The 230686-nt window shown below is 45.4% G+C and carries 205 protein-coding genes, 1 pseudogene and 1 riboswitch (2 of these 207 cut by a window edge); of the genes and pseudogenes, 113 read left to right on the top strand and 93 right to left on the bottom strand.

Annotated elements, in window-relative coordinates:
- From plsX to ABS362_RS06290, 3 genes are all read left to right on the top strand, one after another.
- On the top strand, positions 1-841 hold the 3' portion of the coding sequence (gene plsX, locus ABS362_RS06300; RefSeq protein WP_350411534.1) for a phosphate acyltransferase PlsX. Its footprint begins 101 nt before the window's first position; the window shows 841 of its 942 coding nt (coding positions 102-942); its start codon lies off the left edge, out of view; it ends in the stop codon at positions 839-841.
- A 136-nt stretch (positions 842-977) separates the two neighbouring features.
- Positions 978-1976, top strand: a complete 999-nt coding sequence (locus ABS362_RS06295) for a beta-ketoacyl-ACP synthase III (RefSeq protein WP_350411533.1) — start codon at positions 978-980, stop codon at positions 1974-1976.
- A gap of 101 nt (positions 1977-2077) precedes the next feature.
- A complete protein-coding gene (locus tag ABS362_RS06290) occupies positions 2078-3199 on the top strand; it encodes a hypothetical protein (protein WP_350411532.1) in 1122 nt (373 codons plus the stop codon).
- A 76-nt stretch (positions 3200-3275) separates the two neighbouring features.
- Here the strand turns inward: ABS362_RS06290 and ABS362_RS06285 are convergent, their stop codons facing one another.
- Positions 3276-3719 (bottom strand): tRNA (5-methylaminomethyl-2-thiouridylate)-methyltransferase, encoded by a 444-nt coding sequence (locus ABS362_RS06285; RefSeq protein WP_350411531.1) that lies wholly within the window; start codon positions 3717-3719, stop codon positions 3276-3278.
- A 111-nt stretch (positions 3720-3830) separates the two neighbouring features.
- Between ABS362_RS06285 and ABS362_RS06280 the strand changes: the two genes are divergently transcribed.
- From ABS362_RS06280 to ABS362_RS06260, 5 genes are all read left to right on the top strand, one after another.
- Positions 3831-4505 carry an RNA polymerase sigma factor gene (locus tag ABS362_RS06280; RefSeq protein ID WP_350411530.1) on the top strand — a complete coding sequence of 225 codons (675 nt, stop codon included), beginning with the start codon at positions 3831-3833 and terminating at the stop codon, positions 4503-4505.
- Positions 4506-4745: 240 nt separating this feature from the next.
- Positions 4746-5309, top strand: coding sequence for an elongation factor P (gene efp, locus ABS362_RS06275; RefSeq protein ID WP_350411529.1), 564 nt, complete (start codon positions 4746-4748; stop codon positions 5307-5309).
- Positions 5310-5312: 3 nt separating this feature from the next.
- Entirely contained in the window at positions 5313-5801 is a 489-nt protein-coding gene (gene accB / locus ABS362_RS06270) for an acetyl-CoA carboxylase biotin carboxyl carrier protein (RefSeq protein ID WP_350411528.1), read from the top strand.
- Between the two features lie 123 nt (positions 5802-5924).
- Positions 5925-7271, top strand: a complete 1347-nt coding sequence (gene accC, locus ABS362_RS06265) for an acetyl-CoA carboxylase biotin carboxylase subunit (RefSeq protein WP_350411527.1) — start codon at positions 5925-5927, stop codon at positions 7269-7271.
- 178 nt (positions 7272-7449) lie between these two features.
- The gene (locus ABS362_RS06260; RefSeq protein WP_350411526.1) at positions 7450-7887 is read left to right on the top strand and encodes a lipocalin-like domain-containing protein; all 438 of its coding nucleotides are present in this window, start codon (positions 7450-7452) and stop codon (positions 7885-7887) included.
- 60 nt (positions 7888-7947) lie between these two features.
- Here ABS362_RS06260 and ABS362_RS06255 read toward each other — a convergent pair whose 3' ends face one another.
- Complete coding sequence (locus ABS362_RS06255; protein WP_350411525.1) at positions 7948-8523, bottom strand: DUF3109 family protein; 576 nt, start codon at positions 8521-8523, stop codon at positions 7948-7950.
- A gap of 772 nt (positions 8524-9295) precedes the next feature.
- On the bottom strand, positions 9296-10927 hold the full coding sequence (locus ABS362_RS06250) for an ankyrin repeat domain-containing protein (RefSeq protein WP_350411524.1): 1632 nt from the start codon (positions 10925-10927) through the stop codon (positions 9296-9298).
- A 292-nt stretch (positions 10928-11219) separates the two neighbouring features.
- Between ABS362_RS06250 and ABS362_RS06245 the strand changes: the two genes are divergently transcribed.
- The 9 genes from ABS362_RS06245 (at position 11220) to ABS362_RS06205 (ending at position 21300) form a co-directional block, all read left to right on the top strand.
- The gene (locus ABS362_RS06245) at positions 11220-13472 is read left to right on the top strand and encodes an ATP-dependent helicase (RefSeq protein ID WP_350411523.1); all 2253 of its coding nucleotides are present in this window, start codon (positions 11220-11222) and stop codon (positions 13470-13472) included.
- A 180-nt stretch (positions 13473-13652) separates the two neighbouring features.
- Positions 13653-14339 carry a DUF4290 domain-containing protein gene (locus ABS362_RS06240; protein WP_350411522.1) on the top strand — a complete coding sequence of 229 codons (687 nt, stop codon included), beginning with the start codon at positions 13653-13655 and terminating at the stop codon, positions 14337-14339.
- Between the two features lie 6 nt (positions 14340-14345).
- Complete coding sequence (murA, locus tag ABS362_RS06235) at positions 14346-15650, top strand: UDP-N-acetylglucosamine 1-carboxyvinyltransferase (RefSeq protein WP_350411521.1); 1305 nt, start codon at positions 14346-14348, stop codon at positions 15648-15650.
- 220 nt (positions 15651-15870) lie between these two features.
- Positions 15871-16602 carry a hypothetical protein gene (locus ABS362_RS06230; RefSeq protein ID WP_350411520.1) on the top strand — a complete coding sequence of 244 codons (732 nt, stop codon included), beginning with the start codon at positions 15871-15873 and terminating at the stop codon, positions 16600-16602.
- A 68-nt stretch (positions 16603-16670) separates the two neighbouring features.
- Entirely contained in the window at positions 16671-17111 is a 441-nt protein-coding gene (locus ABS362_RS06225) for a DUF1810 domain-containing protein (protein WP_350411519.1), read from the top strand.
- A 108-nt stretch (positions 17112-17219) separates the two neighbouring features.
- Positions 17220-17945 (top strand): hypothetical protein, encoded by a 726-nt coding sequence (locus ABS362_RS06220; RefSeq protein WP_350411518.1) that lies wholly within the window; start codon positions 17220-17222, stop codon positions 17943-17945.
- Between the two features lie 169 nt (positions 17946-18114).
- Positions 18115-18957 carry a 1,4-dihydroxy-2-naphthoyl-CoA synthase gene (locus tag ABS362_RS06215; protein WP_350411517.1) on the top strand — a complete coding sequence of 281 codons (843 nt, stop codon included), beginning with the start codon at positions 18115-18117 and terminating at the stop codon, positions 18955-18957.
- 165 nt (positions 18958-19122) lie between these two features.
- Positions 19123-19914, top strand: coding sequence for a DUF4349 domain-containing protein (locus ABS362_RS06210; protein ID WP_350411516.1), 792 nt, complete (start codon positions 19123-19125; stop codon positions 19912-19914).
- A gap of 333 nt (positions 19915-20247) precedes the next feature.
- The gene (locus ABS362_RS06205) at positions 20248-21300 is read left to right on the top strand and encodes a hypothetical protein (protein WP_350411515.1); all 1053 of its coding nucleotides are present in this window, start codon (positions 20248-20250) and stop codon (positions 21298-21300) included.
- A 123-nt stretch (positions 21301-21423) separates the two neighbouring features.
- Here the strand turns inward: ABS362_RS06205 and ABS362_RS06200 are convergent, their stop codons facing one another.
- Positions 21424-22623 (bottom strand): THUMP domain-containing class I SAM-dependent RNA methyltransferase, encoded by a 1200-nt coding sequence (locus ABS362_RS06200; RefSeq protein WP_350411514.1) that lies wholly within the window; start codon positions 22621-22623, stop codon positions 21424-21426.
- Between the two features lie 320 nt (positions 22624-22943).
- Between ABS362_RS06200 and murB the strand changes: the two genes are divergently transcribed.
- The 3 genes from murB to ABS362_RS06185 all read left to right on the top strand — a co-directional run bounded on the left by murB (position 22944) and on the right by ABS362_RS06185 (position 25198).
- Positions 22944-23960 (top strand): UDP-N-acetylmuramate dehydrogenase, encoded by a 1017-nt coding sequence (gene murB / locus ABS362_RS06195; RefSeq protein ID WP_350411513.1) that lies wholly within the window; start codon positions 22944-22946, stop codon positions 23958-23960.
- A gap of 240 nt (positions 23961-24200) precedes the next feature.
- Positions 24201-24632 (top strand): lipocalin family protein, encoded by a 432-nt coding sequence (locus ABS362_RS06190; RefSeq protein ID WP_350411512.1) that lies wholly within the window; start codon positions 24201-24203, stop codon positions 24630-24632.
- Between the two features lie 155 nt (positions 24633-24787).
- A complete protein-coding gene (locus ABS362_RS06185) occupies positions 24788-25198 on the top strand; it encodes a hypothetical protein (protein ID WP_350411511.1) in 411 nt (136 codons plus the stop codon).
- Positions 25199-25262: 64 nt separating this feature from the next.
- On the opposite strand, the gene ABS362_RS06180 is transcribed toward ABS362_RS06185, so the two are convergent.
- The gene (locus ABS362_RS06180) at positions 25263-27662 is read right to left on the bottom strand and encodes an endonuclease MutS2 (RefSeq protein WP_350411509.1); all 2400 of its coding nucleotides are present in this window, start codon (positions 27660-27662) and stop codon (positions 25263-25265) included.
- Between the two features lie 188 nt (positions 27663-27850).
- On the opposite strand from ABS362_RS06180, the gene ABS362_RS06175 reads away from it, so the two are divergent.
- From ABS362_RS06175 to chrA, 5 genes are all read left to right on the top strand, one after another.
- Positions 27851-28306, top strand: a complete 456-nt coding sequence (locus ABS362_RS06175; protein WP_350411508.1) for a NanQ anomerase/TabA/YiaL family protein — start codon at positions 27851-27853, stop codon at positions 28304-28306.
- 61 nt (positions 28307-28367) lie between these two features.
- On the top strand, positions 28368-28874 hold the full coding sequence (locus ABS362_RS06170) for a hypothetical protein (protein WP_350411507.1): 507 nt from the start codon (positions 28368-28370) through the stop codon (positions 28872-28874).
- Between the two features lie 94 nt (positions 28875-28968).
- Positions 28969-29808 carry a sulfurtransferase gene (locus tag ABS362_RS06165; RefSeq protein WP_350411505.1) on the top strand — a complete coding sequence of 280 codons (840 nt, stop codon included), beginning with the start codon at positions 28969-28971 and terminating at the stop codon, positions 29806-29808.
- Between the two features lie 81 nt (positions 29809-29889).
- Positions 29890-30564, top strand: a complete 675-nt coding sequence (locus ABS362_RS06160) for a hypothetical protein (RefSeq protein ID WP_350411502.1) — start codon at positions 29890-29892, stop codon at positions 30562-30564.
- Positions 30565-30586: 22 nt separating this feature from the next.
- Positions 30587-31720: a chromate efflux transporter gene (gene chrA, locus ABS362_RS06155; protein WP_350411499.1), complete on the top strand. Its 1134-nt coding sequence runs from the start codon at positions 30587-30589 to the stop codon at positions 31718-31720.
- A gap of 66 nt (positions 31721-31786) precedes the next feature.
- Here the strand turns inward: chrA and ABS362_RS06150 are convergent, their stop codons facing one another.
- From ABS362_RS06150 to ABS362_RS06140, 3 genes and pseudogenes are all read right to left on the bottom strand, one after another.
- Positions 31787-32089 (bottom strand): hypothetical protein, encoded by a 303-nt coding sequence (locus ABS362_RS06150; RefSeq protein WP_350411497.1) that lies wholly within the window; start codon positions 32087-32089, stop codon positions 31787-31789.
- Position 32090: 1 nt separating this feature from the next.
- Positions 32091-32900, bottom strand: a complete 810-nt coding sequence (locus tag ABS362_RS06145; protein ID WP_350411494.1) for a CPBP family intramembrane glutamic endopeptidase — start codon at positions 32898-32900, stop codon at positions 32091-32093.
- A gap of 142 nt (positions 32901-33042) precedes the next feature.
- A pseudogene (locus tag ABS362_RS06140) lies at positions 33043-33141 on the bottom strand (ACP S-malonyltransferase); the annotation flags it as partial.
- 208 nt (positions 33142-33349) lie between these two features.
- Between ABS362_RS06140 and ABS362_RS06135 the strand changes: the two are divergent.
- A complete protein-coding gene (locus ABS362_RS06135; protein WP_350411493.1) occupies positions 33350-33865 on the top strand; it encodes a cupin domain-containing protein in 516 nt (171 codons plus the stop codon).
- Between the two features lie 100 nt (positions 33866-33965).
- On the opposite strand, the gene fabD is transcribed toward ABS362_RS06135, so the two are convergent.
- The 3 genes from fabD to ABS362_RS06120 form a co-directional block, all read right to left on the bottom strand.
- Entirely contained in the window at positions 33966-34844 is an 879-nt protein-coding gene (gene fabD, locus ABS362_RS06130) for an ACP S-malonyltransferase (RefSeq protein ID WP_350411492.1), read from the bottom strand.
- Positions 34845-34955: 111 nt separating this feature from the next.
- On the bottom strand, positions 34956-35378 hold the full coding sequence (locus tag ABS362_RS06125; protein ID WP_350411491.1) for a thiol-disulfide oxidoreductase DCC family protein: 423 nt from the start codon (positions 35376-35378) through the stop codon (positions 34956-34958).
- On the bottom strand, positions 35378-38179 hold the full coding sequence (locus ABS362_RS06120) for a T9SS type B sorting domain-containing protein (protein WP_350411490.1): 2802 nt from the start codon (positions 38177-38179) through the stop codon (positions 35378-35380). The genes ABS362_RS06125 and ABS362_RS06120 overlap by 1 nt, the downstream gene beginning before the upstream one ends.
- Positions 38180-38402: 223 nt before the next feature.
- Here ABS362_RS06120 and ABS362_RS06115 point away from each other — a divergent pair, with 223 nt between their 5' ends.
- The 4 genes from ABS362_RS06115 to ABS362_RS06100 all read left to right on the top strand — a co-directional run bounded on the left by ABS362_RS06115 (position 38403) and on the right by ABS362_RS06100 (position 42582).
- Positions 38403-39077, top strand: a complete 675-nt coding sequence (locus ABS362_RS06115; protein ID WP_350411489.1) for a succinate dehydrogenase cytochrome b subunit — start codon at positions 38403-38405, stop codon at positions 39075-39077.
- A gap of 21 nt (positions 39078-39098) precedes the next feature.
- Complete coding sequence (locus ABS362_RS06110) at positions 39099-41033, top strand: fumarate reductase/succinate dehydrogenase flavoprotein subunit (protein ID WP_350411487.1); 1935 nt, start codon at positions 39099-39101, stop codon at positions 41031-41033.
- Between the two features lie 123 nt (positions 41034-41156).
- Positions 41157-41912 carry a succinate dehydrogenase/fumarate reductase iron-sulfur subunit gene (locus ABS362_RS06105; protein ID WP_350411587.1) on the top strand — a complete coding sequence of 252 codons (756 nt, stop codon included), beginning with the start codon at positions 41157-41159 and terminating at the stop codon, positions 41910-41912.
- Between the two features lie 145 nt (positions 41913-42057).
- A complete protein-coding gene (locus ABS362_RS06100) occupies positions 42058-42582 on the top strand; it encodes an NADPH-dependent FMN reductase (protein WP_350411485.1) in 525 nt (174 codons plus the stop codon).
- A 118-nt stretch (positions 42583-42700) separates the two neighbouring features.
- On the opposite strand, the gene ftsZ is transcribed toward ABS362_RS06100, so the two are convergent.
- The 24 genes from ftsZ to ABS362_RS05980 all read right to left on the bottom strand — a co-directional run bounded on the left by ftsZ (position 42701) and on the right by ABS362_RS05980 (position 67504).
- Positions 42701-44233: a cell division protein FtsZ gene (gene ftsZ, locus ABS362_RS06095; protein WP_350411484.1), complete on the bottom strand. Its 1533-nt coding sequence runs from the start codon at positions 44231-44233 to the stop codon at positions 42701-42703.
- Between the two features lie 26 nt (positions 44234-44259).
- Positions 44260-45564: a cell division protein FtsA gene (gene ftsA / locus ABS362_RS06090; RefSeq protein WP_350411482.1), complete on the bottom strand. Its 1305-nt coding sequence runs from the start codon at positions 45562-45564 to the stop codon at positions 44260-44262.
- Positions 45565-45574: 10 nt separating this feature from the next.
- Entirely contained in the window at positions 45575-46336 is a 762-nt protein-coding gene (locus ABS362_RS06085; protein WP_491568577.1) for a cell division protein FtsQ/DivIB, read from the bottom strand.
- The gene (gene murC, locus ABS362_RS06080) at positions 46323-47732 is read right to left on the bottom strand and encodes a UDP-N-acetylmuramate--L-alanine ligase (RefSeq protein WP_350411479.1); all 1410 of its coding nucleotides are present in this window, start codon (positions 47730-47732) and stop codon (positions 46323-46325) included. The genes ABS362_RS06085 and murC overlap by 14 nt, the downstream gene beginning before the upstream one ends.
- The gene (murG, locus tag ABS362_RS06075) at positions 47729-48841 is read right to left on the bottom strand and encodes an undecaprenyldiphospho-muramoylpentapeptide beta-N-acetylglucosaminyltransferase (protein WP_350411478.1); all 1113 of its coding nucleotides are present in this window, start codon (positions 48839-48841) and stop codon (positions 47729-47731) included. The genes murC and murG overlap by 4 nt, the downstream gene beginning before the upstream one ends.
- Entirely contained in the window at positions 48834-50000 is a 1167-nt protein-coding gene (locus ABS362_RS06070; RefSeq protein ID WP_350411477.1) for an FtsW/RodA/SpoVE family cell cycle protein, read from the bottom strand. The genes murG and ABS362_RS06070 overlap by 8 nt, the downstream gene beginning before the upstream one ends.
- Positions 50001-50025: 25 nt before the next feature.
- Positions 50026-51369 (bottom strand): UDP-N-acetylmuramoyl-L-alanine--D-glutamate ligase, encoded by a 1344-nt coding sequence (gene murD / locus ABS362_RS06065; protein ID WP_350411476.1) that lies wholly within the window; start codon positions 51367-51369, stop codon positions 50026-50028.
- A gap of 12 nt (positions 51370-51381) precedes the next feature.
- Positions 51382-52602, bottom strand: a complete 1221-nt coding sequence (gene mraY / locus ABS362_RS06060) for a phospho-N-acetylmuramoyl-pentapeptide-transferase (protein WP_350411475.1) — start codon at positions 52600-52602, stop codon at positions 51382-51384.
- A gap of 42 nt (positions 52603-52644) precedes the next feature.
- The gene (locus tag ABS362_RS06055; RefSeq protein WP_350411474.1) at positions 52645-54105 is read right to left on the bottom strand and encodes a UDP-N-acetylmuramoyl-L-alanyl-D-glutamate--2,6-diaminopimelate ligase; all 1461 of its coding nucleotides are present in this window, start codon (positions 54103-54105) and stop codon (positions 52645-52647) included.
- The gene (locus ABS362_RS06050) at positions 54105-56204 is read right to left on the bottom strand and encodes a penicillin-binding protein (RefSeq protein ID WP_350411473.1); all 2100 of its coding nucleotides are present in this window, start codon (positions 56202-56204) and stop codon (positions 54105-54107) included. Before ABS362_RS06050 ends, ABS362_RS06055 begins: the two co-directional genes overlap by 1 nt.
- The gene (locus tag ABS362_RS06045) at positions 56194-56610 is read right to left on the bottom strand and encodes an FtsL-like putative cell division protein (protein ID WP_350411472.1); all 417 of its coding nucleotides are present in this window, start codon (positions 56608-56610) and stop codon (positions 56194-56196) included. Before ABS362_RS06045 ends, ABS362_RS06050 begins: the two co-directional genes overlap by 11 nt.
- Before the next feature lie 55 nt (positions 56611-56665).
- On the bottom strand, positions 56666-57580 hold the full coding sequence (gene rsmH / locus ABS362_RS06040; protein WP_350411471.1) for a 16S rRNA (cytosine(1402)-N(4))-methyltransferase RsmH: 915 nt from the start codon (positions 57578-57580) through the stop codon (positions 56666-56668).
- Positions 57580-58047, bottom strand: coding sequence for a division/cell wall cluster transcriptional repressor MraZ (gene mraZ / locus ABS362_RS06035; RefSeq protein ID WP_350411470.1), 468 nt, complete (start codon positions 58045-58047; stop codon positions 57580-57582). Before mraZ ends, rsmH begins: the two co-directional genes overlap by 1 nt.
- A gap of 567 nt (positions 58048-58614) precedes the next feature.
- Positions 58615-59199: a hypothetical protein gene (locus tag ABS362_RS06030; protein WP_350411469.1), complete on the bottom strand. Its 585-nt coding sequence runs from the start codon at positions 59197-59199 to the stop codon at positions 58615-58617.
- A 130-nt stretch (positions 59200-59329) separates the two neighbouring features.
- Positions 59330-60019 carry a fatty acid desaturase gene (locus ABS362_RS06025; RefSeq protein ID WP_350411468.1) on the bottom strand — a complete coding sequence of 230 codons (690 nt, stop codon included), beginning with the start codon at positions 60017-60019 and terminating at the stop codon, positions 59330-59332.
- A gap of 20 nt (positions 60020-60039) precedes the next feature.
- Positions 60040-60891: a 4-hydroxy-3-methylbut-2-enyl diphosphate reductase gene (locus ABS362_RS06020; RefSeq protein ID WP_350411467.1), complete on the bottom strand. Its 852-nt coding sequence runs from the start codon at positions 60889-60891 to the stop codon at positions 60040-60042.
- Between the two features lie 7 nt (positions 60892-60898).
- Positions 60899-61597, bottom strand: coding sequence for a lycopene cyclase domain-containing protein (locus ABS362_RS06015; RefSeq protein WP_350411466.1), 699 nt, complete (start codon positions 61595-61597; stop codon positions 60899-60901).
- Positions 61598-61684: 87 nt separating this feature from the next.
- Complete coding sequence (locus ABS362_RS06010) at positions 61685-62218, bottom strand: hypothetical protein (RefSeq protein ID WP_350411465.1); 534 nt, start codon at positions 62216-62218, stop codon at positions 61685-61687.
- Positions 62218-63051, bottom strand: coding sequence for a phytoene/squalene synthase family protein (locus ABS362_RS06005; RefSeq protein WP_350411464.1), 834 nt, complete (start codon positions 63049-63051; stop codon positions 62218-62220). Before ABS362_RS06005 ends, ABS362_RS06010 begins: the two co-directional genes overlap by 1 nt.
- 19 nt (positions 63052-63070) lie before the next feature.
- Positions 63071-64561, bottom strand: a complete 1491-nt coding sequence (gene crtID, locus ABS362_RS06000) for a bifunctional phytoene desaturase/3,4-desaturase (protein ID WP_350411463.1) — start codon at positions 64559-64561, stop codon at positions 63071-63073.
- Between the two features lie 36 nt (positions 64562-64597).
- Entirely contained in the window at positions 64598-65113 is a 516-nt protein-coding gene (locus ABS362_RS05995) for an RNA polymerase sigma factor (RefSeq protein ID WP_350411460.1), read from the bottom strand.
- A gap of 226 nt (positions 65114-65339) precedes the next feature.
- Positions 65340-66215, bottom strand: coding sequence for a MerR family transcriptional regulator (locus ABS362_RS05990; RefSeq protein ID WP_350411458.1), 876 nt, complete (start codon positions 66213-66215; stop codon positions 65340-65342).
- On the bottom strand, positions 66196-66681 hold the full coding sequence (locus ABS362_RS05985; RefSeq protein WP_350411456.1) for a sterol desaturase family protein: 486 nt from the start codon (positions 66679-66681) through the stop codon (positions 66196-66198). Before ABS362_RS05985 ends, ABS362_RS05990 begins: the two co-directional genes overlap by 20 nt.
- Positions 66682-66730: 49 nt before the next feature.
- Complete coding sequence (locus ABS362_RS05980; protein WP_434086518.1) at positions 66731-67504, bottom strand: enoyl-CoA hydratase/isomerase family protein; 774 nt, start codon at positions 67502-67504, stop codon at positions 66731-66733.
- Between the two features lie 227 nt (positions 67505-67731).
- Between ABS362_RS05980 and ABS362_RS05975 the strand changes: the two genes are divergently transcribed.
- The 5 genes from ABS362_RS05975 (at position 67732) to paaD (ending at position 71470) form a co-directional block, all read left to right on the top strand.
- A complete protein-coding gene (locus ABS362_RS05975) occupies positions 67732-68298 on the top strand; it encodes a TetR/AcrR family transcriptional regulator (protein ID WP_350411454.1) in 567 nt (188 codons plus the stop codon).
- Between the two features lie 83 nt (positions 68299-68381).
- Positions 68382-69368 (top strand): 1,2-phenylacetyl-CoA epoxidase subunit PaaA, encoded by a 987-nt coding sequence (gene paaA / locus ABS362_RS05970; protein WP_350411452.1) that lies wholly within the window; start codon positions 68382-68384, stop codon positions 69366-69368.
- A gap of 114 nt (positions 69369-69482) precedes the next feature.
- Entirely contained in the window at positions 69483-70121 is a 639-nt protein-coding gene (locus ABS362_RS05965) for a phenylacetic acid degradation b (protein ID WP_350411451.1), read from the top strand.
- The gene (paaC, locus tag ABS362_RS05960; RefSeq protein ID WP_350411450.1) at positions 70121-70876 is read left to right on the top strand and encodes a 1,2-phenylacetyl-CoA epoxidase subunit PaaC; all 756 of its coding nucleotides are present in this window, start codon (positions 70121-70123) and stop codon (positions 70874-70876) included. Before ABS362_RS05965 ends, paaC begins: the two co-directional genes overlap by 1 nt.
- Positions 70877-70984: 108 nt before the next feature.
- Positions 70985-71470, top strand: a complete 486-nt coding sequence (gene paaD, locus ABS362_RS05955) for a 1,2-phenylacetyl-CoA epoxidase subunit PaaD (RefSeq protein ID WP_350411449.1) — start codon at positions 70985-70987, stop codon at positions 71468-71470.
- Positions 71471-71536: 66 nt separating this feature from the next.
- On the opposite strand, the gene ABS362_RS05950 is transcribed toward paaD, so the two are convergent.
- From ABS362_RS05950 to ABS362_RS05940, 3 genes are all read right to left on the bottom strand, one after another.
- Positions 71537-72322, bottom strand: coding sequence for a copper resistance protein NlpE N-terminal domain-containing protein (locus tag ABS362_RS05950; RefSeq protein ID WP_350411447.1), 786 nt, complete (start codon positions 72320-72322; stop codon positions 71537-71539).
- Positions 72323-72420: 98 nt separating this feature from the next.
- Complete coding sequence (locus ABS362_RS05945; RefSeq protein WP_350411446.1) at positions 72421-74151, bottom strand: M3 family oligoendopeptidase; 1731 nt, start codon at positions 74149-74151, stop codon at positions 72421-72423.
- A 106-nt stretch (positions 74152-74257) separates the two neighbouring features.
- Positions 74258-75337: a 2Fe-2S iron-sulfur cluster-binding protein gene (locus tag ABS362_RS05940; protein ID WP_350411444.1), complete on the bottom strand. Its 1080-nt coding sequence runs from the start codon at positions 75335-75337 to the stop codon at positions 74258-74260.
- A 267-nt stretch (positions 75338-75604) separates the two neighbouring features.
- On the opposite strand from ABS362_RS05940, the gene ABS362_RS05935 reads away from it, so the two are divergent.
- On the top strand, positions 75605-76159 hold the full coding sequence (locus tag ABS362_RS05935; RefSeq protein WP_187033103.1) for an HNH endonuclease: 555 nt from the start codon (positions 75605-75607) through the stop codon (positions 76157-76159).
- 47 nt (positions 76160-76206) lie between these two features.
- On the top strand, positions 76207-76908 hold the full coding sequence (locus ABS362_RS05930; protein WP_350411442.1) for a peptidoglycan DD-metalloendopeptidase family protein: 702 nt from the start codon (positions 76207-76209) through the stop codon (positions 76906-76908).
- Positions 76909-76982: 74 nt separating this feature from the next.
- Here the strand turns inward: ABS362_RS05930 and ABS362_RS05925 are convergent, their stop codons facing one another.
- Complete coding sequence (locus tag ABS362_RS05925) at positions 76983-77231, bottom strand: hypothetical protein (RefSeq protein WP_350411440.1); 249 nt, start codon at positions 77229-77231, stop codon at positions 76983-76985.
- Between the two features lie 30 nt (positions 77232-77261).
- Positions 77262-78476: an ABC transporter permease gene (locus ABS362_RS05920; protein ID WP_350411439.1), complete on the bottom strand. Its 1215-nt coding sequence runs from the start codon at positions 78474-78476 to the stop codon at positions 77262-77264.
- A gap of 59 nt (positions 78477-78535) precedes the next feature.
- Between ABS362_RS05920 and ABS362_RS05915 the strand changes: the two genes are divergently transcribed.
- From ABS362_RS05915 to ABS362_RS05905, 3 genes are read left to right on the top strand one after another with little or no spacing between them, the layout of a single operon-like run.
- Positions 78536-79750, top strand: coding sequence for an exo-beta-N-acetylmuramidase NamZ family protein (locus ABS362_RS05915; protein ID WP_434086517.1), 1215 nt, complete (start codon positions 78536-78538; stop codon positions 79748-79750).
- 4 nt (positions 79751-79754) lie between these two features.
- Positions 79755-80684, top strand: coding sequence for a methionyl-tRNA formyltransferase (gene fmt / locus ABS362_RS05910; RefSeq protein WP_350411437.1), 930 nt, complete (start codon positions 79755-79757; stop codon positions 80682-80684).
- Positions 80685-80687: 3 nt separating this feature from the next.
- Positions 80688-81176 (top strand): dihydrofolate reductase, encoded by a 489-nt coding sequence (locus ABS362_RS05905; RefSeq protein ID WP_350411436.1) that lies wholly within the window; start codon positions 80688-80690, stop codon positions 81174-81176.
- A 52-nt stretch (positions 81177-81228) separates the two neighbouring features.
- Here the strand turns inward: ABS362_RS05905 and ABS362_RS05900 are convergent, their stop codons facing one another.
- Positions 81229-82479, bottom strand: coding sequence for a T9SS type A sorting domain-containing protein (locus ABS362_RS05900; protein ID WP_350411435.1), 1251 nt, complete (start codon positions 82477-82479; stop codon positions 81229-81231).
- A 275-nt stretch (positions 82480-82754) separates the two neighbouring features.
- On the opposite strand from ABS362_RS05900, the gene ABS362_RS05895 reads away from it, so the two are divergent.
- From ABS362_RS05895 to lysA, 10 genes are all read left to right on the top strand, one after another.
- Positions 82755-83141: a hypothetical protein gene (locus ABS362_RS05895; protein WP_350411433.1), complete on the top strand. Its 387-nt coding sequence runs from the start codon at positions 82755-82757 to the stop codon at positions 83139-83141.
- A gap of 87 nt (positions 83142-83228) precedes the next feature.
- The gene (locus ABS362_RS05890) at positions 83229-83873 is read left to right on the top strand and encodes a DUF2238 domain-containing protein (protein WP_350411432.1); all 645 of its coding nucleotides are present in this window, start codon (positions 83229-83231) and stop codon (positions 83871-83873) included.
- A gap of 226 nt (positions 83874-84099) precedes the next feature.
- On the top strand, positions 84100-85098 hold the full coding sequence (bioB, locus tag ABS362_RS05885) for a biotin synthase BioB (RefSeq protein ID WP_350411431.1): 999 nt from the start codon (positions 84100-84102) through the stop codon (positions 85096-85098).
- 233 nt (positions 85099-85331) lie between these two features.
- The gene (locus tag ABS362_RS05880; RefSeq protein WP_350411430.1) at positions 85332-86453 is read left to right on the top strand and encodes an aminotransferase class I/II-fold pyridoxal phosphate-dependent enzyme; all 1122 of its coding nucleotides are present in this window, start codon (positions 85332-85334) and stop codon (positions 86451-86453) included.
- Complete coding sequence (bioD, locus tag ABS362_RS05875; protein WP_350411428.1) at positions 86450-87064, top strand: dethiobiotin synthase; 615 nt, start codon at positions 86450-86452, stop codon at positions 87062-87064. Before ABS362_RS05880 ends, bioD begins: the two co-directional genes overlap by 4 nt.
- 125 nt (positions 87065-87189) lie before the next feature.
- On the top strand, positions 87190-88416 hold the full coding sequence (bioA, locus tag ABS362_RS05870; protein WP_434086516.1) for an adenosylmethionine--8-amino-7-oxononanoate transaminase: 1227 nt from the start codon (positions 87190-87192) through the stop codon (positions 88414-88416).
- Positions 88417-88540: 124 nt separating this feature from the next.
- Positions 88541-89740 (top strand): beta-ketoacyl synthase N-terminal-like domain-containing protein, encoded by a 1200-nt coding sequence (locus ABS362_RS05865; protein WP_350411425.1) that lies wholly within the window; start codon positions 88541-88543, stop codon positions 89738-89740.
- A 303-nt stretch (positions 89741-90043) separates the two neighbouring features.
- Positions 90044-94369 carry a T9SS type A sorting domain-containing protein gene (locus ABS362_RS05860; protein WP_350411424.1) on the top strand — a complete coding sequence of 1442 codons (4326 nt, stop codon included), beginning with the start codon at positions 90044-90046 and terminating at the stop codon, positions 94367-94369.
- Between the two features lie 146 nt (positions 94370-94515).
- The gene (locus ABS362_RS05855; RefSeq protein ID WP_350411423.1) at positions 94516-95826 is read left to right on the top strand and encodes an aspartate kinase; all 1311 of its coding nucleotides are present in this window, start codon (positions 94516-94518) and stop codon (positions 95824-95826) included.
- 11 nt (positions 95827-95837) lie between these two features.
- Entirely contained in the window at positions 95838-96980 is a 1143-nt protein-coding gene (gene lysA, locus ABS362_RS05850) for a diaminopimelate decarboxylase (RefSeq protein ID WP_350411422.1), read from the top strand.
- A gap of 79 nt (positions 96981-97059) precedes the next feature.
- Here lysA and ABS362_RS05845 read toward each other — a convergent pair whose 3' ends face one another.
- The 4 genes from ABS362_RS05845 to ABS362_RS05830 all read right to left on the bottom strand — a co-directional run bounded on the left by ABS362_RS05845 (position 97060) and on the right by ABS362_RS05830 (position 101711).
- Positions 97060-97728 (bottom strand): hypothetical protein, encoded by a 669-nt coding sequence (locus ABS362_RS05845; protein WP_350411421.1) that lies wholly within the window; start codon positions 97726-97728, stop codon positions 97060-97062.
- A 172-nt stretch (positions 97729-97900) separates the two neighbouring features.
- Positions 97901-99151, bottom strand: a complete 1251-nt coding sequence (locus tag ABS362_RS05840) for a homoserine dehydrogenase (protein WP_350411420.1) — start codon at positions 99149-99151, stop codon at positions 97901-97903.
- Complete coding sequence (metX, locus tag ABS362_RS05835) at positions 99132-100193, bottom strand: homoserine O-acetyltransferase MetX (RefSeq protein WP_350411419.1); 1062 nt, start codon at positions 100191-100193, stop codon at positions 99132-99134. Before metX ends, ABS362_RS05840 begins: the two co-directional genes overlap by 20 nt.
- Positions 100194-100382: 189 nt before the next feature.
- On the bottom strand, positions 100383-101711 hold the full coding sequence (locus ABS362_RS05830; protein ID WP_350411418.1) for an O-acetylhomoserine aminocarboxypropyltransferase/cysteine synthase family protein: 1329 nt from the start codon (positions 101709-101711) through the stop codon (positions 100383-100385).
- A gap of 267 nt (positions 101712-101978) precedes the next feature.
- Positions 101979-102085: riboswitch (SAM riboswitch) on the bottom strand.
- Positions 102086-102349: 264 nt separating this feature from the next.
- On the opposite strand from ABS362_RS05830, the gene ABS362_RS05825 reads away from it, so the two are divergent.
- From ABS362_RS05825 to trpS, 7 genes are all read left to right on the top strand, one after another.
- Positions 102350-103816 (top strand): SDR family oxidoreductase, encoded by a 1467-nt coding sequence (locus ABS362_RS05825; protein ID WP_350411417.1) that lies wholly within the window; start codon positions 102350-102352, stop codon positions 103814-103816.
- Positions 103817-104016: 200 nt separating this feature from the next.
- Entirely contained in the window at positions 104017-104964 is a 948-nt protein-coding gene (locus ABS362_RS05820) for a phosphoribosylaminoimidazolesuccinocarboxamide synthase (RefSeq protein WP_350411415.1), read from the top strand.
- Positions 104965-105018: 54 nt separating this feature from the next.
- Positions 105019-105396 carry an STAS domain-containing protein gene (locus ABS362_RS05815; protein WP_162346346.1) on the top strand — a complete coding sequence of 126 codons (378 nt, stop codon included), beginning with the start codon at positions 105019-105021 and terminating at the stop codon, positions 105394-105396.
- 15 nt (positions 105397-105411) lie between these two features.
- Entirely contained in the window at positions 105412-106347 is a 936-nt protein-coding gene (locus ABS362_RS05810) for a ribonuclease Z (RefSeq protein ID WP_350411414.1), read from the top strand.
- Positions 106348-106457: 110 nt separating this feature from the next.
- Positions 106458-107255, top strand: a complete 798-nt coding sequence (locus tag ABS362_RS05805) for a queuosine precursor transporter (RefSeq protein ID WP_350411586.1) — start codon at positions 106458-106460, stop codon at positions 107253-107255.
- A gap of 228 nt (positions 107256-107483) precedes the next feature.
- Positions 107484-108398 (top strand): EamA family transporter, encoded by a 915-nt coding sequence (locus ABS362_RS05800; RefSeq protein WP_350411412.1) that lies wholly within the window; start codon positions 107484-107486, stop codon positions 108396-108398.
- A gap of 111 nt (positions 108399-108509) precedes the next feature.
- On the top strand, positions 108510-109484 hold the full coding sequence (trpS, locus tag ABS362_RS05795; RefSeq protein WP_350411411.1) for a tryptophan--tRNA ligase: 975 nt from the start codon (positions 108510-108512) through the stop codon (positions 109482-109484).
- A gap of 95 nt (positions 109485-109579) precedes the next feature.
- Here trpS and ABS362_RS05790 read toward each other — a convergent pair whose 3' ends face one another.
- The 6 genes from ABS362_RS05790 to ABS362_RS05765 form a co-directional block, all read right to left on the bottom strand.
- A complete protein-coding gene (locus tag ABS362_RS05790) occupies positions 109580-109969 on the bottom strand; it encodes a hypothetical protein (RefSeq protein WP_350411409.1) in 390 nt (129 codons plus the stop codon).
- A gap of 136 nt (positions 109970-110105) precedes the next feature.
- A complete protein-coding gene (locus tag ABS362_RS05785) occupies positions 110106-111023 on the bottom strand; it encodes a hypothetical protein (RefSeq protein WP_350411408.1) in 918 nt (305 codons plus the stop codon).
- A gap of 29 nt (positions 111024-111052) precedes the next feature.
- Positions 111053-111577: a hypothetical protein gene (locus ABS362_RS05780; protein WP_350411406.1), complete on the bottom strand. Its 525-nt coding sequence runs from the start codon at positions 111575-111577 to the stop codon at positions 111053-111055.
- Between the two features lie 167 nt (positions 111578-111744).
- Positions 111745-112464 carry an SIMPL domain-containing protein gene (locus tag ABS362_RS05775; protein ID WP_350411404.1) on the bottom strand — a complete coding sequence of 240 codons (720 nt, stop codon included), beginning with the start codon at positions 112462-112464 and terminating at the stop codon, positions 111745-111747.
- Between the two features lie 18 nt (positions 112465-112482).
- A complete protein-coding gene (locus ABS362_RS05770) occupies positions 112483-113247 on the bottom strand; it encodes a peroxiredoxin family protein (RefSeq protein ID WP_350411403.1) in 765 nt (254 codons plus the stop codon).
- A 178-nt stretch (positions 113248-113425) separates the two neighbouring features.
- A complete protein-coding gene (locus ABS362_RS05765) occupies positions 113426-113824 on the bottom strand; it encodes a hypothetical protein (protein ID WP_162427084.1) in 399 nt (132 codons plus the stop codon).
- 174 nt (positions 113825-113998) lie between these two features.
- Here ABS362_RS05765 and hppD point away from each other — a divergent pair, with 174 nt between their 5' ends.
- The 3 genes from hppD to ABS362_RS05750 all read left to right on the top strand — a co-directional run bounded on the left by hppD (position 113999) and on the right by ABS362_RS05750 (position 117841).
- Positions 113999-115093, top strand: a complete 1095-nt coding sequence (gene hppD / locus ABS362_RS05760; protein WP_350411585.1) for a 4-hydroxyphenylpyruvate dioxygenase — start codon at positions 113999-114001, stop codon at positions 115091-115093.
- Between the two features lie 316 nt (positions 115094-115409).
- Positions 115410-117143, top strand: coding sequence for a phospho-sugar mutase (locus ABS362_RS05755; protein WP_350411401.1), 1734 nt, complete (start codon positions 115410-115412; stop codon positions 117141-117143).
- Positions 117144-117256: 113 nt separating this feature from the next.
- Positions 117257-117841, top strand: a complete 585-nt coding sequence (locus tag ABS362_RS05750; protein WP_350411399.1) for a nitroreductase family protein — start codon at positions 117257-117259, stop codon at positions 117839-117841.
- Between the two features lie 940 nt (positions 117842-118781).
- Here the strand turns inward: ABS362_RS05750 and dnaB are convergent.
- Positions 118782-120359 (bottom strand): replicative DNA helicase, encoded by a 1578-nt coding sequence (dnaB, locus tag ABS362_RS05745; protein WP_350411398.1) that lies wholly within the window; start codon positions 120357-120359, stop codon positions 118782-118784.
- A gap of 155 nt (positions 120360-120514) precedes the next feature.
- Between dnaB and ABS362_RS05740 the strand changes: the two genes are divergently transcribed.
- Both ABS362_RS05740 and ABS362_RS05735 read left to right on the top strand, forming a co-directional pair.
- Positions 120515-121900 carry a UDP-N-acetylmuramate--L-alanine ligase gene (locus tag ABS362_RS05740; protein WP_350411397.1) on the top strand — a complete coding sequence of 462 codons (1386 nt, stop codon included), beginning with the start codon at positions 120515-120517 and terminating at the stop codon, positions 121898-121900.
- A 4-nt stretch (positions 121901-121904) separates the two neighbouring features.
- Positions 121905-122717, top strand: a complete 813-nt coding sequence (locus ABS362_RS05735; protein WP_350411396.1) for an exonuclease domain-containing protein — start codon at positions 121905-121907, stop codon at positions 122715-122717.
- A 690-nt stretch (positions 122718-123407) separates the two neighbouring features.
- On the opposite strand, the gene ABS362_RS05730 is transcribed toward ABS362_RS05735, so the two are convergent.
- The 10 genes from ABS362_RS05730 to ABS362_RS05685 all read right to left on the bottom strand — a co-directional run bounded on the left by ABS362_RS05730 (position 123408) and on the right by ABS362_RS05685 (position 132227).
- A complete protein-coding gene (locus ABS362_RS05730) occupies positions 123408-123863 on the bottom strand; it encodes a hypothetical protein (protein WP_350411395.1) in 456 nt (151 codons plus the stop codon).
- Between the two features lie 13 nt (positions 123864-123876).
- Positions 123877-124317 (bottom strand): hypothetical protein, encoded by a 441-nt coding sequence (locus ABS362_RS05725; RefSeq protein ID WP_350411394.1) that lies wholly within the window; start codon positions 124315-124317, stop codon positions 123877-123879.
- Between the two features lie 34 nt (positions 124318-124351).
- Positions 124352-124891 (bottom strand): RNA polymerase sigma factor, encoded by a 540-nt coding sequence (locus tag ABS362_RS05720; RefSeq protein WP_350411393.1) that lies wholly within the window; start codon positions 124889-124891, stop codon positions 124352-124354.
- Positions 124892-124935: 44 nt separating this feature from the next.
- A complete protein-coding gene (locus ABS362_RS05715; RefSeq protein ID WP_350411392.1) occupies positions 124936-125595 on the bottom strand; it encodes a hypothetical protein in 660 nt (219 codons plus the stop codon).
- Positions 125596-125694: 99 nt separating this feature from the next.
- Positions 125695-126651, bottom strand: coding sequence for a transketolase family protein (locus tag ABS362_RS05710; protein ID WP_350411391.1), 957 nt, complete (start codon positions 126649-126651; stop codon positions 125695-125697).
- 59 nt (positions 126652-126710) lie between these two features.
- Positions 126711-128105 carry a vWA domain-containing protein gene (locus tag ABS362_RS05705; protein WP_350411389.1) on the bottom strand — a complete coding sequence of 465 codons (1395 nt, stop codon included), beginning with the start codon at positions 128103-128105 and terminating at the stop codon, positions 126711-126713.
- A gap of 44 nt (positions 128106-128149) precedes the next feature.
- A complete protein-coding gene (locus tag ABS362_RS05700; protein ID WP_350411388.1) occupies positions 128150-129007 on the bottom strand; it encodes a transketolase in 858 nt (285 codons plus the stop codon).
- Positions 129008-129141: 134 nt separating this feature from the next.
- A complete protein-coding gene (gene bcp, locus ABS362_RS05695; protein WP_350411387.1) occupies positions 129142-129591 on the bottom strand; it encodes a thioredoxin-dependent thiol peroxidase in 450 nt (149 codons plus the stop codon).
- Between the two features lie 133 nt (positions 129592-129724).
- A complete protein-coding gene (locus ABS362_RS05690) occupies positions 129725-131629 on the bottom strand; it encodes a M23 family metallopeptidase (protein ID WP_350411385.1) in 1905 nt (634 codons plus the stop codon).
- On the bottom strand, positions 131616-132227 hold the full coding sequence (locus ABS362_RS05685; protein WP_350411384.1) for a fumarylacetoacetate hydrolase family protein: 612 nt from the start codon (positions 132225-132227) through the stop codon (positions 131616-131618). Before ABS362_RS05685 ends, ABS362_RS05690 begins: the two co-directional genes overlap by 14 nt.
- Before the next feature lie 369 nt (positions 132228-132596).
- Between ABS362_RS05685 and ABS362_RS05680 the strand changes: the two genes are divergently transcribed.
- The 4 genes from ABS362_RS05680 (at position 132597) to ABS362_RS05665 (ending at position 136111) form a co-directional block, all read left to right on the top strand.
- Positions 132597-133391 (top strand): M48 family metallopeptidase, encoded by a 795-nt coding sequence (locus tag ABS362_RS05680; protein WP_350411382.1) that lies wholly within the window; start codon positions 132597-132599, stop codon positions 133389-133391.
- Between the two features lie 25 nt (positions 133392-133416).
- On the top strand, positions 133417-134073 hold the full coding sequence (locus ABS362_RS05675; protein WP_350411381.1) for a hypothetical protein: 657 nt from the start codon (positions 133417-133419) through the stop codon (positions 134071-134073).
- A gap of 724 nt (positions 134074-134797) precedes the next feature.
- Positions 134798-135403: a GNAT family N-acetyltransferase gene (locus ABS362_RS05670; protein WP_350411380.1), complete on the top strand. Its 606-nt coding sequence runs from the start codon at positions 134798-134800 to the stop codon at positions 135401-135403.
- Between the two features lie 21 nt (positions 135404-135424).
- Positions 135425-136111, top strand: a complete 687-nt coding sequence (locus ABS362_RS05665; protein WP_350411379.1) for a pseudouridine synthase — start codon at positions 135425-135427, stop codon at positions 136109-136111.
- Positions 136112-136364: 253 nt separating this feature from the next.
- Here ABS362_RS05665 and ABS362_RS05660 read toward each other — a convergent pair whose 3' ends face one another.
- Positions 136365-137330: a YpdA family putative bacillithiol disulfide reductase gene (locus tag ABS362_RS05660; protein ID WP_350411378.1), complete on the bottom strand. Its 966-nt coding sequence runs from the start codon at positions 137328-137330 to the stop codon at positions 136365-136367.
- Positions 137331-137545: 215 nt separating this feature from the next.
- On the opposite strand from ABS362_RS05660, the gene ABS362_RS05655 reads away from it, so the two are divergent.
- Positions 137546-138016 (top strand): hypothetical protein, encoded by a 471-nt coding sequence (locus ABS362_RS05655; RefSeq protein WP_350411377.1) that lies wholly within the window; start codon positions 137546-137548, stop codon positions 138014-138016.
- On the top strand, positions 138013-138213 hold the full coding sequence (locus ABS362_RS05650) for a helix-turn-helix transcriptional regulator (protein ID WP_350411376.1): 201 nt from the start codon (positions 138013-138015) through the stop codon (positions 138211-138213). The genes ABS362_RS05655 and ABS362_RS05650 overlap by 4 nt, the downstream gene beginning before the upstream one ends.
- Positions 138214-138225: 12 nt before the next feature.
- Here the strand turns inward: ABS362_RS05650 and ABS362_RS05645 are convergent, their stop codons facing one another.
- On the bottom strand, positions 138226-138837 hold the full coding sequence (locus ABS362_RS05645) for an outer membrane beta-barrel protein (RefSeq protein ID WP_350411375.1): 612 nt from the start codon (positions 138835-138837) through the stop codon (positions 138226-138228).
- Between the two features lie 126 nt (positions 138838-138963).
- Between ABS362_RS05645 and ABS362_RS05640 the strand changes: the two genes are divergently transcribed.
- Positions 138964-139533, top strand: a complete 570-nt coding sequence (locus tag ABS362_RS05640) for a GNAT family N-acetyltransferase (RefSeq protein WP_350411374.1) — start codon at positions 138964-138966, stop codon at positions 139531-139533.
- Here the strand turns inward: ABS362_RS05640 and ABS362_RS05635 are convergent.
- On the bottom strand, positions 139528-140577 hold the full coding sequence (locus tag ABS362_RS05635; RefSeq protein ID WP_350411372.1) for an AI-2E family transporter: 1050 nt from the start codon (positions 140575-140577) through the stop codon (positions 139528-139530). The two genes, ABS362_RS05640 and ABS362_RS05635, sit on opposite strands and share 6 nt — an antisense overlap.
- A gap of 93 nt (positions 140578-140670) precedes the next feature.
- On the opposite strand from ABS362_RS05635, the gene ABS362_RS05630 reads away from it, so the two are divergent.
- From ABS362_RS05630 to ABS362_RS05615, 4 genes are all read left to right on the top strand, one after another.
- Positions 140671-141975, top strand: a complete 1305-nt coding sequence (locus ABS362_RS05630) for a M20/M25/M40 family metallo-hydrolase (RefSeq protein ID WP_350411371.1) — start codon at positions 140671-140673, stop codon at positions 141973-141975.
- 290 nt (positions 141976-142265) lie between these two features.
- On the top strand, positions 142266-143714 hold the full coding sequence (locus ABS362_RS05625; RefSeq protein ID WP_350411370.1) for a hypothetical protein: 1449 nt from the start codon (positions 142266-142268) through the stop codon (positions 143712-143714).
- Positions 143715-143818: 104 nt separating this feature from the next.
- A complete protein-coding gene (locus ABS362_RS05620) occupies positions 143819-147118 on the top strand; it encodes an amidohydrolase family protein (protein ID WP_350411369.1) in 3300 nt (1099 codons plus the stop codon).
- 222 nt (positions 147119-147340) lie between these two features.
- Positions 147341-148198 carry a DUF4846 domain-containing protein gene (locus tag ABS362_RS05615; protein ID WP_350411368.1) on the top strand — a complete coding sequence of 286 codons (858 nt, stop codon included), beginning with the start codon at positions 147341-147343 and terminating at the stop codon, positions 148196-148198.
- 137 nt (positions 148199-148335) lie between these two features.
- Here the strand turns inward: ABS362_RS05615 and ABS362_RS05610 are convergent, their stop codons facing one another.
- The 8 genes from ABS362_RS05610 to ABS362_RS05575 all read right to left on the bottom strand — a co-directional run bounded on the left by ABS362_RS05610 (position 148336) and on the right by ABS362_RS05575 (position 156896).
- Positions 148336-149517 (bottom strand): serine hydrolase domain-containing protein, encoded by a 1182-nt coding sequence (locus ABS362_RS05610; protein ID WP_350411367.1) that lies wholly within the window; start codon positions 149515-149517, stop codon positions 148336-148338.
- A gap of 97 nt (positions 149518-149614) precedes the next feature.
- Positions 149615-150355 carry a metallophosphoesterase family protein gene (locus ABS362_RS05605; RefSeq protein WP_350411365.1) on the bottom strand — a complete coding sequence of 247 codons (741 nt, stop codon included), beginning with the start codon at positions 150353-150355 and terminating at the stop codon, positions 149615-149617.
- A gap of 4 nt (positions 150356-150359) precedes the next feature.
- Entirely contained in the window at positions 150360-151154 is a 795-nt protein-coding gene (locus tag ABS362_RS05600) for a nucleotidyltransferase (RefSeq protein WP_350411364.1), read from the bottom strand.
- A gap of 817 nt (positions 151155-151971) precedes the next feature.
- Positions 151972-152766 (bottom strand): tellurite resistance TerB family protein, encoded by a 795-nt coding sequence (locus ABS362_RS05595; protein ID WP_350411363.1) that lies wholly within the window; start codon positions 152764-152766, stop codon positions 151972-151974.
- 140 nt (positions 152767-152906) lie between these two features.
- Complete coding sequence (locus ABS362_RS05590; protein ID WP_350411362.1) at positions 152907-153620, bottom strand: pirin family protein; 714 nt, start codon at positions 153618-153620, stop codon at positions 152907-152909.
- A gap of 17 nt (positions 153621-153637) precedes the next feature.
- The gene (locus ABS362_RS05585; protein WP_350411361.1) at positions 153638-154216 is read right to left on the bottom strand and encodes a nitroreductase family protein; all 579 of its coding nucleotides are present in this window, start codon (positions 154214-154216) and stop codon (positions 153638-153640) included.
- A gap of 845 nt (positions 154217-155061) precedes the next feature.
- Positions 155062-155631: an NUDIX hydrolase gene (locus tag ABS362_RS05580; protein WP_350411360.1), complete on the bottom strand. Its 570-nt coding sequence runs from the start codon at positions 155629-155631 to the stop codon at positions 155062-155064.
- Positions 155632-155789: 158 nt separating this feature from the next.
- The gene (locus ABS362_RS05575; protein ID WP_350411359.1) at positions 155790-156896 is read right to left on the bottom strand and encodes a glycosyltransferase family 4 protein; all 1107 of its coding nucleotides are present in this window, start codon (positions 156894-156896) and stop codon (positions 155790-155792) included.
- 421 nt (positions 156897-157317) lie between these two features.
- Between ABS362_RS05575 and ABS362_RS05570 the strand changes: the two genes are divergently transcribed.
- From ABS362_RS05570 to ABS362_RS05525, 10 genes are all read left to right on the top strand, one after another.
- Complete coding sequence (locus ABS362_RS05570; protein ID WP_350411358.1) at positions 157318-157920, top strand: GNAT family N-acetyltransferase; 603 nt, start codon at positions 157318-157320, stop codon at positions 157918-157920.
- Between the two features lie 46 nt (positions 157921-157966).
- Positions 157967-158563 carry a histidine phosphatase family protein gene (locus ABS362_RS05565; RefSeq protein ID WP_350411357.1) on the top strand — a complete coding sequence of 199 codons (597 nt, stop codon included), beginning with the start codon at positions 157967-157969 and terminating at the stop codon, positions 158561-158563.
- A 126-nt stretch (positions 158564-158689) separates the two neighbouring features.
- Complete coding sequence (locus ABS362_RS05560) at positions 158690-161770, top strand: SusC/RagA family TonB-linked outer membrane protein (RefSeq protein WP_350411356.1); 3081 nt, start codon at positions 158690-158692, stop codon at positions 161768-161770.
- Positions 161771-161793: 23 nt separating this feature from the next.
- A complete protein-coding gene (locus ABS362_RS05555) occupies positions 161794-163155 on the top strand; it encodes a RagB/SusD family nutrient uptake outer membrane protein (RefSeq protein ID WP_350411355.1) in 1362 nt (453 codons plus the stop codon).
- A gap of 218 nt (positions 163156-163373) precedes the next feature.
- Positions 163374-164090 carry an energy transducer TonB gene (locus ABS362_RS05550; RefSeq protein ID WP_350411354.1) on the top strand — a complete coding sequence of 239 codons (717 nt, stop codon included), beginning with the start codon at positions 163374-163376 and terminating at the stop codon, positions 164088-164090.
- A gap of 193 nt (positions 164091-164283) precedes the next feature.
- Positions 164284-164676: a BlaI/MecI/CopY family transcriptional regulator gene (locus ABS362_RS05545; protein ID WP_350411353.1), complete on the top strand. Its 393-nt coding sequence runs from the start codon at positions 164284-164286 to the stop codon at positions 164674-164676.
- Entirely contained in the window at positions 164660-165637 is a 978-nt protein-coding gene (locus ABS362_RS05540) for a M56 family metallopeptidase (RefSeq protein WP_350411352.1), read from the top strand. The genes ABS362_RS05545 and ABS362_RS05540 overlap by 17 nt, the downstream gene beginning before the upstream one ends.
- A 26-nt stretch (positions 165638-165663) precedes the next feature.
- Positions 165664-166077 (top strand): energy transducer TonB, encoded by a 414-nt coding sequence (locus tag ABS362_RS05535; RefSeq protein WP_350411351.1) that lies wholly within the window; start codon positions 165664-165666, stop codon positions 166075-166077.
- A gap of 97 nt (positions 166078-166174) precedes the next feature.
- Positions 166175-167455 carry a TonB family protein gene (locus ABS362_RS05530; RefSeq protein ID WP_350411348.1) on the top strand — a complete coding sequence of 427 codons (1281 nt, stop codon included), beginning with the start codon at positions 166175-166177 and terminating at the stop codon, positions 167453-167455.
- 31 nt (positions 167456-167486) lie between these two features.
- On the top strand, positions 167487-167966 hold the full coding sequence (locus tag ABS362_RS05525) for a hypothetical protein (RefSeq protein ID WP_350411347.1): 480 nt from the start codon (positions 167487-167489) through the stop codon (positions 167964-167966).
- 59 nt (positions 167967-168025) lie between these two features.
- Here the strand turns inward: ABS362_RS05525 and surE are convergent, their stop codons facing one another.
- A complete protein-coding gene (gene surE / locus ABS362_RS05520) occupies positions 168026-168802 on the bottom strand; it encodes a 5'/3'-nucleotidase SurE (protein WP_350411346.1) in 777 nt (258 codons plus the stop codon).
- A gap of 120 nt (positions 168803-168922) precedes the next feature.
- Between surE and ABS362_RS05515 the strand changes: the two genes are divergently transcribed.
- From ABS362_RS05515 to ABS362_RS05485, 7 genes are all read left to right on the top strand, one after another.
- A complete protein-coding gene (locus tag ABS362_RS05515) occupies positions 168923-169543 on the top strand; it encodes a mechanosensitive ion channel protein MscS (protein WP_350411345.1) in 621 nt (206 codons plus the stop codon).
- Between the two features lie 39 nt (positions 169544-169582).
- Positions 169583-170023, top strand: coding sequence for a DoxX family protein (locus ABS362_RS05510; protein WP_350411342.1), 441 nt, complete (start codon positions 169583-169585; stop codon positions 170021-170023).
- 155 nt (positions 170024-170178) lie between these two features.
- On the top strand, positions 170179-171930 hold the full coding sequence (locus ABS362_RS05505; protein WP_350411341.1) for a M14 family metallopeptidase: 1752 nt from the start codon (positions 170179-170181) through the stop codon (positions 171928-171930).
- A 238-nt stretch (positions 171931-172168) separates the two neighbouring features.
- Positions 172169-173728, top strand: a complete 1560-nt coding sequence (locus tag ABS362_RS05500; protein ID WP_350411340.1) for a SulP family inorganic anion transporter — start codon at positions 172169-172171, stop codon at positions 173726-173728.
- Between the two features lie 23 nt (positions 173729-173751).
- Positions 173752-174423: a carbonic anhydrase family protein gene (locus tag ABS362_RS05495; protein WP_350411339.1), complete on the top strand. Its 672-nt coding sequence runs from the start codon at positions 173752-173754 to the stop codon at positions 174421-174423.
- Entirely contained in the window at positions 174398-175081 is a 684-nt protein-coding gene (locus ABS362_RS05490; RefSeq protein ID WP_350411338.1) for a TetR/AcrR family transcriptional regulator, read from the top strand. Before ABS362_RS05495 ends, ABS362_RS05490 begins: the two co-directional genes overlap by 26 nt.
- 129 nt (positions 175082-175210) lie before the next feature.
- Positions 175211-176491: a hypothetical protein gene (locus ABS362_RS05485; RefSeq protein WP_350411336.1), complete on the top strand. Its 1281-nt coding sequence runs from the start codon at positions 175211-175213 to the stop codon at positions 176489-176491.
- A 63-nt stretch (positions 176492-176554) separates the two neighbouring features.
- Here the strand turns inward: ABS362_RS05485 and ABS362_RS05480 are convergent, their stop codons facing one another.
- From ABS362_RS05480 to ABS362_RS05455, 6 genes are all read right to left on the bottom strand, one after another.
- Positions 176555-177874, bottom strand: coding sequence for a hypothetical protein (locus ABS362_RS05480; protein ID WP_350411335.1), 1320 nt, complete (start codon positions 177872-177874; stop codon positions 176555-176557).
- 158 nt (positions 177875-178032) lie between these two features.
- Entirely contained in the window at positions 178033-178821 is a 789-nt protein-coding gene (locus ABS362_RS05475; RefSeq protein ID WP_350411333.1) for a PhzF family phenazine biosynthesis protein, read from the bottom strand.
- Between the two features lie 27 nt (positions 178822-178848).
- Positions 178849-180063, bottom strand: a complete 1215-nt coding sequence (locus ABS362_RS05470) for a DUF6438 domain-containing protein (protein ID WP_350411332.1) — start codon at positions 180061-180063, stop codon at positions 178849-178851.
- Positions 180064-180083: 20 nt separating this feature from the next.
- Complete coding sequence (locus ABS362_RS05465) at positions 180084-181565, bottom strand: S10 family peptidase (protein ID WP_350411330.1); 1482 nt, start codon at positions 181563-181565, stop codon at positions 180084-180086.
- Positions 181566-181761: 196 nt separating this feature from the next.
- Positions 181762-182460, bottom strand: coding sequence for a hypothetical protein (locus ABS362_RS05460; RefSeq protein WP_350411329.1), 699 nt, complete (start codon positions 182458-182460; stop codon positions 181762-181764).
- A gap of 94 nt (positions 182461-182554) precedes the next feature.
- On the bottom strand, positions 182555-183151 hold the full coding sequence (locus ABS362_RS05455) for a DUF3267 domain-containing protein (RefSeq protein ID WP_350411328.1): 597 nt from the start codon (positions 183149-183151) through the stop codon (positions 182555-182557).
- A gap of 121 nt (positions 183152-183272) precedes the next feature.
- On the opposite strand from ABS362_RS05455, the gene ABS362_RS05450 reads away from it, so the two are divergent.
- The gene (locus ABS362_RS05450) at positions 183273-184163 is read left to right on the top strand and encodes an ABC transporter ATP-binding protein (protein ID WP_350411326.1); all 891 of its coding nucleotides are present in this window, start codon (positions 183273-183275) and stop codon (positions 184161-184163) included.
- Positions 184164-184168: 5 nt separating this feature from the next.
- A complete protein-coding gene (locus tag ABS362_RS05445; protein WP_350411324.1) occupies positions 184169-184939 on the top strand; it encodes an ABC transporter permease in 771 nt (256 codons plus the stop codon).
- On the opposite strand, the gene ABS362_RS05440 is transcribed toward ABS362_RS05445, so the two are convergent.
- The 4 genes from ABS362_RS05440 to ABS362_RS05425 all read right to left on the bottom strand — a co-directional run bounded on the left by ABS362_RS05440 (position 184934) and on the right by ABS362_RS05425 (position 190128).
- Positions 184934-185611, bottom strand: a complete 678-nt coding sequence (locus ABS362_RS05440) for a hypothetical protein (protein WP_350411323.1) — start codon at positions 185609-185611, stop codon at positions 184934-184936. The genes ABS362_RS05445 and ABS362_RS05440 overlap by 6 nt on opposite strands.
- Positions 185612-185789: 178 nt before the next feature.
- Positions 185790-187034: a bifunctional 3,4-dihydroxy-2-butanone-4-phosphate synthase/GTP cyclohydrolase II gene (locus tag ABS362_RS05435; protein ID WP_350411322.1), complete on the bottom strand. Its 1245-nt coding sequence runs from the start codon at positions 187032-187034 to the stop codon at positions 185790-185792.
- 459 nt (positions 187035-187493) lie between these two features.
- Positions 187494-189401 carry a DNA primase gene (dnaG, locus tag ABS362_RS05430; RefSeq protein WP_350411321.1) on the bottom strand — a complete coding sequence of 636 codons (1908 nt, stop codon included), beginning with the start codon at positions 189399-189401 and terminating at the stop codon, positions 187494-187496.
- Between the two features lie 256 nt (positions 189402-189657).
- Positions 189658-190128: an META domain-containing protein gene (locus tag ABS362_RS05425; protein ID WP_350411319.1), complete on the bottom strand. Its 471-nt coding sequence runs from the start codon at positions 190126-190128 to the stop codon at positions 189658-189660.
- 196 nt (positions 190129-190324) lie between these two features.
- Between ABS362_RS05425 and ABS362_RS05420 the strand changes: the two genes are divergently transcribed.
- From ABS362_RS05420 to ABS362_RS05405, 4 genes are all read left to right on the top strand, one after another.
- Complete coding sequence (locus ABS362_RS05420; protein ID WP_350411318.1) at positions 190325-191428, top strand: Mrp/NBP35 family ATP-binding protein; 1104 nt, start codon at positions 190325-190327, stop codon at positions 191426-191428.
- Between the two features lie 6 nt (positions 191429-191434).
- Positions 191435-191704: a NifU family protein gene (locus ABS362_RS05415; RefSeq protein WP_350411316.1), complete on the top strand. Its 270-nt coding sequence runs from the start codon at positions 191435-191437 to the stop codon at positions 191702-191704.
- A gap of 315 nt (positions 191705-192019) precedes the next feature.
- Positions 192020-193291 (top strand): fumarylacetoacetase, encoded by a 1272-nt coding sequence (gene fahA, locus ABS362_RS05410; RefSeq protein WP_350411315.1) that lies wholly within the window; start codon positions 192020-192022, stop codon positions 193289-193291.
- 234 nt (positions 193292-193525) lie between these two features.
- Positions 193526-194431 (top strand): flavin reductase family protein, encoded by a 906-nt coding sequence (locus ABS362_RS05405; protein ID WP_350411314.1) that lies wholly within the window; start codon positions 193526-193528, stop codon positions 194429-194431.
- Between the two features lie 76 nt (positions 194432-194507).
- Here the strand turns inward: ABS362_RS05405 and ABS362_RS05400 are convergent, their stop codons facing one another.
- From ABS362_RS05400 to porX, 3 genes are read right to left on the bottom strand one after another with little or no spacing between them, the layout of a single operon-like run.
- Positions 194508-195731, bottom strand: a complete 1224-nt coding sequence (locus ABS362_RS05400; protein ID WP_350411313.1) for an alanine dehydrogenase — start codon at positions 195729-195731, stop codon at positions 194508-194510.
- Position 195732: 1 nt separating this feature from the next.
- Positions 195733-196179 (bottom strand): tRNA (adenosine(37)-N6)-threonylcarbamoyltransferase complex ATPase subunit type 1 TsaE, encoded by a 447-nt coding sequence (gene tsaE, locus ABS362_RS05395; RefSeq protein ID WP_350411311.1) that lies wholly within the window; start codon positions 196177-196179, stop codon positions 195733-195735.
- Positions 196172-197734 (bottom strand): T9SS response regulator signal transducer PorX, encoded by a 1563-nt coding sequence (gene porX / locus ABS362_RS05390; protein WP_350411310.1) that lies wholly within the window; start codon positions 197732-197734, stop codon positions 196172-196174. The genes tsaE and porX overlap by 8 nt, the downstream gene beginning before the upstream one ends.
- 192 nt (positions 197735-197926) lie before the next feature.
- On the opposite strand from porX, the gene ABS362_RS05385 reads away from it, so the two are divergent.
- The 7 genes from ABS362_RS05385 to ABS362_RS05355 all read left to right on the top strand — a co-directional run bounded on the left by ABS362_RS05385 (position 197927) and on the right by ABS362_RS05355 (position 205867).
- Positions 197927-199156 carry an HD domain-containing protein gene (locus ABS362_RS05385; protein ID WP_350411309.1) on the top strand — a complete coding sequence of 410 codons (1230 nt, stop codon included), beginning with the start codon at positions 197927-197929 and terminating at the stop codon, positions 199154-199156.
- A gap of 846 nt (positions 199157-200002) precedes the next feature.
- Positions 200003-201025, top strand: a complete 1023-nt coding sequence (gene lpxD, locus ABS362_RS05380) for a UDP-3-O-(3-hydroxymyristoyl)glucosamine N-acyltransferase (protein WP_350411308.1) — start codon at positions 200003-200005, stop codon at positions 201023-201025.
- Between the two features lie 163 nt (positions 201026-201188).
- Entirely contained in the window at positions 201189-202583 is a 1395-nt protein-coding gene (locus ABS362_RS05375; protein WP_350411307.1) for a bifunctional UDP-3-O-[3-hydroxymyristoyl] N-acetylglucosamine deacetylase/3-hydroxyacyl-ACP dehydratase, read from the top strand.
- Positions 202580-203371 carry an acyl-ACP--UDP-N-acetylglucosamine O-acyltransferase gene (gene lpxA, locus ABS362_RS05370; RefSeq protein ID WP_350411306.1) on the top strand — a complete coding sequence of 264 codons (792 nt, stop codon included), beginning with the start codon at positions 202580-202582 and terminating at the stop codon, positions 203369-203371. Before ABS362_RS05375 ends, lpxA begins: the two co-directional genes overlap by 4 nt.
- Positions 203361-204005, top strand: a complete 645-nt coding sequence (locus ABS362_RS05365) for an ABC transporter ATP-binding protein (protein ID WP_350411305.1) — start codon at positions 203361-203363, stop codon at positions 204003-204005. Before lpxA ends, ABS362_RS05365 begins: the two co-directional genes overlap by 11 nt.
- Positions 204006-204081: 76 nt before the next feature.
- Positions 204082-204789: a YebC/PmpR family DNA-binding transcriptional regulator gene (locus tag ABS362_RS05360; RefSeq protein WP_350411304.1), complete on the top strand. Its 708-nt coding sequence runs from the start codon at positions 204082-204084 to the stop codon at positions 204787-204789.
- Between the two features lie 115 nt (positions 204790-204904).
- Positions 204905-205867: a calcium/sodium antiporter gene (locus ABS362_RS05355; protein ID WP_350411303.1), complete on the top strand. Its 963-nt coding sequence runs from the start codon at positions 204905-204907 to the stop codon at positions 205865-205867.
- Positions 205868-205910: 43 nt separating this feature from the next.
- On the opposite strand, the gene ABS362_RS05350 is transcribed toward ABS362_RS05355, so the two are convergent.
- Positions 205911-208808, bottom strand: a complete 2898-nt coding sequence (locus tag ABS362_RS05350) for a ligand-binding sensor domain-containing protein (RefSeq protein WP_350411301.1) — start codon at positions 208806-208808, stop codon at positions 205911-205913.
- A gap of 253 nt (positions 208809-209061) precedes the next feature.
- Between ABS362_RS05350 and ABS362_RS05345 the strand changes: the two genes are divergently transcribed.
- The 5 genes from ABS362_RS05345 to bglX all read left to right on the top strand — a co-directional run bounded on the left by ABS362_RS05345 (position 209062) and on the right by bglX (position 219641).
- Positions 209062-212151, top strand: a complete 3090-nt coding sequence (locus tag ABS362_RS05345) for a SusC/RagA family TonB-linked outer membrane protein (RefSeq protein ID WP_350411300.1) — start codon at positions 209062-209064, stop codon at positions 212149-212151.
- Positions 212152-212162: 11 nt separating this feature from the next.
- Positions 212163-213737, top strand: a complete 1575-nt coding sequence (locus ABS362_RS05340) for a RagB/SusD family nutrient uptake outer membrane protein (protein ID WP_350411299.1) — start codon at positions 212163-212165, stop codon at positions 213735-213737.
- A gap of 24 nt (positions 213738-213761) precedes the next feature.
- Positions 213762-215135 (top strand): PKD domain-containing protein, encoded by a 1374-nt coding sequence (locus tag ABS362_RS05335; protein ID WP_350411298.1) that lies wholly within the window; start codon positions 213762-213764, stop codon positions 215133-215135.
- A 63-nt stretch (positions 215136-215198) separates the two neighbouring features.
- Positions 215199-217292: a family 16 glycosylhydrolase gene (locus tag ABS362_RS05330; protein WP_350411297.1), complete on the top strand. Its 2094-nt coding sequence runs from the start codon at positions 215199-215201 to the stop codon at positions 217290-217292.
- Between the two features lie 69 nt (positions 217293-217361).
- Positions 217362-219641, top strand: a complete 2280-nt coding sequence (gene bglX, locus ABS362_RS05325; RefSeq protein WP_350411296.1) for a beta-glucosidase BglX — start codon at positions 217362-217364, stop codon at positions 219639-219641.
- Between the two features lie 163 nt (positions 219642-219804).
- Here bglX and ABS362_RS05320 read toward each other — a convergent pair whose 3' ends face one another.
- Both ABS362_RS05320 and ABS362_RS05315 read right to left on the bottom strand, forming a co-directional pair.
- Positions 219805-221088: an erythromycin esterase family protein gene (locus ABS362_RS05320; RefSeq protein WP_350411295.1), complete on the bottom strand. Its 1284-nt coding sequence runs from the start codon at positions 221086-221088 to the stop codon at positions 219805-219807.
- 142 nt (positions 221089-221230) lie between these two features.
- Positions 221231-221965 carry a DUF4197 domain-containing protein gene (locus ABS362_RS05315; RefSeq protein ID WP_350411294.1) on the bottom strand — a complete coding sequence of 245 codons (735 nt, stop codon included), beginning with the start codon at positions 221963-221965 and terminating at the stop codon, positions 221231-221233.
- Positions 221966-222030: 65 nt separating this feature from the next.
- Here ABS362_RS05315 and ABS362_RS05310 point away from each other — a divergent pair, with 65 nt between their 5' ends.
- The 5 genes from ABS362_RS05310 to ABS362_RS05290 all read left to right on the top strand — a co-directional run bounded on the left by ABS362_RS05310 (position 222031) and on the right by ABS362_RS05290 (position 226844).
- Positions 222031-223290 (top strand): competence/damage-inducible protein A, encoded by a 1260-nt coding sequence (locus ABS362_RS05310; RefSeq protein ID WP_350411293.1) that lies wholly within the window; start codon positions 222031-222033, stop codon positions 223288-223290.
- A gap of 150 nt (positions 223291-223440) precedes the next feature.
- Entirely contained in the window at positions 223441-224796 is a 1356-nt protein-coding gene (locus ABS362_RS05305; protein ID WP_350411292.1) for a dihydrolipoamide acetyltransferase family protein, read from the top strand.
- A 149-nt stretch (positions 224797-224945) separates the two neighbouring features.
- The gene (locus ABS362_RS05300; RefSeq protein ID WP_350411291.1) at positions 224946-225461 is read left to right on the top strand and encodes a hypothetical protein; all 516 of its coding nucleotides are present in this window, start codon (positions 224946-224948) and stop codon (positions 225459-225461) included.
- A 28-nt stretch (positions 225462-225489) separates the two neighbouring features.
- Positions 225490-226200, top strand: coding sequence for an SIMPL domain-containing protein (locus ABS362_RS05295; RefSeq protein WP_350411290.1), 711 nt, complete (start codon positions 225490-225492; stop codon positions 226198-226200).
- Positions 226201-226247: 47 nt separating this feature from the next.
- A complete protein-coding gene (locus ABS362_RS05290) occupies positions 226248-226844 on the top strand; it encodes a hypothetical protein (protein WP_350411289.1) in 597 nt (198 codons plus the stop codon).
- Positions 226845-227087: 243 nt separating this feature from the next.
- Here ABS362_RS05290 and ABS362_RS05285 read toward each other — a convergent pair whose 3' ends face one another.
- From ABS362_RS05285 to ABS362_RS05275, 3 genes are all read right to left on the bottom strand, one after another.
- Positions 227088-229718, bottom strand: a complete 2631-nt coding sequence (locus ABS362_RS05285; RefSeq protein ID WP_350411288.1) for a valine--tRNA ligase — start codon at positions 229716-229718, stop codon at positions 227088-227090.
- A gap of 114 nt (positions 229719-229832) precedes the next feature.
- Entirely contained in the window at positions 229833-230405 is a 573-nt protein-coding gene (locus ABS362_RS05280) for a pentapeptide repeat-containing protein (RefSeq protein ID WP_350411287.1), read from the bottom strand.
- An 83-nt stretch (positions 230406-230488) separates the two neighbouring features.
- Positions 230489-230686 carry the 3' portion of a 4Fe-4S binding protein gene (locus ABS362_RS05275; protein ID WP_350411286.1) on the bottom strand. The gene runs 153 nt beyond the window's last position, so only the last 198 of its 351 coding nucleotides appear in the window; the start codon falls outside the window, past its right edge — the gene reads right to left on this strand; the stop codon is at positions 230489-230491.

The raw sequence follows: 230686 nt of genomic DNA, 5'->3' as shown, positions 1-230686 counted from the left end.
TTTGCTTATAGGCAAAGAGGCTATTGTACAGCAGTTGTTAGAAGAATACGGGTATACTGGTAAAAGCATTAAAGTGGTTAATGCTACCCAGGTAATTGAAATGGGTGAACACCCGACCAAAGCCCTTACCCAAAAACCTGACTCCAGCATAGCTGTTGGCTACGGATTACTGAAAGCCGGGAAAGCAGATGCTTTTTGCAGCGCAGGAAATACCGGAGCCATGCTTGTAGGGGCTATGTTCAGCGTTAAAGCTATAGAAGGTATTTTAAGGCCATCTATAGCCGGGCTTGTTCCGAAACTGCATGGTGGTTATGGCATTATGCTGGATGTTGGCGCAAACGCAGACTGTAAGCCGGAAGTACTGGAGCAGTTTGCAGAACTTGGTTCTATTTATGCCAAGTATGTGCTCAATATCCAGAATCCTAAAGTTGGGTTGATGAACCTGGGCGAAGAGGAAGGCAAAGGCACTGTAAATACACAGGCCGCCCACCAGCGTTTAAAGGTAAATCAAACTATAAACTTTATCGGCAACATAGAAGGCCGCGACGTTTTCAACGATAAGGCAGACGTTATCGTTTGCGACGGTTATACCGGTAACATTATCCTGAAAATGGCAGAGTCTATCTATGACATATTAAACGAGAAGAAGATGCATGATCCATTCTTCGACAAGTTTAACTATGAAGCCGAAGGTGGCAGTCCTATTCTGGGTATAAACGGCAATGCAGTGATCGGTCACGGGGTTTCTACTCCTACTGCTATCTGCAATATGGTGTTGCAGGCCCAGAAAATGGTAGCTTCAAACTTATCAGAGCGATTCAGAAAGAACTATAGCGAATAATATCAGTGGCTCTTATTGCCACCATTTGAACTTGGCATAAACTTTATCAGTTATCTTTTTAAGGTACTGGGAGTTTGTGCCAAGTTTTTTTTTGTAACTTGCCCGCCTTAATCTAACAACCTAATACCTTTTAAAGATGAGTAAAATTACTGCCGCGATTACAGGTGTAGCAGGCTACGTACCAGACTACGTGCTTACCAACAAGGAGCTCGAAACAATGGTGGAAACCAACGACGAATGGATAACCTCGCGTACCGGCATTAAGGAAAGGCGTATTTTAAAAGGCGAAGATAAAGGCACATCTCATATCGCAGTACCGGCAGTGCTGGATCTGCTTAAAAAAACGAATACTAAACCTGAAGAAGTTGACCTGCTTATTTGTGCAACCACTACCCCGGATATGGTTTTCCCGGCAACGGCTAACCTGATTACGGCGGAAGTAGGTGCCGTAAACGCATTTGGGTATGACCTACAGGCAGCCTGCTCAGGTTTCCTTTACGCGCTGGCTACAGCGTCTAAATTTGTAGAGTCTGGTCAGTATAAAAAAGTAATTGTAGTAGGTGCTGATAAAATGTCTTCTATTATAGACTATACCGACAGAGCTACCTGCATTATTTTTGGTGATGGCGGCGGCGCTGTTATGCTGGAACCAAACACCGAAGGATATGGAATCATTGATTCAGTTCTTAAATCAGACGGAACTGGTGCACAGTACCTGCACATGAAAGCAGGTGGCAGCCGCAGACCGGCAACTATAGAAACCGTACAGGCCCGTGAGCATTATGCTTTCCAGGAAGGCCAGCAGGTGTTTAAGTTTGCTGTTAAAGGCATGGCTGATGTATCTGCAGAGGTAATGGAACGCAACAACCTGACCAGCGACGATGTGGCCTGGCTTGTACCGCATCAGGCTAACAAACGAATTATTGAGGCTACCGCTAACCGTATGGGCCTTAGCAACGAGAAGGTGATGCTGAACATCCATAAATATGGTAACACCACAAGCGGCACTATTCCGCTTTGCCTGTGGGAGTATGAAAGCCAGCTAAAGAAAGGTGATAATATAGTATTAGCAGCTTTTGGTGGTGGTTTTACCTGGGGTGCTATCTATCTGAAGTGGGCTTATGATCCGAAATAATAATTTATCATATTATATATTTACTATATATTTAAAAGGTGATCGAAAGGTCACCTTTTTTATTGACCGGATTTAACAGCAACACTATAAACACCACTTATATGAGCAAACTTTTTACGCTGCTTTTCATCTTCTTTTCAGTTAGCTTCTTCCATGTCAGTGCCCAGGTTAACCTTTTCGAGAAAGGATATATAGTTCAGAACGGCGATACAGTTTCGGGATACTTAAAAAATGCCCCTGACCTGGAGTTAACCCAATCTATTGAGTTTAAAGACAACCCGGCTGCCACAAGCACTACTACTTATACGCCCCAGCAGATCACATCTTTTACTTTTGAAGGCACAGGTATAGTACATCATGTAGTAACTGCAGATATCATTAAAGGTAATACTACTCACCAGGTCGAGCGATTTGCGAAACTTTTGCTGAGTGGCTATACCACTCTTTACAAATTAGAATTACCAGCTGATGAGCTATCTATAGAACTACAAAAGCAGAACACGTTTGTGTATGTGTTGAAAAAAGATGCTGCATACCATACGCTGGGTGTATATGAGACCTACAATAATTTAACATTAAGAACCAATAACAGGTACAGGGTTATATTGCGCGCCCTCTTTACAGACTGCGAAACTTACGATGATAATTTAGACAGGCTATCCTTTAATGACAAGAGTATTATACAGGAAGTCAGGAAATATAATACATGCAAATCCCCTGCCTCTGTAACTAAAGTGCATATTATTAAACCAGAGCCACTCATTAAACATGGATTTGAGGGTTCTTATGCCAAAGGGTCTATCTCTGATGAGAAAAACTATACAGGAGAAGGATATGCTTTTGGGTACTTCTGGGACATTATGCACACAGATAAGTCCAGGCATCTATCCGGAAAACTAGGGATAGGCATTATGCTCTATGATTACAAAGACATAAGTTCCAGGGATGAGCCGATCACTGAATCGGAAATTTATCTCCGGTTCCCGGTGGCTCTACAGTATAACATCATACAAGATCTTAAATCTGACTTTGTTCCGTTCATAAATTTTGGAGCTACTGCACTGCTAACCGATGAGCTGCAAATGATGCAAAGCGTTAGTATTGGGATGTATTACGATCGGTTAAGGATTTCAGCAGGAATTGAAAATACCAGGTTCACGAAAGGGTTGACATTGCTTAATCTGGGAGTAGGTATACGGCTGGATAATGCACTGGCAAAGTAAAGTTTATCAAAAAGAAAAGCGGCTTTAAGTGCCGCTTTTTCTGTATTTATCCGAAACTTAAACTATAAACTATAGTTTACCCGATCATCTGTCCCCTGCCATAGTCAGCCCGTTCAGCTATACCACCTTCTGGTCTATCAGTTTCAGATAGTTTAGAAAGGCCAAACGCACCAATGGCCATAACAAGGTCGCGCACGGCAACATCAAAATACTCACCGGTAGTGACCAGGTTTATAGCAATACCTACCAGCCAGGCCGCAACTATATAGCCCCCAATGCGTGGGCGCAGCAAAACCAAGATACCGGCAATAATCTCGATTACGCCGACTATAAGCATAAATGTATGCGGGCTAAAAGGAATGATGTCGGCAACTATAGGGCTCAGGTATTTGTCCCAGTCGGTAAGCAGGTGTGTAAACTTATCGATACCAGCCACAATGGGTACAATGGCATAGGTATACTTTAATGTTGCCCAAACAGTGTGCAGGCGATCGGTTGAGATACTTGATGCTGTGTTCATGATGTTAATCCTCCTTTTAAATTATAGTTCTAGTAGTTAGATATCTTCTGCCAGAAACCGTTACAAAAATGTAACCCCTCTTATAGTTGACACATCCAATCATAAAAAACGATGCAGGCAACAAACTATAATTTGAAAGAGACTGGCACGACTTCCGATGCGGAAATTGTGAACCGTGTGTTGGCGGGTGAGAAAGAAATGTACGAGCTACTGATGCGCCGCCACAACCAGAAACTATACCGTGTTATCAGGAGTTATCTGAAAGTTGAAAACGAAGTAGAGGATGCCATGCAGGACACGTATCTGAAAGCCTACGAAAAACTTTTCCAGTTCCGGCACGATGCACAGTTCTCAACATGGCTCATTCGGATTGGTATTAATGTAGCCCTGGCCAGATGGAGAAAGGATAAAAAATTAGCCGAAGCCCCCTCCGACCTGATCGACTATGATGCATTGCCGCCTTCTCAGATAATGCCTATGGACCCGGAAAAAATAATCATCAGAAACGAAGCAAAGCTTTTACTGGAGAGAGCCATTGATGCCATACCTGAAAAGTATAAAATAGTTTATACATTGCGCGAGCTGGAAGAAATGAGTGTGCAGGAAGTGATGGAGTGCCTGGAACTAACAGAAAGCAACGTAAAAATAAGGTTATACCGCGCCAAAGCACTTTTAAAGGATAACCTGTACAAACTTACGAATGACAGCAAGTTGTTTGAGTTCGGGAATACACGCTGCGACAAAATAGTCTTTACTGTAATGAGCCGTTTAACAGAACCCCTATAGTTCGCATTAACAGCATTAAAACCCTCCAGCTACTGTATAAAAGCTAATAACTAGCATTGATATACGCTTTTAAAAATATGTTGCGCATGCATAACATATTAATTAAATGGATAGATAACAAGTTAAAATCATACCTTTTTTCGGGACAAATCACACAGATTGACTAACTTTGTTTGCTAAACATAGTTTTGCGCTATACTTTTATCGTTTCATTTAAGTACAACACGATTCAGAATACTTATGGCAACCACAGCTGATATTAAAAATGGCGTTGTTATCGAATACAACAACGACCTTTACCAGGTAATAGATTTCCAGCACGTAAAGCCAGGCAAAGGCCCTGCCTTTGTAAGAACCAAACTAAGAAATATCAGAAGTGGTAAAGTATTAGATAACACGTTTTCTGCAGGTCATAAAATCACGACGGCACGTGTAGAGCAGCGTCCGCACCAGTTCATTTACAAAGATGATATGGGTTATAATTTTATGGACATGAGCACTTTTGAGCAGGTAACCCTGCAAGAGGCCATGGTACCGTTTGCTGACCTGATGAAAGAAGGACAGGAAGTAACCATCCTTTTCCATGCTGAAACAGAAAGCCCGCTTACCTGTGAGATCCCTCCTTTTGTAGAGTTAACTATAACGTACACGGAGCCGGGCCTTAAAGGCGATACCGCAACAAACGCATCAAAACCAGCTATTGTAGAGACAGGCGCAACCATTCAGGTGCCACTTTTCATTGGCCAGGATGAAAAAATAAAAGTAGACACTCGTACTTATTCTTACGCAGAAAGAGTAAAATAACACATGAAAGCTAAAGAAATCCAGGACCTTATCGACTTCATCGCCAAATCCGGCCTGAACAAAGTCAACATCGAAACTGAAGAGTTTAAAATTTCGGTACAGCGCGAGCCAAACCAGAAAGTAAAGTATATTAGCGAGCCAGCTCACCATGCTGCTCCAGCCGCCGCACCTGCTCCGGCTGCTCCTCAGGCTGCTTCGGCTCCTGCAGCACCAGCGGCTCCGGCTGCCGCACCAGCTTCTGACGATAGCAAGTATGTGGCTATCAAAGCGCCAATGATCGGTACGTTCTACCGCGCTGCCAGCCCGGAATCTCCAATTTTTGTTAACGTTGGCGACGAAGTGAAAAAAGGCCAGGTAATCTGTATCATCGAAGCTATGAAGTTGTTCAACGAGATCGAATCTGAAGTATCAGGTAAGATTGTGAAGGTGTTGGTAGACAACGCTACGCCAGTTGAATACGATCAGCCATTGTTCCTGGTAGATCCTAGCTAATATTTAAATTTGAAAATTTGGAAATGAGAAAATTTGGAAATGGAGATGGTGTGAAAAACGTCTCCATTTTCATTGTTCATAATTTTCAAATCTACAAATCTTCAAATCTTCTAATCTGACATCATGTTTAAGAAAATATTAATTGCCAACAGGGGCGAGATTGCACTACGCATTATCCGTACGTGCAAAGAGATGGGCATTAAAACGGTAGCTGTTTACTCTACTGCCGATAAGGAAAGCTTACACGTGCGTTTTGCTGACGAAGCAGTTTGTATCGGACCAGCTCCAAGCTCACAGTCTTACCTGAACATCCCGCATATTATTGCAGCTGCCGAAATTACCAACGCAGACGCTATTCACCCGGGTTACGGTTTTCTTTCTGAGAATGCTGAGTTCTCGCGCATTTGCGCTGAAAACAACATCAAGTTTATAGGTGCTTCGCCGGAAATGATCAACCAGATGGGTGACAAGTCTTCGGCAAAGGCAACCATGCAGAAAGCTGGTGTACCATGTATACCAGGCTCACCAGGTTTATTAAAATCTTTTGAAGAAGGCATTAAGCTTGCTGCCAAGATCAAATATCCGGTAATCATTAAGGCAACTGCTGGTGGTGGTGGTCGTGGCATGCGTATCATTAAAGACGAGTCTGAGTTCGAGAAAATGTGGAACGATGCCCGTACAGAAGCTGCTGCAGCATTTGGTAACGATGGTATTTACTTGGAGAAGTTTATTGAAGAGCCGCGCCACATCGAAATTCAGTTGATCGGTGACCAGCACGGTAACGTAGCCCACCTTTCTGAGCGTGACTGCTCAATCCAGCGTCGTCATCAGAAACTGGTGGAAGAAACGCCTTCTCCGTTCATTACCGATGATCTTCGTGAGCGCATGGGCCAGGCGGCTATTGCCGGTGCTAAAGCCATTAACTACGAAGGTGTTGGAACTATAGAATTCCTGGTTGACAAGAACCGCGACTTCTATTTTATGGAGATGAACACGCGTATCCAGGTAGAACACCCGATTACGGAAGAAGTTATTGATTACGATCTGATTAAAGAGCAGATTAAGGTAGCAGCCGGTGAGCGCATTTCTGGCAAGAACTACTACCCTAAAATGCACGCCATTGAGTGCCGTATCAACGCGGAAGATCCGAAGAACAACTTCCGTCCTTGCCCAGGCAAGATCACAAACCTGCACGTACCAGGCGGCCACGGCGTTCGCGTGGACTCTCACGTGTACTCTGGTTACACGATCCCGTCTAACTACGACTCTATGATCGCGAAACTGATCGTAAGCGCACAGACCCGTGAAGAAGCCTTAGTTAAAATGAAACGTGCCCTAAGCGAGTTCGTTATTGAAGGTATCAAAACAACTGTACCTTTCCACCTGAAGCTTATGGATGACCCTGGCTTTAAAGAAGGCAACTTCACAACTGCTTATCTGGAGAACTTTGATTTCAAAGCGCTGGATTAAGTAGCCTGAACTATAAATAGAAAAGCCGGTGCAATTGTACCGGCTTTTTTGTTTGTTTTTATCTATTTAACATATAATAGCAACTATTGACTATAGCTGTAATCTATTTTTGAGTATATCTTAATTTTCTATATTTAAACTATATTTGATATCTCAATTTAACTATAAAACAAACTTCATGAAAAACAATTTACTCCGCCTGTTCGCTTTACTTTTTATAGTTTCAGCCACAGTAGCCTGCACTAAGGATGATCCCGAGCCAGACTATATGAAACTACTTACGGCCCATACATGGGTTATGAGCAATGCCAAAGCCGAAACAGATGATCCTGAATTACTTGAGAGAATGGAAGGCATTTACTTGGTACTTTCTTATACACAGATAACTTTTAACGAAAATGGGACTTACTCAGGTACAGATGGGAATGGAACCTGGGAGTTTTCCTCAGACAATAAGAAGATTATTTTTGACCAGAACACCTATAATAAAACAGAGTGGCCTATACGGGAATTAAATGCAGGTTCTCTTAAAGTTAGCTGCGTAGCTGTAATGGTTGACACTGAGAATAATGTAGATAAGGTAAAGATTAACCTGGACCTTGTACCTAAGAAATAACCTTTAACAAAAAGAGGAGCAATTATAAATTGCTCCTCTTTTTGTTTTATAGTTTAAAAGCTAAACCTTCTCAGGTTCTTCTTCCATTAACGTTGTCAGTTCGTTATACCAGCCTTCACCATACTTTCTAATAAGTGGCTCTTTTAGAAACTGGTAAACTCTTACACCCAAGTCCTGACCAAAATTACAAGCAGCTGCACAAATGCTCCAACGGTCATAGTTCAGGGCTTCGAAATCATCATACTTCGTAATTCTTATTGGGTATAAATGGCAGGAGATTGGTTTCTTCCAGCTGATCTTGCCATCATAATATGCCTGCTCAATGGCACATTTCAGGATTCCCTTTTCATCGTAAAGCGCATAGGCACACTCCCGGTTTTCTATAGTTGGGGTTGAGTAATCGCCTTCAAAATCCTTAATGTAAAGTCCCTGCTCCTCTACTGCCAGTTTGCCAGCGCCCGTCATGTACGGTTTTATGTGCTCGTAACTTTCTTCCAATATCGCCAGTTCGCTTTCTTCCAGCGGTGCGCCCAGGTCACCTTCTACGCAGCAGGCACCTTTGCATTTCTCGAGGTTACAAACAAAAAAGTTATCACGTATGTCGTCGCTGATGACGGTATTCTGAAGGACTATCATATTCTGCTAAAGCAATCGGAAGGGAACTTTGCTTCCTGTGTTTAAAGAGACAAAGGTAACCAGAAAATAGTTTAGAAGATGTTTAAGTTGCTAATGGTACTTTGCAAATCATTTGTCATCCCGAGCATTAGCCGAGAGATCTTAATTGTTCTAGAGTTGCTTTACCCCTTCCCAGCCTTCCCTTATTAACAGGTAAAGGAGTTTAGGTACCATTACTTTTTACTTTGTCATCTCGAACAGCGTGAGAGATCTGGTACAGTTTAACATCCCCCTTCGCCCCCTTCAAAGGGGGACTTTCGGCCGTTGCTATAGTTGACTTTATCGTTTCAAAGTTACAGCCTGTCGAGCGGACAGGTCGCGACCTGTCCCTACAAAATGAGATTGTAGAGACACAATACTTTGCGTTTTGTTTCGGGTAAATATGATCCCCAACTATAAGACACATAAGATTTCTCGGCTGACGCTCGAAATGACAAAAGAGAAACTATAAGACTGTACCTAAACTCCTCCCGCTGTTTTTAGGGGAAGGCTGGGAAGGGGTAAAACGCCAATTATAGAACTATAGCTTCAGCCTTTGCCATGCCTGTCCCTATCTGGTCAGTTGAGTCGGGAGACTCAACATCATCTTAAGTCACGAGTCTGGAGACTCGCGCCAGCGTTAGGAACTATAGACCTTTAAACTCAACTATAGGAAAGCCGGAAACTCCCAATCCTAAAAACAAAGAAGGTGACTACCTTTCGATAGTCACCTTCTTTGTTTTTAGGAATAGCCTTAATTCTGCTTAGCAGGAGAACCGGCAGCCATCAGGATGTTACTTACGTTTTCCTGTTTTGTATAGTCAATGGCAGTTTTACCAACCTGATCTTTCATTTTAGGATCTGCGCCGGCTTGTATCAGGGCCAGAATTATTTCGAAGTTAGAGTTCAGCTCACAGGCTAGTATCAGAGGCGTTTTGCCTTCGTTGTTCTGAAGGTTTGGGTTTGCACCGGAAGCAAGTAATTTTTCAAGCTCCATAATGCCGATATGCTGCCCGCTTGTTGATTGCAATGCAGCCGTGAGCGCTGTGTTACCTTGCTTGTCTTTTATGTTCAGATCGGCTTTGTATTTGAGCAATGTATCCAGCAACTGTACCTGCTCCTGCTCAAACAACTGCGAATTGCTTACGCGGGCACCCACTACGGTGTAATGTAATGCTGTTAGACCATCTTCGTCCTGGGCATTAATGTTGGCGCCTTTCTGCAGCAAACGGCCAACTATAACCGGACGAACTTCCGGCTCATATATTACACCAAAGTCCTCCAACAACATGGGCAAGTAAAGTGCGTGCATCAGTGGAGTACGGTTTTTCAGATTTGTGTCGTAATCGTCTGGTATGGCCGTGGTATTTACATTGGCATTGTTCTTCAGGGCGCGCTCCAGCATATCCGGGTTGCGGGTTATGGCTGCAATGGCAAGCTTCTGGTCGGGTGTCTGGTTCATGTAATGCAGCTGCTCGTAGGCACTTACACTACCTTTAGAAACAGCTTTGCGGTATAGTTTGCGGGCCTCATCCAGGTTGGGCTCGCCTAAAGTTCCTTCTTCGTACAGCAGACCCAGGGTATAAAGTGCTTCGCGGTCGCCGGCTTCCACGCCTTTTTTCAGCCAGAAAACAGCCTTATCTTTATCGGGCTTTACTCCTTCACCATCCAGGTATAGATTGGCCAGGTATGTATACGACACTACGTCGCCTTTATTGGCAGCGCGGTTCATATAGTTAAAAGCATAGCCCAGGTCCTTCATTTCGCCGTAGCCGGTAAAGTACATGCTACCCAGCATGCGGTTACTGAAGGCATCGCCCTCTACTGCCTTTTCGCGGATAACGACTGCTGCGGTGCGCATTTTCTCTAAAAAGTTCTGCTTGTCTTCCGCGTTACGAAGTATCATCAACTCAGCCAGACCTAAGTGGCCCAGCAGACTGTTTTCCTCTATTGCCCGCTCAAAGTAAAAACGGGCAGAATCAGTGTTGGCAGAAAAGAATTTAGTGCGGTTCTGTATCTCCTGTAAAGTATCTATCTGAACAGAATCATACTTTAACTCACGGTACTGGTGCATACGCCCCAGGAAATAAAGCGCATCGCTCTCCCCTTCTGCAACAGCTTGCTTAAACTTGGCGTGTGCCTGGTTAAACTGCAGCGATGTATAGTGCTTCATGGCTTCCTGCATAGCCGTCGTTTTCCAAATCAGTCTTTCAGGAGCTTTCTCGGCAGGTTTGGGCGCTACGGTAGCCGTATTGGTTTTAGCAGCTGGTTTCTGGGTGGCCGATTTCTTTACAGTTGCTTTGGTGGTTTTCGGTGACGATTTACTTTGTGCAAAACTCAATTGTGTGCTAACAATAAAGAGGGCAAGCAACAATAGTTTTTTCATGGCGGGTATGGTAGTGCGATATTTTTGATATATCATCCGTAAAATTTCTTCTTATTAAGAAGTTTATGATCAGGCAAAAGTAACTATAACAAGCCTGTAATTCAAACCGGAACTATAGCTGGTGTTACAGTTACAAATTCCGGGCCCTTTTATTTGGCCTGCTATAAAACGCTTTTCAGGTAAGTATTGTTCATAAGCTAACTATAGCTACCAATTTGCAATGGCGGTTCTGAATACGGATTTGTATTCGTAAATTGCATCACAATAAAAAGAAGCACGCGGAAGAGAACAAATGGATTATATCAGTTTATTGAACGAGTCGCAACGCAAGGCAGTACTTCACACCGAAGGACCAGCCATGATCATTGCGGGTGCCGGCTCAGGCAAAACAAGAGTACTTACTTACCGGATCGCCCATCTTATCAGTTTAGGCATTGATCCGTTTAATATACTGGCCCTTACCTTTACCAACAAGGCTGCCAAAGAAATGCGCCACCGTATTGAGAAAGTGATCGGCAACGAAGCCAAAAACATCTGGATGGGGACGTTTCACTCAGTTTTCTCACGTATTTTACGTGCTGAAGCAGATAAGATAGGCTACCCAAAAAGCTTTACCATTTACGATACCGACGACTCCAAAACACTCATTCGCAACATTGTGAAAGAGATGAACCTGGACGACAAACTATACAAGGCAAACGTGGTGCTGGGCCGTATCTCTTCAGCTAAAAACAAGCTGATATCGCATAAGCAGTACATGAGCGACCCGGTAATACAAGCCGACGACGAAGCTGCCATGCGCCCTAAAATCGGGAAGATATACGAGCAGTACCAGAACCGCTGCTTTAAGGCCGGCGCGATGGACTTTGACGACCTGTTGTTCCAGACCAACGTACTTTTCCGTGACCACCCGGATGCGCTTAACAAATACCAGAACATATTTAAGTTTGTAATGGTGGATGAGTACCAGGATACCAACTACTCGCAGTACCTGATAACGCGTAAGCTGGCTGCCCAAAACCGCAATATCGTAGTGGTAGGTGACGATGCGCAATCTATTTACGCCTTCCGTGGTGCTGATATCCAGAACATACTCAACTTTGAGCGCGACTACCCGGAACTGGAAGTGTTTAAGTTGGAGCAGAACTATAGATCAACCAAAAACATTGTTCACGCAGCCAACTCGGTTATCAAAAATAACACAGCACAGCTGCGAAAAGATGTTTTTACCGACAATGAACAAGGTCCACTGATTGAGGTAATAAAAGCGAACTCGGATAACGAAGAAGGGAAGCTGGTAGCGACGTCCATTTTCGAGGAGAAGATGAATAACCACCTCTCCTACGACGATTTTGCGATTCTTTACCGTACTAACGCGCAGTCCAGGGCCATGGAAGAAGCCCTGCGTCGCATGAACATCAAATATAAAATTGTTGGTGGCCTGTCATTCTATCAGCGTAAAGAGATTAAAGACCTGATCGCTTACCTGCGATTAACGGTTAACCATAACGATGAACAGGCATTGCGCCGTGTTATCAACTACCCGAAACGCGGTATTGGTGAAACTACGGAGTCAAAGCTTTTTGTAACAGCTGATGAAATAAACCACAGCGTTTGGGAAGTGGTGCAGAATGCATCAGAGTTTTTAGGTAACCGTGTAGGAACGGCCATTGAGAACTTCTCGATGATGATACGCGAGTTCGCGATAATGGCGGAGCAGAACGATGCCTTTGAAGTTGCCAAACATGTTGCCAAACGCTCAGGTATAGTAGATGACCTGTACCAGGATAAGACTGTAGAAGGCCTTGCCCGCTACGAAAACATACAGGAATTACTGAACGGTATCAAAGAATATGTAGATGATCCGGAGAAGGAAGACAAAAGCTTATCAGCTTTCTTACAGGACATTGCCCTTATTACTGACGCCGATACCAAAGCTGACCTCGATGGTGAGTTTGTAACGCTCATGACCATTCACTCGGCCAAGGGCCTGGAGTTTAAGAACGTATTTATAGTTGGCATGGAAGAAAACCTCTTCCCGAGCCAGATGATGCTGAACTCCCGTGCCGACCTGGAAGAAGAACGTCGCTTGTTTTACGTGGCCATTACCCGTGCTGAAAAGAAACTATACTTAACTTACGCAACCAGCCGCTACCAGTGGGGTAACCTGCGTGCCTGCGAAAAGAGCCGTTTCCTGGATGAGATCGATCCGAAGTACCTGAACTTTAAATATGGCGATACAGGCAATACAGCTTCTGGCAGCATGCTGGACCGTGTGCTGCAACGCAAGAGCAGTATCAGTAGTTTAGTGCAGGCACCGGCGCGTAAACAGGCCGCCACAGCCTACACCGCTCCTGCCGATTTTAAGCCAAGCGACACAAGCAACCTTGCAGCCGGTATGAAGGTAGAACACCCTAAATTCGGTTTTGGCGTAGTAACCCTTGTAGACACCCAGGGAAACAGCGTAAAAGCAACTATAAACTTCGATGAAGTAGGCGAAAAAACCCTGCTCCTGAGCTTCGCCAAGCTACGCATACATGAGTAGTAATTAGAATTTATGAATTAAAAATTGGAAATTGGGGCAAGCCCGGTAAGTATAAAGGGTATTGATTAAACTATAGCTTTTATAACTTCTAGCTTAAAATTCGTAATTCATAGTTGCACTGCGTGTAATATTTATCATTTCTAGTTTCTAATTCATAATTTTGAATTTATATAAAATCTAATGGAAGCAAGTACCTCCTTTAAACAAGACCTGTTGTTGCGCGAATATGGCCGTAACGTTCAGGACCTTGTGAATCATATACTGACGATACAAGACAGAGCTGAACGCACCCGCCTTTCGCAGTTGCTTATAAACCTGATGGCCAAACTGAACCCGCAGCTGCGCGATACCCAGGATTACCAGCAGAAGCTCTGGAACCACTTATTTGTAATGTCTGGCTCGCAGCTGGATGTGGATGCGCCTTACCCGCTTAGCGCGATGGAGTACCTGAACGACAAGCCGCAGCGCATGCATTACCCCCTCGAAACGCCTAAGTTCAAACACTATGGCCAGAACGTGGAACTGCTTATTCAGCGTGCTACCGAACTGGAAGATGAAAAAGAGCGCGAAGCCGCTATTGTCTCTATCGGTAAACTGATGAAAACGCTGTACCGCTCTTATAACAAAGAAAGCATTACCGACGATGTGATCCTGAGCGATATCCGCCAGTTATCGAAAGGTAAACTGAACATGGATCTTGCCCTGATAGAGAGCAATAACCTGTTTGAATCTAATGTTGGTGGCGGCGGTCGTCAGGATAACCAGCAACGCAGTCAGCAAAGCCGCGACAACCGTGGTGGCGATAACCGAGGCGGAGACCGTAACCGCAACAAGAATACCCGATCTTCCAATCAAAGAAATAAATAAGAGTACATGGCTTCATTTGAAGTAATAGGTGGTAATAAGTTAAAAGGTGAAATAATACCTCAGGGAGCTAAAAACGAAGCATTACAGATACTTTGTGCTGTATTGCTGACTTCCGAACCGGTTACCATTTCCAATATCCCCGACATCCGGGATGTAAATAAGCTTATAGAGTTGCTGCAAGGTTTAGGTGTACATGTAGAGCGTAACGCGCCTGATACCTATACTTTCCGGGCAGACAATGTAGACCTGGATTACCTGGATACAGAAGCTTTTGTAGCGCAGGGCCGCGCCATTCGAGGTTCGGTTATGATCGTGGGTCCGATGCTGGCGCGCTTCGGGAAATCTAAATTACCAAAGCCGGGTGGCGATAAAATTGGTCGCCGCCGACTGGATACGCACTTTGTAGGTTTCGAGAAACTGGGCGCTAAGTTTGAATACAATGCATCGGATGACTTCTATAGTGTAACTGCTGATCAGTTGAAAGGCACTTATATGCTATTAGATGAAGCATCGGTAACCGGCACGGCTAACATTTTGATGGCAGCAGTATTGGCGGAAGGCACTACTACCATTTACAATGCTGCCTGCGAGCCTTATGTGCAACAGCTTTGCCGCATGCTTAACCGGATGGGCGCCAAAATAAGTGGCATAGGCTCTAACATGCTTATAATTGAAGGCGTGGAGAAACTGGGTGGCACCGAACACCGCATGCTGCCTGACATGATCGAGATTGGTTCGTTTATTGGTCTTGCCGCCATGACGGGCTCTGAAATAACGATAAAAGACTGCCAGATACCAGAACTTGGTTTGATACCTGATACCTTTCAGCGCTTGGGCATCAAAATGGAATTCCGTGGCGATGATATTCATATCCCGGCACAGGATCATTATGAGATCGATACTTATATAGATGGCAGCATCCTGAACATATCGGACCATACGTGGCCGGGCTTAACTCCTGACCTGCTGAGTGTGGCACTGGTTGTGGCTACACAAGCAAAAGGTACAGCGCTTATACATCAGAAAATGTTTGAAAGCCGCCTGTTTTTCGTGGATAAACTGATAGACATGGGTGCCCAGATCATTCTTTGCGATCCGCACCGCGCTACCGTTATCGGCCACAACAATCACATTCCGTTACGCGGTATCCGTATGACTTCCCCGGATATTCGTGCTGGTGTGGCGCTGTTAATTGCAGCACTTTCAGCTGAAGGTACTAGCATCATCGATAACGTAGAGCAGATAGACCGCGGTTACCAGAACATTGATGGTCGTTTGAATGCCATTGGCGCACAGATCAGAAGGATATAACAACTATAAAATATAGTTTAAGACTTGGAGAGCACTCAGAAATGGGTGCTCTTTTTGTTTGTGGTGGGTTAATAGTTTGTAGTTCTTATATTAGCTAAAACATATACGTTGATGAACTCAACTATAGAATACATTAAAACAGGACTTGTTAGTTACGTGTATAGTGCAGATAAGCGTATGTTGTTTATACTATAGTTAGCGGTAATTTAAATAATGAAAGATGATTTGGGAAGAACTGAAAGTTTACCGACCTCTAAAGAAAGAAGAACTCAAAGAATCCTATAAAAGGTTTACTAACATTATAGCAGAGAATCTCTCACACTTTGGTTTTAAGCTTGTAGGTCGTAGACTTATCAAAAGGTCGGATGACCTGTTTCACGTTATTCATCTTGATACAAGGGGAAATTGGACAGGATTAGGTGACTCTTTTAAAACCGAGATAGCCATAACTTCCATTTATGACACAGAAGTTTTTGTAAAGAATTACGAATTGACTGGTTCAAGAAGTATTGAAAGCCTAATCCCTAACCTTAAAAACTACTACAGAATTACTGAAGAGTACCCATTACTCGCGGACTTTATTACTAGAAAGATAATTGATTACGTTCTTCCATATTTTGATAAGTATAGGTCCTCAAGACAAATACTCGCTGATAGGACAAATTTTAAAATTGACAACATAACCCAAGCGACCGAGAGAAATAGAAACTTAATTATGCTTTGTGAGTTGGGCAACAATCAAGACGTTCAAGCCACCAATATTATTAGGAGCAAAATTGATTTAATACAGAAATTAAATCATGGCAGTGATGAACTAAAAGAATTAATTGAACTAATCCATATTCTAGAAGCCAAAGATTGGGAAGGAATTCGAGAAGTATTAAACAGCTACAAAGCGGAAGTATTTAAAAAGCTTAGAATTAAAGAAAACCAAACAGGTAACACTGTATAAACAATATGCTTCGGCCGGTGGCCTAGCACGTTGTTTATACTAACCGTTAGAAGTAATGAAATATTACTATGCCCGACAACTATAACCTGAACCGATTTCTAGAAGCCCAGGAAAGCACCTACCATACTGCTTTATCTGAGATCAGAAATGGAAGAAAGCGAAGCCATTGGATGTGGTTTATTTTCCCGCAGGTGGCTGGCCTTGGGTTTAGCGAAACGTCAAGGTTTTATGCCATTAAAAGTAAAGCCGAAGCAATTGCCTACTTAAACCACCCTGTTTTAGGGAAGCGCTTAACTGAGATAACAGAAGCATTACTAACTTTAGAAGGCAAATCTGCAAACCAGATATTCGGAAGCCCCGACGATGTAAAGCTAAAATCCAGCATGACGCTTTTTAATGCTTTAAGCAGCGATAATCCCCTGTTTAAGCAGGTGCTAGCGAAATACTTTAAAGGCGAAAAAGACGCTAAAACCTTGCAGTTACTAAATAGTAAGGCGCAACAACTATAGTATACATTTCTTCCCTAATCTAATCTGTGCCACTAACATTTATTTCTTAAATCTATATTCAGAAAATACTATACTAGCTGTATCTTTGGTGTACTAAAAAACAAACTGATGGCAGTATTAGAAGTTATAAAACACACCAAAGCAGCCTTTAAAATTATGAAAGACCCACAGACAGGTTGGAAACATAAGCTTAAAGAAGTACTTATTGAGATCGGGATTATTGTTTTCGCTATCACGTTGTCGTTGTGGCTGCACAACTGGAGCGAGCAGAACCATATAAAACAAGAAGAAAAAGAATTCTTAACTGGCCTGAAGGTAGACCTGGAAAAGGACCTGACTGAGTTAAATGGTGATATTGAAACCTATAGAAATGTAGAAAAGGGATTCAATTACTTTTATAAAGTCGCTTACGGCCTGCCTTTGCAGCAAGACAGTTTAAAGCTCTACAAGTGGGTTTTGTATAACACCACCCATTTTAATTCGAACAATAGCAGGTACGAAGGACTAAAAGCTTCTGGTAAGTTGGGGATTATTGAAAACAAAGAATTGCTGAATAACATTCTGGAGCTCTACCAGGAAGACATTCTATGGCTGAACCTTCTTAACGCAGACTTGAACAACTATAAGAGGGAAAAGCTTGAACCAGCCATAAATACCTTTTTAATACAGGATAAGGATAATAACGGAAACTGGGAACAAGTACTTCGTGAGCCACAAATACAAAATAACCTGAGGCATTTTGCAAGGCTCAATGAAATTATGGCCAAGTATGACAGTTTGATTACCAAATACAATAAAACCATTTCGCTTATAGCTGAAGAAATTGAAGAATAGTGTTTTATAGTTTTACTGGTATGTTAAAGCCTTTTAACAAGTAAATGCAGCAAAAAGTAAAGCACCTATAAGCCTGCAACAGCAACTCTCCAAACACTTACAAAGACGCTGGCAAAACCATTTGAGCTAAACTATAGAATACCTTACCTTTGGGGCAAATAATTGAGATATGAGCAAAGCAAATTGGAAAACCGTTAAGGAATACGAAGATATAACTTATAAAAAAGCAGACGGCGTTGCCCGCATTGCTTTTAACAGACCAAATGTGCGAAATGCGTTCCGCCCTAAAACCGTGTTCGAGCTTTTCGACGCGTTCCTGGATGCCCGTGAAGATACAAGTATAGGTGTGGTATTGCTTTCTGCGGAAGGCCCGTCTACTAAAGATGGCGTTTACTCTTTCTGCAGCGGCGGCGACCAGAATGCGCGTGGTTTCCAGGGGTATGTAGATGAAGGCGGTATTCCGCGTCTTAACATTCTGGAGGTTCAGCGCCTGATCCGCTTTATGCCGAAAGTGGTAATAGCTGTAGTTCCGGGCTGGGCAGTTGGTGGGGGCCATAGTTTGCACGTTGTCTGCGACCTGACGCTGGCCAGCAAAGAGCACGCGATCTTTAAACAAACCGATGCCGATGTTACCAGTTTCGATGGTGGTTATGGTTCTGCTTACCTGGCTAAAATGGTAGGTCAGAAACGTGCCCGCGAGATCTTCTTCTTAGGCCGCAACTATTCTGCCCAGGAAGCTTACGATATGGGAATGGTGAACGCCGTTATCCCTCACGAAGAACTGGAAGACACGGCTTACGACTGGGCACAGGAAATACTGGCGAAGTCACCGACCTCCATCAAAATGCTGAAGTTTGCTTTTAACGCTACCGACGATGGCATGGTAGGTCAGCAGGTTTTCGCCGGCGAAGCAACCCGCTTGGCCTACATGACCGAAGAAGCCAAAGAAGGCAGAAACGCATTTTTGGAGAAGCGTAAGCCAAACTTCAAGAATATTCCGTGGATTTCGTAACCCACCTCTGCCCCTCTGAGGAGGGGATTTTCTGAAATTACAAAAGCCTGTCACTTAATTGTAACAGGCTTTTGCTTTTGGCTATACTTGCTCTAATTCAAATCTTTATAACGGGTTACCTAACTATACTTTAGAGCATAAACATGAAACTAACCCCTACCCGTTATGCGCCCTTACTTATACATTTTTGTAGCCCTCATGCTTCTCGGCAGTATGAGTTGTGATTCCCGAATGGGTACTGAAGAAGCAGGTTCTTCGATGGCCAGCTTAGAATTACCTCCTCCTGCCAACCTCCCGAATCAAAAAATAAAGAAGGAAGCAACTATACGGTTCCAGGTAAAAGACCTGGCCAAAAGCAGCACCAAAATTGAAACATTCGCGGCTACATATGGCGCCACCATAACCAATAACCAGACTTATAGCCAGAAAGAACTGATTGAAACTAACTATACTATAAAAGTCGCTCCTGAAAAACTAAACCCCTTGCTTGCAGCTATACAAGGCGAAAGTATTTTCCTGGATAATAAAAGCGTTTCGGCGGAGGATGTAACGTTACAGTATGTAGATGTGGAAGCCCGCATAAAGGCCAAACAGGCTGTACGACAGAAGTACCTGGAACTGCTTACCAAAACCAGTAAAGTATCAGAAATTCTGGCGATTGAAGCTGAGTTACAGAAAGTGCAGGAAGAACTGGAATCGGTTCAGGCACAAATGAAGGCGTTGCAACAGCAAGTAAACTATAGTACCATTAACTTAACTATGTACCAGTTGGTGCCGGCATCCTACTCCGACAGAACCAGTTTCTCTACCCGGGTTTCATCCGCATTAAGTGGTGGCTGGCATCTGTTTAAAGACCTTCTGATCGGACTGGTCTATATCTGGCCTATACTTTTAGTTGCTGTGGCAGCTACAGTTGGTCTGCGTTGGTATAAAAGCAGGAAAAGAAGTATAATTTAGCTAAACGAGGCTTTTAAACAAAAACCCGGTTAAAGTAAATAATCATACTATAACCGGGTTTTTACTTTAAGCCATTCTACTCCTTCCCTCCGCGGAGAACATCATTATAAAAAAGCAGTGTAAGTAGACAGCGGTTACCAGAAGATCTATAGTTGATTAAATGCCACGGCTGCACAGTTTAGCAAGATTTAAAAGCTTAAACTATAGTTTGTTTAGAGAGCGCTTTAAGCCAGGCACTCTTTTCTGTATATAGGTAAACGCTACTCGTATTCTATCCTTTGTACTCAAAATTAAATCATATATTTATAGCTATATTTAGTCTATAACACCTTTATGAGAAACAACTTACTACTTCTTGCCCTGCTTACCCTTTTCACCACAACTGCCTTTGGCCAGATACAATCTGCGCAGGGCAAGCTGATACTTACAAATGGACAGGAACTGAACGGCGCCATCACACATTTTTATGATCAACCTACCGAAATTATACTGCTGACACCTGACAATACCAAACGCACCTTGCCACCCGCCGAAGTTGCCGAAATACAGCTTACTGATAGCAGGCGTTTCCTGTTGCGGGACCTGAATTCGGAGCGGCTTGTATTTCAGTTACTGATCGGGTCTGAAAAGATGAACCTGCTGAAGCGCGAGACGCCCTCTCCGTTGTTTTACATCGCAAAAGACGAACAGCTACACAAACTTGAAAACAACGAAGAGAGCCTGCTGGTAAACGGAAAAAGGTATAAAAAGGAAGATAACCGTTATATAGGCATCATTAATGTACTTATGCATGACAGGCTTGACCTGAGTGAGAAAATACATAAAACAAAGCTAAGGGAGCAGGACCTTACTGCCTTGGTATTGGCATATACCAGCGGAAATGTAACCTACCATTACCAGCCTGATGCGAAACTAGAGCGAAAACCGTATTGGGTTGCCTATGCCCAGTACAGCAACCACTACAGGAAAGAAATAACAACCAGGCTTTCCTATGGTTACCAGGCTGGGGCACAGTATTACTTTTCATCTGCCGGTCGTAACTCGCTGCGTTTTGGACTGGGCTATAGCAACTTTACTTTTGAAGAGGCCAACAGCAAATCTTACATGTTAACTATAGGTTACCAGTATGATTTTGTGAAGACAAGTAAAATGAATGCTTACCTGATGGCAACGTTCCTTGGGTTTGGATACTCCAAATATCATAACCTGGAAAGAAACGAAACACAAGAGGCTTCCGGGGCAGCTATCCGGATAGCACCGGGCATAGGCTTCGAATACAGAAGCACCGAAAAACTATCGATGTACGCTGAGGTAAACGAGCTTTTGGTAATCGATAGTTTGCCAAAAAACTATAGCCTGGGCATTAAATATGCATTTCGGAGGTAACTGGCAGGTTTCCACAGTACCTAAGCCGACTAATAAGCCACACGTATAGTTATTACTATATACAAAACAAAAGAGCGCCCAGCTAAAGGCGCTCTTTTGTTTTGTATATAGTAAAGCTTACTTTTAACCATTCTGCTCTTCTCCCCTTTTGCTGCCACCGTATAGTTCATACTTCAGCAGGCGGCAATCTATGGCTCCGTTGTAAAGTGGTGTGCGGCGCGAGGCGCGCAGGCCTATACTTTTGGCCGCATCCAGGTTACCGGTGAATACGAAGGCATCAAAGCCCTGATAATTGTTCTTCAGCGTGTCGCCGATGTTCTTGTAAAGTAAGTTAATGTCGTCAGACAGGATACGCTCGTTATAAGGCGGGTTCATCACTAAAACACCTTGTTCGGTTGGCGCATTGGTTTTAAAGAAATCTGCTTCTTCTACTTTTATCACATGTTCCAGACCGGCGTTGGCAATGTTGGTGCGGGCAGCTTCCACGTAATCCGGGTCAATGTCATAGCCAATGATCTCGGCCTGTGGTTCTTTCTTCTCTTTGGCTTCGGCGGTGCGCCATACCATTTCAAAAAGCTCCTTGTTATAGTCTTTCCAGTTCTCGAAACCGAATGGGTCGCGGCGAAAAAGACCCGGTGCAATGTTCTGCGCCATCATGGCCGCTTCAATCAGGAACGTGCCCGAACCAGCCATCGGGTCTATAAACGTAGACTTTTTATCCCAACCCGAAAGCGATATGATACCGGCAGCCAGTACCTCATTAAGTGGCGCCACGTTGGTCTGCAAACGGTAGCCGCGGCGGTGCAGCGAATCTCCTGACGAATCCAGGGAAAGCGTTACCATGTTTTCGTGCATGTGCAGGTTCAGGCGTACATCCGGGCGAATACGATCTACAGAAGGGCGTTCGCCGGTCTTTTTACGGAACTGGTCAACTATAGCATCTTTGGTAAGCTGGGCAACAAACAGCGAGTGCTCAAACGTAGAATGACTCACCACCGCATCAATCGCAAAAGTCTGATCGAGGTCAAAAATTTCAGACCAGTTCGTTTTCTGTACCTGCTCGTACAGGTCGTCTTCGTTGCGGGCCTTAAAATTACGGATCGGCTTAAGAATACGGATAGCAGTACGGCACCATAGATTCGCTTCGTATAGTTGGCGCAGGTTACCCGAACAGGATACTACACGGTTCCCAACCTTAATATACTCCATGTCGAGGGCACGCAGTTCTTCAGCCAATACTTCCTCAAGGCCTGCAAGCGTCGTTACACTTATATTAAAGTTATCGGTCGGTTTCTGCTTCTGCTTCGGTTTATGTTTATGCATGATCTATAGTTGTAAGAATACAAAGGTACACATTGAAGTTAGAAAGTTTGGAAGTTTAGAAGTTAGAAAGGGATTAAGAGTTAAAAACAGTCCTGATTAAGAAGAACACTAAGCAGTAACCCACTTTGTGCATTAATTTTATAGTTGCTTTTATAGTTCGGGCAGTTACCAAATGTTCCATAGCGGAAACTCAAGATAATGCGTCTCTACATTCTCTAAAATTTCCATACAATGGTGTAACAGATAACTTACGACTTTCTAACTTCCAAACTTCCAAACTTTCTAACTGCATTCCCTATCTTTGCTGTAAATACGTGCCTATGAAACTGCAGTCTGATTTTCCGCTTAAGCCTTATAATACCTTTGGGATTGAAGCAAATGCCAAGCTTTTTGCCCGCTTCGATAGTGTGCAGGAGCTTCAGGAGTTATTGAAAATGCCGGAGTTGAAGCAGGAACAGAAGCTAATTCTGGGCGGTGGCAGCAACCTGCTTTTCACGAAGGATTATGAAGGTGTGGTGTTGCAGAACGGCATAAAAGGCATTGAGATCATCCGTGAAGATGAGCACTATACCTATGTAAAAGCCGGCGGCGGCGAGGTATGGCATGAGTTTGTTTTGTATACCCTGGAGCATAACCTGGGCGGCGTTGAGAATCTTTCGCTGATTCCGGGCACAGTGGGTGCGGCGCCTTTGCAGAACATTGGAGCTTATGGTGTAGAGCTGAAAGATGTGTTTTATGAACTGGAAGCAGTGCATCTGGAAACCGGCCAGACCCAGGTTTTCACCAACGAAGATTGCCGGTTTGGTTACCGCGAAAGTGTATTCAAGAACGAGCTGAAAGGCCAGTTTATAGTTACATCGGTTACGTTCAGGCTGCACAAAACCCACCGGTTAAATACCAGCTACGGCGCCATCAAAACCACCCTGGACGAGATGAACATCACGCAGCCAACTATACAGGATGTTAGCGCTGCCGTGTGCCATATTCGCCAGAGCAAACTACCGGACCCGAAACAGATCGGCAACGCTGGCAGCTTTTTCAAAAACCCTGAGATCCCGATCATCCTGTATGATATCCTGAAAGAGCAATACCCCGAAATGCCCGCTTACCCCGTGTCGGAGCTGGCCGTGAAAGTGCCTGCTGGCTGGCTGATAGAGCAATGCGGCTGGAAAGGCAAAGTGATCGACAACTATGGCGTGCACAAAAACCAGGCGCTGGTGCTGGTAAACTATGGCGGCGCATCCGGCGAAAAAGTGCGTCAGCTGGCTTTCGACATCATTAAGTCCGTTGAGGAAAAGTTTGGGATAAGCCTGCACCCGGAAGTGAATATCATGTAGGTTGCCGCTACAACTATAGGCTTATTTAAATACGATTTCTGCAGTTCATAAACCTGTAATTTTATAGTTGGTTAAGGTTCTGTGTACATCAGGCAGCTGCTTCAAACATTTGCTTGCTTCATGCGTACTCTGCTCTGATACAGGTACTAATTCCATCCCATCTTAAGTAGTATAAGTATATACTATAGTTGGTTTAAATGGAATTACTATTCTTAGTTGTACAATCTAAAACTACGAATCATGAAAAAACTTCAATTCCTCACTTACCTATTTGCCGTGCTCTTCACAGTTACCATGGTTAGCTGCGACGACGATGATGACGACAATGACGTTGATCCGGGCAAGGAAGCTATGCTAACAGCAGGCGTTTGGACCGGTGATAAGATCTATTACCAGGGAGCAGATTTCACAGAGCAACTTTCCGGCTTTTTGGATATAAAGTCGGCAACCGTTGATTTTAATGCAGATGGTACCTACACTGGCAACCTGGATGGCGATTCAGAATCAGGTACCTGGGAGTTTACAAACAATGAGACCCAGATCATAATGGATGCCGACACAGACGATGAGATCATTGTTGATATAAACAGGCTGACAGCCACAGAACTATGGGTTGAAGGCGATTACATGGGTACCGGCGAAGAAACGATCGAATTAAGGTTTAAGAAATAATCTATATTACTACATCAGAAAGGCTCTCTTCGGGGAGCCTTTTTTTGTTTATATGCATAATTAAGAGCTTTTACACATCAAAATACAAACATCTTAAGTAAAAGCATTACCAGCCTTTCAATTCTTAAAATCTGTTATACCTAAACTTAAAAGCTATGCATAAATTTCAACTACGCTATTTTTTAATCGCGCTGCTTTTTCCATTATTCCTGGTTAGCTGCGACGACGACGATGATGATGTTAACCCGAATGTTAGTATGCTGACAGCCGGTGTCTGGGCAGGCAATGCCATTTATTTTAATGATGAAGACGTAACCGATGAAATATTAGAGGATGAGGGCTTTGACTGGACGCTATACACCAGTGAATTTAAAAGAGACGGCACTTACAATGAAAAGTATGATGGTGATGTTGTGGCTGAAGGAAAATGGGAATACCAGAATAATGATCGGGTAATCGTATTTGATGAAACTGGAGGTGATGAATATACTGTCGTTATTTCTAAACTAGATAATGATGAACTCTTTTATGTTTATGGAGGTGTAGAATACCGGTTCGTGAGGTAACTATAGTTAGCTCTAAACAAAAAAGGCTCCTGATGCAGGAGCCTTTTTTGTTGTTTATAGTTTGTTATTTCAGAACGGCTAAGGTTGCACCATCGCCGCCCCGTTCTTCGGCTTCGCTACCCAGGCTGGCTACTTCCGGCACCGAGTAGAGGTAGTCGCGCACCACTTGTCTGAGTCTGCCATTGCCACGGCCGTGTATGATCTTTATTTCAGGTATGCCCAGCATAATGGCTTCGTCGGTAAAGTTCATCACTTTGGTCAGGGCCTCTTCGGCGTACTCCCCGCGTATGTCTATGGTGTTTCCGAAATCGGCCATGCGTTGCGTAATGTTCATGCCGCGGGTATAGCCTTCTTCAGCTTTGGCTGCTGCTTTTTTCTGCTTGGCCACCTGTGCTTCCACACGCTCCAGATTATCGACTTTAACTATAGTTTTAAGGCCTCCAAACATTACTTCTGCCGTTTTGCCTTTTATGCTTACGATCTTACCTACCGAATCCTGGCCGATAAGCCCCACGTTATCGCCTTCTTTCAGAGGGCCGCTCGCAGTAATCCGTTTATGTGCCGGGCGCGGCTCTTCTTTTCGCACCTGCTCGTTGGCAAACGTTTCGAGGACGCGGCGTGCTTCTTTGGTCTTTTCCTTTTCGGCCTGGCTCTGCTTTATCTGCTGTATAGTTGCTTCTATTTTCTGGTTAGCATCTTTCAGCAACAGCTTGGCTTTGCCTTTGGCTTCACGCATTACGTCCTGCTTACTTTCTTCTATGAAGTTTTTCAGGTCGTTGTATTCCTTTACATTGCGTTTAAGCTTCTGCTCCAGTTTGGTAGCTTCGGCCAGTTTCTTTTCCAGTTCCTGCTTTTCGGTTTCCAGTTCTTCCAGCAAGCGGTCGTAGCGTATCTTGTCTTTACCTACCAGGCTGCTGGCCTTATCAACTATAGCTTTCGGCAACCCAATTTTACGGGCAATCTCGATGGCAAACGACGAACCCGGCTTGCCAATCTCCAGCTGATAAAGCGGCTGCAGGTTTTTATGGTCGTAGCGCATGGCACCGTTCACAATGCCCGGGTTTTTCTCGGCAAAGTTCTTCAGGTTGGTATAGTGCGTGGTTATTACACCGTAAACCTTGCTGTTGTTGAGCGTTTGCAACACAGCCTCAGCAATAGCGCCACCCAGCACCGGTTCGGTACCTGTCCCAAATTCATCTATCAGCACCAAGCTTTTACTGTCGGCTACCGTCACAAATTTCTTCATGTTGGTCAGGTGCGAACTATAGGTACTCAGGTCATTCTCAATCGACTGCTCATCCCCTATGTCGATAAAAATATCGTGGAAGATACCCGCTTCAGAGCCATCTGCCACCGGAATAAGCATACCAGTTTGCAGCATGTATTGCACCAGGCCAACCGTTTTTAAACTCACCGATTTACCACCGGCGTTTGGCCCAGAGATCAATAGTATGCGCTGGTCGCGTGTCAGTTCCAGGTCCATGGGTATAGTTGGTTTACCCATTTGCTTATGCGACAAGTATAAAAGCGGGTGTATGGCCTGCTTCCAGGCGATGTGCGGATGCTTGTTTAATTTAGGCATCGAGGCCTCTACCCTACGCGCAAATGCTGCCTTGGCTCTTATAAAGTCCAGCAAACCTAAATATTGATATGCTTTGCGCAGCTCCGGAATGTGGTGACGCAATGTATTGGTAAGACCAGTTAAAATACGGATCAGCTCACGGTGATACGCATTCTCCAGGTCTTTAATATCGTTGTTAAGTTCGAAGATAGATTCCGGCTCAATGTAAACCGTTTGCCCTGTGTTCGACTCATCATGTATCAGACCTTTTATGCGACGCTTGTGCTCGGCAATTACCGGAATTACCAGACGGCCTCCGCGTATAGTTGGCTCCACATCACCGGGTGTCCAGCCTTCGTTTTTAGCGTGCCTGATGATCGAGCTTATAGTTTTGCGAAGTATGGCCTGCTGCGCGATGAGGTCGCGTTTGTAACGCTGTAGTTCAGGAGAAGCATCGTCGCGTACGGCGCCGGCATCATCTACCACTTTATCTAAGGCCGCTATCAATGAGCGCTCTACGGTTACATCGGCTCCCAGGGCTTTCAGAGCTTCAAACTTTCCTTCTTCGGTACCGGAAATAAAGCGCTGCGAATCGCGGATGGTACGCAACGACATTTTGATTTCGAAGAACTGGATCACGTCCAGGAAAGTCCCTTCTATTGCAGCCCGGTCAAGGTAAGAAGTTACATCAAAGTAATGACTCAGCGGAATCTCGGCATCAGACTCCAGCAGTTCTTTAAATTCGTTGGTTTGTTGTAAAAGTCGCTGCACCAGGTCGTGGCGGTTCAGAAACTGCATGCGGTTTACGAACTGGCGACCCAATGCACTCAGGCAAAGCTCCGATAGCATTTCGCGCACCTGCGAAAACCCGATCTTTATTTCAAAATTTTCTGGATAGATCAATTGTTATCTCTTAATTTAAGGCAAATTTAGCATTTTATAACAAGTATGAACGGGTGTTTCGTTCGATGTTGTTGCACTTTCTGACAAAGGTTTTTTTGACTATCTGACAACGGACACAAGGCAAAGGAGTTTATACTTACCTGATCACTTTCTAACTTCTAAACTTTTTAACTTTCTAACTATAAATCATGGTTCTCGATAAACTTGCCAACGCCGACCGCTACGTTTGTATGCACCCGTTTTTTGCACAGGCTTTTAAATTTTTACAGGAAACCGACCTGGTAACTATAGCCACCGGCGTGCACGAAATTGAAGGCCGTAAACTGTTTGCTATTGTTTCGGAAGCAGCTGGCGTAACCAAAGACAACTATAAACTGGAAGTGCACCGCAAGTATATCGACATTCAGTATATCATTTCCGGAACCGACCACATGGGCTGGAAAGACCTGGCCCTTTGCTACGAACCCAACGACCCTTATAACGAAGAACGCGAAGCTGCCTTTTTCCCGGATAAAACGGATAATTGGTTTGATGTACCAGCTGGCTCTTTCACTATTTTTTACCCGGATGATGCGCACGCCGCTATGGTTACTGGTGAAAGTATGGTGAGGAAAGTGGTGCTGAAGATTGCGGTGGAAGGATAGTTATAGTTTGTAGATAAACGCATGTTTGACTTTGCAATATAGTTACCCGTAAGCTGAAGACATGAATTTTCATCCACCAATAGAAGAAAGAGGATCTGACGAGCTTATTGAAATAGCAAACTTCCCAGATAAGTGGCAGGTTGAAGCCGTAATTCAAGCCAAATTGGAGTTGGAAAGAAGAGGTATATCATCTCTTGAACAGGAGAAAAAGGTTGAGAAACTGAATAGGGATTATCAAGCAGAGTTGAAATGTGAGATGAAGAAAAGAGCTCTTGTAAAGTATAATCCGATTGAAATGTTTTTTATGTTTCTACGACTCCCTGCAACTATATTATTTGGTTGGAATCTTAAACGTGATGGTTATAAAAGAATGCATGAACAGAGGATATGGATTATATTTTTAGGTTTATTATTTTATGTTAGTAGCATAATGTACGTCATTATTAATACCCATTTAACTGAAAAGGAAAGGCTAAAACTGATACAAGAACAAGATATTTCGGAATGGGAAAAAAGTTATTATGGAGACGGTGACGATAGTACACAAACCGAGAAAACCAATAGGTAATAAAAGCATATAAACTTGTCTCAGCTAAAACCATAGCAAATCAATTACTCACAATACCTTCTCAGAAATTCCACTCACTTCTTAACTATAGCCTATGCTTCCAATCATTAAACCTGAGGAATTGATAAACCTTTATCAGCACAAAAACCTGGTACTGATTGATGCCCGAACAGGCCCTAAAGCGAAGGAAAACTATAGTTCAGAACATCTGGCCGGTGCACTCTTTGTAGACCTGGAAACAGACTTATCCCAAAAGTCGGCTGATCCTGCTGATGGCGGCAGACACCCTCTACCCGACATTGCCACATTTGCGGAACTATTGGGTAACCTTGGGATAATTCCGGAAAGCCATGTGGTAGTGTATGATGACAAAAATGGAGCTAACGCTGCAGCACGTTTCTGGTGGATGCTGCGCGCAATCGGTCATAAAAAAGTGCAGGTGCTGGATGGAGGTTATGCAGCCGCATTGGCTGCCGGAGTACCTGTAAATTCTGGCTCGGAGGTAACTGTAAAACAACCACCCTACCCGCATACTACCTGGCAATTGCCGACCGCAACTATAGCCGACGTAGCAGAGGCGGCTCAAAACCCGGATGCATTGGTAATTGATGTGCGCGAAGCTGCCCGTTACCGTGGCGAAACTGAACCTATTGATTTAGTGGCAGGCCATATCCTTGGTGCAGTCAATTTTCCTTTTGCAGGCAACTTAACTCGAGAAGGCTTTTATCTCTCCCCTACAGCCCTGAAAACAAAGTATAAACAAGCTCTTGGCAATCGTAAACCTGAAAATGTGATTGTACATTGCGGATCTGGCGTTACTGCCTGCCTTACTATACTTGCCTTTGAACAAGCTGGCCTGAGAATACCGAAACTGTACGTGGGTTCTTGGAGCGAATGGTCCAGAAGTGGCCGGCCTATAAGTACCGAAATATAAGGTTGCTCAAAAAAAATATCTATTGTAAAATCTTAATTTGCAGACCGTCAAAACAGACTTAACTATAACACCACCCTTTTTATGAAACAGATTTTTTACGCAATCATCATCAGTACACTTTTATCTGGTTGCGCAGGTTTAGGCAAAATTTCAAAAACGGTAAACCAAAGTACAGAAACTATAGCTGCAACCCCACAACAGCACGACTGGCTAACTATAAACCTACCTGACTCAGCGGCAACCCACAATACATTCACAAAAGGACAGAATTACTTTGTACCGGCTCTTGTATACTGGGGCTGGAACTCCACTCTGAACTGCGAGATCGCTCCTTATACTTCTGCACTTTTGGTACGGAACGCGATTTACAAAGCAGCTGATGAACTACAATTGAAGCAGCACCTCGGTGATAAGAAAGTAGTGATAAACCTGCAGCAGGCACCCGGAAAATTTGTTTATGAGAACAAAGGCGATGTGGTATATCTGCTTTTTGTAACCGTTTCTGACATCAAAGAAAGTATCACACCTGTTCCTGTTGATTTGCAGGCCACATACGAACTACACTCACCAGTGGACCAGACCTTTAAAGCTACTACCACTATCCCGAACCAAGAACAAAAGATAACCAACAGCTGGAGCTCAAAAAAGGGCTTTACCAGGGCCCACCTGAACAGCCTGAACCTGGAAGCGCAGCGAATGGGAACTGAACTTGTAAAGCAAATTATTGCCCGCCACGGCAGCACTGTAAGTCAGTAGATAGGATGTAGAAATAGCCTGGATGGGTACGAACACAGAATTAAAGGAACTCACCAAACTTTTCCTGAAGCTAGGCTTTATAGCCTTCGGTGGGCCTGCTGCGCACATTGCCATGATGCAGGACGAAGTGGTAACCAAACGGCAATGGATGAGCGAACAGCACTTCCTGGACCTGATCGGCGCGACCAACTTAATCCCAGGACCGAATAGTACCGAACTGGCCATCCACATCGGCTACGACCGGGCAGGATGGCGGGGCTTGCTGGTGGCTGGCCTTTGCTTTATTCTGCCTGCGGTTTTCATTACCGGCGTCTTCGCCTGGCTTTATAAAACCTACGGACAATTGCCGCAGGTACAACCTTTCCTGTATGGCATTAAACCGGCCATTATTGCCATTATTTTGGCTGCTGTGTATCCACTGGCCCGCAAATCTCTTAAAACTATAACCTTAGCCATTATCGGGTTTGTGGCGTTAGTGCTGGCTATAGTTGGGGTGAGCGAGATCTATGTGATGTTCGGTGCCGGACTGGTTGCCTTACTACTGGCCGCTATCCGGAGTAATAGGCTGAAATCTAAGTTTCACAGCTTTTCTATAGTTGCGGTGATGCAGATGGCCGGCACAACTATACAGGCGGTCAGCAACACAAAACTATTCCTTATTTTCCTGAAGATCGGGTCTGTATTGTATGGCAGCGGTTATGTGCTTTTTGCTTTCCTGGATACGGAACTGGTAAGTACCGGGCTTTTAACCAGGCAACAATTGATAGACGCGATTGCTGTGGGGCAGTTTACACCGGGGCCGGTTTTCTCTTCGGTTACGTTTATTGGTTACCAGATCAATGGCTGGAGCGGCGCGGCGGTTTCAACTATAGGTATCTTTCTGCCGTCGTTCGTTTTTGTGGCGCTGCTTAAACCACTTGTGCGTTTTATGCGCAACTCTACCCTGTTCGAGCACTTTTTAGATGCTGTAAATGTGGCTTCGGTGGCTGTTATAGTTGCCGTAGCTTTTGAAATGGGCCGCGAAACGATAACCGACTGGCGAACTATAGTTATTGCCCTGGCCAGCATCATTTTAACCTTCGGCTTCCGGAAAGTGAATAGTGCTTTGGTAGTTATTGGCGGTGCATTACTGGGTTATTTACTCTGGCTGGTATAATTCTCGCTTTGCTATAGTTTAGATCAGAAAACTTAACAGCCCTGCTATTAAACTATAGTTTGCTGTTTAAGAAGTTACAATCGTTTCATCAATCAGCATGGCTGCCTTTTCAAAGTTACCTTCCGGGAAAAATTCAGCACTGATTTTTAGGATCGCAAACAGGTGGTTCTTCAGCTTTGCTTCATTTATAGTTTCTCCTTTCAGGGCATCCTGGGTTAGGTGCAGGGCAAGGTCGGCTAGTAATAATCTTCGTTTCTCTGTCCATTCTGGGGTTCCTTTGTAAACAGCTGTTTCGGGGTAAAAACTTTCGACCTTGGTATGGGCGTCATCAACCAGCTTTAGTATTTGATTGCGGTTCTCTGAGTTCATATTACAGCGCTATTTTCGGAGTTTGGTTTAATGAGTTTTGTTGGGGTCGGGCTACACGTTTATAGTTTCGTAGCAGCAAGTACACCACCGGAAACAACAGAGCTGTTATCAAAACACTTACCCATTCGTAAACAGCACCCTCTTTTACGCCATCCAGTTGCCAGATGCCCTGTCCGTTAAAACCCGCCATCGCCCGGAACATCATGTTACTGCCCCAGTGTATGCCAATCGCCATCCAGATAGTGCCGGTTTTAAGTACCGTATAAGCCAGCGAAACTCCCAGCACAGCCGAAAAAGAGAGATTAGCTACCGTTATCCCTTCGTTCCAGGAATCATCGAGCGCATACAGTATAGTGGTGACCAGGATGTACCAGGGCATTAAATTGTTTTTCTGGAAATACGGTAGCCAGTAGCCCCGTACCAATACATCGTTTATAGCAGATACCAGCAACATGGCCAGCAGCGCCTGGGCCAGCATACCGGCTATGTAACTACCATCCATTATGCCGGTTACTTCAAACTTGCCCAGCTGGTAAAAAACCAGGTACTTAAGTGCCCAAATGCCCAGGCCAACTATAAAACCGAGCAACATCAGCTTTAACCAGCCTTTCCTCAGTTCCAGACCAAGATCATCCAACCCATTCAGTTTCAGGATATATTTAGCGAAAAGGTGTGCGACAGCAAAGAAGCCAAAAGCGTAAGCCAGCCATGGCAGTACATCCAGGGTAACTAGTTTGGGAATGCCATTGAAATACAGGTCCAGCAGTATAAAACCGATAAACCAGACAAGGAGTGAGATTTTATTTTTCATAGTTGTAGGGTTGCAGGCGAGCAATTTAAACAAAAAGTCCTTCCCTGTAAATACCAGGAAAGGACTATCTTATTTTGCAGTAAACTATAGTTTACTCTACACAACTCACTTCCCCATTACGGTCTATCTTCTTTACAAGTCCCTACAAAAATTTACCCGGGCCACACTCCACAATATGCGTAGCTCCATCAGCAATCATTTGCTGAAAAGGCTGTGTCCAGCGAACAGATGCAGCGGATTGAGTTGAAAAAGTTTTGGGGTCAAGTTGGCGTACAAGCTCAGAAGTGTAAAGCCTAAGAGCCAATACATGGTAGATGGTTTCTTTTCCAAAGTTTTACATAGGATATCGGGAACCCCATAAAGCACTAGAACTTTTTCAACATAATATATTAAAATTCGTTTTAATTATAAAATATCTGTCTATGGAAAGGATAAACATATTTCATTCAGTGAGCCTTCTGATTTTAGTGCTTCTGTTTAGTTGTGACGGGGCCAATACGAGAGAAGTAATTACAGAGGCAAGCGCAGGCCAAACAAAGCAGGCTACTGCAGCTGCGCAGCAAGGCAGGGATATGGGGAAAAAGCCTTGGGTGCTCGACATAGAACAGGCAACGTTAAACAACCCCAACTACCGCAATGCACAGTGGACAGGTGAACATATGCAAATGGTGCTTATGTCGCTTAAGCCAGGGGAGGAAATAGACCTGGAACTACATGGGGACGTAGACCAATTTCTTAGGGTTGAGCAGGGCCAGGCGCAGGTACGTATGGGGAAATCAAAAGATGACATGAGCTTTGACAAAAACGTTTCTGCTAACTGGGCGATATTTATCCCTTCCGGCTATTGGCATCATATAAAGAACACAGGCAACAAGGAGCTCAAATTATACACCATCTATGCTCCTGCACAGCACCCGGCAGGCACGGTGAAGAAGACATACGAAGAAGCCAAGGAGCATCATTAAAACCCTGGGCTTGATCAAAAGAAAACAACAGTTATCAAAAACAACGCCCTCTCTGCTTAAAGCAGAGAGGGCGTTTGTACTTTATACGTTCAACTTCGGCTTACTCTACAGAGCTTACTTCGGCATTACGGTCTATCTTTTTAACCAAACCCTGCAACACTTTACCCGGACCACACTCTACAAAATGCGTTGCGCCATCGGCAATCATTTGCTGCACCGACTGTGTCCAGCGAACAGGAGCGGTTAGCTGCTTTATCAGGTTTTCTTTTATCTCGGTTGGGTCGGTGTGCGGCATGGCATCCACGTTCTGGTAAACCGGGCAAATGCCTTTGCTGAAAGTGGTTTCGTTAATGGCTTTTGCCAGTTCTTCTTCGGCTGGTTTCATTAGCGGTGAGTGGAACGCTCCTCCCACTGGTAATGGTAACGCACGCTTCGCTCCTGCTTCTTTCATTTTCTCGCAAGCAACCTCGATTCCTTTATTAGAGCCGGAAATTACCAGCTGGCCCGGGCAGTTATAGTTTGCCGCAACCACCACTTCATCAATAGAGGCGCAAACTTCTTCTACTTTCTCATCTTCCAGACCCAGAATTGCAGCCATAGTGGATGGGTTTGCTTCGCAGGCTGCCTGCATCGCCAACGCTCTTTTCGATACCAGTCTCAGGCCATCTTCAAAGCTTAGCACCTTGCTTGCTACCAACGCCGAAAACTCGCCCAGCGAGTGACCAGCCACCATATCCGGTGCAAAATCTTTAGCCACAGCTGCCTGCGCTACGGAGTGCAGAAAAATAGCCGGCTGTGTTACTTTGGTTTGCTTCAGCTCCTCGTCGGTGCCGTTAAACATGATCTCGGTGATGTTGAAACCCAGGATCTCGTTAGCCTTATCAAACAATTGTTTTGCTTCGTCGTGCTGCTCGTACAGGTCTTTGCCCATACCTACAAACTGAGAACCCTGTCCCGGGAAAACGTATGCTTTCTTCATTCTTATTGATAATTGTTAATTGCTATTTTGTTGTATGGTTAAATGGCTTAATGGTTGAATGGTTATACTTCATTTGAAGATCAACAATCTAACTATCCAACAATTAAACCTTTAATCTATAAACCTTGCCCGCTGTTGCGGCTCCGGAAGTATACAGGCATCCTGTCGGCCGGCTATTTTGTAGCGGTGCCGGGCTATAAAACTATAGATTTTATTGCGGAAAGATACTGGAATTAACCTGAAATAGGAAAACAGGGCTAACGGAAAATTAAGATGGCGGGCAATTCGGAGGGCTGCGTCAGAAGCAGCGTATAGTTTGCCTTGCTCATAAAACAGCATCGCATCAGGCAATGGCGTTGGTATTTGCTCCCGGGGTGCTACCTGTTCAAGCACGTTGCTCTGCAACATGGCAAAGTACAGGTCCTGCTTGCGGTTATACTTTAAAACGAATTGCACACTGGCCTGGCAAAAGCCACAGGAGCCATCATAAAACACAATAGCCTTGTCCTGCAGCTTTTCCCGGTCAGTTAACATTATCGTACAATCTCAACCCAGCCTTTATACTTTTTAAAGGTATTTGCCGGATCTATAGAGAAGAATTCAACCTGTGATTCGTAATAATAAACGCCATCGTTCAGTCGGTTACCATTAGAGTCTGTACCCGGCCAGTTGATGTCTTTATCGTTGCCTTCGTACACTTTCACGCCCCAACGGTTAAACACCGTAAACTTCACCGATTTTATAAAGCGGGCCTTTTTATCCGGTGTAAATACATCGTTCAGGTTATCACCGTTCGGGGTAATGATGTTTGGCAGCATAAAGAAGAAGCAGTTGTCTTTGCACACTTCGTTACTGAACTCACTTTCAACATCATTTACATCGGTGGCTGTCACCACATAACATCCAGCAAATGACTCCAGGCCGGTATGCGTGTAAGTGGTAATGTTGCCAGGCACCTGCGCTATCTCGGTGTAATCTGTCTGGCCCGGTCCTTTAAAATAAACCGTATAGTGCTTGATCTCATCAGTACAGTCGCCGGTTATTTGTGGCTCCCAGGTCAGCACGTTCTGGTAAGGTGGCTCGGTCGGGCTAGCCAGGAACTCATCGCAATTCAACTCATCTATAGTCAGCACCGGCGGACAAACCAGTTTCGGCAGCTCGGCACACACCTGCTGGCTATTGTTCAGCAATGGTTCTTTTATTTCCGAAAGCTGGTAAGTACCACTGGCCTCCACATAATAGCAGTAGGTTTTACCCCGCTCCAGTGGGGCCGACTCTGTACCCGAATCCACAAAACTTCCTCCGGTAGCAGAAGCATTTACTTCCCCGATCGCTACAAATGTTCCGGATGTGCCTTCGCGCCTGTAAACAGTATGCGGTAACACTTCATTTCGCCAAGGCACGTTATAGGTCCAGGACAAGGCCACATTTTTAGTTTCGCCGGTTGATGGCGTAACTGTCAGGAATACGCTCGATGCAGAAGTAGTATCGCGTAATACATTCGGAGGCCCCGCCGTTGTAGTAGACTGGTAGAACTCCAGTTTGTAGCGGTAAGCTTTCTCAACGGTATTCAGGCCGGTGTCTCTGAAAATAGTATCAGACAGTACATTGGTTCTTTTAACTTCCACATACCCTGTATTGGTAGCGGCCTGTCCTTCTTTGCGGTACAAACGGTACTGGAAAGGAGGCGTTAACTTATCTACCTTGCGGGGCTGTGTCCATTGCACCGTGATCCGTCCATCTGTAGTACTGGTGTTGGTAACGGTTACATTTGTCAGGTACGGCACGTCCTGGTCAACCATGATGCACACTTCGCGGCTTGCAATACTTTTTCCACGGCCCGGCGACGGGAACTCAGCATATATAATATAGCAGTACTGCACACCAGCCTTTAAACCGGCACCTTTGTTATTATCTGTATAAGTAGTCGGCCAGTTTCCGTTTGCATCTTTGCGCACCTCATCTATAAACACATAACCCGTGCTGGATGGCACTCCGGTTTCGCACCTGTCAGGCACAAAGTTAGACGGTCCCTCCCGACGATATATGCGCATTGTTACCGCATTCTGGCAGACATACCTGTCCCAGTCAAGCTTAACGGAGCGGTCACCGCCCGCAGCCCGCAGGTTTTGCGGTGGCGGACCAACTACCCGGATATTCCATGGTTGCAGGTCGGCCAGCTTTTTACCGGCTTTTGGTTGGTCTTCTGCCCTGAAAATTACCTGGTAAGGTCGCTCACGCACATCAGCACATTCTGTAGACCAAGTAAGTCGGCCTGTAGCAAGGCCCGGTGTATTTGTAAGCTGCGTAAAATTGGCACGTGCGGCAGAACCTCCCGGGCCTGGCAGCAAAATACCACCAAAGGCCGTAATCGTGATCAGGTCATTATCTTCGTCGGTAGCTCTAACTATACCGGTAAATGTTTCTCCGGCAATTACGCAGGTATCCAGTGGCTCCAGTACGGGAGGGTTGTTTTCGGCATCTATTACCAGTATCTGCATGTCGCGCACTACCTCACCCAGCTTAATTCTGCCACCGGTTGCGGTTACTCGCCATTCTTCTACCACAAAAGCTACGTTATATTCCCCTATTCTGCAGGGCGCATCCCACACCAACTGTCCGTTCTCCATGTTCAGGGTAAAGGTAGCTGCCCCGGTATCCTGCGAGTTGCGGCAATTAAAGGTCCGGTCTGGCAAACTATAGCCTGGCACTGCAGAGATGTTTCCGGCAACGTCCTTGCGCAATGGCACCCTAAGTTTAAACGAAAGGCTATCGCCTTCCGGGTCGTAAGCACCCGGGTTGTGCACCCATCTCTCCCCTATAGAAGCTTTATCTATAGGAGCTACTGTAAAGAAAGGGGTACTGTTAAAACCTCGCAGGGCGCTAACATTTATAGTTGTAGAAATGTAAAATGTAAGCTGGTCTGAGGGAGGCGTAATGTTAAGAATACCCGGGTTACGATTAATACCGTTCCAGGACACCGTATAGGTTCCATCGGCTCCATACGTGTATTCCCATTCAAATACTTCCTTGTCTATCTGGTCAGAGAAGTCGCCTACAGGCGTAACAGATTTACGCGGAACTAAAATGACATTACCATCACCGAGTGATATCTCTACTTCCGGATCATCGGCCTGAGAGGCGCGGTCCGTGTACATAACCATTGTGAAGAAAAAACGACGTGGCTTAGGGTCTGGGGTAGTATCACGCTTGGCGGTGATATCTCCAGCCCTAATGTGTGTAGCCTGTGCCTCAGTAAGTGAACCCAACAGCAATATCAACACCCACAACAAACCACCCGGCAACAGGTACCTTAAGCGTAAACTTTTTGGCATATAGGTAGGATTAGGCGGTAAACAAAGGTATAACTTTAACTTAATTTTTCACTTTTTATTGTTAACTATTGCAGGCAATGTATGTTATTAAGGTATGATTCTCTGTCGTACGCATTGCAATTTAGATTGATTCAAAATACGATATTAAAATTGTTTTATATAAGGTGCGCATGTACCTTTGAGAATTAAAAACGCTTATTTACTTAACCTTTAATTAATACAGATGAATTGGTTTACTAAAACGTTTTCCAGTACACTCGGACGCAAGTTCATCATGTCGATCACGGGTCTGTTCCTGTGCTCTTTCCTGGTGGTTCACCTGGTAGGTAACCTCACTTTATTCAGACAGGATGGCGGCGAGGCTTTTAACATCTATTCTCATTTCATGGCAAATAACCCGGTTATCCGTACCATGGAATTTGTTTTAGTGGCAGGTTTCCTGTTCCATATTTATGATGCCATAGTGCTTACCCGCCGCAACAAGGCTGCCCGCCCTGTTGGGTACGCTAACAGCCATCCTGAACAGAACAGCACCTGGTCTTCGCGTAACATGGGCCTGCTTGGCACCTTTATCCTTGTGTTCCTGCTGGTGCACCTGTGGAATTTCTTCGTACCTGCCCGTTTCGGCGAATTAGAGGGTGTTCCGAATGCTGAGTACCTGAACCTGTACAGCGAAGTAGTTCTTGCCTTTAAAAACCCGATCTATGTGGCGCTTTATGTTATCGCAATGATTGCATTAGCTTATCACCTGATCCATGGTTTCCAGAGTGCATTCCAGTCGCTGGGCTTAACGCACAAAAAGTATACACCATTTATCCAGAAGTTCGGATACGCATTCTCTGTTCTGATATGCCTTGGCTTTGCAGCCATTCCGCTGTACTTCTTTTTCTTCGTGTAACATCCAGATTCTATAGTTTATATGATATTAGATTCTAAGATCCCGGAAGGGCCATTGGCCGAAAAATGGGACAAGCATAAATTTAATGTGAAGCTGGTTAACCCGGCTAACAAGCGTAAATACGATGTAATTGTGGTAGGTACTGGTCTTGCCGGTGCTTCTGCTGCTGCAACCCTGGGCGAGCTTGGCTATAACGTAAAAGCTTTCTGCTTCCAGGACTCTCCACGCCGTGCGCACTCTATTGCGGCACAGGGTGGTATTAACGCTGCTAAAAACTACCAGAACGATGGTGACTCTGTTTTCCGTCTGTTCTACGATACTATAAAAGGGGGTGACTACCGCGCACGCGAGGCAAACGTTTACCGCCTGGCACAGGTGTCTGTTGATATTATTGACCAGTGTGTGGCGCAGGGCGTTCCTTTTGCCCGTGAGTACGGCGGTCTGTTAGCTAACCGTTCATTCGGTGGTGCGCAGGTGTCCCGTACGTTCTATGCACGTGGCCAGACAGGTCAGCAGCTGCTATTAGGTGCTTACTCAGCGCTTAACCGCCAGATCGCTTACGGCAAAGTAAAAATGTACCCTCGTACCGAAATGCTTGACCTGGTAATGGTTGATGGCAAAGCACGCGGTATAGTTGTTCGTAACCTGATCACAGGTAAAATAGAATCACATAGCGCGCACGCCGTAGTATTGGCAACAGGTGGTTACGGCAACGTATTCTTCCTTTCTACCAATGCAATGGGCTCTAACGCAACAGCAGCCTGGAGGGCACACAAAAAAGGCGCTTTGTTCGCTAACCCTTGCTTCACGCAGATCCACCCTACCTGTATCCCGGTTTCTGGCGAGTACCAGTCTAAGCTGACGCTGATGTCTGAGTCGCTTCGTAACGATGGCCGTGTTTGGGTTCCTAAAACAGTTGAAACTGCTCAGAAACTGAGAAGAGGTGAGATTAGAGTTAGCGATATTAAAGAAGAAGACAGAGATTACTATTTAGAGCGTAAATACCCTGCTTTCGGTAACCTTGTTCCTCGTGACGTGGCTTCGCGTAACGCCAAGCTGATGTGCGACGAAGGTCGTGGTGTTGGTGCTTCCGGCCTTGCCGTATTCCTTGACTTTGCTGATGCGATCAAGCGCGAAGGTCAGCCTGCCATTGCAGCCAAGTATGGTAACCTCTTTGAGATGTATGCCAAGATCACAGACGAGAATCCGTACGAAAACCCAATGCGTATTTACCCTGCTGTACACTATACTATGGGTGGCCTTTGGGTAGACTATAACCTGATGACCAACATCCCTGGTTTATATGCGACTGGCGAGTGTAACTTCTCTGACCACGGTGCTAACCGCTTGGGTGCTTCTGCGCTGATGCAGGGCCTTGCAGATGGTTACTTCGTGATTCCTTACACTATTGGCGATTACCTTGCACAGAACCCAACTGCAAAAGTAACGACAGACCACCCTGCCTTTAAAGAAGCAGAGCAGGCTGTAATTGCTAAAAACAACCAGCTGCTATCTATCAATGGTACCCGTACAGTTGATGATTTCCATAAAGCACTAGGCCTGTTGATGTGGGATTACTGCGGTATGGCCCGTAACGCGGAAGGTCTGAAGTTTGCAAAACAGGAGATCCGTAAGCTGCGCGATGAGTTCTGGAGAGATGTGAAAGTTGTTGGTGTAAACGAAGAACTGAACGTAACTTTAGAAAAAGCCAACCGTGTTGCTGACTTCCTGGAGCTTGGTGAACTGATGGTGGATGATGCCCTGAACAGAAATGAGTCTTGTGGTGGTCACTTCCGTGAAGAATACCAGACACCTGAGAACGAAGCCCTGCGTGATGACGAGAACTATGCTTATGTTGCTGCCTGGGAGTTTACAGGCACTGGCAATGAGCCGGTACTTCATAAAGAAGAACTGAAGTTCGAGAACGTGAAGCTAACACAGCGTAGCTATAAGTAATGATTAATTAATAATTAAGAATGAGTAATGGGTCTGAGATCAGACGATTTAAAATTCTTAATTCATAATTCTTAATTCGTAATTAATAAAGAAATGGCTGGAAGTAATCCAAATGCTAAACCAATGGACCTGACACTAAAGGTTTGGCGCCAAAAAAATAGAGAATCAGCAGGTTCAATGGTAACATATCCAATCAAAGGTATTTCACCGGATATGTCGTTCCTGGAGATGCTGGATGTACTGAACGAAGACCTGCTGCGCAGCGGCCAGGACCCTATCGCTTTCGACCACGACTGCCGAGAAGGTATCTGCGGTATGTGCAGCTTATACATCAATGGTCGTCCGCATGGGCCGGAGCGTGGTACAACAACGTGCCAGCTGCACATGCGTCACTTCAGCGATGGTGATACTATAACGATAGAGCCTTGGAGAGCTGCTGCTTTCCCGGTGCATAAAGACCTTGTAGTAGACCGTTCAGCATTCGACCGTATTCAGCAGGCAGGTGGTTATGTATCTATCAACACAGGTGGTGTGCCGGATGCAAATGCTATTCCTATCGGGAAATCTGTGGCTGATAAGGCTTTTGATGCTGCTACCTGTATTGGTTGTGGTGCCTGCGTAGCGGCCTGTAAAAACGCTTCTGCTATGTTGTTTGTATCTGCTAAGGTATCTCAGTTGGCTATGTTGCCACAAGGCAAGGTAGAGGCTAAAACACGCGTAGAGAACATGGTTGCCCAGATGGATGTAGAAGGCTTTGGTGCTTGCTCTAACACAGGAGCCTGTGCTGCCGAGTGTCCGGTTGGTATCTCGTTAGAGAACATTGCTATCATGAACAGAGAGTATCTGTCAGCGAAAGCAACGTCAGAACACGTAGCCTAACAGCTTTAAATAACATTAAAGGGCGGGGCAGCAATGTTCCCGCCTTTTTTGTTTTATATCGCATTGTGTTTAATATTGTCACCTTATCTCCAAACTATAACTTTACTCGCTACTCCTTGTTAAAGAAGTAACTAAACTATAGCACATGATCACACTAATTTCAGGAACAAACCGACCTGAATCAAATAGTATAGCCATTGTAAATATGTATGCTGCGTTGCTACAAAAGCAAGGTGTCCCTTACCAAATACTGAACCTGGCCGAGCTGCCTACTGACTTTATAGTTTCGGCACTATACGACAATACCGGCAAAAACGAGCAATTCAATAAGCTGGCCAATATGATCGCTGAATCAGATAAATTCGTGTTTGTGGTACCGGAATACAATTCATCGTACCCGGGGGTGCTGAAAGCATTTATAGATGGCCTCTCCTACCCGAATACCTTTAAAGACAAGAAAGGGGCTTTGATTGGCTTATCTTCGGGCATGCAGGGCAGCGGGCTGGCACTTAGCCACCTGTCTGATGTATTGAATTACCTGGGCATGCACGTGATGGCCATGCGCCTTAAACTGGCTCATATCGAAAAGAACTTCGACGGAACGCAACTAACCAACGAACTTTACCAGGAACTACTGGAGCAACATGTAGAGCAGTTTCTAAAGTTCTAACTATAGCTGCTATGCCTGAACTATAGTTACAAGTAGTTGAACACACTGAATTACTTTCAACTATAAAACAGAAAGGGCTTCCGATACCGGAAGCCCTTTCTGTTTTATAGTTGATCACTTAGTCAACGTTATCGTGCAGGAAACGATTGTCGCCTAAGATCTCATTATCATCATTCAGGTTAAAGCGGGAGATATTGCGCTCCGAAGAGTGTGCAACCGACTCCAACGCCACATTACGACGCAGGTAAGCAGGAACTTCAAGCTTCTCTTTTATAGCCTCAGTCGTAATCTCAGAGCTCAGTCTGCGAAGGCGCTCACGGCGTTCTTCCTGTCTGCGCTTCATTAACTCACGCTCTTCCAGTTCGCGGGCAGCACGATCATCTACCTTTGGTGCATAAAAGCTCTCAGGAGAATCAGTTGAGCCCAGATCAAACACGATACGGGTTGGTTGCTGCTGCTCAACTGGCTTACGTACAGCCTCATACTGAGGAGTTGGAATTGGAGCTGGTATAGGTGCAGGAGCAGGTGCTGGCGCCTGAACTATAGGTGCTGGTGCTACCACTTGCTTTGGAACGAATGTAGTTACCTCTATAACTTCTGGCTTAGCTGGCTCTGCTACTTCAATTTTTTTTTGGCTCTCCAGGTCAAACACCGTTTTTTTAGGCTCCATCAGGTTGTCTGTGTTACTTGCAAAACCAGTCGCAATTACTGTAACACGAATGCTCTGACCCAAACCAGAGTCAATACCATGACCGAAGATAACTTCAGCTTCCTGGCCGGCTTTATCCTGGATATATTCAGTGATCTCAGTCAGTTCATCCATTTCAAGCTCTGCCTGCTCACCAGACATAATTGAAAGAAGGATTTTCTGAGCACCATGAATGTCAGTGTTGTTCAATAACGGAGAAGAAAGCGCTTCTTCAGCAGCACGTAATGCACGGCCTTCGCCTTCTGTTATCGCAGAACCCATCACTGCGGCACCAGAGTCTTTCATTACCGTTTTAACGTCTTCAAAGTCAACGTTTACTTCTGCAGTAACTGTAATAATCTCAGCTATAGATTTAGCAGCTGTAGTTAACACGTTATCTGCTTTAGCAAATGCCTCACGAATTGTCAGGTTACCAAACATTTCGCGCAGCTTGTCGTTCAGGATCACCAGGATCGTGTCGCAGTTTTCGCTCAGTTCTCTAACACCGTCCTCGGCAGCCTGCTTCTTCTTACGACCTTCGAAACCGAAAGGCGCTGTAACTATACCAACCGTAAGTATACCTAGTTCTTTTGCAACTTTCGCAATTACAGGAGCAGCACCAGTACCAGTACCACCACCCATACCTGCCGTAATAAATACCATTTTGGTATCGTTGCTAAGCATTTCGCGGATTTCTTCTTTGCTTTCAAGAGCGGCCTGCTTACCTTTTTCAGGGTTTGCTCCGGCTCCAAGACCTTCAGTCAGGTTTTGACCAAGGGCAAGTCTTGTAGGAACGCTGCTACTTTTAAGGGCCTGTGCGTCGGTATTGCATATGATAAACTCAACATCTTTGATGCCCTGATTATACATATGGTTTACAGCGTTGCTTCCACCGCCCCCAACACCAATCACCTTAATGATAGACTTACTGCTTGACGGTAAGTCGAAAGAGTACATGCTCATGCTAATTTCTCCTGCTCTGTTTTGGGTTAGTAACTTTGTTTGTTGTCGTCTATATCATCAGATAAGAAGCCTTTTATCATACTGATGATACCGCCTTCTTTTCCTCCGGCTTTTGGTGCCGGTTTCTTGTATTCAATTCTTTCCGGAACCTCAGATACTCTTTCCACACTGCGGTTATCCAGCGACTGGAATCCAGCCAGTACAAGGCCCACACTGGTCGCGTACATCGGGCTTTTCACAGCGTCTATCTTAGATTTGCCGAGGTGCTCATTAGGGTAACCAATGCGCGTATCCATCCCTGAAATGTATTCTACCAATTGCACCAGGTTCTGAAGTTGTGCGCCACCGCCCGTAATTACGATACCGGCTGCCAGGCCATTTGCGTAACCTGATCTTACGATCTCGGCATACACCAACTCCACTATTTCTTCCATCCTTGCCTCAATAATGTAAGCAAGGTTCTTCAAAGATATCTCTTTTGGAGTTCTGTCTCTTAATCCCGGGATAGAAACTATCTCATTTTCTGAGGCTTCGTCTGCAATGGCTTTACCAAACTTCACTTTCAGCTGCTCTGCCTGGTTCTGCATTACCATGCAACCCTGCTTAATATCCGAAGTGATGATGTTGCCTCCGAAAGGTAGAACTGCCGTATGACGGATAATATTGTCTTTAAAGATAGCGACATCTGTAGTGCCACCGCCGATATCAACTAAGGCCACACCTGCTTCACGCTCCTCATCGCTCAGCACTGATAAGCAGGATGCCAAAGGCTCCAATATCAATTGATCGATCTCCAAACCGGCACGGGTAACACATTTGTTGATGTTGCTGATAGCATTTGACTGTGCTGTGATGATATGGAAGTTACCCTCCAGACGCACACCCGACATACCAACCGGATCAACTATACCTTCTTCGTAATCAACTTTGTACTCCTGTGGCATTACATGGATGATCTCGCTGCCCGGAGGCGTAACCAAACGATACATGTCGTTGGTAAGGCGGTTAACATCCTCAACGGTTATCTCATTATCGGTAACCGAACGGGTAATGCTGCCATTGTGCTGTAAACTCTTAATATGCTGACCGGCAATCCCTACGTTCACTACGCCTATGTTGATATCTGCCTGCGCTTCTGCCTGGCTAACTGCCTTCCTGATCGCTTCTACCGTTTTGTCGATATTGCTGACCATGCCACGCACCACCCCCTCAGAAGCTGCTTTTCCCATTCCCAGGATCTCCAGCTTACCATACTCGTTTCTCCGACCTACAAGTGCGCAAACTTTGGTTGTGCCAATGTCCAAGCCTACTACTATTTTGTCGTTCTGCATATCTGTATATTTATTCGCAAATTATCTGATCTTCAAACTCTACATTCACTCTTTTATATTTGTCCCACCCCATAACAGGCAGCACTTCTTTATAAAAGATCATTAGTTTCTTAAACTTTTGCTCAGCATTACCTGGCCTGCCAAACTCTATGGTATGGTCGCCAACCTGCGGCAAAAATGAAACTTTACCCTTGCCATCTATATGCATCTGGGCTAACTGTGCCTTCCAGAATTCATCGTTCTCAATGAACTGAAGTAATGAAAGGTAGTTCTGGCCAACCGAATCCTGGAAAAACTCCTGGTTAAGGGGTTTTAAAAGAGCCGATTTGGTAATTGGGATTACACGAGCGGTGTATCTGTCTGATAAAGGCAGGATCTGCCCCTCTACATCGAGGTATACATCTTGATCTGGTCGTATAATTCTTGCAATAGGCCTGTTTTGTTTTACTTGTACATGTATATTGCCATCTAAGCCCCGGTAAACATCGGCATCTTCAACAAATTTGTTTGATTCGATGCGTTTTTCAAGGTTCTTGAGGTCAATATTCTTATTGGAAACGCCTTCAATCTTTCGCTCACCATCGCGGGTAAGCAGGTCCTTTACTTCCTTATCCCCAATAAAGTAATTATTGTACTCATTATCAATTTTTATTGCCACTTTCTGACAAACTTTTTCATTTTGTCGGGAATTGGCAAAGCCCGCAAGGGCTCCGATCGTAACGATGCTACAACCTGCAAAAATTAAAGATTTTATTTTACTATTCAAGCCCATACCCTACTTTTTCTAAAATATTTTTGATAGGCTTCACTAATGTATCTATATCACCTGCTCCAACGGTTGCCAACACATCAAAATCAGCGTTCAGAGCTAAATTATCTACAATTTCGGCCTTGTTTATCAACGATTTTGCAGGGCAAGAAATGCGCTCCAGAAGCATTTCTGAAGTCACTCCTGGTATCGGTTTTTCGCGGGCAGGGTAAATATCCAATAACACCACTTCATCTGCCTTGCTCAGGCTCTCTGCAAACTCATTTGTGAAGTCGCGGGTACGCGTGAAAAGGTGTGGCTGAAATATCACTTTAATCCGTTTGTTCGGGTACAGCGCACGTAGCGACGACATAAAGGCATCTATCTCTTTCGGGTGATGTGCATAGTCATCGATATATACTTTGCCATTGCCTTCATATACAAATTCAAAGCGACGCTTCACACCCTTGTAAGACTTAACGCCACTACGTATCTGATCTTCAGGCACCTGCAATACCTGACTTGCTAATACAGCTGCCAACATATTTTCTGCATTATGAAAACCGGGCACTCCCAGCTGCAGTGAACCTATGTTATGAAGGGGGCTTACAACATCGAAATTAAACCAGCGGCCATCAATGTTAAGACTCTGAATATGAGCACCTCCAGTATTTAAACTATAGGTAATAACATTAACGTCAGGCTGAATCTGAGCTGTTAAACGTGGATCTGTATTTTTGTTCAGTAACAAGTAGCCGCCTGGTTTTATCTGACTAATGAACCTCTGGAACGTACGTATCAGTTCCTCACTGTCACCATAAATATCCAAATGATCTGGGTCTGCGGAAGTTACGATTGCAATATCCGGAAACAGGGTCAGGAAAGAGCGGTCATATTCATCTGCTTCCACTACTACCAGCTCTTGTTCGCGCTCTCCTTTACTGATCAAAAGGTTCGAGTTTATGTTGGTTGCAATACCTCCCAGGAATGCAGAAGCATCTACGCCGGCATGGTGCAACAGGTGCGTAACCATAGATGAGGTAGTGGTTTTACCATGCGTACCGGCTACAGCTATAGTAAAGGCATTGGCTGTTATGATACCCAATACCTCAGAGCGTTTTTTTATAGTATAGTTCTGCTCCTTCAGATAAGCCCACTCGGTATGCTCGGCCGGAATAGCGGGTGTTAAAATAACCAGCGTATAGGTCTTGTCCTCCAGAATTTGCTGTGGCAGGTGTGCTACATTATCCTCGTAATGAACTATAATACCTTCCTGTTCAAGTGCTTCAGTGAGCGGCGTTCTGGTTTTATCGTAGCCCCAAACCGGAAACCCTTTGGCATGGAACCACCGGGCAATTGCGCTCATACCAATGCCGCCAATGCCTAAGAAGTAGATATACCTATAGTCTTCCAGTCTCACTTTATCAATTTTACAAGTTCGTCCACAATATCGGCCGCCGCGTTTGGTCGTGCCATTTTCTTTATGTTTTCAGAAAGCCGTTTCTGCTCCTGTTCGTCCTGTGCTAACTGCAAGGTCGCCGTAATCAGTTTCTGTGAGGCTTCCACATCGCGTACCAGTATGGCTGCATGCTGCTGCACCAATGCCATCGCATTTTTAGTCTGGTGATCTTCCGCCACATTTGGCGATGGCACCAGGATACATGGTTTTGCAGCTAAACATAGTTCTGAGATCGAAAGCGCACCCGCCCTTGAAACAACAATATCGGCGGCAGCATATGCCAGGTCCATGCGCTTTATAAAGTCAAAAACACGGATTCCCTGATCTGTATAGTTTGCTTCCAGTTCCTTAGCTTCGGTATAAAACCCTTTGCCAGTTTGCCAGATCAGCTGATAGCCTGCCGCGGCTAGTTGCTCCAGACCATCGGCAATACTATGGTTTATAGTTCTGGCCCCAAGGCTACCGCCAATTACCAGTATAGTTTTCTTTTCTGAAGTAAGGCCGAAATGCAAAAGCGCTTCTCTCCTTTTCTCGGTTATATCCAGTATGTCCTGGCGAACAGGGTTACCGGTCAGTACAATTTTCTCTGCTGGAAAGAATTTTTCCATGTTCTCGTAAGCCACGCATACTTTACCAACTTTTTTGGCTAGTAACTTATTCGTGATTCCAGCATAGGAATTCTGTTCCTGGATAAGCGATGGAATTCCTTTAGCAGTTGCCGCATACAGTAATGGGCCACTTGCATATCCACCCACGCCAACTACAGCATCAGGTTTAAAATCTTTTATGATCTTATGCGAAGCTCGCAAACTGGAAAGCACTTTTAGCGGAAACGACAGGTTATCTATAGTTAATCTGCGCTGCAATCCACTGATCCATAGGCCAACAATTTTGTAACCTGCTTCCGGCACACGTGTCATTTCCATGCGGCCTTTGGCACCCACAAACAATATCTCAGACTCCGGGCTGATAGCCTTGATCTGGTTCGCAATAGCCACTGCCGGATAAATGTGTCCGCCGGTGCCACCACCACTGATAATGATGCGATATGGTCTGTGCGAACTAGGCATTTACCGGAACTTTAGCATTTATACCCGCGGCAGCACCAACGGCTGCACTTTTGAATTCACTATCGGTGCGGCTCACACTGAGAATAATACCCAGCGAAATACCGGTAAAGATTAAAGATGTACCACCCATACTTAGGAGCGGCAACGGCAAACCGGTGATCGGCCCCAGTCCCACAGCAACCCCCATGTTGATCATACCCTGTATCACAAGGCTGAAACTTAAGCCTGCAGAAAGCAACCCACCGAAGGCACCTGTACTATTTACCACCGTAACCATACCCCGGTAGAGTAAGGCCAGGTAAAGGAACAATACAGCAGCTCCTCCCAACAAACCATATTCCTCTAAAATGATAGCAAAAATAAAGTCAGAGTAAGGGTGCGGGAGAATATCGCGCTGATCGCTGTTTCCAGGTCCTTTGCCAACCACACCACCTGTAGCAATAGCAATGTAAGACTGCTCTAACTGGAAAGGGGTTTCAGAATCATCAAGAAAAGCTTCTACACGGCTAACTGCAGTACCCAGTCGCTGACCAATAGCCAATGCACCGCCTCCAACTATAATCACAATGAAGAAAACTGTAACCAGGTATTTGAACGGTACGCGCCCAATAAACATGAGCAACATACAGGTAGCAAATAACAAGACTGCTGTTGATGTATTTGTCAGGGCGATCAAAGCACAGATTGCTACTGTCCAGATCATCATCGGAACCAGCGTTTTGCGCCAGTCTTTCACCTGCAATTGTACTTTAGCCAGCATACTAGCCAGGTAAGAGATCAGAGCCAGTTTTGCTAAATCCGAAGGCTGGAATGTCTGGTTAATAACCGGTATCGTTATCCAGCGCGACGCATCATTGATGTTAGAACCCCAGAAAAAAGCAAAAAGCAGCAACGGCACTGAAAGGATAAGCGCCACTAACGACAACCTGGAATAATATCTATAGTTGATCTTGTGGGCTGCCCACATGAATGCTAACCCAAGAAAGATCAATGCCGAATGTTTCAGCAGGAAATACTCGGTGTTGCCTTCATGAGATTTGTAGGCAAGCGTACCTGTGGCAGAATACACCACCGCCACGCTCAAAAGCGAGAACATCAGAACGATACCCCACAATACAGGATCGCCCTTCAGGTTTTTCTGTAACCACTGCTTTACCATAACCTTTGGCTAAAAATTGTTATGCTTATTTCTTTAAAACTATTTTATCTACTGCTTCTTTAAAGCGCTGTCCTCTATGCTCATAGTTATCGAACAAATCGAAACTGGCACAGGCCGGCGACAGCAATACCACATCTCCGGGTACGGCCAGCAATTTTGCCATGCGCACGGCGTATTCTATCGAATCTGTTTCGGCTATGATCGGAACTACCTTGTTGAAAGAGCGCTCCAGTTTTTTATTATCCTTGCCCAGGCAGATCAACACTTTTACTTTTTCACGGGCCAGTTCTTCCAGAGTACTATAGTCGTTACCCTTATCCACACCACCTGCTATCCAGATGATCGGTTGTTTTATTCCTTCCAACGCATACCAAACTGCTTCCACGTTTGTCGCTTTCGAGTCGTTGATGTAGCTTACATCTTTGGCAACGCCCACTAACTGCAAACGATGGTCTGCATTCTGAAAAGTCTCCAGGGCCTGCGCTATAGTTTCGTCGGACACTTGTAGCAACTTCGCCACTGCGGCAGCTGCCATGGTATTGTACTTGTTATGCTTCCCGATCAGGCTGGATTTTGATGCATCCACACTACCTTCAAAGAATCTGATATCCAGCTTTATAGTTGATTCTTCGAACCGCACTTTGGCACCTTCTGCACTTTCCAGCGAGAAAGGTATAGTTGTGCCACCAAACGCAGCTGAGTTAAATACCTTCTGTATGTTCTGGTCATCTGCATTATAGATGAAGTAATCGCTACCCGTCATGTTCTGAGCTACACGCAGTTTTGAGGCTGCATAGTTCTCCATACTATAGCCGTAGCGGTCCAGGTGATCAGGTGTAATGTTTAACAGAACAGCAATATGCGCCTTAAACTGGTACATGTTATCGAGCTGAAAACTGCTTAGCTCCACCACATAGTAATCGTGTTTATTATCGATCACCTTCTCTGCCAGGCTCTCGCCTATGTTACCTGCCAGGCCTACATTCAGACCAGCACTTTTTAACAGGTGATAAGTCAGCAGCGTAGTGGTTGTCTTACCATTTGTACCCGTAATACAGATAAACTTCGCATCCGTGTACCTTCCGGCAAACTCTATCTCGGAGATGACCGGTATCTGTCTTTTGGCTGCTTCTTGTATAACTGCAGCTTTATCAGGAATGCCAGGACTTTTAATGATTTCGTTAGCATCTAATATAGAGGTTAGGGTGTGAGTGCCTTCTTCAAATGGTATAGCCGCTGTTGCCAGCTTCGCTTTATACTCGTCTTTGATCTGCCCCATATCCGACACAAACACGTCAAGCCCTTTGGCCTGTGCCAGTAATGCAGCTCCTACGCCACTTTCTCCCGCTCCAAGTATAGCTATCTTCATTTTTTTGTATTCTTAGCGAAGTTTTAAGGTTGCAAGTGTTAAAATGGCCAGCATGATTCCCACGATCCAGAAACGGCCAACGATCTTTGATTCGTGGTAACCCAACTTCTGATAGTGGTGGTGCAACGGCGACATTTTAAAGATGCGGCGGCCTTCGCCATATTTCTTTTTGGTATACTTAAAGTAGCTCACTTGCAGCATTACCGACAGGTTCTCTATCAGGAAAATGCCGCAAAGGATTGGTATCAATAGTTCTTTTCTAACTATAAGTGCTAGTACCGCAATGATACCTCCAATAGACAAGCTGCCTGTATCGCCCATAAAAACCTGGGCCGGATAGGTATTGTACCACAGGAAGCCAACACAAGCACCCACAAAAGCGAGCGAGAAAATGGCCAGCTCACCGGAGTTCGGAATGAACATGATATCCAGGTAATCAGCAAAAATGGTGTTACCTGAAACCCATGCAAAAATAGCCAGCGTTAGACCGATTATAGCGGATGTACCAGCTGCCAGACCATCGATACCATCTGTAATGTTAGCCCCGTTTGATACCGCAGTAATTACCAAGATCACAAACGGGATGTACAGGTAGCACGACCAGCCCTGGAAAAGCGGACCAGCAAATGAGAACAGGTTGCAGTAATCTAATTCGTTGTTTTTGCGGAACGGTATAGTTGTGATCATGCTGTGCACATCCACATACTTCTTGGATGCATTTACAGCTGAAGTACCACCATCAGTAAAGATATACTGACGCACCACTACGTCATCGTTAAAGTAAAGTGTAAGGCCAACTATAAGTCCAAGTCCGATCTGACCCAGGATCTTGAAACGACCTGCCAGACCTTCTTTGTTCTTCTTAAAAACTTTGATATAATCATCTAGGAAGCCGATGGCGCCTAACCAAACGGTAGAAACCAGCATCAGGATAATGTAGATGTTATCAAGCCTTGCAAACAAAAGCGTAGGGACAAGAATAGCCAGCAGGATGATCAAACCGCCCATAGTTGGCGTTCCTTTCTTTTCCAGCTGCCCTTCCAGACCCAGGTCGCGGATACTCTCACCCACCTGCTTGCGCTGCAATACTCTTATCAGCTTACCGCCAAAAATCATCGCGATCAGCAGCGACACCATTGTGGCCATACCCGCCCGGAAGGAAATATATTGGAACACGCCGGCTCCAAACATATCGTATTCACGATCCAGGTATGTAAAAAGGTAGTATAGCATTTAAATTTATTCGTTACTCTTGGCTAAAAGATGTAATTAAGTTCATTTCCCCAGTTGCTGAAAAGTTTCCTGCAGCACCTGCTTGTCATCAAAAGGATATTTCACCCCCTGTATTTCCTGGTAAGTTTCGTGGCCTTTGCCAGCAACCAGTATTATATCGTTCGGCTCGGCCAGCATACAAGCAGTTTTGATAGCTTCTTTCCTGTCGAGTACCGATAATGTTTTTTTATAGTCCAGCGGCTTCACGCCTTTCTGCATGTCGGCCAGTATAGTTTGTGGCTCCTCAAATCTTGGATTATCAGAAGTCAGGATAACTTTATCGCTCAGGCGGCAGGCAATATCAGCCATAACCGGGCGCTTGGCTGCATCGCGGTTACCGCCACAACCAACTATAGTTATCACTTTCTGCACCGGCGTCCGGATCTGCTGTATCGTATTCAATACATTCTCCAGTGCATCCGGCGTATGGGCATAATCAACTATACCGGTTATCTGGGCATCAGAAACGATGTAATCGAATCGGCCAGCGGCTGAATCGAGGGCAGAAAGTATAGTTAGTGTCTCAGTCGGATCTTCACCTAAAAGTACAGCCACTCCATAAGCACCCAGCAGGTTGTAAGCGTTAAATGCCCCGATCAGTTTGCACCATATCTCGTTTCCGTCTATATCCAGGTGTAAGCCCTGTATGGTGTTATCAATGATGCGTGCCTTAAACTCAGTGGCTTTGCGAAGCGAGAATTCGTGTATGCTGGCTTTAGTATTCTGCACCATTACCGACCCACGCTTATCATCAGCATTTACCAGGGCAAAAGCACCTTTCGGTAGCATATCGAAGAATGATTTCTTGGCCTTGATGTACTCGTCGAAACTTCCGTGATAGTCTAAATGGTCGTGGGTGATGTTTGTAAAAACGCCACCTGCGAAGGTTAATCCTGCTACACGCTGCTGTACCATAGCATGCGAGCTTACTTCCATGAAACAATGCGTGCAACCAGCTTTTACCATCTTAGCCAGCAACTCATTCAGCGTTACAGCGTCAGGTGTGGTATGCGTAGACGGGATAATTTCTTCGTCGATCTGGTTCTGTACTGTTGAAAGCAACCCCACATGGTAGCCCAACTCGCGGAACAGTTTATGCAACAGCGTTACAGATGTGGTCTTGCCATTTGTGCCAGTTACGCCTACCAGTTTCAGTTTGGCCGAAGGGTTATCGTAGAAGTTGGAAGCCATCTGGCCTAACGCCTCTGCACTGTCTTTAACCAGCACATAGGTAACGTCAGCTTTCTTCTCTTCCGGCAATTCTTCACAAACTATAGCTACAGCATTCGCTTCGGCGGCTTTTGTTATGTAAGCATGTCCATCAGCCTGCACTCCGCGCACAGCTACAAACAATACACCCGCCTGCACTTTCCGTGAGTCAAAAGTTATACTTTCAACGGGCACATCAAGCGGACCGATGGTGTTTAGCACCTGTACGTTATGTAGTAATGTCTGCAGCTGCATTAGCTTAAAACTATAGTTATCTGTTTTACTTTATTTATAGTTGATCCAGCCTCCAGCGACTGTTTCTCCACGCGCTTCCCTACGCCCTGCACATTTACTTTCAGGTTCTGATTACCCAGTATGAATAAGGCATCGCGAAGCGTTAACCCTACCACATCCGGCACTTTGCCATCCAGTACCGGGTTCGGAACAAAATCAAGCGAACGACGGCCTGGCTGTACCTTCACCCATTCTTCGTCAGTATTTTTAGGATGATTGCTGATGCCAAGGCGGTTGCAGATCGTTGACAGATCATCCAGGCTACCGGCTTTAACCAGTGGCAGGCTTTCTTTATTTGGTGTTACCCGCTCACGCAACGATTTATGCATTTCCAGGTCGCGGGCGTATGCTTTATCAGCCAGTTCTTTAAATACCGGAGCAGCCACATCAGAGCCATACACATTTACCCCTTTCGGACTGTCTATGATCACGATGCAACTATACTTTGGATTATCAGCCGGGAAGTAACCTGCAAAAGATGTAGAGTACTCGCGCACGTATTTTCCGTCTTTCACTTTACGGGCAGTTCCTGTTTTACCAGCTACTTTATAGTCAGCACTTTTAATATTTTTGGCGGTACCGTTCTCAACCACACCTTCCAGCATGGCACGTACTTTCTTAAGCGTAGCATCGGAGCAAACTTTATCCACCAGCACGCGCGTTTTAAAAGACTGAACTACTTTGTCTGCTTTGCGAATTTCTTTTACAATGATCGGCTGAATTTTAGTACCGTTGTTGGCAACAGCATTGTATAAAGCTAGGGTCTGCAACGGAGAAAGCTTGGTTTCGTAACCGATGGCCATAGACGTAAGCGTAGTACCATACCATGTTCTATCCTGGGGATGTTTAATGAACGGACGAGCCTCACCATCTAACTGAAAGCCAAGCGTATTGCCCATACCAAACTTATCCAAGTAATCTACATATGCCTGCTGGTGGCTACCAAAGTGCTTTTCCATGAGCTTAGCCACCCCAATGTTGGATGACTTCTCAAAAACCTCCTGCACTGTGATCTTACCATAACCATTGATCTTAGCATCGGTCATGTAGGTATTTTTAATCTTATACCTGCCGTTACCTGTATCAATTGAGTCTGTCAGGTTTACTTCCGGCGCATATTCAAACAAAGCCATCATAGAGGCCAGCTTAAAAGTAGAACCCGGTTCTGTTCGACCCTGAGAACCAACGGCATAGTTATAGTCTTCGATGTAGCCGCCTTTGGTTTTACCAAGGTTCGCCATAGCCTTTATTTCGCCGGTCTTTACTTCCATCATAATCACCGTACCGTACTCGGCATCTGTTTTCTCAAGGGCTTTGTAAAGGGCATTTTCGGCAACGTCCTGCAGGTTAATATCTATCGTTGTTTTGATATCGTAACCGTGCTGCGGCTTCACTTCGGTGCCATCGTAAATTGGCTTGCTACCACCGGCAATGCGTTCGAAAAGCGCCTCACCATCGGTACCAGACAGGTTATCGTTGAAACTAAATTCTAACCCTGCTCCGTTCTTATCTTCGTTTATAAAACCGATGGTACGCTCGGCCAGCATGCCAAACGGCTTAAAGCGCTTTTCAACTTTTTCAAAAATCACCCCGCCTTTGTTTTTACCACTTCTGAAGACAGGCCATTTTGCCATCATCTTTTTATCCTGGTAGTTTATCTGGCGGCTGTTCAAACGAATGTACTGACGGCCGGCATGGCGCGCATTCTTGATCTTGCGACGATAATAATCTTCAGACTTATCGCCATAAAACCGCGAAAGCAACATAGAAAGAGAATCTATACCGGCATTAAAAGTTTTGGCATCGGCTATAGTTGGATCAAAGGCTACACGGTAAAATGGCAGCGATGTAGCCATGATACTCTCATTATCAGAGTAAATATTGCCACGCGTAGCAAAAACAGGACGGTAATAGATGCGGCGCTCTTTAGAAATAGCTTTCCACTTCTCTCCATCCTTAATCTGAATAACCCCGATCTTGTAAACTATAGCGCACGCAAAAATGCAGATAACCAAAAAGGCTACCCGCACACGCAACACTATGGATTTCTTAATATTCATCTTCCGAAACTATAACCTGATATGGTGGAGATGAACTTTCTTCGAGGCCGAGCGGTGCCACATTACGGGCAACTTCCGATTGCTTGCTGGCCTCCATATAATCCGACTTAAGGGTAGTATAGTCGGCGCGCAGGTCTTCGGTCTCGACCTTAACCTTGTCTATTCTGCGAATGGTTTTCTCGGCATAATGGGTGTTGCCGATGTAGAAAAGCGTTAGCAGCGTTACAAATAAAATGCGGGGTAAGTATTTAAGGGGAACACCTTCTTCAAACAGAGCATCTACGCTGGCATATTTTTCCAGTAATCCAAAGATACTGAAACCTTTACGCCTTTTGGGCTTTGGAGCCTCCTCTTCTGGCTTCAGACGCACCGTGTTTGCTCTGGGTACGCTTGCTTTCTTAGTCATAAGGTTAGAAGCCATAGTTACTCTTTTAAAATATTTGGCTTATCAGGCCAGGTGTTTAATCATCTAAATCTCTTTTCTCTGCTATTCTTAGCTTTGCGCTTCTGGAGCGACTGTTTATCAGCAATTCTTCTTCAGTGGGCACTACCGGCTTCCGGCTTACTGCATCCAAAGGCTTTTTTTCGTTACCGAACAGGTCTTTCTCAACCTCCCCGAAGAACTTGCCCTTGGCTATGAAGTTCTTTACTAACCGGTCTTCCAGGGAGTGGTAAGAGATCACAGCCAGTCGTCCGCCAGGTTTCAGTACTTCTGCCGCCTGCACCAGCATCTCCTCCAGGGCTTTCATCTCGTCGTTAACCTCGATGCGGAGTGCCTGGAAAACCTGTGCCAGGTATTTATTCTCTTTGCCTTTCGGTGTACAGGTGCGTATCGCCTGTTTAAAGTCTTCTATCGTCTCGATCGGCTTGCGGGCACGTTGTTCCACTATAGTTCTGGCCAGCGTTTTTGCATTCTTCACTTCGCCATAGATGCCGAAAATGCGATGCAATTGCTCTTCAGAGTAGTTCTCCACCACATCTTTTGCCGAATCGCCCTGGTCGTAGTCCATGCGCATATCCAGCGGACCATCGAAGCGGGTCGAAAAACCACGGCTGCCTTCGTTAAACTGGTGCGATGAAACACCAAGGTCAGCCAGAATGCCATCCACCTCTTTTACACGGTAAAGGCGCAGGTACTTTTTCAGGTCGCGGAAGTTAGCGCGCACAAACTGAAAGTTTGGTCCTTCCAGCTTCTTAGACTGCTCTTCTGCATCACGGTCCTGATCGAAACTATACAGCTTACCGGTTGTAAGCTTGCTAACTATAAGTGCCGAATGTCCGCCACCACCAAAGGTCACATCTACATACACACCGTCCGGTTTTATTGCCAAAGCATCAACCGACTCTTCCAACATTACAGGGCGATGGTATTCCATTATAGCAACGGCTCTTTTTCTTCTTTATCTCCTAAGAACTTCTGCGCCAGCTGCGAGAAATTCTGCTGGTCCTTGATCAGGAACTCTTCATACTTATCCGGGTTCCAGATCTCTACACGGTTACCCAAGCCAACTATAATCACTTCCTTATCCAACTCCGCGAAGCGTGCCATGGTTTTAGGCAGAACAAAACGCCCTGTTCCATCCAGCTCGATCTCTGTGTTGCCACGAAAGAAGTTACGCTGAAAGTGGCGATATTCTTCGTTAAACTCGTTCAGGCCGGCTACCTTATCATAGATTACTTTCCACTCTGCCTTTGGGTATAATACCAGGCAAGGCTCAAACCCCCGCATCAGAACCACATGATTGCCAGACGCCTCCGGCAGGTTAGCTTTTATCTTTGCAGGTAAAACTAACCTTCCCTTTGGGTCAATCTTGCATTCAAATTCGCCAGACAGGAAGTTCATGTTTTTCTATAGTTGGTCCGTATAGTTTTCGGAGTATACAAATGTAACGATTCAGCAAAACACCACAACCACAATCTCCCACTTTTTACCACTTTGTGGATAAATTATGGTAATCCACACCACTTATCCACATTATCCACATACGTATCAACCCACTTTGGGTATAACTATATTTGAATATTTGAATGTAATCCACTATTATACGAGAGACCCAATTTGTAAATCATTGATATTCAATACTATAAACCAAGCCTATAAGCACAACTTCAGAGTGGAGCGGATTTCCACAGTAAAAGTGGAAGAAAGTGGGAGATGTGGATGAAAGTGGAGAAGCTTCCCCGGAAGTGTGTCCGATAATTCGGCTTTCGTCAAATTTCGGATAAAGATCCTGACCTTAAACGGGTTATCAGCTTTTGATCCAAAAATGACCTAATGCTTCTGAAACTATAGTTAGATATACAGAAAGTGAAGTGCGACAGACATGAACTGGCGACTACAGGCATAGCCAACTATAAACAAAAAAGGGAAACTTTAGCAGCTTCCCTTTTTTGTTTATAGTTGATTGATCTAAAACTTAAACCCGACATGCATACCAATAGCAAATACAGGAGTTCCTTTAGTATAGTAGTTATACCCGATCCGCCAGCCGGCCACGCCACTTCTCAGGAAGTTAAAGTCATTTTCCATAAATCCGTTAAAACCAACGTCGGATGTACGAATGTGCGCTACTGAACCATCTATTGTACCCTCTTTGGCATCAGAGTTAATTTCGGAGCGATGCCTGGCAGCACCGCCTACGCCTAAACGCAGGTTTATAGTTTCTTTTTGTATCAGGTCGAAGCTGGTTTCCAGTCCGCCCATGTAAAAAGTGTTTTTGATAGAATAGATCTCCTTGCCTTTGTCGTAACGGGAGGCTGTAAGCAAACCTAGATTTAAACCAACGGCCACGCGCTCGCCCAGGTAATGGCTGAACTTGTTATTGAACATAAGCCCCTGGCTATCGAACTCTGAAAGCCACACAAAGCTTACGCCCGACACAAAACGATTGGGATCTTTGCTGGTAGCACGTTTGAAACCATCTGCATAGCCATTAAAACTGGCTAAAAAAAAGACACACAGCAAAGTAAAAGAAACTAATATTGATTGGCGCATAAAGCTGCTGATAAGGTTGGAACGAGTTAATGAAGGTTTAGGCAAAGTTGCTAGTCATACGCAATCCAGACACCCACTGTTACACACTACTGCACGAAAACATCCAATTATTTAAATATAGCGATCGTTGCTAGGCTTTGGCCTTGTATAGTTGCCACCACGGCAGGTAAGGCTTATCGTGATGCTCGTAATGGTAGCCGAAAAAATAACAGCTCAGAAATGCCCACAAATGGTTTTTACGCTGCGTTCCCGATTTATGCGGGTTGTCCGGGGCATGCTCGCCGCGATGAGGCAGATACGTACCAAAGTAAAAAAGCTGAAACGTAGCCAGCACAGCAGGCAACATCCAGAACAGGATCACATTCTCTGTCGGGAAGAAATACTTGAGTACATTAAATGTTACAGCCATTAACACTAGTTGCCACCAGGTAATGTATTGTTTTAGAAAACTGAAATACCATGGCCAGAACGAACCATGATGATAGTCTGGATCCTGCTCCGTAGCGACGTGCTTGTGATGCTGGTGATGTCGTGGCAGTAAACGCGGGTACCAGTTATAGGCAAAAAGAAAGGCAGTTATAGTTCCTATAGTTCGGTTAAGCTTTGGGCGGCCGGGGGCAACTACGCCATGCATGGCATCGTGGGCAGTAATAAAAAGCCCGGTATATAGATGCATCTGTACCAGCATAAAAAGGTATGCCACCGGTGATGTGAAATCTATAGTATAGTCAGTTAACAGGTATACAAGCAGCCCAACCCAGCAACTAACTATAGTTGCGGCAATTATTATTCCGCGGGTATCTCTTTTTATAGTTGGCATTAAGCTTATCAGGCACTTTATTATACTTCAAGTTTAAGCAAACTATCCCTTACCTGCTCCATAAGCCACATGGGCGTAGAGGTTGCACCACAAATACCAATGCTTTCGCCAGTTGAAAACCAACCCGGCTGCAACTCTTCGGCTTTTGAAATAAAGTAGGTATTAGGATTGGTATTTTTGCAAACCTGGAACAACACTTTGCCATTAGAAGACTTTGTACCTGAAACAAATACAACCTTATCAAACTGCGAAGCAAACTTACGAAGCTCCTTATCGCGGTTTGATACCTGCCTGCAAATAGTATCGTTGGCTTCTACTTCATAACCTTTGGTCTCGAGCTGATTTTTGATACTATAGAAACTATCAGTGCTCTTGGTGGTCTGGCTATAGAGCGTGATCTTAGCTGGCAACTTGTGCTGCATCAGTTCATCTATATTCTCGAAAACGATCGCGTTGTTGTTTGTCTGACCTAACAGGCCTAATACTTCGGCGTGACCATGTTTCCCGTAAATGTAAATGCGGTCGTCTTTATCGTAGGAGCTTTTGATGCGGTTCTGTAGTTTAAGCACTACCGGGCAGGATGCATCTATCAGCGTCAGGTTATTGGCAAGGGCAGTCTGGTAGGTTTCGGGTGGTTCGCCGTGTGCGCGTATCAGCACTGCTTCGTTTTGCAGTTCCCTGAGTTGTTCGTGGTCTATTATCCGTAAACCGCGTTGCTGCAGGCGCTGCACCTCTTCATCGTTATGCACAATATCGCCCAGGCAATACAAGTAACCTTGTTCATCCAGAATATCTTCGGCCATCTGGATGGCATACACTACTCCAAAGCAAAATCCGGAGTTAGAATCGATGGTTACGTTGAGGCGCTGCATATACAGGTTATACAACTGAAGTCTGATATTGTTTTATACTGAATTTTTCACGCAACGCTTCATAAACAGAGATAGTTAGCAAAAGCATCAGCATGGAGTACATGGTATCTTCTACGGGTATGGAAATAAGCCGGAAACCCAGGTTATAGTTGTCGTTATACCACACTACTGGCAGATAGGTCAGGACCCCGTTTACCAACAGAAAAGGAACCAGGTGCACCAGGTAAGCCAGGTAAAAACGGCCCAGGTACCTGGTATTAAAAAAGCGTAAATGCACCAGATGCAGGAATGCCAGTAGCATAAAGGTGATAACAGTATACCATCTGCCCATATTAAATACAGCTATAGTTGGCAACACTATGATCAGGCCCAAAGCTATAGTTTTGGCATAAGGCTGCAGCAGATCTTTGGTGATGTAAGCGTTTAAAACATCATAAATAAAAACGCAGGCATACGGCACGGTTATAAAGAAAAGGATCTCTTCCAGAGGCAGATTCCAAAAGTAAATGCCCGTCAGGTATTCTTCGTTAAACCCCCAGATGCCTTGCTCTGTAAACTGCACATCCCAAACTATAAACAATACTGCATTCACAACTATAGCAGGCAGCAAAGCAGGCCAGTTCCTGTAAAACGCCACTTTCTTATCAAAAGACAAGAGCAGCGGAAACAGAATTGTGAAGATGTTCAGGTATAGGTAGATATACACTTTTTTATAATGAATAATGAGTAATGAGTAATTATTCAGTTAATGAAGGGTTTGACCAATTACTAATTAATCATTCTTCATTATTAATTAAATTTTCAGGCTTTTCAGCAACTGCTTTTCTTCCGGGGTGCAACGCTCTTTTTCCAACATCACATCGCGCATGGTCTGGGCCAGCGCCTTGTTTATCCCTGATTTCGGATGCTCTACCAACCCCTCAATAATAATCGCCTTGTCTTCGGCCATATGCTGGCTCATGTTCAGGTAATCGGGTATATGGTACTCCACTATAAAGCGCAGAAACCTGATCTCTGGGTTAGCCTTATTTAACGCAACAGCTTCTTCGAAAAGCGCCATCGCTGCATTCAGGTGCTTCAGTTTAAAATAAGGGTTCCAGACATATTTGGCCATTACAGCTTCCGAAGCCGCTTTGTACCCTAACACCACCGGCTCTTTGCCCGTGTACTTTTCCATTTTGTCGTGGAACTGATTTGCTGCCTCTTCATCTTTGCTGGCAGCCAGGTATTCCACCCGTAATTCAGATAGTTTATAAGCTGTAGCATCTGCAGCATGAGCCACAGACATGCATACCATTATCAGGATGAAAAGTAAATATCTGCTCATTAAATCGCGTTAAGTTGATACCTGAGATATGAACTGACGAGTAGCGCCAGCTTTGTGTTATCAGGTACTCTTACGCGTTCTGTGAGAATGTGGGTTGCCGGGAGGTTCTGTATTTTGCGGAAAAGCTTTGTATAGTACTTATAAGCCAGGTAAACACCGAGGCGGGCAGTACGCGGCAATTCCATAATTCCTTTGTAAGCGTCTTCAAAATCTTTGCAGATATCAGCTTCAATTTCCGCTTTGCTTATGTTATCGAACAACTTAAAATCTACTTTCGGGAAATACACGCGACCACGATCCAGGTAATCGCTTTGCATATCGCGCAGGAAGTTTACTTTTTGGAAGGCAGACCCCAAACTACAGGCAGGACCTTTTAAGCGCTCGAACATGTCGTTATCGCCTTCGCAAAACACTTTCAGGCACATCAGCCCTACTACTTCTGCAGAGCCATAAATATAGTTGTCGTATAGTTGGTGATCGTATTGCTGTTCTTCCAGGTCCATTTCCATACTTCTCAGGAAGGCCTCTATATATTCCAAATCGATCTTATACTCATTTACCACGCACTGAAAGGCATGCAGCACCGGATTTAAACTGATACCAGTTTCGATAGCTTTATAGGTGTGTTCCTTAAATTCCTGCAGCAATTCCTTTTTATTGTGCTCATGAAAAGTATCCACGATCTCGTCGGCGCAACGCACAAAACCATAAATGGCATAGATCGGGAAATGGAACTTCTGGTGCAGTGTTTTAATTCCCAACGTAAATGATGTGCTGTAAGCTTCGGTAATTACTTTGCTGCACTTCATGCAGGTCTGTTTAAATAAATCCATAGGCGTGCTTAAAATACGGTTATACTAAAACAGGTGACCTGAATTCCTTCTCCACTTCCGTTGCTACCACCTGCCCCGATATCAGGGATGGCGGCACACCTGGCCCGGGCACGGTGAGCTGCCCGGTATAAAATAAGTTATGTACTTTTTTGCTTTTCAGACTTGGCTTTAGCAGCGCGGTTTGTAGCAGGGTGTTAGCCAAACCATACGCATTTCCTTTAAAAGCATTGTAATCGTGTATAAAATCGTTGTGTGCGTAGCTGCGCTTATAAGTTACGAACGGGCGTATCTCCTGGTTTGTCAGCTTCTCCAACCTTTCCATTACCAGGTCATAGTATTGCTCACGCACTTCATCGGTATCATTAAGCCCGGGCGCAACCGGAATCAGTATAAACAGGTTCTCACAGCCATCTGGTGCTACACTTGGGTCTGTAACAGACGGTGCCGATACGTAAAACAAAGGCTTGGCCGGCCATTTTGGGTTTGTATAGATCTCGTTTGCATGCGGGCCAAAATCCTCATCAAAAAACAGGTTATGGTGACGCAGGTTCTGCAGGCGTTTGTTTATACCTAAATAAAAGATCAGAGACGATGGCGCCATTACCCGCGTATCCCAGTATTCTTCTGAATAGCTTTGATATTGCGCAGCCAACAGGTTTTTCTCTACATGATGGTAATCGGCACTTGCAACTATAACGTCGGCTTCATAAATATCTGAAGTAGTAACTATAGTTTTGGCGTTACCCTGCTCTACTTTAATTTCCTGCACATCCTGGTTATAGTTAAACACAACCCCCTTCTCTTCAGCAAGCTGCACCATTCCTTCAATGATCTTATGCATACCACCCATCGGGTACCAGGTACCCAGGCTTATATCGGCATAGTTCATTAAACTATAAAGGGCAGGTGTGTTTTCAGGCAGCGCTCCCAGGAAAAGGATTGGGAACTCCATCAGTTTGATGATCTTCGGATGTGAGAAGAAACGACGGATATGTTTGTGAAACGACTGAAAAACATCCATCCGCAGCACATCCAGCAGCAAACGCAGGTTCATGAACTCGGTAACGGAGCGGCCTGGCTTATACACAAGCTGGTTTATCCCAACTTCGTATTTATAAGCAGCTTGTTCCAGGAACCGGTCTAACTGGTGCGCGCTGCCCGGCTCCCACTTCTCAAAAAGTGCCTTGAGTTCATCTAACGATGCCGGCACATCTACAAAATCGTCTTCCCCGAAAATAACTGTATAAGAAGGATCAAGCCTTACCAGGTTGTAGTAATCAGCGGTGCTTTTGCCAAACTTCTGAAAGTAAGACTCGAACACATCGGGCATCCAGTACCAACTGGGACCCATATCAAATGTAAAACCTTGTTCTGTAAAGCTGCGGGCGCGACCTCCGGGTGTGCTGTTCTTTTCCAACACAGTTACCTTATATCCTTTATCTGCCAGGCTTGTTGCAGCCGAGATGCCAGAAAACCCAGACCCAATTACTATTACATTTTTACCAGTCATAAAGTAAGATTTAGAGCCCGCGCCACGCGTTATCAGTTAAGCGTCCTGCTTGTAAACTTTCAGGTTTTGTTTTAATTCTTTACGAGCTATGTGTATCCTGTTTTTTACTGTCCCGATCGGAATCTCCAGTTTTTCAGCTATTTCGGTATACTTATAGCCTACATAGTACATCATAAAAGGGGTACGATGTTCTTCGCTGAGGCCGGCAATGGCTTTGTTAATATCGTTCATGACGAAAGTTGCCGTGCCTTTGTTTTGCGTTATATAGTTTTCATCGGTGTTCAGGTACTGCAGGTACTCTGAGCTATCGATGTTACTACTACGCTTGGTTATTTTGTTATAGTTGTTGATGAAGGTATTGCGCATGATCGTGTAAAGCCAGGCTTTCAGGTTTGTTCCTGCTTTAAACTTCTCGCGGTTCATCAGAGCCTTTAGTACCGTTTCCTGTACCAGGTCTTTGGCATCGTCAGTATCGCGGGTGAGGTTAAAAGCCACAGGCCGCAATGTCTGAGCAACACGCTGTATTACGTTGCTAAATTCTATTGCTGTCATACTTTTGTTTATACTTTTATCTAAAACTATAAACAAATATACGTAAGTTTCTGAAAAAGTAAATAAGTTTGTTTAATTATTTTACAAAATGTGTTAAACAAAGTTATAACAAGGTATTTTTATTCAGTAATACTATAAAAATGAGAGGGTTAAAGAACTAAAAAAAGAAAGCCTGCCTATACACATAACGGTATAGGCAGGCTTCAGATATTATATAGTCTTGCTGCTAGCTAAAGAGCTTTGTAAATTCGCGCATACAGGTAAGTCGTTTTACATTACCCGGAAATACTAAATGTTCGTGTTGTACCTGCATGCCATAAATGTAAATGGTTGCTTCAGAAAACGTCTCTGCTAATTTATCAAGGTATTTCTGCACCTGGTCACGGTCAGGAACCGAGGTGAGCACAGTACAGATATATTGTGGTTTGGTAAGTGCGTAGGTTAATTCCAGATCGCTGAAAGGTAAATTCTGCCCCATATAAATTACGTGCAGGTTTTTTACCCGGATCACATAGTTCATATAAAGCAAAGCCAGCTCATGCAACTCACCTTCAGGCAAATACAGTAAGTAAGAAGGAGATTCAGGATTCCGACGAACCACTTGCCCATCAATCGCAACTATAAGTTTCTGGCGGATAAGGTTACTGACAAAGTGCTCGTGAGCAGGAGTAATTTTACCGGTTTGCCAGAAGATCCCGATTTTATGAAGGAAAGGATAAACCAGTCGGTTCATTGCTTCAGCAAAACCTACCTGCAGCGTTACAGTTGAGATGGCTTTATCAAACGCTTCTTCATCCAGGTCCAGCATCGCCGACATCATGTTGTTAATGTGCTGCGAGCACTCGCCGGGCACATCGCATAGCTGCTGCACTTTTTCAATCACCTGGTCTGGCTGCATCTGAGCTATTTTGGATATCTTAAATCCTTTCTCGTTTAGCAACGATACATTCAGCAACGTTTTAAGGTCCTTGTCGTCGTAATACCTGATGTTGGTTTCGGTGCGTTTGGGGCACAGGATATTATACCGCTGTTCCCAAATCCGGATAGTATGGGCTTTGATGCCCGAAAGATGTTCCAGTTCTTTAATGGTGTACTGCGCCACGTTTATCCTTTTTATTAACTATTTCACTTGCTGCCTTAAAATACCTCGGCGCTACCCACAACATCCCAAACGATTCCGACCCATCTTTAGCAGCTACTTTATGATGCACTTTGTGCGCCATGTTTAACGCTTTCAGATAAACATTAGACGTTTTGCCGAATGCTTTTATGCGCCTGTGAATGAACACATCGTGGATCAGGAAATAAGCCACCCCATACAAGGTAATGCCCGCTCCTATCCAGAACCTATAATCTATAGGATCGGTGCCGAAAATAAAAAACAGCATCGCCAATAGGCCATAATAGGCAAAAAACAGGTCGTTTAATTCAAATGTGTGCTTGTGCCGGGTGTGGTGCGACTTATGCAGGAACCATAAAAAACCATGAAGTACATATTTGTGCATGGCCCAGGCCACCACTTCCATTACTACAAAGGTTAACAGCATGATTCCTAATCCTGTCAGCATACCCAATGAACAGCAAGTTTAAGAAATAGTTTTAAAAGTTAAACAGAATTTACCAATTGATAGGCTCTTTATTAAGGAAAGCTGCAATACCGCGCTGGCAATCTTCGGAACTACGGGCAACAGCATTCATCTCGGCAGCATATTGCAAGCCACCTTCCAGCGTCATTTCCTGTACCCGCGCGATCATCTCCTTTGTTACCTCCATGCTCTGCTTAGAGTTCTCGTTACATAGTTTCTGAGCAAAGGCAAAAACACGCTGCTCCAGTTCTACGGTGGGCACCACATAGTTTACCAAACCATATTGCTCAGCTTCGGCAGCGGAAATAAGATCACCGGTTAACAACAATTGCTTGGCCCTAGCCTCCCCTATTTTGCGTAGCAGGAACACCTTAACTATAGCAGGTATAAACCCGATCTTTACTTCGGTGTAACCAAACTTCGCTTCCGGCACTGTAAACCCGAAATCGCAGATAGCGGCCAATCCGCAACCGCCTGCAATGGCATGACCGTGAATCTGGGCAATCACTACTTTCTTCAGGGTGTAAATAAGGCGGAAAAGCTCCATCAGGTGTGTAGAGTCCAACAGGTTTTCGTGGTAATCATTTTCCTGTAGTTTCTGAATATATTCCAGGTCGGCGCCGGCACAGAACACTTTTCCTTCGGCTCGCAACACTATCACTTTGCAAGTTTCATCTTCTTCGGCGGCAACAAAAGCCCGCTTCAGTTCAGATACCACTTCGTAATTCAGGGCGTTTCTTTTTTCTGCTCTGGCAAGGGTAATGTAGCCAACACGGTCCTGCACTTCATAATACACGAAGTCCATTTTCAGTTTATGAGCAGATGTAACAGTATCATTCATGGCGGTGTTTTTTATAGTTAGCAGTTAATTCAGGCTGGAGTTCAAATATACGTAAGAGTTCATCCAATGCTCAGTCACACAAAGAAAAAGTATAAATCAAAATCTTAAACCAGCAACTATAAATCCACGTTAAAAAGTTTGCTAACGAACGTTAGGTTGCTTACATTTGTTAGCTATATATGGAAGTAACTTTGAGCAGAAAAGAACAAATTGAACATACCGCAACAGCACTCTTCAAAAAAAGAGGCTTTTCGGCTACGTCTATGCGCGACTTGGCAAACCAACTGGGTATCGAAGCTGCTAGTATTTACTCCCATATAAAGTCTAAAGAAGAGATTCTGCAGCGCGTATGTTTTAGGATGGCTAATGAGTTTTTTGAAGCTATTGACCAGGCTGATGTACGAGATGCTTCTGCTTCTCAGCGATTACAGGCTGCCATTACAGCGCACGTAAAGGTGCTGACCAAAAACACAGAGGCATCAGCAGTGTTCCTGCATGAGTGGCGCCACCTGAGCGAGCCGCACCATGCTGAGTTCTTAGCATTACGCTACCGCTATGAAGAGCATTTTAGAGAAATAATTCGTGCAGGCATTAAGGCCGGCGAGTTTAAAGTACCTGATGAGAAATTTGCAGTTTTAACTATACTTTCGGCACTGAACTGGATACATACCTGGTACAAGCCCGAAGGAAAAATGAATGCTGAAGAAATTGCCGCTAACCTGGCAACTATGCTACTAAACGGACTAAAACAAACTTAATACACGCCAAACACAAACTAACTAATCGCCGGGTCGCCACCTACGGCCCGGCACTTTTACTGAACCTTTAAACTATAAATATTATGTACGGAGGAGGAAACGTTTTTGAAGCGACAAAATTCGATGATGTGCAGACTGAAGATCCTGCAAAATTAGAAGAATTTGAAGCACGCATTGCCCGTGGCGAGAAGATCGAACCAACCGATTGGATGCCCGAACTATACCGTAAGCAGCTGATTAGAATGATCGAGCAGCATGCGCACTCTGAAATCATTGGTGCCCTGCCAGAAGGTACCTGGATCACACGAGCTCCTGGTTTCCGTCGTAAGATGGCGCAGATGGCAAAGGTGCAGGACGAAGTTGGCCACGCCCAGCTGCTATACTCTGCCGCTGAAACACTGGGCAAATCGCGCGAGCAAATGCTGACGGACCTGATTAACGGCAAGTCGAAATATTCCAACGTATTCAACTACCCTGCCTTTACCTGGGCAGATTCTAATATTATTTCCTGGCTGATTGATGCAGGCGCTATTGTAAACCAGATGGCAAATGCCAAAGGTAGCTACGGTCCCTACTCACGTGCTTTAGAGCGAATCTGTGCTGAAGAAGCTTTCCACCTGAAGTATGGCCACGATGCCGTGGTACACATGGCAACAGGTACACCAAAGCAGCGCGAAATGATACAGGCTGCGCTTAACCGCTGGTGGCCACCGATCATGACGTTCTTCGGACCGTCAGATAAAATGAGTACGCATACCGAAACGCTGATGCGCTGGAAAGTGAAGATGGCTTCTAACGACGAGTGCCGTCAGCAATTCCTGGATATGTATGTGCCTAAGATCTGGGAACTTGGATTGACTGTTCCGGATCCGAAACTGAAAAAGAACATGGAAACCGGCCAGTGGGAATACACCGAGCCGGATTGGGATGAGTTTAAGCGCGTGATCAATGGCGATGGCCCTTGTAACGCCGAGCGCCTTGCCGTTCGCCGTACCGCCGAAGAGCGTGGTGCCTGGGTGCGCAGAGCCCTGCTTAATCCTAAAGCAAAATATGTTCGCCCATTGGCATAGCCAATGGTAGTTATAAATTATTAATTATGAATTATGAATGGGCGTAAGGTGAGATCGTTCTTAATGTTACCCAATTCATAATTTATAATTCATCATTCATAATTCTAAAAAAGAATGAGCTTAAAGTCACTAGACCCGAGAGTAACCCGATTGAACCTGCCGGAAGGTGAAGTTCCTGCTATGGAGCCAAAGCCAGAGTTGGATCAGTTTGAAACATACGAAGCCTTCCATCAGAAGAAAGAAGGTGCCGCCTATACCTATGTTGGACCGGTTCACGCACCGAACGAAGACGTAGCTTTCCTGTTTGCAAAGGAGCAGTATAGCCGTCGTTTTGCCTGCACTGGCCTTTGGATAGCACGTACCGAAAATATACAGGTAACTCCTTATGGCAATGATAACGAGAATGTGTACGACACTATTCAGTTTGACGAGCCAGCCCAGCGCAGCGAACAGCCGGAACCTTACGAGATATTCCATCTGAAGAAGCGTGGAAAAGCGCATGCACATGCCGGCCGTGTAATGGCAACATCTTACCCGGAAGCATTAGCTGAAGCAAAAAACGCTTTTGGTGAGAAAGGCCCTATCGTAAATGTGTGGGTGGTAAGATCGAAAGATGTGTTGCAGTCTGCGGAAGAAGACAAGGATATGTGGACCACTATTCCAGAGAAAAAGTACCGCGAAGCCATTGCCTATAAAGTGATGGATAAGATCACGAAGTATAAAGAAGAGAACAAACCTACAACTGCGCAATAATGAACGAGCTAGCGATAAAAGACCTGTTATACAAACTGGCAGACGACCAGCTTATACTTGGCCACCGCAACTCTGAGTGGACCGGTTTCGGCCCGATACTGGAAGAGGACATTGCTTTCTCGTCGATGGCGCAGGATAAGATCGGCCATAGTTTAGCATTTTATACCTTGCTGCAGGAGCTTGGCGAAGCTGAACCGGACACCGTTGCTTTTACCCGCAACGCCAACCAATTCCATAACAGCCAGTTGGTTGAGCTCCCAAACGGCGAGTATGACTTCAGTTTGATCCGCCATTTCCTGTATGATAATGCGGAGATCATCCGTTTTGAAATGCTTTCGCAGTCGAGCTACGAGCCTATTGCCAAGGTTGCTACGAAACTGAAAGGTGAAGTAAAATACCACGTGCTACACGCTAACACCTGGATCAAAAACCTGGGCTCATCTACAGTAGAAGCTATACTTCGTTTGCAGACTTCTTTGAATGAAGCGATGCCTTACGCGCTGGCTATGTTCGAGAAGTCAAAGTATGAACAAGAGCTGATCGATGCGGGGGTTTATGCCGGAGAAGAAGCTGTGAAAGCTGAATGGCTGAAACGTATAACAGCAGTGATAGAGAAAACCGACCTGAAATTACCTGACCTGGCAACTATAGAACCAAAGTTTGGCGGACGTTACGGCGAGCACACAGAGCACCTGCAGCCGCTGCTGGACGAAATGGCCGAGGTATTTAAGATCGACCCAACTGCTGAGTGGTAGTTCTTTTTTGACAAAGGATTTTTTTGACAAAAGACAAATGACTCCATTCATTAAATAATGCATCTCTTTTGTCCTTTGTCAAATAGTCTTATGTCTAAATTTAAAACCATGAAACTGACCAAGGAAAACATATTAACCCTGCTGGAGGAAGTAAAAGACCCTGAAATACCGGTGTTGTCGCTGGTGGATCTGGGTGTGATCACGGGTGTGGAGATATCGGAAGATGACCACGTGACTGTGAACATGACACCTACCTTTGCCGGTTGCCCTGCCATGGACTACATGAAGAAAGATGTAGAACGCACGCTGGAGAAACATGGCATCACCAACTATAAGGTTAATATGACCTTTGATAAGCCCTGGGATAGCAACAAGCTAAGCGAAAAGGGACGTCAGCACCTGAAAGAGTTTGGCCTGGCACCGCCGCCAAAGTATGATCTTATACTTGATCTGGATATTCTGGAACATGTAAAGTGCCCGTACTGCGACAGCGAAAACACAGATATGAGAACACCTTTCGGCCCGACACTTTGCCGCTCGATGCATTACTGTAACAACTGCAAGCAGATGTTTGAGCAGTTTAAGCCACTTTAAGCAGACCAACATAAAACAGAAAAGCCAGCTAAACTATAGCTGGCTTTTCTGTTTTATAAGTATAGACTATTTTTCTTCCATCTTTGTGTTAAGAAACATTCCGCAGCCATTAAACTCTATGCCTTTAGCTTTAACCCGAACCGTGTGTGTAGACATTTTACCCGACATGGTATCTTCGCATGGTTGGGCAGTTAATTCAACTATAAGGTCACCGGTTTCGGAAGTAGCTTTGTAAGTGATTATTTTTCCATTATTTGTAACCTCTGGCATTGCAGTTTGCAAGGTTATAGTTTTAGAAGGCAGCGTTTTAAAGTACATACCTTTCTCCTGATCGATCTCCAAAGCCCAGCCAGGTTCGTTTCCTGTGGCTATAAAATCAACTCCCTGCCTACGTTTCTCATTCCATAGTTCAGGGTTGTCTTCCGTTAAGTCAGTATCTTTTCTTAGCTTATACTTATCAGCCAGGTTTGAATTTATTCTCTTGCCCTCCTGATCAAGCATATGCAATTCCCCACCAATAGACATATCAAACTGGGTTGAAGTAGAGTCATTACCGTGAAGTTGAAGAATGCCATTCGCTATTTGCCAAGTTCCGATGCGTGTATAAGGGTCTACGTCACGCTCCTGGTAGATCATGATTTCTTCAAAAGTATTGTCATCGTTCAGGCCCAGGCTATAGTTTATGCCCGGGCAGTCGGCACATGGTATTACGCCACGCCATACTCCCACCACACTACCTGGTAACCTGCTTTCTCCAGCTGCTACATCCAAAGGCTCCGTCGAAAGCTCACTTGTTGTACAACCTGAAACTATAGCTACTAACACCAGAAACGCCCAAAACCTACTTCTCATACTTTTACTTTACGACCTAAAATTTACGCCGATCTTATACTTAAAATAAAAAGCCCTGCTACCGATAGCAGGGCTCAAAATTAGGCAATTTTTGTAGTTTATAGTTGCTCCATTTCGTGCTGCACAAAATCAACCAGGCTCTTGATATACGCCGTACTAAAATCGAATTTGATCCCAGCCGCTTCATATACTTCACCGATCGATACGGTATAACCTAAGCTCAATGCACGTTTGTAAGCTGCCAAACCTTCTGCAGGATTCTCCTTATAGTTCTTCCAGACAGCAATTGCACCTAATTGTGCCATGGCATACTCTACATAGTAGAAAGGTACTTCGAAAATATGAAGCTGCTTTTGCCACATATAAGGCTTGTACTGCTCCAGCCCGGTCCAGTCAACTAACTGGTGGTTAAACTGGTCGAAGATGTTCACCCATTCCTGCTTGCGTTCTTCGGTAGTTTGCTCCGGGTGCTCATAGATCCAATGCTGGAACTTATCAACTGTAGCTACCCATGGGAACGTCTCCAGAACACTCTCGAGGTGCGTCTTCTTGGCTCTGCGCAATTCGTCTTCGTCATCAAAGAACGTATCCCAGTAATCCATCGAGATAAGTTCCATCGACATAGACGCCAGTTCAGCCACTTCTGAAGGTGGATGCTTGAAGGAGTTAAGTGTCAGTTCGCGTGTCAGGAAAGAGTGAACAGCGTGGCCGCCTTCGTGCAGCATCGTGATCACATCGCGCAAGCTGGAAGTCGCATTCATAAAAATGAACGGAACCCCGATCTCATCTAACGGATAGTTATAACCACCAGGCGCTTTCCCTTTTCTCGATTCCAGATCCAGGTGGCCCATGGCGCGCATCGTAGCAAGGCAATCGCCTAAATACGTATCCAGTTTATAGAAAACCTGAACCGTTTTTTCCAGCAGTTCTTCTCCGGATGTGAATGGCTCCAGCGGCTTTCTGCCTGATGGGTCCACATCCAGGTCCCAGGGCTTTAATTCGTCTACTCCCAGTTTCTGTTTGCGCTCCTGGTCTATAGTTGTAAGCAACGGAACTATAGTTTCTTTGATAGAAGTATGGAAATCGAAGCAATCCTGTGGGGTATAATCAAAGCGGCCAAGTGCGGCAAACATATAATCCCGGAAGTTCTCAAAATCGGCATTTTTAGCTACCTGGGTGCGTAGTTTCAGCAGTTCGCTGAACAGTTCATCCAGTTTGTCTTTGTCCTGAATGCGGCGTTCCTGTATCGTTCTCCAGGCAGTTTCGCGCACGGCCCGGTCGTTCTGCTTCATGCGGTCGGCAGCGCGTTGCAGTGTCATTTCTTCGCCATCCAGCGTTACGGTCATGGCGCCGGTTATAGCTGCGTACTGTTGCTGCTTGGTGCTGATCTCGGTATTAAGCGGAATGTTCTCTTCCCTGAAAATCTCCAAAGCACGCTCTACGCCACGCAGGTAAATTCTATACTTGTCTTTATCCAGTGCATTCACGTACGGCGAGTGCATCAGCTTTTTATTCAGCTCGTGGTCGTAAGGCGCAATCTTGGGGTCAATCTCCGACACAAAATATTGGAAAGCTTTCGTACTTTCTTCATTCTGCGTGTCGCAGGTCATGCGTATGTAGCGCCAGCCCATATCCTCTGAAAGCATACTTTCCAGTTCGCTACGGTCGGTCATCCATTTTTCAAGTTCCTGAACATTAGCAATATGTCTGCTTTTAAGTTCTTCGAAGGATGGCTGTAGTGCTTCCCAGGTTTCTACTTTAAAATCTTCGGGAATATAGGTGCGTTGCTTGCGCTTGGGTATGATTAAGTTTGCTGATACGTTGGTCATAATGCTAACATATATTCTAAAAGTGTAATATAAGCACTTCCGTTGAAAGTACAAAAAAAGCCATATCTACAAAAGATATGGCCCTTATTTTATACGTGAAATAGAATTATCCGATCTCAATAACTACATCGCTTGTAAGCGGGTGACCTACACAGTTCAGTACATAGCCTTCATCCAGCTCCGCATCCGACAAGCCTTCGCGCTCGTCCAGATGCACTTTTCCGCTCAGGCATTTGCCACGGCAGGCGGTACATAAACCCGCCTGGCAAGAGTATGGCAGGTCCACATCCTGGTCCAGAGCAGCTTCCAGTATAGTTTGGTCCGGGTTTACGGTTACGCTGTATTCTGAGCCTTCGTAAATTATAGTTACAGTTTGGGTTGTAATCTCGTCTTCGTCGGTAGCGCTCACATTACCATGCTGATCCGAATCAGGTTCGCCGGTTAGTTTGCTACTCACAAAGCTTTCTCTGAAAACGCGCTCTGTCGGCACATGCAGCACATGCAGGGCTTTCTTCACTTCATCCATCATGCCTTCAGGGCCACACATAAAGTATAACCCATTGCTGATCTTAGATAACTGCAGGCGCTCCAGAATTTTAATGATCAGGCTCTGGTTCATGCGGCCGCGGTACTCGCAATTCTGATTTGGCTGACTATAGATATAGGATATTTGCAAACGGTCGGGGTTCTCGGCAAGCAGTTGCTCCAACTGGTCTTTAAAGATCACGGAGTTCTCGTCGCGGTTACCGTAGAGCAATGTTACTTTACTATTTGGCTCTTCGCGCAGCACGCCTTTAAGTATAGACATAAGTGGCGTTATGCCACTGCCAGCACCTAAAAGTATAACGTTGCGGGTTTCGGCAGCATCGCAGGTAATACAGAAATTACCAAGCGGTTCCATCACTTCAATCTCCTGCCCTATTGCGGCATTATCCAGCAAATAGTTAGACACTTTACCGCCCGGCACACGCTTTATAGTTACCGATAAGGTATTCTCGTGGGGTGTACTGCTGAGCGAGTAAGAGCGGCGTTCTTTTTTACCTTCAAAAGGAATAATTAGGGTAAGAAACTGGCCTGGCTTATAGTTTATAGTTTGATTCTGAGGTTGTTCAAAATGAAGGGTAACAGCATCTGAAGTTTCGCGGGTGATGTCCGCAATTTTCAGTGTGTGGTAGGAGTTACTCATTTTAGTTTATAGTTTATTATGATGAATTGAGCTTTAGAGCCTGTTTACAACTGGAAAGTTACAATAAACTTAATTGTTGTCAGAAAGTTTTTACTAAAACACAACGCTTTTGTATAAAGTATACGTACAAGACCAAAACTGAAAACAGGCTGTATAAAGATTGGGAAAAAAACTGCAACTTTGTGCTGTTGAGCTGTTTCAGAAACAAAATGGGTAATAGACCCCAGCTCAATTACCGTTCTAACACCTTACTACAATAAAACTGTGATGCTTTATAAACTCACGCTCAAAAACTGTGAAAAAACCGTAGTGGTAGATGACCACACATACGAGTACATTCAAAAAAATGCATATCTGCAGCAGATCGAATTCCTGAAGCACCTGCGCATACACTCTAACGGCTATGCCTTCTTCCAGAAGAACTGGCCGCTAAAGAATGGCAAGTACCGCAACGAAACGATTTACCTGCATAAACTTATTGGCGAACAGCTCCTGGAAAAGCAGGAAAGCAACATTAAGCTGTACGTGCACTTCAAAAACGGCAACAAACTTGACTGCCGCCGCGAGAACCTGGAGTGGGCACCGCTTTGCAAAATTGTGCGCAACACCACCAAAACCGAGAACAAGCTTGGCGTTCGTGGCGTGCATAAAGAAGCCCAGAAGTACAGAGCTATCATCCACCATAACAAGCAGCGTATCAACCTTGGTACTTTCGAGACCCTGCAGGAAGCCGCCATGGCCTACAGTAGGAAATCGGAAGAGCTGTTTGGTAAAACTAAAAGTTTAAAAACACTCTCTAAGTTTGTGGAAGAAGTAAATTAACTTCTTATACTTGCGCCTGCAGCCAAAACCGCTGTACTACAGAGTGAATGAAAACAACAACTGAACTTAGCGAACTGCTGAGACGGCACACTACTGCCTTTGCCCGGGTTATCGACGCCGACCTGCAAAGCAATGTAGTGTGCCGTCTTGATTTTACGGCTGCCAATACCCTGCTGCAGCAAACAGATTTAAGAGATACCGAAGCTTTTAACAGAGCTGTAAACCAGCTATTGGCAGAGCAAAATGCAACTATAGGCGTTGGGGGTTATTTTGAAGACAGGTTTATTTACCGTCGCAGCGAGCACTTCGATGTTGCCGCCGAAAGCCGCAACCTGCATTTAGGTATCGATATCTGGATGGAAGCTGAAACGCCGGTTTATACACCGCTCGATGCTACAGTTCATAGTTTCCATGACAATAATAATTTCGGAGATTACGGCCCGACTATAATTCTGCAGCACGAACTGGAAGGCGTTACTTTTTATACTTTGTACGGCCACCTGAGTCGCAAATCGTTAGAAGGACTGGAAGTTGGCAAAGTGTTTAAGAAAGGCGACAGAATTGCCTGGCTTGGCAACTACCCGGAGAATGGGGATTGGCCACCACACCTGCATTTTCAGGTAATGGCATCTATGGAAGGCCGTTCAGGAGATTTTCCGGGCGTAGCTGCAGCATCAGACAGAGCGCATTTTGAACAGATCTGTCCGAACCCGAATCTTATACTTCAGTGTCCATTGCTTCCGATGTAAGTAACTATAAAACAGAAAAGCCATACTTGCGAGTATGGCTTTTCTGTTTTATAGTTGTTGATAGCAATTATTTCTTATTTACTCATCCCCTTACTGCTAACAAATTCTTCAAAAAGAATTTGCTCCATTCTTTCTTCTTCATTAAGATCTTCAAGTTCTAAACTACTCATACCAATTGGTGAATAGAAAGTCCACTTCCATGTTGGTCTATATTTGAAAAACAAATGAGTTTCTGCATATTCATCATGATGATAAATGCCAAACCATAATCTGATTAAAACCCCTAATACTATAACTATGATTATAAATAAAATCTTCTTCATACTTCTAAAATCAGAAGCATCATCTATACTTTAATCAAACTTAATAGCTTTTACAGGCTTAATGCGGGCTACCATGGCGGCAGGTATAAGTATCGCCAACATCGTCATCCCTAAAGTAATCACATTCAGCACTACTATAATTCCGAAGTTCCAGCTGATAGGCACTGTTTCCATGTAGTAGTTTTCCGGGTCTAGTGGGATGATCTTGAAGTAGTACTGCATCGCACAGAAACCTAAACCTATAATGTTACCCCAGAGCATTCCTTTCAGGGTTAGGTTCAATCCCCGGAAATAAAATACCTTCCGAATTTGAGCATCTGTAGCCCCCACCGCTTTCAGCACACCTATCATGTTTATTCGTTCGATGATCATGATAAATACCGTTGAGACCATGTTGAAAGTAGCCACAAAGATGATAAGCACCAGGAAGATGATCACGTTTTTGCGAAGCAGTTGAAGCCAGTCGAAAAGCTGTGCGTGGCGGTCGGTTATTTTTTCGAGTTGCAGGTCATAGTTCATTTTCTCGAACACGCGGTCAGCCACCTGGTCTATCTGGTCGAAGTTTGTGATCATGATCTCCATCCCACCCGAAATAGAATCAGGCCAGTTGTTCAGTTCACGGATCAGCTTTATATCCCCGATCACAAACACTTCGTCAAACTCTTCCAGGCCAGTATTAAAAATGCCGGATACTTTCAGTTTGCGGGCGCGTGGCGGGTTCTGGATAAAGTAGAAGATGGCTTCGTCGCCCACTTTCAGGCGCAGTTTTTCAGCTACCCGGCGGCTTAGCATTACTTCTTTCGATGATGCGGTATCGTTATAGGCAAGCAGTTCACCAGCATCCAGGTTCTTCTGCATCGAGCTCAGATCGTAGTCTTTGCCGACACCTTTCAGCACCACACCCAGCACTTCTTCTTCCGATTTTACGATAGCAGTTTTGCGGGCAAACGCTTGGATCTGCTTTATACCAGGTATTGAATCTGCTTCCGAAAGGCCAATGGCATTGCTGATAGGGGCACCTTCGTAAGAGTTGTTGGTATCGTATTTGTTAACTTGCAGGTGCGCCCCGAAGCTGAATATCTTGTCGCGGATCTCGTTACGGAAGCCTTCCAGAATTGCGAACGACACAATCATGATGGCAATGCCGGCAGCTATACTTATAATTGCTATTTTTGTAACCGACGCCGTAAACGAACCGGATTTAACTCCTGAGATCTTTTCGGATATGTACTTGGATATGTTCACGCGTTAAAACAGGATAAACTGCCTTAAAGATAGGTATGAAATTTGACTTCTTCCCAATTATGATACAGCCACTGTTTATACTTTATACTTCGTTGCTGCTGGCTATAGGCAGTTGCGCTCCGAAACAAACACCTGAAGTAGTTCAGAAACCAACTATAGCTACACCCGCCCCGGTAGCAAAACCACTTCAAACAGGTGCCGAGCAAATGGAGCTTTACTTATCAAAATTGCAGGGTAAACGTGTGGGCATGGTCGTTAATCAAACTTCTATAGTTGGAGAGAGCCATTTAGTAGATACCCTTTTGAGTCGTGGTGTAAAGATCACAACTATATTTGCCCCAGAGCATGGTTTCCGTGGAGATGCTGACGCCGGCGCTTATGTAAAAGATGCCAAAGACACCAAAACTGGTCTGTCTATAGTTTCGCTGTATGGTAAAAACAAAAAGCCATCTGCAGAGCAATTGGCAGGTATAGATGTATTGATTTTCGATATCCAGGATGTAGGTGCACGTTTTTACACTTACATAAGCACGATGCATTATGTAATGGAAGCGGCAGCGGAAAATGGCAAAGAAATACTTATACTTGACAGGCCAAATCCGAACGGAAATTATGTAGATGGCCCTGTGTTAGAGCCCGAACATAAATCGTTTGTAGGCATGCACCCGATACCGATCGTTCACGGACTTACTGTTGGCGAGTTGGCAAACATGATCAATGGCGAGAAGTGGCTGGATGGTCAGCAACAGGCAAAGATCACGGTTATTCCGGTTGCCAACTATACGCACAGCACACCTTATACTTTACCGGTAAAGCCATCACCTAACTTACCTAATCAGCAAGCCATTATTTTATATCCATCGCTTTGCTTGTTTGAAGGCACGAATGTGAGTGTTGGTCGTGGCACGCCTACGCCTTTCCAGGTTATTGGCAGCCCATACTATAAGTTTAAGGAGTTTTCTTTTACACCGGTTAGCACGCCTGGCGCCACCGAGCCACCTTACAAAAACCAGGTCTGCTATGGCAAAAACTTAACAGATCCGTCAACGGCTCAACCTTTCACACTGGCTTACCTTATCGACTTTTACAAGAACTCAACAGAGCAGGATAAATTCTTCAACAACTTTTTCGAGAAACTGGCCGGAACATCAGAGCTTAGAAAACAGATCATAGCCGGTAAAACCGAAGCCAAGATTCGTGCCAGCTGGGAACCTGCTTTATCAAACTATAAAACGATTCGCAAAAAATACCTGCTCTACCCTGAAGCAGAATAACACTATGCCAAAAGACCTTCGCATCATTTTTATGGGTACTCCAGATTTTGCGGTACCTACCTTACAGATATTAGTTGAGAACAACTATAACGTAGCTGCTATAGTTACCGCTCCTGATAAACCAGCAGGCCGCGGACAGAAAATTCAGCAGTCGCCGGTTAAAGAGTATGCTGTATCGCAGAATATTCCGGTGCTGCAGCCTACCAACCTGAAGTCGGAAGCTTTCCTGGAAGAACTGCGCAGCTACAAAGCAGACCTGCAGATCATAGTTGCATTCAGGATGTTGCCGGAAGTGGTTTGGGATATGCCTCCGCTGGGTTCGTTTAACATCCATGGGTCGTTGTTGCCACAGTACCGTGGCGCTGCGCCCATAAACTGGGCTATCATTAATGGCGAAAAAGAAACAGGTGTTACATCTTTCTTCCTGAAGCATGAGATCGATACCGGAAACTTATTACTGCAAACGCGTGTACCTATACTTGAGGAAGATGACTTTGGCTCGATGTACGAAAAGCTGAAGTATGAAGGGGCAAAACTGGCATTGCAAACGGTTCAGGCAATACAGCAGGACAATGTAAAACCGATGCCACAGCCGGAATTTGGAGAACTGAAACATGCCCCAAAGATCTTTAAGGAAACCTGCGAGATAAACTGGAACCAGCCGGCAGAACAGGTGCGTAATTTTGTTCGCGGCCTCTCCCCTTACCCAACTGCCTGGACCCGCTTAGGGGATAAAACCTTCAAGATATTTAAAGTACAGGTACTGGAAAACGCAGGTTATGATGGGGCACCCGGGACGGTTTATACAGACAATAAAACCTTTGTGCATGTAAAATCCACCGATAGTGCCGTAGCTATACTTGACCTGCAAATGGAAGGTAAAAAACGCATGCCGCTCGCTGATTTGTTACGTGGCTATACTTTTAATTTATAAGATATGATCGCTATAGTTGTAGCCGTTTCCGAAAACAACGTGATCGGGAAAGATAACCAGCTTATCTGGCACCTGCCCGCCGACCTGCGCTATTTCAAAAACCTGACCATGGGCCATCCTATTTTAATGGGCCGCAAAACGTATGAGTCTATTGGCAAGCCGTTACCAGGTCGCACTACAGTTATCATCACACGCCAGCACGATTTTGAAGCACCGGGTTGTATAGTTGTGAATTCTATTGACGAAGCCATTGAAGAAGCCCACAAAGTGGATCAGGGTGTTTACATTATTGGTGGAGCAGAGATATATAAACAGGCTTTAGCTAAAACAGACACCATTTACCTGACACGCGTGCATCATACTTTTGATGGCGATACTTTTTTCCAGGAGATTAATGAAGCTGATTGGGAAACGACATCAGAGGAAAAGCATGAGCCGGACGAGAAAAACAAGTATAGCTATAGTTTCATCACCTTGAAACGGAAGTCATAAAAAAAGGAGCAGCTGTTGAGCTGCTCCTTTTCTGTTTTATAGTTGGCTGTAGTTACCGCTTCACAAACCGTAGTACCTGCCGGAATCCTGCTTCATTTGTTACAATCAAACTATAAGTTCCTGCTCTGAGCTTTCCAACTTCAATTGCATAATGCCTTCTGCCATTTTGCAACGTCGGACTATAGACTTCTTTCCCAGCCAGGTCAACTATATTTAAAGCGTATGCTGTAGTCTCAGGTAGGTCTAGTTGTAACACATCTGAAGTTATAGTTGGGTAAAGTACAGCCTTCCTGATGACTTGCATCTTTACGCTTACCACTTTAGAATACTCGAAAGTGCCATCAAAATCGACTTGCTTTAACCTATAATACGATATGCTTGGCAGTGGATCTTCATCTGTAAAAATATAGTTAGAACGTATAGAACTGGTTCCTTTTCCTGTGATAGTTGCTATTGTTGTAAATGCTTTGCCGTCCAGGCTACGCTCAACTATAAAGTGACTGTTATCTTTTTCCGAAGCAGTTGCCCAGCTTAACTGCACAGCATTATTCGATGCTAATGCCTTGAAACTAACAAGTTCAACCGGAAGTATAGTTGGTCCGCCACTTACTTGCGTACTCCACGTTAAACTAAAATCATCTATCGCCAGGCCATGGTCGTTTTCAAATTCATCTAAATCTTTCCAGCGCAGCATTACATACCCTTTATCAGGAATTGTAACCGGAATAGAAGTAGTAAGGTAGCGTTTATTTGCTGGGTCATTTCCATTTAAAGCGCCACCTGCGGCATAAAAAACAGGCCCTATAAAATCAAGTTCTTTTACGTTTGTCCAGCCTACATCTGATTTGGGAGAAAGGTTAAAAGCAGTCGGATCAGCACCAGTGGCATACCAGAAAGACAACAAATGTTGCGGCGTGGCTGCTCTGGCACTTCTCCACTGCTCACCTGTATAACTGATATTTAAAGACGTGATAGTTTGTCCCGTATTATTCTGAATTAGTAGACCCCAAGAGAATTCTCCGACCGTACTGGTAGCAGATGCAATTGAACCTAACGCACGGTCTGTACTTCCGGATAAGCCAAAACTATACAACCCACCTGCATTATGAGAACCTGTTCCGGCAGTAAGAGTGGTTGTTACCGGTGCCGTGCGAAACAGGTACCAACCAGGAAAATACTGCTTCCCATGCTCCCAGGTGCCTGTACCTGAGGCCGGAAGTGCATTAAAATCCTGTGTGTAACTTTTGGTGAAAGGGTTAATACTGATCTGTGCAGCAGCATCCTCAGAAAATGCTACTGACAAAAACAGGCAGCTCAATAAAACATTCGCAACTCGGGTAAAACGTTTTACCATATAACCTATATTTAAAGCTTTTATCCTTTCCCGGAAGACAGAATCTGGTTTTAGAATTTTCAGTTTAACTTACACCATCTTACTATAGTTCAAATAAGAGAGCACTATTTTGTTAATATTTTATACAGCGGAGTTGTACCCTTAGTAGTTGGTTCTGTGAGCAATTTGCTACCTGAATATTTACTTTAGAGAATATCATTATATTTGAATTAAAGCTCACACCCATGAACACGAAATTACTGATGTCGGCAAGCGCCCTTGTGCTGGGAGCATTTGGTTTGGTGCTGTCTTTTGTGCCCGAAGAGTTGCTGTCTTATACCGGGGCAGGCGCACTGTCCAACTTTACGATCATGCTGCAACTACTGGGTGCCACATACCTGGGTTTTGCGGCGCTTAACTGGATGGCCAGAGGCAACCTGATTGGTGGTATTTACAGCAGGCCAGTTGCTATAGGTAACCTGATGCGTTTTATAGTTAGCGGTATGGCTTTGTTAAAAGCAGCGTATTCCAGCCAGGGGGCTGCAGTTTTATGGGTTGCGGCGGCCCTTTACCTTGTGTTTGCCGTGTTGTTTGGTGTCGTTACGTTCAGGCATCCGCTTACCAGATCTTAACCACATACTTTCTATAGTTTTACAAGCTTATTCAACCGCTAAACTATAGTTACCGTAGCTAAATCTGCAACTATAAGCAGGCAAGCTATGCACCACACCATCCCCCGAACCCGCAGACCATTGCTTCAAAATACCTGGTTACTGGCAGCTATAGTTGGGTTCGTTATTGTTTGGGTCAGCACCTTCGTCGGTACCAACGACATGAACAACTGGCTGCTCGAAAATGCGTTGGTCTTTCTCGCGCTGCTCTTCCTTATAGTTACCTACAAGCGCTACACCTTCAGTAACCTGAGCTATGTGCTGATCAGTATTTTTCTGTGCCTGCACGTGTATGGTTCCAAATACACCTACGCCGAAAACCCTTTTGGCTTCTGGCTCAAAGACCTGCTGGACCTGGAGCGCAACCATTACGACCGCCTGATACACTTCGGATTCGGGCTGATACTGGCTTATCCTATGCGCGAGATGTTCGTGAACTGGCTGGGCTACCCCCGCAAACTGGCCTGGTTTTACCCCGTGCAAACTACCCTGTCTGTAAGCGCTTTGTATGAGATAATTGAGTGGGCTGTTGCTGATATCTTTTTCACGGAGCAGGGGCAGGCTTATCTGGGTACGCAAGGCGATATCTGGGATGCACAGAAAGATACCTTTGCCGCTTTTTTAGGAGCCGTTATCGCCTCCACTCTCATTTTAGTTGTTCAGAAAAACCGCGCCGAACGAAAAAAACAATAGTTTAAACTATAGTTTGCTGGTAGGGCTTAAGTTGCCGTTGTTCCACTCTCACATTCTGATCTCAGTCGGTCGTGCACACTTTCTCAACAAATTAACAAAGTAATTTTTCCACACAGATGGCGCAACAGCTGAGTCTATTAGCTATTTTTCCACTAAAATTACCCTATATTTTAATTTTTTATTCCTGATTCTACGGATTACCTTAGCAGTCTAAACACCGCGAATTATGATGCAGACAGATACTAACACAGCCATCCGAACTGACTGGACACTGGACGAAATAAAAGCGATATACTATAAACCGGTTCTCGAACTGATCGTAGAAGCGGCGAATATTCATAAAATACATCAGGCAACCGGTGAGGTACAGGTTTGTACTTTGCTTTCAGTTAAAACCGGCGGCTGCCCTGAAGATTGCTCGTATTGCCCGCAGGCAGCCCGTTTCCATACAGATGTGGATGTGCACAAACTGCTGAGCCAGGAGCAGGTATTAACCGCTGCGCAACGTGCAAAAGATGGGGGTTCAACCCGTTTTTGCATGGGTGCTGCCTGGCGCGAAGTGCGCGATAACCGCGACTTCGACAAGGTACTGGACATGGTGAAAGGCGTTAACGATATGGGTCTTGAAGTTTGCTGTACCCTGGGTATGGTAAACGAATACCAGGCCGAAAAGCTGAAAGAAGCCGGTTTATATGCCTACAACCATAACTTAGATACTTCAGAAGAGAACTATAGTAACATCATTACCACCCGTACCTACGACGACCGTTTAGACACGATCGATAATGTGCGTAAGGCTGGGATCTCTGTTTGTTCGGGCGGCATTATCGGCTTAGGCGAAACCGACGAAGATCGCATCGGCATGTTGCATACCTTATCTACAATGGTGCAGCACCCCGAGTCAGTTCCTGTAAATGCACTGGTTCCGGTTAAAGGTACGCCACTCGAAAATCAGCCATTGGTAACTGTTTGGGAAATGGTACGCATGATTGCCACGGCCCGTATCCTGATGCCAAAAACCATGGTTCGTTTGTCGGCTGGCCGTGAGCGCATGAGCGTAACCGAGCAGGCGCTTTGCTTCCTGGCAGGTGCAAACTCGATCTTCACGGGCGAGAAACTGTTAACCACACCAAACCCGGATTTCGACGCAGACAAAGCCATGTTCGAGCTGCTGGGTTTAAATCCAAGAAAATCATTTAAAGAAGAGACACAGAACGTTTGCTAGTCCTTTGACAAAAGACTTTTGAACTGAAGTTTCTTCGTGGACAGTGGTCATCCCCCTGCCCCCTTCAAAGGGGGACTTTTTTCTCCTGACGTAAAACTATAGTTGTAGAATTACGCATTGCTGAATGTCCCCCTTTGAAGGGGGCAGGGGATGACACACGCTAAGAGATTCTTCAAACCAGGCATAAGACATTAATTCACTTTTAAATCCTTTGTCCTTTGTCAACCAGTCCTTTGTCAGAAAGATTACAGCAAAAACTGGCGGAACGGGCAGCACAGGGCAATTTACGTGTGCTTAAAACCACCTCCGGCCTAACAGACTTTTGCTCAAACGATTACCTCGGCCTTGCCCGTTCGGAAAAGTTGCAGCAACTGATACGGCGGGAAGAAGCCAACTTTAACCATTTACCATTGGGGGCAACCGGTTCCCGGCTTTTATCAGGCAATCACCCGCTTTTTGAAGAACTGGAAACTATAGTTGCAGGGTACCACAAAGGCGAGTCGGCATTGCTTTTTAACTCCGGTTACATGGCTAATGTGGGTTTGCTTTCAGCACTACCACAGCGCGGCGACACTGTTTTTTACGACGAAGCCAGCCATGCTTCCATGAAAGACGGTCTGCGCCTGAGCTTTGCGAAAAGCTATAGTTTCAGGCACAACGATGTCACCGATCTGCAACAGAAACTGAAGCACGCTACCGGACAGATATTTGTAGTGGTAGAGGCCGTTTACTCTATGGATGGCGATAAAGCCCCTTTGCAGGAACTGGCTATAGTTTGCGAAGAACACAACGCCGCCCTTATAGTTGACGAGGCCCATGCCGTGGGCTTATACGGCCCGAATGGTCAAGGATTAACCGTTGCTTTAGGTTTACAGGATAAGGTCTTCGCGCAGGTTATTACTTACGGAAAAGCCATGGGCAACCATGGTGCCGCTATAGTTGGCCCAAACGTGCTACGCGATTACCTTGTAAACTATAGCCGGGCTTTTATTTATACCACCGGTTTGCCAAAACACGCGCTGCTGGCTTTAAAATGCGCCTATAGTTTGCTGCCGCAGCTACAGCCTGAACGCGAGCGGGTAAAAAAACTGGCAGCACAACTATACGGGCAGTTAAATACGATAAAAGGCATCCGTTGCACGCCCGCAGATAGTGTAATACTTTCTGTTTTTGTGGATGATGCCGTTCAACTTAAGCCGCTGGCTTTGGCATTGCAACAACAAGGTTTTGATGTACGACCCGTTTTGTCGCCCACCGTACCGATAGGCAAAGAACGACTGCGGGTTATAGTACACGCTTATAATACTGAAGAAGAAATTGTGGGCCTCGTGCAGGCCATAACCAACAACTTATGAAACGCTATTTTGTGACAGGCATCGGTACGGAAGTAGGGAAAACCGTCGCCGCCGCAATTTTAACCGAAGCCCTGCAAGCCGACTACTGGAAACCAGTACAAGCCGGCGGACTTGACTTTACAGATACAGACACGGTGCACAGTCTGGTTTCTAACCCTGTTTCTGTTTTTCACCCGGAAGCTTACCGCTTAAAAATGGCCGCTTCGCCGCACAAAGCCGCTGCCGCCGAAGGTCGTGAGATTAACGTACAAGGCATCACGCTACCTGAAACCAGCAACAACCTGATAGTGGAAGGCGCCGGCGGACTGATGGTGCCACTGAATAAACGCTACCTGATACTCGACCTGGTACAGCAACTTGGTCTGGAAGTGGTGCTGGTATCGCGCAATTACCTGGGTAGCATCAACCACACTTTGCTGACCGCCGAAGTGCTGCGTTACCGCAAAGTGCCTGTGGCCGGTATCATTTTTAACGGCGAAGAAAACAGCTCTACCGAAGACTTTATCATAAAGTACACAGGCCTGCGCCGCCTGCCATCTATCCGTCAGGAAGCCGATTTCTGCCCGGAAACTATTGCTTCGTATGCCAAGGAATTTGTGCCTTATCTTTAACCACAAAGAATTGCCTATAGTTAGAACTTTACTTTAAAACGTTTTCACTCATTCACTAAATCACACATTCAACATTGACCCTAGCCCAACGCGACCAAAACATCATCTGGCACCCTTACACGCAGATGAAAACCGCCGACCTGCCTGTTGCTATAGTCCGGGGCGAAGGCGCGTTGCTGTTTGCTGAAGATGGTAAGGAATATATTGACGCGGTAGCGTCGTGGTGGGTAAACCTGCACGGGCACGCACACCCTTACATTGCCGAAAAAGTTGCCGCGCAACTACAGACTTTAGAGCATGTTATCTTCGCCGGGTTCACGCACCAGCCTGCCGTAGAGTTAGCTGAAGGCTTACTGAAGATTTTACCCGAAGGCCAGCGCAAGGTATTCTATTCTGATAACGGCTCTACGGCGGTGGAAGTGGCGCTGAAGATGGCGATACAGTACTGGGCAAATACAGGCATACCTAAAAAGAAGATCATCGCTTTCCGGGACTCTTACCACGGGGATACGTTTGGGGCCATGGCTGTGAGCAGTCGTAGTGCTTTCACGGCTCCGTTCTGGTCGTATTTATTTGATGTGACTTTTATAGATGTACCTACACCCGGCAACGAACAGGAAACTATAAACCAACTGGAAGCCATTGCCCTAACCGGCGATGTAGCCGCTTTTATTTATGAGCCGCTGGTGTTAGGCACGGCTGGCATGGTGATGTACACGCCCGAAGTGTTGGACAACCTGATGCAGATCTGCCAGCAGCACGAGATCCTAACTATAGCCGACGAAGTGATGACGGGCTTTGGCCGCACCGGCAAACTTTTCGCAAGCCACTATCTGCAGCACAAACCCGATATGGTCTGCCTGTCGAAAGGCTTAACGGGCGGAACAATGGCATTGGGCGTAACTACCTGCAACGATAAAATTTACGATGCTTTTTTGGCAGACGACAAGAGCAAGACATTATTTCATGGTCATAGTTACACCGCAAACCCTGTTGCCTGCGCTGCCGGCGTTGCCAGCTTAGAGCTAACTACAAGCCCAGAAACACAACAGAACCTGGAACGCATTGCCGCTAAACACAAGGCTTTTGCAGCAACGTTAAAACAACTTTCAGGTATACAAGAGATCAGACAGCAGGGAACAATACTAGCCATAGAGTTTGCCGATGAAAGCACCTCCTACTTCAGTAACCTGCGCGACACGCTTTACAACTATGCGATGGAGCAGGGCGTTATCCTTCGTCCGCTAGGCAACATCATCTATATCATCCCTCCTTACTGCATCACCGACGAGCAGCTTGATAAGGTATACCAAACCATAAAAGGCATGCAGCAGCTATTGGTTAATTGTTAAAGCAGGATTTACTGAATCACCGGATTTGAAATCCTATCCATCCTTAAATCCGGGTTCAGACAAAAAGCTTAAAATCCGCCTAATCCTATAAATCTTAGTTCAGACACACTACTTTTGCATCAGTTTGAAAGCAGAGAGGCTACATATCGTCATCAAAGGCTGCGGGGCGATATCGCCGTTGGGCCACGATGAGGAATCTATAGCGCAAAGTTATAGTTCAGGGTTGCCTGCCTTTAAAACTATAGTTCATAAGGGCACACCCACACCAATTGCAGCTTTACCCGAAGCAGCCGAAAACCAACTACAGCAGCTCCTGCAAAGTAATCCGAACTATAAACATCTGGACCGCTCGGTTCTGATGGCGGTATATGCGGCGCGGCAGGCCGCAGAGCAGGCTGGTTGGTTGCAGCAGGATTTTACAGACCACGACCTCGGTGTAAATATTGGTTCCTCGCGCGGAGCAACCGGCTTATTCGAACATCACCTGGATGCATTTCAGCAAAATAAACTTTCTTCAGGCTCCTCTCCTACGACTACCTTAGGTAACCTGTCCAGTTGGGTGGCACATGCCGTTAATGCAGGTGGCGCGCAAATAAGCCACTCTATTACCTGCAGCACAGCTTTAATGGCAGTGGCTAACGCAGCAGCCTGGTTACGCGCAGGCATGGCCAAACGCTTTTTAGCTGGCGGCACCGAAGCACCTCTCACCGATTTTACCATCGCCCAGATGAAGGCGGTCGGCATCTACTCCAAACTATACGACCAGCCATACCCCTGCCAGCCGTATGCTATCACTAAACAGAACACCTTTGTATTAGGCGAAGGCGCCGGCGTATTCGCGTTAGAGTTAGTCTCTGAATCTGATTTAAAACCGAGAGCTATAGTTGTGGAAGCAATCGGACTCGGATTTGAGCCGATCAAAAGCAAAACCGGTATTTCTGCTGAAGGCCTGAACTTCCAGAAAAGTATGCGACACGCGCTGAGCCAGTTACCAGAAGCGGATCAAACTATAGATCTGGTCATTACTCACTCTCCCGGAACTATAGTTGGTGATGCAGCGGAGCTAAAGGCCATTCAGACAGTTTTCAGCGAAACTATACCGGCCATCACTACTAACAAGTTTCTTCTTGGCCACACCCTGGGCGCCTCCGGTGCGCTAAGTCTGCAGTATGCCATGTTTATTTTAAATAATCAGAAGTTTGCATCTTTCCCCTATCTCACAATTATTACATCTCCAACTTCTCCTTACAACTACAATCGTTTGCTCATAAATGCAGCTGGGTTCGGCGGAAATGCTGCATCAATTATCCTAAGACTGATTTAGCTATATAGCACTGGTATAATTATTCTCCTATAAATATCTACAACCAAGGTTATAACAACCAATTATTTATTACCAAATATATAGTTCCTCTTTTATAGTCGGATATTTTTTGCCCATATTTGCACCTCCATTTAGGATGATATCAATAATACCGTATAACTAAGACCATTACCAGCACAATGATTTTATAAAATTGATGCAATTACCTTCTTATTGTATCTCTTATTCTTGCTTACGCTTACCTCGCTCCCTCCTACAAATAAGACTGTGAAAACTTTAGTTTTCAATTCCTTTTAGCCAAAAATGAATAAAACTTTACGCGACGCTTCGTTAAGCAGTCTGTTTCTGCTTTGCTTTTTGTTTATTACCTCAAATGTTAATGCCCAAACGCCCGGTCTTATTTATAAGATCGCGACGAATGGTGGTAATAAGGTCCTGGACCCTGATGGAAATGGTTATGTTTCAAAAACTAATCTTGGTTTTCAACTTGTTGGTGGAAACAGATTAGATGAAGGACCAGAATACAGCGAAATTCCTTATCGTCCGTTTCCTGTTTTTATGGACGAGCCTCTGGCTGACCTGAAGACAGGTGGCAGCTACGGCCACACCGACTTTGCTCCCAAAGTATATGCCAATGGCCAGTTGGTCGGCTCCCCGATGGCCTCCTACTATGATGGCAAGAATTTCCTTTTTCGTGTAAGGCTGGCTGGTCAATCTACTGCATCAAAAGGCTATAGTATTCTTATTGATACAAACAACACTCTAACTGGAACAGGAACTAACCCCGGCTTCGAGTTTGAAGTACTGTTAGCTACTAATTTTGACGTGCGGGTTTACGATTATACCAGCAACCCAAGCGGAGTCCAGATTTTCAGTGGGTCTGTGGATCAGTATTCTCAGAAAGCGATTGCAGGCTCAACGGGTGGCGGCGATGCAGACTATTTCTACGACTTTTATGTGCCGATGACGGCATTTGGAAATGCCATAACCCCTACAACTCAGCTCCGCATGACGGGTGTAACCATTACCAGCGCAAAAAGCGGGATATTTGGTACAGCATCCGATTTTGGTGGTGTAGATGATAACCTTTATTCAGGCAGCTCTTCAGCTGATATCTGGAAATCAATTATCACGAATACTCCCCTCTCTACCCCTACTGATATTAAGGATACTGGCTTTACAGCAGTTACAGCAGCAGCTCCAACCGTAAACAGTCCTATCTATACAAATAGCACAGCTATTACTGGCTCATCAATTGAAACGGCTGGGTCTGTTATTACCGTTTTCAGGAATGGTATCAGTATAGGCACAACTACCGTAGGAACAAATGGGTCCTGGTCTTTTTCTACATCTGGTATTACCCTGGCACTGAACGATGCTATCACTGCAAAAGTGAAACCCAGTATGGAAAATGAATCTGCATTTTCTACTACGGTAATGGTAATAAATCAAGTTCAGTGTAATACTGCCGCCCCTGAAATGTCTTTAGCAAATGCTAATAAAGGATTTAAAGGCACTACAACTGAAGCCGGAATAATAAAAGTATTCAGAGACAACTCACCTAACCCTCCTACTTTAATCGCATCAGGCACATTTACAGAACCTGTTAATTGGAATTTAGAATTTGATAAATCTGGTAACTCCATTACAGCAGGAACCTATTATGCTACATTTACTCCATCTGCAGCAGGAAACTGCGAATCAGTAGCATCCAATCAAATATGTGCATCGGGTGGTACTGGCAACGGATCTACTTCTGAGCCTATAAAGCCAACCTTATCATCAAGCACCCTGACTAGCACTACTTTAAGCTTAAGTGGTAACGGCGCCTACCCAAACTCAGTTATTATCATATATAAAAATGGCATTGAGGTTGGTCGAACCAATACATCTAACATAGCAACCAATACCCGTTACAATTGGTCATATACTTATACCATACCTGCAAATCAGCCAATAATAAACGGAGATGAATTTTATGCTAGAAATCTTGTCACGAGTCCGTGTACAACATTAACATCAAAAACGACTTCATTCTTTGCTTCAGTAACATCATCTGCCCCAACTATAACCGGAACTTACTGCGGCGCTACTACATTAGTAACAGGTACATCCACTGAAGCTGCAGGTACTACGGTTAAAGTGTATGTTGGCACTACACAGATTGGTACAACCACAGTAAACGCTTATGGCGCCTGGTCAGCAACTATAACCAGCCAATCTTCCGGAACACTTACTGCTACCGCAACTGCTCCAAACAAATCAGTTAGTGCGCCATCTGCAGGCATAACTATAAACGCTGTACCTAGTAATACAGGTTTAGCTATAACCGGCACCTCAATAGGTACTACTATTTACGAAGGCAGCACTTCTGTTACGGGTAATTATAATGCTGCTAATGGGTCTGTAATTACACTTTACATTAACGGGCAAGCTTATGTTAATAGCAACGGGGATATAATATATGCTACCGTTTCGGGTAGTACCTTTACATTCTCAAACATATCTCCATTTGAATTATATGCTGGGGCAAAACTGACAGTAACAGTAAAAGGATCTACCAATTCAACCTGTGAAAGCGCACAGACCAGCGTAACTGCAACATCTACTGTAGCCTGTAATCCTGTTACATCGACTTCCAACGCTACGCTTGTGTCCAGCACCATTTGTCCGAACACTCCGGCTTATATAAATCTTTCTACTACAGAGGCAGGAATAATTTACAATATATACAAGGTTGATGGATCCACTTACACACAGTTTGGTCCTTCGGTACTTGGTACTGGCAGAGCTGTAACGTTACAATCAGACCCGGTTGTTACCAGCGGTACTAAGTTGCAGGTACAAACTATTAAAGTTGGTGCTAGTTGCCAGAGTGCTGTAGGTAGTCCATTAACAGTAACCTTATACCCGGCTGTTCCAAAGAATTTTACGGTTACTGCTACTCCTGAAACTTCCAGTTGCGCTAATGTTGCCTCTACTATAACGGTTCAGGCTGCAGAAACAGGTTATTCTTATCAGCTTATCATTAACAACAGCACCAAAGACAAGATCGGAGCACCAATTATTCCGACTGCAAACGGCAACATTTCGTTTCCGCCGGTTACTGTATCAACAACAACTACCTATGGAGTTGTAATTACAGGAACAACGTCAGGTTGCGTAGCTGAGAATACGATCCTTAAAACCATAACTATAACTGGCGGGCCGGATGTAAACAGGGCCGTAACAGCTAATCAAACAATAGTTTGTGCAGGCGCTTCTCCAAACGTAACAATTAGTATTGCTACCGAAAACGCTTATACTTACAAGATTTTCCAACAAACTAGCCCAACCACAGCAATCCAGATCGGAAGTAATATTGCAGGTAACGGTAACACAATACCTGCTGCCCTGAACAACAACTTGTTTACAACTACTGGTACTAAAGAATTTTATGTTACAGTGAGTGGTGGCTCCTGTACAGATTTAAGAATGAGCCAATCGGTAAGTATAACTGCTACAGATGGCACAGGCGGCACAGTATCAGCGGGGCCAAATACAACATCCTGCGGAAGCACCTACACGTTGGCAGGCAGCAATCCTACCCCGGGCACTGGCCTCTGGACTATAGTTTCAAAACCTGCTTCTGCTAATCCTGTGTTTTCAAACAATACACTTTATAATTCTACTGTTTCAAATCTTGTTTCCGGGGAGTATACTTTCCAATGGGCTGTTAAATCCAGTTGTAATGATGTTACTACTACAAGTTCTGTTAAAATTACCGTAAACTGCCCTGCTGAATACAGTGTAAGAAGTAATAAACTGGTAACAGACTATGCTGACTTTGAAGAGCTTGCCACTGTAACTGACCCGGATGGAATTGCTTCGGCACAATTTATTTCTGGAACGTGGCCAAGCGGCGCCGAACTGTTGCCAAGTACAGGCACAATCAGAGTATCAAATAGGTATAATCTGGCGTCAGGTAATTATCCAATGATGATCAGGATAACAGATAATGCAGGAAAAACAACGGACCTGCCGCTGACTCTGAGATTTTATAGCGCGAGCATCCGCCCACCTGATATCACCCCCCTCCCGGTAGAGCTTATATCTTTTACTGCTACTACCGACTTAAAAGGTGTACTATTAAACTGGGTAACGGCTTCGGAACTGGATAACGACAGGTTTGAGATAGAGCGCAGCGAAGACGGAAAAGTGTTCAGTATGATAGGCACCGTAGCAGGGAATGGTACGAGCAACCGCAAAATAAAGTACAGCTTTACAGATACCAAACCACTTCCGGAAGTTAGCTATTATAGGTTAAAGCAGGTGGATTTTGATGGCACGCACAAATACAGCAAGACCATTAATGTTAAAAACAAAACACTTACAGCCAACACTATTCTGGAGGCGTACCCTAACCCGTTCTCTGAAAAACTGTTTGTAACTATAACTGCACCGGCAACTGAAGAAGCTACACTCACCTTATATAACCTGCAGGGGCGCCAGTTACAAACAATAAAAACTACCCTGGAGCGAGGCATGAACAACTACGACCTGGATACGCAGCAACTCGCGAGAGGCATCTACATCATCAGGATAACAGGTAACAATTCAGACGTTTCTGTTAAAGTGCTGAAGAAGTAGACATAAGCAACTGAACAACTATAGAAAGGCCGGCCTATAAAGCTGGCCTTTTTGCATAATTGTACTGCTGCCTATACTTAAATCCTGCATAGTTTTTCTTAATTTTGCAGCTACCTTAAAATACAATTTTACACTTAAGCTTTTAAATGAAAGTATTAAAGTTCGGTGGCACTTCTGTGGGGTCTGCTGAAAGAATGAAGAACGTTGCGGACCTGATCCATAACGGCGAACCTAAAATTGTGGTGCTGTCTGCTATGTCGGGCACTACAAACAAGCTGGTGCAAATAGCTGAAACGCTGTACCAGAACAAGAACGAAGACGCGAATGCGCTGATAGATGCGCTACACGATAACTATAAACAGGTTGTAGAATCGCTCTACACCACCCCGGAAAAGAAACAGCAGGCAAACGAACTGCTCACCAATCATTTCGATTACATAAGAGCTTTTACCCAGGATCTGTTCACTATACACGAGGAGCGCGCTATTCTGGCACAGGGTGAGTTGCTCTCTACGGCATTATTCCAGTTTTTTCTGGAAGAGCAAGGCATTCCGTCTGTACTGTTGCCGGCACTTAACTTCATGAAGATAGATGAGAACGAAGAGCCGGACGCCGCTTACATTGCCAAGAACATCAAAACGGAATTGGAAAAATATCCGGACACAAAGCTGTTCATTACGCAGGGTTACATTTGCCGCAATGCATTTGGCGAGATCGACAACCTGAAACGTGGTGGCTCCGATTATTCTGCATCGCTGATAGGCGCTGCCGTAGATGCTTCTGAGATCCAGATCTGGACCGACATTGACGGCATGCACAACAACGACCCGCGCATAGTAAAGAACACCTACCCTATTGCGGAACTATCTTTTGATGAAGCGGCTGAGCTAGCTTACTTTGGTGCTAAAATTCTGCACCCGAGCAGCGTGTTGCCGGCCAAACAGAAAAACATTCCGGTTCGCCTGCTAAACACCATGCAGCCTGAGGCCAAAGGTACTATCATTCAGTCTGAAACTTCGGGTGGCGGCATAAAGGCTGTAGCGGCTAAGGATGACATTACGGCAATCAAAATAAAGTCGGGCCGAATGTTATTGGCCTATGGTTTCCTGCGCTCTGTGTTCGAAGTGTTTGAGCGCTACAAAACCCCGATCGACATGATCACGACGTCAGAAGTGGCTGTTTCTATAACTATAGATAACAACAAGTTTCTGAATGAGATTGTAGCAGAGTTGAAAGAAGTCGGCCAGGTAGAAGTAGACGAGAACCAGACTATAATCTGTGTGGTGGGCGATTTTATTGCTGAAAAAAGCGGTACCAGCCTGAAGGTTTTTGAATCGCTGAAAAACATACCGATGCGCATGATCTCTTACGGTGGCAGCAAAAATAATATAAGCCTTCTGATCAATACATCTGATAAAGTAGAAGCACTCACCAAACTGAACGAGGGGATTTTTTAAGAACCGTGAACATGCTGAAACAACATTTACAGGAGCTGCAGCAGCACGATACTCCTTTATACGCCTATAATTTAGAGCTACTTCGCCAGACACTGAAAAGTGCCAGCACCGAAGCAGCCAAATATAACTACCACGTACATTATGCTTTAAAAGCAAACGCCAACGAACCTATACTTGCCGAAATGCTGCATGCAGGTTTTGGGGCCGACTGCGTGAGTGGAAATGAAGTGAAACGTGCGATCGAGAATGGTTTTAAACCAGAGAATGTAGTTTTTGCCGGTGTCGGGAAGTCTGATGCCGAGATAAATTATGCCCTGGAGCAGGATATTTTCTGTTTTAACTGCGAGTCGAAGCACGAGCTGGAGATATTGAACGAACTGGCGGCTGCCAAAGGTAAAACGGCCCGAATAGCACTGCGCATAAACCCGAATGTAAACGCTAACACGCATAAGTACATTACAACCGGCCTCGAAGAAAACAAATTCGGGATAAATGCCTGGGAACTGGAAAGCGTACTGAATCTGCTGAAAACGTTGCCAAATATAGAGCTGATCGGCATCCACTTTCACATTGGTTCGCAAATAACGGACCTTACTGTTTTCAAGAATCTTTGCACGAGAGTTAACGAGTTCCAGGAGTGGTTTGTATCGCGCAATATCACCCTGCAGCATATTAACGTGGGCGGCGGACTTGGTGTAGACTACTATAACCCGGATGCAAACCTGATACCTGATTTTGAAGCTTACTTTGGGCTGTTTAACCAGTTTTTAGAAGTACGCCCGGGACAGGAAGTGCATTTTGAGTTGGGCCGGTCGCTGGTAGCACAATGCGGAACACTGATCTCGAAAGTGCTGTACATCAAAAAAGGCATTACGACCAATTTTGCTATACTCGATGCCGGCATGACCGAACTGATCCGCCCAGCGTTGTACCAGTCGTACCACAAAATAGAGAACCTGACAAGCGAGAAAGCTGAAGAACGTTACGATGTTGTTGGCCCGATCTGCGAGTCGAGCGACTGCTTTGGAAAAGCGGTGATGTTACCTGAAACCAACCGCGGTGACTTAGTAGCTATCCGGACGGCAGGGGCTTATGGCGAAGTAATGGCATCTGGCTACAACCTGCGCGAAAAAGCAAATGCTATTTATCTATAGTTTACAGCTACACTATAGTTTATAAAAAAGTCCGCTCCTATAGTTTGGGAGCGGACTTTTACTTTAGATGGAACAGTAACTACAAGGCAAGAATAAAATCAGGTGTGGCATGTGTTATACCTTTCTGGCCTTTCAGGGAGTTGGCTAACTCAAGTGCATCTCCTTTTGAGTTTTTGGTTACGCGCAGTATGTACGAATCCGCTCCCACCGGCCCGATCAGTTCGGCATTATAGTTGGCTGCCATTTCTTTTAAAGCAGTTACTCCGCTGGCATCTGTTTTAACCATTACCTCGTTGCTCAACCCGATCGCCTGTTCCCCATCAACTATGAAAGAAGGACCAGCATACTTAATAGCGTTGTCTTTTTTCAGTTCGTGGATGGCCTGTTCAGCCTGAGCACAGTTCAGTCCGTCGGTCAGGTTCAGTGTAAACATCATCCCGGACTGGCTGGCACGCTGGTTAAGTATACCGGTTACAAATCCGTATTTGCTGATTACCTCGCCGCGTTGTGCATCGGTTAGTTTATCGTCGAATGCAACTATAACCTGGCTTGTATTTATAGTTCCAAGGCTTTTAAGTTCAGCACCTGCCGTGTAGCTATAGTTCTTACAGGGGTCAGCAACCTTCATGGGGTTCAGCAGTTTTGGATCAAACCGTACATTCCGTATAGGAGAAACGTTTTCCTGCCTGCAGCTGGCAAGCCCGAAAACCGTTAATATAATTATAAACAAGGGTAGAATAGTCTTCATAGTAATCGCTTATAAAGTTCTCGTAAATACTTGTTGTACGTATAGTTACAAGTTACAGCTATGCTCCTTTACTACTATTTTGAATACTTTTCTAAACTACAAGCCTTTATATAGTACAATAAACCAATCTTGCCCTTATTTTTAAATGCCACTATCCCGGAAACCTTACAAATCAACTATAAGCAACCTCTGCTTTCTGCTTTAATTTTAGTGCAATATTTACAGCTTGCTCTGCTGCTATCTGGGCTATAAATATGTGGTTGGCTGCCAGGTCGGTCTGTATGCTTTGTAACTCTTTAACTGAAATATCAGCTGTAAAAGAAGTTGCCTCACCTGTTTCCTGAATCTTTACAAGGTTTTCCCACGCGGCTTCCGGCAACGAGGCACCACCCGGGCAACGCAGGTATATAGTTATTTTTTTATCCTGATTTAATACTATAGTTTTAATCTTGGTTTTACGGTAAGCATATCGGTACCCTGAAATGGCTGCCGAAACATCGGCCCACACTGCCGATCCGGTCGGGTGGCTTCCGGCTCCTCGCCCTTTTATAAACTGCTCACCGGCAAAAACCGGATCTATCGTTACACCATTCGTTTCGTTTACAACATGGTATAGTTCCCTTTGTGCCGGCACAAATGTGGGTAGTACGTGCAGGTTTAATTCATTAAATGGGTTTACTTCTGCAAAAGCTACTAACCTGATGCGTGCCTCTATAGTTGCAGCAGCCTCCAGGTCTTCTTCACCCACTACATCTATCCCGAAACGCAGAATTAGTTCCGGCTTAACAGTTACTCCAAAAGCATGTGCCGCTATCAGGCTTAGCTTATTTACCGTATCAAAACCACCAACATCTAAGGTAGGGTCTGCCTCTGCAAAACCAAGTTTCTGCGCCTGCTGCAGCGCCAGACTATAGCTTAATCCCTCCGACTCCATTTTAGACAGGATATAGTTTGAAGAGCCATTCAAAATGCCACTTACCCGCTGCAAGGTTTCTGAACTATAGTAACTTTCCAGCGTCCGGATGATGGGGATGCTGCCGCCAACTGCTGCTTCGTACAGAAGCGTTCCGTTATAGTTTTGCTGTAGTTTTATCAGCTCGGGAAGGTGAGTCGCCAGCATTTTCTTGTTAGCCGATACTATAGTTTTACCTGCAACCAGCGCCTGCTTTACAATACTATAGGCTTCGTCTGCATCACTTATCAGTTCCGCAAACAGAGTAATGCTTTCGTCCTGTAACAGGTCCTGCGGGTTGTAAGTAAATGCTGATGCCGGTAAGCTGCGTGGCTTTTCCTTATCTTTTACACAGATCGGAGCCACCTCAATGCCTGCCTGCTCTATAGTTTGCAGCACATCGTATAGCCCCTGCCCTACGCACCCAAACCCGAATATGCCGAGCCTGATGTTAGACGGTTTGTTTTTCATAGTATCGTTCATTTATAGTTTCAGTTTGATAGAAATTGCGGACTGCTTGAATCAGTTGCTCAGTTTCCACTAAAAAGCCATCGTGGCCGTAATCAGAATGCAGTAAAGCAAATGCAGAACCTGGCACCTGCTCATGTAAGAACCGTTGTTCCTCTACCGGGAAAAGAAGATCGGTATCTACACCTACAAAAAGTGTTTTAGCTTTTAAATGATGTAGTGCGTTTTCTACTCCTCCCCTGTTGCGGCCGATGTTATGCGAGTCCATGGCTTTGGAGAGTAACCAGTAGGTATAAGCATTAAAGCGTTTTGCCAGCTTTTCGCCCTGGTAAACCTGGTAGCTGGCAGCTCTATAGTTGTCTGTGATGCTATTGCCGGGTTCCTGTTGGTTAAGCTCATAACTGGTATAGTGGCGATACGAAAGCATAGCGATGGCCCTTGCCGTTTTCAACCCTTCCTGGCCTGCTGGTTCACTATAATCGGCCCAGGTCGGGTCCTGGCGGATGGCCATGCGCTGGCTCTCGTTAAAAGCAATTCCCCAGGCAGAATGACGCGCATTAGAAGCCACATGGACCAATCTTTCAAACACGTCCGGCTTCTGTAGCGCCCATTCCAATGCCTGTTGTCCACCCAACGACCCTCCGATCAGCGTGTGCACCTTTTCCAGCTCCAGCTCCTGCCGCATTAGGTCAAAGGCCGCCACAATATCGCGGTTGGTAAGCTGCGGAAAACTATGGTAATAAGGCTGCAGCGTATTGGGGTTAACCGAAAGCGGACCAGTAGAACCATAGCAGCCACCCGGTGTATTGGCGCAAACTATAAACCAGTCTTCGGGGTCGTATAGTTTGCCATCTCCAAACAGGCCGCTCCACCAGTCGGTAAAATCTGAACTGCCGGTAAGGGCATGGCACACCCACACCACGTTGTCGCGTTGCGGGTTTAGTGTACCGTAGGTGGTATAAGCAAGCTGGAAGCCGGGCAACGAGATCCCCGATTCCAGCTTAAACTCCTGCTGATAATGAAAAGTATGTTGTTCTGTGGACATGGAAGTTGTCTTTCTACATTAGAGTTAACCCACCCCTACCCCTCCCGAGAGGGGATTTTCTGCTGTTGCTATAGTTGAATTTATAGTTCTATAGTTAGCGTTGAATTCCATCTGTCCTTTTCGAAGAGAGACTTTTGGGAGTATCCTATTCCCCTCCTCGGAGGGGTTAGGGGTGGGTTTTACTACAGTTTAGTTTAGCACAGGTTCTGCTACTGCATTTTTAACAGCCGCAAAAGCCAGTTCGAAATCTGCTTTTATATCATCAATGTGCTCGATGCCAAGCGATACGCGAAGTAAAGTCGGCTCTACCCCGGCGCCCAGTTGTTCTGCATCTGACAGTTGCTGGTGTGTGGTAGATGCCGGGTGAATGATCAGTGTTTTAGCGTCGCCAACATTAGCCAGGTGGCTTACCAGTTTTAAATTATTCACAAAAGTCTCCGCCTGTTCTCTATCGCCTTTCAGTTTAAAAGATAGCACCCCGCCAAAGCCGCGCTTCAGGTATTTCTTCGCCAGTTCATGGTAATTACTTGATTCCAGCCCCGGGTAGTTCACGCTTTCTACGAGCTCATGTTTTTCCAGCCACTTCGCCAGTGCTAGTGCATTTTGCACCGTTCTTTCCACGCGCAGCGATAATGTTTCCAAACCTTGCAGCAGCAGGAAAGAGTTGAATGGAGAGATGGCAGGACCAAAGTCACGCAAACCTTCTACCCTGGCTCTTATCGCGAAAGCGATATTGCCAAATGGCCCATCTGTCCCGAATACTTCCCAGAAATTAAGTCCGTGGTAGCCTTCTGATGGTTCGGAAAATTGCGGGAATTTGCCGTTGCCCCAGTTAAAGTTTCCGCCATCTACAATTACGCCGCCAATGCTGGTGCCGTGCCCGCCTATCCATTTGGTAGCCGACTCCACCACCACATTTGCACCATGCTCCAGCGGCCTGAACAGGTAACCACCTGCGCCAAAGGTGTTATCCACGACCAATGGCAGGTCATGCTTGCGAGCCAGTGCAGCTATAGTTTCGAAGTCCGGAATATTGAAGCGAGGGTTACCGATCGTTTCCAGGTAAATGGCTTTGGTGTTTTCGTCGATCAGTTTCCCGAAGCTCTCCACGTCATCACTGTCGGCAAAGCGGGCCTCTATACCCAGGCGTTTAAAAGAAACCTTGAACTGGTTATAACTGCCGCCATACAAAAAACTGGTACTCACAAAATTGTCTCCGGCCTGCAGTATGTTGGTAAGTGCAATGAATTGTGCCGCTTGCCCTGAGGCTACCGCAACAGCCGCCACGCCGCCTTCCAGGGCAGCAATGCGTTTTTCAAAAACATCGGTCGTCGGGTTCTGGATGCGAGTGTAAATATTGCCGAATTCCTTCAGGGCGAACAGGTTGGCACCATGGGCCGCATCTTTAAAAGCATAAGAACTTGTCTGGTAGATGGGCACAGCGCGGGAACGGGTAGTTGGATCTATTTCCTGGCCTGCATGTAGTTGTAGCGTTTCAAAATGATGTGTGGTAGACATGATTTTTCTGATTAAAAAGTATGAAATAAGTTGAATTGCGAAAAGAGAAATGAGTGTGCGGATACAGCAGCGGGACTACAGGTATAAACCTGCAGGGGGCTGCGGGGCACAATGGTTCAGGAAGCTAAAGGATTAGCGACAGCAACAACAGGTTTGCATTCGCATGTACCTGAAAGCAAATAAATAAGATACTCCAAGTAGTTGGGCTACCGGATAAAATACAAAACGTTCGAGTGTTGGCTTAATTCCCTTTTTCATGTTCTTATCAATTTATAGTCATCCGAACTTCCGGATTCAGGAATTAGCACCTTTACCATAGGGGTTAGGTTGCTAGCGCTTCTCAGAGCCTGTCTCTCCACGCTTCTTTATAAATCAATAACCGCCAGGGATCATTGACTTGATGATGCAAACTTAGACTACATTTACTCTAAAAACAAAATGCCGGATGAATATTTTATTAAATATTTTTTCAAATACCCAATTTAACACCTGTAATTCAATGTTTTACAACTATAAAAACGAGTCTGAATTCAGCCTGCACCTGAAAAATACACGTTAAAAATGTAGCTTTATAATTCCTGAACATCAGGCTTAGTTAGTTGTTGCTATGGCAGAACATACTACCTAAACATGCTTACATGAAGATTCTTTTAACCGGAGCAAACGGCTATATCGGCAGGCGGCTATTACCTGTTCTCGTGGAGCAACAGCATGAGGTCGTGTGTATGGTGCGCGACCCGCGCCGCTTCGAACTACAGGACACGCTTAAGGATAAAGTACAAATTATTAAAGGCGACCTGTTGCAATCCGAAACACTTACCGCCCTACCCAAAGACATAGATGCCGCTTACTACCTGGTGCATTCCATGGGCGGCCACGGCAACGATTTTGAAAAAGCCGAACATACCTCTGCCGAAAATTTTGTCGCCTACCTTAATAGCACTACAGCTAAACAGATCATCTACCTGAGCGGACTTTCCAATACCACACAGCTGTCAAAGCATTTATCCTCAAGGCGACATGTAGAGGATATCCTGGATCAGGCAAAAGCTTTTTTAACAGTACTTCGGGCCTCTATTATTATTGGTTCCGGCAGCGCTTCTTTCGAGATAATCCGTGACTTGGTAGAGAAATTGCCTGTGATGATAACACCGCGCTGGCTCAACTCCCGCTGCCAGCCCATAGCCATACGGGATGTGATATTTTACCTTACTGCCGTGCTCTCAAACCCCGCCTGTTATGAACAACGACTGGAAATAGGCGGACCCGATGTGCTTACCTACAAGCAAATGCTCGAAAAACTGGCAAAGGTGCGCCACCTGAAACGTTTTATTTTTACAGTTCCGGTCCTCACACCGAAGCTATCTTCTTACTGGCTTTACTTTGTTACCAGCACCAGCTTTTCTATTTCCCGCAGTTTAGTAGAGAGCCTCCGCAACGATACTATAGTTCAGGATAATCGCATCAAACAACTTATTCCGCACCAGAATTTAAACTACGAGGAAGCGCTAAGACTGGCCTATGCTAAAATAGAGCAGAACATGGTGATATCGAGCTGGAAGGATGCCCTGGTGAGTGGCACCATGCGGCTTAACTATATGGATTTTGTACAAATACCCGAGCACGGTTTACTCACTGATAAACAGCTTATTAAAATTGAACAGGACCCAGCAATAGTTCTGGAAAACATCTGGCGTATTGGTGGCAAGCAGGGTTGGTATAAAACTGATTTCTTGTGGGAGATACGTGGCCTGCTGGATAAACTGGCTGGTGGGGTCGGGCTAAAAAGAGGACGTCGGCATGCTTCCGAAATTACGGCCGGCGAATCCATAGATTTCTGGCGTGTGCTGGTAGCAGACCGCGAAAAGCAGCGCCTGCTGCTGTATGCCGAAATGAAAGTACCTGGCGAAGCCTGGCTGCAGTTCAGGATAATTGACAAGCCGGATGGCGCATACCTGGAGCAACTGGCCGCTTTTAGACCTGATGGTTTGCTGGGCAGACTTTACTGGTTTGCGATGCTGCCTTTCCATTTCATCATTTTCAGGGGCATGGCCAGTAACATTGCACATCATAGGCCGGCAACGTTGCCTCATGCTAAAGTATAAAAAGTTTCAAATACATCGAATAATACAAACTATAGGTTTTAAAATATAAAACTTTGACTATATCTGTGAGTATACTAGCCCATGGTTATTTTAACCTATAATACTAAAGCCCGCTGCCACTCCTTTAGAAGTACAGCTATAAAAATTTTTGCCCTCTGAAAATAACGCTAACTTTGCTCTCCGATAAACCAAACGCACTAATGGAGGCCATTAAAGAAACTAACTTCTCCTTTGCCGGGCAAACCGGTTTTTACAGGGGTAAAGTTCGCGATGTTTATTATTTTAACGACAGGCTGGCTATAGTTGCCACCGACCGTATCTCCGCTTTTGATGTGGTTTTGCCACGTGCCATCCCTTATAAAGGGCAGGTACTGAACCAGATCGCCAGCATCAACCTGAAAGCCACTTCTGATATTGTTCCGAACTGGGTTATATCGTCGCCGGACCCTAATGTAACTATAGGTGTAAGCTGCGAACCCTTTAAGGTAGAGATGGTGATACGCGGTTACCTGGCAGGCCATGCGTGGCGCGAGTATAAAGCTGGAAAGCGCATGCTTTGTGGAGTAGCGTTACCGGAAGGCCTTCGCGAAAACGACAAACTTCCTGAACCGATAATAACACCTACCACCAAAGCCGACGAAGGCCATGACGAGGATATATCGCGGGAAGAAATTTTGGCGAAAGGTATTGTAAGTGAGGAAGATTACTTAAATTTAGAAAAGCATACACGCGCTCTTTTTGCACGTGGTACCGAAATTGCAGCCCAGCGGGGACTGATACTGGTTGATACCAAGTATGAATTTGGTAAACAAAACGGCCAGATATTTCTTATTGATGAAATTCATACGCCGGACTCGTCGCGTTATTTCTACAGCGAAGGCTATAGTGAGCGCCAAAAGAACGGAGAACCACAGAAGCAGCTCTCGAAAGAGTTTGTGCGACAGTGGCTCATAGAAAATGGATTTCAGGGGCAGGACGGACAAAAAATTCCGGAAATGACCGACGAAGTGGTAACTAATATCTCGAAGCGCTATATAGAGCTATTTGAAGTATTTACGGGCCATTCGTTTGTGAAAAGTGATTATAAAGACGCACTGCAACGCATTGCGCTGAGTGTTGAACAAAACATTTTTAGCTTAAAACATTAGATTTTTTAATGTATATTTTGGTACATTCGCATTTAAATCCTTATTGGTAGATCTATGAAGTACACGATTGATAAGAAAGAGAACTATACTATAATCACAATAGATGAGAAGAAGCTGGATACTTCAATAGCTCCGGACCTTAAGTCTGAGTTTGTGAAGCTGAACGCTGAAGGGATCACCAACCTGATTCTAGACCTGAACAACGTAAAATACACTGATTCATCCGGACTGAGCTCTATCCTGATCGCAAACAGACTTTGCAACTCATCAAACGGTTTGCTTATTCTTACAAGCCTGCAGGACCACGTAATGAAGCTGATCTCTATCTCTAAACTGGAGTCGGTTTTAAACATTCTGCCTACCGTAGAAGAAGCAATTGACCGTGTTTTTCTGCACGAGATTGAGCAGGACCTGACAAACAAGGAAGACTAAGTATTACCGCCGCTAGTGGATTTCGAACTCAGAATATTGGGTAGTTCGTCGGCCACACCTTCGGCAAACAGACATCATACCGCACAGGTACTTACCATTGGTAACCAATTACACCTGATAGACTGCGGTGAAGGTACGCAAATGCAGCTGATGCAATACAAAATAAAGCATCAGCGCATTTGCAATATCTACATAAGCCACCTGCACGGCGACCATTATTTTGGGCTTGCCGGTCTGTTATCAACCATGCATTTGCAGGGCAGGCAAAAACCTCTACACATTTTCGGCCCTCCCGGCCTTTCCGAGATCTTAAGTCTGCAGTTCCGTTATTCGGGCACCAACCTTAACTATAAGCTTATTTTTAATGAGCTGGATACTACCTGCTACAAAAAAATATTTGAAGACAAACAGCTAACCGTGCATACCATACCTATGGAGCACCGTGTACCTACCTGTGGTTTTATTTTCAGGGAGAAGCCAAAGCCGCGTCCGCTTATAAAAGAAAAGCTGCCGCCCTACCTTACACCACCGCAACTGGTGCGCCTGAAGTGGGGTGAAGATATTAAGGACGAGCAAGGTAACCTGTTGCTGGCCAACAAAGACGTGACCATGGAACCAAAGCACAGCCGTAGCTATGCTTATTGTTCTGATAGCCGTTACAAACCAGGTCTGCTACCCTACCTGCACCACATCGACCTGCTTTACCACGAAGCAACTTTCCTGAGTGATATGGAGGAGCGCGCAAACCATACGTTCCATAGTACTGCCAGACAAGCCGCCCAGATGGCTGCAGCTGCTGAAGTGAAACAATTACTGATAGGGCACTTTTCGGTGCGTTACAAAGACCTTACACCCCTGCTGACCGAAGCACAGGAAGTGTTCCCTAATACCGACCTGGCCACAGAAGGAAGTATTTACAGTGTGCAGGAGCAAATCACTGACCTCGGCTAAACTATAGTTAATATCCAACACAATTCGGCAACATTAAATTTGCTGGTTTGTTAAAGCTGCTGTTAAAATTAAATTTACTGACCAACCTGCACCAACTACAGACCCGACCTATGCATAGCGCTGCTACTACTACCCTGCAAAAGAAAAAAACCAACCTGTTTATGGTGCTGAGTGGTATTTTTCTGGCAAACGCCTTACTGGCCGAGCTTATTGGTGTCAAGATATTTTCGGGGGAGGCACTGTTTGGTCTGCCTGGTGCACAACTGGGTATCCTGGGTAGCAAACTCGATTTTAACCTGACAGCCGGTGTGATTATCTGGCCCGTCGTGTTTGTAACGACCGATATCATAAATGAATATTTTGGCAAGCAAGGTGTTAAGAAAGTAAGCATCCTGACGGTAATCCTGATCCTTTATGCTTTCCTGGTAATAACTATAGTTACCGGTTTGCCTCCGGCACAGTTCTGGGTAGACCTCAACAGCAAAGACCCGCAAGGCAACCCATTTAACATTGATTTTGCTTTTAACTCTATATACCGGCAGGGCTTAGGTATTATTATTGGCTCGGTGATAGCTTTTCTAATTTCGCAGTTACTGGATGCTACTGTTTTTCATTGGCTGCGCAACTATACCGGCAGTAAAAGGATCTGGCTGCGCGCTACAGGCTCCACGTTGGTTTCGCAGCTGGTGGATAGTTTAGTTGTGCTGTTCGTAGCTTTTTACCTGTTCGGCAACTGGTCGATGGAATTAGTTTTATCTGTAGCAGCTATCAACTATATCTATAAATTCAGCATCGCTATTCTCTTAACTCCTGTCCTATACCTGGCTCATTACCTGATAGATGGCTATTTAGGACACAGAAATGCTGAGACGTTAATTGAAACTGCTGCCATTGAAAGTGAACAGTAATTTATAACACAGGATAAAAAATAATAGTCTAAAATCTTTTGAATCTTAAAAATCTTAGCCTATGTTTGCACCCCGATTAAAATAATGACTGCACACTTAGCACATACACAAATTTTTATCACAGGATACGTTCTGCACGACCTGTAAGAGTACCCGGCTTACCCGCTTTGGGGCACTCCTGCCCTATCTCTATTTAAAATTTTTGTTTACTTTTTTAAAGGCCCTCCCATGTTCAGAGGAATCGCTTTTGTGCTTTGCGGAGCGTGCAGCTTCGGTATACTTTCGACGTTCGTAAAATTAGCATATAACGAAGGCTTTACCTTGGGTGATGTAACTGGCACTCAGGTATTTTTTGGGTTGATTATTCTTTGGGTGATCGTGCTGTTGCGCCGGCTTTTTGATGGCCAAGGCAACAGTGCATCGCTTAAGGAAGCACTCCAACTTATTGCCATGGGCACCAGCACCGGTTTGGTTAGTATCTTTTACTACAAATGCGTGCAAACGGTACCGGCTTCCATCGCTATTCTCCTGCTTATGCAGTTTACCTGGATGAGCTTACTACTTGACTCCATCGTAAAACGCCAGTTTCCTACTTTACTGCAAATTGGCACAGTGTTTCTGGTACTTTTAGGCACTTGCTTTGCCGGCAATCTTTTCTCAGGCTCTTTCCAGGATATAAGTTTATCAGGCATCGGGTTTGGCTTGCTGGCTGCCCTTAGCTATACATTCTTTTTAATGGTAAATGGCGCTGCAGGTAATGCATTACACCCTTCAACCAAAAGTGCCTTGCTGTTAACGGGTGCCTGTATTCTTGTCTTTTCTATCTTCCCCCCGGTTTTCCTGGTAAATGGTGCATTACTAAACGGCCTGTTTAAGTGGGGAATTATACTGGCTGTTTTTGGCACAGTGCTGCCTCCGCTTTTCTTTTCGTATGGCATTCCACGCATTGGCCTGGGCTTAAGTGCTATTCTGAGCTCTGCTGAGCTTCCGGTTGCTGTTTTGATGTCCAGCATTGTATTACAGGAGCAGGTAATTGCGGTACAGTGGTTTGGCGTGTTGCTTATTCTTGCAGCTATAGTACTGTCAAATATAAACTCGCTTCGCGGGAAAAAGAGGAAGACACCACAATTGGTAACAGCCTAACTATAGTTTACAACTATAGTTTTATGAGTTAAACTATAGTTGCGACCTGCAATTTTAATGGGCATTTTCGGCTATTTAGATTAATTTGCAACTTTAACGCAATTCTCTGTTATGGCACGATACCTTACCGGCATACAAAGCACCGGCCGACCACACCTTGGCAATTTGCTGGGCGCTATTTGCCCTGCTATTGAGTTCTCCAAAACATCAGACCAGGAAGCCTTATACTTTATAGCCGACCTGCACTCGCTTACCACTATCCGCGATGCAGAAGTTTTAAAACACAACACTTATTCTGTAGCTGCTGCATGGCTGGCCATGGGCTTAGATACCGACAGACATGTACTCTACCGCCAGTCCGATGTCCCTTTTGTTACAGAACTTGCCTGGTACCTGAACTGCTTTGCTCCGTTCCCGATGCTGGCCAATGCGCACTCGTTTAAAGATAAATCGAGCCGACGTGGGCTAGCTGATGTAAATGCAGGTTTGTTTACTTACCCGGTGCTGATGGCTGCTGATATTTTGATGTACGATGCCAACTTTGTACCTGTAGGGAAAGACCAGATACAGCATCTGGAAATTACCCGCGACATTGCCAGCTCATTCAACCATATTTACGGCGAAACCTTTGTATTACCGGAAGCTAAGACAGATGATGCCATTATGACGATACCAGGCGTAAACGGTGAGAAAATGAGTAAGTCGTATGGCAACATCATCGACATTTTTGAGGCCGATAAACCGTTGCGAAAAACTGTGATGAGCATTGTAACAGACAGCACGCCACTGGAAGAGCCAAAGAACCCGGAAGACGATACAACTTTTGCTTTATACCGTTTACTGGCAACGCCTGAAGAAGTAGAAACTATGCGGCAGAATTACCTGGCTGGTGGTTACGGTTATGGCCATGCCAAGCAGGCGCTTTACGAAACCATTATCAGTAAGTATAGCAAAGAGCGCGAACTGTTTAACTACTACATGAATAACCTGCCCGAACTCGACAAGAAGCTAAAGGAAGGTGCTGATAAAGCTAAGGCCATTGCAGCGCCGGTATTGCAGCGGGTTCGCCAGAAGTTAGGTTACTAAACTATAGTTTAATTCATAAAAAAACGGGCAGCTGAAGATCTCAGCTGCCCGTTTTGCTTTTATAGTTTGTTGCTGGCTTATAGTTGCCGGCAAGCTTATTTCTGGGTTAGAGGTGCACCTACAGGTATACCGCAATCGTGGCCCGGCTGACCGTGAGGAGGGTTAGTGCCCGGCGCTACGGTTTGTGTGCTTGTTGATGGCGTGAACGCAGGTACCGGAGATGGCGCACTCAGGTTTGGTTTTGGTGGCGAATCCAGCGGAGCACCTACTTCGATATCGCAGCGGTGGTTTGGCTCGCCGTGGGGCGGATTTAAACCTACTGTAGTAGCTGGTGTTGCTGCCTGGTTTGGAGCACTTGTAGCAGGAGCTGTTGTAGCTGGGGCTGCTGGCGACGAAGCGGTAGTATTTTCCGTTTTAGCGGAATCAGAGCAACTCATCAATCCAAAAAATAAAGCTGCCACTGCTATCTGCGATGTTATCTTCATATTAATTTCTTTTGTTGTGCGGAATAAGTTAGTTCGTATTTTATCTGCTTATAGTTTAACGTATACCAAACCTGAAAACAATATACGGATTATTACGGATAAGATACACTGAATCAACAGCATACTCTCCTAACACTTATTTGATCTCAATAATTCGTTCTTCGAAAGCTAAAGCTCCTTCTGTAGTTACTTCTTTGGTCTCTCTGCTGAAAATTACCCACCCTGAACCGTGAATACGGGCTGATGTTCTTGTTTCGTTTTGCAGCACCGGAAATTTGTCACGAGAAGGGAAAGCTGTACCGGTTTTATCCGCTTTCTGCTTTAGGTAAGCATAGGTCGCATCCGTTAGTTCTTTAGAGTCTAGTGTTTGCCACATCCTGAGTATGGCATTATCATCTTCTGAGTTTATCTCATCCAACAGAATAGTAACTTCAGAATTAAAGGGTTTGCCGCCCAGCAAGTTGGTGATGGGCAGATTTCCAGTTACTTCTTCGCCTAAGGTATATTTAGCACCGTGGTAGGTATAAAATTGCTGAACATCTTTTATGGCCTGCGCTTGTATTGCTTCTTTTGTAGAGAACATGCTTTCTACTTTAGCTGTCACTTCGTCTATCTGTGGTATATGCTTAAACTCTTTGCGAAGCAGTGCAGTCGCTTTTTTTATCTCGTCGCGTATTTCTTTCCAGTTTACAACTTCCTGAAATGAACCCATCTCATCTGTTTTGATGATGACTTTCATGTTATCTGAAATGCCAGCTAACTTTCGCGCAAATGGGTTATCAGTACCCGGATCGATGTTGCGATAAAGCCATTCTATCGTATAGGAGTTAGCTGTGGAGTCTTTTATAGTTACATCAACTTCGTAGGTCACAAATTCGCGTTGCGTAGTGTCTGTGCCAGATATCCGGTATTTCTCGTTAGTGATGATGTAGGTTTGGGTTTCATTCTTGTCCCAATAGCCTATCACCTGCATCGTAGAATCTTCCAGATTGATCTGGGCAAATGTGGTGAAGGATATAAGAAAGGTTAAGGCTAAAAGTAAAAGTTGTTTCAAGGGTATAGTTGGAAAGGGTAAATGGTTGTTTAGTATTTTAAACTTGCTGCTATTTTAGTAAACAAGGATTTATAGTTTTCAAAATTGTCAGATATAGTGGCAAACGTTAAAATCAATATCCTGCCTTCATTATTAGTGAACAGAACATAATTGTGCATACTCTCACCGCTATGTTTATTTTTATGCGTTTCAATCAGCCATTTATAATTCCTATTATTTAAAGTTATGTCGCCATCCTCTATAACTTTAAAAGAAGCTCCATTAACACTCAAACTTTCTAAAAACAGTTTATAAGATTCGTTTAAATCTTTTACATCTTTATCAAGCAGAAAAATATTATAGTTCTCTCTTGGGACATCTAAGACGTCTACTTTCTGTCTGATTGCTATAAAGTCAACGCTTTTATTTTGAGGTACGCCATACTGCCAACCTTCAGGCACTCCAATTTCAAAATTATTAACGGTATCTCGCACTAATATCAAGCTTTGACCTAAGCAATAAGTAGGCATCAAAACAACCAAAAAAAGAGCCAGTGTTTTTATTTGTAATGTCATTCAAATACTTTTTTATTTTTTTCTAACTCATTAAGTTAATAGTAATACCAACAACGCTGGCACTGCAAATGGACGGTAAAATCTTATTTAACTATCTCCAGCCATCACTGAAGCAAAGTTGGTAAATACTAAAATCTATACTCTTATAGTTGGCTGCATTTCCTGTTTTACTTTATCTGATATTCTACAAATAAAGTAGCCTTTATAAGTACAGTGCCTTTGCTTATGGCAATAGATCTGTTTTGGGCTGCTACTTCGGCTACTGCATATCCGTCCTGCTCCAGCTGTTCTTTAGATTCGGGCATAGAAGCTGAAATCTCGACATTGCCTATTTTCAGAATCTCCTTTTCAGATGCTGGCAATTCGGTTAAAAGTTTATCAGTCAGGGTATTCGCTTTTTTTAAAGCATCAACATAGGCTTCATTTTTTAAACTGTCGAGTTTGGAATGCGTGTAAGCTAAACTACTCAACTCAAGATTTCTGTTCTCTAACAGCTCTGTGTAGATTTGGTCCAGTTTGTTTATATCCCGGAGTGTAATGTATATAGTAATTGAGCTGTTGTAGCCTTCAAATACCTGTGAGTTATTTCTCCAGGTATAGCTCTTATTCATATTTACAGAAGTAGTCAGGATGTCGTCTTGCTTAATGCCGAAGGAAAGAAGCTTACTGTTTAGTTCGTTGGATTTATCAACAAGGCACTGTTTTGAAACTTTTACAGACTTTTGCAGGCAATTTAGATTGATCTGGAAAGTTGCAACGTCAGGAAGCGTTTCCACTTCACCAACAGACTTGATCATAATGGTTTTAAATTTTGATGGCGCAAGCGTAGAATCGGTTTGACAACCTAAGAGCAACACTGTAAGCAAAAGACCAAGTGTGTTTTTCATAATGCCAGAATTCATAAATTATTTATCCAGCGATTTAGTAATGTGAGCCTTCATTATATGATAAATATTCTCCTGGAGAGCAGTCTCGTAAAATGTGATCTTAGCGTTTTTATCCAGTATGATATTGGTAGGGTAAACATTCACACTAAACTTTGATAATAAATCAGAATCAGCCACTACTTGGTTATAGGCAAAGTTGCGTTTGGTTAAAAACTTATGCAGTTCACTTTTATTATTTTTTGCAAAACCTAAGAAAACCACTTCATCATTTTCGAAATCCTTAACTAGTTTATTAAGCTCAGGTATTTCTTTTATACAAGGTTTACATTCTATAAACCAGGCATTAATTACAACTACCTTCCCTTTTAAGCTTGCAAGATCATATTTCTTCCCGTCAGTATCTGTTACTTCAAAATCCGGGCTTATAGTTCCGGCAAGCTCTTTTCCTTCATCCTTTTTCGCATTCCAGTTACGTTCTTTTTCATTTAAAGGAACCATTACTATTGCACCTACATTCCCTTTTTCATCAAGGTAAAAATCCTGTTTATACATCTGGCTTTGAACTATACTGGAAAACTCATTTGCATTTATTTCTTTGCCTGTAGCATCATAAATTTTTATTTCATCGAGCTTATAGCTAAATGTTCCTTTTGCCAACAGGTCATCGGTGGTAGCAAGTTCGAGATCATTTACCTTTTCTTTGAGTGCAGCGCTTTGATTATCGCATGAAAGAAATAGCGAAAAAGTCAGAAGTGTAATAATCAGTTTAAAGCTTGACTTCATAGTTTGCCTTACATTAGTTTCTTAACAGACCTTAGTTACTTAACTATAAGCCTTTAGATATTAACTAAATACAATATACCAAATATCCACCACCAACCAACTATAAAAAAATTGCCGCACCCACCTTAGCATAAAGCCTTGGCAAGTGCGGCAACTATAAAATCTATAGTTTATAGTTCTATTCAGCAGTCCAGAGTACGCGCTCCTGGTCAGAGAGTATCAGCAGTACGCGTGGTGGGTTAGCTACCAGCACCAAACGCATCTCCACCCCCGGAAACTTATCCGATTCTACCCAAACACCTTCGCTCTCTTCGCCTTCTTCCAGTTCTTTCCCATCCAGGGAGCTGGCAATGTAAGCCGTTGGCAACAGTATGTCGGCATCCGACTTTATCTTCCCGTGCACATCTTCCAGCACATCTTCCAGGTAATCGCCGTACGTTTCGTTAAAGTCATCTTCCATATCGTGCAGCGCCTCTTCCATATCGTCGTAGCGTGCGTCGTTATAGTCAAGCTTGTTCAGCTCACTTTTCTTTTCTAAGATGGCAATCAGGTCTTTGTTCAGCGTATCTGCGTTCATAGCTTTATTTCATTTTTACAAAGTTGAAAACATGATATAGTAATTGCAAACTTTATAGATGATAATTTGCACGGCAGCCTTTCTGGTTTTGTTAAAACTATAAAAGCTGTATTTTTACGTTATTACTTATTAAAACTACAAACTATGACTACCAACACATTAACATCCGAAACTATAGCTAAAGATATTCTGCCGTTAAATGGTACCGACCATATTGAGTTTTATGTAGGTAATGCCAAGCAGGCAGCTCATTTTTACCAGACCGCTTTCGGTTTTAAGCTGGTAGCTTATGCCGGTCCCGAAACAGGTGTCCGCGACCGTGCTTCATACGTTATTCAGCAGGAAAAAGTACGTTTAGTATTAACGACTGCCATTAACCCGGACTCTGAAATTGCCCAGCATGTGCACCTGCACGGCGATGGCGTAAAAGTACTTGCCCTTTGGGTAGATGATGCCGAAGAATCTTTCAGAGGAACGGTAGCTCGTGGTGCCAAACCAGCCATGGAGCCTAAAACAATAACCGATGAGTTTGGCGAAGTAAAAGTAGCCTCTATCCATACCTATGGCGATACGATACACACCTTTGTAGAGCGCAAAAACTATAACGGGGTGTTTATGCCGGGTTATGTGGAGCGCACCTCAGAGCTGCAGGTAGAACCCGTAGGACTGAAGTATGTAGACCACTGCGTTGGCAACGTGGAGTTGGGCCGCATGAACGAGTGGGTGAAGTTCTACGAAGATGTGATGGGCTTTAAACTGCTGCTTACCTTCGATGACGAAGACATCAGCACCGAGTATACTGCCCTTATGTCTAAAGTAGTATCGAATGGTAACGGCTACATTAAATTCCCGATAAACGAACCGGCGGAAGGCAAGAAAAAGTCGCAGATTGATGAGTACCTCGAGTTTTACCGCGGACCAGGTGTGCAGCATATTGCCGTAGCTACCAACGACATTCTGCATACTGTAGCTGAGCTGCGACGCCGGGGAGTTGAGTTTCTTCGCGTGCCGGAAACCTATTACGAGGACCTGATAGAGCGCATCGGCCATATTGATGAAGACATGGCTGACCTGCGTAAGCTAAATATTCTGGTTGACCGTGACGACGAAGGGTATCTACTGCAGATATTCACAAAACCAGTTGAAGACAGACCAACGGTGTTTTATGAGATCATCCAGCGCAAAGGAGCCAAATCATTCGGTAAAGGTAACTTCAAAGCGCTGTTCGAAGCCATCGAGCGTGAGCAGGCGCTGCGCGGTAACCTTTAAGCCTGAATAAAAGTATAGAAACCCGTGAATATTCGGGCATGAAACTTTAGCCATACCTATAAGATCACACCAGTTCTTTCAGATGTGCATCAGGCACGCAAAGGCTGGTGTGATTTTTTGTGTTTGAAGTTCGTGGCGTGTTTTTTTGCTGGCGCGGGTTTGTAACCCGTGTCTAACTATAATGTCGGATTTGTAATCCAACTGGGGCGGAGACCCAGACTATGCGTGTCTGAATTTTAACACACCCCTACCCCTCTCAAGAGGGGAATTATACTTATAAACTATAAATTACTTTACAATACCATACTGTAAGACTATGATCGAACCAGCTATACAACAAAAAATAAACGCCTGGCTTAGCGGAAACTATGACGAAGCCACCAAAACGGAAATAAACGGATTACTGGAGCGCAACGAGCACGAATCGCTATCAGATGCTTTTTATAAAGACCTGGAATTTGGCACCGGCGGACTGCGCGGCATTATGGGTGCAGGCAGCAACCGCATGAACCGTTATACGCTGGGTATGGCCACACAGGGCCTTTGCAATTACCTGAAGCAGAACTTCCCGGGGGAGCGCGTGAAAGTGGCCATTGCCCACGACTGCCGCAATAACTCTGATGTGTTTGCCCGCATTTCAGCTGATATTTTCTCTGCCAATGATATTGAAGTATACCTTTTCCAGGCGCTTCGTCCTACGCCGCAGTTGTCGTTCGCTATCCGCCATTTAGGTTGCCAGAGCGGCGTGGTAGTTACGGCATCGCATAACCCGAAAGAGTACAACGGCTACAAAGTGTACTGGAACGACGGTGCACAGGTAACAGCCCCCCACGACAAGAACATTATTGCCGAAGTAAACAAGATCACCAGCATCGACGAAGTTAAGTTCGAGGCAAAGCCTAACAACATTCACCTGCTGGGCCCGGAAATGGATGAAGCTTACATCATGAAAGTGCTGGGCTTGTCGGTTTCACATGAGGCAATTAAGCGCCAGCACGACCTGAAAATTGTGTACTCATCTATTCACGGCACGGGCATTACGCTGGTTCCGGAGGTTCTGAAACGCTTCGGATTTACCAATGTAACTATAGTGGAAGAACAGGCTGAGCCAAACGGCAACTTCCCGACTGTAATTTACCCGAACCCGGAAGAAAAAGAAGCCATGACCCTGGCCCTGAACAAAGCCCGTGAAATTGACGCCGACATTGTAATGGCCACCGACCCGGACTCTGACCGCGTGGGTATAGCTGTTAAAAATGACAAAGGCGAGTTTGTGTTGCTGAACGGTAACCAGACCGGCGCGCTGCTGATAAACTACCTGCTGCAGGCCTGGCAGAAAGCCGGCAAACTGACGGGCAAAGAGTTTATCGTTAAAACGATAGTTACCACCGATCTGATCATCGACATTGCCAAAAGCTACGGCGTAAACCATTACGAAACCCTGACCGGCTTTAAGTACATCGCTGAAAAGATACGTGAACTGGAAGGCAAGGAAGTATACATTGGTGGCGGTGAAGAAAGCTATGGCTACATGATCGGTGATTTTGTACGCGACAAAGACGGCATCTCGGCCTGCGCCCTGATAGCAGAAATGGCTGCGGTGGCAAAAGATAACGGCCAAAGCTTGTTCGAGATGATGGTAGAGATGTATACCAGGTATAATTTCTATAAAGAAGAACTGGTATCGTTCACCAAAAAAGGACAGCGCGGCGCCGAAGAGATTCAGCAGATGATGGCCGACATGCGCGCTAACCCGCCGCAAACTATAGCCGGCTCCCCAGTTGTAGAGATCAGCGACTTTAAACTGAGTGCCCGCAGAAACCTGGTTACAGGCGAAATCAGTCAGCTTGGTTTAGAAAGCTCTAACGTGCTCCAATACATGACTGAGGATGGCAGCAAGATATCAGCGCGCCCGTCAGGTACCGAACCTAAGATCAAGTTCTACATCAGCGTAAATGAGCCACTGGCTTCTAAAAATGATTACGATGCAGTAGAGCAGAAACTGAATGCAAAAATTGAGCAGATCCTGGTTGATCTGAAGCTGAAGTAGGCTTAATTGCACCTTGTTGAATGGCTGAATTGCTGAAACTATAGTTTAGCGGTTCAGCCATTTGCATTTTACACACTTTTAAAACCTTTTACACTGTTCTTTATTTTTAAAGTATGAACGATCTATTTTCAACTATAAGTCAGGTTATCCGCACCCGCCGCACTACCAAGCCACCCAAACTAAACGGACAAAAAATTCCGGATGAGCAAATAAAACAACTGCTGAAACTTGCCGACTGGGCACCGACACACGGCCACACCGAGCCGTGGCGTTTTATAGTTTATGCCGGCGATAAAATCCCACTGTTCTGCCAGCAGCACGCCGAACTATACCAGCAGGAAACTCCAGAAGAAAAGTACCAGCCCGAAAAGTACGAGAAGTTGCTGCACATGGGCGACAAAGCTTCGCATATTATAGTTGCTTACATGCGCCGTGGCAACTTACCCAAGATTCCAGCCTTGGAAGAAATTGCCGCTACATCCTGTGCCATCCAAAACCTGTTGCTCGGTGCTACCGCCTTAGGTATCGCCAGTTACTGGGGCTCCGGCGGTATGGCTTACCACCCTGCTATGAAAGAATTGCTAACGCTCCGTGAAGAAGACCAGGTATTAGGAATCCTGTACTTGGGTTACGCTGAGAATTCTGCTCATGAAGGAAAAAGGACTACACCGTTGAGTGAGAAAGTGAAGTGGATGTAAAGTGTGGTGTCTGGTCCAGGATTTATAGGATTGAAGGATTTACAGGATCTATTATTAGCTGGTAATAGCTGGCGCGAGTCTCGTGACTTTTGATGGTGTTGAGTCTCCCGACTCAACTGGCCCGGAAGGGACAGGCATGGCAGTAGCTTTGGCTATAGTTTTATAGTCAATAATATCCAACCACCCCTAACCCCTCAGAGCTACGCTCGCTACCTTCGAAATCTCTTCTCGAAAGTCTAAGGCGGGGAACTTTCTGCTTTTCACTTTGTCATCCCGAACAGCGTGAGAGATCTGGTCCAGTTTAACATCCCCCTTCTCCCCCTTCAAAGGGGGACTTTCTGCCATTGCAATAGTTGGTTTTATAGTTCTATAGTTGCAGACCACGAGCGGACAGGTCGCGACCTGTCCCTACGGAAATACGACCACGATAAATCTCGAAGCTTACCGGTTCGAATTATGGATAGGCAGTGCTATATGAAAGATCGCAGTCTTTGGGTTGAGCGCCTTGTGAATATCTGGTGCCGTAAGGCATTGCGAGGAACGAGCAAAAGAGATTCGCACAGCGCGATGCGCAAAGACGGGGCCTCCCGGCCGTGAGGGCATCAAAGCTGGATTGAAACGATGGGTAAGTAAAGCTCCCAGGATTGAAAGTGATTTGAAAGGATAGCTAAGTTTAAGAGGCAAAGAATCAAACTATAGAACTCAGATTTCTCCTGACGTCGAAATGACAAAAGAGTAACTACAGGACATATAAGATCCTTCACAGCTACGCTGGCTCTCTTCGACTCTCGTCTCAAGAATGCTCAGTATGATTAAAGGGTAAACCTATAAAAACGAAAAGCCGCTGGCTTTTGGCACAGCGGCTAATCTACCTTTGGCTATACTTTTATACTTTAACCAATGCAGCTTAAACGCTAACATCAGTTGTATATTGTCTTACTTAAAATGGCGGCTCTTCGTCAAACTTAGAACCCGGGAAACCTCCCCCACCATTACTTCCATCATTCATTCGGCTACCTAAGCGGATAGAACCTGGCGTTTCTGCATCAAATGTACTGTTTGGTAACGCATTAAAGGTATTGAATCCATCGCCACTAAAATCTGAATCTAAGTTAGTAAACTTTGTGTACTTACCAATAAACTTCAGTTGCACGTTTTCCAGGGAACCGTTACGATGTTTGGCTATAATTACCTCACCCACCCCGGCTGTCGGGTTACCCATCTCGTCCTCTGTGATGCCGTAATATTCCGGGCGGTACAGGAAGCAAACCATGTCGGCATCCTGCTCAATTGACCCGGATTCACGAAGGTCGGATAGCTGCGGGCGCTTATCGCCACCACGTGTTTCTACGGCACGGCTGAGCTGCGACAACGCAATAACCGGAACGTTAAGTTCCTTGGCCAGCATCTTTAATGCTCTCGATATCGACGCGATCTCCTGTTCACGGTTACCGCCACCCTTGCCATCAGCATTTCCGCTCATCAGCTGCAGGTAGTCAATAATGATCATCTGGATATCGAACTGGGCTTTCAGACGACGGCATTTGGTACGTAGCTCACGGATAGAAAGGCCCGGCGTATCGTCAATAAAGATCGGTGCTTCAGTTAGTTTAGCAATTTTATGGTTCAGCTGTGCCCACTCGTAATCTTCCAGGCTACCTTTCTTTATCTTTTCAGAATCAAGTTCGGCCTCTGAAGAAATAAGACGGTTAACCAGCTGCAGCGACGACATCTCGAGTGAGAAAATGGCCACTCCTTTTTTGAAATCAACAGCCGCATTACGCATACACGAAAGCACGAATGCCGTTTTACCCATCGCCGGACGAGCTGCCAGGATGATAAGGTCAGATTTCTGCCAGCCAGATGTTACGCGGTCCAAAGCAGTTAAGCCGGTTGGCACACCTGTCAGGCCGTCGTCCTGCTTACGTTTTTCTTCGAGTTCTTTAATAGCCGCGTGCATCAACGAGCGCATGTCGTCGAAGTTCTTACGGATGTTTGATTCGGATACTTCGTATAGTTTGGCTTCGGTTTTATCCAGCAGCTCAAAAACATCGGTGGTATCTTCAAACGCTGATGACAATACTTCCGAAGAAATAGAGATCAGATCGCGCTTAATGGAGTTTTCGGTAATGATACGTGCGTGGTACTCGATATTAGCCGCCGAGTTTACGCGGGTGGTAAGCTGTGTTACATAATACGCGCCTCCAGCCAGTTCCAGTTCGCCAAGCTCGCGCAGCTCATGCGTAACAGTCAATATATCTATTGGCTCCGACTTATCGAAAAGGGCTAGTATTGCTTTAAATATGCGTTGATGGGCCTCTTTGTAAAAGCTCTGCGGGCGCAGAATATCAATTACCGTTGTAAGGGCATCTTTTTCCAACATCAGAGCGCCTAACACGGCCTCTTCCAGATCTAACGCCTGCGGTGGTTTTTTGCCAAGCTCCGAAATGGCAGTCGGTTTCTTCTGCCATCCGTTGCGTTGACCCGCCGGGCGTGTGTTCATTTGCATTTCCTCCATAACCACAAATTTAAGATTTAACAGGCAGAAGCAATCTTTATAACCCTGTTAATAATCCACAAGATATCCACAAAGTATCAACATATTACAGTATAGCTATTTTTATTTAGCTCAGGTCTTCTAACTTTGTCTGATTGCAACATTATTTGCTCGAAATGGAGAAGAAGGAACTACAACGCATCCACCTGATCGCGATCGGCGGAAGCATCATGCATAACCTGGCGCTGGCGCTGCACGATAAAGGCCTGAACGTCACGGGATCAGATGACGAAATATTTGAGCCTGCCAAAAGCAGGCTGGCTGCGGCTGGCTTACTCCCTGTTCAGGAAGGCTGGTTTCCGGACAAACTGGACGCAACTATAGATGCTGTTATTCTGGGAATGCATGCCCGTCCTGACAACCCTGAACTGTTAAAAGCACAGGAACTGGGTTTGCCGATCTACTCTTTCCCGGAATTTATATACGAGCAGAGCAAAGACAAGCAGCGCATTGTAATTGGTGGCAGCCATGGCAAAACGTCCATCACTTCTATCATCATGCACGTGCTCAAAACTATGGGCCGCAAGTTCGATTATGCCGTTGGCGCACAGATAGAAGGTTTCAACCGCATGGTAAAACTGACTGAAGACGCTCCGATCATCATTATAGAAGGCGACGAATACCTGTCTGACCCGATCAAACGCGTGCCAAAATTCCATTTATACCATCACCACATCGCCGTTATCAGCGGCATCAGTTGGGATCATATCAACGTATTTCCGGACCCGGACATGTACCGCGACCAGTTCCGCATTTTTGCTGAGATGACGCCAAAAGCCGGAACCCTGATCTACACCAAAGATGACGAGCAGGTGCAACTGGTGGCCGTACCGCGCAACCCGGCAGATATTAACTACATCGGGTATGGCGTGCACGACCACACTATTAAGAATGGCAAAACGATACTGCACACTAAAAAGGACGGCGATATAGAGATACAGCTTTTCGGGGAACACAACCTGCGCAACATTAACGCAGCCAAGGAAGTGTGTAAAAAGATAGGTGTGAAAGCGCATGATTTTTACGAAGCTCTGAAAACTTTTAAAGGTGCAGCTAAGCGCCTGGAGAAAATGGGTGAAACAGACACGACTGTAATATTCCGTGATTTTGCCCATGCCCCATCTAAAGTAAAAGCTACCACCGAAGCCGTTAAGGCACAATACCCGCAGCGGCAACTGGTAGCAGCCCTGGAGCTTCACACTTTCAGTAGCCTGAACAAGGATTTTATACCGCAGTATGCCCATGCGCTGGATAAAGCCGATGAAGCGATCGTTTACTTTAACCCGAAAACCATTGAGCACAAGCGTATGCAAATGCTTTCGGAAGATGAACTGAAAGCGGCTTTCAAAAATCCTAACCTGAAAGTATTTACTGACTCTGAAGCGCTGCAACAACACCTGCTGAACTATAACTGGCAGAATGCCAACCTGCTGCTGATGAGCTCGGGCAACTATAACAACATTAACATGGAGGCGCTGACAAAGGCGGTTCTGAAAGCATAACTATATGAAACTGAACCTGAAGCGCCCCATCGTATTCTTCGACCTTGAAACCACAGGCACCGACATCAGCAAAGACCGCATTGTAGAGATAAGCGTTCTGAAAGTAATGCCTGACGGCGAAGAGATCCTGAAAACCCGTAAGATCAACCCGACCATTCCGATACCGCTGGAGTCGAGTCTGATACACAAGATTTACGATGAGGATGTGAAGGACTGCCCTACATTTACTCAGGTGGCTAAGAACCTTGACGAGTTCATGAAAGGCTGTGACCTGGGTGGCTATAACCTGATCAGGTTCGACATTCCGTTGTTAGCCGAAGAGTTTTTGCGTGCCAATATCGACTTTGACCTGGATAACCGAAATGTGGTGGATGCCTGCCGTATTTTCCATATGATGGAGCAGCGCACCCTATCTGCCGCATACAAATATTACTGCGATAAAACCCTGGAAAACGCCCACAGCGCCGAAGCCGACACCGTAGCTACCTACCATATTTTAATGGCCCAGCTGGATCGTTACCAAAACACGCCAATCGAAATTGCAGAAGGTATTGAAGAGTTCCCGGTACAGAACGATATGGCGCAACTGCACAAGTTCACGTTCCAGAAAACAGCCGACCTGGCCGGGCGTATTGTGTATAACAATGCCGGTCAGGAAGTATTTAACTTCGGTAAACACAAGAATGCTATAGTTGAAGAAGTACTGCAAAAAGAACCGACTTACTACGACTGGATGATGAAAGGTGATTTCCCGCTTTACACAAAAAAGATATTGACCCGCATCAGGCTGCGTAGCATGCAGAGCAGCGTTTCGTAAGTTTATAGTTTGATAAGATTTGCTGGGAAGCTCTCCTGTCATTTAGTTGGCGGGAGGGCTTTTTTGTTTTATCCATTCCCAACCTTTCCCTAATAATAGGGGCAGGAGTTAAACCACCCCTACCCCTCCCAAGAGGGGAATTTCTGCCTTGGCTATAGTTGGCTTTATAGCTTTATAGTTGCCGCTTGTCATCCCCTTCCCCCTTCAAAGGGGGACTTTCTGTCCTTTGACAATTTTCAAACTATAGTTCTATAGTTACAGTCCAAGATTAGGACGGGTCGCGACCTGTCCCTACGGAACTGGGTCACGATAAATCTCGAAGCTTACCGGTTCAAACTATAGTTAGGCGGTTGATATGAGAAACATATCAGTCTTCGGGTTGAGCGCCTTGTGAATATCTGGTGCCTGTAGGGCATTACGACGAAGGAGCAAAAGAGATTCGCACAGCGCGATGCCCGAAGACGGGGCCTCCCGGCCACGAGGGCACCAAAGCAAACTATAAAACGATAGGTGAGTAAAGCTCCCAGGATAACTGGTAGCGATGGAAGTATAGCTTGGTTCGGATTACTCTAAACTTAATTATAGAATTCAGATTTACTACCTGTTCAAAATGATAAAAGAGATTCTATAAAAACAAAAGGCATCGCTATTACAGCGACGCCCAATGCCATTCAACTTTGCCAAAAATCTTTATTTCGATGCGCGGTTATCGTCCAGGCGCTTTAGTAACAGTTTTGTGAAATCGCGTTCGCCGCGGTATAGTTTTATAAGCTGTTTGTAAGAAATGACGCGGATGTATCGGGCTGCATATTCCTGCTCCAGAGCCAGCTCTTTTTCGCGGGTGGTAAACATGCCATCTATACGAGCCTTTGCTTCCTGCTCCGTTAGCTCTTCCACATCTTGGCGGTAACCGCTGCGGTAAGCTTTTAAAAGCTCACGGCGCTTGGTCTCGTATTCGTTGTAAAGGGGCCAGAACTTTTGCGCCTGCTCAGAGGTCAACTCCATCTTGTCAGTCAGGAAAGCAATTTTAGCAGCTTCTACGCGCTCGCGTCGCTCATTAGAAGATGATGATCTGTCCTGGGCAAAAGCTGCTGTTGTAGCAAGCGTAGTTGCACAGAAAAACAGTAACAAAATAATGCGCTTCATGCTTTGGGGTGAATTAGTAATCTGTATCTCTTAAGTGGTAATATTCAAGTTCTTCTTCCGCAGCTAAAGAACTTACGTTCAAAACATCAGCTGTTAGTTCCTGGTGTTGTATGGTGTTAAGGTCTGCAAAATCAGCACTTTCCAGAGTAGCGTTGGCTGTCAGGTAATCAACAATTTCAGTATCCGTAACAACTGCCATGTTCATGGCTTGCTTATCTGGTTGCGAATTTAATGTAAAGTAAAATACTCCTACAAACATTGCCAGTAGTATTATCGGAGCCATGGCCACACGCAGGTTTTGCCATAGTTGTGCTGGTAACCAGTCTTGCTTTGGAGATGCGGCAGTTCGCTCCATAATACGTGTCGGAAGGCGATCGAAATAGTCTTCTGGCACCTGGTATACGTTGTGCTTTGGCAGCTCGCTAAGGGTAATATTTTTAGGCTTGTTGTTCATTTCTAAGGGTTAGATAGCGTTTGCTTTCAATAGTTTAATCCTGCTTCAGAAATTCTTCAATTTTTTTTACGGCCAGGTGATATGATGCCTTTAAAGCGCCCACCGACGTTCCCAATATCTCCGATATCTCTTCGTATTTCAGCTCATCGTAGTATTTCATGTTAAATACAAGGCGCTGTTTGTCGGGTAGTTTCAGTAAGGCTTTCTGTAGTTTCAACTGTATCTCGTCGCCCGAAATGTTAACTGATGAATCTATCTTCTCGGCCAGCTCAGCAGCCACATCATTTATAGGTAAAAAGAACTTCCGCTTTTTGCTCGACAGGAAAGTAAGGCACTCGTTGGTGGCAATACGGTAGAGCCAGGTATAAAGCTGCGCATCCTGCCTGAAATTCTCCAGGTTCTTCCACACCTTCAGGAATACTTCCTGGGTAAGGTCATCTGAATCCTCATGGTCGATCACCATCTTGCGGATGTGCCAGTATATTTTCTGCTGGTACTTCCTTACAAGCTGGTTAAAAGCCAGGTTTCGGCTGTCAGGGTTAGCGAACTTCTCTAATATCTCTTTGTCTTCCACGTGTGCGGTGTGGCGGTAATTGGGTGTAGGTTTTGCTACGGTTTTTAATTACTTGCAAATATAGTGTCAACTCCTGTTACAGAGTTTATTACAATATACTTTGATTTGAAATTACCGAAAATATGTTTGGATTCTACTGTTTCATATTCTCTGGTATAACCTTCTTCTATATCTGTATCAAAAGTAGATAGGCTTCTGTGAAGTAAAGAATCGCCTTTAATATTATAGTTGAAAATATCGATGTTGCCATGTCCACCATCCCCACCAGTTGCTGCTATAAGATCAGTGGATAGTATCTTATTAGAATTAATATCAAATGTAACATGGTAGACATTATCATAACCAACTTCATCATCATGTATAAATGAGAAGAACAACAGGTTATTCACTTCAGTGTAATCGAAGAAGTAATACCTTGACCATTTGTCGAAAATAACTTTCTCATCCTTTATATTATCAATGGCCAAACCATCAAAATATGTCTTGAAAAAAATTGAGTCTAATGGCTTTAGCTTTTCAACATCTAAAGAATCGATATTATAATGTGTCTGCCTTTTAATAGAGTTTGATTTTATCTGCTCTACGAAATATGAAGAACGGCTACTCGGTTGGATAGTCTGAGTTTTATCTGTGATAGGTTCTGACTGCTGTCCGCCACAAGCAACTATAGTTATTATTAAAATGAGAAAGTATAACTGTTTCATTTCTATGGCGTCAAAGCAACGGGGTTTAAAAACAAAAAACAAAACAGGCTGCACTTTATAGTACAGCCTGTTAAATATAGTCAATTAAGTATAATCTACTTATTTTTTTCTGCTGATGGCGCGTTCTACTGCGGCTACAATATCGTTCTCAGTAAGGCCGTACTTTTCCATTAACTGGTCTGGCGTACCCGACTCACCGAAGGTGTCATTTACAGCTACGTACTCCTGCGGAACTGGCGTGTTAGAAATCAATACCTGCGCTACGGCATCACCCAAGCCACCGAAACGGTTATGCTCTTCAGCAGTAACGGCGCAACCTGTTTTAGCTACTGATTTCAGAATTGCTTCTGCATCAAGTGGCTTTATAGTGTGGATGTTAATGATCTCAGCGTTGATTCCTTTTTCTGCCAGGATGTGGCCGGCAAGGATAGCTTTCCAAACCAGGTGACCTGTCGCGAAAATACTTACATCTGTACCTTCGTTCAGTATCAAAGCTTTGCCAATCTCAAATTTCTGATCGGCTGGTGTGAAGTTAGGAATTACCGGGCGACCAAAACGCAGGTAAACCGGGCCTTCATGATCTGCTATAGCTATAGTTGCCGCTTTGGTCTGGTTGTAGTCGCATGGGTTGATAACGGTCATGTGTGGGAGCATGCGCATCATACCAAGGTCTTCCAGGATCTGGTGCGTGGCACCGTCTTCGCCCAGCGTAAGGCCGGCGTGCGAAGCGCATATTTTCACGTTTTTACCAGAGTAAGCAATAGACTGACGGATCTGGTCGTACACGCGGCCCGTAGAGAAGTTTGCAAAGGTACCTGTAAATGGAATTTTACCGCCAATGGTCATACCAGCGGCAAGGCCCATCATGTTGGCTTCAGCAATACCTACCTGGAAGAAACGCTCCGGAAACTCTTTCTGGAAGGCGTCCATTTTAAGCGAGCCGGTAAGGTCGGCACAAAGGCCTACTACATTTGGGTTGGTGCGGCCAAGTTCCAGCAGGCCGGCTCCAAAACCGGAACGGGTATCTTTTTTCTCTGTAAACGGAAAGTCTTTCATGGTATGGTTCTTTCTTAAAAATCTTTTATAGTTGGCAAACTATAGTCTGCCGGTTTTTTTTATCTGTTAAAAATTCTGACAGTGGTAGTTGCCCCGGACCGAATCTCAAAATCCTGCACATCGGTAAACTTACTTGACTGAGCGGTCTTCATGCGGTACACCAGTTTATAGTTGCCGGGCTGCAATGGCACCGTCACTTTACTATTATTCTCAGGTATGTTATAGAGCCAGCGCTGCAAACCGTTTTCATCTGTACTATAAATACTGCCGTAACCCTGCATCTGCGACGAGATGGAAAGCTGCCCCGGCGTTGGTATAGTTATCGTTTTTGTCTGGCCCTGTTTTACTTCTATATCTTTCAGGTAAATGCGCGGCATGGTCATCACTTCCAGATCGTAGGTGCCGGCCAGGTATTTGTGGCTGTTACCAAAAGGCTGCACATTCAGGGTACGCGGGTCGTTGTTTAACCTAACTATAGTTTGTAGCTGCCCGTAAGGCGACGGCCCGTCCTGGCGAAGGTTTAAAATGCCCTGAGGCGCTTTAACTTTGATGACATTGTGCCTGCCTGGTTTTATAGTTACGTTTCGCTCTACAACAGCCGGCGTTGTGTTAATTACCAGGTTGTAAGGCATCAGCGCATCAATATCCAGCATATCGGTTTTGCCCTGGGCGTTCAGGTAATGCACAAAGTTATATTCCGGCGAACCTGTCAGCGCGTTTACAAACGTCATGTTCACGTTTGTTTCCACCGGGCGGTTCTGATCATCAAGCAGCTCCACGCTTACGGTTGTCTGGCTCAAAGTCTGGGTCACGATCTCAGTAAGTACATTCTCAAAGGTCTGTACATCGGCAGCGTTAAAATACTGGCCAATACAGTTGAGCTGTTTCTCGTACTCGGCATCTATCCCGATCCCGATCACAAAAGGGCGCAAAAAGATACGCTTCTTCTGCAACGCCAGCGACACAGCACACGGGTCTCCGTTACACGACTCAATACCGTCGGTTATCAGGATGATAACGTTTCGGGCACGCGGGTCATCCGGAAAATCCTTTGCCGTTTGCTCCAAGGAGTAAGTAATCGGTGTATTGCCGCGCGGTACGATCTCACCGAGCTTTTTCTTGACATTGGCCGCATTTTTAGCACCAAAAGGTACTTCCAGTTTGGTATCCTTGCAGTCGTTGCGTTCGCGGCCGTGCTGGTGTCCGTAAGCTCTAAGCGCTACTTCCACGTTATCGAACCGCTCCAGCGAATCTACCAGGTGGGCCAGCAGGTCTTTGGCGACATTCATGCGGTCGCTTTTTTCCCATTTGGCCATCATACTACCCGAAGCATCCAGCAGAAACAGGATTCGCGTTTTGGGCTGCGGCTTTTTATCCTGGGCCATAGCAGTGCCAGCCATTGCCAGAATCAGCAACAACAAAACAATAGCGGCCTTTTTTACCCAAGCTGCCATGCCCGAACTATACCCTTTTACCTGAAGCCATAGGAAACTATAGTTTAGTAATCCGAAGCGTGTTTTACCATCAGCTGCTGTAGTGCAATCTCCAGCTGCTCATCGTTAGGTGCAACGCCGTGCCATTTGTGCGACCCCATCATAAAGTCTACACCATAGCCCATTTCGGTGTGCATCAACAGCATTACTGGTTTGCCTTTGCCAGTCTCCGCTTTGGCCTGCTCCAGTCCTGGAATCAGGGTCTCGAAGTTGTTACCGCTTGTTTCCAGCACTGTCCATCCGAAGGCTTCGAACTTTTTGCGCAGGTCGCCCAGGTCCATTACTTCTTCTGTAGAGCCATCAATTTGCTGGCCGTTCAAATCTATAGTTGCGATGATGTTATCTACCTTGTGGTGAGCGGCATACATAGCAGCTTCCCATACCTGGCCTTCTTCCACCTCGCCGTCACCCATCAGCACATACACCAGGTTGTTATCCTTGTTCAGCTTTTTAACCTGCGCAGCACCAACCGCTACCGATAAGCCCTGGCCCAGCGAGCCTGAAGCAATACGGATACCTTCCAGACCTTCTTCAGTGGCTGGGTGGCCCTGTAATCTTGAGTTAAGCTTACGGAAAGTTGCCAGCTCTTTTATATCAAAGAAACCTGCGCGGGCAAGCGTACTATACCAAACCGGCGAAATGTGACCGTTAGACAAAAAGAAAAGGTCTTCGCCTTCGCCGTTCATTTTAAAGTCGGTGCTATAGTTCATGATCTTGAAGTACAGCGATACGAAATAGTCAGTACAGCCAAGCGAACCGCCCGGGTGGCCCGAGTTTACCGCATGCACCATACGCACGATGTCGCGACGTACCTGCGATGCAATGTCTTTCAGCTCTTCAATGCTCTTGTTGTGTGGATTCACAGTATTAATGGTTGATTGTTAAATTGATTTATTGTTGATCTCCGGTTAAACTATAAACTATAGTTTGATGCCGGGTTATAGTGTCAAAGATACAAAAAGCGCAGCCACTTTTAGAGTAGCTGCGCCCGTTATGTTTATTTCAGTATCTGAGCCGTATGATCGGCGGTCTTTACTTTCGTGATGATATCCTGTATCACCCCGTTCTCGTCGATGATGAATGTATAGCGCATCGTGCCCATATACTTCCGGCCATACATCGATTTCTCCTGCCACACGCCGTATTGCTCTACTATCTGTTTTTCGGTGTCGGCTATCAGGGTAAAGGGCAGTTCGTACTTGCCTATAAACTTCTGGTGCGATTTCTCGCTGTCGATGCTCACGCCAATTACTTCGTAGCCATCTTTTTTCAGGTCGCTATAGTTGTCGCGGAGGTTGCAGGCCTGGGCAGTACAACCGCTGGTGTCGTCTTTCGGGTAAAAGTACAGGATCACTTTTTTACCGCGGAAGTCGCTCAGCTTTACTGTGTTTCCGTTCTGGTCTTTGCCTTCAAACTCCGGAGCCTTATCGCCGATGTTCAGATTCATAGTTGTTGGTTTTACCTGCCCCTAACCCCCTCCTAAAAACAGGAGGGGGAATAGAAGACGATGTTGTTATTTATTTCAGATGAATCAACTCCAGCCTAATCCTGAAATCCATTCAATCTTAAAAATCTTAGTTCTAAATCTTCGTCGTAAAAGTAGTTTCGTTGCCGGCGATGTCCTTCACCTTTAACATCACTTCACCAGACAAAGGTACACTTTTATCGAGTTTTTCAGAGTAAATCAGCGCTTGTTTGTGCTCATATTTCATCAGGATCCACTTGCCATCTACCCACGCGTTAAACGATTGAATCCCGGACAGATCATCGCCGATCTTGAAGCGGATCTGGGTAGGGCTTTTGCCGAGCAGTTTTATAGTTGGCGCTTTGGTATCCTGCATCACTTTAAACTTGCCCATGTTTTTGGTGTAGAAAGTAATGGTATTGCCGTCCCATTTACCTCCTGTGTAACCGCGTCCGCGACCTAAGCCTAAAAAGTAAACAGCCGCTTTGCTCTTATCTATGCCCGTGGTGTCAACCGTCATCGTTACTTTTATGGCTTTGTGTAGCGGTGTAAAGTAATCACCTATCGTGTACACATCACCATCTCTAGCTGTATTCAGATAAAGTGTGTCGTAAAGCGATTCTTTGCCAAAGTCGATGTTCAGGTAGTTGGTCTTATAGTTTATTTCCTGGGCAGGCGGTATCATTTTCTGGTAACCAAAGTTCTTGCCCACATCACAGAAGCCAATAGAATCCGGGATGCCGGCACGCAGGTCGTACAAGGCCACCGAAGCAGAATTATCCATATAGCTCGGCACCAGGTCGAAGCGCTTACCTTTCACAAAAAGCTCTACGTTGCGCGGGGTCGTGCTCGTGTCCGTAGCGCTCACTTTCAGCACATTCCCAATTATCTCATAATCCATCACCGGCTTTTTAACAGACTTTGCTATAGTTTGGGTAAAGGTCGGCTTCTGCCCTTTTACTATAAAACTGAGTGTTGATGCGTTATTATAAGAGTCTTTGGTCACCAGTTTTACCTGGTATGTAGAGTCTGGGTGCACTGTAAAGCGGCCTTGTCTGCCATTGGCATTATAAAGCGGCAGGTCGTTGCCGTGGTCTACATAAGCTTTCTGGAACGTGCGGCCGTGGCGTTTGTACATGTAATAGTTAATATGCTGCGATACCTGGCGTGAGATCTCGAAAGGCACCTGTTCGATGTGGTGGTTATAGATCTGCTTGCCGTTAATGAACAGCGTTACATCCTGCGTACCGTTCTTGTTGGTAGCTCCGTCCAGGCGGTCGTTGGTCTGTAGTTCCAGTCCTATCAGGCCGTGGGCGAAAACCGTATCGTTTAAACTATAGTTGGTGCCTATTTTTTTAGGTCCGTACTCGGCGCGATTAAACTCATTTTTTACACGCGAATGGATGTTAAGCGGCAGCACTGCCAGACTATAGATATCCGGAGGCGTTGTGTCAATGATCTCTTTAAACTGGTACTTAAGCGGGTTGTACAGCCTGTCCTGTGCGTCACGGATCTCGAAATGCAGATGCGGACCACCTGAGCCACCCGTATTACCTGACAAACCAATCACATCACCCTTCTTCACCGGAAACTCGTCCTTCTCGAAGAACAACTCCAGTTCAAAGGTTTGCTTCTCGTACTGCTTTTTCAGGATATGGCTACCCAGCGGGTCGCCGAAAGTCAGCAGGTGTGCATAGGTAGTGGTCAGCCCGTTTGGGTGGGTTATGTAAATAATGTTGCCATATCCATACGTAGACTGCTTAACTCTCGAAATATAGCCATCGGCAGCAGCATACACATTCAGGCCTTCGCGCTGGTCGGTCTTAATATCAAGGCCGCCATGGAAGTGGTTAGAGCGTATCTCGCCCATGCTACCCGACAGGTAATTACGTTCGCCAGGCTTAATCGGGAACAGGAAATAGCCGGGTGTTGGCGTGTACGTCGGATTATACTGAGCTGCCAGGTTAAGGGTGGAAAGTACGGCAACTATAAAAAGCGGTAATATCTTATTTAATTTCAAAATCAAGCAGTTTTCTGTCTTCAACATAGCCTTCTAATCTGTCGCCTATTTTAACCGGGCCAATGCCTTCGGGTGTACCTGTAAATATAATGTCGCCTTTTTTTAGTGTGATGAACCTTGAGATATAAGTAATGATGTCATCAAAGTCATTCATCATCATTGCGGAATTGCCTTTTTGTTTTGTCTCGCCGTTCACGTCCAGCTTAAAGCTGATGTTCTTCAGGTCCGGAAACTGGTCTAAAGTTATAAACTCTGAAACCGGGGCCGAGCCGTTAAAGCCTTTGGCCAGCGTCCAGGGCAGTCCTTTTGCTTTGGCTTTGCTTTGCAGGTCGCGGGCCGTAAAGTCTATACCCAGGCCAATCGCATCATAGTATTTGTGGGCAAACTTTTTCTCTATGTTCTTACCCTCCCGGCTGATGCGCAGGATCAGTTCCGCTTCGTGGTGGATGTCGTTGCTGTACTCCGGGTAATAAAATGGTTCGTTATTGCGAAGTATGGCCGTATCAGGCTTAAAAAAAATGACAGGTTCGTCGGGTACTTCGTTCTTTAGTTCGGCAATGTGGTCGGCGTAATTACGCCCTATGGCTAAAATTTTCATGGAGTGCGGAATTGATGTAAAGGGTTCTGTATTCCAAAAATAACGTTTCTAACGAATTGCACAGAAAAAAGTAATGAATTTATTGTGAACGGCAAAGCAGTTTCATCTTAAACTTCTAAACTATAGCCGTAAAGCTTAAAACAGGCACAAGATGCACCCTAGAGTATAGCACAACTATAGCCTGTACTCGGAACGTATAAATGGGCAGGTAATTGTCTTTTGACAGGAGTACCTGATGCTGAACAAGTAACAGGTATTACCGTACTATATAGCAAATTCCTTATTTTTATAACGTTGGTTACACAGGCTATTTCTATTTTTGGTTCAAAATTTGAACTTCAGTTTAATAGCCACTAAAATTTTAAGAGTATGTATAAGAAAATAATTGCCTTTACAGCAGCTGTGGTGATGATGGTAGCCTGTACCACGGTACCTATTACCGGCCGCCGACAGCTGAACCTGGTATCGGATGCGCAAATGCAGTCGCTTAGTTACGATGCCTACGATCAGTTCTTAAAAGAGAACAAACTATCCAGAGATGCCCAGGCTACGGCCATGGTAAAACGTGCCGGCCAGCGTATTCAGCGAGCCGTGGAGCAGTATATGTCTCAAAATGGTTTATCAGCCGAACTTGAAGGTTTTCAATGGGAATTTAACCTGATAGAAGACAAACAGGTGAACGCCTGGGCCATGGCTGGCGGAAAAACCGTAGTTTATACCGGAATTTTACCAGTTGCACAAAACGAAACCGGCCTTGCTGTCGTAATGGGGCATGAGATTGCTCACGCTATTGCAAAACACGGTAACGAGCGTATGAGCCAGCAGTTGGCGCAACAGTTTGGTGGTGTAACACTGCAGGCACTGGCAGGAACGCAGCCAGGTACAGCGCAAAACCTGATCATGACGGTTTATGGTGCTGGTTCAACACTTGGCTTGTTAAAGTATGGCCGTACCCAGGAAACTGAAGCCGACCGTTTAGGTTTGATCTTTATGGCGATGGCGGGTTATGACCCGGCTCAAGCTATTCCGTTCTGGGAGCGTATGGAAGCAAAATCAGGTGGTCAGGCACCGCCAGAGTTTTTATCGACTCACCCGAGCGCCGGAACACGTTTAAGCAACCTGCAGAAATTTATACCTGAGGCAAAAAAATATTATCGGAAATAGAAGCCTTTAAACGTACCTAACCCTTATGTCGAAAAACACCCTTATGCGCCATTGGCATACTTTGCCTTTTAGCGCCCGCATGATCGCTGTATTCACGATCGTTCTCCTGATGGCCGGAGCCTGTACCCGCCGCGAAGCTTTCCCGGAGGAAAGTGATGAACCCTCAGAGATGGCAGAGGGTTTAGAAAGTGATTCGGCATCTTATGACGGGCAACTGCTGGCGCAAGTGGTGTTTGACAGTATCGATTACATTGTACCAACCCAGGACCTGCTGCAACCCTTTATTAAGGAGTTTGGCGACGGTACTGTGGTAGACAAAGTGATGATACGCAAGGTGCAGGAAACAAAGCAGGACAAAGCGGGCTATTACCTTGTGGGCATGGGCATACGGAACGGATCTTACCGCGCCATGGCCCTGAAACTGGATGTAGCTTCGGACAACAGTTTGTACCTGAGTTCTCAGAGTGATAAATTTATTTGTGGTGCCACGGCAGGCTGCAGTTTCTGCTACTTCACTTTTTCGGGTAGCCAGATAACAGGATGTGAATGCGAAAGCCGCGCACCTGGTAATTTATGCGAACAGAAATCAAGTTCAACAAACGAGTTGCTCAAGAATACAAGGCTCCGCAATATGCGGGAAGGAGAATCGAGAAGATTAGAAACGCTCGGCGTTTCCAGATAAACTGTAAGAACAGGACTGCCCGTAATGGCAGTCCTGTTTTGTTTTACTTGCTCTGTATTTTGCCATCCCAAGCATTAGTCGAGGGATCTTATGTGTCCTATAGTTTGACTATCTTCCGACTTTAATCAAGCTATCCTTTCAAACCAACTCCAATCCTGGGAGCTTTACTTGCCTATCGTTTTATAGTTGGCTTTGGTACCCTCACGGCCGGGAGGCCCCGTCTTCGGGCATCGCGCTGTGCGAATCTCTTTTGCTCGCTTACTCGCAATGCCTTACGGCACCAGATATTCACAAGGCGCTCAACCCAAAGACTGTGATATTTCTCATAGTTATAGTTTGTCTATAGTTTGAACTGATAAGCTTCGATATTTATCGTGGTCATAGTTCCGTAGGGACAGGCCGCGACCTGTCCGCTCGACAGGCTGTAACTATAGAACTTAAAGGGTAACTATAGCAAAGGCAGAAAGTCCCCTCTCGGGAGGGGTAGGGGTGGGTTAAAACGTACCAGATCTCTCACGCTGTTCCAGATGACAAAATAAAGAGCAATAGCAGATAAACTCCTTCCCCTGTTTTTAGGGGAAGGTTGGTAAGGGTAAAACTCCAACTGTAAAACGATACCATTTGTATTCCCTATACTCTAAAACCCTACCCCAAAAACAAACCACACCATAGTTGCTATTAATAATCGTATCTTTGCTTACCTGCCACACAACAACAGCCAACTATGAAAAGACCAGTTATCCCAGCCCAAACATTTCTTGAAACAGAACGGCTTTACCTGCGCGAGCTGAGTCCGGAGGTTTACAAATACCTTTTCACAGAATGCAATAGCTCTAAAATTGCTGAGTATCTGGGGCTGAACACCAGCAAAGAAGTTGAGACGGAACGCGAAAAGTATAATCAGGGCATGGTCACCTATTTTTCCACGTTCCTCAGTTTCCATTTACTGGATAAGCAAAGTGGCAGAGTAATAGGTAAATGCGGGTATCATACCTGGGCACCTACGCATCGCCGGGCTGAAATTGGCTATGAATTATACGCTGACCAGGACAAGGGTAAAGGCTACATGACAGAAGCTTTAGCAGCCGTGCTGACTTATGGCTTTGAGCAACTAAACCTACACCGTATAGAGGCTTATATCGCCGAGTATAACACCCCATCTGCTAAGCTCCTGAAACGATACGGCTTTACCGTAGAAGGCAATGCGCGCGGGCATTATGTGGTAGATGGCGTAAACGAGGACTCACTGCTGCTATCACTGCTGCAACCTGAATACGAACAACTTAACAGCTCCTGGGGAGTAAAAAAGCAGACAATCTCTAATTTATAGTTTCTAATTTCACTTACTCCTTTGAAGTACATACTCCTTAATAAACCTTACGAAGTACTAACCCAGTTTACGGACGAAACTGGCCGTGCTACCCTGAAAGATTACGTAAAAACACCCGGCATATACCCGGTAGGCAGGCTGGATTATGACAGCGAAGGATTGGTGTTGCTAACAGATGATAAAGCCTTACAGCATCGTCTATCCGACCCTAAATTTAAGATAGAGAAAACGTATTGGGTACAGGTAGATGGCCTGCCAACTGAAGAAGCCCTTGAAGAACTGCGACGCGGCGTAACTATAAAAGGCGTAAAAACGGCACCAGCCAAAGCCAGCGTTTTGCAGGAAGAGCCGCAGGTTTGGGAGCGCTCCACTCCTATTCGTTTCCGGAAAGAGATACCAGCCACCTGGGTTGAAATTAAGATATCGCAGGGCATGAACCGGCAAGTGCGCCGCATGACAGCCGCTGTGGGTTACCCGACTTTAAGACTTATACGCCCTAGTATTGGCCCGCTAACTATAGGCGACATGCAACCCGGCGAGTACCGCGAACTGACAGCAGAAGAAATAGCTACGGTAATAAGCCTGACAGCCGGCGGCAGCACTTTTAAAAGCCAGCAAAAACCTAAAAACAAAGGCGGCCGCCACTACGATAGTCGCCAGAACTCCAGCCGACCAAGACCTTCCAAATCAAAAGAGGATTTTCAGTAATTAACTGGTTTTAAGTTTCCTAATATACACACCATTACTGTTATTTCGAACTTTGTGAGAAATCTATTAAAGGTGTCTTTCGAAGTGTCCTAAAAAGATTCAATGTCGTCAAGTTAAGGGTTTTGGTTTGATTGTATCAAACTGAGTTTAGTCGAGGAATCTTATACACCAGTAGGACATATAAGATCTCTCGGCTACGCTCGAGATGACAGTTGTGCTTAAGTTGATGATAGTAGGTGTTTGAGGAAGCTAACTATAGATTACCGGTTATATGCTGCACAATTTTCTCGGCATGTATTCTGGAGTTTTCGATGAACCAGACGCGGGTATCCATGCCGCCGCATACCACACCGGCCAGGTAAATGCGTGGCATGTTGGTCTCCATGGTTTCGGGATTATGGGTGGGGTGTTTCAGGGCATCGTGGCTCAACTCTATTCCCAGCTTTTTCAGGAAGGTAAAGTTTGGCTGGTAGCCAGTCATGGCCATTACAAAGTCGTTACCTATAGTTACAACCCCATTGGGGGTTTCAATATCCACTTCCTCTTCCCGTATCTCTAGTAACCTGGAACTGAAGTACGCTTTCACAGCACCTTCGGCAATGCGGTTTTCAAGGTCGGGCTTTGTCCAGTATTTAATGCTGCCCAGTTCCGGTTCGCGCACCACTATCGTTACTTCGGCACCTTTGCGGTAAGTTTCCAGGGCTACGTCGGCGGCTGAGTTGTTGGCACCCACTACCAGCACTTTCTGCTTATAGTAATAATGAGGGTCGTAATAATAATGGCGCACCTTAGGTAGCTCCTCCCCTTTTATCTGCAACAGGTTCGGGATATCGTAAAAGCCGGTGGCAACTATAACATGCTTTGCTTTATAGTTCGCTTTGCTCGTACTCACCAGGTATAGTTCATTTGCTTCCGGAGTTACAGCGAGCACTTCCTCAAAGAGATTCAGGTTCAGGTTACCGGTATCGGCTACTTTGCGGTAATATTCCAACGCTTCGGATCGGTTTGGTTTTGGATGGATGCTCGGGAATGGATACCCACCTATTTCCAGCCTGTCGGCAGTAGAGAAAAAGGTCATGTTGAGCGGGTAGTTGAACAGCGAATTCACGACGCAGCCTTTCTCCACGACCAGGTAATTCAGGCCGGCATTTTTTGCTTCCAATCCGCAGGCTAAGCCAATGGGGCCTCCGCCAATTATAAGTATGTCGAGTGTTTCCAACTATAGTTTTTCCTTCCAACAACTATACGGCTAATTAGTTTTTACATCTGCTTAAGGCCTGCATTTTACTCTTCCGCAACTATAGTTTACCCATCTATAGCAAGCTTCTACTCAATAAATTGTAAAATATCACAAACAAAAAGTAAAATAAACTTGACTTTTGTAAAACAAACTTTACTTTTGTAAAGTATACTTTACATATACTCATAAAAACCATGAAAACACGTTACCTTTTCCCGAACCGGTATAAGATGCTGGGCTGGATATTGCTGGTGCCATCGCTTGTAGCTGGCATACTTATGATACTCTCTGACCAGGACCTGTTTAACCTGGAAGCCACTGTTTTTGCCCTGTACGACAGCGGTATTTTTGAACCTGACAAAGCTTTTATGCTCACCCGAAATAACATAGCAGACGAACTGGTTGCCATTACGGCTATAGTTGGTGGCTTGCTGGCTGCGTTCTCCCGCGAGAAGGACGAAGACGAATACATTTCGCAGATCAGGCTGGAGTCGTTGCTTTGGGCGACATACATCAACTATGGCTTCCTGTTATTTTCGGTGGTGTTTATTTATGGTACTGCGTTTTTCCAGGTGTTGCTCTTAAACATACTCACGCTGCTGCTCATCTTCCTGATCAGATTTAACTTTATATTGTACCGCACCAAAAGCGCCTCTTACGCATGAAGAATACGCTAAAAGTGCAACGGGCAATCCATAACCTGACGCAGGAAGATCTGGCTAAAAAAATAGGCGTGAGCAGACAAACTATAAATGCCATGGAACTGAGCAAATACGTGCCCTCTACTGTGCTGGCCCTGAAAATTGCCAAGGTGTTTGAACAGAAAGTAGAAGATATCTTTACTCTCGAAGAAAGCGACTAAAATAGTTCAACATCAGAAAGCAAACCCTAACGTTAGCGATAGTGCCCGGCCTTTCCCTTCTGCGTCATCATCGTTCAGCACTGTGCTTATACCATAATGATAGGTCACATCAAGAGCCAGGAAACGCACGTCGAACCCAAGGCCACCGCTTAACGCGAACTGCGCATTGCGTACATCTTTCCGGCGGAGGGCCAGGTTATTATCCTTTACGCCTACATTAAACGCAAACGACGGTCCGGCAAAATACCGGATATGCGACAACACGCTGCCATCATACGTACTCCGGTAACCAATAAGCACCGGCACCCGCATGTATCGCGCTACAAATGCATCGCGCTCGTCGGGCCTTGGCTGTACGGTGCGGATAACGTGTGCTTTATAGCTTACAAAGTCGAGGCCCGGCTGCACATAAAATCTGTCGCCGATGCGTCCGTAAATGCCGAACTCAGTGCCAAGCCCGGTGTCATCGTCCACCAGGCCGGGATCATCTGAAATGCTGTACAGGTTTGCGCCAATTTTGGCACCCAGCCTTAGGTTTGGCTGATCATCATCCTGTGCCAACATTTGCGTAAGTGGGGCTATGGTCAGTAATATTATCCCTGAAATCAGTAAAGTTTTTTTCATGATGCTGGTTGTTTTATGTAAAACAGATCTACTATAACTATACGCAATTGCATAACTTTTAAACATAATTACCTGTTTACAAGCATTCTACAACCGAAACCACTAAAAACCTGTACCTAGTAAACGATGATCTCTTACAAAGCAGAAACGATACTGACCATTGCCCCGGACCTGTACCTGCGTGTGGCTACACCCGACGATGCCCCGGCTTTATTCAACATCATAAATTCACAGCGCCCTTACCTGCGCGAGTGGCTGCCCTTTGTAGATTTTACCCGCCAGGTTTCTGATACCGCATTTTACCTGCAAAGTATAGTTAACAGTACTTCGGATAAGGTTTTTGTGATCGTGTTTGAAGACTGTGTGTGCGGGCTTATCGGGTTTAAGGGAATAGAATATTTTAACAGGAGAGTGGAGATCGGCTATTGGCTGAGCGATCACCAGCAAGGCAAAGGTATAATGTTCCGGAGCTGCATCAGGCTGTTGCAATACGCTTTTGAAGGACTGAACATGAACCGCATCCAGCTGAAAGTGGCACCTAAGAACTATAAAAGCCGCAACATACCCATTAAACTTGGCTTTACACTGGAAGGCACCGAGCGTGAAGGCGAATTACTGAACGGCCACTACCACGACCTGGAAGTATACAGCCTGCTGAAAAAAGAGTGGCTGGCGCAAAAGCAAGATAACCTATAGTTTGGTATCGCTAACACTCAGAAACAACGACACCGATCGCATGCTTTCGTGCTTGTCGGCTATCAGTTTTAAGATGGCCAGGTACGGTATGAACAGGATCATGCCGGAAGCTCCCCAGAGTATGCCACCGGCAACTATAGCCAGCAACGTAAAAAGCATATTAACCTGCAAACGGTAACTCACCGCCCACGGAAATATCAGGTTAGCCTCCAGGTACTGCACCACAGCAAAAACTAATACCACCCCAGCCGGGTACCAGAACGAGTCGTAGGTTATCCAGGCCACCGCCATTGGCAGAATAGCACCTATAGTTATGCCCACATAAGGTATAAATGTAAGAATAGAAGCTACCACCCCGAAAAACAAAGCATGCGGCACACCTAATATCAGCAACCCGATGGTGTTCAGCGTGCCAACTATAGCGTAAACGATGGCCATGCCTTTTATAAAATTATAGTAGGTGGTGATGGTTTCGTGCAGAATGGTTTTGATCTTGTGATGCTCGCTCCGGGAGAACAGGGAATAAAGCGCTTTGGCCAGTTGCTCGCGGTTATACAATATAAGCGCTACATATAATGGTATCAGCACCAGCAACACCACCGACACCACCGAGGTATAGAGCACATCTTTTACTATGTTCAGTAAATTGGCGGCTACATTGTTCCCCATGCTTTCGAGCCAGTTGGTTTGCCGCGCCACTTTCACCCCAAAGTTTTGTTCCAGCAGCAGGCTTACATCCCGAATGGCAGCTGTCAGTTTAAACTGTAAGTTTGGCCATTCTTCTACCAGCCGCATCAGTTGGTTTATGAGCAGCCAGGCAAGTCCGCCAAATAGCAGAACCAGCACCGAGAGGCAGACAGCAATGGCAGCCCAGCGTGGCATGCCTTTATTTTCGAGCCAGCGGCATATCGGGTACAATACAAAACTAATGAGCAGCGAAAAGCTGAGCGGCACAAACAACGAACGCCCCACATACAGGATAATGCCCAGCAACACCGTATACTGCAGCAATTTTAGCCAGTTTACTTTAGAGCCTGTATCCATAAATAGTGTATATTGGTGTTCTGCTTTATAAAAAGCCTCAGCTTGCAAGCAAATTAGCAACCTTTATTTAGTAAACAATAACTAACCTTTTCTATGAAGAAAAATCTGTTTCTGGCACCTGTAGTACTGCTGTGTTTGTCGGGTGGTGCACTGGCACAAAACCTGAAACCAATAACCCAGGAAAAAGCTACCCGCCTGGTTAAAACCCTGAGCGCCGACGACATGCAGGGCCGTGCTTCTTTTACGCCCGGCGGAGAAAAAGCGGCAGACTTTATCGCTTCGGAGTTTAAAAAATCGAACCTGAAGCCACTACCCGGTTCCGACAGTTTTAAGCAAACTTTTACGGTGTACCGGGTAACGCCACAGGAACTGGAAGTAAAACTTGAAGGTGAAAAAGTAAAAGCTGAAAACGTATTTGCCAGCACCAACTATAAAGAACTGGAATGGGAAGCCGACACCGACGAACGCAGAATTATACCCATTACTGAAAGCGAGAACCCACGCGATGCTATGATGCATGTGTACCGGATGCAGGAAGATGCCATTGTACTGGTGCACCCAAAACATGCCGAAACCTTTGCCAGCTATAAGCGCTACCTTACGCGCGGCGGCATTGTGCAGGAAACCGGAAAAGGAGCCAGCAAAGTATTTATTCTGACGGATAAGGCAGCTTTGCAGAACTATGATATTGAGATCGGGAACAAGATAGAAGAGCTTCAACTGACCAATGTGGCAGGCATGATAGAAGGTAAGCGTAAAGATGAGTTCGTTGTTTTCTCGGGCCATTACGACCATATTGGCACACACAAACCGATAGACGGCGATACCATAGCCAATGGCGCTGACGACGATGCATCCGGGGTAACTGCCATGATGTTGCTGGCCGATTTTTATAAGAAACAACGCAAGCCGGAGCGCACCATACTTTTTGTAGCTTTTGCTGCTGAAGAGATCGGCGGCTATGGCTCCAGGCACTTTTCAGAGCAGTTCAACCCGGATCAGATCGTGGCCATGTTCAACATCGAAATGGTTGGCAAACCGTCTCAATTCGGACCGAACAGCGCGTACCTGACAGGCTTTGAAAAATCGAACCTTGGTGAACTGATTCAAAAACGACTGCAAGGTACAGCTTATAGTATTCACCCGGATCCGTACCCTAAGCAGAACCTTTTCTACCGCTCCGATAATGCTACTCTGGCCCGTTTAGGCGTTCCGGCACATACCATTTCATCCGTACAGATAGACAAAGACGAAACCTACCACACAGTGAATGATGAGTTCGAAATGCTGGACATGGCTCACCTGACCAGCATGATAAAAGGCATAGCACTTGGCTCTTACGACATCGTTTTCGGCAAGCAAACCCCAACCAGGGTGGACAAAGCTCAGGTACAGTAAGGAACTAAGATTTTTTAAACTTTTAAGATTCGAAGGATTTTAGGATTAGGCTAAACCAGGATAAAGAGATTTTTCTGGATTGATTTCACAAGAGAGATGCAAGACTGTTTTGCATCTCTTTTTTTTCGGGCTTATAATTAACAGTCATTCAATCATTTAAAGATGTATTAAAACTATAGTTCAACCGCATCAGCCTGATCCTGTCATCCATCAAATCTTAAAAATCTTAGTTCTTTTTATAGATAGCTATCGTACAGATACATAGGAGAAGAATTTTTGAAGCAGGCAGCATGGTGAAACGGATACTCTTACTCGTCATACTCCTCTACACATTTCCTTTACTGGCGCAAGAACCAACTATAAAATGGGGGCCGGCTATACAGCACGACGCCCGCAACCTGAACCAGTTGCAGGTGTTAGGCATAGGTCCGGGCAATTCGCTTTACACCGTTTACACCGAAAACAACCTGCTCACCTTAGAGCGCTACGACCAGCAGTACCAACGCACCTGGGCTGTTGCTATTGCCCCGCTTAGCCCCGACGGGAAACGTGCCGACACCGAAGCACTCGTTTTACTAAATAACCAGGTCTATCTCATCTCATCGGTAACTGAAAAATATAGAAAGATAATCTATGCCCAGCAGATAGATGCGAATGGCAATTACATGCCAACAATACACGAACTGGCTACTACCCTTGCCCAAACTATAGTTCATACCAAAGCAAAAGGCCCGCGGCTGCTACTGGTGTTGCAGCAGCAAACAGAGCCACAGCAAACTATAGTTGCATCGTACTACGGTTCGTTTAAATCTCAGTGGTCCGTAACGCTACCTATAAAAGGTGAAATAACCGAAATGCACCTGGAAGATAATGGCACAACTTTTATACTTTCAAAACTGCCGGCAACTAACTCCCCGGAGTCAGCTTTTTACCTGTATCGTTTCGGGGGGCGTAATGGACGTACTTCGGTTCAGGCAATTGGCAGCACGGCTCAGCGACCGTTACAAGCTAAAATGGCCGCCACAAACGGCGACCTTGTTATTGCTGGTGTAACAACACCGGCTCCGTTTGTCGCTAGTCTTTTCCCAGAACCAACCGGCACCTTTTATTACCGCTTTCCGAAAGGCCGTTTCCGTAATTACCAGCTCCGTTACGACCCCATCGACAGTCTTTTTCTGCACAACTATAAAGCTTATAAACCAGATGGTGACCATAGCCAACGGTTGCGCCGAATGCAGTTACAGCACCTGCTTCCGCTTACCAACAACAAAATGGTGCTTCTCGGCGAAGTGTACGCCATTGATAACAACAGGCCTATTCCGACTCACCACACCGACGACATTTTAGTAGTGGCTTTTGATGAAAACGGACGTGCCATTTATACAACCAGTGCCAATAAACACCAGTCAGGTTCGGTCAGACAAGTGCGGCTTGGGTCCTATATTGCTACCACAGTGCAGGACTCCGTAAAGTTGCTCTACCTGGATTTTGAATACAACTATAACGAGCAGAACGAGATCATAATGGCTAGTCCGAGAGCCGTATTAAAAGAGCCCGTAATTGTAACTATAGCACCACCCAATGGCAAGTCAACTGTTAAACCATTACGCAATACCCACACCGGGCGGCACCAGCAGTTCTACCTTATACCTACATCGGCTTACAAAATTAACAGGAGCGAGTTTATAGTAATCGGTTCGGGCATCCGTTACTATAGAATTGGCAGACTAAGGTTCTGAACTATAATTCTATAGTTACCTAAATCAACTCTGTACATCCATTCCCATTTCCGGGCATAATTCTTATCTTTGGGTAACAACTAACCAATCAATTTCACCCTACCATGAATAAACGTACTTATCTGAGTATGTTTCTGGCAGCGGCGCTTGCTTTGCCTGTAAGCACCACCCTGGCCCAGGACAAAAAAGATGACAAAAAGTGGACTGTGGATGCTGCCCACAGCACCGAAAAAGAAATTACCGTAACAACCGACGAAGGAACCTGGATGAGCCTGGATGTAAGTCCGGACGGCAAGGAGATCGTGTTCGACATGCTCGGCGATATCTATAGCATGCCGATTTCAGGTGGGAAAGCTAAGTTGCTACGCACTGGCCGACCTTACGAAGTACAACCACGCTTCAGCCCGGATGGCAAGTTCATTTCCTTTACTTCGGATGCAGGTGGCGGCGACAATATCTGGATCATGAAGCGCGATGGTTCTGATGCTAAACAGATCACTACCGAGAGCTTCCGACTACTGAATAATGCTGTCTGGACACCGGATGGCCAGTATTTGATTGCGCGTAAACACTTTACCAACACCCGCTCGCTGGGTGCAGGCGAAATGTGGATGTACCACAGAAGTGGTGGTGCAGGCGTGCAGCTGACCAAGCGCAAAAACGACCAGCAGGATGCCGGTGAGCCTTTTGTTTCGCCAAACGGTAAGTATGTTTATTATTCTGAAGACATGAGCGGCGGCTCTACCTTTGAATACAACAAAGACCCGAACGGACAGATCTATGTTATCCGCAGAGTAGATCGTAACACAGGTGAGATTGAAAATATAGTTACCGGTAACGGTGGCTCGGTTCGCCCGACTATTTCCCGAGATGGCAAGCATATTGCGTTTGTGCGTCGTGTGCGTACCAAGTCGGTGCTGTTTGTACAGGACCTGAAAACCGGCGAGCAATGGCCGCTAACCGATAACCTGAGCAAAGACCAGCAGGAATCCTGGGCGATCTTTGGCGTATATCCTTCTTTCTCCTGGACGCCTGATAACAAAAGCATCGTTTACTGGGCCAACGGTAAGATCAACAAGATTGATGTAGCCAACCAGAAAGTAACCAATATTCCTTTCGAGGCTACTTCCACGCATTACATCGCTGATGCCGTTCGCCACGATTTCAGCAAGAACGGTGGGGTTTCTCCAAAAGAGTTTGCAGCCAAAGCTATCCGCCATGCGGTAACTTCTCCGGATGGTAAGATTTTGGTATTCAACGCTGCCGGCCATATCTACAAGAAAGAACTACCGAACGGAAAGCCGGAGCGCATTACCAAAGGTGCTGATTTCGAGTTCTATCCAGCCTTCTCACCAGATGGTAAGCACATTGTTTACTCCACCTGGAACGACGATAACTATAGTGCTTTGATGAAGCTGGACATTCACAAGAAGAACGCTAAACCAACTAAGCTTACATCTGAGAAAGGTTTTTATACTAACGCATCGTTCTCGCCAAACGGTAAGTTTATAGTATACAACAAAGAAGGCGGCAATAACCACATGGGTTACGCGCACGGCAACGAGCGTGGTATCTACTACATGACGGCCGAAGGCAAGAACCCGACATTCGTGCAGAAAAGCGGTTCTTCGCCGCAGTTCAATGCTACATCTGACCGTATTTTCTTTACAGGTTACGAAGGTGGTAAATCTGCTTTTAAGAGCGTAGACCTGAACGGAAAAGAAGAGCAGACACACTATACATCCAAGTATACCGACCAGTTCTACCCAAGCCCGGACAACAAATGGCTGGCATTTGTGGAGTTGTTCAATGGCTATGTGGTACCGTTCACTGCCAATGGTACAGGCATGGAGCTGAGCGCTGAGACCAAAGCTGTTCCGGTAGCCCGCTTTACACGCGATGCCGGTACCAGCATCCACTGGTCAGGCGACAGCAAGAAAGTGAACTGGGTATTAGGTGATGAGTATTTCTCTAACGACATTAAGAACCGTTTCGCTTTTGTAGAAGGTGCTCCGGATAAACTTCCTGCTATCGACACTACTGGTACGAAGATCGGCCTGGTGCTGAAAACTGATACCCCGGAAGGTAAAGTAGCTTTCACGAATGCGCGCATCATTACCATGAAAGGCGACGAAGTGATTGAAGGCGGAACTATAGTGGTAGAAGGAAACCGTATAGTTGCTGTTGGAAAAGGAATAGCTGTACCTAAAGATGCTAAAGTGATAGACGCAGCCGGTAAAACGATTATGCCTGGTTTGGTTGATGTGCATGCACACTTAGGCACTTTCCGTAACGGCATGAGCCCGCAGAAGCAGTGGTCTTACTACACAAACCTGGCCTACGGCGTAACTACCACGCACGACCCGTCATCCACTACTGAAATGGTGTTCAGCCAATCTGAAGCTGTAAAAGCTGGTGCGATGGTTGGTCCGCGTATTTACTCTACCGGAACTATACTTTACGGTGCCGATGGCAACTTTAAAGCCGTGATCAACAGCCTGGATGATGCCCGTTCGCACCTGCGCCGTATTAAAGCAGTGGGTGGTTTCTCGGTGAAGAGTTACAACCAGCCACGCCGCGAGCAGCGCCAGCAGGTAATTCAGGCGGCTCGCGAACTTGACATGACCGTGGTACCGGAAGGTGGTTCTACGTTCTTCCATAACATGAGCATGATCCTGGATGGCCACTCTGGTATTGAGCACAATATACCAGTTGCACCGCTTTATAAAGATGTGGTGGATGTATGGAAAGCTTCTGAAACCGGTTACACGCCTACCCTGATCGTGAACTATGGAGGTAACTCCGGTGAGTACTACTGGTACCAGAAAACCAACGCCTGGGATAAAGAGCGCCTCCTGAAATTTACGCCACGTTCTGTCATAGATGGCCGCTCGCGTCGTGTTACCTTGGTGCCTGACGAAGAGTATGACAACGGCCATATTCTGACGTCAGAGGCAACTACAAAACTGGCGCAGTCGGGTGTAAAAGTAAACCTGGGTGCCCATGGACAGTTGCAGGGCTTAGGCGCGCACTGGGAACTATGGATGCTGCAGCAAGGCGGAATGACCAACCTGGAAGCGCTTCGTGCTGCTACCCTGAACGGTGCTGAGTACATTGGCATGGGCAAAGAGATCGGCTCATTAGAAGCTGGCAAACTAGCTGACCTGATCGTGTTAGACCAGAACCCGCTGGAGAACATCCAGAACACCGAGCATGTGAAGTACACAATGGTGAATGGCCGCCTGTACGATGCCGCAACGATGGCTGAGATAGGCAACTATAACACCAAGCCGGGCAAGTTCTGGTGGGAAAACAGCCGCACCGCCACCGCATTCGACTGGCACGAAGGCACTGATACTCGCTTCGAAGGTATTGCCGGTGAGCATTGCACTTGCCGTCACTAAGAGGCTTAAATTTTGAACCATAAAAAGCGGCTGCCCCATACGGAGTAGCCGCTTTTGTTTTAACAGACCTCGTGGCGTTTTTATGACCCGCGAGCGTCTGATGCTACGAAGCAACAGCCTATCTTAAACCAGACGCTCGCAGGAGCTCCGTACACTGCGAGGTCTTTAAAAATCGTTGCTATATAGATGATTAAATATTATCTTCCTTAAAAGGATCTACCTATGAAGCGCTACCTTACTCCTGTACTTCTGTTACTACTCACTTCCTGCAACTCCAATGCGGAACAGGTGAAGGAAAAGCCTTCCGAAACTATAGCTGAGATAGAAGTAAAGGTTAATCCCGAAGGTAAGACTATAGCAGAGAGATTTCCTGCCCCAACAGGCTTTTCAAGAGTTAAAACTGCTAATAATTCTTTTGCGGCTTATCTACAGAACTTCAAACTGAAGCCCCATGGCGCAGATGTACATTACTATAATGGCAAAGTAAAGCCTAACGACGATGTGTATGATGCAGTGCTGGATATTGATGTCGGCAACTATGACCTGCAGCAATGCGCTGATGCCGTGATGCGATTACGTGCTGAATACTTTTTTGAGCAAAAACGCTACAACGACATTCACTTTAACTTTACCAACGGCTTTACCGCAAACTATAGCAAATGGCAGCAAGGCTACAAAATAAACGTGAAAGGCAATGAAGTAAACTGGGTGAAGAAAGCAGCGCCAGCTACAAACTATAGTTCGTTCCGTGATTACCTGAAAATTGTTTTTACCTACGCAGGCACGCTCTCCCTGGAAAAAGAAATGAAGCCTGTGACTTTAGCTGAAATACAAATTGGTGATGTGTTTATTAAAGGCGGAAGCCCCGGTCATGCGGTTATAGTTGTAGACATGGCAGTTAATGCGCACAGCGGTGAAAAGCTCTTCTTATTAGCACAAAGCTACATGCCCGCCCAGGAAATACAGATCCTGAAAAACCCGATGAACCCGGAATTAAGTCCCTGGTACAGCACCACTTTTACAGGCCCGCTCTATACCCCGGAATGGACTTTTCAGAAAAGTCAGTTGAAGCGGTTTTGATTATACTATAGCGCGAGTAAACTGAGAATATGAAACTTTTAGATTAAGCTACTTAAAGGCAGTCTGTCCCCTTGAGGGGACAGACTCCTATTTGCTAAGATTATGTTCCCTAGCTATAGTCTATCAACAACCAGCCCCTATCCCTTCACCGCTGCCAGCACCCGCTTAATTAACTCATTCGGATTACCGTTGTGCCAGCGCCAGACTATAACGATGTCGTGTTCCGGGTCTACCCACACGGTATTCTGGCCGGCACCCAGGGCTGCGTAACTGGTAGTGGGAGCATCGGGCCAGGCTTTGCCTTCGGTATTCAGCCACCATAAATAACCGTAGTCAGGGCCGACAGCGCCACGTGATGTTGTCGCTTCTTTTACCCACTTCTCCGATATCAGTTGCTTGTCTTTCCAGCGGCCGTTGCGCAGAAACAGGTAACCGAAACGTGCTTCGTCGCGTGTGTTTATCCAGAGGCCGCCGCCCCAGCGTGTGCCGCCACTTACCGATGGCATCTGCCTGCCTTTTATCTCAACTATAGAATTGCGGTAAGGCACCCACTTCCATGTTTCAGACGCATCAATCGGGTCCATTATTTCATCTTCCAGCACTTCTGGCAATGGTTTCTCCCACAAGCGCAACAACGACAAGGCAAAACGGTTGATACGTGTATCATTATACTCATAGTATGAGCCCGGCTCTTGTAACTCGCGTGGTTTGCGCTCTCCACGTCCAAAGGCTTCCTTACCTATAAAATCATCTTTCTTGCCCCACATTTCGCCTTGCCACTCGCTGGTCTGGCGGGCGTGGTGCTCCCAGGTTACTTTACTGTTATGTTCCGAATCATAGCCACCATCCTTTACATACTTGCCCACAGGGTCGTTTATACTTTGGACCATCCCTCTATCTATAGTTAAGCCAAGTATAGTTGACAGGAAACTTTTAGCCACACTATAAGTCGGATCAACGGCTTTTGTATCGCCCCACTCCGCTACAATGTACCCGTCTTTTATGATGATACCGTTTGTGTTAGCCCGAGTCGCTGGCAAAGGCCCCAGCGGCTCTCCGAAGATCTCTCTTTGTGTAGAAAAGTCTTTTTCGATCTGGGTAGTTTCCTGTGTTTTAGCCCACTCCACTGCCTGCTGTAACAAGGCCGCATCCATTCCCACTTCGGCTGGTTTCTTTTCCTGCCAGTTATTGTCTTTGCCGGGGTAGTAAACTTTCGTTGCTGCTGATTCAGCACTGTTTGTAGTGGCAGGTGTTTGCCTTTCGGTGCACGATACAAGTGCAAGTATAAAAAGCAGGTAGAGGTGGTTTCTGAATTTCATGAGTGTAGAGGTAATGTCTGCTAAAAATAACGACAAGTATGATGAAAGCAAAAGCGGCCACCTGTTTTGCAAGTGGCCGCTCTCTTTATTTTATAGTTTATACTTCCAGCACAAAGTATGGCATAGGCTTTTCAAGTTTCTGCAGCAGTGGTTTTGCTACGTTAAACACTTTCACGCCTTTAGCGGTTGCCCCTTCCAAGGTACCTACGTGTGCATGCCCATGAAAGGCTGCCAACACTTGCCGTCGCTCCAACGGCTCAGCTAACCTCGACGACCCCAGGAAAGGATAAATTGCTTCGGGTTCGCCTTCTATAGTTGCTGCAATTGGCGCATAATGCAGAACGGCAATTTTCTCTACTTCCGGGTGTTCTGTTTCCAGTCGCGAGAGGGCTCCGTCCAATTTCAGCGATTCATCAACCGCTTCCTGTACAAATTGCTTCATCATAGGCTCTCCAAACATAGCCAGCATAGACCGGTTAAAGCCACCGCCAAAACCTTTTACCCCGGCAAAGCCAACTCCCTCCAGCACCACCATATCGCCATCCAGCATATTTACGCCGGTTTGCGCCAGTACTTTCCTGATCTCGTCCTGCTCATCGTGGTCGTAATCATGGTTACCCAGCACAGCCACCACAGGTATAGAACAAGCTCGCAACTCTTCTGCCAGAATCTCGGCTTCGCTGGCACGGCCGTGGTCGGTCAGGTCGCCGCAAATCAACAGTACATCTGCATCTGCCGATGCCCCCTTAAAAAACTCCACCCATTTGCCTTTGTCCGTATCGCGCACGTGTATATCACCTATCGCCGCAACGCGTGTTTTCTTCTTTTTTTTATCCATCAGCCTAAATGGTTTTTATAGTTACCACTTTGTACTCCCATTCCGTAATGTCGGTTTTGTATTGGGTCTGGTCGATGATCGGGCCACGGCACACTTTCTCCAACGAAGCCGGCAGTTCATACTGGTGTTGCGCTCGTTGCATCAATTCATCAAATAACCAGCGCGGGATAATGTCGCGGTCGGCGGGATACACGAACTGGAAGTTGATGATCTGGCTGAAAAGCAGCTGCCAATGCTGATCCATTCGCTGGAAAAGTCGTTTCCAGTCGAGCTTTTTGCCATAACGTAAAAACAGGTGATTTACATCTGCTCCGTCGTAACGTTCGCGGTTTTGCACATATATCTTACACCAGATCAGCTCTTCCGGCGCTAGGAATTTCACCGGTATCCCAAATACTTTCCCTTTTACAGCATGTTCGTACCACGAGTCATCTACAGTACAAATATTATTCACAGTATCAAAAATGATATCTATGTAATAGCCATTCTGGAACACTTTAGCCAGCCAGCGCGCATCGGTAATTTCGGTTTGGTAGCCTTTATCGTTCAGGTATTTCAGGTGGTACTGGTATTCGCTCGGCTTACAGAAAATATCCAGGTCTTTCATGTCGCGCACAATGCCGGTATACTCAAACATGGCATAGCCGCCACCAAGCAAGTAAGGTGTAGGGCTATCTTTCAGGAGCGTAAGGGTCTGCTTATAAAAGTCGTTGGCAATTTCCTGCTGTGTTTGCGGGGTAGCAGCTGCAGGCACTTTTTTACCGTTCAGAACAACTTTCTCTTCTATTATTTTCTTCATAAAGGTCTGATACTAAAATAGGTCTTGTTGTATTATTTGGGTCTCGCAATTGAAAGGAGGCACAACAAGGGAGTAGATTATTTACTTATTTCGGAAAGAATAGTTGTTGATAACTAAGAGATTAGCACCTGAAAATGGTGCAAACGACAACAGTTACTTTTTAAACTACAAGTAAATGCTGTTATGGTACAATGGAGTTTTCGGTTAGATTCTGGATTTGCCGGATTTTGGGTTTTAGAAAATGTAGTGCAACTTGAATGTGTGGATTTGCTTTGTTTTCACAATTATATCAGATTCGTTTATAGTTTCGCCGTTGTCATCCCGAGCGCTAGACGAAAAATCTTAATTGTTCTATAGTTGAAGAATTTACCCCTTCCCAACCTTCCCCTAAGAACAGTGGAAGGAGCCTAGCTACCGTTCTATAGTTGAAGTTGTTTGTAACGTAAAATATTACGTCTCTACAATCTACTTTTGTAGGGCTAGGTCGCGACCTGTCCGTGGATAGACTGTAACTACAGGAATATAAAGCAAACTATAACTATAGCAGAAATTCCCCTCTTGGGAGGGGCAGGGGTGGGTTAAATGTACCAGATCTCTCACGCTGTTCGAGATGACAAAGTAAAAGGCAGAAAAGCTCCCCGCCTGGACTACCGAGAAGCGATTTCGAAGGTAGAGAGCGTAGCTCTGAGGGGTTGGGGGTGGGTTGGATAACCCGAACTATAAAATCAGAAGTCAGCTTACCATCAAAAGCAAAAAGGAGACGACCTATCAACATCATCTCCCTTTTCTATAAATCAGTAAATACTGATCATAAAAACTACCAACCAGAAGTTCTGCGTTTGCCACCTCCTAAAATGCCGCCCAGTAAACCACCAAGTCCGCCGGAGTTCATGTTGCCGTAGCCTTTACGCCCGTTCAGGCCGCCGAGTATGGATATGATAGAGCCGAGTCCGCCACCCCGACGCATTCCGCCCATTCCACCTCCACCCATGGCGCCCCCTAATAAACCTCCCAGCAAGCCTCCGCCCATGCCGCCCATCATACCACGTCCACGACGACGCATCATACTGGATAGTACAATCGGAGCCAATATGCCTAGCATACCAGTTACCATACCCGGAGAGATGCCTGCGTTCTTAAACATATCTCCAAAACCACTTTTACTCATATAAGCTTGTGAGGTAGGGTCTTCTCCATGCTGTTTTGCTTCGTCGGCTTTATCTACAAACTGGTCTAAAATGCTGTACTGTTTATGATCTATGCCCAGGTAATCGGCCACTTCCTGAATGCGTTGCTGTTCGTCTTGTGTGTATTGGCCATCGGCTTTGGCAAAACTGATGATATCGGTTACAAAAGAGAAACGGAGCTGGCTTGTTTTAAGCACATCCAGGCATTTCTCCAGGTTTATTTTATCAGGATTTTTGGCAATTAAGGCTACCTCCTGCTGTACATTCTGTGGTAATTCGGCAGCTTCGGCCATCATCTGTAAAAAGCTGAGTTCTTCGTCGGTTGTTTTACCATCGGCGGAAGCCATAATAGCAAGTGCCCCGAAATAGGCTCCTTTTTCCTGCTGTGAGTAATCTTTAAGTAATGTAGTTTGTTCCTGCTCCATAGCTATTTTGTGTGTGTGGTTCTGTAATAACGGCTGCTATAGTGGGCAGGTTTATATAAACTATAGGGTGGCACACGTACTCAAAAAAAATCCCCGGCTATAGGATAACCGGGGATTCCACTTTTAGCCAAAGGTATTTATTAGTTCAGGGGTACTTCCATCAGCAGCAATTCGGCATCTGAAGTAGCTTTTATAGTTATAGTTTCTATATCCGAAATGCCCATACCATCACGTTTGACCAGCTTTTCGCCGTCTATTTCTACTTCTCCTTCCAGCACAAAAGCATACACGCCATGGCCTGTTTTATGCAGTTTATAATCTTCCGAAAAGCCAGCTTTTAACGTACCAAGCGTAAACCAGGCATCCTGGTTAATCCAGATACTTGCTGCATCCTTTTCCGGCGATACAACTGTCTGTAGTTTGTTCTGCCGGTCAGCTGGGTTAAAGGTTTTCTGCTCATACCGTGGGGTTATGTTCCGCTCTTTCGGGAAAATCCAGATCTGCAGAAAATTTACCTGGTCAGTTTTAGAGTTATTGAACTCAGAGTGCGTTAAACCCCTTCCTGCCGACATGATCTGTACATCGTTGGTCTGGATTACCTTTTTGTTTCCGGTGCTGTCCTGGTGCGCCAGTTCTCCTGATAATGGTATCGATACGATCTCCATATTATCGTGCGGGTGCGCGCCAAAGCCCATGCCCGGTGCAACAATATCATCGTTCAGCACACGCAGTAACCCAAAGTTCATGCGTTCGGGGTTGTGGTAACCGGCAAAACTAAAAGTATGGTGCGAGTCGAGCCAGCCATGGTTAGCTCGGCCTCTCGTGTTCGCTTTATGAATTATTTTTCTGCTCATCGTTTAGCTGGGTTTAATTAATTCCAGGTGCCGTTAAAAACTATTTCCTGTAGCGGCTTGCGGCTACGGGGGGCAGTTTCGCGTTCTTTCAGGGGTTCCGGTAACTGATCGGCATCGCCCTGATAACCCAACGCAATTACACTTACTGGTTCATATCCTTCCGGAATGCCTAACACTTCTCGTGCTTTGCCGACACTGAATCCCCCCATTACATGCAGGTTAAGGCCAAGCTCCGTAGCCTGTAGTGCCAGGTTTGCAGTTGCTAAACCGGTGTCGTGCCAGGCATGAGGGTTATGACTATCAAAGTTGCTGTAGCTGGTTTTTGCCACGCTCAGTATCAATACTGGCGCTTCCTGTGCCCAAACCTGGTTTGCTTCTACTAATGTGCTCAGTAATTTTTCGTAAGCTTCCGGGTTATCTTTGGTAGCGAACACAAAACGCCATGGTTGCTCGTTCATGGCAGATGCTGCCCAACGTGCGGCTTCAAACAAAGCTTCCAGTTTTTCCTCCTCTACCGGTTTGCTGTCAAACGCTCTCGGACTCCAACGCTGTTTTATCAGTTCGTTTATCTCGATCTTATTATCTGTATTCGTCATCTTAAATGTTTTCGGTGTTGCTCTTTTATCCAGAGTACAAAGATACAAATTATTTAATGTATATACATTTAATGTACAGACAAAGTTTATTTTTATGAAAGTATTTTTTAAGTGGATGGGATTCGGGGAAATTAGGTAGTTGAGGTTGGGTCGGGTTTAGGGTATGGTTTTATAGTTAGCGTTATCCAACCACCCCCAACCCCTCAGAGCTACGCTCGCTACCTTCGAAATCTCTACTCGGTAGTCCAAGGCGGGGAGCTTTATGTCTTTCCTCTTCATTTTGTCATCTCGAACAGCGTGAGAGATCTGGTACAGTTTAACATCCCCCTTCGCCCCCTTCAAAGGGGGACTTTCTGCTGTTGCTATAGTTAGCATTATTGTTCTATAGTTACAGCCAGTCGAGCGGACAGGTCGCGACCTGTCCCTACAGAAATACAACCACGATAAAACTCGAAGCTTACCGATTCAAACTATAGTTAGGCGGTTGCTATGCGAAAGATCACAGTTTTTCTGTGAGGCGCCTTGTAGATTTCTGGTGCCGCAGGCATTTCGAGGTACGAGAAAAGGAAATGTACACAGCGCTGAACAGGAAAACGGGGCCGCTCGGCCCGAGAGCACCAAAGCTGGCTTGAAACTATAGATAATTAGAGCTCCCAGGAATAGAAGTGGTTTGAAACTATAGCTCGGTTCAAGTTGGAAAGAATATCAACTATAGGACACATAAGATCCTTCACAGCTACGCTGGCTCTCTTCGACTCGCGCCTCAAGAATGCTCAGGATGACAATAGTGTAAGGAAAATGGACACATAAGATCCTTCGGCTACACCTATAATCCCAATCACTAACTACACCCCCATCTTACGCAGCGCCAGCAAACACAACGCTACAGAACCAGACACATTAATCTGTCCGCTGAGCACCATACTTTCTACTTCCTGAATTGGAACATGCAGCACTTCAATACTTTCAGATTCATCGAGGTCCTGATCTGCTATTTTGTAGGCGTTGCGGGCGAGGTAAAAATAGATTTTGTTCGTGTCTTTGGTGGGGTTGTCAATTACTTCGGCTACCAGTTCCACGTCATCAGAAGTGTAACCGGTTTCTTCCAGCATTTCGCGCTTGGCCGCTTCTTCAGGGTTAGTTTCGTGATCATCAATTACACCACCCGGTAGTTCTATAAACACATTGGCAGCCGCATGCTTGTATTGTCGAACAAAAATAACGTCGCCTTTCTCGGTTACCGGAAAAGTAAGCACCACATCCGGGCGAACGCTCACATAATAGTCGTCCATTATCTTTCCGTTGGGTAACTCTACTTCATCACGGCGCAGCTTATACCATTTCTCATCAAAAACGAGTTCGGATTTCAGTACTTTCCAGTGTTTGGAGCTTGGGGTATGTTTATTGGCAGACATGTTGCAATTTATAGTTAATCGGCGTAAAAAAGCCACACTTACTTAACAGTAGGCGCGGCTATAGATGTTGTGTTATTAAAAAAGAAAGCAGTTATGTTAAAACCTAAACTATCAACCGGGCCAGGCGTTACCCTGACCCTACTATAGGTATCTAAAACTTATACAGCAACTTCAGAATTTACTAACTGGCGGTAAATGTGGTTATAGTCCTGGGCCATCTGGTCTGAGGTGTAGCCATGCGAGCGTTTAACAGCGCGGCAAGCCATTATATTGCGGCAGAACTCATCCTCGATCAGGTCGTTTATCGTATCGCGCAGCTCGTCGGCACTATTCGGATCAGCATACTTGGCGGCATTACCCCAGATCTCGGCCTGGCTTTCGGTTTTGCCTACTACCAGCGCGCATCCCGACATGGCAGCTTCCAGAATCGACAACCCGAAAGGTTCGTATTTGGCAGGCAGAGCGTAAACAGATGCTCTTGACAACCAGTCTGATACTTCTTTGTTAGTAAGCTTGCCCAAGAAATGTACGTTCTCCAGGTCTATAGTCTTACCGGTAGCAGGGTGTTTGTCGTCTCCGGCAATATATACAGGCCATTTCAGATCAGATGCAATGTGCGCCAGCATCGAAATGTTTTTACCTTCGTCCCAGACACGGCCCAGGCTAAACACAAACGGCTCCTTGCGACCGAACTGGAAATTATGCTGGCCACGACCGTTATAGATTACGCTGCTTTTTTTGAAGGGCCCGTATAGTTCTTCGGCCTGGTGCAACATTGCCTGTGTTGGCGCCACCACTACATCAGCAGCCTGCAATCCTTTTGTAACAAGCTCTTTATAGGTATTCCATTCTTTTGGGGCATTCTCGGCATTCACTGCTTTCCACCAGCTCAGCACACACGAGTGCACTACTGCTATTACAGGTTTTCCCCAGTCCAGCGCGGCGTGTGCCATACCTCCATTCAGGTGTATGATATCAGGTTGAACTTCATCACGCAGTTGCAATAACCATCCCCCGGCTTTCTCAACGTCCTGCCAGGGGCTGTCCATCCATTCCAGTTTATAGTCGCTTTCGTAAACGGTAAGGTTATTTATAGCGGCAGCTTCGGCACGTTGTTCTTCCGACATGCGGCCACCCATTGTAGCTACGGCAACCTGTGTGCCTGTTTGGTCCAGGGCTCTGGTAAGTTCCAGTACATAGGTCCATACGCCGCCAATGGTATCGGCTGTCATTAAAATCTTTGAGGGGTGATGATGTGATTCCATATGAGTATCTCCTGTAAATAGTAAGCGATAATGCTGGTATTTTATAGTTTAGTGTAAAGCATGCTCTAAAGCCATAGCCGGTTGCTGCTTTCTTTTATGTTGCTTTTGTATCCCTGGTTAATACTTTTAACCTGTTTTTAGGTTGATGTAACTATAAGGGTGCGCCCGTATTGGCTTTTTGTTCAGGTGTCGTGAGTTACCCGGTTGATGCCGGAAAATTATGTATGCCGTTTACTGCGGTACCCTGCCGGCCAGGTTTTACGACGTTTATTTTCTTGGTGAGTTCTAATACGGAGTCATCCAACATTCAGTTGGTGAGTTTCTTACTTTTTAAATAATTTTATGCCTGCTGCCTGCTTTGCTACCTTTTATGATTTAACATTACTCCGCTTTAAGCCTGTTAAACTATAATTTCAGCTTCATGAACTTCGAAAGAGACCTGCACCTCGAAAACGACCATGCCTTGTTAAGGCCTTTAAAACCACAGGACCTGGAACATTTACAAATTATAGCTATAGACCCGGACATCTGGCGGTACGTGACTATAAGCGTTAACTCACAACAAGACCTCCAACGTTGGGCCGACACAGCCTTTAGTGACCACGAAAAACAGCAGCGCTACACCTTTGTTATCATCGATAAAAGCACTGGGAAATTAGCTGGCAGCACCGCTTACGGAAACATTTCTATAGTTGACCAGCGTCTGGAAATTGGCTGGACCTGGTTAGGTAACGAAGCAAGGGGCACAGGCCTGAACAGGCATTGCAAATTCCTGCTGCTGCAGTATGCGTTTGAAATACTGCACTATGAGCGGGTAGAGCTGAAAACAGATGTGCTGAACCTGCGCTCGCGGCAGGCAATGCGTAAAATTGGCGCCACCGAAGAAGGCATTCTTCGCAGCCATACCCTGATGCAGGATGGCCGCCGACGCGACACCATTTACTACAGCATCTTAAAGTCAGAGTGGCCAAACCTAAAAGCAACTGTTTTTGCAGACCTTAGTAGTATCAGTACACAAGCATAGTGATATCCGTATAGTTTGTAAAAACCAGCAACTATAAACTATACTTTTGGACACCCCGAAACCACGACGTATTTTTTTGATAAGGCATGCCAGGCCACAAGTAAGCAGCAAAGGATTTGTTAGTGCGAGCCATGCCCGCCAGTACATTTCGGATTACGACGCAGCCGAAGTAGAAGAGTTTGTACTTACCCATGAGGCCATTCCTTTTAAAGATATACGCAAGGTACACTGCAGCACACTGGTCCGTTCACAGCTTACAGCCAAAGCTATTTTCGGAGAGGAAGTACAACTAATTATAGATGCCAACTTCCGGGAGTTCGAGCGCAGGATATTTTCGTTGCCTTTCATACACTTACCTATAAAACTATGGTTGATAGGTGCACGCATCCTCTGGTTTCTCGGGTTTAATAGTCGTGGTATCGAAACATTTAAACAAGCCCGCCAACGTGCCCGCGCCGCTGCCATGCAACTAGTCAACGAAGCAACCCAGGAAACTATAGCCGTTTTGGTAGCGCATGGGTTACTTAATTTTTTTATCCGGAGAGAGCTCAAACGCTTAGGCTGGCTGCAAACTATAAAAGGAGGCAGCACCTTCGTGAGCGTCAATGCTTTTGAGTACATCCCTGCCGAAATCACATCTTAAAAAAACACTCAAACTATATTGATATAATACTGTTTTATACGTATAGCAGGATTACTATACCCATACCTTCCAGTTTACATCACCCTGAAAGACAATTTACTATGAACAACCTTAATCAAATTACCCATGAAAAAAACTATACTTTTATTGATGCTATGCGTCTGCATGGTTGCGGGCCATGCCTGGGCACAGGCCGTAGTTGTTACAGGCAGGGTTACTTCAGCCTCTGATGGCACTCCGTTACCGGGCGTAACAGTCCTCGAAAAAGGAACTTCCAACGGTACTGTAACTGACAACTCCGGTAACTTTAGTATTTCAGTACCCGGTAACGCAGTATTGCAATTTCGCTTTGTGGGCATGACCACGCAGGAAGTACCTGTTAATAACCGCTCTACTATAAATGTGCAACTACGTACTGATGAACAGCAATTAGGTGAGGTAGTAGTAGTAGGTTATGGTACCCAGGAACGCCGCGAGGTAACCGGTGCTACCTCTAAAGTTACCTCCGAAGAACTGGAGAACCTGCCTGTAGTTGGCGTAGATCAGGCCTTGCAGGGCAGGGCAGCCGGGGTGCAGATCTCACAGAACTCCGGTACGCCTGGTGGGGGTATAAGTGTGCGTGTGCGGGGTTCTTCCTCTATCTCGGCAAGCAACCAGCCGCTTTATGTAGTTGATGGTGTTCCGCTTACAACCGGTGACTACTCGCAACTTGGCTATGGCGGCCAGTCTGTTAACGCCATCGCCGACCTTAACCCCAATGATATCGAATCTATAGATATCCTGAAAGATGCTTCTGCTGCCGCAATCTATGGTTCCAGAGCTGCCAATGGTGTGGTTTTGATCACCACCAAACGTGGTACCTCCCGCAAAACACAGATCAACCTGAATGCCTATACCGGTTTCCAGAAAATGTGGAAAGAACCTAATTTTCTGAATGCAGATGAATACAGCGAAATAATGCTGGAGGCTTACTTAAACGATGCCGAACTTCTTGAATTTAACCCCAATGGTACTTTCGAGGATTTTCTGGATTACTACTATGGAGGCATAGACTTTACACAAACAAAAACAGACTGGATAGATGAAGTGACCCGTACCGCTCCTATTCAGAACTATGAAATATCGCTGAGTGGCGGTGATCCTAAAACACGTTACTATCTCTCCGGCTCCTACTTTGACCAGGAAGGTATTGTTATCGGCAGCCGATACCAGCGCTACTCCACCCGCCTTAACCTGGACCACGACATTAACGACAGGCTCTCACTGGGAACAAGTATACAGCTAAGCCGTTCCGACAATAACCGCATTGTAAGCGATAACACGCTTTACGGACCATTTGCCAATGCACTGGCTGCCTCCCCTATCTTCCCGGTATATTATGAAGATGGCGAATATACCAGGCCAAACTACTTTTATACTAACCCTGTAGCAGAAGGTACCGAGAACGACGACGAAACGCAGAACTTAAGGGCCATTGGTAACCTGTTTGCAAACTATGAATTTATAGAGGGTTTGCAATGGCAGGTAAAGGGCGGTATGGATGTGCTGAATATTGATGAAAGACGATTTACAGCCACCAACTACCCGGGCTCTTTTGCAACAGCTACCGAAGGCTCTGCAACCAATGCTACCAGTACCATTACTAAGCGCCTACTCGAAACTACATTATCCTACAACAAGCTGTTTGGCGAAGAGCATAACATCTCTACTGTTATTGGTGCATCTAATGAGCATAATAAACTCAGGGCAGCATTTGTTACCGGACTCGGTTTCCCGGACGAACGCTTCCGGTACATAGGTAGTGCCGTTAGAGTAAATGCCGGTTCCAACACGGTTGCTGAGAATGCGCTGGTATCCTTTTTTGGCAGAGCTAACTACTCTTTACGAGACAGGTATTTAGTAGGTATTAACTTCCGTGCCGATGGTTCTTCGCGTTTTTCAGAAGATAACCGGTATGGCTACTTCCCATCCATCTCAGTTGGCTGGAGAGTTATCGAAGAAGACTTTATGTCAGACATTAGTGCACTTAGTGAACTGAAACTTAGAGCATCCTACGGCATAACCGGTAACCAGGAGATTGGTAATGATGCTTTCCGGGGCCTTGTAGTTGCAGGTGCAAGCTACATCGACAGGCCAGGTACAGCGTTAGCCCAGATCCCGAACCCGGATCTGAAGTGGGAAGAAACACAACAATTGAACATTGGCGCAGATATCGGCTTTCTGAGTAACCGCGTTAATCTTGCTCTCGATTACTATATCAAAAAAACAACAGACTTGCTGTTTAACCGTCCGATACCGACACAAACTGGTTTCTCAAGCTACTCATCTAACATCGGTTCGGTAGAGAACAAAGGATTTGAGGTCGCATTGAGCACTATAAACTTTGATGGTTCTGGCACTGACTTTAACTGGACCTCTGATTTCAACATCTCCTTCAACAGGAACAAGGTAACTGAACTATACCAGGGGCAAGATATTTTCTATGGTTTTGGTGGTAATTCGCTGGTGCTGCGCGAAGGTGAGCCGATAGGTACTTTCTATGGTTTTATTACGGATGGGGTATACAGCACAACTGCTGATGTACCTGATTCGCGCCAGGCGGAGGGAGTACAGGCCGGTGACGTTAACTTCAGAGACTTAAACGACGATGGCATTATTAACGACGATGACCTGACAATTATCGGCGATGCACAGCCTGATTTTGTAGGTGGTTTAACAAACGTGTTCCGTTACAAAGGTTTCGATCTGAATGTATTTCTGCAGTTCTCTAAAGGTAATCAGATCGCTAACCCGGCACACCAGTACATGCAGCACCTGGGTAATGACTTCCTGGATGATAACATGCTGGACCTTGTAATGGACCGCTGGCAGGAGGAAGGAGACGTAACAGATGTGCCGAGAGCTACTGTAATTGACCCGAACGATAACAACAGAAGCAACTCCTCCAGATTTATCTACGATGGTTCTTACCTGCGTTTCAAAAATGTAATGTTAGGATATAGTCTGGCAAGTGGCTTAACAGAACGCATTGGGGTAAGAAGCCTGCGATTGTATGCACAGGCGCAAAACCTGTTCACGTTTACCGATTATCCTGGCTTTGACCCGGAAGTGAACTTCGCCGGAACATCCAACACAACTATAGGGGTCGACTTCTACACGTTCCCGCAGGCACGTACGATCACATTTGGTATTAACCTCGGGCTTTAATCAGAAGATAAATAAGAAACGTCATGAAAAGATATTCATACCTATTTATACTGTTCTTTGGCCTGAGCGTGTTCTCCGGCTGCGAAGATACACTTGACATTGAACCAACCACAGGAGTTGATAGTGAAGAATCCATTACGGATGAGGTAAGCCTGAACAGAGCTGCTTTGGGTACTTATAGTGCTATGCAGGACTTTGATTACTATGGATTGCGGTACCTGCTGTACCAGGATGTATATGCCGATAATATGCAGCACCGCGGTACTTTTACAACAGACGTGGAAGTATCGACTCGCAATATACGGGCATCTAACCTGCAACTGGCCAGCACTTGGTCTGGTATTTATACCACTATAAACCGTGCAAACATTGTGATAAGAGGGGCTGAAGAACTGGAAGACCTGGATGAGGAAACCAGGAATCGATACATTGCCGAGATGCGTTTTATCAGGGCACTGGCGCACTTCGACCTGCTGCGTGTTTTTGGCGGTGTACCCGTAATTACTACTCCTACCACAACCATTCCGGAGGTACAAAATGTAGGGCGTTCATCAGAGGCAGAAGTATATGATGCTGTTATTGATGACCTGCTGTTTGCAGAAGAAAATCTGGGAGACGCTATCAGTAATGCGCCATACAGGGCTTCGTCGTTGGCAGCAACTGCGCTGTTGGCACGTGTATTCCTGCAGCAAGGCAATAACGCAGCAGCTGAGGCAAACGCCAACACTGTTATAGAGAGCGAGCAATTTACCTTGCTTGATAATTTTGGCGACCTGTGGGTGAGAGAAGGAAATTCAGAATCTATTTTTGAGCTGAACTTTACACCTTTCGATGCCAATGGCCTGGGCAGTGCATCAGACCCAAGAACCGGCGGCCAGAAATTTTACCTGCGCCAGGCATTTTTTAATGAATTCGCAGCCTCTGCCGAGCAGGGCGATGTACGTTTTGATCAGACCACCCGCTTTGAGCGTAACCGCAACCGACTGCTTAAGTACGAAGATGTGGCTGAAAATGCAGATAATGTGCCTATTATCCGTCTGGCAGAAATGTATCTGATTCGTGCGGAGGCACGTGCGCGCCAGGGTGCACCCCTTGCTCCTGCCCCACTCCAGGTAATAAACGATATAAACATGATCAGAGAACGGGCAGGTTTAGCACCTGTTGTTGTACTGACCAACGCACAGGCGCTGGAAGAGATATTGGAGCAGCGACGCTTTGAGTTTGTAGGCGAAGGCATGCGCTTTATGGACCTGAAACGCTACGACCTGACCTGCGAATTACTAGGTTTCTGTGAAGATGAAGGCGAAGCGTTCCGTAACCTCTGGCCAATACCACTGCAGCAGATCGAAGTAAACCCTGAGCTTGAACAGAATCCTGGTTACTAAACTTTGTTATAGTATATAATTAAAAAGAGGGCTTCTACAGGAGCCCTCTTTTTGTTTCTGAGCTTATTTTAGTTCAGGCAAGAAATGAAACTATAAAAGGCAACAGCATCTTTGTCAGCGTCAATGCTTTTGAGTGGAAAGAACAGCCAACTGGCATAGGTTTTTCATAGTTGCCTTAAAAGTTTATCTTGCAGCACTAAAACCAATCTAAAACTTTCATGAAACTTACTTTTACCGGTTTACTGGCAACAGCTTTGTTGCTTATTCTTCAAACTTCTTTATTTGCCCAAACACAGCAGCCCCCACCTGATGAAGCTGTTGTTTATGAATACGCAGAACAGATGCCTGCTTTTAAAGGCGGTGAAAGTGCAATGATGACTTACCTTTCTGGCAGTATACCTTACACAAACACAGGCGTGACGGGACTTGTGGTGGTATCGTTTGTGGTAGATGATGATGGTACAATAGATGAAGTAAAAGTGCTGAAAAGTTTGCACCCCAGCCTTGATTCGGTAAGCGTGCAGGCTGTGCGTAACATGAACGGCTACTGGACCCCGGGCGTGCAGAAAGGCAAGCCCGTAAAAGTGCGCTTTACACTGCCTATCAAGTTCTCGCACAATGCCGGCAGCGCACCTAAAGAAAAGGCCAGCAGCCAGGAAATGCCGGAATATAAAGGCGGAACAGAGGCCTTTGTAAAGTTTATGAAACGCAATGTGCGCTACCCGCAGCAGGCTACTAAACGTGGAGTGGTGTATGTATCTTTTACTATTAACGAAGACGGTTCCCTGACTGATTATGAAATAGAGAAAAGCGTAGAACCGGTTTTGGACCGCGAAGCGATGCGCCTGGCAAAACTAAGCGATGGAAATTGGCTACCTAGCGTACGGAACGGAGAAAAGGTCAAAGTAAAATATACTATGCCTGTCATCTTTTAAACTAACATTATAAATTATAAAAAGCCCTGTTTCTGGTATCAGAAGCAGGGCTTTTACTTTTCCCGTATATTTCAAGCTATAGTTTCTCTCCCCTATTTATAGTTGATCTTCAGCTATTTTTTTAATTAACTAAAATTTTAGTTGTTAAACTAAGTATTTAGTTATATATTCATATCAACAAACCAGATACCCTATGAAAGAACTCACCAAAGCAGAAGAAGAGATCATGCAGATTCTCTGGAAAATTGAGAAAGGATTTGTGAAAGACATTATCGAACAGATGCCTGAGCCGCGTCCTGCTTACAACACGGTGTCTACTATAGTTCGGATACTGGAAAAGAAAGGCTTTGTGGGGTACAACGCTTTTGGTAAAACGCACGAGTATTTTCCGCTCATAGCCGAAGACAAGTACAAGAGCTTTTTTCTGAAGAATTTTATGAGTGGCTATTTCGGTGGCTCTTTCGAGAAACTGGTGTCGTTCTTTGCCAAGGACAATAACCTGGATGTGAAAGAACTGGACCAGCTGATGCGCCATGTAAAAGAAGACCTCAACGAAAACGAACCACAAAATGGAAGCAACCTATAACTACCTCATTCAGTCAGGGCTTTGCATGCTTTTATTGTACCTGTTTTATATGCTGGTACTGCGCAATTTCCCGAAGCCGGGTTACAACCGAATGTATCTGTTAGCTACTCCAATTGTAGCACTGGCAATACCGTTGCTGAATATTCCGCTACCATTTTTGCCACTTTACCACCTCGCTCCTGCACTGGCAACTGTACAGTTATCGGAAGTTACCGTAACCGGTTACCTACCCGAGGCCGAGGCAAATACAGGTTTTATAGTTTCGGGGGCAACTATAGTTTGTGTATTGTATAGTTTTGCCGTTACCGCGCTACTTGCCAGGCTGGGGGTGCAGTTATTCCGGTTAAAAAAACTGGTTGCTATGGCTACTCCGCTTACTACTTTAGATGGCTACGCAACCGTACTCCAAACCGATAACAACTACGCTACCTTCGCTTTCCTGAACTATATTTTTGTAAGCCAGCAGCAGCATTTAACCGAACAGGAAAAACAACAGATTATAGCCCACGAGCTTGCCCACGTAAAACTGCGTCATACCTACGATGTGCTTTTCTATGAGCTCCTGACAGCTTTTCTGTGGTTTAACCCGCTTATCTGGTTACTTAAAACGGAACTGCGCGATGTACACGAATACCAGGCAGATGCTGATGTGATCTCAGTTTACCAACCGCAGGCCTACACTACATTGCTGGCGAAAGAGGCACTTTATAAAACAGGAATCCCGGTGGGCAGCTACTTTCAGAAGCCACAGGTATTTAAGCGCCTGCACATGCTCCGAAAACACGGCCAGAAAGCCGGAGTGCTGCGCCCTTTACTGGTACTTCCGCTACTGCTGGCACTGCTCTTTTTCTTTTCGTCCGGAGATGTGACTGCTGATATGACTATGCCGGCAACACAGACTACGCCACCAGTGCAGGCGCAAACTATAGCTGAAACCACACAGCAAATGCGGAAGTTATAGTAACAGCAAAAGCTCCTGATAAAATAGTGCCAGCTAGCAAACCTGAAAAAGCAGCTGACAAGCTTATAGTTAAGAAAAAGGAATACGCACCTGCAACTGAAGTGAAAGACGTAGCACAACGACCATTTGATTATGTAGAGCAAATGCCGAAGTATGAGGGTGGCGAGTTGGAACTACAGAAATTTATTGCCCGCAACATCAGGTACCCGAAAGCCACAAAAGAAGCAGGTTTAGAAGGGTTGGTAGTAGGCAGTTTTGTTGTTGAAACAGACGGCTCTTTATCTAACTTAACGATACTGAAAGGATTGGATGAAGCTGCTGACCGTGAAGCCCTCCGCGTAATTGAGGCCATGAACGGAAAATGGGAACCTGGTAAGCAGAACGGAAATGTAGTGCCCGTTAGGTTTACTATCCCGATCCGCTTTGCACTTGTAAACTAATCAAAACAACATATTACCCTGTTTAACCCGGTTTAAAAATCAGGGCAGGAAAGCTATTGCCTTACAAATCCTTAACTCAACCTATAAACACACGACCATGAAAAACTTTACTACGCTTAAAACATTGCTGACAGCACCGCTACTTGCACTTTCAGTAAATATAGTCTCGCCGACGGCAACTATGGCCCAGACCAAAACGCAGGAAAAAAGAGTACTGTCTTATGTAGATCAGATGCCCCAATATGAAGGTGGAGAACTGGAGATGATGAAGTTTATGGCGAGCAACATCAGTTACCCCGCCGATGCTAAGGCAAATGGACTGGAAGGATTGGTAGTGGTTTCGTTTGTGATTGATGAGACCGGTAAAGTGAACAATGCGAAGGTAGTAAAGAAACTGGGCCGTGGTACCGACGAGGAAGCCTTGCGCGTAGTGAACCTGACCAGCGGCAAATGGACGCCCGGCAGCCAGAATGGTAAAATTGTACCGGTGCAGTTTACCCTGCCTATCAGGTTTAGCCTGAGCGAAGCCGAAAGAGCTGCCACCGCCGATAAAGCCAACAAAATGCCACAGTTTAAGGGCGGCCCTGAAGCCATGCAGAAAACTATAGCCTCGTACCTGCAACTGCCTGAAGAAGCAAAAAAAGAAAATCTGGATGCCCGTGTTATAATTAAGTTTTATGTCGAGAAAGATGGCAAGGTTTCAAACATCAGGCTGGAAGGTACTAAGCTGAAAAAAACCGTCGGCGTAGGGTCTGATATGGATTACATGGATGCTTCCACGTTCCGGGTGCAGAACAAGGTAATGCTGGCGAAATTAGCAGAAGCAGCAATGGCAGCCGTTGCAGCAACATCCGGTAAATGGGAGCCGGCAACTAAAAACGGACAGCCGTTCGGAGCGGAAATGGTACTGCCTGTGCAGTTCTATAGTTCAGAAAATGCTGCTGGCCAAAAGCAGTTAGAAGCACCAGCCATGACCAAGTATACCAAAGAATATTATGCCCTGAATGAAGTAGATGTACAGCCGGTTTTTAAGGAAGGCTCTTTTGAGCGGTACATGGCAAAAAACCTGCGCTACCCCAATACATCTTTTGAAGGTATTATAGAAACCGGTTTTGTGGTAAAAGCAGACGGCACCTTGCTGGGGCCACTGTTCTATGGAAAACCCACCGGATCTTCTTCAGAAAACGAAGCGATCTATAACGAGATAAAGAAATTGGTAACATCGCTGCAAGGCAAATGGGAACCAGCCAAAGTAGATGGCAAACCAGTGTCGGTCACTAAAAAAATAACGATACAGTTCGTGACAAATGACGGCACCAAAAAGGCTGCGAATACCTCGGGTAAGAAGGCAGATGTTGTGGTTACCAGGTTTAGATAAACCTATAGATTAGCCTCTTACAACTATAGAAATGAAGGAAAAACTATTCTTAACTATAACTTTTGCTGCTCTGACCATAGTGAGCGTATTTAGTCAGAGTAGGGCACTCACCTTTCAGGAAGCTGAAAAACAAGGAATTCCTTTTCACAAACTCGACAGCCTCTATAAAAGTGCTGTGCATACTGATCCTGCTTTAGCAGTGTTCAAGTCTCCGGATCAGCAGGCCGAACTGCTACAAGCCTACGTTAAACTTTTGCAGGATTTGGGAGCCTTTCTTAGAGCAAATAATTTTAAGTGGAATACAGAGGCTCGTGGCGCAAACAGAATTTACATGCAGCCGGATGGCCGGATAGATTACTTCCTGTTCCACTTCCCGGAAGGACAGCTCACACCTGAAAAGGAGCAGCAGTTTACTCAGTTGCTGGATAGTTTTATCCGGAACTATAGATTTGCTATTACTGCCCCTGAAAAGTTTGCACAGTGCAGCGCAGTACGATATACAGATAATTAAAAGTAAAAGAGCCTGCAGCTAAAACTATAGTTGCGGGCTCTTTTTAGAGTGGGTCCGTCTTAAAAATCCCAGTCGTTATTGAGGGTAGATATGGCATGATAAGCGGTCATGTCGTACTGGCACGGAACTATAGAAACGTAGTTATTTACAATAGCCCATTCGTCCGTGTCTTCGCCTTTGTCGTGGTTCACAAAGCTGCCGGTCATCCAGAAATAACGTCGGTTACGTGGGTCCAGGCGCTCATCAAACTCTTCCTGCCAACGGGCGTGTGCCTGCCGGCATATCTTTATTCCTTTAATGGCTTCTTCGCTTTTCTTCGGAATATTAACGTTTAACGCCGTGTTCTCAGGAATCGGGTTTTTAAGTGCCTGCCGGATGATCTGCTCCACAAAAGGCTCTGTATGCGAAAAGTCAGCTTCGTGGCCGTAATCGCAAAGCGAAAAACCGATAGCTGGCAAACCTTCTATAGCTGCCTCAATGGCCGCCGACATAGTACCCGAATACAGCACACTGATGCTGGAGTTTGAACCATGGTTTATACCGCTTACCACCAGGTCCGGTTTGCGATCTTTCAGTACATGGTGCTTGGCCAGTTTCACGCAATCGGCTGGCGTGCCGGAGCATTCGTAAGCCTCAATTCCCAGGTCATCAAACGCGATCGATCTGTCGAGCCTTAGCGTGTTGCCAATTGTTATGGCGTGCCCCATTCCGGACTGTGGCCCATCAGGTGCTACCACCACTACATCAGCTAGCTTCATGGCTACTTCTACAAGCGTACGTATGCCCGGTGCGGTAATGCCATCATCGTTCGAAATCAGTATCAGCGGTTTAGCCATTTCTATTATTTTTAGTTGAGTTATAATAAAATAAACGAATTTCTTTTTCGTGCTAATATACAACAACCTGATTCAGCACATCAAGGTTTAAGAATATTTTATAACACGAATGAATGAGCTATGATAATCAAAAATATATTTTATGCAATACTGCTGGGGGTGGGCATGGCCGCCTGTCTCTCGCAGAACGACCAGAACGTAGAGGGTGCAACGGCCGGCACAGCAGCAGAGCAACCCGTTACTGAAATTACTGAAGAAACTATAACTCCTACAGCAGATCAGCTGCGCATTGCACCCGGTAAAGTAGGTTTTGTAACCATATCTGATGATATTGAACAGATGCGCCAGACCATACCGGCAGGTTTTGCCATAGCCGATACCATGCTGCAGCAGGAAGGAACACAGGCTACAGCTTACATCATCCGTCCTGAAAACGAGGCTAAAGGCATACTGGTAGAACAGCAGTGCGATGCCGATTGTAAGGTCTGGCGCCTGAACGTGCAATCCGAAAAGTACAAAACAGCAAAAGGTATTGGCGTTGGTGACACATACGAAAAAGCACAAAAACAGCATCCTATAAATACTGTAACGCTGGCTGATGGCGGCCTGGTAGCTGTTGCAAAAGATGGTGGAATGACCTTTGTTTTAGACCCGAGCCAGATACCCGCCAACGACCGTTCGCGCCTGACCCCAGAAACCGTACCGGGCACAACACGCATTAAAGCAATACTTATATATTAGCCACTTGTAATATTTAGAGTGAATTAGTATTATTGCTGCATGGCACTACTTCGCTCCCGCTACAAGTACAAAGACTTTGGATTGCTGATACTGCGACTTGGTATTGGTTTGATGTTTATCTTACACGGCTGGCCTAAATTAACCGGCGGACCTGAGAAATGGGAACAGATAGGCAATACCATGCAATTACTCGGTATTAACTTCGCTCCTGTATTCTGGGGTTTTATGGCCGGATTTGCTGAAGTGGTGGGTGGTGCCCTGATCATGCTTGGCTTTTTTTACCGGATTGCCTGCGCTCTGCTGGTAATAACCATGGTGGTAGCAACGCTTCGCCATTATACAGCTGGCGACGGATTTGGAGGTTATTCGCATGCACTGGAAGCTGCAATACTTTTCTTCTCGCTTTTATTTATCGGCCCCGGCAAGTATAGTTTAGATAAAGCCATTTTCCCGAACAAAAAGGAACGCCGCTTATACTAAAACCTTAACTATAAAGAACTGCTCCTGCCACTCACTAACTATAGGTTATGTATGGCAGGAGTTTTTGTTTTAAGCCGGTGCTATAGTTTATCACATAGATTTCTCACCGGAAATATCTTAAATTACGATCTTAACATCACACGCTATACTTACCTATGCTAACCACGCTACTTTTAGCAACACTGCTAACTACAGGCGCACCGGGTAAAACCGACCTGAAAACGCCCTATGAAAAAGGAAACGGCAACGTGACCGCCACTTACGACGAAACCATAGAATGGTACAAAAACTTCGACAAGGCTTACGACGAAGTGAAGATGGTACCCTATGGCTATACTGACTCTGGCCGTTTGCTGCACCTTGTCATTGTTTCTACGGACAAGGATTTTGACCCGGCATCTATCAAAGAAAAGAATAAGCGCGTGCTCCTGATCCAGAATGGTATACACCCCGGCGAGCCCGAAGGCATTGACGCAACCATGATGCTGGCCCGCGACTACCTGCAGGATAGAAGCAAGCGCAAGCAGCTGGACAACGTGGTGCTGGCCATTATACCGGTGTACAATATTGGCGGCGCCCTGAACCGCAACAGCCATACGCGCACCAACCAGAACGGCCCGGAAGAATACGGCTTCAGGGGCAATGCCCGCAACCTGGACCTGAACCGCGACTACATTAAAACAGATTCCCGCAACGCAAACCTTTTCCACCTGGTGTTCCGCGACTGGGATCCGGATGTGTTTATGGATAACCATACCTCGAACGGAGCCGATTACCAGCACGTGATGACTTTAATTGCCACGCAGCACAACAAACTAAACCCGACGCTGGCAACATACCTGAACGAGAAGATGGTACCCACCCTTTACGCTGGCATGAAGCAGGACAAATACCCGATGGTGCCTTACATGAATACCATTGATGAAACACCGGATAAAGGTATAGTTGGGTTTATGGAATCGCCGCGCTATGCAACGGGTTACACTGCACTTTATAACACCATCGGTTTTGTACCCGAAACACACATGCTGAAGCCATTTAAGCAACGCGTGGATGCTACCTATAAATTGATGGAAAACATGATAGAGACGGTGCACCGCGATGCGGAAGAAATAGGAAGACTGCGTGCGAAAGCCAAGCAGGAAACCTTGCAACAACAACAGTTTGCGCTTAACTGGCAACTAGATACCACCAAAGTAGATAAGATCCCATTCCTGGGATATGCTGCCAAATACAAAAAAAGCGAAGTAAGCGGACTGGAACGTTTGTATTACGACCGCAAAGCGCCTTACAGCAAAAACATCAACTACTACAACACCTTTACGCCAACAACTATAGTTGAGAAACCGGTAGCCTACATTATACCTTTTGCCTGGCACGAAGTAATAGCCCGCCTGAAAACCAACAAGGTACAGATGCAGCAACTTACCAAAGACACCACGCTAACTATAGATACCTATTACATTACAGACTATAAAACCAGTCCACGCGCGTACGAAGGTCACTACATACACTCTGATGTTAAAGTAGACAAGCAAACTATAAAACGCCGGTTCCTGAAAGGGGATTACGTGGTGTATCTGAACCAGGAAGCTAACCGCTTTTTAGTAGAGACCCTTGAGCCACAGGCCCCGGACTCCTACTTCGTCTGGAATTTCTTCGACTCTATCCTGATGCAGAAAGAGTATTTTTCCAGTTATGTGTTCGAAGATCTGGCAGCACTATATTTAAAAGAGAACCCGAAGCTGCGCGAACAACTGGAGGCAAGAAGAAAAAGCGATCCTGAATTTGCTAAAAATGCCCGCGCCCAATTGGACTTTGTTTACCGCAACTCGCCGCACTACGAACCAACACATAACATGTACCCGGTTGGCAGACTGATGCAGAACATAAAATTGCCGCTGTAAACTATAGCCAACTATAAACTAAAAAGCCACCCGTTGAGGTGGCTTTTTTTGCTTTATTCCCTTTCTACTCCTACTCTATCAATATTATTTAACTACCTGTTCCTCAAAAACTATAGCCTGTAGCCCTCAAAAACAGGTATTCCGCAAAAAAGAAGTTGCAAGCTCAAATATTTATGCATTACTTTGAAACATAATAGCAATACTATTGTTTAGGCAATTATAACTATTGATTTACCTTATGATCAGCTTTAAAGAAATCAAGAATGACTTGCCCGCCGGTATAGTGGTCTTCCTGGTTGCTGTACCGCTTTGCTTAGGAATTGCCATGGCATCGGGCGCACCACTTTTTTCGGGTATTATTGCCGGTATAGTTGGCGGTATTGTAGTTACACTTATTAGCGGTTCGCAGTTAGGTGTTAGTGGTCCGGCGGCGGGCCTTGCTGTTATTGTGCTGCATGCTATCCAGAGCCTGGGTAGTTTCGAAGTGTTTCTATCGGCTGTGGTCTTAGCCGGTGTGTTTCAGCTAATACTGGGCTTTCTGAAGGCCGGGAGCATCGGGTACTACTTCCCGAACTCGGTCATTAAAGGTATGCTGGCCGGTATCGGTGTTATCATCATCCTGAAGCAGATACCGCACGCATTCGGTTATGACGAGAATTATGAAGGCAACCTGCATTTCCTGGAGCCACAGGGCGGTACTACCTTTACAGAGCTCTTTAAAGCGATCAATTATATTACGCCGGCAGCCCTGATCATCAGTGTGCTGTCCTTGTTCATTCTGATTTTCTGGGACCAGGTACTTGCCAAAAGAAGCCGCATTTTCCAGCTTATACAAGGGCCATTGGTAGTTGTGTTGCTGGGCATCGGTCTGAACCTGCTATTCCTTAACTTCTTCCCGAACCTTACGCTGCGCGATAACCACCTGGTAACACTTCCGGTGGCCGACAGCATTGGAGGTTTCTTTAATCTGTTCACAGCCCCCGATTTCAGCCGTGTGTTCAGCTACGAAGTATTGTTTTTGGCAGGTACGCTGGCCGTTGTTGCCAGCCTCGAAACATTACTTTGCCTGGAAGCTACCGATAAACTGGACCCTCAGAAACGTATCAGCCCGGCAAACCGTGAACTTAAGGCGCAGGGTATTGGTAACATTGTATCGGGGTTAATAGGCGGTTTACCACTAACGCAGGTAATTGTAAGAAGCTCAGCCAACATACAATCAGGGGGGCGCACCAAGCTTTCGGCCCTGATACACGGCGTGCTGATACTGGCATTTGTTATTGCCATACCAAACGTACTGAATATGATACCGCTGGCCAGTCTTGCAGCTATATTACTGATGGTGGGTTACAAACTGGCCAAGCCCGCCCTATTTAAAACGATGTACCGAAATGGCATGATTCAGTTCCTGCCATTCGTAGTAACTATAGTTGCCATCGTGTTCACCGATCTTTTAACCGGTATTGGTATTGGTATGGCTGTGGCTATTTTCTTCATACTTAAAAACAGCTACCAGGTATCGCACTTTATGCATAAAGAGAAAGCGGAAAATGGCAAACCTAAATACCACATGGTGCTGGCCGAAGAGGTAACCTTCCTGAACAAAGGCAATATACTGCGCACTTTGCGCAAAGTACCTGAAGGCGCTGAGCTGGAAATAGACTATACCCGCTCTGCGGTGGTTGACCCGGATGTGAAAGAGTTGATAGAGGATTTCAGGGAGACAGCCCACTCTAAAAACATTAAGCTTACCATACACGAAATTCAGCAGGAAGAGACCCTGGAAAAAATTAAACTATAACTAAACTATAAATCTATAATACCATGAGAACCCAGACCAAAGAAACCCAGGCCGAGCTAACGCCACAGAAAGCCATAGACATACTTGTAGAAGGTAACAAGCGCTTTGTAAACAACCTGAAAGCTAACCGTAACCTGTTGCAGCAGGTAAACGAAACATCTACAGGGCAACACCCATTTGCCATTATCCTGAGCTGCATCGACTCCAGAACATCGGCAGAACTTATTTTTGACCAGGGTTTGGGTGATATTTTCAGTGCCAGGATTGCGGGTAATGTGGTGAACGAAGACATACTGGGCAGCATGGAGTTTGCCTGCAAGGTAGCCGGTTCTAAACTTATAGTTGTGCTGGGCCACACCAAGTGCGGAGCTATTAAAGGCGCCTGCGACCACGTAGAAATGGGCAACCTGACCGGGCTGGTTAAAAAAATTGAGCCATCGGTAAATAGTGTTGAAACGGAAGGCGACAGAAACTCAGCAAATAGTGAATTTGTGGAGAAAGTAGCGGAAGCCAACGTACACCGTATGCTCGATGAAGTTCAGGAAAAAAGTGATATCCTTAGAGATATGATAGAAAAAGGCGAAATTGGCATTGTTGGCGGTATGTACTGCGTAGAAACCGGTGCTGTTGAGTTTTACGAGCACACCTTTAATCTGAAACAAACACTAAATGAAGAGCTTGCTGGCAAACATTAGGATAACGGTTGATGAGAAAGTATACCTCAAGGACCCTGAAAGCTCTAAGAAAGGGCAACAGATAATTGAGAACAGTATACTGCTTATTGATGAACTGGGCCTGGAGGCTTTCACCTTCAAAAAACTTGCTGAAAAGATAGGAACCACCGAAGCAACCATTTACCGCTATTTCGAGAGTAAGCACAAGCTGCTTGTTTACCTGATATCGTGGTACTGGAACTGGCTGGAGTACCGGCTGGTGTTTGCAACCAGCAACATTGCATCGGCGGAAGCGCGTCTTAAAATAGCTATCCATATACTGTCTGGCAAGGTGGAGAACGATATGGACTATGCCCATATTAACGAAACAGTGCTGCAGCGTATAGTTGTGGCCGAGTCCGCGAAGGCGTACCTTACCAAGGAAGTAGATGCAGATAACAAAGACGGGTTCTTTTTGAGCTACAAACGCTTATGCAAGCGTATTGCCGGTATAGTTCAGGAAATAAACCCTGACTATAAGTATCCGGACTCGCTGGTATCTACGGTGGCAGAGAGTGCCCATTATCAGGTATTCTTTGCTAAGCACCTGCCATCGCTCACCAACATCAGCAAGGCCCCAACCGAAAACCAGCTCGAAGAATTTTTAACTGACCTGGTGTTTAAAGCCATCTCAAAATAAACTAAAAGCCACCTCTTAAGGTGGCTTTTTTTTGCTTCCATAAACCCGGCAATCTAAGTTTATAGTTAGCCAACAGCCAAACTATAGTTACCTGCCCCAGTAAACTATAGCACAGTATAAACTATAACTATGGAATTACCGGAAGGCTTTGGGAAGATGATGGACTTTGGCCTTGTAGAAGCGCTGCTTGGCCGCCGGTCGCGCCGTTTTTTTATGGGCGCTGAGATACCTGATGGTGTTTTTGCCTACAAATCTGAACATGCGCCTTTGCCCTTGACCGAATTGGAGAAGATGCTTATAGTTGGCGCCTGCGCCGGAAACACCAGTTGGCACCACATGATCTTCAGGGCGCAGCGCTATGCCCCTCACCTTTCTAATTATGCGGCAGCGGCTGGCGGGCGCACTTTTCCGTCGGCAGCCGGCTTCCATACCAGCATGACCTTTTTTACCGATGACGAAGGCGTGTATGTATTGAATAACCGCGATGCCCCAGCCAGCGCCGAACGCGACAAAAAAGGCAAGCTTGACCTGGAAGCGGTACTAGGCGCTCTGAAAGGCCAGGTTACAAAACTGCAAAACCACCGCTTGCAACTGCCCGGCGAAGTACCCTACATTGAAGCGCACAATACCTGGGTTGTAAATAAGCCCGGCACACTACTGGTAATTCCTGTCGCCGACCTTTCGCAGCACGTGTTGTTGGCTATCTGTTACATGCTGCAAAACGGCCTGGTACTAACCGACGACATCAACAAACGAACTATACCGGGTATTGCAAAATACAGCCACCTGTATGATGAGAATGCTGTGTGGCCGATCACGTTTCTGGAGCAATGGTCGATGGCGGAGGTTACTGCCGAACTTAGTACCAGTTGCTATGCTGGCGCATTGATGTTGCAGGCCATGGGGCTGGGCGGCTGGATGTTTGATGGCATAGATCCGTTCAGTATGCTTGGTGCAAGCGGCAACCCTGCTGTGCCAGGTTTAAATTTCAGGTATGATACAAATGAGCGCTGGCCTTACCCCAACCCTACCGGTTTACAGGGCGTGATGGAAGGTTATTGCCCGCCCCACTTCCCCGATATGCGCGCTGCCGTTGACGCTGTTTGTGAACGGAAATTTGGCCAAGGCGGGCCTTTTAACATCCGTACATCGGGGCCCTGGAAAGAAACTGCAAAAGTGCGTGGTGCCGCAGAAGTGCACTCCGAAGAGTTCAGGGAATGCGTGGCTTTACAGGCGCAGTATATTTACGATACCTTCGGCAAATTTCCGGGCACGGTGCCTTCTATCTTTGTAATCACCTACCTGCAGGCCCACCACCTCGACCTCGCCTTTTATGACAAGTTCTTTAAACCGGGCGCTTACCTGCATACACATGCCAGCCACATGGCTAACTGGCACAACTATAAATAACAAGAGCCACTTCATCGAGTGGCTCCTGATTTAATTCCTTCAGCAGCTAAGCTGTACTAAGTTTTACCTGAGCATCGAAGCTGTGTTAGGATTGGAAAGTAGCTCCCCAAACAATTCCCAGCGTTTTTCAGGGTTGTTGTCGGTACCGCCATTAGCCTCAATATAGTTGCGTACCAGTTGTTGCCCCAGGTTATAGTTTATCACGTAGCTGCGATACTTATCCATGAAGCGGGTGCGTTGCAGGGCTTTATCTTTGGCATACAGGTTATATTTAACCAGCATCTCAGCGGCCTGTACTCTTGTAATCTCGCCGTTAAGATATAGTCTGGCTGCTTCGTTTCCGGCAAAATCCAACTGGCCAATCTTATCGAGTATGGCATAGTAGCGATCAGCTTCTGCCGCGTTTAAGCCAGCCAGCGGAAACAGCACTTCTTTCTCAAACTTCATGCGGTCGCCGGCCGGGAAAGCCACATCAATGCCATAGTTGGCGCTACCTTCCGCAATTAAGCTCTGCGGCGAAAACAGCGGGTAAACCGAGAATTCTTTCCAGCCTTTTTTATCCACTAAGTTCTGCTCCAGCAACACGTTAAACACATGGTGGCCCGGGTACCCTTCGTGCGAAGCAAGGTCTATGGCGCGCTCAATGTAAATCGGAAAATCGGTGTTGATCTGTATTAAACTATAGCCTTTGCCTTTGTAGTAATTGTAACCCGACCAGGCTTTATCTGTCACAAACTCCAGGGTAAAGTTTTCATTTTCGGGCAATTTATAGTGGGCCTTGGTTCGGGTTCGGGCCTCGGCAATGGCGGCATTAAAAACAGTATCCAGTTTCGCTTTTGGTATCTCGAACTTAGCGCGGTAAGCATCCCAACGGGCGGCTATAGGCCCTTTGCCGGGCAGTTGCTTATCTATAGCTGATAGAATTTTTTCGAAATGCGCTAGTTCGTAACGAGGTGGTTCGGCATCATATAACAGCTTGGCTTCTTCATCAAAACTATAGGTTTTGCCCTGCATCATTTCTACTTTGGTAATAGCCGCGATGATCTGTTTTTTGAACATGGCCAGTCGGCGCTTTTCATCGGCAGGCAGGTTAGTTGTGTCCTGTGCCTGCAGTTGCTGCTGTATGGTTTTAAACTCGGCTAAAAATTCTTCTGCCGGAAGCGAGTCGGCAGGTTCGCCGGTCGGTCTCCATTCCTCGGGGCCATAGTAAGCATCAACTATATCGCTGTCGTATTGGCCAAGTTTGAGTACCGCCTTTACGTAGCGTTCAGCCAGTTGGTCCATCGTTACTACATCGGTATTTTCAACTTCGGATTTGGTAGATGTGCAGGCCCAGCAGGCAATGAGCATTATAAGTAGAAGTGTTTTTTTCAGAGTTTGCATGTGCAGTGAGTAAAGTTTAATAAGCAAGTTATAGTTGTTTGAACAGGATGAAAAGTTTTGGGATCAGATTTATACCTGACAGGTACCTTTATCTACGAACCATAGAAAAGCTTCTGTAAAAAAGGCCCTGCATTTCTGCAGAGCCTTTTGATTATAGTTTATATCTCTATTTCTCCGGTAAGGTATGTAACAGCCTTCCCGGTAATTTTCACCCTATCGCCGAGGTACTCGCAGGTCAGGTTGCCTTGCCTTTTAGATAACTGCTTAGCCGACATCACCTGTTTGCCCAACCGGTTGCTCCAGTAAGGAGTGAGCGTGGTATGCGCCGAGCCTGTAACCGGGTCTTCTACAATACCTACCTGCGGACAGAAAAACCGAGACACAAAATCCACTTCCTTACCAGGCGCTGATACTATAACGCCACGTGCATCCACTGAATTTACCAGGTTAGTATCCGGGTTAAAGCTAGCTACATGCTCTTCCGAACTATAGATCAGCAGGTAATCGGTTTTGCCTTTGTAGGTTTCCTGTGGCGTTTTGCCAAAAGCTTGTACCAGTGCCTCAGGGGTTTCTACTGCCGTATATTCATCCGTCGGAAAATCCAACGTTAGGGCATTGCCTTGTTTTTGTACCCGTAACAAACCGCTTCGGAGAGAGTGCAGGTTTATAGTAGCAGTTGGGTGGTTATAGTACCTGAAAAGCACATACGCCGCTGCCAGTGTAGCATGTCCGCACAGGTCTACTTCTATGGTTGGCGTAAACCAGCGTATCTCATAACCCTCTCTTTTGGGCACTACAAAAGCTGTTTCGGCCAGGTTGTTTTCAGCGCCGATGTTTTGCATCGTTGCATCATCGAGCCATGCATCCAACACGCACACAGCTGCCGGGTTTCCTCCGAATACTTTATCCGTAAAAGCGTCTATCTGGTATAGTTTTATAGTTGCCAAAGTTGTTTAATGAATAGTGAGTAATGATTAATAGTCCTGTATTTTGAGATCTGATTCTTTAAAATTAGTATCGAAGAAATTGAAACCAATGTCTACTGTCTCAGGTTTTTCTCTGTCTCTGTAAAAGGTATAGTAGCGGCCATCGGTCTTAATAGGTATAAACTTCTCTTTCTTTTCTGCTTCATAGCCTTCACCATTCATTTCTTCTGTTATAGACGGAAACCAATAATAATTACCATAGTGTACTAAATCGAAGCGAGGTTTAAATGCTGTATTGGTTTTCTTCGCTGTCCGTAGATAATTCCAAAGTAGAAAACTTTCAGACTGGGATAATTCAAGTGTCTTGTCTCCTTGCTCAAACTCAAAATTATAGAGATAGGTGTAAAAAGGAGTATTATCAGGCGAAAGTGGTTTTAGGACTGTATTCTGATAAAGGTAACGCAAAGGAATCTGTGCCCAAAGAAGTTCATGAGGTCCTTCTTTGCCATAATCTCTTATAGTTTTATAAATCTTACCATTCTTGATGAAGGTCACAGAGATTTCTTCCATGTCTGTTCCCCCAGCAGCGTATCTTTCATCTAACGTATCAATCCCCGACTTTTGGAAGTTTTCCTGTAGCTTTTTATACATCTTTTCAGTGATGTTTCCTTCCATTAAACCTTCTTTGGTTGTATACTTCGCTCCAAAGAAAAGCACCTTACCATCAGAAGAGATCATTGTACTTGAGATAGGGCAAGAACCATAACAACCGGAAGTAGATAACACAATTGCATCAAATGTCGGCGCATCTTTCAGGTTATAGTTTGCCCGCCTGAAGTTCACAAAACTATCATCTCCTCTAACAGACATAGTATCTAAAGTGATGCGCGCAATCGGCAAGTCTATCCAGACAGAATCTGTCCGATTGAAAATTGAAACAGTATCGTTGTTTACTTTGTAGGTGGTTCGGTTTCCGAGGTAGTAAAATCGCCTGTCCCTTCTTTCCTTCCCCAGTTTCACTTTGTAGAATCCATATTTAAACTCAGCGACCCCATTAGGATGAAAAGTATAGCCATATAGAATAACTCCCCCAGGTGGTGGCGGAAAATCGGTTTTCTTATCAGGTGCATAAGGCACATGTCCCGCTGGCACCCAATCACCAATTAGCTGTTGAGTAAGCTGTTTTTCTTGTTCAGTTGGTTCATCTACCTGTTTGCTGCAGGCAAATAATAGTATAAGAGCAAAGTAAAGCAGCCTTTTCATATCAACAAGCTATAGTTTCACTAATACATCGCCGGCTGACCAGCTTTCGGCAGCGATTTTTTGATAAACTCACGCAGGTCTTCGTTGCTTTTTACCAGGTCTTCTTTGCGCAGGTACATCATGTGGCCGCTGCGGTAGCCTTTCCAGCTGAGGCGGTCTTTTAGTTTGCCACTTGGGTCTAATTGCCACATACTATACTTGGAGTTAAAATAATCGGTAGCGCCATCGTAATAGCCCGCCTGGAACAACACATGCAGGTATGGGTTTTGAGCCATTGCCTGGCGCAGGTTTTCACCGGTGCGGTCGTTACCACGGTTCCAAGGGTGTACCGGCCCGAACATGTTATACTTAACATCGGTTTTAAATTTCAGCTCATCACGCAGGTACATGTTTATGGCTGGCGTAAAAGCATGCAGCCAGGCAGTTAGTTCAGCATTAAAATCAGGGCGGTCGCCGGCATCCTGGCGGTCTATGCCTTTGTAGCGCGAGTCGAGGCGGCCAACTGTGTAGCCCTCGTTGCGGAGCAGCTCTTTCCAGAAAAAGTTGGTAGGCACATCCAGGTTATAGTTGCGTATGCTTTGCTCTGAGATACCGGCATAGCGTGCCATTTTAGTTACCATTTCCTTTTTACGGGTATCCTCAATAAAGCCACCCTGCACTAGGGCCGGAATAAGTTCGTCGGTAGTAAAGGTTTCTACTTCGGCTAACACTACATTCAGGTCTTTTTGCTGCAGGTCTTGCGGTAGCTTTTTGTGATACCAGGCGGTAGCCGCAAAGTAAGGCAATCGCAGGGCCGCATCAACCGGTCCGCTGCGCTCAATGCCCAGGTCGGTTGGCGATACCAGGATTACGCCGTTCAGGTACATCCAGTGGGAGTTCTGCAGTTCCAGGGCCAGGCCAGAAACGCGGGTGGTTCCGTAGCTCTCCCCTATCAGGTATTTTGGAGATGCCCATCGGCCTTTGCGCGTCACAAACGTGTTTATCCACTCGGCCAGGTACTTTACATCAGCATTTACCCCGAAAAACTTCTCTTTTAGCTTGTCTTTATCCACGCCTTCGGCCATGCGCGAGTAGCCCGTGTTCACCGGGTTTACATACACAATATCCGCCACATCCAGTATCGATTCCGGGTTTTCGCGGTAGCCATACGGTTGCACCGGGTAGCCTTCATCATCAATATTCAGCAACCTTGGACCTGTGTAAGCAATGTGCATCCAAACCGAAGCAGAACCGGGGCCTCCGTTAAAAGAGATAACCAGCGGACGAGTAGCGCGGTCTTTTATATCGGAGCGTTCATAGTAAGTATAAAATAAGCCTGCTATTGTTTTGCCATTCTCGTCCCAAACGGGCTGCATGCCGGTTGTAGCATTATAGGCAATGCGTTTGCCTTTAACAGTAACCTGTTGTTTGGTTGTAACTGTAGAGTCAGGGTTAAGGGCACGCTGCGCAACAACCGGAACTATAGTTATTGCCAGCAACAGCAGGAGTAAAAGTTTTCTCATGGTGTGATTTATAAGATAAAAGCAAACTCAACCCACCACTGGCAGGTTAAGCAAACAATATAGTAAAAACGGTGTAGATTTTAGCGCTGCAGAAGTGCAGTTGGGTAAAACTTGCAGCTGATTAAAAAAACTTAACTATAGAAACATCAACTTGCTATAGTTTATCCTCGCAAGGGTATTTATTGATTATAATTTATTACTGCCCTGAAAGAAGTGCTTTTACCTGTTCGTAATGCGCCGCATCAGCGTTGTTGCCTGCTTTTTTAAGCAATCCTATCAACGGGTCGTAGTAACCTATATGCAGAGGTTGCAGGTTTACGAGTTCTATCATCGGCTTTACAGCTTCGGAATAGACTTCTTTTTTTGATAATTCGTTAACCTGGGCTATAAGTTCGCTTTCATATTTTTCATACAGTCCGGTAAAAGCACCCCGTGTGCCAGCCGCAGTTACGACTATTGTTTCCTGGAAATAAGCCGGTTTATTCGTTTCAAACAAGGTATAGCCTGAATCCATGTAATTAAACTGAACAGGAATAACAGCATAAAAGTATTTTGCCGTATCGTTGGTTGCTTCCCACTTGCCCTTCGTTTTTTCAACTATATTCTTAAAAGCATCCGTGTAGTTTTCATCAGCTTTATGCAGCGTTCCAACTTCTACTATCTGCCCATTCCGGTCAATTTTTAGCACCCCAACTATAGTTACAAGCTTATTACTCATAACAGCACGCTGCGGAAACCTGATATTTTTAGCCAGCACTTTAAAGAGTTCTTCCTGGCTCCCTTTGTAGGCTGCTGTGTTGTGTAATCGCTTCAGGTCAGCAGAGTTGATCTGCGCAAAGCAGCTTACGTTTATAGTTATCAGAAAGGAGATCAGGACAAGGTAAAATTTGGTCATAGCCTAAGGTATCAGGGTGTATTTGTAATGTTGACAGCATAATGCAATCATCCGGGAAAGCATAAAACTATAAAATTTAACTATAAGCCGGGCCCTAAACTTTCCGGTAAACTATACAGCCGATCAGGTCCGGGTGATCCTGTACTAAATCCTGCTTTTTAGCATTTCGCAGCATCCAAAGGATAAGAGCATCGCCGCCTGCGGCAACCGTAAACAGCAACCCAAACGCAAACAGGTAAATATTACCAAGCACAAGTCCGGCTATAGTTGGTAAAATCCCCAATACCAGGCCCGGCATCAATCCGCCAAGAATGTAAGCTCTCAAAGGCAGCATTTCTTTGCAGTGGCAATACGGGGTCAGCATTTGCCAGTGCACTCCGTATTTTATAGATTTCAGCCCTTTTTTGCAGAAAACAGCCCAGGTTAGGCCATGCAGTAATTCGTGCACCACTGCACCCGGTATAAAAAGCAGCAACGGGTAAAAAAACACGCTCATCTTATTGGCCTGGTAAAAACTTTCCAGGGTGTGCGCTTCAAACTGTTCGGGCCACAGCCACACATAAACCGGTATAAACACAAGCAATACAGGTAATGCGAAAACAAGCGCCAGCACATTAGCCCTGCCAGCAGGTAAGGTCAGCTCCTCTTTTTTAAAGTTTATAGTTTCAGCGTCTGGCGGCAGGTGTTCCATGGTTATCCTAAAGTAGGTAATCCTCAGAATAAAACCCAACATATAGTGCTGCCCAACTATAAAACAAAAATACTATATTTGTTAAGCCTGCATTTGGGCAACATCCTTAACAAGTATTTCTGTGGCTATAGTTTTAAGTATAGATAACCTCTCGAAGAATTACGGAAGCCTGAAAGCAGTAGACCAACTATCGCTGCAGGTAGAAGAAGGCAGCATTTATGGTTTGCTTGGCCCGAATGGAAGCGGAAAAACCACTACGCTGGGTATGGTGCTCGATGTGATCAGGCCCAGCGGCGGTAGTTTTTCGTGGTTTGGCGAAGGCATCAGTAAAGCAACCAAACACCGTGTTGGCGCCATCCTGGAAACACCAAATTTTTACCCTTACCTGACCGCCAAACGCAACCTGCAGGTTATAGCCGACAACAAAGGCGCCAACCACCACAACATAAATAAAATGCTGGACCTGGTTGGTCTAGGCACACGTAGCAACACAACGTTTAAGGGTTTTTCATTGGGGATGAAGCAACGCCTGGCCCTGGCCGCCGCCATGCTGAACGACCCTGAAGTGCTGGTGCTGGACGAGCCAACCAACGGCCTGGATCCACAAGGCATAGCCGAAGTGCGCGACCTGATACTACGCATTGCAGCGCAGGGCAAAACTATAATTCTGGCCAGTCACCTACTGGATGAAGTAGAGAAAGTATGCACCCATGTAGCGGTATTACGTACCGGAAAACTGGTAACCAACGGCCCGGTCGGCAATATACTTTCAGCCAAAGAGCAGCTTATAGTTAGCGCCGACGAACTGGCCCCGGTGCTGCAATTACTGGAGCGCCTGCCGTACATTACCCAGTTTGCCCAGGAGAAAGACTACATTATACTTACCCTGCAGGAAGGCTATACCAGCACCGATCTTAACCGCGACATGTTTGCACAGGGCATTGTACTGTCGCAGTTAGTGGCACGCCGCAAAAGCCTCGAAAAACAGTTTCTTGAGATTATCAAATCGTAATACTGATGAACTTACTCCGAACCGAGTTCCGTAAAATATTTCCTTACCGTACTTTCTGGGTTATACTGGCTATTTATGCTGTTCTGATGGTGCTTTTATTGTATGGCAGCACCAGTATGCAGATAAATGGCAAAATGCTGGGCGACGAGACCTTCCAGTTTCCGGGCCTTTGGATGCGCCTGACCTATGTAGCCCACTTTTTTAACCTGTTGCTGGGTATATTAATAATTGTGCTTGTTACCGATGAGTATAGTTACAGAACAATAAGGCAGCAGGTAATAGACGGGCTTTCGCGTGCCGAAGTGGTGTTGAGCAAATTTTATGTGGTGCTGGCCCTGGCTGTTTTCAGTACAGTGTTTGTGCTGGCGCTGGGCTTGTACTTCGGGCTCATCTATAGTTCCGACAAGTCCGTGAATGGCATTTTCAGCCAGATAGATTACCTGCCTTATTACTTTGTGCAGGCAGTTGCCTACATGGCGCTGGCTATGTTATTTGCTTTTATTATTCGCAAAAGCGGCCTGGCTATTATCGCGTTTATTGCCTACACCAAAATTGTAGAGCCGCTCATTCATTTCCAGTTGCCCGACCACATCGACAAATACTTCCCGATGAAGGCATTGGATAGTTTAACGCCTATGCCGGGCCAGGAAATAGTGGGGCAACTTACGTCTCCTATAGAACAGCTTTCTCCAGCTATGGCATCATTACCATCGTTGCTTTACGTTGGCCTGTTTCTGCTGCTGACGTACGCCGTGCTTAAGCTCCGAGATTTATAGTGTGTTGTAGTAATTTACTATAGCAATAAAATCTGAGGGCTGTTCGAAGTTTAGTTTTTGCTTGCGCACAAAAGATTTTATCTCTGTTGCCTTTTTGCCGCAGAAGTTCAGAAAATCTTTACGCATGTGATGTATGCCTTTCACTTCGCCATCCCCGTTCATCACATAAAACTGCGGCTTTATCTGGTCGTAGTAAATGCCCTGAATCGGATAGCCCATCGGGTCGGTTGTTCTGTTATCCATCTTCTCGGCCAGGTAAGGATCTATAATGCGTTTGTGATAGCTCTCACGCATCAGCAGGGTGGTATTTCCATCAAGTATCTGTTCAAAGAAAATGGGTATTTTAAAATCTGTGTATTCTTCACCCTTGTCCCAGTAAATGGTTCTAAACAAATGGCGTCTGTCACTGTGCCCGTTCGATACCTCAAACTGCACTACATTAACCGGAGAAAGAGAACTGAGCGTGTTATCGGGCTGTGATATGGTAATGACATCTTTTGACCTGTAATACGTAACAACACCCTCCAGCACTTTACCGGAAGTAAGGGTTACTACCCCTTTGGGCCATATCTGTATGTCAATGTCTACCCTGGTTTGTGCCGGTGCGGCATTACTGATGAGCAGGATTAAAGCAGAAAAGAACAGGAATCTAGTTAATAAAATAAACTTCATAGGCTTTCCTCCATAGTTAAAAAGTTACACACACACCTATACCAGTAATAACTATAAACCAAGCCTTTTAGGTATACCTTTTCTTAAAACAGATATAATTATTTAGGCAACGCACTAAAAACAAAAGCCAGTGCATTGCTGCACTGGCTCTATTTATAATCTCCTTATAGAGATATAGTTACCTGTTTATAGTTGCGCTCTTCAGAATCTCGTGCCCCAACTTGTCGCGTTTGGTTGCCAGGTACTTCTGGTTATGCTCGTTCGGAGCTATTTCGATAGGCACATTGCCCACCACTTCCAGCCCGTAACCAATAAGCCCTGTACGTTTTTTAGGATTGTTAGAGATCAGCATCATCTTAGTCACGCCAAGGTCGCGCAGTATCTGTGCGCCCACGCCATAGTCACGCTCATCCATACCAAAGCCAAGTTCCAGGTTTGCCTCCACAGTATCGCGGCCCTGTTCCTGTAGTTTGTAGGCTTTCAGTTTATTTATCAGGCCAATGCCACGACCTTCCTGGTTCATGTAAACTATAACGCCTTTGCCTTCACGCTCTATCATGCGCATGGCCTCGTGCAGCTGTGGTCCGCAATCGCAACGGCACGACCCGAAAATATCGCCGGTTACGCACGACGAGTGCACACGTACCATTACAGGCTCATTTTCTTCCCAGGTGCCTTTTACAAGTGCCAGGTGCTTGGCGCCATTGCTGCGCTGTGTAAATGCATACAAGTCAAAATTACCAAAATCCGTAGGCAACTGTACAGCAATTTCACGGTCAATCAGGCTTTCCTTTTTCAGGCGATACGCGATCAGATCTTTAATAGAAACCAGCTTCAGGTTGAAACGCTTTGCTACGTGTACCAGGTCCGGCAGGCGAGCCATTGTTCCATCTTCGTTCAGGATCTCAACCAATACACCTACAGGGGCAAGTCCGGCAAGGCGAGCTAAGTCAACACCCGCTTCGGTATGTCCGGCACGACGCAAAACACCTTCTTTTTTAGCCTTAAGCGGAAAAATGTGGCCCGGCTTTCCAAGGGAGTGCGGATCTGTGTTCGGGTCTACAAGTGCCAGTATTGTTTTTGCCCTGTCTGATGCTGAGATACCGGTTGTACAGCCATGTCCGATCAGATCCACAGAAACTGTAAAAGGTGTAGCGTGCAATGCTGTGTTACGACCGACCATCAGTTCCAGGCCAAGTTCTTCGCAACGCTCTTCGGTAAGCGGTGCACAGATCAGGCCACGGCCGTGGGTAGCCATAAAGTTGATGATCTCGGGCGTTACCATCTCGGCAGCGCAGATAAAGTCACCTTCGTTCTCGCGATCGTCGTCATCAACCACAATAATAACTTTACCCTGGCGGATATCTTCGATAGCATCCTCGATCGAATCGAGTTTTATAGGTTCTATGTTTGTATTCTCCATAAAATGTTTTGCGGGATCAAGATCAGCAAGTAACTACCTCAAGCCCAGCTTTTAGAAAACTTGTTGCTTCTACTTAGCATAACTATAAAAAACGGAGCATTGTTCAAAAGCCATACACCCTAAACTATAGCCTGCTTAGCAGGTATTCGGAAAACTGAACAAAGGTAGAAAGTTAAAACCCTTCTCTAAAGGAAAGATGCTAATTTTTATAGTCGCGAGGGAGAGTTTGTATAGTTAGGCAACTATAGCTAGTGAAGTTTATAGTTTAAACCATAGTTTTACACACTGCTCTTTCGGATTTGCAATCCGAAAGTATAGAATACAAGGATTTATAATCCGCTTAACTTTCATAATTACTTGGTAGTATAAAATCGGATTGCAAATCCTTATAGTAGATGCATCCGGATTACAAATCCGGATGAGCAATTATAGTTTGTAGTGTATCCGCAAAACGATAGTTTACCTGTTCACAACTATACCGAGCAGGTCACCGAGCTGCTTATAGTAGGAGCTTAAATTCATGATCAGTTTCAACACTCTGTCTACTTCTGTAGGGTCGGTTACAAGGCGTAGTTTTTCGCTTTCCTGTTTCAGCAGCAGTTCGGCATTTCTGCGTTTCAGGCGCATTACGGCACGTTCGGCACCGTAAGGTAACAGGTCGGTTTCGCGGGGCACAAAAACCTGGTGCGTTTCCCAGTTCGGGCTAAGTTCGTAGGGCTCAGCTAACAGCGAAATAGACTCTGTTCTGATCTCTTCTTTCGGGAAAGTAATGAAATCATTTGCAGTCGGAAGTACGCCGTTGTTTAGTCTTTCCTTTACAAAATCGATGATCTGGATATAAAGCGGCGTAACAAACTCAATGTCATCGAGCTGCTCCAGCATGTACTGGCTGGTGGTAATGCCATCTTCCAGTTCCTGGTCAGGGTAATGCAGGATCATGCGCACAATTTCGCGCTCGTAACGTTTGGTCACTTCCAGTTCCGGTACTTCCTTTTCAGGCTCCGGAACTATAGTTTGTGGTATGTATGCTTCCTGGTTGCCGGTTTTTTGTTGTTGCTGGCGCTCCTGCAGGTGCATTTTGTTGTACTCCGATATCAGTACCTGCTCATCGATATCGAAAATAAGGCTGGTGCTCTGGAAGAAAACAGAACGCTTAATGGAGTCCGGAATTTTGGAGATAGTGGTTACAATCTCGCGAATCGCTTCGGCTTTCTTTACAGGGTTTCCCTTCGCTTCCTCGGCATAGATGCTCGATTTGTAAGAGATAAAATCCTGGGCATTAGCCTTTACATAGGCCTTAAATGCCGTATCGCCAACTTTCTGGATATAAGAGTCCGGGTCTTCGCCTTCCGGAAAAGTAACCACCTGCACATTCAGGCCCTGTTCCAGGATAAGGTCTATACCGCGTAACGACGCCTTTATACCTGCCGCATCGCCATCATATAACACCGTAATGTTATGCGTATAGCGTGCGATCAGCTTTATCTGGCCTTCGGTTAGCGATGTACCCGACGATGAAACAACATTCTCGATGCCGCCCTGGTGCAACGAGATCACATCCAGGTAACCCTCCACCAGGTAGCACATGTCCTGCATGCGCATCGCCTGCTTCGCCTGGAACAAACCATAAAGCACATTGCTCTTGTGGTAGATCTCAGACTCCGGGGAGTTCAGGTATTTCGGGCTCTTTTTGTCGTTTGATTTTAAGGTACGCGCACCAAAACCTACTACCCTCCCCGATATGTTATGGATCGGGAACATGACACGCGCCCGAAACCTGTCGTAACGCTTGTCTTCTTTAACTATAGTTAGGCCGGTGGCTTCTAAATATTGTTGCTTGTACCCTTCTTTTAGCGCAGCGTCGGTCAGGTCGCTCCAGGCCTCTACACTATAGCCTAGTTCAAACTTTTTTATAGTTGCCGCGCTCATACCACGCTGTTTCAGGTACGACTGGCCTATACTTCCTTCTTCGTGGTTAAATAAGTTATGCTGAAAATGTTTGTTGGCGAACTCCGAAACTATAAATAAGCTGTCGCGCTCGCTTTGCTCCTGGCTGTATTCGTGGGTTTCTTCTTCCGGTACTTCAATGCCGTACTTTTTGGCAAGGTGCTTTAGTGCTTCCGGAAAACTGGCGCCTTCCACATCCATGATAAACTGCACCGAGTTACCTGCCTTGCCGCAACCAAAGCACTTGTAAATGCCTTTAGCCGGCGATACAGAGAAAGAAGGAGATTTTTCGTGATGGAAAGGACAGCAGGCCCACATGTTCTGCCCCTTTTTCTTCAGAGAAACATAATCGCCCACTACCTCAACTATATCAGCCTGGAGAATTATCTGGTCAACGGTTTCTTTCGGAATAAGGGACATGGTACTACACTTTAGAGGGATGACAAAGATAAGAATTTGTCTGAACCGCAGATGAATCGGATCAGATAGATTGGTCAGATTTTATTCTCAAACTATAATCGGGTATGAGTCGCTTCCTGCTGATCTTAAAAATTCCTGTACCAAGGCCCTATATAAAGATACAGACAAAAAAAGACGCAACATATTGCGCCTCCAAACAAACTATAGTTTTCTCTCAATCCCTTAAATTTTCTCTAAGGTCGCTTTTAAACCAACCTTAATCTGCTTGGCTACTACTGTTGTATATCAGTTTCTCCCCGTCGCGGCAAGTAATGATGAGCGTGTTTTGCTGTATGGTATAAGATCTGGCCAAACCCAGTAACTCAAAATACTCGCTTTCTAATTCAGTACTAACCATTTTTGTACTTCCAATTACTGTAACTGCCATATCACCCACCAACATGGTGCCGCTTGTACCTTCGTTTGTCAGGGTAAGTCTTCCGAAATAATTGTTTGGGGCAGCATTTCCTGTAAACGAATAGTCGGATGATGCCTGCTGTTTTCCAAATTCTATCCAAACCTGTTCATCCTGAGGTGGTAGAAGATCCGCTTTATCTGTATAGGCAATCGCTGACAGGTTCCATTTTTTAAGAAGTGCTGCGGGTGCTGCATCTTCCTCTTTATCGAGGCAGGAAGTAAGAAGTGGTAATACCAAAAGAATATAAAGCAGCGTAAGGTATTCTCTCATGATTCAGGTTAAAGGTGGTTTATTCTTGACAGACCCCGGCAATTACAAAAGGGTTGCAGCCTACTTAACTTTACTACTACTTAATAGTTAACTATAGGAATCAAACTGACAAATATCACCATTATATCGGACTGCATCTGTAGTATTTTGTTTGTATCTTTGCAGCAGAATTTAGCGCAAGCTTTATATTACAACTATGGCTATTACAAAAGAAGATATACTAAAAGCCCTCAGCTATGTAGAAGAGCCCGATCTTGGAAAAGACCTGGTTACGCTAAACATGATAGAGGACGTACAGGTGGATGGTAAAAATGTAAGCTTTACTGTTATACTTACAACTCCGGCCTGCCCCTTAAAAGACATGATCCGCAACGCCTGCGTGCGCGCCATCCATACTATGGTTGATAAAGACGCAGAAGTTACCGTAAACATGACCTCGCGCGTGACTACAGCCCGCACCGATAATGCTGCTGTAGTTGGTGGCGTTAAAAACATCATTGCGGTAGCATCTGGTAAAGGTGGTGTGGGTAAATCTACAGTCACATCTAACCTGGCAATTGCCCTTGCTGAGACGGGTGCACGCGTTGGCCTGATCGACGCAGACATTTTCGGACCCTCTATGCCGACGATGTTTGGCGTGGAAGATGAGCGTCCGCGCATGATTCAAGGCGACCACGGCAAGAACTATATTGTACCGGTTGAGAAGTATGGCGTTAAAATGATGTCTATCGGCTTCCTGACTCCTCCTGATGGCGCTGTTATCTGGCGTGGCCCGATGGCAAGTTCTGCTCTGAAGCAATTTATATCTGATGTAGATTGGGGTGAGTTGGATTACCTGCTGATTGACCTTCCGCCGGGAACTTCGGACATTCACTTAACCATGGTTCAGGCGCTGCCGGTAACAGGTGCTGTTATAGTTACAACTCCTCAGAAAGTAGCTTTAGCCGATGCCATGAAAGGCTTACAGATGTTCCGTCAGCCACAGATCAATGTTCCTGTTTTGGGTGTTGTTGAGAATATGGCGTACTTTACACCTGCAGAGCTTCCTGAAAATAAATATTTCATTTTTGGTGAAGGCGGCGGCAAAGCCCTGGCAGACAAGTATGAAGTGCCACTTTTAGGCCAGATTCCAATCGTTCAGAGCATCCGTGAGAGCGGCGATGCTGGAACTCCGGTAGTTTTACAGAACGATTCTCCGGCTTCCGGTGTTTTCAGAGAGTTGGCCCAGGCTGTGGCGCAGCAGGTTTCTGTTCGCAACGCAACTATAGCCAAAACGCAACCCGTAGAAATTAAAAGCTAACGAAATATGGCAGCTAGTAACATAGATCAAGATTTCCTGAACCGAATAGAAGGTGCCCTTGACCAGATCAGGCCGTACCTGGAGGCAGATGGCGGCAACGTGAAAGTGCTGGAAGTAACCGAGGACATGGTGCTGAAGCTGGAATTGCTTGGTGCCTGCGGCTCCTGCCCTATGTCTACCATGACGCTGAAAGCCGGTGTAGAGCAATCTGTGTTAAGAGCTATCCCCGAAATTAAAGCCGTAGAAGCCATTAACCTGACTCCTATAAACGGATAATAAAAAGTATTTATAGTTCGCAGCAGCCCCGGTTTATAGTTTAAGCCGGGGCTGTTGCGTTTTACCCCATCCCACCCTACCCCTAAGAACAGCGGAAGGAGTTTTTACTAATGTTTTTAAGATTGGATTGATCTTTATGTTTTTCGTCTGTACTGGGATCAATGGGGATTTGGGGATTTGATCAACCATTCAACAATTTAACCTCCAACAATCGGCAATCAACAATTAAGCCTCCAACCATTTAACAATTAACAATCGCCTTTCCCATCCGTATCAAAATAACTATATTTGCCTATATTCTGACGATACAGCACTATGTTAAAAGCCAACGACCCATCCCTGCATTCCTGGATAGAAATAGCACCTAACAGCGATTTCCCAATTCAGAACCTCCCATTCGGCATTTTTGAGACCGACGACAGAGACCCGCGTGTTGGCGTTGCCATCGGCGACTATGTATTTGACTTACTGGCAGTGGCCAGGCTCAACTTATTTGAGCTGATCGATATTGATCCGAATGTTTTTCACAGGCCTTACCTAAACGATTTTATTGCCTTAGGCAAACCAACCTGGCGTGCAGTGCGCAACCGTGTTTCGGCTTTGCTCCGCAACGATAATGATGAGATTAGCGGCAGCAGCGAACTCATTGACAAGTGCCTGGTAAAACAGAGCGATGTGCGTATGCTGATGCCTGTTAAAGTTGGTAACTATACGGATTTTTACTCCAGTATAGAGCACGCTACCAACGTGGGTACCATGTTCCGGGATCCAAAGAATGCCCTTTTACCAAACTGGAAGCATATCCCGATCGGTTACCACGGCCGCGCCTCATCTATAGTTGTTTCAGGTACTGATGTCCGCAGACCTAATGGACAGACTAAAGCGCCTGATGCTGAGTTACCAACTTTCGGCCCAACCCGCTTATTAGATTTTGAACTCGAAGTTGCTTTTATCACCGGCAGAGAAACCAAACTTGGCGAAAGCATCACACCAAACGAAGCGGATAACTATATTTTCGGACTGGTACTGTTCAACGACTGGTCGGCAAGGGATATGCAGACCTGGGAATATGTGCCACTGGGCCCGTTCCTGGCAAAAAGTTTTGCATCCTTAATTTCTCCGTGGGTAGTTACGCTGGATGCACTTGAGCCATTTAAAGTAAAAGGCCCGGTACAAGACCCAAAACCACTGCCTTATCTGCAATTTACTGGCAATCATAACTACGATATTAACCTGGAAGTACTGATCAAACCGGAAAGCGGACAGGAGACAAGTATATGCCACTCTAACTATAAATACATGTACTGGAACATGAACCAGCAACTGGCACACCAGAGCAGCAACGGCTGTAACCTGCAGGTCGGCGACATGTATGCTTCCGGAACTATAAGCGGCTCCGATAAAGGTTCATATGGCTCAATGCTGGAACTAACCTGGCGCGGCACTCAACCTATAAAACTAGCTGACGGCACAGAACGCAAGTTCATCAACGACTACGACACCGTAATCATGCGTGGTTTTAGTGAGAAGAATGGTATCCGAATCGGTTTCGGAGAAGTGAAAGGGAAAGTACTGCCTGCTTTGTAATTGCTTGATCGTTGGAGGTTGATTGTTGAATTGCTATTTTTATTCCCCTCCTTGGAGGGGTTAGGGGTGGGTTTATTTCAACTATAAACGATACAAATCCAGAAAACTATAAGCTATAAAACCACTGCTCAGCCGGTGGTTTTATAGCTTAAACGTTACCATTGCCGCCTTACCTGATATGCCGTATATTAGCAGTACAAACCAGGATGCTTTACATATTCTAAATTAAACCAGATGGCTTACAAAACCATAGACCCACAGGACGTTAAAACCGCTGAAGTGCACGCTTTGCTGCTTGGTGCCATTGCCCCACGCCCGATAGCTTTTGCCAGCACCACCGACCTGGAAGGTAACGTGAACCTGAGCCCGTTCAGCTTTTTTAACGTGTTCAGTGCCAAGCCACCGATTCTTGTTTTCTCGCCTGCCCGCCGCGTGCGCGACAACACCAGCAAGCATACTTTAGAGAATGTGATGGCTACAAAAGAAGTGGTGATCAATATTGCCAACTATAGTATTGTAGAACAAATGTCGTTGGCCAGCACGGAATATGACCGAGGCATAAATGAGTTTGTAAAGTCAGGGTTGACACCTGAGGCCTCTGTTTTAATAGCGCCGCCTCGGGTGCAGGAAGCACCAGTTTCTTTTGAATGTAAGGTGAATGAGGTGATCAGTTTAGGTCCGGAAGGTGGCGCCGGCAACTTGGTGATTTGTGAAGTGCTGCTGATGCACATTAATGAAAATATTCTGGATGAGAACGGAAAGATTGATCCTTACAAACTGGATGGCGTTGCCCGTATGGGTGGCGATTATTACCTGCGTGCCAACGGAGACTGTATTTTTGAGCTACCAAAACCGGTAAAGAACAGAGGAATCGGCATAGACATGTTACCTCCGCACATCCGCAAAAGTGCAATACTCACCGGCAACAACCTTGCACGCTTAGGCAACTCCGAAACCATACCTACCCACACCGAAGTAGAGGCCTTTAAAACTGAACCTATAGTTGCCTATACGCTGAATAAGTATAAAAATGACCCAACTACGCTTAAGCAGGAACTGGAAAAGCTCGGGAAGAAATTGCTGGAAGATAACCAGGTAGCAGAGGCATGGAAAGTGTTGCTGTTAAGGAAACAACTATAAAATAAATATCTCCATAATGTAAAAGCCCGCTGTTAAAGCGGGCTTTTACATTATGGAGATAAGTTGCACTTCAATATTAGTTGCGCACGGCTATCATCAGGCCCAACTCTTTATAACGCATGCCAAAACGTTTGGCGATCTGGGCGTTGGTAAGGCTCCCTTTGTAGATATAAACGCCACTGCGGTAATGTTCATTGGTAAACAAAACTTCACTTACACCGCCGTATTTTGATATCTCAGTAAGGATAGGCGTAAAGATGTTGCTTAAAGCAGATGTTGCTGTACGCGGCACCCGCGATGGAATATTAGGCACGCAGTAATGAATGATATCGTATTTACGGTAGATCGGGCGACTATGGGAGGTTAACTCAGAAGTTTCGAAGCAACCACCGTGGTCAATGCACACATCGATGATCACGGAACCCGGGTTCATCTGCGCCACTATACTTTCCTCTACCATACACGGCATACGCCCATCCTCGGCAACAAGCGCACCAATAACAACATCAGCCTGCTTTATCTCGTGGTACAGCACCGTTTTATCTAAAGTAGAAGTAAACAACTGCGTACCTACGTTATGCTTAAGGCGGCGGAGTTTATAGATGTGATTGTCAAAAACTTTTACTTCAGCTCCTAAACCAAGGGCTGCCCGGGCCGCATATTCGGCTACAGTACCGGCACCAAGTATAACTACTTTGCTTGGCGGTACGCCTGTAATACCACCAAGTATAATGCCGCGTCCGTCATTGCTGATACTTAAATATTCTGCTGCGATCAGCATTACGGTGCTTCCTGCAATCTCGCTCATAGCCCTAACTACAGGTTTGGAATCCGATTTATCGCGGAGCAGCTCATAAGAGATGGCGTTTATCTTTTTGCGCAGCAGGGCATTAATATAATCGGCTGTAAGGCTACCAAACTGCAAAGCAGAGATCAGGGTTTGCCCGGGATGGAGGTATTCAATTTCGTCGTAAGTAGGTGGCGCTACTTTCAGGATGATGTCGGCTTCGTATACTTCTTTGGCAGAATAAACAACCTTGGCTCCTGCCTCCGAAAAGTCGTTATCCGAATACTTTGAAGGACTTCCCGCTCCGGCTTCGATCCAGATGCGGTGGCCATGGTCTGTCAGCTGTTTTACGGCATCAGGGGTAAGGCCGATACGGTTCTCCTGAAACGACGATTCTTTAGGTATTCCTATAAAGAGATTGCGTTTGCGTTCTTCAACCGCCAACATCGACTCTTTCGGATAAAGCGCCTGTCCGGCTATTCTTCCAATTTCTACGGCGAATCGCTCCGTCATATTACACCTTATTTATCGTCATGGTACGCACCTCGCTGTCTTCAGCAGTTTGCAGGGTTACAAGCAGATAATGCTCCGGCAGCAAATTCGGGATCAGGGAAGGCCATTCGATCAGGCAAATATTACCCGAATCGAAATACTCCAATGCCCCGATATTCAGTGCTTCGCGCTCATCGCTTATCCTATAAAAATCGAAATGGTAAATTAGTTTCCCGATTTCGGTTTCATATTCATTTACAAGGGCAAACGTAGGGCTGCTTACATTTTCCTGCACACCCATTTGACGGCAAAATTCCTTTATTAAAGTGGTTTTGCCGGCTCCCATCGGGCCTTCAAAAAGTATTACAGGCTCTTCGCTGGCTGCTTCCAGCAGCATGGCAGCCGCTGTTGGCAAATCATCCAACGAATTCATTTTAAACAGAGCCTTCTCTACTCCGGTGTTATACATTTTTAGGTGTAAGCGTTATAAACGGTATAATGCACTCCTCCAACGATACCCCACCATGCTGGAACGTGTCTTTATAGTAGTTCACGTAGTAGTTATAATTGTTGGGGTACGCGAAAAAGTAATCTTCTATTGCAAACACAAACGTAGTAGAAACATTGGCCTTTGGCAAGAAAAATCTCTCCGGCTTGCGCACGGTAAACACATCTTTGTCCGTGTATCCCAGGTTTTTACCATGCTTATAGCGCAGGTTGGTGTTGGTCTGGCGGTCGCCGATGATCTTGAATGGGCGCTTTACGCGTATAGTTCCGTGGTCGGTGGTAATGATCAGGCGACCTTTTTTCTCGGCTATCGCTTTCAGTGTATCGAATAATGGCGAGTGCAGGAACCATGACCTGGTGATAGAACGGTAAGCCGATTCGTCCGGGGCAAGCTCGCGTACCATGTTGCTATCGGTACGGGCATGCGAGAGCATATCCACGAAGTTGTATACTATAACATTCAGCTTGTTATTATCCAGGTTACTGAACTTAGAGAGCAGGTCCTTACCCGCTGCTACGTTTGTAATTTTATGGTAGCTATGCTTGTCGGTAACACGGTTCTGCTGAAACTGTATATCCAGGAACTCCGGCTCATTCAGGTTTTTGCCTTCGTCCTCGTCGTCGCTTACCCACAGGTTCGGGTACTTTTTAGCGATATCGTTCGGCAGCATGCCAGAGAAAATTGCGTTACGGGCATAAGCAGTAGTGGTCGGAAGTATCGAATAATACATCTCTTCTGAATCCACTGTAAAGTAATCGTTGATGATCGGCTCCAGCACTTTCCACTGGTCGTAGCGCAGGTTATCTATCAATACAAAATAAACCGGCCTGTCAGACTCCTTCATCATCGGGAAAACACGCTCTTTAAATAACTGGTGCGACATCAGCGGAGCATCATCACTTTCCTTATTCACCCAGTCTTCATAGTTGTCCATGATAAACTTCGCGAAGTTAGAGTTTGCCTCATCCTTCTGCATGTTTATCACATCGGCCATACTCTTGTTTTCGGTCTCATCTATTTCCAACTCCCAGTATGTCAGTTTTTTATAGATATCAGCCCACTCTCCCGGACTTAAACGCTCACCAAAAGCCATACCCAACTGGCGGAAATCGCGCTGGTAACTCTGGTTAGTTCTTTCTGATACAAGCCTCTTATTTTCGAGGGCTTTTTTTACAGAAAGCAGTATCTGGTTCGGGTTAAGCGGTTTTATCAGGTAGTCTGTAATTTTGGCCCCAATTGCCTCTTCCATAATATGCTCTTCCTCGCTCTTTGTGATCATGATCACAGGCATGGCCGGACGTATCGTTTTGATCTCGTTCAGAGTTTCTAATCCACTGATGCCGGGCATATTTTCATCAAGGAAAACAACATCATATGGTTGTTCCTGTACTTTATCTATCGCGTCGGTACCGCTGTTTACCGGGGTTATGTCGTAACCTTTGTCTTCCAGGAACAGAATATGGGGTTTGAGCAGGTCGATCTCATCATCGGCCCATAAAATCGTATATCTTTGCATAGTTTTATTTAGATAAATTGCTAAACTGCTTCATTATTAAATTGTTGTGTAACCGGCACCTAACAAGTTAAGGCCTGTTACTACTTACGGATTATTAAGCAGCAAGAATATGTATATCAGAAAGTTGCAACACAACTTATGTATCTTTTCGTCGCAGCAATTCAACCATTTAACAATTAAACGCTCCAATTGGTGAACAAGAAAAAAATCTTTAACGACCCGGTATACGGCTTTATAACAGTTCCGTCTGAGCTCTTGTTCGATATTATCGACCATCCATACTTCCAGCGCCTGCGCCGCATTAAGCAGTTAGGCCTGACAGAGATGGTTTATCCGGGAGCGCTGCACACCCGCTTTCATCATGCGTTAGGTGCCATGCACCTGATGAACACCGCCCTGCAAACACTAAAAAGTAAAAATAACGAAATTTCCGATACCGAATTCGAAGCGTCGTTAATTGCCATATTGCTGCACGACATTGGCCATGGCCCTTTCTCACATGCCCTCGAAACCGCTATTTTTAAAGAAGTGCATCATGAGCATTTGTCATTGCACATCATGCATATGCTTAACGAAGAGTTTGGCGGAAGATTGAGCCTGGCCATCGATATATTTACAGATAAGTACGAACGCAGGTTTTTCCACCAGCTCGTTTCGAGCCAACTGGATGTAGATCGCCTTGATTACCTGAACCGCGACAGCTTTTACACAGGCGTGTATGAAGGCAAGATCGGTGCAGACCGCATTATTAAAATGCTGGACGTGGCCAACGATAAACTGGTTGTGGAGGAAAAAGCAATTTATAGTATTGAGAACTTCCTGGTGAGCCGCCGCCTGATGTATTGGCAGGTTTACCTGCATAAAACCGTGATCAGTGCTGAAAATATGGTGCTGCGAGCGGTACAACGCGCGCGCCAGCTGTTACAACTAGGCATTGATGTACCAGCCAGCCCCTGCCTTAAGTTTTTCCTGGCGTCGGACCTGACGATGAAACATTTTGAGGATGATGCCACAATACTGGAGCGCTTCGTTAGTCTGGATGATCACGACGTCTGGAGCGGCATAAAACAATGGGCTTCCCACTCTGACAGCATTCTTTCCTATTTATCTGGCTGTATTTTAAACAGAAAGCTGTTTAAGGTTATCATCTCGAACAAACCAGTAGACGAAGAAATGATGCTGGGTATCAGCGAACTCATTCAGGATCGTTTTAAAGTTGCCGACGAAGACATTAAGTACCTTATGATATCGGGAAAGATCAGTAATAATGCCTACCAGTCAGAAGGACAATCTATAGAAGTGTTAACCAAAGCCGGTTATATAGTAGATGCTGCCGACGCTTCAGACCTGCCTAATATTCAAGCACTTAGCAATAAAGTTGAGAAATATTATGTTTGTTACCCGAGGGAAGTAGCGCATTAGAGGAATAAAGTGATTAGACCTAGCAGTGTGCGCAGTTCCTGCTAGCGTCAGGGCTATTATTTATAGTTTACAAATTGTCATCCTGAGCAAAGTCGAAGGATCTTATTTTTCCTTCAAGTTCTCTTTTGTCATTTCGACGAAAGGAGAAATCTGGATTCTATAGTTGAAGACTTTTAAAACACGAACTAAGCTATAGTTTCAAATCACCTTTAATTCTGGGAGCTTTATTTACCTATCGTTTCAATCCAGCTTTGGTGCCCTCACGGCCGGGAGGCCCCGTCTTCGGGCATCGCGCTGTGCGAATCTCTTTTGCTCGTTCCTCGCAATGCCTACGGCACCAGATATTCACAAGGCGCTCAACCCAAAGACTGAGAAATTTCTCATAACCGCCGCCTGTCTATAGTTTGAACCTGTAAGCTCCGGGATTTATCGTTGTCATAGTTCCGTAGGGACAGGTCGCGACCTGTCCGCTCAATACCGTCAACTAAAGAACTAAAAAACCACAGGAAAAGATAGCAAAGGCAGTAGAAACTCCCCACCTTGAACTACTGAGAAGATATTTCGAAGGTAGCGAGCGTAGCTCTGAGGGGCAGGAGTGGTTGAACCACCGAAACTATAGAACTTAAGCTCTTAAACGAAGTTCCCCAGTTCATTAAAAATATGCTGGCATACATTAAACATACAACATCAATTGGGACTAAGCTTAGAGTAACTATAAATCTGCAATTTTAACACCCGGCATTCCAGAGAATTTAATTACATATCATATTCCTGCCCGTTAACTTTTTATTAAGTTTGCACCCCGGAAGCGTTAGCGTTTTTGAGATTTTGCTATAATTTTACATCATGGAATTTACTGTTCAACAGATAGCTGAATTGCTACAGGGGAAGATTGAGGGAGATAACGCAGCCAAAGTCAGCACGTTAGCCAAAATAGAGGAAGCACAAAATGGTGCCCTTGCTTTTTTGTCTAACCCGAAATACGAACCTTATTTATATACTACAGGAGCCAGTGCCGTTATAGTTTCTGATAAACTGGAACTGAAAAAACCTGTATCTGCTGCACTAATCCGCGTTAGCGATCCTTACAGCAGCTTCTCTACGTTATTACAGTATTACCAGGCAGCACTTCTTGCATCTAAAACCGGTGTTGAAGAGCCAGCTTTTATAGGCAGCGGCTCCGAAATTGGAGATAACCATTATCGTGGTGCTTTTTCTTACATCGGCAATAACTGCAAAATTGGTGCAAACGTGCGCATTTTTCCGCAGGTGTATGTTGGCGATAACGTAACGATAGGCGACAACACAACCATTTTTGCAGGTGCAAAACTATACTCCAATACTATAGTTGGCAGCAATTGTACCTTACATGCCGGTGTGGTTTTAGGTAGCGACGGTTTCGGGTTTGCCCCGCAACCGGATGGTTCTTATAAAATGGTACCACAGATCGGAAATGTAGTGCTGGAAGATGATGTATCCATTGGAGCAAATACAACTATAGATTGTGCTACCATGGGCTCTACCATTATCCGTCAGGGCACTAAAATCGATAACCTGGTACAGATAGCACATAACGTAGAAGTTGGCAAACATACTGTAATTGCAGCCCAGACCGGTATTTCAGGATCATCGAAAATTGGTAACCATTGCGTAATAGCGGGCCAGGTGGGCATAGTTGGTCACATAACTATAGCTGACAAAACTACAATCGGCGCACAATCTGGTGTAGGTAAAACCATCAAAAAATCAGGCACGATTATACAGGGTTCTCCAGCTTTCGACTATAAACAAAACTTAAGAGCGTTGGCGGTTTTCAGAAAATTACCGGAGCTACAACGCGATTTAGAAGCACTAAGCGAAAAAATATAGCATACCTGATAACTGCTCAACCCCTTAACAAAAATAATACTGGCAAGGCCGGATATAAAACCTTAAGTTTGCGGTAAAATGGCTGCCTACTTTGGCAGTTATTCAAAACGTAACAGCCACAGTATTTGCTAAAAGCAGGCTCCAGATAAGAATAGAATAGTAAATGAACTATAAACAGCATACCATTAAAGCTCCGGTAACGGTTTCCGGTATTGGCTTGCACACAGGCGTTGTGTCTAACATGACCTTTACTCCTGCTCCTGCAAACCATGGCTATAAATTCCAGCGTATCGATTTACCGGACCAGCCTATAGTTGCTGCCGATGTAGATAATGTGGTGGATCTTTCGCGCGGTACAACCATAGAGCAAAATGGTGCCAGGGTAAATACGGTAGAGCATACGCTTGCCGCATTGGTAGGCCTGGAAATAGACAATGTTCTTATTCAGCTGGATGGGCCGGAGCCTCCTATCATGGATGGTTCTTCTATTGAGTTTGTAAAGGCTTTATTGGAAGTTGGCTTACAGGAACAAAATGCACTTCGCAACTATTTCGAACTGACAGAAGGCATTACTTACAAAGATGAAGCCCGTGGCGTAGAGATTGTTGGCTTACCGTTGAACGATTACCGCCTGACGGCTATGGTTGATTATAACTCTCCTGTGTTAGGTAGTCAGCATGCCTCTATCACAAACATGAACCAGTTTGAAAGAGAGATCGCACCTTGCCGTACTTTCTGTTTTTTACACGAACTGGAAGCGCTTCACAAGCAAAACCTGATAAAAGGTGGCAACCTGGATAACGCTATAGTTATAGTTGACCGTGTGGTAAACGACAGTGAGCTATCTATGCTGGCTGAAATGCTGAATAAGCCAAAGGTAGAAGTAAAAGAAACCGGCACGCTGAATAACACAGAGCTTCGTTTCAAAAACGAGCCGGCACGCCACAAATTGCTGGATCTGATGGGTGACCTTGCCCTGATCGGCAGACCTATTAAAGGACAGATACTGGCTGCACGCCCTGGGCACGCGGCAAATATCGGTTTTGCTAAAAGAGTGAAAAGAGCTATACAGGAAGCATCAATTCAAAGCGTACCCGTGTACGATGAGAAGAAACCTCCTGTAATGGATATAAACCAGATCTCAGCTACCCTTCCGCACCGTTACCCATTCCTGTTAATCGATAAGATCATTCACCTGGATGAGACAACGGTAACGGGCGTGAAAAATGTAACGATGAACGAGCCATTCTTCCAGGGTCATTTCCCTGGCAACCCTGTGTTGCCGGGTGTGATTCAGATCGAAGCCATGGCACAAACAGGCGGTATCCTGGTTCTGAACACAGTCGAAAATCCTGAAGATTACTGGACCTACTTCCTGGGTGTAGATAAATGCCGCTTTAAGCGCAAAGTAATTCCGGGAGATACAATCATCTTTAAATGTGAGTTGCTGGCTCCTATAAAACGTGGAATTGCTAAAATGAGTGGTCAGGCTTTTGTTGGTGGCCAACTTGTTATGGAAGCAGAAATGTCGGCAAGTATAGTTAAGAAAAAAGCATGAATCAGCCATTAGCATACATCCACCCGGAAGCCAAGATCGCGCACAACGTCGTGATCGAGCCGTTTTCTACCATCTATAAGAACGTAGAGATCGGAGAAGGTACCTGGATAGGCCCGAACGTAACGATAATGGAAGGCGCCCGCATTGGTAAGAACTGTAAGATCTTCCCTGGTGCGGTTATCTCTTCTGTGCCACAAGACCTTAAATTCGCCGGCGAAGAAACCACTGCTGTTATCGGTGACAATACCGTTATCAGGGAGTGCGTAACCGTTAGCCGCGGAACTATAGATAAAATGCGTACCGTGGTAGGCAGCAACTGCCTTATCATGTCTTACGCTCACATTGCACACGACTGTATAGTTGGCAACAACTGTATCGTAGTTAATGCGGTGCAGATGGCCGGCCACGTTGAGATGGGTGATTTCGCGATAATTGGCGGCTCAAGCGCAGTACACCAGTTCGTAAAGATCGGGGCACATGCTATGATCTCCGGTGGTTCATTAGTTCGTAAAGATGTTCCTCCTTATGTAAAAGCTGCCCGTGAGCCACTTACCTATGCTGGTATCAACTCTATCGGGTTGCGCCGCCGTGGTTTTACAAGCGAGCAGATAAACGAAGTGCAGCAACTATACAGAATTTTGTTCATGAGCGGTTACAACACCACCGAAGCCCTGGACAAGATAGAACTGGAAATGGCCCCAAGCAAAGAGCGCGATGAGATCGTGAACTTTGTGCGCAACTCGGGTCGTGGCATTATTAAGAGCTACTTCGGTAAAGATGCAAATTAACCTAAGCAACTTAGGTAAACGATACAATTACGAGTGGATTTTCCGGAACCTGACCTATACTTTTGAGTCAGGCACTGCTTACGCCATATTAGGGCATAACGGATCCGGGAAATCCACTCTTCTTACTGTTATATCCGGCCACAACCTGCACTCCGAGGGCGAAATAAACTATAAAGTTGCCGGAAAAGATATTCCTGTCGAAAAGATTTATAATTCGCTCTCCTTAACGGCCCCTTACCTCGAACTGGTTGAAGAATTCACACTTCTGGAGATGATCGAGTTTCATACCCGGTTCAAACCTCTGCGCCAAAATCTGTCAGCCTTAGAATTGATAGACAGGCTGGGACTACAAAAATCGAAACATAAATTTGTAAAGGATTTCTCGTCGGGGATGAAGCAACGCCTTAAACTGGGGCTGGCCATTTATTCTGATTCTGAATTACTGCTACTGGATGAACCAACTACTAACCTTGATGAAGAAGGTGTAGCCTGGTATCAGGAACATGTAGCACAGAACAGAAGCAACCGCCTGATTATAGTTGGTTCCAATATTTTGCACGAGTATAGTTTCTGCGATCAGCACCTGCGTATCTCAGATTATCATGTGGTACCAACTGCTAAACACAAACTATAACATATTCAAAATTGCAGATTGGCTATTACTTTTAAAGTAAGCTTTCTTAAATTTGCAACTATAACAAGCAGACACCATGGGAAGAGCATTTGAATTTAGAAAAGCCCGCAAGTTTAAGCGCTGGGATAAGATGTCGAAGGCATTTACACGCCTTGGTAAAGAGATCGTGATGGCCGTAAAAGAAAGCGGACCGAACCCAGAGACAAACTCGCGCCTGCGCACAGCTATCCAAAACGCAAAAGGCGTTAACATGCCAAAAGACCGAGTGGAAGCTGCCATTAAGCGTGCATCCTCTAAGGAAGAAAAAGATTACGAAGAAGTTGTGTACGAAGGCTACGGACCGCACGGCATTGCTATACTTGTAGAAACAGCTACTGATAATATTAACCGTACCATTGCCAACATGCGTGTTTACTTTTCGCGTGCAGGCGGTGCTGTTGGCAAAACAGGATCACTGGATTTTATATTTACCCGCAAAGGTATTTTTAAGATTAACCCGGAAGGCGTTGATATTGAGGAGTTGGAACTGGAACTGATCGATTTTGGCGCTGACGATATTTACGAGCACGAAGGCGAAATTATAGTTGAAACTGCCTTTGCTGACTTTGGACAGATGCAGAAAGCACTGGAAGAAAAGGGCCTGAACGTAATTAGTGCAGAACTTCAGCGCATACCAAACACCAGAACAGAGCTTACTGACGAGCAGGCAGAAGAGATAGAGAACCTGGTGGAGAAAATTGAAGAAGACGACGATGTGCAGGCTGTTTACCACAACATGGCCTAAGCATCTCAAACTATAGTTAGGCGTTCAAAAGCTGCCCCAAAGGCAGCTTTTGTTGTTTATGAAAGTATACTTTTAAGATTAAACACGTACGTACCAAAACACTTCCAAAAATGCTATGCTGATTTATGTTCTGTTTGTAGTAGGTTTTGTACTGCTTATAAAAGGGGCAGACATGCTGGTAACCGGTGCCACTGCTATTGCCAAAAAGTACCAGGTTTCGGATATGGTGGTTGGCTTAACTATAGTTTCAATAGGCACTTCCTTACCCGAACTGATCGTGAATATACTATCCAGCATGGAAGGTAAACCTGACCTGGCTATCGGTAACGTATTTGGAAGTAACGTAGCCAACTTATTGCTGATACTGGGTATAACCGCAATCATATGCCCATTACCCATCAAGCGAAACACAATACTTACTGAGATTCCTTTTTCTCTGATAGCCACATTACTGGTAGGGTTCCTGGCTAACGCTAAGCTTTTCGACAACTATAGCCAACTATATATTAGTAGGAGCGACGGTTATATACTTATCTTTTTCTTTATCCTATTCCTGGCTTATATCTATAATATCGCAAAAACGAATAAAGACGAAGTTATTCCGGAAGAAAACACCTCAGAATTGACAACAGGCAAAGCACTTATTTTCATACTGCTTGGTATTATAGGCTTGTTCCTGGGTGGTAAGTGGGTAGTAGATGGGGCAGTAAGTATAGCAACAGCAGTTGGATTAAGCGAATCGTTTATAGGCTTAACGGTTGTCGCTATTGGCACATCGCTTCCCGAACTGGTTACCTCTGCAACGGCCGCTTACCGGCGTAACATTGATATTGCAGTAGGTAATGTTATTGGTTCAAATATCTTTAATTTGCTTTGGATACTGGGTATCAGTGCCATTATTCACCCTCTGCCTTTTAATGTGCTTAGCAACTATGACATTGTCATGATGATCTTCGCCAGTACCCTTTTAATTCTAACGATGCCAATCGGACAGAGAAATACGATTGGCAGAATAAGTGGTATTATTTTCCTGTTCGTTTATATCGGTTACATTCTGTTTTTGATACAGCGGGGATAAAAAGGAGCTTTATTTTAAGCTATAGTTCTTTTATAGTTAGATATCAGAACCGGAGTATAAAATCTGTCAGATTCTCATTTCTTTCTAAGTCCAGGCGTTTACGCAGGCGGTAACGGCTTATCTCAACGCCGCGCACCGATATGCTAAGTAATTGCGCTATCTCTTTTGTAGTAAGGTTAAGGCGCAGGTAAGTGCTCAGCTTTATTTCCTGCGGTGTTATATCCGGGTACTTCTCCTGCAGGCGTTTGGTAAAGTCGCCATGTACGTGGTTAAAATGCAGCTCAAACTGTTTCCAGTCTGCGTCGCTCGTAATGTTCTGTTCTATATTCTTTATGATCCGCTTTACCTCCTCGCTATGCTGCTGCAACTCGCCCTGCTTCACGATAGATTGTAGTTCAAGCTTTACATTGTTAAGCAACTCATTTTTATTGATCAGGTGAAAGGTAGAAGACGCCAGTTCGCGATTCATGTGCTCGATCTCAGATTGCTGCTTTTCATGTTTCAGGCGCAGTATCTTTTTCTCACTTTGCTTGGCTGCCTCCTGCACCTGCGTATCTTTCTCGCTCAGCAACCGTTCCTTATCTTTAATTATCAGCAATTTCTCACGTCTGAACCTTTTCTCAAGGTAATGAAAGAAAGTGCCCAGCATAAAAAAGCCACACAGTAAATAAACTATAAAGGCTACCTTGCTCCTGTAAAAAGGCGGCTCAACTGAAAAAACGAAGCTTTTTGCATCGCTGGTGTTGCCATGTATGTTGCGCGCGCGCACATGGAAAGTATAGTCTCCTTCCGGCAGGTTGGTATATTCCTTTTCGGTTTTGTTAGTCCACACTGACCAGTCTTCATCAAAGTTTTCCAGGTAGTACTGGTATTGCGTTCTTTCAGGCCTTTCGTAAAAAGAGCTGGAGTATGTAAATCTTACGGAGTTTTGGGCATAGGGCAGGCTGATGATGTCAGCGTTCAAAAGTGCCCGTTCCGACAACAACAGGGAGTCCTGTTCAAATGACGTATTGAAAACCTTGGTTAAATGCGCATTAAAAGGATACAGGGTTTTGCTTCTGGAAGCATCAAAATGAATGAACCCATCTTTAGCCCCGAACAAAACATTATTTAGGTCCAGTATCTTAATGTAAGGCAGGTCGTCGTTCAGCCTGTCGCTTATATTATTAAAGCGTTTGCTCTCAATTTGTGGTTCTCCAAATTTATTCAGGCTCAGTTTCCCGACACGCTGGTTTGAAATAAAGTAAATATTCCCCTGCACGTCTTCCTCCATCTCCACCAAGTGCTCGTCAGCGTTAAAGTAAGACGAAAAAACGCTGTCTTTTACAAAAATACCTTTATCATAATCAAAACGATAGATACCGGTAAGTGCAGGAAAGTATAGTTTACCCTGCAATCGCTCCATATTAACTAACTGGTCTGAGGGCAGACCATGCTTCGAATTATAGAACCATACTTTTTTTATCGCACTAAAATCATTCTCAAACCTTATCCTAAACACTCCTTTATAGCCATGTGCTATCCAAAGATTGCCACGCTCATCAAAATCCAGCACTCTGGATGATTCCTGAAAGCCCTTATACTTGCGTAATAGCTTGAGATCATTTCCTTCTTTTTTAAGGAGGCTTATTCCATCATAAGAGCCAAGGATAAACAAGTCAGGATGATCAGGGACCTGAATGTAATCCCAGGAACCATTGCCGCTTGCGATCTTATTTGCCTGGCCACTCGCAATTCTGTAAGGCCCTGTATGGTGCCCCATTAGCAGTAATTCCTGGTAATTGCGTAGTTTGTATACCTGCCCCGTAGAGTTCGGAACCGGCTCATACTTGTTATTATTCCCCAGGTCAGTAACAAACAAACTGCTTGTAGTACCCAGGTATAGTTTGTCATTTAACTTCAGAGCCGCATAACCAGCTCCCGATACGCCCTTTGAACCATCTATCCTGCTGAAAGGAGAACTCAGCTCTACTAACGATAGACCATTGTTAAGGCTTAGCCATAGGTTTTCGTGTACGTCCTGGTACAAGGCATGAATGGTGTTATCAAAAAGGCCATCTGCTCTTGTTAAATGCAAAAGTAAGTCACCCTGTTTATTAATGATGTATAGACCATCGTTCTGCGTTCCGATGGCATAGGTACCATCTTTAAGTAACACAGCCTGATTTATGACCAGGTGCTGCAGTATTTCAGCATCTTCCATCTGCATAAGTTCCGGCTTAACGCCGTTGTAATGGAAGATGCCATCCTGCACTGTAAATATGAGAAGGTTAGCCTGATCTAATGGAAGTATAGAGGCGATTCGGCTATTCGCAAACCGCTCACCGCCCGGCAAAGGCCTTATCTTTCCATTTTCGAGCTCCGACAGTCCTACGCCCCACTCCATCGTATAGAGCCTGTTTTTAACTTTAAAAGACAGCTCCAGCGGGTTCTTTGGGGTTATTACCTTTATTTTCTTGCCCGGAGTATAGATGTAGATGTTTTTAAACGTAGCGAAATAGATATCGCCATCAATTTCATAGATCCGCCATACTTCATCAAAATTTCGGTTCCCTGCCGGTATCAGCTCTCTTAAAGAGTAATATTTCAGATTACCATGTTTGTCCGGTTCAAAAAATCCGAAGTCTGCCTGGCTCCCTACATATACACGGCCAAGCGACCTGGATGTATAAATGGACCTAACCTTTGTTCCGCTGTTTACCGGAAAACGGCTCCATTCAGCACCATCAAATTTCAGCAGGCCAAAATTGTTGGCCACATAAATAACTTCCCTGTCATCCTGCGCAACTCCCCAGCTCTGAATGCCACCGTTAAAGTTTTCGGTACTGAAGTTTCTAACAAACGGATTACCCCAATACCGCGGCTGTGCCTGAAGAGAATAAAGGGGCAAGAACACGATTAGGCTTAAAAACAGGGTGGCCAGTTGTACAACAGACTTCATATTTACTTAACTTATAGTATAAAGCTACTAAATTTTGAATGATGTATTCAATTTAACAGAAAAGCTGATCTTTAAAAATTAAAAAACAGCCATCACTATTCAAAAAAAGCCTTTTTTACCAATTTGATGTATTCTTGATGTATATTATAAAACGCATTGATGTATTCGTGATGTAGCCGTTTTTTAGTTTTTGCAAAGTAAAACAAGGTACTTCAAACCTAATTAACTGATCACTTACCTACAAACTTTCATTATGAGGAAAATTATACTATTGCTGCTATTTCACCTCTATGGGATAGCGTATGCACAAACTACCGTAACCGGGCGGGTGACTACCGCCAATGAAGGAATTCCACTTCCTGGGGTAAGTGTAGTAGTTAAAGGTACAACTGTGGGTACAGCCACAGACGTTAATGGTAACTACTCCCTAACATTACCTGAACAGGCAAACACCCTGCGCTTTTCTTACATAGGCTTTATTGCGCAGGAAGTGGCAGTTGACAACAGGTCCGTAATAAACATTCTACTGGAAGAAGACACAAAGACACTGGAAGAGGTTGTAGTGATCGGTTATGGCACCCAGCGCCGCAGCGAACTAACCGGCGCCATTAGTTCAGTAAAACCAGAAGAGATTACTGCTACACCGGTACTTCGTATAGAGCAGGCGCTACAGGGCCGCGTAACAGGTGTACAGGTAGCCAACGTTTCCGGTCAGCCTGGTGACGCACCATCAGTGCGGATCAGGGGTATCGGTACTTCAGGCAGTGCTGCTCCACTCTATATAGTAGATGGCTTTCCGGTGGGTGGTATAGATTACCTTAACCCGAACGACATCGAGTCGATGGAAGTGCTGAAAGACGCGGCATCTGCTGCTATTTATGGTGCTCGTGCTGCCAATGGTGTAGTGCTCATTAAAACAAAGAGCGGCTCCAAAGATGGCAAGATGAGTGTTACTTACGAAGGTTATGTTGGTATCCAGAATCCATGGAAAAAGCTGGACCTGCTAGATTCCCGTGAGTATGCCATCATGATGAATGAAGGTGCTGCCAATGCAGGCGTTACCCCTCTTTTTTCGGATGTAAACCAATTTACTACAACTACTGACTGGCAGGATGCTCTTTTCGGCAAGAACGAGAAGATCATGAACCACCAGATCGCCGTTAGTGGAGGCAGCGATAAATCAAGCTACTATACCAACTTCTCTTACTTCGACCAGAACGGTATAGTTGGTGGCGACAAGTCTAACTTTAAGCGCTATACATTAAGACTGAATGCAGACAACGAAGTAAGCAGTTTCCTTAAAATAGGTACTAACCTGGCTTATACCAACATCAACAGAAGAGCCATAGACCCGAACCAGGAATTTGGTGGATTGCTCAGCAACGCCATCAACCTCGACCCTATCACACCTGTTTTTGAAACTGATCCTGACAGGCTGGGTTCTTCGCTTTATGCATCTCCTAACATTGTGAAAGGACCTAACGGGCAAGTATATGGCATCTCTCCTTATGTTGCGCAGGAAGTAGTTAACCCATTGGCCCGACTAGCTATCCTGAATGGAAAGACAAGAGTTGATAAGTTAGTAGCCAACGCATTTGCGGATATTAAGATCGCTTCCGGGCTGACATATAGATCAACATTCGGTATTGACCTGGCTTATGTAACCAATGACAATTTCGTTCCTAAATTCTACCTTAATTCAGCACAAATAAGCGAGAACTCTCTTGTTTCCAAAGAAACGATAAAGTACTACACCTGGCAGGCAGAGAATGTGCTGAATTACAACAAAACGTTTGACAGACACGATATTGGCCTGACGTTGGGTACTACAGCGCTTCGTAGCCAGGCAGACAATGTGTTTGCATCTAATACCGGCCTTGTAACCAGCAATCCGGCAATGGCTTACCTTAACCTGGCAACAGATGCACTGGGAGCACGTGTGGGAGGTTGGTACGGAGAAAATGCACTGCTATCTTTCTTTGGTCGGGCTAACTATAGTTATGATGGCAGATACCTGTTATCTGCTATTTTAAGAAGAGACGGATCATCACGCTTTGGCCGTGAAAACAAGTTTGCCACCTTCCCATCCGTTGCAGCTGGTTGGGTAATATCTCAGGAAAGCTTCTTCCCGGAGCAGAACCTGGTAAACTTTGCAAAACTGCGTGCTTCGTGGGGCCAGAATGGTAACGAAAACATCGGTAACTATACCTGGGCTTCTGTTATAGGTGTAGGCCGCGGCTATACGTTCTTCCCTGGCGAAGAAGGCTATACAAGTGGCGCTTCCCCAGTTCAGGTTGCTAACCCTTACTTACAGTGGGAAACATCAGAGCAAACCAACATTGGTTTAGACCTTTACCTGTTTAACAGCAGACTGGCAGTAGAAGCTGACTATTACATTAAAACTACGAAAGGCCTGTTAGTAAATGCTCCGATACCAGGTACTGTAGGTAACAACCCACCAACTGTAAATGGTGGCGAAGTTAGAAACAAAGGCCTGGAATTAAGCCTTACTTACTCCGGCGACATCAACGACTTTAGCTACAGCACTTCCCTTAACGGCAGTTTCAATAAGAATGAAGTGCTAAGCATTAACAACGCCGAAGAAGTACTGATCGGATCAAGTTTCGCTACTTATGGCATTATATCCAGAAGTATACCTGGTCAGCCGTTCGCTTATTTCTGGGGATTTGAAACAGATGGTATTTTCCAGAACCCGGAAGAAGTAGCCTCTTACAAAAATGCAGAAGGTGCTTTACTTCAGCCGAATGCACAGCCGGGCGATATTCGTTTCAGAGACCTGAACAGCGACGGTGTTATAAACGATGCAGACAGAACCAACATTGGTAACCCTACTCCGAAGATGGTGCTGGGCTATAACCTGGACCTGAAGTATAAGAACTTTGATCTGAGCGCTTTCTTTAACGGAGCATTTGGTCACCAGATATTTAACGGTACACGCCGCCACGACCTGGTAACCTCTAACATGCAAACCAAATTCCTTAACCGCTGGACCGGCGAAGGCACATCAGACAAATACCCACGCTTTACCTGGAGCGATGCAAACGGCAACTATACCCGAATCTCCGATATTTATATTGAGAACGGTGATTATGTTCGCCTGAAAACCCTGCAAGTAGGTTATAACTTCTCTGGTAACGCACTTTCTAAGATCCACCTGACCAAAATGCGTGTGTATGTATCTGGCGACAACCTGTTGACCTTAACAGAATACACTGGCTTTGACCCTGAGATCGGTGCCCGCGGCACACTGGATATTGGTGTAGACAGAGGTGTCTATCCACAGGCACGCATCTTCAGAGTTGGTCTTAACGCAACTTTCTAACGTCATCAACAATGAAAAATATACTTAAAAACAGCGCAAGATTAGCATTTGTAGCCGCCCTGGCACTGGGCACTGCCAGCTGCGACGATTTCCTGGACGTGCAACCAAAAGATGCCCGTGTAGAGTCTAATTTCTACAAAACGGAAGCCGATGCCATGGAGGCATTGGTAAGCATCTATGATGTTTTGCAGTGGAACACAGTTACCGGCTTCCACCCTACTCCTATGTTTATGGACATCGCTTCTGACGACGCCTATGCGGGCGGGGCAAGCCGTACAGATGCTCCGAACATCATTGAGGTAGATATGCACAACATCAGAACCTCTAACCCGGAAATTCAAGGCCTCTGGAAAAAACATTACATTGGTATTTATCGTGCCAATATGTTGCTGGAGAAAATTGATGGTGTAGAAGCAAGCCAGGAATTTAAGGACAGGATCGTAGCCGAAACAAAGTTCCTGCGTGCGCACTTCTACCTGGACCTGGTTCGCACTTACGAAAACGTGCCGCTGGTGCTGAACACGCTTGTAAACCCTGACCAATATAATCAGCCACAGGCTACACCACAGGCGGTGTTTAACCAGATAGCTAAAGACCTGGAAGAAGCTATCCCTAACCTGCCGGCAAGTACCTTACGAGCCAACCAGGGCCGCGTAACTAAATGGGCTGCCGAAGCACTGCTTGCCCGCGCATACCTGTTCTATAATGGTGTATATGATGGGCAATTACAGGCAGGTGATAGAACAGTGGATGCACAGCGCGCTTTAACACATCTGCAGGATATTATTAGCAACAGTGGCCATACTTTACTTGACAACTATGCTGATAACTTCAAGAAAAGCGGAGAATACAGCCAGGAGTCTGTTTGGGAAATAGCTTACTCAGATCTGAACCCATGGTACGACTGGGGTTATATTCAAGGAGGTGAAGGTAATATGCAGCCGCAAATGCAAGGGCCACGCGTAGTTAGCCCAGCCCTGGAGAGCTACGAGCGCGGATGGAGCTTTGCAACTGCGACACAAGCGTTATACGAAGCATTTGAAGAAAACGACCCACGCCGTGATGCTACCCTGCTAATTGAAACCGAACTGAACGGCGATCTTGACAAAGGTTACCAACACACGGGTTACTTCAGCCAGAAATACACGACCTCTAAAGACTATAAGCCAGGTGCCGGTCAGCCTGAACTGAACTGGGGCAACAACTATCGTTCGGTACGCTATAGTGATGTGCTGCTAATGGCTGCTGAACTTAGCGTGATAACAGGCGGTGACGCACAGCAATACCTGGATAGTGTCAGAGAACGGGTAGATCTGCCTTCGGTGCCAGCTACTCTGGAAAACATTTACAAAGAGCGCCGTGTAGAGCTTGCCATGGAAGGCCAGCGTTACTGGGACCTGCTGAGACAGGGCGTGAATGTAGCCGAACAAAAGATAAACGCCAGCAGCAAACGTGGTCCGCTTTATACCGGCGATCAGGTTGATTTTAACGTTACTTTCAAACCTGCTACAAATGGCTTCTTCCCGATACCGCAAAGTGAGATCGCTATCTCAAACGGTTTACTGGAGCAGAACGCAGGTTATTAATCACTTATCAAAGAGATCCTAATCATGAAAAGATATCTATCATACATCGCAACGCTCCTGCTGCTAACGTTTGCCGTAAGCAGCTGCGAGGAGGAAGAAGGAAGCCTTGGGCCGGCTCCTTCATCAGAGCAAGTAAAGTTTACGACCCAGCCAGATGCAGCAAACCCTAACATCATCCATTTTAAAGCAAATGCACCGGGCTTCAAAGCAGTCTGGGATCTGGGCAATGGAGAGACGGCTACCGGTATGGAAGTAACAGGAAGCTACCCGCTAAAAGGCGAGTACACGGTTACACTTACCATGTATACCAGCGGCGGCGCAGCTTCAAACAGTGAAAAGATCACGATCGAAAATACCAACCCATTGATGCTGGATCGGGATGACTATAACTTCCTGACTGGTGGTGCCGATGCGCTGGAAGGTAAAACCTGGGTATTTGACCCGATCGGACCTATGAATTTTGGTGGACCTCCTGAAGCGCCATCATCCTGGTGGAACCAAACGCTGGATACTCAGAATGACTGCATGAAAGATGACAAATACACCTTTAAGCTAATCGGCTTCAAATTTGAAAATAAGAGCGGCGGAGCTATGTGGGGTGTAGATGGCAGCCAGGAAAACGTGTGTGTGCCGCAAACTCCTGTAGCCAGCACATGGAACATCTACCAGGAAAACGGCAAAACAATGCTTTCTGTAAGTAATGGTGAAACTATAGCCTGGGATGACAACCAGGGTACTTATGAAATAATAGAGCTTTCAGAAAACAAACTGCACATAAGAAAAGTGTGCTGCGGTGGCGGTGGCGTACGTAATTATGTGCTCGTACCAGAAGGCTACGCACCTCCGGTGAAAGTAAAACCATATCAAGAAGCCATTGACCTGAAGGACAACTTTGATACACCGGGTAACATTGTATGGCAGACAGACCAGGTAACATTTAATGAAGCTTACGATAACCCTGCTCCCCTACCGATCAACACTTCTGCTAAAGTAGGGCAGTATATCAAGCCGGCTGGTGAAGCGCACGCGTTTACCAATCTATACTTCACCCTGGACCATAAAATTGACCTGACTACCAAAAATAAGATCCGGTTAAAAGTGTTTATGCCAAACTATAATGATTATACCTCGCAGGAAGGTTATGACTGGGCGAATAAACAGCTTTTGAAGCAGGTATCTGTGAAGTTGCAGAACTCTGAAGTAGGAGAACCCTGGAATAGCCAGGTAGAGGTTAAACAGCAGGTTACTCAGCTTGATAAGTGGGTAGAACTGACCTTTGACTTCAGCAGCGCAGCCGACCGCAAAGACCTGGACCGAATCATCATCCAGATCGGAGGCGAAGGTAACTTTATACCGGGCATCTTCTACATTGATGATGTAGAGCTCATCACTAACTAACCTTATAAGCAGCGGCACTTCTGTATTCAATTCCGGAGCTGCCGCTGCTATAACTTTACGCTTATGAAAATTTTATATAAAGGGTTAACAGCGCTTATGCTGCTTTGCCTCGCTTTGCCTGCACTCTCACAGAGCACAGGCTTTAACGAGCTGGTATGGCAAGATGAGTTTGAAGGTGAAGGAGTCCCCGACCCTACCTACTGGAGCTATGACCTAGGAACCGGGCAAGGAGGCTGGGGAAACAACGAAGTACAGACTTATACCAACCAAAGCAGCAACGTTCGTCGCAGTGGTGGAAAACTTGTAATAGAAGCTAACAAGAACAATGGCGCCTGGACCTCGACCCGCATTAAAACACAAGGCAAATACAACTTTACCTATGGCCGTGTAGAGTTCAGGGCAAAGCTTCCGAAAGGATCTGGCACCTGGCCCGCCCTCTGGATGCTGGGCGAAAGCATTACGACCAAAGGCTGGCCTGCAAGTGGCGAAATAGATGTAATGGAGCATGTAGGTCGCGATCCGGGAAAGGTGCATGGCACCCTGCACACGCCATCCAGCTACGGCAACACGGTAAACACCAACTCAACTATAGTTAGCGATTACGGCGACAGCTTTCATGTATATGCTGCTGAATGGACACCGGATGCGATAAAGTTTTACGTGGATAACAACCTGTTCTATACTTACGCACCTGTAAACAAGGACGCAGCAACATGGCCTTTCAATGATCCGCAGTTTATTATCATCAACTTAGCGATGGGTGGTAACTGGGGTAGCGATCCGAAGTTTGAGACGAATGGCCAGAAGAACGGAATTGATCCTGCTCTAACAACAGCCCGATTTGAGGTAGATTATGTTCGCGTTTACCAGACCTTTCAGGAGTTAAAGCTGAATGGCCCAACTATAGTAGCTCCCAATTCACAAAACCTTGGTTTTAAAGCAAGCCAGGTAACGGGTGCTACTTATACCTGGGAAGTTCCGTCAGGCGCCACTATTATTAGCGGGGCAGGCACCTCTGAGGTAAAAGTAAACTGGGGCGAAACAGCCGGAAAGGTAAAAGTACAAATGAGCCTGAACGGACAAGTTTATAGTAAGGAAATTCAGGTGAACATAAGCCAGAACCCCACCGGAGAAGCCTTTATAATTGAAGACTTTAGCAGTCTGCCAACAGCCAAGCTAACAAGCAGCGGGGGAACTTTTAATTTTAGCCAGGCAGATGGTGCCCTGAAAGTACATTACCAGGTAACCGACCCCACTGCTCTTCCACAGATAGTATACACCCTAACAGAGCCGCTCAATATGAGCGGCTATCCTGTTTTAGCGGCAACTATAAAAACGAAGAACGAAAGCGGGAGTGTTGTACTGCGCCTGGACCTGAAAGACACAGCCGGTAAAACGACGGCTACAAATAATGTTTTTACCCTGACACCGCTGATCGATGATGGCGAATTCTTTACTTATTACTTTGACTATAGTTCACTTTTTGGCTCAGGTAACGGTCAGATAGATGGCACTAAAGTTAAACAGATCAGAATGTTAGTAGACTATGGCGTTTTAGGTTCAGCTGGCAGTGACTCTCTCTGGATAGACCATTTCCAGGTATTTCAAAGCATTCCTGCTGTTCCCCGTCGTCCTTCACACCTGAGCCTTACCAAAACATCCGCTTCCGTTACCCTTACCTGGCAGGACAATGCCACCAATGAAGAAAGCTTTAAGATACTCCGTGCTACGTCACAGGCCGGGCCCTTTACCGAAATAGCATCTGTAGCAGCCAATACAAAAACATATACAGATGCCGTTTCGCCAGAATCGGGCTATCTGTATAGAGTAACAGCTTCTAACACTAATGGCACTTCAGAATTCTCTAATACAGTTACCAGCACCGGATCGGTGTTGGGCATAAAGGATGAGTTTGATTCTGACAAGATAACGGCTTACCCAAACCCCAACACCGGTCAGTTTAACATTTTACTCAGCGAGCCTTTACGGATCATCCAAACCCATTTTTTTAACAGCCTGGGCAAAGAAGTCACGGCCAGTATTTCACAGCCCTACCCTACTGTGCTGCAAGTAAAGACAAGCGCTGCTCCGGGATTATACTTTTGCCGCCTTCATACCCCGGATGGCATTATCATAAAACGCATACAGATTATTTGATTACGACTTTACGGTACAAACTCTGTCTAAAAATTCAGGTGATGTGTGCCCTAACCATATATACTTATCATGAAAAAGATCTTTATACCTATTCTGCTGATAGCAGCAACTATAGCCTCAGGGGGCCTCACCTCTTTTAAAAGCGGTGACAAAAAAGAGAGCACAGACCAACGCATAGAGAAGCTTCTTTCCAAAATGACGCTGGAAGAAAAAGTCGGACAGTTGAACTTTGTAGTTGGCGACCTTTTTAACACCGGCCCAACCGTACGCACCTCCGAATCAGACATTTTTAACGAAGCCATCCGTAAAGGAGAGATCACAGGTATTTTCAATATCCATGGTGCTGCCTATACTGGTAAACTACAGAAAATTGCTGTGGAGCAGTCGCGTTTGGGTATTCCGTTGCTGATCGGTGCCGACGTGATTCATGGCTTTAAAACTGTTTTCCCGATTCCGTTGGGCGAAGCCGCCAGCTGGGACCTGGCTGCCATTGAGAAAGGCGCTAGGGTTGCAGCAAAAGAATCTGCCGCATCCGGCATAAGCCTGACCTTTGCCCCTATGGCCGATGTTGCCCGCGATGCCCGCTGGGGAAGAACAGCAGAAGGTGCCGGAGAAGACCCTTACCTGGTATCGCTGATCACCGCGGCCCGTGTTAAAGGTTTCCAGGGAAAAGACCTTTCGGACCCGCTAACTATAGCCGCCTGCGTAAAGCATTTTGTAGCCTATGGTGCCGCAGAAGCTGGCCGCGATTACAATACCGTGGATATCTCGGAGTACGAACTTCGTAACACCTACCTCCCTCCTTTTAAAGCGGCCCTGGATGCCGGTGCGGCCACCCTGATGAGTTCTTTCAACGAACTGAACGGTATACCTGCCACAGCCAATAACAAGGTAATGCGCCAGATCCTGCGTGATGAATGGGATTTTAAAGGTGTTGTAATATCAGACTGGCAGAACATTGGGGAGATGGTAGCCCATGGCTATGCCCAGGATAATGCCCATGCCGGCGAGCTTGCCATAAAAGCAGCCACAGATATGGATATGATGTCTGAGATCTATCTGAAAGAACTGCCTGGTTTGGTAAAAGCGGGAAAAGTAGAACAGAAATACCTGGATGATGCCGTGCGCAGAGTACTATGGCTAAAGTTTGAGCTGGGCCTGTTTGACAACCCATACTTATACAGCAACACTAAAACCGAGAAAAAGCAGATACGCTCTAAAGAGCATTTGCAGGTTGCCTTTGAAATGGCGCAACGCTCCATCGTGTTACTGAAGAACGAGAAAAACCTGCTGCCACTTAACACAGGCCAAGCTAAAAAGATCGCTGTGATCGGCCCGCTTGGAGATAACAAAGAAGACATGAATGGTACCTGGTCTTTCTTTGGGGAGGCACAGCACCCGGTATCTTTCCTGGAAGGGATAAAGAAGTATGCGAAAGGTGCTGATGTAACCTATGCCCAAGGATGCGAACTTTACAGCGATTCCAGAGCTAAATTTGATGAAGCTGTAGCAGCAGCTAAAAAAGCTGATGTGGTGGTTATGGCCATTGGTGAGAGCGCCGTAATGAACGGAGAGGGTGCATCAAGAGCAGATATTTCGATACCAGGCATACAACTGGAGCTGGTAAAGGCTATACACGCTACAGGTAAACCGATCATTGCACTGGTCAGCAGCGGTCGTGCCCTGGAACTTACCTGGCTCGATGAAAATGTACCTACTATACTTGCTACCTGGTCACTTGGGTCTGAAGCTGGTAATGCGGCGGCAAGTGTTCTGTTCGGGGAGTACAACCCATCGGGTAAACTACCGGTGTCGTTTCCAAGAGCGGTTGGGCAACTGCCTTTATACTATAACCACAAAACAACAGGCCGGCCTTACGATGGCAACCATTCAGAGCCAGGTTCGGAGCGGGTTTACAGATCACGGTATCGAGATGTGCCTAACACGGCACTTTACCCGTTTGGCTACGGGCTTAGCTACACCACGTTCAAATACGACAACCTGAAGATAGACAACAGTAAACTTACTGCCGGCGGACAATTGCAGGTAAGTATAGACGTGACCAATACAGGCAAATATGCAGGAGAAGAAGTGATACAACTATACACCCGTGACCTGGTGGGCAGCATTACCCGACCTGTAAAAGAGCTGAAAAAGTTTCAGAAGCTGGCCTTTAAGCCGGGAGAGAAAAAGACTGTTTCGTTTACCATAACTCCTGAAGACCTCGCATTCTGGCGTGCAGATATGACTTTCGGATTTGAGCCCGGCGACTTTAAAGTATTTGTCGGCCCTAATTCGCGTGATGTGCAGGAAGCATCATTTACGCTTGTTAAAGATAATTCACTATAAAATGAGCAAAGAGCTTAAGCATTTGTTTTAGGTGAAATTAATGTGGAATCGCATAGCCACATTTGTAAAAATCCGTTTATCTCCTGGGTAAGCGGATTTTGCTTTTATATTGACTAAGATCAAGTACTTTATCGCATAAGTTCATTACTTCTGCCTATAGACTTTAATAGTTCCATGGGTATAGATCGGGTTCTTTGGCTCCCCGTTGTTTCATGTGGAGAGGGTGCACGGCATCTGTTTCATCAAAGTACAGAAAGGCATCGTAACGCTCCGGAATTATAGTTGGCACATAGTTACCATAGGCCTCGAATTTTGAGTCATAAACTACCCCAATAGCTCTGTGCCCTATACGGCGCTGCGCTAACTCTTCTATGTGTTTCAGGTCTTTACTCAGGATCAGCTTATTTTCATCGCTGATGTTGTGTAATATATCTTCCCAGCTGCCGGGTTTGGCGGGCGGCACTTCCATTTTCTGCATGGGCGCTCCCCACGACTTACTCGCGATTACATGGCCCTGGTAACTTCCGAAGCCAACAAGCTTTACCTGGTCGTTACCATACTTTTCGCGGGCCAGCTGGCCAATATTATGCATGTTATCATCTGCCATATCGGTAGCGCGGGCATCGCCAATATGCGTGTTGTGCTCCCAAACTATAGCTTTGGAATCCGGCCCGTGCAATTCCAGTAACCTATCCAGGGTTTCCATCATATGGCTATCGCGCACGTTCCATGACTTTGCTCCACCCTGCACCATGGCCCTGTAGTATTTTTCGGCGTTCACAGTAACTATAGCATTTTGCTGGGTGTTAAAATCATGTTCGCGGTCGCCGGTATGTTTAGGAGATCTGATAATTCGCTGCAACATGCCAATAACTTCATCCTGGCAATCGGTCCTAACAAAAGCAGTCGCCCTGGCATATTCCTGCGGATCTCGGTTATAGGGCTCAAAACAGTTCATGGCGGAGCGCGCTGCCTCCATTGCCTGCCCATCGTTTTGCTCCAGGTACTTCAACACCTGCTCCAGCGACTCCCACAAACTATAAACATCAAGCCCGTAAAACCCTACTTTCTCATCAGCATGCCGCAAGTGGTTAAAATCCCGAATCCATTCCATCAGTGCCGCCACTTCCCAGTTTGCCCACATCCAGGTCGGCCAACGCCGGAAAACCTGTAGCACATCAGCAATCTTACTTCCTGAATTCTGGTATCCCTTTACAAAACGGTTAACCGCATAACATTCGGGCCAGTCGCCCTCAACAGCAATAAACTGAAACCCTTTTTCCTGTATCAGCCTCTTGGAAATGGCGGTGCGCCAGGTGTAATATTCGGAAGTGCCGTGAGATGCTTCGCCTAACATTACAATGCGGGCACTGCCTACTTCTTCTATCAGTTTATCTAGATCTTTATCTTTGGTAAGCGGAATATATGCGATCTGTTTGTTATCCATAGTCTGGTAGTGTTTGGGGCATAGCGGTAACTATAAATTTGCTGTATTGTACTAATATAAAAGGGTTTATGTTTTAAAAAATAAGCCCGCACTACCATAGTGGCAATGCGGGCTAACTATAAGCGCAGGTCTTTAACGTTACCTACGACTGATTCTCTTTAGAGAAAACACGGCGAAGCAGCTCTGTTGTGCGGGCAATCGGGTTTTCTCGGATCTTCAATTCTTCATCGGCTACCAGCAGGAATAACCCATCAATGGCTTTCTGGGTAGCATATTCATCCAGGTTCGGGTTAACTTTTTGTACTAATGGAATCTGGTTATACTGGTTTACCAGGTCAGCGTAGTATCTGGTAGCATTTGTTTTTTGCAACGACTGCTGTATTACCGGCTTAAAGGCATTGGTCAGCTGCGTTGAGGTCGTGCGCTTCAGGTATTGGGTAGCGGCATCTTTGTCGCCTTTCAGAATTCCCCACGCATCCTGTATAGTCATCTGTTTAATGGCGTTCACGAAAATAGGCACAGCACTTTTAGCGGCATCTTCAGCGCCACGGTTCAGGGTCATTACAAAACGATCTACTTCGCTGCCGAGGCCAACTTTGCGTAAGGTGTTCTCAACGCGCTGCACTTCCGGCGGAAAAGGAATACGGATCAGGGAGTTTTTATAGTAGCCATCGGTTTGAGAAGCTTTTCCGGCGCCATTCTTAATACCTATTTCAAGTGCCTGCCGTAAACCGGATGCAACTTCAGATTGTGTAACGGGAGCACCGGTAGTTGTGCCTGCTAAAACGCCATCAACGGTTTGCTGTACCTGGGCAGCCGTACATGCACTGGCACCTATAGCCAAGGCAACAAAAGAAGTGTAAAGTAATTTTTTCATATCGTTATAACATCTTTAACTTGAATCAGTTTTAAAACCCAACGCACAAATCAGACCAAAATACTATGGAAGCGGTAAACGCAGAGATCATCACCATCGGCGACGAAATACTATACGGACAAATAGTTGATACCAATTCTGCATGGATGGGTACGGAACTTACGAAGTTAGGTATAAAAGTAAAACAGATCACATCAATTTCTGACAGTGCTGCCCATATCATTTCGGCTTTAGACGATGCTAAAACCAGAGCTGACATTATACTTATTACCGGCGGATTAGGCCCCACGAAAGATGACCTGACGAAAGATGTGCTCACAGCCTACTTCCACACTACTCTTAAACTGCACGAACCTTCGCTGGCCGATATTGCAGCTATTTTTGAGAAACGTGGCATTGAAGTAACTGAACTAAACAGGCAACAGGCTTTTTTACCGGAGAGCTGCACACCTGTACGCAATGTGCTGGGCACCGCGCCGGGCATGTGGTTTGAGCAGGAAGGCAAAGTATACGTGTCGATGCCGGGTGTGCCCTTTGAGATGAAACGCATGATGACCGACATTGTGCTGCCAAAACTAAAAGCCCATTTTAAAACTCCTGAGATCATCCATAAAGTTATCCAGACTACGGGCATTGCCGAATCTATACTTGCCGATCGCATAGAAAGCTGGGAACTTGCTTTGCCGCCGCACATAAAACTAGCTTACCTGCCACATATTACCGGTGTGCGCCTGCGACTGACCGGCAGCGGAGACAATGCAACTATACTGGAACAGGAACTACAAACTGAAGTAGACAAACTCACGCAGATCATCCCGAACTATATTTTTGCTTATGGCGAAGTGAGCCTGGAAGAAGCTGTCGGTAATTTGCTGAAAGAACAGAACCTAACTATAGCTACTGCTGAAAGCTGCACTGGCGGCTACCTGGCACACAAATTTACGAGCATACCGGGTAGCTCAGCTTATTTTATGGGAAGTATAGTTGCTTATCATAACGATGTAAAAATTCGGGAACTGAATGTAAAGCCTGAAACCCTGCAACAGCATGGTGCCGTAAGTGAAGCCACTGTGCGCGAGATGGCTGAAAATGTGCGAAAAAAACTAAACACAACTATAGGCGTGGCAACAAGCGGTATAGCCGGCCCTGATGGCGGCACACCGGATAAACCTGTTGGCACGATCTGGATAGCATATGCTGATGAACATAAAACGATAGCTAAGCTGCTGAACTATAATAAAAACCGTCTGCTCAACATTGAGTATACTGCCTTGGTTGCCTTAAACCTTATCCGTCAAAGTTTGGCTGCAACCGTTGATGAATAGGCTAAAATCCTTAACTTTGTTTCAAATTAGACATACAGTATATAGTTGTTAGATAATAGACTCTTGGATAAGTAATGTAATTCAGAGCCTTTAATTCGGTTTACGATCTAACTTCTGCAAACTAATATCATAGAAAATCAACTATAAAATATGGCACTTGTAGAAATGGTTATGCCCAAAATGGGCGAGAGTATCATGGAAGGTACCGTTCTGAAATGGCTCAAAAATGTGGGTGATACCATAGAGCAGGATGAATCGGTGCTGGAAGTTGCTACTGATAAAGTAGATACAGAAGTACCTGCTATTCAGGGTGGTATTCTTAAAGAAATACTGGTACAGGAAGGCGACGTGGTAGCTGTTGGCGCTCCTATCGCTATCATTTCTACAGGCGGCGATGACACTGCTGCTCCTGCCGCGCCAACTGCGGCTGAAGCTCCGGCTGCTGCACCGCAAGCTGCTCCTGCACAAACTGTTGCTGCTACAACCGGCTCTTCTGTTGCTAAGTTAGATCAACCTGCTTCCGGCCGTTTCTACTCTCCGTTGGTACTAAACATTGCCCGAGAAGAAGGAATTTCGATGCAGGAACTGGAATATGTGCCAGGTACCGGCAAAGAAGGTCGTGTGTCTAAGAAAGATATCATGACTTACCTGGAAAGCCGTTCTGGTGCTCCTGCCCAGGCTGCTGCTCCGCAGGCTCAACCGCAAACACAGGTTCAGGCTCCTGCCGCTGCACCAGCTCCTGCTCCACAACCTCAGGCTGCTACACCACAGGTTAAACCAGCTGCATCGTATGGCGGTAATGTCGAGATGATCGAGATGGACCGTATGCGCAAGATGATCGCGGAACGCATGGTAGACAGCAAGCGCATTTCTCCGCACGTTACGTCGTTTGTAGAAGCGGATGTAACCAACCTGGTGAACTGGAGAAACAAGTGGAAAGATGTGTATAAGAAGCGCGAAGGCGAGAACCTTACCTTCACTCCTATCTTTATCGACGCGATCGCGAAAGCGATCAAAGATTTCCCGATGATCAACGTGTCTGTAGACGGTGGTACGATTATCCGCCACAAAGACATCAACATTGGTATGGCAGTAGCTTTGCCAAGTGGTAACCTTATCGTTCCGAACATCAAAAACGCGGACCAGCTTAACCTGAATGGCCTGACCAAAAAGGTGAACGACCTGGCAAACCGTGGACGTATAAACAAACTAACGCCGGATGACCTGGCTGGTGGTACTTATACAGTTTCTAACGTAGGTTCATTCGGTAACGTAATGGGTACGCCTATCATTATGCAGCCGCAGGTAGCCATTATGGCTGTTGGTGCTATCAAGAAGAAGCCGGCTGTTATCGAAACACCTGAAGGTGATCTGATCGGTATCCGTCACTTTATGTACCTGTCGCACTCTTATGACCATCGTGTGGTTGATGGCTCGCTGGGTGGCATGTTCGTGCGCCGTGTGGCTGATTACCTTGAGCAATTTGATGTGAACCAGACGATCTAAGTATAAGATCTGACAATTATAAAGAGCCTGCTGCAGCAATGTGGCAGGCTTTCTTTTTGGCTATAGTTTTAGACATATCTTTTTGCTAATATTAAAAGTATAAACTGTAGCTGCTTTCAACTATAGCAGTAACTATAAACTATAGAACTATGAGAAATATATTACCCTGGATCTTAGCTGCCATATTCCTGTTTCTGGCAGTATACTTTTACTGGCAGAAAAACGAAGCCGAAAGCAGACAAGCCATTGCCGACAGACAAGTTGAAAAAATCGATTCTGAACTAGAGCAGGAACAAGCTGAAACAGACTCGCTGGAAGGAATGGTTTTACCGCCTGATACCATGGAACTGGTACCACCGGGCGGCGCTGCCTTTGTAGATGAATTGGGTAGCCTGAGCCAGAGCGATGTGCAGAAGCTACAGCGTAAAGGCCTGAAATCTCCGGAAACAGACCTGATGAACGACCTGAACCGCAAGCAAAACCAGCTTATACCAGAAAAAGGAACTATGGGCGGTACTATGGCTATTCGTGACAGCCGCATTCTGAACGACCGCTATGCGATTGCCTATTATGAAGACGGCCACAACGGCGGTTACCTGCTGCTAAAATATACTGTGAACAACGGAACTATAAACTGGACGGTGGTTGACAATTCTAAACTATAAATCAAATTATAACTCCAACTTTTAGCCCATGAAAACTAAGCTGACATTTCTATTTTTATTGCTTTGCTTTATTGCCAAAGCTCAAACTGTATCACCCGATAACCGGATCGTGGTGCTCGGCCATGCAACTATAAACGTGCCCGCAGACCAGGTTAAGTTTGTAGTTATTTTGTCTTCCGTTGATTCGACGAGTGTAGATAAGGTATACCAGAAACACCAGAAGCAGGAAAACAAACTGGTTAAACTATTAAAAGAGCTCCAGATACCAGCTAAAGATATAAATTACTCGCTGCTGACAGTAAACCAACTGCAGAACTATAATAACCGAAAACGCGACACCTACTTTGCCGGCCACCAGACTGTTGGCTTTTTACTGAATGACATGAGTAAATTTTCGGAAGTGCAAAGTCGCTTGATCAAGGATGGTTTTACGACTATAAGAAGCGGTTTTGAATCATCAAAAATGGAGGAAAAGCAAACGGAAGTGATGGAAAAAGCCATCGAAGTTGCACGAGCTAAAGCTACCGTTATGGCTAAATCAGCTAACAGGCAAATAAAGCGTATCTCTAAAATTAGTGATACCGAAGACAAAGATCCTGATTTTCAGAATTACCGCCAGTCCGAAATGCTGAATGAAGTTGTCATTAGAGGGCAGTCTTCCATGGGAAATCTAGTGGATGAGTTTCCGCAGACAATTCCTGTATCAGCACAGGTGAAAGTAGTTTTTGAACTGAAATAACCGCACGAAATTTGGGGAAGGAAGTATAAACTATAAAACTGATGCCTATGCTGCTCATTCAAACTATACTTCCTTTCCTTTTCCTCCTCCTACAGGCACAAGCCGACAACTATACCTTTAAACAGGATCTGGAAAAGGATCTGGGCAAGTTAACTGGCTCTCCTGTCTTTATCAGCGACAATACTTCAGCATCTCCATCAGTTCAGACTATAGCCCATGACCTGCAGCTATTTGGTGTAGTCGCAACTATAGACCTGACCAACAGCAATTATAGTCAGAGCTCGCAGGGCCACCATAAAATTCAGGTTTGGAAGTTCCCGGTAGGTCATATTAAAGCTCTTTACCAGGTTGAGACATCTATAGCTTTAGACACGGTTGTAACCCAACGTTACCTCGAGAACCGCGCTCCTACCCAGCATCGCATACAAAACAACTTCACTTTCCGGACTTATGCTGTCACCACCTCAGACGACCCGCTCCATTTTTATTACATGACTGAAGCCGAGCAAGGGTTATTAGAATACAGAATTGGTAATAGACAGGTACAAATCAATTATCCCAGCAAAAAAGAAGGCCTGAGTGATATTCTCCCGAAAGTTGAACGGGAAGTAAGTGCTGTTTTGAGCGCTGCGATGAAGGAGTAAAGCGGAAATTACAGTTTTATAGTTGGCTCTATAGTTGACACTATAGAACGGACAAGTCGCGACCCAATACCATCAATTTAAAAACAGCTCTCATCTAAAGCGTAGCCGAGAGACCTTATATGTCCTACCGCTGTATAAGATTCCTCGGCTTCGCTCGGAATGACATGAAGGTAATCAACTATAAAACAAAAGCGGCCGCTCTCCTAAGAAAGCGGCCGCTGTTTTTAAAACCTAAACTATTGTTTAAAGCGAAGCTAAGCTTTGCTCTATAGCATTGATCTTTGCTTCGGCATCAGCCATCTTTTTGCGCTCGTTGGCAATAACCGATTCCGGTGCACCGCTCACAAAACGCTCGTTGCTTAGCTTTTTAGAAACTGACATCAGAAAGCCTTTGGTGTACTCCAGCTCCTTCTGTAAGCGCTCGCGCTCAGCTGCCACGTCAATGTTACCTTCCATCGGAATAAAGAACTCGTCACCGGCCTCAACAAAGCTGATAGCACCGTCTACATTCTCCTTCACAAACTGTACTTCGTTGATGTTGGCAAGTTTACGGATAATGCTCAGGAACGACTCGTAGCCATCCTGGTTCATTACCTTTATAGACAGGTCAAGCGCTTTCGTCTGTGGTATATTCTTCGAGTTACGGATGTTACGGATGGCAGCAACTACCTTCAGTACGCTGTCCATACGGGCGTTAAGTTTCTTATCAAACGTATCCTTCTTCGGCCACGCAGAAACGATCAGGTATTCTTTTTCTTTGCGCTCTTTCAGGTCGTGCCAGATCTCTTCTGTGATGAACGGCATGAACGGATGCAACACCTTCAGTACTTTTTCCAGGAAGCCAACAGTCGCATCTATCGTTTGCTTATCGATTGGCTGCTGGTAAGCCGGTTTGATCATCTCCAGGTAGTTTGAGCAGAAGTCATCCCATACCAGTTTGTAAACCGCTAGCAAGGCATCCGAAATACGGAACTTCTCGAAATGGTCTTCAATCTGGGCAAACGCTTCGTTAAAGCGCGACTCAAACCACTTGATAGCTGTTTCATTAGGGCATGGCAGGTTCTCGTCAACTTCCCATCCTTTTATCAACCTGAAGGCGTTCCAGATCTTGTTGCTGAAGTTACGACCCTGCTCTACCAGTTTTTCATCGAACAACAGGTCGTTACCAGCCGGTGAACTGAACAACATACCGGCACGAACCCCATCGGCACCGTACTGGTCGATCAGGTCCAGCGGATCAGGTGAGTTACCCAACGATTTCGACATTTTACGGCCCTGCGCATCACGAACTATACCCGTAAGGTACACATTTCGGAACGGCATCTCATTACGGAACTCGAAACCAGCCATGATCATACGCGCTACCCAGAAGAACAGGATCTCAGGAGCAGTTACCAGATCGTTGGTCGGGTAATAGTATAGGATGTCCTTATTATCAGGGTCTTTAAAGCCATCGAACACAGAGATAGGCCATAACCACGACGAGAACCAGGTATCCAGGACGTCTTCGTCCTGGCGCAGGTCAGTTAGTTGCAGGTCTGCGTTTCCGCTTTGCTTGCGGGCAAGCTCCAGCGCTTCTTCGGCATTAGTTGCTACTACAAAAGAGCCATCCGGCAGGTAGTATGCCGGGATCTGCTGGCCCCACCACAGCTGGCGAGATACGCACCAGTCGCGTACATTCTCCATCCAGGAGCGGTACATGTTTTTGAACTTAGGCGGGTGCAGGCGTATCTGGTCTTCCATTACAGACTCCAGGGCAGGCTTCGCCATTTTATCCATTTTGCACCACCATTGCATCGACAAGCGCGGCTCTATTACAGCACCTGTACGCTCGGAAGTTTGCAGCACACTTGGGTACTCATCTATCTTCACAAGAAGCTCAGCTTCCTGTAAATCTTTTACAATGTTACGACGGGCAGCAAAACGGTCTTGTCCAATGTATAATTGCGCTTTTTCATTTAGCGAGCCATCGTCGTTCAGAATATCTATCGTTGGCAGGTTGTGCTTCTGGCCTAGTTCGTAGTCGTTCAGGTCGTGGGCAGGTGTTACCTTCAGCGCACCTGTACCAAACTCAATGCTTACGTACTCATCAACTATAACCGGAATCTCTTTGCCCAGCAACGGTATGCGAACGGATTTACCGTGCAGGTGTTTGTAGCGCTCATCGTTCGGGTTAACAGCTACAGCCACGTCGGCCATAATGGTTTCGGGGCGCGATGTAGCAACGGTAATGTAAGTCTTCTCGGCGTTGTCAGATACCACTTCATACTTCAGGTGGTACATTTTCGCCATCGTTTCCTTCGGGATCACTTCTTCATCCGAAAGAGCTGTTTTGCCTTGCGGATCCCAGTTAACCATGCGCACGCCGCGGTAGATCTGGCCTTTGCGGTACAGGTCCACAAATACTTCGATAACGGCAGCAGACAGGTCTTCTTCCATCGTGAAACGGGTACGATCCCAGTCGCAGGAAGCGCCTAGTTTTTTAAGCTGCTCCAGGATAATGCCGCCATATTTCTCTTTCCACTCCCAGGCATATTTCAGAAATTCTTCGCGGGTAATATCCTTTTTCTCGATGCCGCGCTCTTTCAGCATGGCTACTACTTTGGCCTCAGTCGCAATAGAAGCGTGGTCGGTGCCCGGTACCCAGCAAGCCTCTTTGCCCTGCATTCGCGCCCGACGGATAAGCACATCCTGGATGGTATTGTTGAGCATGTGGCCCATATGCAGTACGCCTGTTACGTTTGGCGGCGGAATTACAATGGTATAAGGCTCCTTTTTTGGGTTAGGCGTAGAGCGGAAGAAGCCACGCTCCATCCAACTGCTGTACCACTTTTCTTCTACTTCTTTGGGACTATATTTCTTTGCTATCGACATCGTATACTTGTTTTTGCTGCTTAAAGCGCTAAAAGGCAAAAATAGGGAATTTAGATGTAATTGTTGATTGTTGGTTGCTGATTGTTGGTAGTCTGGATCAGGATTTAGACAATTTCAGACAATCCGTAAACTATACTTGGTAAGCAAACCCTGCAAACCATACTGAGAGAACCTGGCTTTTTTTATCGTGTTTATTTCAGGGTCAATGTCAAAGCTATAGGCTGAAGACAGATCTGCGCTGGTAAGATTAGTATAGTTGAAAACAGCTCGTTCCAGGTCGGTGTTATCAAAAAAGCCATTGGAGAGATTAGTATTTGAGAAGTCCACGCCTTTCAGGGAGCATTTTATGAATTTGGTCCTGGCCATTTTCATTTTGGCAAACGAAGCGTAATCAAGCAGGCAATTCTCGAAGTATACGGTAAAAAGGAAGTCTTCGCACTCACTAAAATTGATACCCGTAAGCTTACATTCCTTAAACTCCACATGGTTTATAGTTGCATGCCCAAGCTTAACCATAGCCATGTTACAGCTAATAAAAGTGCAGTCGGTAAAACGTGTACTGGCAAAGTTACTACCCGAAAAATCGCAGTTTTTGAACGTACAGTTCTCGAATTCGCGGTTCTTTACATCCTTATTCAGATAGACTACTTTCTCAAAAGTCTTATCGGTGTGAATCTGGCCTTCCATATTTCGCTACTATTTGTAATCAAAAATAAATAAAAAAACCTGCCCTTGTAAGGCAGGTTTCTTCTTTAAATTATAGTTTATACTTACGCTTCCTGGTGTAACCAGGCTTTCTTGGCAAGCAATTCTTCTTCGGTTTCGCGGTAATCCGGGTCGTCCACGCAGCAGTCTACCGGGCAAACGGCTGCACACTGCGGCTCTTCATGGAAGCCCATGCACTCGGTGCATTTATCAGAAACGATGTAGTAAAACTCGTCTGAAATTGGTGTTTGTGCAGCATCGCC

Origin of the sequence: Pontibacter populi, assembly GCF_040278685.1 — a bacterium.
GTDB classification, from domain to species: Bacteria; Bacteroidota; Bacteroidia; order Cytophagales; family Hymenobacteraceae; genus Pontibacter; species Pontibacter populi.
Note: the sequence above shows the minus strand (reverse complement) of the source record. Positions and strands in the feature narration are given on the sequence as shown.

Bases quoted from the DNA above. Each gene is read 5' to 3' on its own strand.
- ABS362_RS06295 (WP_350411533.1), top strand. From the start codon at position 978: ATGAGTAAAATTACTGCCGCGATTACAGGTGTAGCAGGCTACGTACCA.
- ABS362_RS06290 (WP_350411532.1), top strand. From the start codon at position 2,078: ATGAGCAAACTTTTTACGCTGCTTTTCATCTTCTTTTCAGTTAGCTTC.
- ABS362_RS06285 (WP_350411531.1), bottom strand. From the start codon at position 3,719: ATGAACACAGCATCAAGTATCTCAACCGATCGCCTGCACACTGTTTGG.
- ABS362_RS06280 (WP_350411530.1), top strand. From the start codon at position 3,831: ATGCAGGCAACAAACTATAATTTGAAAGAGACTGGCACGACTTCCGAT.
- efp (WP_350411529.1), top strand. From the start codon at position 4,746: ATGGCAACCACAGCTGATATTAAAAATGGCGTTGTTATCGAATACAAC.
- accB (WP_350411528.1), top strand. From the start codon at position 5,313: ATGAAAGCTAAAGAAATCCAGGACCTTATCGACTTCATCGCCAAATCC.
- accC (WP_350411527.1), top strand. From the start codon at position 5,925: ATGTTTAAGAAAATATTAATTGCCAACAGGGGCGAGATTGCACTACGC.
- ABS362_RS06260 (WP_350411526.1), top strand. From the start codon at position 7,450: ATGAAAAACAATTTACTCCGCCTGTTCGCTTTACTTTTTATAGTTTCA.
- ABS362_RS06255 (WP_350411525.1), bottom strand. From the start codon at position 8,523: ATGATAGTCCTTCAGAATACCGTCATCAGCGACGACATACGTGATAAC.
- ABS362_RS06250 (WP_350411524.1), bottom strand. From the start codon at position 10,927: ATGAAAAAACTATTGTTGCTTGCCCTCTTTATTGTTAGCACACAATTG.
- ABS362_RS06245 (WP_350411523.1), top strand. From the start codon at position 11,220: ATGGATTATATCAGTTTATTGAACGAGTCGCAACGCAAGGCAGTACTT.
- ABS362_RS06240 (WP_350411522.1), top strand. From the start codon at position 13,653: ATGGAAGCAAGTACCTCCTTTAAACAAGACCTGTTGTTGCGCGAATAT.
- murA (WP_350411521.1), top strand. From the start codon at position 14,346: ATGGCTTCATTTGAAGTAATAGGTGGTAATAAGTTAAAAGGTGAAATA.
- ABS362_RS06230 (WP_350411520.1), top strand. From the start codon at position 15,871: ATGATTTGGGAAGAACTGAAAGTTTACCGACCTCTAAAGAAAGAAGAA.
- ABS362_RS06225 (WP_350411519.1), top strand. From the start codon at position 16,671: ATGCCCGACAACTATAACCTGAACCGATTTCTAGAAGCCCAGGAAAGC.
- ABS362_RS06220 (WP_350411518.1), top strand. From the start codon at position 17,220: ATGGCAGTATTAGAAGTTATAAAACACACCAAAGCAGCCTTTAAAATT.
- ABS362_RS06215 (WP_350411517.1), top strand. From the start codon at position 18,115: ATGAGCAAAGCAAATTGGAAAACCGTTAAGGAATACGAAGATATAACT.
- ABS362_RS06210 (WP_350411516.1), top strand. From the start codon at position 19,123: ATGCGCCCTTACTTATACATTTTTGTAGCCCTCATGCTTCTCGGCAGT.
- ABS362_RS06205 (WP_350411515.1), top strand. From the start codon at position 20,248: ATGAGAAACAACTTACTACTTCTTGCCCTGCTTACCCTTTTCACCACA.
- ABS362_RS06200 (WP_350411514.1), bottom strand. From the start codon at position 22,623: ATGCATAAACATAAACCGAAGCAGAAGCAGAAACCGACCGATAACTTT.
- murB (WP_350411513.1), top strand. From the start codon at position 22,944: ATGAAACTGCAGTCTGATTTTCCGCTTAAGCCTTATAATACCTTTGGG.
- ABS362_RS06190 (WP_350411512.1), top strand. From the start codon at position 24,201: ATGAAAAAACTTCAATTCCTCACTTACCTATTTGCCGTGCTCTTCACA.
- ABS362_RS06185 (WP_350411511.1), top strand. From the start codon at position 24,788: ATGCATAAATTTCAACTACGCTATTTTTTAATCGCGCTGCTTTTTCCA.
- ABS362_RS06175 (WP_350411508.1), top strand. From the start codon at position 27,851: ATGGTTCTCGATAAACTTGCCAACGCCGACCGCTACGTTTGTATGCAC.
- ABS362_RS06170 (WP_350411507.1), top strand. From the start codon at position 28,368: ATGAATTTTCATCCACCAATAGAAGAAAGAGGATCTGACGAGCTTATT.
- ABS362_RS06165 (WP_350411505.1), top strand. From the start codon at position 28,969: ATGCTTCCAATCATTAAACCTGAGGAATTGATAAACCTTTATCAGCAC.
- ABS362_RS06160 (WP_350411502.1), top strand. From the start codon at position 29,890: ATGAAACAGATTTTTTACGCAATCATCATCAGTACACTTTTATCTGGT.
- chrA (WP_350411499.1), top strand. From the start codon at position 30,587: ATGGGTACGAACACAGAATTAAAGGAACTCACCAAACTTTTCCTGAAG.
- ABS362_RS06150 (WP_350411497.1), bottom strand. From the start codon at position 32,089: ATGAACTCAGAGAACCGCAATCAAATACTAAAGCTGGTTGATGACGCC.
- ABS362_RS06145 (WP_350411494.1), bottom strand. From the start codon at position 32,900: ATGAAAAATAAAATCTCACTCCTTGTCTGGTTTATCGGTTTTATACTG.
- fabD (WP_350411492.1), bottom strand. From the start codon at position 34,844: ATGAAGAAAGCATACGTTTTCCCGGGACAGGGTTCTCAGTTTGTAGGT.
- ABS362_RS06125 (WP_350411491.1), bottom strand. From the start codon at position 35,378: ATGTTAACTGACCGGGAAAAGCTGCAGGACAAGGCTATTGTGTTTTAT.
- ABS362_RS06120 (WP_350411490.1), bottom strand. From the start codon at position 38,179: ATGCCAAAAAGTTTACGCTTAAGGTACCTGTTGCCGGGTGGTTTGTTG.
- ABS362_RS06115 (WP_350411489.1), top strand. From the start codon at position 38,403: ATGAATTGGTTTACTAAAACGTTTTCCAGTACACTCGGACGCAAGTTC.
- ABS362_RS06110 (WP_350411487.1), top strand. From the start codon at position 39,099: ATGATATTAGATTCTAAGATCCCGGAAGGGCCATTGGCCGAAAAATGG.
- ABS362_RS06105 (WP_350411587.1), top strand. From the start codon at position 41,157: ATGGACCTGACACTAAAGGTTTGGCGCCAAAAAAATAGAGAATCAGCA.
- ABS362_RS06100 (WP_350411485.1), top strand. From the start codon at position 42,058: ATGATCACACTAATTTCAGGAACAAACCGACCTGAATCAAATAGTATA.
- ftsZ (WP_350411484.1), bottom strand. From the start codon at position 44,233: ATGAGCATGTACTCTTTCGACTTACCGTCAAGCAGTAAGTCTATCATT.
- ftsA (WP_350411482.1), bottom strand. From the start codon at position 45,564: ATGCAGAACGACAAAATAGTAGTAGGCTTGGACATTGGCACAACCAAA.
- ABS362_RS06085 (WP_491568577.1), bottom strand. From the start codon at position 46,336: ATGGGCTTGAATAGTAAAATAAAATCTTTAATTTTTGCAGGTTGTAGC.
- murG (WP_350411478.1), bottom strand. From the start codon at position 48,841: ATGCCTAGTTCGCACAGACCATATCGCATCATTATCAGTGGTGGTGGC.
- ABS362_RS06070 (WP_350411477.1), bottom strand. From the start codon at position 50,000: ATGGTAAAGCAGTGGTTACAGAAAAACCTGAAGGGCGATCCTGTATTG.
- murD (WP_350411476.1), bottom strand. From the start codon at position 51,369: ATGAAGATAGCTATACTTGGAGCGGGAGAAAGTGGCGTAGGAGCTGCA.
- mraY (WP_350411475.1), bottom strand. From the start codon at position 52,602: ATGCTATACTACCTTTTTACATACCTGGATCGTGAATACGATATGTTT.
- ABS362_RS06055 (WP_350411474.1), bottom strand. From the start codon at position 54,105: ATGCAGCTGCAGACATTACTACATAACGTACAGGTGCTAAACACCATC.
- ABS362_RS06050 (WP_350411473.1), bottom strand. From the start codon at position 56,204: ATGAATATTAAGAAATCCATAGTGTTGCGTGTGCGGGTAGCCTTTTTG.
- ABS362_RS06045 (WP_350411472.1), bottom strand. From the start codon at position 56,610: ATGACTAAGAAAGCAAGCGTACCCAGAGCAAACACGGTGCGTCTGAAG.
- rsmH (WP_350411471.1), bottom strand. From the start codon at position 57,580: ATGGAATACCATCGCCCTGTAATGTTGGAAGAGTCGGTTGATGCTTTG.
- mraZ (WP_350411470.1), bottom strand. From the start codon at position 58,047: ATGAACTTCCTGTCTGGCGAATTTGAATGCAAGATTGACCCAAAGGGA.
- ABS362_RS06030 (WP_350411469.1), bottom strand. From the start codon at position 59,199: ATGCGCCAATCAATATTAGTTTCTTTTACTTTGCTGTGTGTCTTTTTT.
- ABS362_RS06025 (WP_350411468.1), bottom strand. From the start codon at position 60,019: ATGCCAACTATAAAAAGAGATACCCGCGGAATAATAATTGCCGCAACT.
- ABS362_RS06020 (WP_350411467.1), bottom strand. From the start codon at position 60,891: ATGCAGCGCCTCAACGTAACCATCGATTCTAACTCCGGATTTTGCTTT.
- ABS362_RS06010 (WP_350411465.1), bottom strand. From the start codon at position 62,218: ATGAGCAGATATTTACTTTTCATCCTGATAATGGTATGCATGTCTGTG.
- ABS362_RS06005 (WP_350411464.1), bottom strand. From the start codon at position 63,051: ATGGATTTATTTAAACAGACCTGCATGAAGTGCAGCAAAGTAATTACC.
- crtID (WP_350411463.1), bottom strand. From the start codon at position 64,561: ATGACTGGTAAAAATGTAATAGTAATTGGGTCTGGGTTTTCTGGCATC.
- ABS362_RS05995 (WP_350411460.1), bottom strand. From the start codon at position 65,113: ATGACAGCAATAGAATTTAGCAACGTAATACAGCGTGTTGCTCAGACA.
- ABS362_RS05985 (WP_350411456.1), bottom strand. From the start codon at position 66,681: ATGCTGACAGGATTAGGAATCATGCTGTTAACCTTTGTAGTAATGGAA.
- ABS362_RS05980 (WP_434086518.1), bottom strand. From the start codon at position 67,504: ATGGACTTCGTGTATTATGAAGTGCAGGACCGTGTTGGCTACATTACC.
- paaA (WP_350411452.1), top strand. From the start codon at position 68,382: ATGTACGGAGGAGGAAACGTTTTTGAAGCGACAAAATTCGATGATGTG.
- ABS362_RS05965 (WP_350411451.1), top strand. From the start codon at position 69,483: ATGAGCTTAAAGTCACTAGACCCGAGAGTAACCCGATTGAACCTGCCG.
- paaC (WP_350411450.1), top strand. From the start codon at position 70,121: ATGAACGAGCTAGCGATAAAAGACCTGTTATACAAACTGGCAGACGAC.
- paaD (WP_350411449.1), top strand. From the start codon at position 70,985: ATGAAACTGACCAAGGAAAACATATTAACCCTGCTGGAGGAAGTAAAA.
- ABS362_RS05950 (WP_350411447.1), bottom strand. From the start codon at position 72,322: ATGAGAAGTAGGTTTTGGGCGTTTCTGGTGTTAGTAGCTATAGTTTCA.
- ABS362_RS05945 (WP_350411446.1), bottom strand. From the start codon at position 74,151: ATGACCAACGTATCAGCAAACTTAATCATACCCAAGCGCAAGCAACGC.
- ABS362_RS05940 (WP_350411444.1), bottom strand. From the start codon at position 75,337: ATGAGTAACTCCTACCACACACTGAAAATTGCGGACATCACCCGCGAA.
- ABS362_RS05935 (WP_187033103.1), top strand. From the start codon at position 75,605: ATGCTTTATAAACTCACGCTCAAAAACTGTGAAAAAACCGTAGTGGTA.
- ABS362_RS05930 (WP_350411442.1), top strand. From the start codon at position 76,207: ATGAAAACAACAACTGAACTTAGCGAACTGCTGAGACGGCACACTACT.
- ABS362_RS05925 (WP_350411440.1), bottom strand. From the start codon at position 77,231: ATGAAGAAGATTTTATTTATAATCATAGTTATAGTATTAGGGGTTTTA.
- ABS362_RS05915 (WP_434086517.1), top strand. From the start codon at position 78,536: ATGATACAGCCACTGTTTATACTTTATACTTCGTTGCTGCTGGCTATA.
- fmt (WP_350411437.1), top strand. From the start codon at position 79,755: ATGCCAAAAGACCTTCGCATCATTTTTATGGGTACTCCAGATTTTGCG.
- ABS362_RS05905 (WP_350411436.1), top strand. From the start codon at position 80,688: ATGATCGCTATAGTTGTAGCCGTTTCCGAAAACAACGTGATCGGGAAA.
- ABS362_RS05895 (WP_350411433.1), top strand. From the start codon at position 82,755: ATGAACACGAAATTACTGATGTCGGCAAGCGCCCTTGTGCTGGGAGCA.
- ABS362_RS05890 (WP_350411432.1), top strand. From the start codon at position 83,229: ATGCACCACACCATCCCCCGAACCCGCAGACCATTGCTTCAAAATACC.
- bioB (WP_350411431.1), top strand. From the start codon at position 84,100: ATGATGCAGACAGATACTAACACAGCCATCCGAACTGACTGGACACTG.
- bioD (WP_350411428.1), top strand. From the start codon at position 86,450: ATGAAACGCTATTTTGTGACAGGCATCGGTACGGAAGTAGGGAAAACC.
- bioA (WP_434086516.1), top strand. From the start codon at position 87,190: ATGAAAACCGCCGACCTGCCTGTTGCTATAGTCCGGGGCGAAGGCGCG.
- ABS362_RS05860 (WP_350411424.1), top strand. From the start codon at position 90,044: ATGAATAAAACTTTACGCGACGCTTCGTTAAGCAGTCTGTTTCTGCTT.
- ABS362_RS05855 (WP_350411423.1), top strand. From the start codon at position 94,516: ATGAAAGTATTAAAGTTCGGTGGCACTTCTGTGGGGTCTGCTGAAAGA.
- lysA (WP_350411422.1), top strand. From the start codon at position 95,838: ATGCTGAAACAACATTTACAGGAGCTGCAGCAGCACGATACTCCTTTA.
- ABS362_RS05845 (WP_350411421.1), bottom strand. From the start codon at position 97,728: ATGAAGACTATTCTACCCTTGTTTATAATTATATTAACGGTTTTCGGG.
- ABS362_RS05840 (WP_350411420.1), bottom strand. From the start codon at position 99,151: ATGAAAAACAAACCGTCTAACATCAGGCTCGGCATATTCGGGTTTGGG.
- metX (WP_350411419.1), bottom strand. From the start codon at position 100,193: ATGTCCACAGAACAACATACTTTTCATTATCAGCAGGAGTTTAAGCTG.
- ABS362_RS05830 (WP_350411418.1), bottom strand. From the start codon at position 101,711: ATGTCTACCACACATCATTTTGAAACGCTACAACTACATGCAGGCCAG.
- ABS362_RS05825 (WP_350411417.1), top strand. From the start codon at position 102,350: ATGAAGATTCTTTTAACCGGAGCAAACGGCTATATCGGCAGGCGGCTA.
- ABS362_RS05820 (WP_350411415.1), top strand. From the start codon at position 104,017: ATGGAGGCCATTAAAGAAACTAACTTCTCCTTTGCCGGGCAAACCGGT.
- ABS362_RS05815 (WP_162346346.1), top strand. From the start codon at position 105,019: ATGAAGTACACGATTGATAAGAAAGAGAACTATACTATAATCACAATA.
- ABS362_RS05805 (WP_350411586.1), top strand. From the start codon at position 106,458: ATGCATAGCGCTGCTACTACTACCCTGCAAAAGAAAAAAACCAACCTG.
- ABS362_RS05800 (WP_350411412.1), top strand. From the start codon at position 107,484: ATGTTCAGAGGAATCGCTTTTGTGCTTTGCGGAGCGTGCAGCTTCGGT.
- trpS (WP_350411411.1), top strand. From the start codon at position 108,510: ATGGCACGATACCTTACCGGCATACAAAGCACCGGCCGACCACACCTT.
- ABS362_RS05790 (WP_350411409.1), bottom strand. From the start codon at position 109,969: ATGAAGATAACATCGCAGATAGCAGTGGCAGCTTTATTTTTTGGATTG.
- ABS362_RS05780 (WP_350411406.1), bottom strand. From the start codon at position 111,577: ATGACATTACAAATAAAAACACTGGCTCTTTTTTTGGTTGTTTTGATG.
- ABS362_RS05775 (WP_350411404.1), bottom strand. From the start codon at position 112,464: ATGAAAAACACACTTGGTCTTTTGCTTACAGTGTTGCTCTTAGGTTGT.
- ABS362_RS05770 (WP_350411403.1), bottom strand. From the start codon at position 113,247: ATGAAGTCAAGCTTTAAACTGATTATTACACTTCTGACTTTTTCGCTA.
- ABS362_RS05765 (WP_162427084.1), bottom strand. From the start codon at position 113,824: ATGAACGCAGATACGCTGAACAAAGACCTGATTGCCATCTTAGAAAAG.
- ABS362_RS05755 (WP_350411401.1), top strand. From the start codon at position 115,410: ATGATCGAACCAGCTATACAACAAAAAATAAACGCCTGGCTTAGCGGA.
- ABS362_RS05750 (WP_350411399.1), top strand. From the start codon at position 117,257: ATGAACGATCTATTTTCAACTATAAGTCAGGTTATCCGCACCCGCCGC.
- dnaB (WP_350411398.1), bottom strand. From the start codon at position 120,359: ATGGAGGAAATGCAAATGAACACACGCCCGGCGGGTCAACGCAACGGA.
- ABS362_RS05740 (WP_350411397.1), top strand. From the start codon at position 120,515: ATGGAGAAGAAGGAACTACAACGCATCCACCTGATCGCGATCGGCGGA.
- ABS362_RS05735 (WP_350411396.1), top strand. From the start codon at position 121,905: ATGAAACTGAACCTGAAGCGCCCCATCGTATTCTTCGACCTTGAAACC.
- ABS362_RS05730 (WP_350411395.1), bottom strand. From the start codon at position 123,863: ATGAAGCGCATTATTTTGTTACTGTTTTTCTGTGCAACTACGCTTGCT.
- ABS362_RS05725 (WP_350411394.1), bottom strand. From the start codon at position 124,317: ATGAACAACAAGCCTAAAAATATTACCCTTAGCGAGCTGCCAAAGCAC.
- ABS362_RS05715 (WP_350411392.1), bottom strand. From the start codon at position 125,595: ATGAAACAGTTATACTTTCTCATTTTAATAATAACTATAGTTGCTTGT.
- ABS362_RS05710 (WP_350411391.1), bottom strand. From the start codon at position 126,651: ATGAAAGACTTTCCGTTTACAGAGAAAAAAGATACCCGTTCCGGTTTT.
- ABS362_RS05705 (WP_350411389.1), bottom strand. From the start codon at position 128,105: ATGGCAGCTTGGGTAAAAAAGGCCGCTATTGTTTTGTTGTTGCTGATT.
- bcp (WP_350411387.1), bottom strand. From the start codon at position 129,591: ATGAATCTGAACATCGGCGATAAGGCTCCGGAGTTTGAAGGCAAAGAC.
- ABS362_RS05685 (WP_350411384.1), bottom strand. From the start codon at position 132,227: ATGAAAATTTTAGCCATAGGGCGTAATTACGCCGACCACATTGCCGAA.
- ABS362_RS05680 (WP_350411382.1), top strand. From the start codon at position 132,597: ATGTATAAGAAAATAATTGCCTTTACAGCAGCTGTGGTGATGATGGTA.
- ABS362_RS05675 (WP_350411381.1), top strand. From the start codon at position 133,417: ATGTCGAAAAACACCCTTATGCGCCATTGGCATACTTTGCCTTTTAGC.
- ABS362_RS05670 (WP_350411380.1), top strand. From the start codon at position 134,798: ATGAAAAGACCAGTTATCCCAGCCCAAACATTTCTTGAAACAGAACGG.
- ABS362_RS05655 (WP_350411377.1), top strand. From the start codon at position 137,546: ATGAAAACACGTTACCTTTTCCCGAACCGGTATAAGATGCTGGGCTGG.
- ABS362_RS05650 (WP_350411376.1), top strand. From the start codon at position 138,013: ATGAAGAATACGCTAAAAGTGCAACGGGCAATCCATAACCTGACGCAG.
- ABS362_RS05645 (WP_350411375.1), bottom strand. From the start codon at position 138,837: ATGAAAAAAACTTTACTGATTTCAGGGATAATATTACTGACCATAGCC.
- ABS362_RS05640 (WP_350411374.1), top strand. From the start codon at position 138,964: ATGATCTCTTACAAAGCAGAAACGATACTGACCATTGCCCCGGACCTG.
- ABS362_RS05635 (WP_350411372.1), bottom strand. From the start codon at position 140,577: ATGGATACAGGCTCTAAAGTAAACTGGCTAAAATTGCTGCAGTATACG.
- ABS362_RS05630 (WP_350411371.1), top strand. From the start codon at position 140,671: ATGAAGAAAAATCTGTTTCTGGCACCTGTAGTACTGCTGTGTTTGTCG.
- ABS362_RS05625 (WP_350411370.1), top strand. From the start codon at position 142,266: ATGGTGAAACGGATACTCTTACTCGTCATACTCCTCTACACATTTCCT.
- ABS362_RS05620 (WP_350411369.1), top strand. From the start codon at position 143,819: ATGAATAAACGTACTTATCTGAGTATGTTTCTGGCAGCGGCGCTTGCT.
- ABS362_RS05615 (WP_350411368.1), top strand. From the start codon at position 147,341: ATGAAGCGCTACCTTACTCCTGTACTTCTGTTACTACTCACTTCCTGC.
- ABS362_RS05610 (WP_350411367.1), bottom strand. From the start codon at position 149,517: ATGAAATTCAGAAACCACCTCTACCTGCTTTTTATACTTGCACTTGTA.
- ABS362_RS05605 (WP_350411365.1), bottom strand. From the start codon at position 150,355: ATGGATAAAAAAAAGAAGAAAACACGCGTTGCGGCGATAGGTGATATA.
- ABS362_RS05600 (WP_350411364.1), bottom strand. From the start codon at position 151,154: ATGAAGAAAATAATAGAAGAGAAAGTTGTTCTGAACGGTAAAAAAGTG.
- ABS362_RS05595 (WP_350411363.1), bottom strand. From the start codon at position 152,766: ATGGAGCAGGAACAAACTACATTACTTAAAGATTACTCACAGCAGGAA.
- ABS362_RS05590 (WP_350411362.1), bottom strand. From the start codon at position 153,620: ATGAGCAGAAAAATAATTCATAAAGCGAACACGAGAGGCCGAGCTAAC.
- ABS362_RS05585 (WP_350411361.1), bottom strand. From the start codon at position 154,216: ATGACGAATACAGATAATAAGATCGAGATAAACGAACTGATAAAACAG.
- ABS362_RS05580 (WP_350411360.1), bottom strand. From the start codon at position 155,631: ATGTCTGCCAATAAACATACCCCAAGCTCCAAACACTGGAAAGTACTG.
- ABS362_RS05575 (WP_350411359.1), bottom strand. From the start codon at position 156,896: ATGGAATCACATCATCACCCCTCAAAGATTTTAATGACAGCCGATACC.
- ABS362_RS05570 (WP_350411358.1), top strand. From the start codon at position 157,318: ATGAACTTCGAAAGAGACCTGCACCTCGAAAACGACCATGCCTTGTTA.
- ABS362_RS05560 (WP_350411356.1), top strand. From the start codon at position 158,690: ATGAAAAAAACTATACTTTTATTGATGCTATGCGTCTGCATGGTTGCG.
- ABS362_RS05555 (WP_350411355.1), top strand. From the start codon at position 161,794: ATGAAAAGATATTCATACCTATTTATACTGTTCTTTGGCCTGAGCGTG.
- ABS362_RS05550 (WP_350411354.1), top strand. From the start codon at position 163,374: ATGAAACTTACTTTTACCGGTTTACTGGCAACAGCTTTGTTGCTTATT.
- ABS362_RS05545 (WP_350411353.1), top strand. From the start codon at position 164,284: ATGAAAGAACTCACCAAAGCAGAAGAAGAGATCATGCAGATTCTCTGG.
- ABS362_RS05540 (WP_350411352.1), top strand. From the start codon at position 164,660: ATGGAAGCAACCTATAACTACCTCATTCAGTCAGGGCTTTGCATGCTT.
- ABS362_RS05530 (WP_350411348.1), top strand. From the start codon at position 166,175: ATGAAAAACTTTACTACGCTTAAAACATTGCTGACAGCACCGCTACTT.
- ABS362_RS05525 (WP_350411347.1), top strand. From the start codon at position 167,487: ATGAAGGAAAAACTATTCTTAACTATAACTTTTGCTGCTCTGACCATA.
- surE (WP_350411346.1), bottom strand. From the start codon at position 168,802: ATGGCTAAACCGCTGATACTGATTTCGAACGATGATGGCATTACCGCA.
- ABS362_RS05515 (WP_350411345.1), top strand. From the start codon at position 168,923: ATGATAATCAAAAATATATTTTATGCAATACTGCTGGGGGTGGGCATG.
- ABS362_RS05510 (WP_350411342.1), top strand. From the start codon at position 169,583: ATGGCACTACTTCGCTCCCGCTACAAGTACAAAGACTTTGGATTGCTG.
- ABS362_RS05505 (WP_350411341.1), top strand. From the start codon at position 170,179: ATGCTAACCACGCTACTTTTAGCAACACTGCTAACTACAGGCGCACCG.
- ABS362_RS05500 (WP_350411340.1), top strand. From the start codon at position 172,169: ATGATCAGCTTTAAAGAAATCAAGAATGACTTGCCCGCCGGTATAGTG.
- ABS362_RS05495 (WP_350411339.1), top strand. From the start codon at position 173,752: ATGAGAACCCAGACCAAAGAAACCCAGGCCGAGCTAACGCCACAGAAA.
- ABS362_RS05490 (WP_350411338.1), top strand. From the start codon at position 174,398: ATGAAGAGCTTGCTGGCAAACATTAGGATAACGGTTGATGAGAAAGTA.
- ABS362_RS05485 (WP_350411336.1), top strand. From the start codon at position 175,211: ATGGAATTACCGGAAGGCTTTGGGAAGATGATGGACTTTGGCCTTGTA.
- ABS362_RS05480 (WP_350411335.1), bottom strand. From the start codon at position 177,874: ATGCAAACTCTGAAAAAAACACTTCTACTTATAATGCTCATTGCCTGC.
- ABS362_RS05470 (WP_350411332.1), bottom strand. From the start codon at position 180,063: ATGAAAAGGCTGCTTTACTTTGCTCTTATACTATTATTTGCCTGCAGC.
- ABS362_RS05465 (WP_350411330.1), bottom strand. From the start codon at position 181,565: ATGAGAAAACTTTTACTCCTGCTGTTGCTGGCAATAACTATAGTTCCG.
- ABS362_RS05460 (WP_350411329.1), bottom strand. From the start codon at position 182,460: ATGACCAAATTTTACCTTGTCCTGATCTCCTTTCTGATAACTATAAAC.
- ABS362_RS05455 (WP_350411328.1), bottom strand. From the start codon at position 183,151: ATGGAACACCTGCCGCCAGACGCTGAAACTATAAACTTTAAAAAAGAG.
- ABS362_RS05445 (WP_350411324.1), top strand. From the start codon at position 184,169: ATGAACTTACTCCGAACCGAGTTCCGTAAAATATTTCCTTACCGTACT.
- ABS362_RS05440 (WP_350411323.1), bottom strand. From the start codon at position 185,611: ATGAAGTTTATTTTATTAACTAGATTCCTGTTCTTTTCTGCTTTAATC.
- ABS362_RS05435 (WP_350411322.1), bottom strand. From the start codon at position 187,034: ATGGAGAATACAAACATAGAACCTATAAAACTCGATTCGATCGAGGAT.
- dnaG (WP_350411321.1), bottom strand. From the start codon at position 189,401: ATGTCCCTTATTCCGAAAGAAACCGTTGACCAGATAATTCTCCAGGCT.
- ABS362_RS05425 (WP_350411319.1), bottom strand. From the start codon at position 190,128: ATGAGAGAATACCTTACGCTGCTTTATATTCTTTTGGTATTACCACTT.
- ABS362_RS05420 (WP_350411318.1), top strand. From the start codon at position 190,325: ATGGCTATTACAAAAGAAGATATACTAAAAGCCCTCAGCTATGTAGAA.
- ABS362_RS05415 (WP_350411316.1), top strand. From the start codon at position 191,435: ATGGCAGCTAGTAACATAGATCAAGATTTCCTGAACCGAATAGAAGGT.
- fahA (WP_350411315.1), top strand. From the start codon at position 192,020: ATGTTAAAAGCCAACGACCCATCCCTGCATTCCTGGATAGAAATAGCA.
- ABS362_RS05405 (WP_350411314.1), top strand. From the start codon at position 193,526: ATGGCTTACAAAACCATAGACCCACAGGACGTTAAAACCGCTGAAGTG.
- ABS362_RS05400 (WP_350411313.1), bottom strand. From the start codon at position 195,731: ATGACGGAGCGATTCGCCGTAGAAATTGGAAGAATAGCCGGACAGGCG.
- tsaE (WP_350411311.1), bottom strand. From the start codon at position 196,179: ATGTATAACACCGGAGTAGAGAAGGCTCTGTTTAAAATGAATTCGTTG.
- porX (WP_350411310.1), bottom strand. From the start codon at position 197,734: ATGCAAAGATATACGATTTTATGGGCCGATGATGAGATCGACCTGCTC.
- lpxD (WP_350411308.1), top strand. From the start codon at position 200,003: ATGGAATTTACTGTTCAACAGATAGCTGAATTGCTACAGGGGAAGATT.
- ABS362_RS05375 (WP_350411307.1), top strand. From the start codon at position 201,189: ATGAACTATAAACAGCATACCATTAAAGCTCCGGTAACGGTTTCCGGT.
- lpxA (WP_350411306.1), top strand. From the start codon at position 202,580: ATGAATCAGCCATTAGCATACATCCACCCGGAAGCCAAGATCGCGCAC.
- ABS362_RS05365 (WP_350411305.1), top strand. From the start codon at position 203,361: ATGCAAATTAACCTAAGCAACTTAGGTAAACGATACAATTACGAGTGG.
- ABS362_RS05360 (WP_350411304.1), top strand. From the start codon at position 204,082: ATGGGAAGAGCATTTGAATTTAGAAAAGCCCGCAAGTTTAAGCGCTGG.
- ABS362_RS05355 (WP_350411303.1), top strand. From the start codon at position 204,905: ATGCTGATTTATGTTCTGTTTGTAGTAGGTTTTGTACTGCTTATAAAA.
- ABS362_RS05350 (WP_350411301.1), bottom strand. From the start codon at position 208,808: ATGAAGTCTGTTGTACAACTGGCCACCCTGTTTTTAAGCCTAATCGTG.
- ABS362_RS05345 (WP_350411300.1), top strand. From the start codon at position 209,062: ATGAGGAAAATTATACTATTGCTGCTATTTCACCTCTATGGGATAGCG.
- ABS362_RS05340 (WP_350411299.1), top strand. From the start codon at position 212,163: ATGAAAAATATACTTAAAAACAGCGCAAGATTAGCATTTGTAGCCGCC.
- ABS362_RS05335 (WP_350411298.1), top strand. From the start codon at position 213,762: ATGAAAAGATATCTATCATACATCGCAACGCTCCTGCTGCTAACGTTT.
- ABS362_RS05330 (WP_350411297.1), top strand. From the start codon at position 215,199: ATGAAAATTTTATATAAAGGGTTAACAGCGCTTATGCTGCTTTGCCTC.
- bglX (WP_350411296.1), top strand. From the start codon at position 217,362: ATGAAAAAGATCTTTATACCTATTCTGCTGATAGCAGCAACTATAGCC.
- ABS362_RS05320 (WP_350411295.1), bottom strand. From the start codon at position 221,088: ATGGATAACAAACAGATCGCATATATTCCGCTTACCAAAGATAAAGAT.
- ABS362_RS05315 (WP_350411294.1), bottom strand. From the start codon at position 221,965: ATGAAAAAATTACTTTACACTTCTTTTGTTGCCTTGGCTATAGGTGCC.
- ABS362_RS05310 (WP_350411293.1), top strand. From the start codon at position 222,031: ATGGAAGCGGTAAACGCAGAGATCATCACCATCGGCGACGAAATACTA.
- ABS362_RS05305 (WP_350411292.1), top strand. From the start codon at position 223,441: ATGGCACTTGTAGAAATGGTTATGCCCAAAATGGGCGAGAGTATCATG.
- ABS362_RS05300 (WP_350411291.1), top strand. From the start codon at position 224,946: ATGAGAAATATATTACCCTGGATCTTAGCTGCCATATTCCTGTTTCTG.
- ABS362_RS05295 (WP_350411290.1), top strand. From the start codon at position 225,490: ATGAAAACTAAGCTGACATTTCTATTTTTATTGCTTTGCTTTATTGCC.
- ABS362_RS05290 (WP_350411289.1), top strand. From the start codon at position 226,248: ATGCTGCTCATTCAAACTATACTTCCTTTCCTTTTCCTCCTCCTACAG.
- ABS362_RS05285 (WP_350411288.1), bottom strand. From the start codon at position 229,718: ATGTCGATAGCAAAGAAATATAGTCCCAAAGAAGTAGAAGAAAAGTGG.
- ABS362_RS05280 (WP_350411287.1), bottom strand. From the start codon at position 230,405: ATGGAAGGCCAGATTCACACCGATAAGACTTTTGAGAAAGTAGTCTAT.